This window comes from Rhizobium phaseoli (genome assembly GCF_001664385.1).
Taxonomy (GTDB): Bacteria; Pseudomonadota; Alphaproteobacteria; order Rhizobiales; family Rhizobiaceae; genus Rhizobium; species Rhizobium phaseoli.
The window spans coordinates 1-225797 of sequence record NZ_CP013533.1 but is presented as its reverse complement, the minus strand read 5'-3'; the positions used below and the strand labels follow the sequence as shown (position 1 = coordinate 225797).

At 61.5% G+C, this 225797-nt stretch carries 214 protein-coding genes and 8 pseudogenes (1 of these 222 running past the window's edge); 109 read left to right on the top strand and 113 right to left on the bottom strand.

The window, feature by feature from the left end; genetic code table 11:
• On the top strand, window positions 1–904 hold the 3' portion of the coding sequence (gene fdhA, locus AMC88_RS22775) for a formaldehyde dehydrogenase, glutathione-independent (protein WP_064826101.1). 287 nt of this gene lie to the left of the window's left edge; 904 of the gene's 1191 nt are visible here — the last part of the coding sequence; its start codon lies beyond the left edge, outside the window; its stop codon occupies window positions 902–904.
• A 107-nt stretch (window positions 905–1011) separates the two neighbouring features.
• Here the strand turns inward: fdhA and AMC88_RS22770 are convergent, their stop codons facing one another.
• The gene (locus tag AMC88_RS22770; protein ID WP_064826016.1) at window positions 1012–1818 is read right to left on the bottom strand and encodes a transporter substrate-binding domain-containing protein; all 807 of its coding nucleotides are present in this window, start codon (window positions 1816–1818) and stop codon (window positions 1012–1014) included.
• A gap of 124 nt (window positions 1819–1942) precedes the next feature.
• On the opposite strand from AMC88_RS22770, the gene AMC88_RS22765 reads away from it, so the two are divergent.
• From AMC88_RS22765 to AMC88_RS22755, 3 genes are all read left to right on the top strand, one after another.
• On the top strand, window positions 1943–4315 hold the full coding sequence (locus AMC88_RS22765) for a putative bifunctional diguanylate cyclase/phosphodiesterase (RefSeq protein WP_064826015.1): 2373 nt from the start codon (window positions 1943–1945) through the stop codon (window positions 4313–4315).
• A 56-nt stretch (window positions 4316–4371) separates the two neighbouring features.
• Window positions 4372–4956 carry a cysteine hydrolase family protein gene (locus AMC88_RS22760; protein WP_064819652.1) on the top strand — a complete coding sequence of 195 codons (585 nt, stop codon included), beginning with the start codon at window positions 4372–4374 and terminating at the stop codon, window positions 4954–4956.
• A gap of 153 nt (window positions 4957–5109) precedes the next feature.
• The gene (locus tag AMC88_RS22755; RefSeq protein WP_064830097.1) at window positions 5110–5370 is read left to right on the top strand and encodes a hypothetical protein; all 261 of its coding nucleotides are present in this window, start codon (window positions 5110–5112) and stop codon (window positions 5368–5370) included.
• A 74-nt stretch (window positions 5371–5444) separates the two neighbouring features.
• Here AMC88_RS22755 and AMC88_RS22750 read toward each other — a convergent pair whose 3' ends face one another.
• Both AMC88_RS22750 and AMC88_RS22745 read right to left on the bottom strand, forming a co-directional pair.
• A complete protein-coding gene (locus AMC88_RS22750) occupies window positions 5445–6707 on the bottom strand; it encodes an MgtC/SapB family protein (RefSeq protein WP_064830096.1) in 1263 nt (420 codons plus the stop codon).
• Between the two features lie 151 nt (window positions 6708–6858).
• Window positions 6859–7185, bottom strand: a complete 327-nt coding sequence (locus AMC88_RS22745) for a hypothetical protein (RefSeq protein WP_010014965.1) — start codon at window positions 7183–7185, stop codon at window positions 6859–6861.
• Between the two features lie 154 nt (window positions 7186–7339).
• Here AMC88_RS22745 and AMC88_RS22740 point away from each other — a divergent pair, with 154 nt between their 5' ends.
• Window positions 7340–8173: a universal stress protein gene (locus AMC88_RS22740; protein ID WP_064826014.1), complete on the top strand. Its 834-nt coding sequence runs from the start codon at window positions 7340–7342 to the stop codon at window positions 8171–8173.
• A gap of 155 nt (window positions 8174–8328) precedes the next feature.
• Here AMC88_RS22740 and AMC88_RS22735 read toward each other — a convergent pair whose 3' ends face one another.
• The 4 genes from AMC88_RS22735 to AMC88_RS22720 form a co-directional block, all read right to left on the bottom strand.
• A complete protein-coding gene (locus tag AMC88_RS22735) occupies window positions 8329–8784 on the bottom strand; it encodes a pyridoxamine 5'-phosphate oxidase family protein (protein ID WP_064823342.1) in 456 nt (151 codons plus the stop codon).
• Window positions 8785–8978: 194 nt separating this feature from the next.
• Window positions 8979–10793, bottom strand: coding sequence for a heavy metal translocating P-type ATPase (locus AMC88_RS22730; RefSeq protein WP_064826100.1), 1815 nt, complete (start codon window positions 10791–10793; stop codon window positions 8979–8981).
• An 81-nt stretch (window positions 10794–10874) separates the two neighbouring features.
• Entirely contained in the window at window positions 10875–11195 is a 321-nt protein-coding gene (locus tag AMC88_RS22725) for a TraR/DksA family transcriptional regulator (protein ID WP_016737073.1), read from the bottom strand.
• Window positions 11192–11422 (bottom strand): hypothetical protein, encoded by a 231-nt coding sequence (locus tag AMC88_RS22720; protein WP_046977254.1) that lies wholly within the window; start codon window positions 11420–11422, stop codon window positions 11192–11194. Before AMC88_RS22720 ends, AMC88_RS22725 begins: the two co-directional genes overlap by 4 nt.
• Between AMC88_RS22720 and AMC88_RS22715 the strand changes: the two genes are divergently transcribed.
• Complete coding sequence (locus tag AMC88_RS22715) at window positions 11411–12235, top strand: universal stress protein (protein WP_064823341.1); 825 nt, start codon at window positions 11411–11413, stop codon at window positions 12233–12235. The two genes, AMC88_RS22720 and AMC88_RS22715, sit on opposite strands and share 12 nt — an antisense overlap.
• A 135-nt stretch (window positions 12236–12370) precedes the next feature.
• On the opposite strand, the gene AMC88_RS22710 is transcribed toward AMC88_RS22715, so the two are convergent.
• The 3 genes and pseudogenes from AMC88_RS22710 to adhP all read right to left on the bottom strand — a co-directional run bounded on the left by AMC88_RS22710 (window position 12371) and on the right by adhP (window position 15046).
• Window positions 12371–13345 (bottom strand): ABC transporter transmembrane domain-containing protein, encoded by a 975-nt coding sequence (locus AMC88_RS22710; protein ID WP_064826013.1) that lies wholly within the window; start codon window positions 13343–13345, stop codon window positions 12371–12373.
• A 228-nt stretch (window positions 13346–13573) separates the two neighbouring features.
• Window positions 13574–13726: pseudogene (locus AMC88_RS22705) on the bottom strand (CBS domain-containing protein); the annotation flags it as partial.
• A 246-nt stretch (window positions 13727–13972) separates the two neighbouring features.
• Window positions 13973–15046, bottom strand: a complete 1074-nt coding sequence (gene adhP, locus AMC88_RS22700; protein ID WP_170965672.1) for an alcohol dehydrogenase AdhP — start codon at window positions 15044–15046, stop codon at window positions 13973–13975.
• A gap of 197 nt (window positions 15047–15243) precedes the next feature.
• On the opposite strand from adhP, the gene AMC88_RS22695 reads away from it, so the two are divergent.
• Entirely contained in the window at window positions 15244–16227 is a 984-nt protein-coding gene (locus tag AMC88_RS22695; RefSeq protein WP_064826010.1) for a zinc-dependent alcohol dehydrogenase family protein, read from the top strand.
• Between the two features lie 84 nt (window positions 16228–16311).
• Here the strand turns inward: AMC88_RS22695 and AMC88_RS22690 are convergent, their stop codons facing one another.
• Complete coding sequence (locus AMC88_RS22690; protein ID WP_064826009.1) at window positions 16312–17379, bottom strand: ABC transporter ATP-binding protein; 1068 nt, start codon at window positions 17377–17379, stop codon at window positions 16312–16314.
• A gap of 342 nt (window positions 17380–17721) precedes the next feature.
• Here AMC88_RS22690 and AMC88_RS22685 point away from each other — a divergent pair, with 342 nt between their 5' ends.
• From AMC88_RS22685 to rbsK, 6 genes are all read left to right on the top strand, one after another.
• A complete protein-coding gene (locus AMC88_RS22685; protein WP_064826008.1) occupies window positions 17722–19362 on the top strand; it encodes an extracellular solute-binding protein in 1641 nt (546 codons plus the stop codon).
• 72 nt (window positions 19363–19434) lie between these two features.
• Window positions 19435–20553 (top strand): carbohydrate ABC transporter permease, encoded by a 1119-nt coding sequence (locus AMC88_RS22680; RefSeq protein WP_064826007.1) that lies wholly within the window; start codon window positions 19435–19437, stop codon window positions 20551–20553.
• On the top strand, window positions 20553–21464 hold the full coding sequence (locus AMC88_RS22675) for a carbohydrate ABC transporter permease (protein WP_010016978.1): 912 nt from the start codon (window positions 20553–20555) through the stop codon (window positions 21462–21464). The genes AMC88_RS22680 and AMC88_RS22675 overlap by 1 nt, the downstream gene beginning before the upstream one ends.
• A 16-nt stretch (window positions 21465–21480) precedes the next feature.
• Window positions 21481–22509: a LacI family DNA-binding transcriptional regulator gene (locus AMC88_RS22670; RefSeq protein ID WP_029532139.1), complete on the top strand. Its 1029-nt coding sequence runs from the start codon at window positions 21481–21483 to the stop codon at window positions 22507–22509.
• Window positions 22510–22551: 42 nt separating this feature from the next.
• Window positions 22552–23013 carry an RbsD/FucU family protein gene (locus tag AMC88_RS22665; protein WP_064823335.1) on the top strand — a complete coding sequence of 154 codons (462 nt, stop codon included), beginning with the start codon at window positions 22552–22554 and terminating at the stop codon, window positions 23011–23013.
• Window positions 23010–23939, top strand: a complete 930-nt coding sequence (rbsK, locus tag AMC88_RS22660; RefSeq protein WP_016737084.1) for a ribokinase — start codon at window positions 23010–23012, stop codon at window positions 23937–23939. Before AMC88_RS22665 ends, rbsK begins: the two co-directional genes overlap by 4 nt.
• 56 nt (window positions 23940–23995) lie before the next feature.
• On the opposite strand, the gene AMC88_RS22655 is transcribed toward rbsK, so the two are convergent.
• The 6 genes and pseudogenes from AMC88_RS22655 to nirK form a co-directional block, all read right to left on the bottom strand.
• Window positions 23996–24721 carry a response regulator gene (locus AMC88_RS22655; RefSeq protein WP_010014366.1) on the bottom strand — a complete coding sequence of 242 codons (726 nt, stop codon included), beginning with the start codon at window positions 24719–24721 and terminating at the stop codon, window positions 23996–23998.
• A 132-nt stretch (window positions 24722–24853) separates the two neighbouring features.
• Window positions 24854–25186, bottom strand: coding sequence for a hypothetical protein (locus tag AMC88_RS22650; RefSeq protein WP_016737085.1), 333 nt, complete (start codon window positions 25184–25186; stop codon window positions 24854–24856).
• Between the two features lie 77 nt (window positions 25187–25263).
• A complete protein-coding gene (locus AMC88_RS22645; protein ID WP_064826006.1) occupies window positions 25264–25944 on the bottom strand; it encodes an NnrU family protein in 681 nt (226 codons plus the stop codon).
• Window positions 25945–25962: 18 nt separating this feature from the next.
• Entirely contained in the window at window positions 25963–26658 is a 696-nt protein-coding gene (locus AMC88_RS22640; protein WP_029532140.1) for a Crp/Fnr family transcriptional regulator, read from the bottom strand.
• Window positions 26648–27614 (bottom strand): annotated as a pseudogene (locus AMC88_RS22635) (SUMF1/EgtB/PvdO family nonheme iron enzyme). The gene AMC88_RS22640 and the pseudogene AMC88_RS22635 overlap by 11 nt, the downstream one beginning before the upstream one ends.
• An 80-nt stretch (window positions 27615–27694) precedes the next feature.
• The gene (gene nirK, locus AMC88_RS22630) at window positions 27695–28849 is read right to left on the bottom strand and encodes a copper-containing nitrite reductase (protein ID WP_064826005.1); all 1155 of its coding nucleotides are present in this window, start codon (window positions 28847–28849) and stop codon (window positions 27695–27697) included.
• Window positions 28850–29050: 201 nt separating this feature from the next.
• Between nirK and AMC88_RS22625 the strand changes: the two genes are divergently transcribed.
• Entirely contained in the window at window positions 29051–30265 is a 1215-nt protein-coding gene (locus AMC88_RS22625; protein WP_064826004.1) for an NnrS family protein, read from the top strand.
• 18 nt (window positions 30266–30283) lie between these two features.
• Here the strand turns inward: AMC88_RS22625 and AMC88_RS22620 are convergent, their stop codons facing one another.
• The 4 genes from AMC88_RS22620 to AMC88_RS22605 are packed head-to-tail and all read right to left on the bottom strand — an operon-like array spanning window position 30284 to window position 32782.
• Window positions 30284–30607 (bottom strand): metal-sulfur cluster assembly factor, encoded by a 324-nt coding sequence (locus tag AMC88_RS22620; protein ID WP_167355298.1) that lies wholly within the window; start codon window positions 30605–30607, stop codon window positions 30284–30286.
• On the bottom strand, window positions 30594–31124 hold the full coding sequence (locus tag AMC88_RS22615) for a DUF2249 domain-containing protein (protein WP_064826003.1): 531 nt from the start codon (window positions 31122–31124) through the stop codon (window positions 30594–30596). Before AMC88_RS22615 ends, AMC88_RS22620 begins: the two co-directional genes overlap by 14 nt.
• Before the next feature lie 5 nt (window positions 31125–31129).
• Window positions 31130–32482: a hypothetical protein gene (locus tag AMC88_RS22610; RefSeq protein ID WP_064826002.1), complete on the bottom strand. Its 1353-nt coding sequence runs from the start codon at window positions 32480–32482 to the stop codon at window positions 31130–31132.
• A gap of 15 nt (window positions 32483–32497) precedes the next feature.
• Complete coding sequence (locus tag AMC88_RS22605; protein WP_064826001.1) at window positions 32498–32782, bottom strand: DUF2249 domain-containing protein; 285 nt, start codon at window positions 32780–32782, stop codon at window positions 32498–32500.
• 217 nt (window positions 32783–32999) lie between these two features.
• Between AMC88_RS22605 and hemN the strand changes: the two genes are divergently transcribed.
• The gene (gene hemN / locus AMC88_RS22600; RefSeq protein WP_064826000.1) at window positions 33000–34352 is read left to right on the top strand and encodes an oxygen-independent coproporphyrinogen III oxidase; all 1353 of its coding nucleotides are present in this window, start codon (window positions 33000–33002) and stop codon (window positions 34350–34352) included.
• A 116-nt stretch (window positions 34353–34468) separates the two neighbouring features.
• On the opposite strand, the gene AMC88_RS22595 is transcribed toward hemN, so the two are convergent.
• The 6 genes from AMC88_RS22595 to AMC88_RS22570 form a co-directional block, all read right to left on the bottom strand.
• On the bottom strand, window positions 34469–36355 hold the full coding sequence (locus AMC88_RS22595; RefSeq protein ID WP_064825999.1) for a nitric oxide reductase activation protein NorD: 1887 nt from the start codon (window positions 36353–36355) through the stop codon (window positions 34469–34471).
• Window positions 36356–36358: 3 nt separating this feature from the next.
• Window positions 36359–37174, bottom strand: coding sequence for a CbbQ/NirQ/NorQ/GpvN family protein (locus tag AMC88_RS22590; RefSeq protein WP_064825998.1), 816 nt, complete (start codon window positions 37172–37174; stop codon window positions 36359–36361).
• A 30-nt stretch (window positions 37175–37204) separates the two neighbouring features.
• Complete coding sequence (locus AMC88_RS22585; protein WP_064825997.1) at window positions 37205–38545, bottom strand: cbb3-type cytochrome c oxidase subunit I; 1341 nt, start codon at window positions 38543–38545, stop codon at window positions 37205–37207.
• A 19-nt stretch (window positions 38546–38564) separates the two neighbouring features.
• Window positions 38565–39017 carry a c-type cytochrome gene (locus tag AMC88_RS22580; protein WP_016737099.1) on the bottom strand — a complete coding sequence of 151 codons (453 nt, stop codon included), beginning with the start codon at window positions 39015–39017 and terminating at the stop codon, window positions 38565–38567.
• 100 nt (window positions 39018–39117) lie between these two features.
• Window positions 39118–39411: a cytochrome C oxidase subunit IV family protein gene (locus AMC88_RS22575; RefSeq protein ID WP_064825996.1), complete on the bottom strand. Its 294-nt coding sequence runs from the start codon at window positions 39409–39411 to the stop codon at window positions 39118–39120.
• A complete protein-coding gene (locus AMC88_RS22570; RefSeq protein WP_404817288.1) occupies window positions 39408–39866 on the bottom strand; it encodes a cytochrome c oxidase subunit 3 in 459 nt (152 codons plus the stop codon). The genes AMC88_RS22575 and AMC88_RS22570 overlap by 4 nt, the downstream gene beginning before the upstream one ends.
• A 186-nt stretch (window positions 39867–40052) precedes the next feature.
• On the opposite strand from AMC88_RS22570, the gene AMC88_RS33745 reads away from it, so the two are divergent.
• Together AMC88_RS33745 and AMC88_RS22565 are read left to right on the top strand one after the other, a co-directional pair.
• A complete protein-coding gene (locus tag AMC88_RS33745) occupies window positions 40053–40208 on the top strand; it encodes a hypothetical protein (RefSeq protein WP_096477939.1) in 156 nt (51 codons plus the stop codon).
• A gap of 4 nt (window positions 40209–40212) precedes the next feature.
• On the top strand, window positions 40213–40701 hold the full coding sequence (locus tag AMC88_RS22565) for a hypothetical protein (RefSeq protein WP_064819749.1): 489 nt from the start codon (window positions 40213–40215) through the stop codon (window positions 40699–40701).
• A gap of 35 nt (window positions 40702–40736) precedes the next feature.
• On the opposite strand, the gene AMC88_RS22560 is transcribed toward AMC88_RS22565, so the two are convergent.
• The 6 genes from AMC88_RS22560 to AMC88_RS22535 all read right to left on the bottom strand — a co-directional run bounded on the left by AMC88_RS22560 (window position 40737) and on the right by AMC88_RS22535 (window position 46952).
• On the bottom strand, window positions 40737–41219 hold the full coding sequence (locus tag AMC88_RS22560) for an NUDIX hydrolase (RefSeq protein ID WP_064825995.1): 483 nt from the start codon (window positions 41217–41219) through the stop codon (window positions 40737–40739).
• A gap of 67 nt (window positions 41220–41286) precedes the next feature.
• The gene (locus AMC88_RS22555) at window positions 41287–42888 is read right to left on the bottom strand and encodes a copper resistance CopC/CopD family protein (protein ID WP_064825994.1); all 1602 of its coding nucleotides are present in this window, start codon (window positions 42886–42888) and stop codon (window positions 41287–41289) included.
• A gap of 20 nt (window positions 42889–42908) precedes the next feature.
• Window positions 42909–43436 (bottom strand): YcnI family protein, encoded by a 528-nt coding sequence (locus AMC88_RS22550; RefSeq protein WP_064825993.1) that lies wholly within the window; start codon window positions 43434–43436, stop codon window positions 42909–42911.
• 58 nt (window positions 43437–43494) lie between these two features.
• Window positions 43495–43938, bottom strand: a complete 444-nt coding sequence (locus AMC88_RS22545) for a pseudoazurin (RefSeq protein ID WP_016737107.1) — start codon at window positions 43936–43938, stop codon at window positions 43495–43497.
• A gap of 330 nt (window positions 43939–44268) precedes the next feature.
• Window positions 44269–46194: a hybrid sensor histidine kinase/response regulator gene (locus AMC88_RS22540; RefSeq protein WP_064826098.1), complete on the bottom strand. Its 1926-nt coding sequence runs from the start codon at window positions 46192–46194 to the stop codon at window positions 44269–44271.
• Between the two features lie 26 nt (window positions 46195–46220).
• Window positions 46221–46952, bottom strand: a complete 732-nt coding sequence (locus AMC88_RS22535; RefSeq protein WP_016737109.1) for a Crp/Fnr family transcriptional regulator — start codon at window positions 46950–46952, stop codon at window positions 46221–46223.
• A 237-nt stretch (window positions 46953–47189) separates the two neighbouring features.
• On the opposite strand from AMC88_RS22535, the gene ccoN reads away from it, so the two are divergent.
• From ccoN to AMC88_RS22455, 16 genes are all read left to right on the top strand, one after another.
• Window positions 47190–48812: a cytochrome-c oxidase, cbb3-type subunit I gene (ccoN, locus tag AMC88_RS22530; protein WP_064825992.1), complete on the top strand. Its 1623-nt coding sequence runs from the start codon at window positions 47190–47192 to the stop codon at window positions 48810–48812.
• A gap of 8 nt (window positions 48813–48820) precedes the next feature.
• Entirely contained in the window at window positions 48821–49555 is a 735-nt protein-coding gene (gene ccoO, locus AMC88_RS22525) for a cytochrome-c oxidase, cbb3-type subunit II (protein ID WP_020923759.1), read from the top strand.
• An 8-nt stretch (window positions 49556–49563) separates the two neighbouring features.
• Window positions 49564–49716 carry a CcoQ/FixQ family Cbb3-type cytochrome c oxidase assembly chaperone gene (locus AMC88_RS22520; RefSeq protein WP_011428808.1) on the top strand — a complete coding sequence of 51 codons (153 nt, stop codon included), beginning with the start codon at window positions 49564–49566 and terminating at the stop codon, window positions 49714–49716.
• A gap of 1 nt (window position 49717) precedes the next feature.
• A complete protein-coding gene (gene ccoP, locus AMC88_RS22515; protein WP_064825990.1) occupies window positions 49718–50581 on the top strand; it encodes a cytochrome-c oxidase, cbb3-type subunit III in 864 nt (287 codons plus the stop codon).
• A 10-nt stretch (window positions 50582–50591) separates the two neighbouring features.
• Window positions 50592–50777: a hypothetical protein gene (locus AMC88_RS22510; protein ID WP_016737114.1), complete on the top strand. Its 186-nt coding sequence runs from the start codon at window positions 50592–50594 to the stop codon at window positions 50775–50777.
• A gap of 171 nt (window positions 50778–50948) precedes the next feature.
• The gene (gene ccoG, locus AMC88_RS22505; RefSeq protein ID WP_064825989.1) at window positions 50949–52517 is read left to right on the top strand and encodes a cytochrome c oxidase accessory protein CcoG; all 1569 of its coding nucleotides are present in this window, start codon (window positions 50949–50951) and stop codon (window positions 52515–52517) included.
• Window positions 52514–52996 (top strand): FixH family protein, encoded by a 483-nt coding sequence (locus AMC88_RS22500; RefSeq protein ID WP_064825988.1) that lies wholly within the window; start codon window positions 52514–52516, stop codon window positions 52994–52996. Before ccoG ends, AMC88_RS22500 begins: the two co-directional genes overlap by 4 nt.
• Window positions 52993–55278 (top strand): cation-translocating P-type ATPase, encoded by a 2286-nt coding sequence (locus tag AMC88_RS22495; RefSeq protein WP_064830095.1) that lies wholly within the window; start codon window positions 52993–52995, stop codon window positions 55276–55278. Before AMC88_RS22500 ends, AMC88_RS22495 begins: the two co-directional genes overlap by 4 nt.
• The gene (gene ccoS / locus AMC88_RS22490) at window positions 55275–55433 is read left to right on the top strand and encodes a cbb3-type cytochrome oxidase assembly protein CcoS (RefSeq protein WP_011428803.1); all 159 of its coding nucleotides are present in this window, start codon (window positions 55275–55277) and stop codon (window positions 55431–55433) included. Before AMC88_RS22495 ends, ccoS begins: the two co-directional genes overlap by 4 nt.
• Window positions 55434–55464: 31 nt before the next feature.
• A complete protein-coding gene (locus AMC88_RS22485) occupies window positions 55465–56130 on the top strand; it encodes a Crp/Fnr family transcriptional regulator (RefSeq protein WP_064825986.1) in 666 nt (221 codons plus the stop codon).
• Between the two features lie 87 nt (window positions 56131–56217).
• A complete protein-coding gene (gene ccmI / locus AMC88_RS22480) occupies window positions 56218–57090 on the top strand; it encodes a c-type cytochrome biogenesis protein CcmI (protein WP_225884123.1) in 873 nt (290 codons plus the stop codon).
• Complete coding sequence (ccmE, locus tag AMC88_RS22475; RefSeq protein WP_064825984.1) at window positions 57087–57569, top strand: cytochrome c maturation protein CcmE; 483 nt, start codon at window positions 57087–57089, stop codon at window positions 57567–57569. Before ccmI ends, ccmE begins: the two co-directional genes overlap by 4 nt.
• Window positions 57566–59557 carry a heme lyase CcmF/NrfE family subunit gene (locus AMC88_RS22470; RefSeq protein WP_064830094.1) on the top strand — a complete coding sequence of 664 codons (1992 nt, stop codon included), beginning with the start codon at window positions 57566–57568 and terminating at the stop codon, window positions 59555–59557. Before ccmE ends, AMC88_RS22470 begins: the two co-directional genes overlap by 4 nt.
• 140 nt (window positions 59558–59697) lie before the next feature.
• Window positions 59698–60375: a CBS domain-containing protein gene (locus tag AMC88_RS22465; protein WP_029532014.1), complete on the top strand. Its 678-nt coding sequence runs from the start codon at window positions 59698–59700 to the stop codon at window positions 60373–60375.
• Between the two features lie 389 nt (window positions 60376–60764).
• A complete protein-coding gene (hemA, locus tag AMC88_RS22460; RefSeq protein WP_064826097.1) occupies window positions 60765–61979 on the top strand; it encodes a 5-aminolevulinate synthase in 1215 nt (404 codons plus the stop codon).
• A 99-nt stretch (window positions 61980–62078) separates the two neighbouring features.
• The gene (locus tag AMC88_RS22455; RefSeq protein WP_010024286.1) at window positions 62079–63941 is read left to right on the top strand and encodes an ABC transporter transmembrane domain-containing protein; all 1863 of its coding nucleotides are present in this window, start codon (window positions 62079–62081) and stop codon (window positions 63939–63941) included.
• Window positions 63942–63956: 15 nt separating this feature from the next.
• Here AMC88_RS22455 and AMC88_RS22450 read toward each other — a convergent pair whose 3' ends face one another.
• Window positions 63957–64160 (bottom strand): hypothetical protein, encoded by a 204-nt coding sequence (locus AMC88_RS22450; RefSeq protein ID WP_064825982.1) that lies wholly within the window; start codon window positions 64158–64160, stop codon window positions 63957–63959.
• Window positions 64161–64287: 127 nt separating this feature from the next.
• On the opposite strand from AMC88_RS22450, the gene AMC88_RS22445 reads away from it, so the two are divergent.
• Window positions 64288–64854: a hypothetical protein gene (locus AMC88_RS22445; RefSeq protein WP_064825981.1), complete on the top strand. Its 567-nt coding sequence runs from the start codon at window positions 64288–64290 to the stop codon at window positions 64852–64854.
• A gap of 74 nt (window positions 64855–64928) precedes the next feature.
• Here the strand turns inward: AMC88_RS22445 and AMC88_RS22440 are convergent, their stop codons facing one another.
• The 5 genes from AMC88_RS22440 to AMC88_RS22420 all read right to left on the bottom strand — a co-directional run bounded on the left by AMC88_RS22440 (window position 64929) and on the right by AMC88_RS22420 (window position 70288).
• Window positions 64929–65843 carry an SMP-30/gluconolactonase/LRE family protein gene (locus AMC88_RS22440; RefSeq protein ID WP_064825980.1) on the bottom strand — a complete coding sequence of 305 codons (915 nt, stop codon included), beginning with the start codon at window positions 65841–65843 and terminating at the stop codon, window positions 64929–64931.
• Window positions 65844–65857: 14 nt separating this feature from the next.
• Window positions 65858–66808 carry an ABC transporter permease gene (locus tag AMC88_RS22435; protein ID WP_064825979.1) on the bottom strand — a complete coding sequence of 317 codons (951 nt, stop codon included), beginning with the start codon at window positions 66806–66808 and terminating at the stop codon, window positions 65858–65860.
• A complete protein-coding gene (locus tag AMC88_RS22430; protein WP_064825978.1) occupies window positions 66805–67752 on the bottom strand; it encodes an ABC transporter permease in 948 nt (315 codons plus the stop codon). Before AMC88_RS22430 ends, AMC88_RS22435 begins: the two co-directional genes overlap by 4 nt.
• Window positions 67749–69200: a sugar ABC transporter ATP-binding protein gene (locus tag AMC88_RS22425; protein ID WP_064826095.1), complete on the bottom strand. Its 1452-nt coding sequence runs from the start codon at window positions 69198–69200 to the stop codon at window positions 67749–67751. Before AMC88_RS22425 ends, AMC88_RS22430 begins: the two co-directional genes overlap by 4 nt.
• Window positions 69201–69271: 71 nt before the next feature.
• Window positions 69272–70288: an ABC transporter substrate-binding protein gene (locus AMC88_RS22420; protein ID WP_037146519.1), complete on the bottom strand. Its 1017-nt coding sequence runs from the start codon at window positions 70286–70288 to the stop codon at window positions 69272–69274.
• A gap of 274 nt (window positions 70289–70562) precedes the next feature.
• On the opposite strand from AMC88_RS22420, the gene AMC88_RS22415 reads away from it, so the two are divergent.
• Window positions 70563–71807, top strand: a complete 1245-nt coding sequence (locus AMC88_RS22415) for a GAF domain-containing sensor histidine kinase (protein WP_064825977.1) — start codon at window positions 70563–70565, stop codon at window positions 71805–71807.
• Between the two features lie 76 nt (window positions 71808–71883).
• The gene (locus AMC88_RS22410) at window positions 71884–72606 is read left to right on the top strand and encodes a response regulator transcription factor (protein WP_064825976.1); all 723 of its coding nucleotides are present in this window, start codon (window positions 71884–71886) and stop codon (window positions 72604–72606) included.
• 44 nt (window positions 72607–72650) lie between these two features.
• Here the strand turns inward: AMC88_RS22410 and AMC88_RS22405 are convergent, their stop codons facing one another.
• Genes AMC88_RS22405 through AMC88_RS22385 form a run of 5 tightly spaced genes read right to left on the bottom strand, consistent with a single transcriptional unit; the run spans window position 72651 to window position 77919 of the window.
• On the bottom strand, window positions 72651–73376 hold the full coding sequence (locus AMC88_RS22405) for a ribonuclease activity regulator RraA (protein WP_064825975.1): 726 nt from the start codon (window positions 73374–73376) through the stop codon (window positions 72651–72653).
• 13 nt (window positions 73377–73389) lie between these two features.
• Window positions 73390–75126: an L-arabinonate dehydratase gene (araD, locus tag AMC88_RS22400; RefSeq protein WP_064825974.1), complete on the bottom strand. Its 1737-nt coding sequence runs from the start codon at window positions 75124–75126 to the stop codon at window positions 73390–73392.
• A 38-nt stretch (window positions 75127–75164) separates the two neighbouring features.
• Window positions 75165–76034: an ABC transporter permease gene (locus tag AMC88_RS22395; RefSeq protein ID WP_064825973.1), complete on the bottom strand. Its 870-nt coding sequence runs from the start codon at window positions 76032–76034 to the stop codon at window positions 75165–75167.
• Between the two features lie 4 nt (window positions 76035–76038).
• Window positions 76039–76857 carry an ABC transporter ATP-binding protein gene (locus tag AMC88_RS22390; protein ID WP_064825972.1) on the bottom strand — a complete coding sequence of 273 codons (819 nt, stop codon included), beginning with the start codon at window positions 76855–76857 and terminating at the stop codon, window positions 76039–76041.
• A 57-nt stretch (window positions 76858–76914) separates the two neighbouring features.
• On the bottom strand, window positions 76915–77919 hold the full coding sequence (locus AMC88_RS22385) for an ABC transporter substrate-binding protein (protein WP_064825971.1): 1005 nt from the start codon (window positions 77917–77919) through the stop codon (window positions 76915–76917).
• 144 nt (window positions 77920–78063) lie between these two features.
• On the opposite strand from AMC88_RS22385, the gene AMC88_RS22380 reads away from it, so the two are divergent.
• Window positions 78064–78756: a GntR family transcriptional regulator gene (locus tag AMC88_RS22380; protein WP_064825970.1), complete on the top strand. Its 693-nt coding sequence runs from the start codon at window positions 78064–78066 to the stop codon at window positions 78754–78756.
• A gap of 49 nt (window positions 78757–78805) precedes the next feature.
• On the opposite strand, the gene AMC88_RS22375 is transcribed toward AMC88_RS22380, so the two are convergent.
• Window positions 78806–80527, bottom strand: a complete 1722-nt coding sequence (locus tag AMC88_RS22375; protein ID WP_064825969.1) for a GH32 C-terminal domain-containing protein — start codon at window positions 80525–80527, stop codon at window positions 78806–78808.
• Window positions 80528–80664: 137 nt separating this feature from the next.
• On the opposite strand from AMC88_RS22375, the gene AMC88_RS22370 reads away from it, so the two are divergent.
• The 6 genes from AMC88_RS22370 (at window position 80665) to AMC88_RS22345 (ending at window position 87407) form a co-directional block, all read left to right on the top strand.
• Complete coding sequence (locus AMC88_RS22370; protein ID WP_064826094.1) at window positions 80665–81750, top strand: ABC transporter ATP-binding protein; 1086 nt, start codon at window positions 80665–80667, stop codon at window positions 81748–81750.
• Entirely contained in the window at window positions 81750–83078 is a 1329-nt protein-coding gene (locus AMC88_RS22365) for a glycoside hydrolase family 172 protein (RefSeq protein ID WP_064825968.1), read from the top strand. The genes AMC88_RS22370 and AMC88_RS22365 overlap by 1 nt, the downstream gene beginning before the upstream one ends.
• A gap of 42 nt (window positions 83079–83120) precedes the next feature.
• A complete protein-coding gene (locus tag AMC88_RS22360) occupies window positions 83121–84404 on the top strand; it encodes an ABC transporter substrate-binding protein (protein ID WP_064825967.1) in 1284 nt (427 codons plus the stop codon).
• A gap of 2 nt (window positions 84405–84406) precedes the next feature.
• Window positions 84407–85327 (top strand): carbohydrate ABC transporter permease, encoded by a 921-nt coding sequence (locus tag AMC88_RS22355; RefSeq protein ID WP_064825966.1) that lies wholly within the window; start codon window positions 84407–84409, stop codon window positions 85325–85327.
• A gap of 4 nt (window positions 85328–85331) precedes the next feature.
• Window positions 85332–86258, top strand: a complete 927-nt coding sequence (locus AMC88_RS22350) for a carbohydrate ABC transporter permease (RefSeq protein ID WP_167355297.1) — start codon at window positions 85332–85334, stop codon at window positions 86256–86258.
• 99 nt (window positions 86259–86357) lie between these two features.
• Window positions 86358–87407 (top strand): LacI family DNA-binding transcriptional regulator, encoded by a 1050-nt coding sequence (locus AMC88_RS22345; RefSeq protein WP_064826092.1) that lies wholly within the window; start codon window positions 86358–86360, stop codon window positions 87405–87407.
• 528 nt (window positions 87408–87935) lie between these two features.
• On the opposite strand, the gene AMC88_RS22340 is transcribed toward AMC88_RS22345, so the two are convergent.
• The 5 genes from AMC88_RS22340 to AMC88_RS22320 form a co-directional block, all read right to left on the bottom strand.
• A complete protein-coding gene (locus tag AMC88_RS22340; protein WP_010025575.1) occupies window positions 87936–89291 on the bottom strand; it encodes a NosD domain-containing protein in 1356 nt (451 codons plus the stop codon).
• 102 nt (window positions 89292–89393) lie between these two features.
• Window positions 89394–90536 (bottom strand): ABC transporter ATP-binding protein, encoded by a 1143-nt coding sequence (locus tag AMC88_RS22335; protein WP_064825964.1) that lies wholly within the window; start codon window positions 90534–90536, stop codon window positions 89394–89396.
• 10 nt (window positions 90537–90546) lie between these two features.
• The gene (locus tag AMC88_RS22330) at window positions 90547–91383 is read right to left on the bottom strand and encodes a carbohydrate ABC transporter permease (protein ID WP_064825963.1); all 837 of its coding nucleotides are present in this window, start codon (window positions 91381–91383) and stop codon (window positions 90547–90549) included.
• Window positions 91376–92257: a carbohydrate ABC transporter permease gene (locus AMC88_RS22325; protein ID WP_064826091.1), complete on the bottom strand. Its 882-nt coding sequence runs from the start codon at window positions 92255–92257 to the stop codon at window positions 91376–91378. The genes AMC88_RS22330 and AMC88_RS22325 overlap by 8 nt, the downstream gene beginning before the upstream one ends.
• A 68-nt stretch (window positions 92258–92325) precedes the next feature.
• Window positions 92326–93585 (bottom strand): ABC transporter substrate-binding protein, encoded by a 1260-nt coding sequence (locus AMC88_RS22320; protein WP_064825962.1) that lies wholly within the window; start codon window positions 93583–93585, stop codon window positions 92326–92328.
• Between the two features lie 170 nt (window positions 93586–93755).
• Between AMC88_RS22320 and AMC88_RS22315 the strand changes: the two genes are divergently transcribed.
• From AMC88_RS22315 to AMC88_RS22265, 12 genes and pseudogenes are all read left to right on the top strand, one after another.
• Entirely contained in the window at window positions 93756–94775 is a 1020-nt protein-coding gene (locus tag AMC88_RS22315) for a LacI family DNA-binding transcriptional regulator (RefSeq protein ID WP_064825961.1), read from the top strand.
• Between the two features lie 174 nt (window positions 94776–94949).
• Window positions 94950–95846: pseudogene (locus AMC88_RS22310) on the top strand (IS30 family transposase); the annotation flags it as partial.
• A gap of 55 nt (window positions 95847–95901) precedes the next feature.
• A pseudogene (locus tag AMC88_RS33265) lies at window positions 95902–96063 on the top strand (helix-turn-helix domain-containing protein); the annotation flags it as partial.
• Between the two features lie 90 nt (window positions 96064–96153).
• Complete coding sequence (locus AMC88_RS22305) at window positions 96154–96441, top strand: acylphosphatase (protein ID WP_064826090.1); 288 nt, start codon at window positions 96154–96156, stop codon at window positions 96439–96441.
• A 134-nt stretch (window positions 96442–96575) separates the two neighbouring features.
• Complete coding sequence (locus AMC88_RS22300; protein WP_064825959.1) at window positions 96576–97217, top strand: Rieske 2Fe-2S domain-containing protein; 642 nt, start codon at window positions 96576–96578, stop codon at window positions 97215–97217.
• Window positions 97214–98062, top strand: a complete 849-nt coding sequence (locus tag AMC88_RS22295) for an aromatic ring-hydroxylating oxygenase subunit alpha (RefSeq protein WP_064823292.1) — start codon at window positions 97214–97216, stop codon at window positions 98060–98062. The genes AMC88_RS22300 and AMC88_RS22295 overlap by 4 nt, the downstream gene beginning before the upstream one ends.
• Window positions 98059–98718: a glutathione S-transferase family protein gene (locus AMC88_RS22290; RefSeq protein ID WP_016736827.1), complete on the top strand. Its 660-nt coding sequence runs from the start codon at window positions 98059–98061 to the stop codon at window positions 98716–98718. The genes AMC88_RS22295 and AMC88_RS22290 overlap by 4 nt, the downstream gene beginning before the upstream one ends.
• 1 nt (window position 98719) lies before the next feature.
• Window positions 98720–100099 carry an amidohydrolase gene (locus AMC88_RS22285; RefSeq protein ID WP_064823291.1) on the top strand — a complete coding sequence of 460 codons (1380 nt, stop codon included), beginning with the start codon at window positions 98720–98722 and terminating at the stop codon, window positions 100097–100099.
• 21 nt (window positions 100100–100120) lie between these two features.
• A complete protein-coding gene (locus AMC88_RS22280) occupies window positions 100121–101221 on the top strand; it encodes a BMP family ABC transporter substrate-binding protein (protein WP_064825958.1) in 1101 nt (366 codons plus the stop codon).
• Between the two features lie 3 nt (window positions 101222–101224).
• Window positions 101225–102745 carry an ABC transporter ATP-binding protein gene (locus AMC88_RS22275; protein WP_064825957.1) on the top strand — a complete coding sequence of 507 codons (1521 nt, stop codon included), beginning with the start codon at window positions 101225–101227 and terminating at the stop codon, window positions 102743–102745.
• Window positions 102742–103839: an ABC transporter permease gene (locus AMC88_RS22270; RefSeq protein WP_064825956.1), complete on the top strand. Its 1098-nt coding sequence runs from the start codon at window positions 102742–102744 to the stop codon at window positions 103837–103839. Before AMC88_RS22275 ends, AMC88_RS22270 begins: the two co-directional genes overlap by 4 nt.
• On the top strand, window positions 103836–104747 hold the full coding sequence (locus AMC88_RS22265; protein WP_064825955.1) for an ABC transporter permease: 912 nt from the start codon (window positions 103836–103838) through the stop codon (window positions 104745–104747). The genes AMC88_RS22270 and AMC88_RS22265 overlap by 4 nt, the downstream gene beginning before the upstream one ends.
• A 144-nt stretch (window positions 104748–104891) precedes the next feature.
• Here AMC88_RS22265 and AMC88_RS22260 read toward each other — a convergent pair whose 3' ends face one another.
• The 9 genes from AMC88_RS22260 to AMC88_RS22220 form a co-directional block, all read right to left on the bottom strand.
• The gene (locus AMC88_RS22260; protein WP_064823286.1) at window positions 104892–105683 is read right to left on the bottom strand and encodes an HAD-IIB family hydrolase; all 792 of its coding nucleotides are present in this window, start codon (window positions 105681–105683) and stop codon (window positions 104892–104894) included.
• Complete coding sequence (locus AMC88_RS22255) at window positions 105680–106465, bottom strand: DeoR/GlpR family DNA-binding transcription regulator (protein ID WP_064823285.1); 786 nt, start codon at window positions 106463–106465, stop codon at window positions 105680–105682. Before AMC88_RS22255 ends, AMC88_RS22260 begins: the two co-directional genes overlap by 4 nt.
• Before the next feature lie 9 nt (window positions 106466–106474).
• The gene (locus AMC88_RS22250) at window positions 106475–107224 is read right to left on the bottom strand and encodes a glycerophosphoryl diester phosphodiesterase (protein WP_064825954.1); all 750 of its coding nucleotides are present in this window, start codon (window positions 107222–107224) and stop codon (window positions 106475–106477) included.
• Window positions 107225–107288: 64 nt separating this feature from the next.
• Window positions 107289–108335 carry a sn-glycerol-3-phosphate import ATP-binding protein UgpC gene (locus tag AMC88_RS22245; protein ID WP_064825953.1) on the bottom strand — a complete coding sequence of 349 codons (1047 nt, stop codon included), beginning with the start codon at window positions 108333–108335 and terminating at the stop codon, window positions 107289–107291.
• 1 nt (window position 108336) lies between these two features.
• Window positions 108337–109185, bottom strand: coding sequence for a sn-glycerol-3-phosphate ABC transporter permease UgpE (gene ugpE / locus AMC88_RS22240; RefSeq protein WP_064825952.1), 849 nt, complete (start codon window positions 109183–109185; stop codon window positions 108337–108339).
• A gap of 12 nt (window positions 109186–109197) precedes the next feature.
• Window positions 109198–110082, bottom strand: coding sequence for a sn-glycerol-3-phosphate ABC transporter permease UgpA (gene ugpA, locus AMC88_RS22235; RefSeq protein ID WP_064823281.1), 885 nt, complete (start codon window positions 110080–110082; stop codon window positions 109198–109200).
• A 59-nt stretch (window positions 110083–110141) separates the two neighbouring features.
• Complete coding sequence (gene ugpB, locus AMC88_RS22230; protein WP_064825951.1) at window positions 110142–111464, bottom strand: sn-glycerol-3-phosphate ABC transporter substrate-binding protein UgpB; 1323 nt, start codon at window positions 111462–111464, stop codon at window positions 110142–110144.
• 446 nt (window positions 111465–111910) lie between these two features.
• The gene (locus AMC88_RS22225; RefSeq protein ID WP_029532041.1) at window positions 111911–112633 is read right to left on the bottom strand and encodes an RraA family protein; all 723 of its coding nucleotides are present in this window, start codon (window positions 112631–112633) and stop codon (window positions 111911–111913) included.
• 72 nt (window positions 112634–112705) lie between these two features.
• Window positions 112706–113491: an IclR family transcriptional regulator gene (locus AMC88_RS22220; RefSeq protein WP_016736842.1), complete on the bottom strand. Its 786-nt coding sequence runs from the start codon at window positions 113489–113491 to the stop codon at window positions 112706–112708.
• A 167-nt stretch (window positions 113492–113658) separates the two neighbouring features.
• Between AMC88_RS22220 and AMC88_RS22215 the strand changes: the two genes are divergently transcribed.
• From AMC88_RS22215 to AMC88_RS22180, 8 genes are all read left to right on the top strand, one after another.
• The gene (locus AMC88_RS22215) at window positions 113659–115176 is read left to right on the top strand and encodes an ABC transporter substrate-binding protein (RefSeq protein WP_064823424.1); all 1518 of its coding nucleotides are present in this window, start codon (window positions 113659–113661) and stop codon (window positions 115174–115176) included.
• Between the two features lie 36 nt (window positions 115177–115212).
• A complete protein-coding gene (locus AMC88_RS22210; protein WP_004677527.1) occupies window positions 115213–116133 on the top strand; it encodes an ABC transporter permease in 921 nt (306 codons plus the stop codon).
• The gene (locus AMC88_RS22205; RefSeq protein ID WP_064825950.1) at window positions 116130–117047 is read left to right on the top strand and encodes an ABC transporter permease; all 918 of its coding nucleotides are present in this window, start codon (window positions 116130–116132) and stop codon (window positions 117045–117047) included. The genes AMC88_RS22210 and AMC88_RS22205 overlap by 4 nt, the downstream gene beginning before the upstream one ends.
• Window positions 117047–118018 (top strand): ABC transporter ATP-binding protein, encoded by a 972-nt coding sequence (locus AMC88_RS22200; protein WP_064825949.1) that lies wholly within the window; start codon window positions 117047–117049, stop codon window positions 118016–118018. The genes AMC88_RS22205 and AMC88_RS22200 overlap by 1 nt, the downstream gene beginning before the upstream one ends.
• Complete coding sequence (locus AMC88_RS22195; RefSeq protein WP_029532047.1) at window positions 118015–119001, top strand: ABC transporter ATP-binding protein; 987 nt, start codon at window positions 118015–118017, stop codon at window positions 118999–119001. Before AMC88_RS22200 ends, AMC88_RS22195 begins: the two co-directional genes overlap by 4 nt.
• 103 nt (window positions 119002–119104) lie before the next feature.
• Window positions 119105–119461 carry a VOC family protein gene (locus AMC88_RS22190; protein ID WP_064823275.1) on the top strand — a complete coding sequence of 119 codons (357 nt, stop codon included), beginning with the start codon at window positions 119105–119107 and terminating at the stop codon, window positions 119459–119461.
• Between the two features lie 104 nt (window positions 119462–119565).
• Entirely contained in the window at window positions 119566–120363 is a 798-nt protein-coding gene (locus AMC88_RS22185) for an SMP-30/gluconolactonase/LRE family protein (protein WP_064826089.1), read from the top strand.
• A gap of 354 nt (window positions 120364–120717) precedes the next feature.
• The gene (locus AMC88_RS22180) at window positions 120718–122346 is read left to right on the top strand and encodes a sensor domain-containing diguanylate cyclase (protein WP_237353180.1); all 1629 of its coding nucleotides are present in this window, start codon (window positions 120718–120720) and stop codon (window positions 122344–122346) included.
• A 120-nt stretch (window positions 122347–122466) separates the two neighbouring features.
• Here AMC88_RS22180 and AMC88_RS22175 read toward each other — a convergent pair whose 3' ends face one another.
• Window positions 122467–122985 (bottom strand): prepilin peptidase, encoded by a 519-nt coding sequence (locus AMC88_RS22175; protein WP_064825947.1) that lies wholly within the window; start codon window positions 122983–122985, stop codon window positions 122467–122469.
• 258 nt (window positions 122986–123243) lie between these two features.
• Here AMC88_RS22175 and AMC88_RS22170 point away from each other — a divergent pair, with 258 nt between their 5' ends.
• From AMC88_RS22170 to AMC88_RS22105, 14 genes are all read left to right on the top strand, one after another.
• On the top strand, window positions 123244–123438 hold the full coding sequence (locus AMC88_RS22170) for a Flp family type IVb pilin (RefSeq protein WP_064819592.1): 195 nt from the start codon (window positions 123244–123246) through the stop codon (window positions 123436–123438).
• A 99-nt stretch (window positions 123439–123537) separates the two neighbouring features.
• Window positions 123538–124455, top strand: coding sequence for a Flp pilus assembly protein CpaB (cpaB, locus tag AMC88_RS22165; protein WP_064819591.1), 918 nt, complete (start codon window positions 123538–123540; stop codon window positions 124453–124455).
• Window positions 124456–124510: 55 nt separating this feature from the next.
• Window positions 124511–126001: a type II and III secretion system protein family protein gene (locus AMC88_RS22160; protein ID WP_064825946.1), complete on the top strand. Its 1491-nt coding sequence runs from the start codon at window positions 124511–124513 to the stop codon at window positions 125999–126001.
• Window positions 125985–126290, top strand: coding sequence for a hypothetical protein (locus AMC88_RS22155; protein ID WP_064819589.1), 306 nt, complete (start codon window positions 125985–125987; stop codon window positions 126288–126290). The genes AMC88_RS22160 and AMC88_RS22155 overlap by 17 nt, the downstream gene beginning before the upstream one ends.
• 92 nt (window positions 126291–126382) lie before the next feature.
• Window positions 126383–127987, top strand: coding sequence for a TadE/TadG family type IV pilus assembly protein (locus tag AMC88_RS22150; protein ID WP_064825945.1), 1605 nt, complete (start codon window positions 126383–126385; stop codon window positions 127985–127987).
• Window positions 127984–128463 (top strand): TadE/TadG family type IV pilus assembly protein, encoded by a 480-nt coding sequence (locus AMC88_RS22145; RefSeq protein WP_064825944.1) that lies wholly within the window; start codon window positions 127984–127986, stop codon window positions 128461–128463. The genes AMC88_RS22150 and AMC88_RS22145 overlap by 4 nt, the downstream gene beginning before the upstream one ends.
• Complete coding sequence (locus AMC88_RS22140; RefSeq protein WP_064823268.1) at window positions 128457–129080, top strand: TadE/TadG family type IV pilus assembly protein; 624 nt, start codon at window positions 128457–128459, stop codon at window positions 129078–129080. The genes AMC88_RS22145 and AMC88_RS22140 overlap by 7 nt, the downstream gene beginning before the upstream one ends.
• A 28-nt stretch (window positions 129081–129108) precedes the next feature.
• Window positions 129109–130251 (top strand): hypothetical protein, encoded by a 1143-nt coding sequence (locus tag AMC88_RS22135; RefSeq protein WP_064825943.1) that lies wholly within the window; start codon window positions 129109–129111, stop codon window positions 130249–130251.
• A complete protein-coding gene (locus AMC88_RS22130) occupies window positions 130248–130820 on the top strand; it encodes a L,D-transpeptidase (protein WP_064825942.1) in 573 nt (190 codons plus the stop codon). The genes AMC88_RS22135 and AMC88_RS22130 overlap by 4 nt, the downstream gene beginning before the upstream one ends.
• A gap of 16 nt (window positions 130821–130836) precedes the next feature.
• On the top strand, window positions 130837–132288 hold the full coding sequence (locus tag AMC88_RS22125) for a CpaF family protein (protein WP_064825941.1): 1452 nt from the start codon (window positions 130837–130839) through the stop codon (window positions 132286–132288).
• Entirely contained in the window at window positions 132285–133238 is a 954-nt protein-coding gene (locus AMC88_RS22120) for a type II secretion system F family protein (protein WP_064823264.1), read from the top strand. Before AMC88_RS22125 ends, AMC88_RS22120 begins: the two co-directional genes overlap by 4 nt.
• A gap of 7 nt (window positions 133239–133245) precedes the next feature.
• Window positions 133246–134190: a type II secretion system F family protein gene (locus AMC88_RS22115; protein WP_064823263.1), complete on the top strand. Its 945-nt coding sequence runs from the start codon at window positions 133246–133248 to the stop codon at window positions 134188–134190.
• 15 nt (window positions 134191–134205) lie between these two features.
• The gene (locus AMC88_RS22110; protein WP_064825940.1) at window positions 134206–135510 is read left to right on the top strand and encodes an ATP-binding protein; all 1305 of its coding nucleotides are present in this window, start codon (window positions 134206–134208) and stop codon (window positions 135508–135510) included.
• Window positions 135511–135573: 63 nt separating this feature from the next.
• On the top strand, window positions 135574–136143 hold the full coding sequence (locus AMC88_RS22105) for a hypothetical protein (protein WP_010023078.1): 570 nt from the start codon (window positions 135574–135576) through the stop codon (window positions 136141–136143).
• A 102-nt stretch (window positions 136144–136245) separates the two neighbouring features.
• Here the strand turns inward: AMC88_RS22105 and AMC88_RS22100 are convergent, their stop codons facing one another.
• Complete coding sequence (locus tag AMC88_RS22100) at window positions 136246–136770, bottom strand: tetratricopeptide repeat protein (RefSeq protein ID WP_064825939.1); 525 nt, start codon at window positions 136768–136770, stop codon at window positions 136246–136248.
• Window positions 136771–137321: 551 nt separating this feature from the next.
• Here AMC88_RS22100 and AMC88_RS22095 point away from each other — a divergent pair.
• Together AMC88_RS22095 and AMC88_RS22090 are read left to right on the top strand one after the other, a co-directional pair.
• Window positions 137322–138725 (top strand): NfeD family protein, encoded by a 1404-nt coding sequence (locus AMC88_RS22095; protein WP_064825938.1) that lies wholly within the window; start codon window positions 137322–137324, stop codon window positions 138723–138725.
• Window positions 138726–138753: 28 nt separating this feature from the next.
• Window positions 138754–139542, top strand: a complete 789-nt coding sequence (locus AMC88_RS22090; protein ID WP_010014952.1) for a slipin family protein — start codon at window positions 138754–138756, stop codon at window positions 139540–139542.
• Between the two features lie 96 nt (window positions 139543–139638).
• Here the strand turns inward: AMC88_RS22090 and lpdA are convergent, their stop codons facing one another.
• From lpdA to AMC88_RS22055, 7 genes are all read right to left on the bottom strand, one after another.
• Entirely contained in the window at window positions 139639–141036 is a 1398-nt protein-coding gene (gene lpdA, locus AMC88_RS22085) for a dihydrolipoyl dehydrogenase (RefSeq protein ID WP_064825937.1), read from the bottom strand.
• A gap of 3 nt (window positions 141037–141039) precedes the next feature.
• A complete protein-coding gene (locus AMC88_RS22080; RefSeq protein ID WP_064825936.1) occupies window positions 141040–142278 on the bottom strand; it encodes a dihydrolipoamide acetyltransferase family protein in 1239 nt (412 codons plus the stop codon).
• 3 nt (window positions 142279–142281) lie between these two features.
• Complete coding sequence (locus AMC88_RS22075; RefSeq protein ID WP_064825935.1) at window positions 142282–143295, bottom strand: alpha-ketoacid dehydrogenase subunit beta; 1014 nt, start codon at window positions 143293–143295, stop codon at window positions 142282–142284.
• Between the two features lies 1 nt (window position 143296).
• Window positions 143297–144529: a 3-methyl-2-oxobutanoate dehydrogenase (2-methylpropanoyl-transferring) subunit alpha gene (locus AMC88_RS22070; protein ID WP_064825934.1), complete on the bottom strand. Its 1233-nt coding sequence runs from the start codon at window positions 144527–144529 to the stop codon at window positions 143297–143299.
• A 63-nt stretch (window positions 144530–144592) separates the two neighbouring features.
• Window positions 144593–145720, bottom strand: coding sequence for an acyl-CoA dehydrogenase family protein (locus tag AMC88_RS22065; RefSeq protein WP_064825933.1), 1128 nt, complete (start codon window positions 145718–145720; stop codon window positions 144593–144595).
• A 14-nt stretch (window positions 145721–145734) separates the two neighbouring features.
• Window positions 145735–146922 (bottom strand): acetyl-CoA C-acyltransferase, encoded by a 1188-nt coding sequence (locus tag AMC88_RS22060; protein WP_064825932.1) that lies wholly within the window; start codon window positions 146920–146922, stop codon window positions 145735–145737.
• Between the two features lie 20 nt (window positions 146923–146942).
• Window positions 146943–147710 (bottom strand): 3-hydroxyacyl-CoA dehydrogenase, encoded by a 768-nt coding sequence (locus tag AMC88_RS22055; RefSeq protein ID WP_064825931.1) that lies wholly within the window; start codon window positions 147708–147710, stop codon window positions 146943–146945.
• Between the two features lie 137 nt (window positions 147711–147847).
• On the opposite strand from AMC88_RS22055, the gene AMC88_RS22050 reads away from it, so the two are divergent.
• The 6 genes from AMC88_RS22050 (at window position 147848) to AMC88_RS22025 (ending at window position 154873) form a co-directional block, all read left to right on the top strand.
• Window positions 147848–148870: an AraC family transcriptional regulator gene (locus AMC88_RS22050; RefSeq protein WP_064825930.1), complete on the top strand. Its 1023-nt coding sequence runs from the start codon at window positions 147848–147850 to the stop codon at window positions 148868–148870.
• Between the two features lie 91 nt (window positions 148871–148961).
• Window positions 148962–150107 carry an isovaleryl-CoA dehydrogenase gene (locus AMC88_RS22045; RefSeq protein ID WP_064825929.1) on the top strand — a complete coding sequence of 382 codons (1146 nt, stop codon included), beginning with the start codon at window positions 148962–148964 and terminating at the stop codon, window positions 150105–150107.
• Window positions 150104–151714: a carboxyl transferase domain-containing protein gene (locus AMC88_RS22040; RefSeq protein WP_064825928.1), complete on the top strand. Its 1611-nt coding sequence runs from the start codon at window positions 150104–150106 to the stop codon at window positions 151712–151714. Before AMC88_RS22045 ends, AMC88_RS22040 begins: the two co-directional genes overlap by 4 nt.
• 8 nt (window positions 151715–151722) lie before the next feature.
• Window positions 151723–153588: an acetyl/propionyl/methylcrotonyl-CoA carboxylase subunit alpha gene (locus AMC88_RS22035; protein ID WP_064830093.1), complete on the top strand. Its 1866-nt coding sequence runs from the start codon at window positions 151723–151725 to the stop codon at window positions 153586–153588.
• Window positions 153588–154040, top strand: coding sequence for a MaoC family dehydratase (locus tag AMC88_RS22030; protein WP_010021499.1), 453 nt, complete (start codon window positions 153588–153590; stop codon window positions 154038–154040). Before AMC88_RS22035 ends, AMC88_RS22030 begins: the two co-directional genes overlap by 1 nt.
• The gene (locus AMC88_RS22025; RefSeq protein WP_064825926.1) at window positions 154037–154873 is read left to right on the top strand and encodes an HpcH/HpaI aldolase/citrate lyase family protein; all 837 of its coding nucleotides are present in this window, start codon (window positions 154037–154039) and stop codon (window positions 154871–154873) included. Before AMC88_RS22030 ends, AMC88_RS22025 begins: the two co-directional genes overlap by 4 nt.
• 8 nt (window positions 154874–154881) lie before the next feature.
• On the opposite strand, the gene AMC88_RS22020 is transcribed toward AMC88_RS22025, so the two are convergent.
• The 3 genes from AMC88_RS22020 to AMC88_RS22010 form a co-directional block, all read right to left on the bottom strand.
• Window positions 154882–156333: an efflux transporter outer membrane subunit gene (locus tag AMC88_RS22020; RefSeq protein WP_064825925.1), complete on the bottom strand. Its 1452-nt coding sequence runs from the start codon at window positions 156331–156333 to the stop codon at window positions 154882–154884.
• Between the two features lie 116 nt (window positions 156334–156449).
• On the bottom strand, window positions 156450–157739 hold the full coding sequence (locus tag AMC88_RS22015; RefSeq protein WP_064825924.1) for a HAMP domain-containing sensor histidine kinase: 1290 nt from the start codon (window positions 157737–157739) through the stop codon (window positions 156450–156452).
• A 2-nt stretch (window positions 157740–157741) separates the two neighbouring features.
• Complete coding sequence (locus AMC88_RS22010) at window positions 157742–158428, bottom strand: response regulator (protein ID WP_004675886.1); 687 nt, start codon at window positions 158426–158428, stop codon at window positions 157742–157744.
• 205 nt (window positions 158429–158633) lie between these two features.
• Between AMC88_RS22010 and AMC88_RS22005 the strand changes: the two genes are divergently transcribed.
• Both AMC88_RS22005 and AMC88_RS22000 read left to right on the top strand, forming a co-directional pair.
• Window positions 158634–159734, top strand: a complete 1101-nt coding sequence (locus tag AMC88_RS22005) for an efflux RND transporter periplasmic adaptor subunit (protein ID WP_170960075.1) — start codon at window positions 158634–158636, stop codon at window positions 159732–159734.
• On the top strand, window positions 159734–162886 hold the full coding sequence (locus tag AMC88_RS22000) for an efflux RND transporter permease subunit (protein ID WP_064825922.1): 3153 nt from the start codon (window positions 159734–159736) through the stop codon (window positions 162884–162886). Before AMC88_RS22005 ends, AMC88_RS22000 begins: the two co-directional genes overlap by 1 nt.
• 124 nt (window positions 162887–163010) lie before the next feature.
• On the opposite strand, the pseudogene AMC88_RS21995 reads toward AMC88_RS22000, so the two are convergent.
• Window positions 163011–163616: pseudogene (locus AMC88_RS21995) on the bottom strand (enolase-like domain-containing protein); the annotation flags it as partial.
• Between AMC88_RS21995 and AMC88_RS32240 the strand changes: the two are divergent.
• Together AMC88_RS32240 and AMC88_RS21990 are read left to right on the top strand one after the other, a co-directional pair.
• Window positions 163615–163788, top strand: a pseudogene (locus AMC88_RS32240) (substrate-binding domain-containing protein); the annotation flags it as partial. The pseudogenes AMC88_RS21995 and AMC88_RS32240 overlap by 2 nt on opposite strands.
• A gap of 27 nt (window positions 163789–163815) precedes the next feature.
• Window positions 163816–165161 (top strand): annotated as a pseudogene (locus AMC88_RS21990) (alpha-L-fucosidase).
• A gap of 102 nt (window positions 165162–165263) precedes the next feature.
• Here the strand turns inward: AMC88_RS21990 and AMC88_RS21985 are convergent.
• The 10 genes and pseudogenes from AMC88_RS21985 to AMC88_RS21945 form a co-directional block, all read right to left on the bottom strand.
• Window positions 165264–166511: an SfnB family sulfur acquisition oxidoreductase gene (locus AMC88_RS21985; protein WP_064825921.1), complete on the bottom strand. Its 1248-nt coding sequence runs from the start codon at window positions 166509–166511 to the stop codon at window positions 165264–165266.
• Between the two features lie 32 nt (window positions 166512–166543).
• Entirely contained in the window at window positions 166544–167338 is a 795-nt protein-coding gene (locus AMC88_RS21980; RefSeq protein WP_064825920.1) for an ABC transporter ATP-binding protein, read from the bottom strand.
• Window positions 167339–167417: 79 nt separating this feature from the next.
• Entirely contained in the window at window positions 167418–168752 is a 1335-nt protein-coding gene (locus tag AMC88_RS21975; protein ID WP_064825919.1) for an ABC transporter substrate-binding protein, read from the bottom strand.
• A gap of 97 nt (window positions 168753–168849) precedes the next feature.
• Window positions 168850–169893 (bottom strand): branched-chain amino acid ABC transporter permease, encoded by a 1044-nt coding sequence (locus AMC88_RS21970; RefSeq protein WP_064825918.1) that lies wholly within the window; start codon window positions 169891–169893, stop codon window positions 168850–168852.
• Window position 169894: 1 nt separating this feature from the next.
• The gene (locus AMC88_RS21965; protein WP_064825917.1) at window positions 169895–170791 is read right to left on the bottom strand and encodes a branched-chain amino acid ABC transporter permease; all 897 of its coding nucleotides are present in this window, start codon (window positions 170789–170791) and stop codon (window positions 169895–169897) included.
• A complete protein-coding gene (locus tag AMC88_RS21960) occupies window positions 170791–171705 on the bottom strand; it encodes an ABC transporter ATP-binding protein (protein WP_064825916.1) in 915 nt (304 codons plus the stop codon). Before AMC88_RS21960 ends, AMC88_RS21965 begins: the two co-directional genes overlap by 1 nt.
• Before the next feature lie 114 nt (window positions 171706–171819).
• Window positions 171820–172929 (bottom strand): dimethylsulfone monooxygenase SfnG, encoded by a 1110-nt coding sequence (gene sfnG, locus AMC88_RS21955; RefSeq protein WP_064825915.1) that lies wholly within the window; start codon window positions 172927–172929, stop codon window positions 171820–171822.
• 32 nt (window positions 172930–172961) lie between these two features.
• Window positions 172962–173534 (bottom strand): FMN reductase, encoded by a 573-nt coding sequence (gene msuE, locus AMC88_RS21950; RefSeq protein ID WP_064825914.1) that lies wholly within the window; start codon window positions 173532–173534, stop codon window positions 172962–172964.
• A 318-nt stretch (window positions 173535–173852) separates the two neighbouring features.
• Window positions 173853–174019 (bottom strand): annotated as a pseudogene (locus AMC88_RS33255) (M24 family metallopeptidase); the annotation flags it as partial.
• Between the two features lie 37 nt (window positions 174020–174056).
• Entirely contained in the window at window positions 174057–174761 is a 705-nt protein-coding gene (locus tag AMC88_RS21945; protein WP_064825913.1) for a GntR family transcriptional regulator, read from the bottom strand.
• 127 nt (window positions 174762–174888) lie between these two features.
• On the opposite strand from AMC88_RS21945, the gene AMC88_RS21940 reads away from it, so the two are divergent.
• Window positions 174889–175800: a dihydrodipicolinate synthase family protein gene (locus AMC88_RS21940; RefSeq protein ID WP_064825912.1), complete on the top strand. Its 912-nt coding sequence runs from the start codon at window positions 174889–174891 to the stop codon at window positions 175798–175800.
• Between the two features lie 55 nt (window positions 175801–175855).
• Here the strand turns inward: AMC88_RS21940 and AMC88_RS21935 are convergent, their stop codons facing one another.
• Window positions 175856–176914, bottom strand: a complete 1059-nt coding sequence (locus AMC88_RS21935) for a LacI family DNA-binding transcriptional regulator (protein ID WP_064825911.1) — start codon at window positions 176912–176914, stop codon at window positions 175856–175858.
• A 141-nt stretch (window positions 176915–177055) separates the two neighbouring features.
• Between AMC88_RS21935 and AMC88_RS21930 the strand changes: the two genes are divergently transcribed.
• The 14 genes from AMC88_RS21930 (at window position 177056) to AMC88_RS21865 (ending at window position 195220) form a co-directional block, all read left to right on the top strand.
• On the top strand, window positions 177056–179377 hold the full coding sequence (locus tag AMC88_RS21930; protein WP_064825910.1) for an alpha-L-rhamnosidase: 2322 nt from the start codon (window positions 177056–177058) through the stop codon (window positions 179375–179377).
• A 37-nt stretch (window positions 179378–179414) separates the two neighbouring features.
• On the top strand, window positions 179415–180698 hold the full coding sequence (locus AMC88_RS21925) for an ABC transporter substrate-binding protein (RefSeq protein WP_064825909.1): 1284 nt from the start codon (window positions 179415–179417) through the stop codon (window positions 180696–180698).
• 67 nt (window positions 180699–180765) lie between these two features.
• Entirely contained in the window at window positions 180766–181644 is an 879-nt protein-coding gene (locus AMC88_RS21920) for a carbohydrate ABC transporter permease (RefSeq protein ID WP_064823233.1), read from the top strand.
• On the top strand, window positions 181641–182468 hold the full coding sequence (locus AMC88_RS21915; protein WP_064825908.1) for a carbohydrate ABC transporter permease: 828 nt from the start codon (window positions 181641–181643) through the stop codon (window positions 182466–182468). The genes AMC88_RS21920 and AMC88_RS21915 overlap by 4 nt, the downstream gene beginning before the upstream one ends.
• A gap of 4 nt (window positions 182469–182472) precedes the next feature.
• Window positions 182473–183450, top strand: a complete 978-nt coding sequence (locus AMC88_RS21910; protein WP_064825907.1) for an ABC transporter ATP-binding protein — start codon at window positions 182473–182475, stop codon at window positions 183448–183450.
• Window positions 183451–183751: 301 nt separating this feature from the next.
• Entirely contained in the window at window positions 183752–184378 is a 627-nt protein-coding gene (locus AMC88_RS21905) for an SIS domain-containing protein (RefSeq protein ID WP_064825906.1), read from the top strand.
• Between the two features lie 16 nt (window positions 184379–184394).
• Window positions 184395–185633, top strand: coding sequence for a glycosyltransferase family 2 protein (locus AMC88_RS21900; protein WP_064825905.1), 1239 nt, complete (start codon window positions 184395–184397; stop codon window positions 185631–185633).
• A gap of 20 nt (window positions 185634–185653) precedes the next feature.
• Window positions 185654–187624 carry an ArnT family glycosyltransferase gene (locus AMC88_RS21895; protein WP_064825904.1) on the top strand — a complete coding sequence of 657 codons (1971 nt, stop codon included), beginning with the start codon at window positions 185654–185656 and terminating at the stop codon, window positions 187622–187624.
• Complete coding sequence (locus AMC88_RS21890; protein ID WP_064825903.1) at window positions 187621–188580, top strand: lysylphosphatidylglycerol synthase transmembrane domain-containing protein; 960 nt, start codon at window positions 187621–187623, stop codon at window positions 188578–188580. The genes AMC88_RS21895 and AMC88_RS21890 overlap by 4 nt, the downstream gene beginning before the upstream one ends.
• A gap of 32 nt (window positions 188581–188612) precedes the next feature.
• On the top strand, window positions 188613–189554 hold the full coding sequence (locus AMC88_RS21885) for an SDR family NAD(P)-dependent oxidoreductase (protein WP_064825902.1): 942 nt from the start codon (window positions 188613–188615) through the stop codon (window positions 189552–189554).
• Window positions 189544–191493, top strand: coding sequence for an HAD-IIIA family hydrolase (locus AMC88_RS21880; protein ID WP_064825901.1), 1950 nt, complete (start codon window positions 189544–189546; stop codon window positions 191491–191493). Before AMC88_RS21885 ends, AMC88_RS21880 begins: the two co-directional genes overlap by 11 nt.
• The gene (locus tag AMC88_RS21875; protein ID WP_064825900.1) at window positions 191490–192470 is read left to right on the top strand and encodes a GHMP family kinase ATP-binding protein; all 981 of its coding nucleotides are present in this window, start codon (window positions 191490–191492) and stop codon (window positions 192468–192470) included. Before AMC88_RS21880 ends, AMC88_RS21875 begins: the two co-directional genes overlap by 4 nt.
• A 9-nt stretch (window positions 192471–192479) precedes the next feature.
• Window positions 192480–193697, top strand: coding sequence for an NAD-dependent epimerase/dehydratase family protein (locus tag AMC88_RS21870; RefSeq protein ID WP_064825899.1), 1218 nt, complete (start codon window positions 192480–192482; stop codon window positions 193695–193697).
• Entirely contained in the window at window positions 193694–195220 is a 1527-nt protein-coding gene (locus AMC88_RS21865) for an FAD-dependent oxidoreductase (protein WP_064825898.1), read from the top strand. The genes AMC88_RS21870 and AMC88_RS21865 overlap by 4 nt, the downstream gene beginning before the upstream one ends.
• A gap of 15 nt (window positions 195221–195235) precedes the next feature.
• On the opposite strand, the gene AMC88_RS21860 is transcribed toward AMC88_RS21865, so the two are convergent.
• From AMC88_RS21860 to AMC88_RS21795, 14 genes are all read right to left on the bottom strand, one after another.
• Window positions 195236–196036, bottom strand: coding sequence for a phosphate/phosphite/phosphonate ABC transporter substrate-binding protein (locus AMC88_RS21860; RefSeq protein WP_064830092.1), 801 nt, complete (start codon window positions 196034–196036; stop codon window positions 195236–195238).
• An 81-nt stretch (window positions 196037–196117) separates the two neighbouring features.
• A complete protein-coding gene (locus tag AMC88_RS21855) occupies window positions 196118–197572 on the bottom strand; it encodes an NAD-dependent succinate-semialdehyde dehydrogenase (RefSeq protein ID WP_064825896.1) in 1455 nt (484 codons plus the stop codon).
• A 10-nt stretch (window positions 197573–197582) separates the two neighbouring features.
• Complete coding sequence (locus AMC88_RS21850) at window positions 197583–198662, bottom strand: ABC transporter ATP-binding protein (RefSeq protein ID WP_064825895.1); 1080 nt, start codon at window positions 198660–198662, stop codon at window positions 197583–197585.
• Window positions 198659–199459, bottom strand: coding sequence for an ABC transporter permease (locus AMC88_RS21845; protein ID WP_064830091.1), 801 nt, complete (start codon window positions 199457–199459; stop codon window positions 198659–198661). The genes AMC88_RS21850 and AMC88_RS21845 overlap by 4 nt, the downstream gene beginning before the upstream one ends.
• A 1-nt stretch (window position 199460) precedes the next feature.
• Window positions 199461–200333 (bottom strand): ABC transporter permease, encoded by an 873-nt coding sequence (locus AMC88_RS21840; RefSeq protein WP_064825894.1) that lies wholly within the window; start codon window positions 200331–200333, stop codon window positions 199461–199463.
• Between the two features lie 113 nt (window positions 200334–200446).
• A complete protein-coding gene (locus tag AMC88_RS21835) occupies window positions 200447–201457 on the bottom strand; it encodes an ABC transporter substrate-binding protein (RefSeq protein ID WP_064823215.1) in 1011 nt (336 codons plus the stop codon).
• 47 nt (window positions 201458–201504) lie between these two features.
• On the bottom strand, window positions 201505–201828 hold the full coding sequence (locus tag AMC88_RS21830; protein WP_064823214.1) for an NIPSNAP family protein: 324 nt from the start codon (window positions 201826–201828) through the stop codon (window positions 201505–201507).
• A gap of 5 nt (window positions 201829–201833) precedes the next feature.
• Window positions 201834–203297 (bottom strand): aldehyde dehydrogenase, encoded by a 1464-nt coding sequence (locus tag AMC88_RS21825; RefSeq protein WP_064825893.1) that lies wholly within the window; start codon window positions 203295–203297, stop codon window positions 201834–201836.
• Window positions 203298–203302: 5 nt separating this feature from the next.
• Complete coding sequence (locus AMC88_RS21820) at window positions 203303–204343, bottom strand: LLM class flavin-dependent oxidoreductase (RefSeq protein ID WP_064825892.1); 1041 nt, start codon at window positions 204341–204343, stop codon at window positions 203303–203305.
• On the bottom strand, window positions 204340–205275 hold the full coding sequence (locus AMC88_RS21815; RefSeq protein ID WP_010018987.1) for a flavin reductase family protein: 936 nt from the start codon (window positions 205273–205275) through the stop codon (window positions 204340–204342). The genes AMC88_RS21820 and AMC88_RS21815 overlap by 4 nt, the downstream gene beginning before the upstream one ends.
• On the bottom strand, window positions 205272–206114 hold the full coding sequence (locus AMC88_RS21810) for an alpha/beta fold hydrolase (RefSeq protein WP_064823210.1): 843 nt from the start codon (window positions 206112–206114) through the stop codon (window positions 205272–205274). Before AMC88_RS21810 ends, AMC88_RS21815 begins: the two co-directional genes overlap by 4 nt.
• A gap of 16 nt (window positions 206115–206130) precedes the next feature.
• Window positions 206131–206733 (bottom strand): amino acid synthesis family protein, encoded by a 603-nt coding sequence (locus AMC88_RS21805; RefSeq protein WP_004676653.1) that lies wholly within the window; start codon window positions 206731–206733, stop codon window positions 206131–206133.
• Window positions 206734–207005: 272 nt separating this feature from the next.
• Entirely contained in the window at window positions 207006–207701 is a 696-nt protein-coding gene (locus AMC88_RS21800) for a GntR family transcriptional regulator (protein ID WP_011427648.1), read from the bottom strand.
• 134 nt (window positions 207702–207835) lie between these two features.
• A complete protein-coding gene (locus AMC88_RS21795; RefSeq protein WP_170960074.1) occupies window positions 207836–209224 on the bottom strand; it encodes an FAD/NAD(P)-binding protein in 1389 nt (462 codons plus the stop codon).
• A 183-nt stretch (window positions 209225–209407) separates the two neighbouring features.
• Here AMC88_RS21795 and tauA point away from each other — a divergent pair, with 183 nt between their 5' ends.
• The 3 genes from tauA to AMC88_RS21780 are packed head-to-tail and all read left to right on the top strand — an operon-like array spanning window position 209408 to window position 212119.
• Window positions 209408–210421: a taurine ABC transporter substrate-binding protein gene (gene tauA / locus AMC88_RS21790; RefSeq protein WP_016736935.1), complete on the top strand. Its 1014-nt coding sequence runs from the start codon at window positions 209408–209410 to the stop codon at window positions 210419–210421.
• A 58-nt stretch (window positions 210422–210479) separates the two neighbouring features.
• Window positions 210480–211268 (top strand): taurine ABC transporter ATP-binding protein, encoded by a 789-nt coding sequence (locus tag AMC88_RS21785; protein WP_064825890.1) that lies wholly within the window; start codon window positions 210480–210482, stop codon window positions 211266–211268.
• Window positions 211265–212119 (top strand): ABC transporter permease subunit, encoded by an 855-nt coding sequence (locus tag AMC88_RS21780; RefSeq protein WP_064825889.1) that lies wholly within the window; start codon window positions 211265–211267, stop codon window positions 212117–212119. The genes AMC88_RS21785 and AMC88_RS21780 overlap by 4 nt, the downstream gene beginning before the upstream one ends.
• A 57-nt stretch (window positions 212120–212176) precedes the next feature.
• Here the strand turns inward: AMC88_RS21780 and AMC88_RS21775 are convergent, their stop codons facing one another.
• From AMC88_RS21775 to AMC88_RS21715, 16 genes are all read right to left on the bottom strand, one after another.
• Complete coding sequence (locus tag AMC88_RS21775) at window positions 212177–212893, bottom strand: gamma-glutamylcyclotransferase (RefSeq protein ID WP_185171373.1); 717 nt, start codon at window positions 212891–212893, stop codon at window positions 212177–212179.
• Window positions 212894–212950: 57 nt separating this feature from the next.
• Window positions 212951–213259 carry a hypothetical protein gene (locus tag AMC88_RS21770; protein ID WP_064825887.1) on the bottom strand — a complete coding sequence of 103 codons (309 nt, stop codon included), beginning with the start codon at window positions 213257–213259 and terminating at the stop codon, window positions 212951–212953.
• Window positions 213260–213270: 11 nt separating this feature from the next.
• Window positions 213271–213852, bottom strand: coding sequence for an RBBP9/YdeN family alpha/beta hydrolase (locus AMC88_RS21765; RefSeq protein ID WP_064830090.1), 582 nt, complete (start codon window positions 213850–213852; stop codon window positions 213271–213273).
• Window positions 213849–213998 carry a hypothetical protein gene (locus AMC88_RS33740; RefSeq protein ID WP_167355296.1) on the bottom strand — a complete coding sequence of 50 codons (150 nt, stop codon included), beginning with the start codon at window positions 213996–213998 and terminating at the stop codon, window positions 213849–213851. The genes AMC88_RS21765 and AMC88_RS33740 overlap by 4 nt, the downstream gene beginning before the upstream one ends.
• A gap of 12 nt (window positions 213999–214010) precedes the next feature.
• Entirely contained in the window at window positions 214011–214175 is a 165-nt protein-coding gene (locus AMC88_RS33735) for a hypothetical protein (protein WP_010019785.1), read from the bottom strand.
• 39 nt (window positions 214176–214214) lie between these two features.
• A complete protein-coding gene (locus AMC88_RS33730; protein WP_010019783.1) occupies window positions 214215–214376 on the bottom strand; it encodes a hypothetical protein in 162 nt (53 codons plus the stop codon).
• Between the two features lie 34 nt (window positions 214377–214410).
• The gene (gene msuE / locus AMC88_RS21760) at window positions 214411–214971 is read right to left on the bottom strand and encodes an FMN reductase (protein ID WP_010009814.1); all 561 of its coding nucleotides are present in this window, start codon (window positions 214969–214971) and stop codon (window positions 214411–214413) included.
• 108 nt (window positions 214972–215079) lie between these two features.
• Window positions 215080–215676 carry a 2-hydroxychromene-2-carboxylate isomerase gene (locus tag AMC88_RS21755; protein ID WP_064830089.1) on the bottom strand — a complete coding sequence of 199 codons (597 nt, stop codon included), beginning with the start codon at window positions 215674–215676 and terminating at the stop codon, window positions 215080–215082.
• A 66-nt stretch (window positions 215677–215742) separates the two neighbouring features.
• Window positions 215743–216777, bottom strand: coding sequence for an LLM class flavin-dependent oxidoreductase (locus AMC88_RS21750; protein ID WP_064830088.1), 1035 nt, complete (start codon window positions 216775–216777; stop codon window positions 215743–215745).
• A gap of 17 nt (window positions 216778–216794) precedes the next feature.
• Complete coding sequence (locus AMC88_RS21745) at window positions 216795–217679, bottom strand: ABC transporter substrate-binding protein (protein WP_225880736.1); 885 nt, start codon at window positions 217677–217679, stop codon at window positions 216795–216797.
• A 124-nt stretch (window positions 217680–217803) separates the two neighbouring features.
• Entirely contained in the window at window positions 217804–218748 is a 945-nt protein-coding gene (locus tag AMC88_RS21740; protein WP_064825882.1) for an ABC transporter substrate-binding protein, read from the bottom strand.
• Window positions 218749–218840: 92 nt separating this feature from the next.
• A complete protein-coding gene (locus AMC88_RS34560; protein ID WP_081277753.1) occupies window positions 218841–220616 on the bottom strand; it encodes an amino acid ABC transporter permease/ATP-binding protein in 1776 nt (591 codons plus the stop codon).
• A 29-nt stretch (window positions 220617–220645) separates the two neighbouring features.
• Window positions 220646–221197, bottom strand: a complete 552-nt coding sequence (locus AMC88_RS21730) for a GNAT family N-acetyltransferase (protein ID WP_081277757.1) — start codon at window positions 221195–221197, stop codon at window positions 220646–220648.
• 8 nt (window positions 221198–221205) lie between these two features.
• On the bottom strand, window positions 221206–222405 hold the full coding sequence (locus tag AMC88_RS21725) for a M20 aminoacylase family protein (protein WP_064825880.1): 1200 nt from the start codon (window positions 222403–222405) through the stop codon (window positions 221206–221208).
• Window positions 222406–222423: 18 nt separating this feature from the next.
• Window positions 222424–223773 (bottom strand): LLM class flavin-dependent oxidoreductase, encoded by a 1350-nt coding sequence (locus tag AMC88_RS21720; RefSeq protein ID WP_064825879.1) that lies wholly within the window; start codon window positions 223771–223773, stop codon window positions 222424–222426.
• Between the two features lie 25 nt (window positions 223774–223798).
• Complete coding sequence (locus AMC88_RS21715; RefSeq protein WP_064825878.1) at window positions 223799–224791, bottom strand: LLM class flavin-dependent oxidoreductase; 993 nt, start codon at window positions 224789–224791, stop codon at window positions 223799–223801.
• Window positions 224792–225010: 219 nt separating this feature from the next.
• Here AMC88_RS21715 and AMC88_RS21710 point away from each other — a divergent pair, with 219 nt between their 5' ends.
• Entirely contained in the window at window positions 225011–225292 is a 282-nt protein-coding gene (locus AMC88_RS21710) for a type II toxin-antitoxin system Phd/YefM family antitoxin (RefSeq protein ID WP_064825877.1), read from the top strand.
• On the top strand, window positions 225292–225615 hold the full coding sequence (locus AMC88_RS21705; RefSeq protein WP_064825876.1) for a type II toxin-antitoxin system RelE/ParE family toxin: 324 nt from the start codon (window positions 225292–225294) through the stop codon (window positions 225613–225615). Before AMC88_RS21710 ends, AMC88_RS21705 begins: the two co-directional genes overlap by 1 nt.
• Window positions 225616–225797: the final 182 nt, after the last annotated feature.

Sequence of the window (225797 nt, the reverse complement as noted above, 5' to 3'; positions counted from 1 at the left end):
CGCCTGCGGCCGTTGCCGCTGCTGCAAATCCCAGGACACCGGCGTCTGCCTGACGGTCAATCCGGCCCGCGCCGGTGGTGCTTACGGCTATGTCGACATGGGTGGCTGGATCGGCGGACAGGCACGCTATGTCACCATTCCCTACGCCGATTTCAACCTGCTGAAGATCCCGGATCGGGACAAGGCGATGGCGAAGATCCGCGATCTCACCATGCTCTCAGACATTCTGCCGACCGGGTTCCATGGCGCGGTGCGCGCGGGCGTCGGCGTCGGCTCGACCGTCTACATTGCCGGCGCCGGCCCTGTCGGCCTTGCGGCTGCGGCTTCGGCTCGCATCCTCGGCGCGGCAGTCGTCATGATCGGTGATTTCAACAAGGACCGCCTGGCGCATGCGGCCAAGGTCGGTTTCGAACCGATCGACCTTTCCAAGAGCGACCGTCTCGGCGACATGATCGCTGAGGTCGTCGGCAGCAACGAGGTGGACAGCGCCATCGACGCCGTCGGCTTCGAGGCCCGCGGCCATTCGGGCGGCGAACAGCCGGCGATCGTGCTCAACCAGATGATGGAGATCACCCGCGCCGCCGGTTCGATCGGCATTCCCGGCCTCTACGTCACCGAGGATCCGGGCGCCGTCGACAATGCCGCCAAACACGGCAATCTTTCGCTTCGCTTCGGCCTCGGCTGGGCCAAGGCGCAGTCCTTCCACACCGGCCAGACGCCGGTGCTCAAATATAATCGCCAGCTGATGCAAGCGATCCTCCACGACCGCTTACCGATCGCCGATATCGTCAACGCCAAGGTCATCCCGCTCGACGAAGCCGCCCAGGGATATGAGAGCTTCGACCATGGCGCGGCGACGAAGTTCGTTCTCGACCCGCATGGAGAGGTCGCGAAAGCCGCCTGACGATAAAGAGTCGCGCTAAGTGCACAGCGGCGCGCTTTAGCTCAAAACGGAGATGGCCGGGAAAAACCGGCCATCTCGCATCAGTCACACGAAAATTCTGTTGCCTGCTACTGGATGCTGAACGGGAAATATTTGGCATTGATCATGTCATAAGTCCCGTCTTCCTTGATCGCCTTCAACGCCTCGTTCAGGCGTGCAAGACGCTCCTTGTCGTCCAGACGCACAGCAATCCCGGCACCTTCGCCAAAATAAGTGACGTCGACCAGATCCGGCCCCTTGAACGCGCAGCAGGTTCCCGCCTTCGTATTGGCGATCCAGTCGTAAATGGCGAGCTTATCCTCCAGGATAATGTCGACGTGCCCGTCCGACAGGCCTTTGTACAATTCCGGCGACGACCGGAATACCGTCTTCTTCATGTCGGGATAGAAATGGTTGGCGTAAGATTCCTGCGCCGTCGACGACGTCACCCCGAGTTTTTTACCGCTGAGGGCGGCGGGGCTGACGTCAGTGATCGGCGAATCCTTGCGAGCGATGAACACTGACGGACTGTTGTAGTATTTCTCGGTGAATGCGACCTTCTGGCGGCGCTCCAAGCTCATCGACATCGATGAGATGATCGCGTCGTATTTTCCGGCAACGAGATCGGGGATCATGTCGTCCCACTTCTCGATGATGAATTGGCATTCGAACTTGCCGGTCTCGCAGAGGGCATTGGCAATATCGATGTCGAAACCCTGAAGTTTGTTGTTCGCGTCGAGATAGTTGAAGGGCGGAAACGCACCTTCGACGGCGACTCTCATCGGCATTCGCTCTTGCGCGGCCACCGGCAGCGGCGAGACCACAGCCAAAACGACACCCACCCCGCTCACCATCAGCGCTGCGCGCAATAAAGTCTGAATGGATATTCGCAACATCGCCGGAACCCCCTGGGCGTGATCGATCTCGCCCTATAGTGCGCCGCAGCCTTTAATTCTACGTGAACGCTTATTTGTTAGCGTTGACGAATGCGCCCGTGTCGTGGTGTCCAGGGGTCCAGGCTTGCACATCGTTGTTCCTTCCAGCTCCAACACGTTTCAGAAGTCCTGGATCGCCTCGGGAAGAATTCTCTTTCTGATCGCCATCAGCGGGCTCGGAGCGATTGGACTGGTCGTGCTTTCCGCACTCTGGGCGGGAACCGAAAGCGACGCTGCAGCGCTTGATCGCCAGCGTCAGCTGGTGAATGCGCGCCTGCGGGAGCAGGTCGATCAGGTCGCTCATGTCATCGGTCAGTTCGGCAACGGCTATCTTGCCCGCGTTTATCCCGCGTCCCGGTCGGCAGGTGTTTCCTCCAGCCTCGATACGGTTCTGACCGGGGCGGCCGGCAGCGCAATCAGCGAAACCGCAATGTCCGCCTTCGGATACGATCAGGCCTTTGTCGTCGACGAGAAGGCTCAGCTGAGCATGCTGACCGATGCGAAAACGGAAAAGCGCTATCGCTGGATGAAACCTCTCTTTTTGCCGCTCCTTAAAGACAGCCGTCTTACGGCAAGCCAAAGCCCGACTTTCACCGACCGAATGCCATCCTCGTTGGAAAGCCGCCGGGCGAGCGCGGTTCGCCCCAACCATGCGCTGGCCAATCTGATGCGGCTGGAGGGGCGGCCGACGATCGTCGGCATCGTCGCCATCAACGAAGCGCCCGAGGGACAGCCGCAGCCGACGCGGCAATTCCTGATCGTCGTGCGGTTTCTCGATGGTGCGGCCCTCGACGAATTGAGCCGGCAGCAGGGTCTCAACGGGGCGCGCTTTGCCCGCACCGCCGATGCCGACGAAAATGAGGTCGCGTTCCAAATCGACGCGACGGCAAATGGTGAACCGATCGGCTTCATCGTATGGCGACCCGATCTTCCAGGTTCACGGGTGATCGGCCGATTGATGCCGGCGCTTTCGATTGCGGCCCTGGTGATCGCCGTGCTGTTTTCGGTGCTGCTCGTGCGGCTGCGGAGCAGTCTCGGCGAGTTGAAGCGAAGCGAGCTGCATGCAAGGCAGCTGGCCTTGCATGACGTGCTGACTGACCTTCCCAACCGCGCTTTGTTCGCCATGCGGTTCGAGGAGTGCCTGGCCGAAACGCGGCATTCGACCGAGCGCTCGGCCGTCGCACTTCTCGACCTTGACCGCTTCAAAGCGGTGAACGACACGTTCGGCCATGCCGCCGGTGATGAGCTGATCAGGATGGCCGCGGAGCGGATCCGGTCCGTCCTTCGCCCAGGCGACACGCTCGCCCGGCTCGGGGGCGACGAATTTGCCCTGCTTCTGCGCGACATCAGGAATGACGATAAAGTCCTGCTGTCGATATGCGACGCGATCGTCGCCGAACTTGGCAGACCCTTCCCGCTCTTGAGGGGCGAAGCGGTCGCCCGGGTCGGCGGCTCGATCGGCCTCACCATCGTGCCTGATGCCGGGCGAACTGCCGATGACCTCATGCGTTATGCCGACGTCGCGCTTTACGAGGCAAAAATGGGCGGAAGAGGCCAGTGGCGCGTCTATTCCCCTTCCATGGACGGCGGCAGAAATGCGCGCGACATTCTCAAGAACGAATTGCGCGAAGTTCTGGCCAAAGGCACGGCCTCGTCCGCTGAAAGTGCCCAAACCGGCCCGGGCAGCACCAGGCCGGATTTCGGATCGCTGGAGGTCTATTACCAGACCGTGCATCGGGCCGAGGGCGGATACGCGGCCTCAGGCGCGGAGGCTCTCGTGCGCTGGCGTCACAGTCAGCGCGGACTGCTGACCCCTGCGAGCTTCATCCCCGCCGCCGAGGAGGGCGGCCTCATCGACGCCCTCGGTTTCTGGGTCCTGCGGGAATCCTGCAAGGCCGCCTGCAATTGGCCTGAAGACACCTTCGTGGCGGTCAACGTGTCGCCGGCCCAGCTCAGAAGACCGAATTTCGCCGAGGAAGTCATCGCCGTGCTTGAAGAGACCGGCCTGCCGCCATCCCGCCTTGAGCTCGAGCTCACCGAGTCCTCGCTGATTGAGGATAATTCGGATATCTATACGGTGCTGAAATCGCTGCGCAGCCGGGGCATTCAAATCTCCCTCGATGATTTCGGCACCGGCTTTTCATGCCTCAGCCACCTGGTGCGTTTCGACATCGACCGCATCAAGATCGATCGTTCCTTCGTCTCGCAGCTTGGCGCAAAAGCCAACGGCGCGGCCATCATCGGCGCGATCGTCACCCTCAGCCGCAACCTCGGCATCTCGACAACGGCGGAAGGTGTCGAAACCGAATATCAGCGCGACTTTCTGACCGCCCTCGGCTGCACCGATCTCCAAGGCTATTTCTTCTCCAAACCGGTTCCGCTTCGCGAACTCGACTGCTTCGCCAAATCGGAGGGCGGCGCCGAACCACGAACAATCGCCTCAGGAGCCATTGCCTAAAGCGGGAACTTTCGTTCCGGGCAGCGGTTGACGCCGGAAGACGAAGGGAGGATGTGATGGCCGGGATCGGCGAGTGGCGGCATCTTTGCGTCGACATGCAGCGCATGTTTGCCGAAGACACTCCATGGCACGTGCCCTGGATGGTTCGGATCTCTCCGCAGATCGAGGAACTTGCCGGCCGGCATCCGTCCCGGACGATCTTTACCCGCTTCGTCCCGCCCCAGCATCCGGACGCGATGCCGGGAAAATGGCGCGACTATTACCAGAAATGGTGGATGATGACGGGCGAGTATCTGCCGCCCGAGCTCGTCAATCTGGCTTCCTCGCTGGCCTCGCTTGTTCCGCCGGCACGATGCTTCGACAAACGCACCTATTCGCCCTGGATCGACGGCCGCCTCCATACGCTTCTTCAGTCGGAGCGGGTCGACACTCTTGTCATCACCGGCGGGGAGACGGATGTCTGCGTGCTTGCCACGACCCTCGGCGCCATCGATCTCGCCTATCGGGTCATCCTGCTGAAGGATGCTGTCTGCAGCAGCGCCGACGACACTTATGACGCGTCGCTGGAACTGCTGCACGATCGATTTTCCGTCCAGCTGGAACTCATGGAGACCGACGCATTCCTGAGCGACCTCGGCTGAGGAAGCCTTGCGCCGGCATCCGGTGGGCGAACTCATTTGATATGCGTCAAGGCAGGCGGCTCCGCATGGGGACAGAATGTCCGACAGCCTGCGCCACGAGCCCGGCGGCTTCCCGCGGCAGGTTTACGAGTTCAACCGATCCGGAGAAAAGCAATGTCCTTGAAGCTGATCAGTGGAATGATGAAGTCGTCCGGCGAGGAAGCGCTGCTGGTCATGGATGCGGGCGGCACGAACCAGATGGTCGTTATCGACAGGCAAGCCCTTCTTGAGGTTGGCGCGCCGCCACGTTGCGACGAAAGCCGGCTTCAGGAGAATATCGACCTCTTCAGCCGAATTGCCTGCGCAAAATACGATCGCGGGGATGTCGAGCGCGATGGGTGCATTCGCATTCACGCAGCCGACCTTGGCGCGTGAGGGCAGGCTGGCGCGATCTGCTCCCGTCTGATGGGCGAACACACACGGCGCGTCCGACCGGGCGCAGACAAGGTCTAAACCAGCAGCAAGCCGGCAGCGCCGGCGAGCGTTGCAATGCCGCTCGCGACCGCCAGCCGAACCCCATAGACCAAGCTTCCGGCGCTCGCCGCAAGACCGGTCTTCGCAAGAAGATTGGCGAAGGCGGCGACCGCGATCGCATGGGCGGCCGCATCCGCAGGCACGCTCGACGACGGCAGCTTCGCAATGGACAGGGTTATCGCGTCAAGGTCGCCGAGACCGGTGATGAAGGCAACGGCGAATAGAGACTGTGTTCCAAAATATGCCACCGTCGCCCGCGTCACGATGGTGACGACCGCAAGCAGCAGAGCAAAACGCAACACGACCATCACCTCCAACGGATTTTTCGGTGAAAAGTCGGGGCCGTCGTCGGAGCGCGGCGAGAAGCCGGCGAGGCCGCCGCCGATGGCGAGCACTGCGGCAGCCGGTCCGAGCAATGCCGCAAGCTCCATCAACACGCCAGGTGCGATGACGCCGCAGATCAATAGCACACGGCTCAGGGATACGGCCCCCGCCAGCATCGCTCCGGCCGCAAGCAGCGGCGAGAGGGCGGGCGTCTGCTTCGATTGACGGGCAAAGGAAAGCGTCAGTGCCGTCGAGGAGACGATACCGCCGCAGGCACCCGTCAGCAGCAGGCCGGCTCTGGCGTCGGTGAGCCTGATCATCACATAGCCCGCAAATGAAACCGCTGCCACGAATATGGTCAGCATCCACAGCTCGAAGGGATTGATCATTTGCCAAGGATCGACGGCCTCATTGGGAAGAATTGGAAGAATGACGACGGTCATCGTCAGCAGGATCAGAGCGGCTCTCAGCTCGAGCCAGGTCAGCTTGCGCAGAAATCCATGCAGCGGCTCCCGCGCCGCCAGAAGTGCCGTCATGGCGACCGCGCTCGCCGCGGTCGTCGTCATGTCCGCGACGACGGCGCCGAAGCCGAGCGCAAAAACCGTTATCGCGGCGATGGCGCCGGTCGCGCTGTAGTCCCGCTCGCGCACCGCCTGCACGCCGCTGAAGCCAAGGATCGTGATGCAGAAAAAGACGAAGATGGCCGTCGGCAGGATCGGCCCGGTGATGGGCTGCAGGAACCCGCAAAAGCCGCCGAGGAAGCTGGAGAGGCCATAGGTGCGGATACCGGCCACTCTCTTGCCCGGTGCGGCCTCCCGCCCGCGCCATCCGCGCTCGATTCCGACGAGAATGCCGATCGCCAGCGCGAGGCTGAGACGTTGGAATGCGTCGGTCATCATGATTGATGTCAACATGCGCGGATCCAGAAACGGCCAGTCGTCTGGCCTCTGGGGAGACTTCGATTGGATATGTCGTGATAGCAGTCTATTTCAATCTATCCTTACTGGAACCCGCCTACAGGGAGGCTCTTGATCGCAAGGCGAGAAAGACATGAAGCAGTGGCTCCTAATGGCCTTGCTGCGGATCTTGGCTGCCGGTTCGCCCTTTGTCTTCTGCCTCTTCCACAGCTGCGCTCAACAGCTGAAGCGCGAACTCCTTTGCGGCCTTTTCGTCGTCCACGCATAGCTTCAGCGGGGCGCACTTTTCCTTCAGATTGCGAAGGAGCTTGCGGCGAAGCCTGAAAATCAGATGCGGATCCGTTTTGGCGAGAAGCTCCTGCAGGCAGGTGACGGCGACTACTTCGAACATCAGCAGCCTGCCTTCGACTTCACCCTGCGAAGGAATGGGGAAGCGCTCACCGCCCCGTTTCAAATCTCGCTCCGTCGAAAGCATCTGCCGCCTCCAAACTGATACCGGGCCTGCCCGGAAAGTCCTGCTAGGGAAGAACAGCCTACACAGTTAAATCGGCATCGCTTTGACGAAGGTCAAGGAACGCTCTGCCGTGGCTGCTACGCTTTCTCCTATCCAACCAGAGAGGTATATCGACATGACCATCAGGACGGTACTGAATATCCTCAGCGTCAATCAGTTCGAGGAAGACCTGAAAACCGCAGTCGATTTTTGCGGCGCTCATGGCGCACATCTCAATGCGATGGTGATTTCGCTGGGAGCGCCTCCGATGATCGGCGAGTATAACGCCATCTCTACCGTCTGGATCGAGGAACGCCAGCGCGAAATCGACGCGCTCTCCGAGAAGACGGACGAGATCAAGACTATTCTTGACCGAAGCGGAATCTCCTCCGAAGTCCAGGACGTCTATACGGAGTTTGCATGGGCTGACGAGGACATTGCCGAGCGGGCGCTTTACGCCGATGTCGTCCTTGTCGGACGGCAGGCGGCCCGGGACGACCAGCTGCGCAAAAGGATCATCGACGGCGCACTCTTCCGGACGCCAACCCCAATCCTCATCAACCGCGGAACACGGCCGATGAATTCGTCGTCCAGGTCGGTTTTGCTGGCCTGGGATTCGAGCGACGAGGCGTCGCGCGCAGCCCGGCAGTCGCTTGATCTGCTCAAACAGGCAGACATTGTTTATGTCACTCTGGTGGATCCGGTCGCCAGGATGCGCGCGAATGGCGAGGAGCCGGGCGCCGATATCGCCACCTATCTTGCCCGTCACGGCGTCAGGGTTCAGGTGGACCGCCTTGCCAGTGGCGGACAGCGCGCAGATGAGGTTCTTCGGCAGCACGCTATCGATACATCAGCCGATCTGATCGTCATGGGCGCCTACAATCACCCGCGCTGGCAGCAGACGATATTCGGCGGCGTGACGCGCAGGATGATCGAAGAGACCAAGGTCCCGATTTTCATGGCCCATTGAACGGGCGGACCGCGAGCCAACCTCGGACGAGAGCCTGGGTTCAGAGCCAGGCCGCACCCGCAAAAACTGACGCCACGACGATTACAGCGCTGCAGGAGCCGCCCCGCAGCGCTGTAATCTTTGAACCGCCCCCCGTGCGTTCCGAAAAGCGCGCGCTAGTCGACGGCGAAAGCGGTGCGGCCCGACAATGACCGCACAAGGATTCCAAAGAAAATGTGCGGAGATTTGCCGAGGACTGGAACTTCTTGGGGCTTAAGCGAGCCGACTTCCCACCAGTCCGAGTGTTTCTGCAACATTTCCCAGGCGTGCAGGCGTTCGCTGCGCCAAACTTCGGTATCTGGAAACTCCTCGAACCTTCCTTCAGCGATGACGCTCCTCCAGCCCGAGCCCGCCCGCTGATCGACCTGCAGACAAACCTTGTCGTTTTCGCGCATCCATTCCAGTTTGCGGCCGGGCATCGAAAAACAGTATGCGACGCCGCTGTCATAGGCGAAATAGATGGGCACGACATATGGCTGGCCGTCCTTGCAGCAGGCCAGGTGCCCAAAGCGCGTCTCTTCCAGGATGGCGTAGCATTCGGCCAAGGTGAATTCCCGTAAACCCAATGACATGAGGTGCTCCTTTCACCTGATCGCCAACGTATTGTAGGTTGACGCCCGCCTCGTGCATTGATGAAGCGCAATTTCCGAGACCAAGACAAGGAAGCAAAGAGTCTTTGACAGATGCCGGCCTGCCGCAGCGAGCACCTCGCCAAGCCTTGCTGCGGTGAGGTCGCCGGACAACAGCCGCCATGCCTTGTCAGCAATCAGTGAAGGGCTCGCAACGCGTTCACGATGACTGCAACATCAATCACTTCCTGCAGCATCGCGCCGGCGACCGGAGGCAGATATCCCAATCCCGCGGCGATCATTGCAAGGAGAGACAGGCCCATTCCGGCAAGGACGCTTTGCAGTGCGATATTGCGCGCGCGGCGGGCGGTTGTGATCGCATCGACGATGCCTCGAAGGCTATCCCTGACAAGGACAATGTCGGCAGCCTGAGCGGCCGCCGCCAGATTTTGCGAGCCTATGGCCATTCCGACGTCGGCCGCCGCCAGGGCCGGCGCATCGTTCACCCCGTCACCGACCATCAGCACCGGTCCGCCAGTGCGTTCTTCCTTGATGACGGCCACTTTGTCGGCGGGCGACAGGCGGCTTTTGACGGCGTCGAGGCTGAGGGTGGAGGCGACCGCCGCCGCAATCGACCGTTCGTCGCCGGAGGCAAGCACCAGCCGCTTGATGCCCAGTGTCCGAAGGCCGTCAATCGTTGCGCGGGCATCGCTGCGCAAGCGATCCTCCATCGTTATGACACCCGCAACCTTGCCGTTGATCATCACCGACGCCCTGAGGGCCGTCGAACCGTTTGAGCCGCCGGGCGCCACGCCTTCCTGCCTTTCAACATAGTTTTCGCTGCCGACGCTGATCCTCTGTCCGTCGACCAGGCCGGTAATGCCGGCGCCCGGACGTTCGACCACCTCCGACGGCCTGCTGAGCCTCAAGTGCCGACGGCGCGCCTCCTTGAGAAGCGCCACTGCCGCAACATGCGCAGACGCCTGATCCAGCGAGGCCGCCAGACGAAGCACCTCGTCCGGATCTTCCGGCCCATCTATCTGTGTGACGACGGGCTCGCCCAGCGTCAGAGTTCCGGTTTTGTCGAATACGACCACCGACGCTGTTGCCAAGGCTTCCAATGGACCCGATCCCTTGACGAGAATACCCTGGCGTGCAGCCTTGGACGTCCCTGCGGCCAAGGCGACCGGCACGGCCAGGATCAACGGGCAAGGCGTCGCCACGACCAAGACCGCGACGACGCGATGCAAATCGCCCGAGACAATCGCAGACGCCGCGGCAATTGCGAGCGCCAGCGACAGAAAGGCAAGAGCATATCGATCCGCCAGCCGGACAAGCTTCGCTTTCGACCGCTTCGCGGCCTCCACCAGGTTCACAATCCCGGCATAGGCGCTGTCCTTCGCAGACCGCAGGACGCGGATTTCTACTGCATCGCCCAGATTGACCGTCCCGCTCATCACCTCGCTGCCTCGCACTAGCCGAGCCGGCAGCGCCTCGCCCGTGAGAAGCGCCTGGTTCAAAAGCGCATTCTTACTCTGCAGGATACCATCCGCGGTTACGACATCGCCGCATCTGACGAGAATAATGTCGTCAGGCGCAATGGCCTCGACAGATACTTCCTCGATGTCTTCGCCCCTTAACCTGTGTGCCGTGCGCGGAATTTTCGCCAGGAGATCGGACATGCCCTCGTCGGCTCGATGGTGCGCGTAAGCCTCCAGGAACTGGCCGCCGGCGTACATCACGGCAACGATCGCACCGGCAAGATTCTCGCCGAACCACAGCGCCGAAGCCATCGCAACCGCGGCGAGAAAGTCCAGCCCGAACTCTCCGGCACGAAGTCCTGCAACGACGTCCACGGCAAGAGACAGCAATGTGACGAGGATACATCCGGCAAGCACATAGGAGGATGCCGCCGGCAGGCTGGCAAAACGGAACGCGATCGAGGCGACGATGCCAAACGTCGACAGCAAAATGAGAACAACCGGACGAAGTTGGCGCAATGGGTATGACATGATCTTTGGCCTCGCACCCCTTGAACCGGAGAGATCCAGATTGCTCGCGGTCATGTCAGTCCCCGCCGTCCCGGTCGGCTGCTAGCCCGCCAGGCGAGCACAGGTCACGCAATAGGGGGTGTAGGGAATGGCTTTCAACCGGCCCGGGTCGATCGGGTCGAGGCATCTGACGCAGCGGCCAAAGCTTCCGTGATTCAGGCGCTCGAGAGCCGCGTCGATCGAGATGATTTGCTCACGTGCTTCCTTCCGCATTTCCATCAGCACCTGATCGTTTTCGAGCTGGGTCACACGATCTTCGCTATCCGGGTCCAGAGCGGCACCAAGATCGGCATCGATCGCCGACACCCGGCGCTGCAGATCTGCTCTCAAGGTCTTCAGTCTGTTTTCCATCTCTTCGCTCATCGATGTTCTCCCTGCTGCAGGACCGGCGGCATATGTCTCAACCGGCCGGCGGCCGTCCACAAATCAATGATCATCACCGTAGAGCCGCTGAGCAGCGCTGCATTGATCGGCATCAACGGATGTGAGGCGCCCGGCTTGAGGCATGTCAATGCGCAATTCCGAGCAGCTGTCAGGGTCGCGGCATCAGCTATCGCACTCTCCTCCGGAGGATTGTCATGAAACAGCATATCTTTGTTCCGCTCCTCACCTATCCGGATGCGACTTCGGACGTTATGATCGCCAATGCCATCGCACTTGCTCGCCACATGCAGGCGACACTCACGGTCTGTGCGGTCGAGATCACCGTTCCGGATGTCTCCAACGCGCTGTCCTCGTTGATCATCGATGCGGCGCAGATGGCGCGGGAGGCCGGAGCGCTGAGCCGCAAACGCGCTTCCGTGCTGACGCAGAAGGCGGTGGACGAGGCAAGGGCGGCTTCCGTCGATCTGCGGACGCGCAAGATCAAGGTTGAAGAACCTTTCGTCGTCGAAGCGCTGGCAGAAGCCTCGCGCGCCTACGATCTCGTGCTTCTCGAACTGGCGGGACTCTCCCGTCCGATCGTCGAGGCGGTGCTGTTCGGATCCGGGCGACCGCTCATCCTTTATCCACCCGCACCTTTCGGCGGCCGGATCGATCATGTCGCCATTGCCTGGGACGGCAGCCGCGCGGCGGCGCGGGCGGCCCATGACGCCTCGATCTTCCTGGAACGCGCGTCCAAGGTCTACCTGCTCACCGTCATCGACGAGAAGCCGGTGACATACGAAACGGGAGATTATCTCGTGGAGAACCTGCTGAAGAGCGGCGTGGTGGCCGAGGCGGTGCAGGTGCGCGCTCATGGCGAGCCAGTTGGCGAGGTGCTGCAGAACAAGGCTTTCGAACTGCGGGCCGACCTTCTCGTCATGGGCGGCTTCGGTCATTCGCGCCTGCGAGAATTCGTGCTCGGCGGCGCCACCCGGGCGGTGCTGACCAGCATCACCCTGCCTATCCTGCTGTCGCATTAGGAGCGTGCGGGGCCCTGTTCAAGGACGGCTTCGCAGCAACCATCTTTGGGGTCGCACGTCGATGCCGAGGGATCCGCACGCCTGATCACCGACGGCATGACCGGCCCCTCGCGACGGCCTACCGCTGAAATCGGTTCAAGCCTCGATGGCGTCAATGTCTGACGTGTCCGGGGCGAATGCCCCATCCTCTGCTCTCTGGGCAGTGCTTGCATCGCGGATCATGGCGTATTTGACCTGCGTAACCCTCAGATCGCGATACCAGTCGATCAGTTCCCCCCAGGGATCTCTGATCTTAGATAGGCCGGAGATAAAGGCGACGACGGTTCCGATCTCGGTCTTGCCGGTGACGACATAATAGCCGCCGAGAGCGAAGATGCCGGCATAGCCGAGCTGCGTCATCAGATTCATCATGAAATTCATCGTGAACTTGATCCTGTAGACGCTCATGTTCAGCGAGAAGAGCCTCTCCACCCGGGACGTCTGGGCATCAAGCGCATCATCGGTAACGACATGCTGGACCATGCTTTGGCTCACACGTCGCATCACGGTGATCTTTGTCTCCACCCGGCGGTTGATCGCCGATTGCATCAGCGGCACGAAGCCGATCTGCGGCAGGAAGACGACGGCGACGGCAAGCGCCATCAGTGGCTGCAGGAAGATCAAATAGCCGCCGACGGCGACCAGAATCCCAGCCTGCAACAGCGGCTCCGAGATGCTGGTGCCGACGAAACCGCCGACCGGCTCCGCCTCAGCGATGATGATCGAGAGCTGAACGCCTTCGGCAAGCGCGTCGAGGGGCGCTTCTTCCGATCGCTGCGAAGCGGCGAGCGCCGACTTGCGCAGCCAGCGGACCGCGATTTCCCCGACCCAGCCGCGATAGACGTTCAACATCAGCTTGGTCAGCCCCTCCAGCAGGACAAGCCCGAGATAGGCAAGGACGAGGATCAGGATTGCCTGATAGGAGCCGCGCTCGGTGGCTGCATTGATGATGCGCCTCTGGATTTCGAGCGGTGCCGTGCCGGCGAGGAAAAGAATGATGGACAGGGCTGCAATCGCCATCTGGTGATAGCGGCTGATGAGAAGCACGAAACCGAGCAGACTTTTCGGCATTTTAGCGTCTCGCTCCCATATGTGAGGTTTAGGCAGGCCGCAGCCCGCGCCGTGACAGCGTGCCTCGCGTGTCAGAACGGCCGGCGCCATCGCGAATGGCGGGTCCCGGCTTCCGCTTTTGCGGCGCCCCCTCCCGGCTGACCAAATTCAAGCCTGCCTGGTTTCGGCGTCCGGCGGCGGCAGCGCGATCCCGTAATAGGGATCGACCCAGACGAGCTGATCCTTGACCCCTTCGCTGACAATGCCGACAAGCGCACCGTTGGCATCGACGACCGGCAGGCCGCTGATCCTGTTGTCGAGCATCAACCTGGCCGCTTCGGCTACGGAGGCCGATGCCGTTACGGTGATCGCCGGCGACGTCATGATGGCTTGAACGAGCATGGTTCACTCCTGATGAGACAAGCGTCCGCTTCACGTTGGCGGACATGGTCTCGAGCATTTGAATGGGCCGGCGCTTTCCGGCGAACCCAATGGGAACAAGCTAACGGCGATGCAGCCCGAATTCTTTGATCGACGTCAAATTTGAGCTTCGGCGCTGACATATATCCGGACATCCCGCCGCGTCTTGCCGGCATGCGAATGTGTAGGCAGCTCTCCCCATGGCAGAGGTAGCGGCCTACGGACAGGCTATGCGGCGGATTGCTCTGCCGCTGCGGATACGCCCGCCTCCCCAGCGATATCGAGCACCATGCGCCCCTCGATCGTTCCCGCCTTGAGGCGGGCGAAAATATCGTTGATGTCGTCAAGAGGCGCCTTGGCGATCTCGGCGCGGACCCTTCCTTCGGCGGCGAAAGCCAGGGCTTCGTCGAGATCGCGGCGGGTGCCGACGATCGAGCCGCGGATGGTGATGCGCTTCAGCACGACGTCGAAAATCGGCGTCGGAAAGTTGCCCGGCGGCAGGCCGACGAGGCTGACGGTGCCCTTGCGCCGCACCATGCCGAGAGCCTGCGAGAAAGCCGATGGCGAGACGGCTGTGACGACCACGCCGTGCGCTCCGCCATTCGTTGCCTTCAGCACCTTTTCGACCGTGTCCTCGGAGCGGGCATTGAGGGCGAGATCGGCGCCGACCTGGCGGGCGAGATCGAGCTTGGCGGCGGCGACATCGAGCGCCACCACCTTGAGGCCCATCGCCTTGGCGTATTGGATCGCGACATGACCGAGGCCGCCGACGCCCGATATTGCCACCCACTCGCCGGGCCGGGCCTCCGTCTCCTTCAATCCCTTGTAGGTCGTCACGCCGGCGCAGAGGATGGGAGCGATCTCAGCGAAGTCGACACCGGCCGGCAGGCGGGCTGCGAAAGCGGCGGAGGCGATGACATATTCTGCAAAGCCGCCATTGCAGCTATAGCCGGTGTTGTGCTGATGCGCGCAGAGCGTTTCCCAGCCGGTCTCGCAGTACTCGCAGCGCAGGCAGGCATCGTGCAGCCAGGCGACGCCGACGGCATCGCCTTCTTTGAATTCAGTCACATCAGGACCGAGGGCGGCGACGATGCCGGCAGCTTCATGACCGGGAATGAACGGCGGCACAGGCATGACGGGCCAATCGCCCTCGGCGGCATGCAGATCGGTATGGCACACGCCGCAGGCGGCAACCTTCACCAGGATTTCACCTGGACCGGGCACAGGAACCGGCACGCATTCGATTGCAAGCGGCTTGCCGAATTCGCGCACCACTGCCGCCTTCATCATCTTGCTCGTCATGATCTTCATCCCTTCGCGATGGTCATCCCGGTCGGATCATGCTTGCGATGGAAGCGCCGCTCATTGAGCTATCGCAAAGAGCGGGAGGGAACATCGCGCTGATCGCGCTTGAAGCTTGACGCCGGTCAAAGCGCGCTCATCATGGTGTTTCCCCTTGTCCCCTGCGCAACGTGGCATCTCCGACGGGAGGAGGACGCGTGAAGGCAATGATCCTCGAAGCGGTCGGGTCTCCCTTGCGCCCGGTCGAGCGGCCCGATCCCTTGCCGGGAAAGGGACAGCTGATGCTGAGAATGGAGGCCTGCGCCGTCTGCCGGACCGACCTTCACGTCTGTGACGGCGATCTTGACAGCCCCAAGCTCCCGCTCGTTCCCGGCCACGAGATCGTCGGCATCGTCGAGGCGGTCGGGGAGGGGATCGCCTCGTCGCGAATTGGACAAAGGGTCGGCGTGCCGTGGCTTGGCCACACCTGCGGATCCTGTTCCTTCTGTCGGGCCGGACAGGAAAACCTGTGTGACCGGCCGCAATTCACCGGCTATACGCGCGACGGCGGTTTTGCCACCCATGTCGTCGCGGATGCCGCCTATGCCTTCGCGCTGGACGAACAGGCTGATCCCGTCGCCCTTGCCCCGTTGCTCTGCGCCGGTCTCATAGGATGGCGTTCATTGAAGAAGGCTGGCGACGGCGCCAGGATCGGGATCTACGGGTTCGGTGCGGCCGCTCATATCATTGCGCAAATCTGCCGCTGGCAGGGCCGTGAGGTCTATGCGTTCTCAAGAGCAGGCGATGATGCGGCGCGCCGTTTTGCCCTCAGCCTCGGCGCCGTCTGGGCAGGAAGCTCTGACGAAAGACCGCCGGTCATGCTCGATGCGGCCATCATCTTCGCTCCGGTCGGAGCGCTCGTGCCGGCGGCCTTGAAAGTCGTGCGCAAAGGCGGCAGGGTCGTCTGCGGAGGCATCCATATGAGCGACATTCCGGCGATGCCCTATGCCTTGATCTGGGGCGAGCGAAGCGTCGTCTCGGTCGCAAATCTTACCCGTGGCGACGCGGAGGAATTTTTTCCCGTCGCCCGTCAGGCAGGCGTCAGGACCCACACGACCGTCTACCCGCTTAGCGACGCCAACCGGGCGCTCGATGATCTGCGTGCCGGCCGGTTGAGCGGCGCGGCAGTGCTGACTCCGTAAAACGCAAACTGCCTTCGTGCGAATTGGCGATCATCGCGGCTCCTCGCCCGCCGGCGACTGTAAGTCGCCGGGACATCCATGATCTCAATCTTGCCGCAGCGTCCGACCTGACTCCGCATCGAACAGATGGAGCTTGCCCGGCCGAGGGGCTATTGTCACGACCTGACCCGGCTCGAAATCGTGACGTTCGGACAGCACCGCCACAAGCTCGCCGGAACCGTAGCGCAGGAAGACCATCGTCTCGTGGCCGGTGGGCTCGGTGACGTTGACGGTCGTTTCCAGGCCGCCAGGGCTGAGGGCCAGATGTTCGGGCCGCACGCCGAGAAGCACGGCCTGTCCATCGGATGCCTCCGGCGTAAAACCGAGCGCAATCTCGTCGCCGGTCTCGGTGACGAACACCGCACCATCGGCCTTGTAGCGGCCTTTCAGCAGATTCATCGACGGCGAGCCGATGAAGGTCGCCACAAACGTATTGCGCGGACGATCGTAGAGCTGCAGGGGCGTTCCGGTCTGTTCGACCCTGCCGCCCTGCATGACGACGATCTTGTCAGCCATGGTCATTGCTTCGACCTGGTCATGGGTGACATAGATCGTCGTGGTTCTCAGCCGTTGGTGGAGCTCCTTGATCTCCTTGCGCATCTGCACGCGCAGCTTGGCATCGAGGTTCGACAGGGGCTCGTCGAACAGGAAGACTTGCGGCGACCTGACGATGGCGCGTCCCATCGCGACGCGTTGCCGCTGGCCGCCGGAAAGCTGGCGCGGGTAGCGGTCAAGATAGGGCACGAGGTCGAGTGTTTCGGCCGCCGCCTGCAGACGTTGCTTGATGACATCGGCCGGCTGCTTCTGCAGGCGCAGCGCAAAGACCATGTTTTCGGCAACGGTCTTGTGCGGATAGAGCGCATAGCTCTGGAAGACCATCGCAATGTCGCGGTCCTTCGGGGGCAGATTGTTGACGACCTTTCCGCCGATCGAGATGGTGCCGCCGGTGATGCTTTCGAGCCCGGCGACCATGCGCAGCAAAGTCGACTTGCCGCAGCCGGATGGGCCGACCAGCACCACAAACTCGCCGTCGCGAATTTCGATATTGACGCCGTGCAGGATATTTAAGGCGCCGTAGGCCTTGCGCGCCTCCGATATATTGACCTCAGCCATATGCCTCCCAATCGCTTTCCGGCCATCCCAGGGGTGGTCCCAAGGGACATGCGTCTCTTGACAATATCCACGGCATTGGGCTCGAGGCAACCGCGTTGCGCCGCTGCCCGAGAGACCGCGAGACCTCCTCCATGAAACGTTTCATTTCTTATTGACTTTTGCCGCTTGCCGTCTAATGCTCGATGGTGAGACCGAGAGGAGCGGTTTCAAGCAAGAAATTATGAAACGTTTCATTTTCTTGCTTACCAGATAGTTCTGCACGAAACCAGTCCAAAAATCGGGCCGGAACCAGTTCGAAAAGACCGGCTGGCGGCAGCTCAACGAAGCATAGAGGAGGAAGACATGAAAGTCGAAATATACGATGCACTGATGCGCCGTCAGGCAAGCCGCCGCGACGTATTGCGCGGAACGGCAAGTGCAGCGGCGCTGCTCGGCCTGTCCGGCACGGTCGGCGGAATTCCCGGCATGGCGTTCGCTGCCGATGACCTGCGCGCCCAGATCCTGCAGATACCGGGCGTCGGCAAAGGCTCGCCGACGGATGCAGACTGGCAAAAAGTCGGCGAACTCTGCCTCGGACCCACCAAGGCCAATGTCAAGCAGGGCGAATTCGCCGGCGTCGAACTGACCTTCATGGGGCTCAACAACCAGAACCTCCACAACTTCCTGTTCCGCGGCTTCCTGAAGCCGTGGGAAGCCTATACCGGCGCCAAGATCAACTGGATCGACCTTGCCCAGGCGGACTATAACGCCCGCCTTCAGCAGTCGATCGCGACCGGCACGGTCGATTTCGACATTCTCGAAATGGGCGCGCCCTTCGAAGGCGATACTGCCGGGCGCGGGCTTCTGGACGAGATGCCGGACTGGGCTGCAAAGCAGATCGAAGCCGACGACCTGGTGAGCTACCTGAAGCCGCCGGTCGGAACCTGGGACGGCAAGAGCTATCGCGTGACGATCGACGGCGACTGCCACACCTTCGCCTATCGCAAGGATTACTTCGGCGAAGGTTCGATCAGCGGCATGGCAGAGGTGCCGAAGACCTGGCAGGACGTCAACGCGGCGTCCAAGGCGCTGATCGGCAAGACCGATCCGCTGACCGGCCAGCCGGCCTACGGCTATCTCGACCCGCTCAAGGGCTGGGGTGGTTTCGGCTTCTATTTCATCGAGAACCGCGCGACGGCCTATGCCAAATATCCCGGCGATCCGGCCTGGCTGTTCGACCCTGACAACATGAAGCCGCTGGTCAATAATCCCGCATGGGTCCAGGCGATCCAGGACGTGCTGGATCTGATCGCCGCCAAGGCCTATCCGGCTGATCAGATCAATGCGGATCCCGGCACGACCGCCTTTTCGCAGTTCCTCGCCGGCACTGGTGCCATGCTGATGTGGTGGGGCGACGTCGGCTCCGGCGCGCGCACCTCGGACACCTCGGTCGTGGGCGATGTGGTCGGTTTCGGCATCAACCGCGGCTCCAACCGCGTCTACAACCGCAAGACCGGTCAATGGGAAGACAAGTATAACGAAGCGCCCAACATGGCCTATATCGGCTGGGGCATCTACGTCACCAAGCGGGTCTCCAGTGACGAGAAGAAGCGCAAGGCGGCCTGGTCGGCCGCCGCCCATCTTGGGGGTAAGGATCTGTCGCTGTGGACCTCGGCCTATCCGTCCGGCTTCCAGCCCTATCGTCAGTCCAACTTCAACTATGACGAATGGGAAAAGGCAGGTTACGACCGCGCCTATATCGAGGACTATCTGGGTTCGAATGCCGACAGCTACAACCACCCGAACGCTGCGATCGAACCGCGCATCCCCGGTATCTTCCAATATTACTCCGTCGCCGAAGACGAATTGGCGAAGGGTTTTGCCGGACAGTACAAGTCGGCGCAGGAGACCGCCGATGCGATTGCAGCCGCTTGGGAAAAGATCACCGACCAGATCGGCCGCGACAGCCAGCTGAAACTCTATCGGGCGAGCCTCGGGCTCTGATCCACTGACCAAACGCGCCGGCGGATCGGAAGCGATTCCGCCGGCGCCTTTTCTATCCGGGCGAGGAATATCATGTCGACAGTCGAAGGCGACCTACTGCACACGGTCGAAGCCGGCTCCATTTCCGCGAGCCGCCGTTTCTGGGGCCGCACGGCTCTGTGGTTCAGCGCCGCATGGTTCATTGCATTCTTTGTGTTGCAGGGTGCCCATGAACTGGGCTGGACCGAATCGGGTTTCGCGAACTGGCGCCCCGTCCTCTATGCTTATTTCCTCTGGGCAGCGGTCCTTTGCGTCACGCGCGTCGTCATTTATGGAGAGGCCGGCAAGAAGGCGCTTTTCGTTCTGCCGGCCGCGCTGTTCGTCGTGTCGATGGTGGTCTTCCCGCTGGTCTTTGCCCTCTGGATCGGCTTTTCCGATTGGAACCTCGCTTCTTCCGCCGGGCGGCGCTTCAACGGACTCGACAATGTGCGCCGGATGATCGCCGACCCGTTCTATGCCAATGCCTTGCTCAACATGATCCTCTACGGCCTGGCGATCGCAGTCGAATACGCGATTGCTTTCGGCCTGGCGCTGCTCCTCAATCAGGAAATCCTTGCCCGGAAATTCTGGCGGGTCACCTTCCTCGTACCCTTGATGCTGTCGCCGGTCGCGGTGAGCTGGATGGTCGGCAAATCGATGCTGGAGACCCGTTTCGGCCCAATCGCGCGCCTGGCACGCTGGCTCGGCTGGGAAAATCCCTCCTTCTTCGGCGATCCGATGACGGCTCGGCTTTCGATCATGATCATGGATGCCTGGACCTTCATTCCCTTCATGATGATCATGCTGCTCGCCGGATTGCAGGCCCTCTCGCGGGAGGTGCTGGAGGCGGCCGAAGTCGACGGCGCCACCAAATGGCAGCGCTTCTGGCAGGTCATTTTCCCGCTGATGCTGCCGGTGTCGGTCACGGCAGTGATGATCCGCATTATATTCAAGCTCAAGCTCGCCGACATCATCATCACCGTGACATCGGGAGGCCCAGGCGGGGCGACCGATTCCGTCACCAGTTTCATCTATCGCGAATATCGCGACCGTTCGAATGTCGGCTACGGGACGCTGCTTGCGCTCGTCTACCTGGTGATCATCGTCGTCGGGATGACGGGGCTGATGAAGATTTCCGACCGTATCGTGAAGCGGATGACAGGAAGGCTCTGATGGTTCGCATCGATTTCGAAAAATACGGGCGGGGTCAGCGCATTCGCTGGTGGGCCATGCGTCTGGCCGTCTACGGACTGCTCGTCATCTGGGCCTGTGTCTGCATCTTTCCACTGTTCTGGACGGTTTCGACCTCGTTCAAAACAGCCGCCGACGTCATGCGCGGCAATCTGATCCCCTGGTTCAATTTTACCCCCAGCTGGCTCGGCTGGCGTTCGCTCGGGCTCTCTCCCGATACGATCTCGCAGATATCGACAGTGCGCGACGAATTCATGCGCCGGCTCTGGAACAGCGTAATCATCTCGATCACGGCATCCGCTCTTGCGGTCGTGCTCGGATCGCTGGCGGCCTATGGACTCAGCCGCTTTTCCTACAAATTCGGCCATATGCGCAATTCCGACATCTCCTTCTTCTTCCTGTCGCAGCTCATTATGCCGCCTGTCGTCCTCGCCCTGCCGTTCCTGGTTCTCTACAAGGAATTGGCGTTGCTCGACACCTATGCCGGAATGATCGCCGTCTATACTTTGATGGTCCTGCCGATCGTCGTCTGGATCATGCGCGACCAGTTCGCCACCATACCGGTGGAGCTCGAGGAGGCAGCCCTTGTCGATGGCCTGTCGATCTGGGGCGCGTTTGGCCGGATCATCGTGCCGCTCGTTCTGCCGGGCATGGTGGCGGCTTTCCTCCTGGCGCTGATCCTGTGCTGGAACGAATATTTCTTCGCCGCGCTGCTGACCTCCACCAATACCAACACGCTGCCGGTGATGATTGCCAGCCAGACAGGCAGCCAGGGCATCAACTGGTGGTCAATGGCAGCCCTTTCAACCGCCGGCATCCTGCCGCTGGTCGTCGTCGGCGTCGTGCTGGAAAAGCATATCATCGCCGGGATGACCGCGGGCGCCGTAAAATAGCGGCGGGATGTCGAAAATGTCGAAGATGCCGACAGTCAAGGACGTTGCCGAACATGCGGGCGTATCCGTGGGCACCGTTTCGCGCGTCTTGTCTGGCGAAGCGGCGGTCAAGCCGGTACTGCGCGAAAAAGTCAACGACGCGATTTCGGCGCTTGGTTACCGGCCGAACGTCACCGCAAGGGCCCTGCGCACCAGCAGAACCGACGTCATCGGCCTCGTCGTTCCCGACATCACCAACCCCTTCTTTGCGCAGCTTGCTGCAAGCATCGAGCGTGCAGCACTCGAATGCGGGTACAGCCTGATGCTGGCAAGCTCGCATAACGATAGTGAGGCGGAGCAGAGCCATGTTTCGGCCTTTCTCGACCGGTCGGTGCGCGGCATCATCGTCGTGGCTTCGAGCGACGATTCGGGGCTTGATCTGCCGGCTTCTGTCCCGGTCGTATCGCTCGACCGGCGCTTCGGCGCTTTTCCCCTGGTGTCGACCAACCATGCGCAGGCGGCCACGCTGATTGCCGATCATCTCTATGGGCTGGGGCACCGGCGCATAGCCTATATTGCCGGGCCGACCGACACCGAAGCAGGGCGCATGCGCAAGGAGGCCTTCGTCAGCCGCATGAACGGATTTGCCAGGACCGGCGAGGCCGTCGACCTGGAAATCGCCTACGGTAAATTCGACTACGAGTCGGGTGAAAGAATTGCCCGTGACCTGCTTTCGCGCCCACCGCAGGACCGGCCAACGGCGATCGCGGCCGCCAGCGACCAGCAAGCGATCGGCGCATTACGCGCGGCCCGCGACCTCAAGATCGACGTGCCGCGAAAACTGTCCGTCACCGGTTTCGATGACATTTCGCTCGCCAACCTCGTTGTTCCCAGGCTGACGACCATACGTCAGCCGGCCGACATGCTGGCCCGGCGCGCGGTCGGCCTTCTCTTGGCGGAACCGCCGGGTGCGGAGGACGAAATGGTCGACGGATCGCTGATCGTGCGTGGTTCGAGCGGCCCGTGCCCGCAACCCAAGGCGGAAAGCGCCGGCCATACGAATTGAAGCAGACCGGTGCTCCGGCAACGAGAAAAGGATGGAAGATCGATGCTCAAAGGAATTCGGGCCGAACTCAACGGCGACATTCTTCAAGCACTTTGCAATATGGGACACGGCGATTATCTCGTCATCTCAGACATGAATTTTCCGTCGGATTCGATTGCCCGGCAGACTCGCCTGGGGACGCTGCTGACCATGGAAAACATTCCCGCGCCGCAGGCAATCGATGCGATTCTTTCGGTCTTGCCGCTGGACACGCCGATCCAGCCGTCGGTGGGCCGCATGGAAGTGATCGGCAAGCCGGATGAAATTCCGCCGATTCAGCAGGAAGTCCAGGCGATCGTCGACCGTGCCGAGGGCAAGCCATCGCCGATGTATCCCGTCGAACGCATGGCCTTCTACGAGATCGCCAAGAAGGCCTATTGCGTGATCGCAACGGGGGAACTGCGCTTCTACGGATGTTTCCTTTTGACCAAGGGCGTCATTCCGGCGGAAGAGGCGGTCCGATGAGCGAGAAAAGCGGGATCGTTATCCTAGGCATTTTTGCTGCCGACACTGCCTATAAGGCGAAGCGCCTGCCCCATATTGCCGAGACGCTGATGGGGTCTGGTTTCACGCTCGGGCCGGGAGGCAAGGGGTCCAATCAGGCAATTGCGGCGGCAAAGGCCGGCGGCAAGGTGACCTTCATTTCACGGGTCGGCAACGACCCGTTCGGCGCGATGGCGCTTTCAGCCTATGCGGAGGCGGGCGTCAAAGCCAATGTGATGAAGATGGACGGCGTGTCCAGCGGCGCCGCCTTCATCTTCGTCGACGAGGTGAGCGGCGACAATGCCATCATTGTCGCACCGGGTGCGGCGGGCCTCATCGGCATCGAGGATGTCGATGCGAATCGGGCGGCGATCGAAAGCGCCGCCATTTTCATGACCCAGCTCGAACAGCCGCTCGAGGCCGCCCTGCATGGATTGGCGATGGCAAAAAGCGCAGGGGCCACGACGATCTTCAACCCGGCGCCGGCACGGGTGATCCCGGACAGCATCTACGGCCTGTGTGATTTCATCGTCCCCAATGAAGTCGAAGCAGCGGAATTAGTCGGCCACGCGATTGAAACCGATGAGCAGGCACGTGCTGCGGCTCGCACTTTGGTCGAGCGGGGGGCGCAAGCGGTGATCATTACGCTCGGCAAGCGCGGAGCATACTATCACGCGGCCGGGCAGAGCGAACTCGTCCCCGCATTTTCGGCGGGAAACGTCATTGACACAACCGGAGCCGGCGACGCGTTTCTCGGTGGGTTCGCGACGGCGATTGCCGAAGGACAGGCGCCGATCGAAGCCGTCCGTTTCGGCTGCGCGACCGCAGCCATTGCGGTGACACGGCACGGCACGGCCCCGGCCATGCCTTCACGCGCCGAGATCGACGCCCTGCTACGCTCCGTATGAGCCCTTGCCGGGGGGATCCGAAAGAGCCGCGACGCCACCACCCGCCGCTGAAACCATCAATCCAGTCTTGCGGCAAAGACGTAGCCGACGCCGCGCACCGCCTTGATGAATTGCGGCTTCTTCGGGTCCGTCTCGATCTTGCGTCGCAGCCGGACGATCTGGGCATCGATCGTCCGGTCGAAGGCTTCTAGGTTTCGGCCCCTGGTCAGGTCCATCAGCACGTCGCGGGTCAGGACCCGTCCGGCATGCCGCACGAAGGTCGTCAGCATATCGAACTCGCCGGTCGTCAGTTCGATCTCGGTGCCCTCGGGGTCGAGCAGCTGGCGGCGGCTGAGATTGAGCTTCCAGTCCTCGAAGCCGATGATCTCCTCGCCGCCCGGCTCGGCGTTGCGCGCGGGAGGCTGCCGGCGGCGCAGGATCGATTTCAGGCGCGCATGGACTTCCCGAAGATGGAAAGGCTTGGCGATATAATCGTCAGCGCCGACCTCAAGACCGACGATACGATCGACGACGTCGTCGCGGCCGGTCAGCATCATGATCGGCACGTCGGACTGGGCGCGGATTTCGCGGGCCAGGTCAAGGCCGTCCGTGCCGCCCGGAAGTACGAGGTCGAGCAGGACGGCGTCGAAATTCTGCTGGCGCAGGCGCACGCGCATCTCGGTGCCGTCGGCAGCGGAAGAGACCGTATAACCCTCATCCTCGAAATAGCGCGTCAACATCTGGCGAATGCGCGGATCGTCGTCGACGACGAGAAGGTGCGCGTCATGCTGAGGTGCTGCCATCGTCTATCCGCCAAGCCGTTGCTCGTTACAGATCTTATCCAATGGCACCGTCTTTAACATGCCGGTCAAGCTGGTGTCACCAGCAAGCGGTCGGTTGTCCTCATCGAACGCCGGCGGCCGATCCGGCCGAAATCATCCGGATCTGGCATCGTGCAGCGGGTGGCGAGCCGCCTGAATTGGCACCGGGCTTTCCGAGATTTGCCAGGCGCAGAGCCATCTGCGGACATCGTTGGCTGTGATGCGAAGCGTGTCGCCGTTGGTGCAGGCGAGGCGACGCGCAGCGATCTGGCAGAAGGTATCGACGTACTGAAGAAGGCGGAGTTCCGTCGCCCGTGGCGGCGACGCCACCGACAGCAGGGCGCGCCGCGAAACGACGAGGGTCTTGATCTCAGGTCCGAACCGCACGTCGATACGACCCGATTTGTCTCTCGCGTTGAGGCTCGCTGTGACGATTTCATATGGCATTTTATCGCTCCGGGTCGTGGGCTCGTCGCCAGATCTCTGCAGGCTAAGGGGCCGGCTGAAAGATGCTTTGACTTCGATCAACTGAAGAGGGCGAGGGGATCGGCGCCGAACATCGCGCGATGGCCGCCGGCAAACAGCAGCCATAGGACCAAGACCGTACTTGCCAGACCTGCGAGCAGCATCGGCATATCGAGTCTCGGCTGCTCTCCCTTGAAGCAGGCGGCGAACGGCCAGATCGACGTGTGTTTGGCGAGCCTTGTCCAGCTAACACCAACGCGTCGTTTCGACCTCTTTTCGGTCATCGGGATCGCCCCGAGCGCAAAGACGGCAAATCCTCCGAACAAGAGCAGCGAGCGCAGGTCCCCGTTAGCGGCGATATGGCCGCTCGCCCAGGCGGCGAACCCCCACAGGACGGGATGTCTGGTGATCTTCGTAACGGTGCCGAGGGTCGGCGACCGGTTCAATGTGATCGACAGCGGGTTGGCGCTCAAAAGTCCGGCGATGACGAGAAAGATACCGAAGGGAGCGAGCACGAAGGCGGCCGCGGCATTGCCGGGCCTGAGCTCCCACAAGGGGATATAGTCCAACGCGAGGGCGGCGGAAAAAACCCAGATCAGCGCAAGCGTGGAAGCGGCGGAGTAGCCGACGAAATAGACCGGGCGGCCGACGCGTCGGATAATTTCCGCGCGAATGGTCGGAACCGCCGGAATGGAATGGAGCGCGATAAAGAGCGCGAAGGCGGCAAGGAATTCGGTCAAACTCATTCTCCTGGAGCTTCAATCCCGCTTGCCGTCAGCAAGATTGAGAAGTTTCTGAGGATCGGTGACCGTCAGCTTCTGGCGGCCGCCTTCGACCATGCCCTTTGCCTCCCAGGCGCTCAGAATTCTCGACACGGTGTGCAGCGTCGTTCCGGTCATTTCGGCAATATCCTGACGCGATATCGGGAAATCGATGCGAATGCCGCTTCCGACCGGCCGCCCCGCCTGTTTCGACAGCCTCAGGACCGCGTGCGCCACCCGCTTTTCCACCTCCTCGGTCGACATCTCGCGAATACGCGTATGCGCTTCCTCCAGCCGCTGGCCGATCGTCTGCATCGCCGTCACGGCCAGGCGGGGATTCTGCTCGACGAAGCGCGGCCACATATCCGTCGGCCAACTGATGACCAGGCTCTCGGCCGCCGCTACGGCCGTCCCGGGATAGTCTTCCCGGCGCAACGCCATCGCGAAGCCGAACAAATCGCCCGGGTGGACCATCCGCACGATGATCTGCTGTCCGTCCGGCGTCACCTGCGTCACCTTGAGACGGCCGTGCAGGAGCAGGAAGAACGATTTGGCGCGGGCGCCCTGCTCGAAAACCGCGTCACCCTGCGCGACGCGGCGCGGAGCGGCATGCTGCAGCATCGCGTCGAGATCAGTATCCGTCATTCGTTCAAAGAGCGGCAGCGCTTTCAAAACCGTCCGGTCAACTTTCATCGTCATCCTGTTCTGCCGTGGGGGCTCATCGCCGGTTCGAACACACGGGTCATCGCTCCGCCCACCCGGTCTTTCAGCCTCTCAAGCAACCCTCTGGTGCGCACCAGCCGAAAGCCGAGATTGTCGGGTGGACTGCCGACCGAGCATCCGCCGCCCTTGGGAATTCGAACGAAACTGCTCATCGGGGCGCGGTGCTTGCCGGCTGCGATCATGATCCCGCAACTCCCGGGGTCAGGGTCATCGATACCGTCATTCTTGCCGAGTTCGACCCGCTTATTGCAGGTCGACGTCCACTCCCAGACATTGCCGGCGAAATCCACCAGACCGGTTTGGCTGATCCCGAACGAGCCTTACGGCTGCGGCCGGGGGTCAATGGCCGCTGCCCTGCGGGCTTCACGCTCGTAATCGGCGAGCCAGCGGTTTGCGGGATTGCGATCATTGGGGTCTATGCCGAGAGCGTCGTCGGGAAAACGGTCGGCGGCGGCATAGGCCAGCTCGAAATCGGTCGGCAACCGCCATTCGATACCGGTATGGTCGGACAGCCAGGCCGCATATTGGACGGCGTCGTCATAGCTGACGCCGGTCACCGGCGTTTCTTCCCGCGACGAGGCGTCGTCCCGGTTCTCGGCCGGTGCGCAAATGGCGTCGGCCACGCAGCGATTATAATCGCGAAGCGTGGTCTGGTATTTCATGATTTCAAGCGGCGAAGCCACATTCATATCGAGCTTCGGCGCGTCGATGGCCAGGCCATTGCGGAAATATTCGGTGGCGTCGCGATAGGCGAAACGGTGCGGCGCAATGACGATGGTCTGAGGCGGCGCAGCGGTCATGTCAGGAACGCCCGTCGCCACGAATCCCGTTTGCACCGCGACCGCAGCCGAAAGCACCGCGAGCAGCACAAGAGGAATTGCGATGGAAATGCCTGAAACTGGTTCGATCGCTGCATTCCGGGCCATGATATTTTCGCAAATAGCGCCCCCAAAATGAGAATGGTGCGCGGGCCGCCCCTGACCCGCGCACCGCCCCCTCCGCCTGGTCAGCTTGCCGACGGTGCCCTGACCGAGGTCATGAGATCATTGTCCCATTCGCCGGTCACCTTAAAGTGGGCCGCCGCCCCCAGCTCGAAGGCCTCGATAAGGTTGTGGTTCACGTAGGCATAGATGCCAGGCTGAGCGAAGGTATAAATGGCCGCACCTGCCGTGCCGCCGGGGATGAACCAGGTTTCCTGATCCGTGTCGGGCGGGTTGAGGAATTTGCCGGTCGCCCAGACATATTCGCCATGTCCGCCGATCAGATGCGGCCTGGTGTCACGATTGGCCTGCGAATGGACGATCAGCACGGTTTCGCCGACCTTGGCCGTCATCGCATTGTCACCGGTCAACGCCCCGACAGCGCCGTTGAAGACGATGTGGGTCGGCGTCAGCGTTTTCATCGCAGCGACGGTATCTTCGTAGGCTTCGCCGGGGCTGTCGTATTTCTTGAACTTGCCCGTCTCGTCGCGCGGTATGTAGAAATCCTGTTCGCCGACATAATAGACCTTGTCGTAGACGAGGGGTTTGCCCTTGCCGTCCTTGAGGCCTTCGCGCGGCAGCACCATGATCGCGCCGTTCATGCCCGATGTGACGTGCCACGGCACCATGCCGGGAGGTGCGCAGTGATAGACGAACACGCCGGCCTTGGTCGCCTTGAAGCGCAGAACGGTGCTCTCACCGGGGTTGACGACCGTCAGCGCCCCGCCGCCCAGTCCGCCGGTGGCGGCATGGAAGTCGATGTTGTGCTGCATCGTGTTGGTGTCGGGATTGACGAGGGTCAGCTCGACATAATCGTCCTGATGCACCACCATCAGCGGACCGGGAACCGATCCGTCAAAGGTCATGGCGTTGATCTCGGTGCCGTCCTTGTCCAGGATCATCTTCTTTTCCTGGATGGTCAGCGTGATTTCCTTGATCTTCGGTCCACCCTCGGCCTTCTGCTGATGGGCATGGACGAAAGGCGGCTTGACGAGTTCGACCTTCTCGCGGGGAAGCGTCGACAGGTCGACCTTCACCTGTTTGGCAGTCTTGAGGACCTCGGCGGCTGCAACCTCTTCATTGGCCTGCGCGGCGCTGGATACGATGATTGGCGTCAGCGCTCCGGCAACAGCAGCACCCGTCAGCATCGTGCGCCGGGTCATTTGCAGAGTATTTGTCATGTCTAATCTCCTGTAGTCGAAGACTGAGCGGACGCCGCCCTGTCGAAGGGGAGAGTAGAAGAAAGCCGACGGAAATCTTTGACGTGGCGCAAACTGGCTGTTTGTGCCGGCACAAAGTTCAAAGGATCATCTTTGCGTAATCTCAACGACTGCTGTCTTGCGCCCGCGCATTTCTGTGTGATCAAAATGGAGACATCGATCATGCAGATTACCAAGGACGCGGAGACCAGAACGCCGCGGGGGATGAGCCGCTCCGGACTGGTCCTTTTCTCTTACGGCTTTCGCCCTTTCTTTCTGGCGGCGGCATTGTGGGCGATCGTCAGTATCGGCCTCTGGGCGGCATTCCTGAACTACGGGATCCCCGTGGCAAGCAATTACGGGGCGCTCTACTGGCACGCGCACGAGATGCTCTTCGGCTTCGCCCCTGCGGTTCTCGCCGGGTTCCTTCTCACCGCAATTCCGAACTGGACCGGACGCCTTCCCATATCAGGGCCTCCGCTCGCCGTGCTTTTTGCGGTGTGGTGCGCCGGCCGGATCGCCATGTTGGCGAGCGGCGGCATCGGGGTGACGGCCGCCACCGCCATCGACAGCCTGTTCCTGCCGCTCATGCTCGCCTTGTGCGCGCGGGAGGTGGTGGCAGGAAAGAAATGGAAGGATCTCAAGGTCGTCGCCGGGCTCGCGGTCCTGTCGGTCGCCAATTTATGCTTTCATATCCAGGTGATCGGAGGCGGAAATCCGGAGCTTCCCATTCGTCTCGGCCTCGGCGCCTACGTTTTGCTCGTCACGGTCGTCGGAGGGCGCATCCTGCCGAGTTTCACCCGAAACTGGATCAATCAGCGCGGCCGCACCGATTTCCCGATCCCCTATAACCACTTCGATATCGCAACCATCATCGCCGGCACCGTGTCTCTCGCCAGCTGGGCGATCTGGCCCGACTCCATCGCAACCGGCTTGTTGGCGGCGGCCGCAGCGGCGATGAACGCAATTCGGCTCGCCCGCTGGCGGGGCTGGGTGACCTGGCCGGAACCGATCCTTTTCGTGCTGCACGCCGCCTATGGTTTCATCCCTTTGGGATTTGCTGCGATCGCCTTCGGATCGATCGGCCTCTCCCAGGTCGCCGTTCTTCATATCTTCGCGATCGGCGCCATGTCGATGATGATGCTGGCGGTCATGACGCGGGCAAGCCGCGGCCATACGGGGCGGCAACTCAAATCGAGCCGCGTGACCAACGCATCCTATGTCGTGCTTGCTGCCGTTGCTGTCCTGCGGCCCCTGGCGGAATTGCTGCCCGCCGCCACCACGGGGATATTATTGCTGTCTGCAATCGGCTGGGCGGTGGCGTTCGGCCTGTTTGCGCTCGAACATGCCCCGTTCCTGTGCCGCGACCGGAAACCTCTCGTCGCGAGAAAGTCATGAGGGCGAATGCCGCCGCGCTTAAGAACGTGGCGGCCTCCGCATATATTCCCTCGGCAGGCGTCCCATCATCTCCGGCGACCAGGCCGGATCGTAGACCATCTCGACGACGGTTGCCGAAACGCCGTCGATCGCATCGGTCCGCGCCTTCACCGCTTCGGCGATGAAGGCGGAAGCCGGACAGAAGCGGGTCGTCGTCGTCATTTCTATTCTGACGGCGCCGTCCTCCGAAATCCCGATGGCGTAGATCAGACCGAGCTCGACGATATCCGTTCCGAGCTCCGGATCCTCGATGCCGCGTAACGCCGCCAGGATTGCCGATCTGGAGATCTTATGTGCGGGCATCGGAACCATTCGCGGGCGTTGCTCTGATCATGATCCTGTAGATCTTGCCGCTGGCATCGAAATCCCCGATCCATTCATGGCCGCGCGCCTTCAGCTCATTGAACAGAAACAGCGGCTCGCGGTTCAGCAGCGCAAACAGCACCTCACCGCTTTTCATCGATTCCAGCCGCGAAAGGATGCGTTCCATCGGCTCCGGCGGCGCGAGATCGGTCAGATCGAGGTTCCAGCTCGGCTCCGGCCAGATTGCCTCCGCCGCTGCGGCTGCCGTGACCGGTTCGGTGCCCGGCTTCTCACGAGGGACGAAATCGATTTCCCAGTCGTCATCGGCAAGGCGCTTGCTGAGATGCGAATAGCCGCGCTGCTCCAGCTGGCGGATCAGCGGGACGGGTTCGAATATGGCGTGAAGCCGCACGCCTTCGTCGGGGTCGAGACTGGCGAAGGTATCCATGATGAGCTGAAACGGCATGCCTCCATCGCGCAGGATCTGTCTTACGTCGAGTTCGCGGAGCTGAACCATTGGCATTACCTCTGTGGTTTGGCGGCGACGAAAAGCGCCGGCTGTTGAAAAGGTGCTCCCCTTGTGACGGGAGCGACATTCGCCAGGCGGCGTGCCAGGACGAGCTCGATGGCGAGGGCAGCGGTAGCCAATGTCTGTACCGTGACGGCAAGACGGAAACCGGCATCGGATCCGGCCGCGATCGCCGCCGCTGATGCGACGACGGCGAGGTAGAAGATAGAGAGCCAGGCGGCAGCCCGTCGCCCATTGAGGAGGTCGGCCAGCCGCGGCGTGGGGCCGCGCCCGAGGAGGGGCCCGAAGGCCTCGATCCAGGTCAGGAAAGGAACGATCTTCAGGAGCTGGGACAGACCGAGGCCCGTCAGCCAGCCGAAAACGAACAGATAGGCTATCGCGGCAAAAATCTGTGGGTCGGCGTCGCCGGCAAGGGCTACCGCGAACATCGGAACGGAAAGGCCCAGCAGCACGAAAGCGGGCAGGGATCCCGACATGTTCGGTTCGAGAGCTTTTCGGCGTCTTGCCCGATACGTGAGGAACAGCTCAGCCAGATAGGCCGCGATCGGCAGTTGGAAGAACAGCGATCCGATCAGAAAGACGCGCTGACCGAGCGAGGGTTCGAAGATCGTCGAGACCGTCGCAACGCCAAGCGTGGTCGCCGCGAACGCTCCCGTGCCGCGAATGAATGGCGATTTCTGCATCTCTTGGGAAAGCAGGAACATCGGCAGCAGCTTGTAGCTGACGCCGATCGCGGCAAAGGTCATCCATCCGGCGAGGCCGAAGCTCGCGTGGAAGGGCAGGGCATTCACGACAAACGCGCTGATGCCGGGCGTTGCGGTTACGCCGGAAACCGCAACGGCAAACAGCGATCCCAGCACGACCGTCACCGCTAGGCATGCGATGGCGAGCATGACGAGCGGCGAGGCAGCATGGGCTGCCCGGCCGCGCCACAGGCCTGATAACAGCACCGATGCGATCGACAGGAGCGAGGCCAGCAGGACTACCGAGGCCGCGACCATGACAGGGCCGGCCGCGGCCGATCCCATGTCGATCAACTGGAAACCACAGAGGAGAAGCCCGAGCCCGGCGACCGTGCCGGCAAGGCAGGGCAGATCGAGCCGGCCGGTCGGCAGGCCGAGGCCCGTCAGCACCGGCGTGAACTGCAGCAGCGCCCCAATCATCATCAGGCCGAGCCAGCCGATCGTCATCGAATGGACGATGATGAGCGCATGGGGTTCGGCGACAGCCGAGGACGGCGCCCAGAGCCCTGCCGAAAGCAGGCTTTCCGCCAGAAGCAGGAAGAAGAGCGCCGCGCCGAAGTAGGCCATCGTCCAACGCGACAGGGTTGTGCCGACAGGCATCATCGCGCCGATCCGAACTTAGTGGCTGCCGCAGCAGCAGTCGCAGCCGGCATCCTGCCGGGTGATCTGCACCCGCCAGATATCAGGGCCTTGCTCCAGATAATCCCAGGAGAACTTGCCCGGAAATCCGGTTTCAAGCTGATAATGCAGAGGCCGAGGCTCGTGATCGCTGGTGATCAACAAACTGTCGCCGGGGGCCAGCGCATGGAGTGTGCCGAAGATCCGGGGGTGCCGCTCGACCGGCGACAGCACGCGGACATCAATATGGGGAGTTTCGCCCTGAACGTGTTGCGTATCAGTCATTCTTGCTCGTTTCCTTGTGCCGCGTCTCTTAGAACAGACGGGACCGCGGCTCGTCCCATGTCAGAACGAGATCCTAGGCGGCTTCGGGAGAACTGACTTTGACAGCGGACAAATATCCGGATGATTCCTGGCGAAGACCTCATCATTGATTTGGGACAAGGAAGACCGCGCGGCCGGAGGTCATAAAGCATCCTGCTTTTGAAAAGGGGATGTGACAATGTCCAACGATCTGATCGCCAAATATGGCGATGCGCGGCTTCCGCGTTATACGAGTTACCCGACGGCGCCGGCTTTTTCTGCTACCGTGGGGCCGGATGAATATGCCGGCGGCCTCGCCGATATCGCCAAAGCCGGCCCGGTTTCGGTTTACCTCCACGTCCCGTTCTGCCGCTCGATGTGCTGGTACTGCGGCTGCCACACGACCATCACCCGGCAAGATGCCCCGGTCGCCGACTATCTTGACGTGATGAGCCAAGAGATCGAGCTCGTCTCCTTTGCGGCTGGAAACGACGTGCCCGTCAAGAACGTGCACTTCGGCGGCGGCACGCCGACGATCATGAGACCGCAGGAATTTTCCGCTCTGATGGCAAAGCTCAGGAGCGCCTTCGCTTTCGAGGCGGACGCCGGCGTCGCCGTCGAGATCGATCCGCGCACGTTGGCTGCCCCCATGATCGAGGCGCTCGCCGAAAACGGCGTCGACCGGGCAAGCCTCGGCGTCCAGAGCTTCGATCCGGTCGTGCAGGCGGCCATCAATCGGCTGCAGTCCTTCGAGCAGACGGAAACGGCGGTCGTCGGCCTGCGCTCTTCAGGCGTGAGCAGCATCAATTTCGACCTGATTTATGGCCTTCCGAAACAGACCGTCCGATCCTGCATCGAAACGGTCCGGCTGGCTGCAGAGCTGCGTCCCGAACGTTTCGCCGTTTTCGGTTATGCCCACATACCCGCTTTCAAGAAGCATCAGCGCCTGATCGACGAAAGCACGCTGCCGGACGCAAAACAGCGCAACGAGCAGGCGGAAGCGATCGCCGAGGAGCTGCAGAAGGCCGGATATCAGCGTATCGGGCTCGATCATTTTGCACTGCCGGACGATCAGCTGGCGCTCGCCGCACGCAACGGCGCGATGAGAAGGAACTTCCAGGGCTATACCACGGATGATTGCGACAGCCTGATCGGCCTCGGCGCTTCTGCGATCGGGCGGCTGCCGACCGGCTATATGCAGAACCACGTGCCGCTCGGCCTCTATGCCGAGCGGATTGCCTCCGGCGTCCTGCCGACCGCCAAGGGATATCTTCTTACAGAAGAGGACAAACTTCGGGCGAAGATCATCGAGAGGCTGATGTGCGATTTCGAAGCCGATCTCGGAAAGCTGAGCAGCGGGTCGGGTTTCGACACCGGCTTCCTTGTCGAGCGTAACGACCGTCTCGGCGAGCTCATGGCGGACGGCGTCGTGACGATCAGCGGCGAGCGGATCATCGTGTCCCAGGAGGCGCGCTTCATGGTCCGTGCCGTCGCGGCGGCGTTCGACGCCTATTTCGGCTCGCACGGGCGCACGCACAGCAAGGCAGCCTGATGCATGCGGCCCGGACGTGTGCAGCGGTTGCGGGACAACGGCATGCATCACAACAAAGAGCAGCAAACCAGGCCGGAGGCGCCATTCGAGCGGCTCCGGCCTGTTCGTGTATGCGCTCAGGCGGTGAGGTTTCGGTAGATCGCCGGCAGTGCGCCCGGCAGTTTCGAAAGCTCCGAGATCACGGCAAAGCCCGCCCGTCCGAAGATTGCCGGCAAATAGTCGCCGGCGTTGCGGTCCACGGTGACGGCAAAGACGGCCTGGCCGAGCATGCGGGCTTCGGCGACCGCTTTCCGGCTGTCCTCCAGGGCAAATCGTCCTTCGTAATGATCGACGTCGTTCGGCTTTCCGTCCGTCAGGATGAGGAGCAGCTTTTTCCGCGCGGCGTGCTTGTGCAACTGCCCCGACACATGCCGGAGGGCCGCGCCCATCCGCGTGTAATAGCCGGGCTTGAGATCGGCGATCCGCCTCGCGGTCATCTGCGAGAATGTCTCCTCGAACTCCTTGATGCTGTCGATACGTACCCAGTTGCGGCGTCTCGACGTGAAAGTATGAATGGAGAAACTGTCGCCGCAGGCATCCAGGCCGCGCGCGAAGACGTCGAGCGCCTGTTTCTCGACATCGAGGACCCTGCGGTTATCCACCCAGGAATCCGTCGACAACGAGACGTCGACGAGGATCGACGTCGCAAGTTCGTGTGAAGCAGGTCGGGCGCATTCATAAATCCGGTCATCCGTTTGGCCGGTCGCAAGCAGATCGGCGCGCGCCCGTATCACCGCCTCGAGGTCGAGGTCGTTGCCGTCGAGTTGCGCCTTCCGGATCTCCCGCTTCGATCTCAGAGTCTCGAATTGACGTCTGATCGCGCGCACGATGGCCTTATCGGTCGCGACGGTCGCCTGCGGCGCGGCCGGGACGGTGCCGGGGAGGACGCGGCAGTGATCCGCCATATATTGCTTTCTGCGGTAGTCCCATTCGGGATAGGTGAATGCGCCATGGATCTGCGAGACGTCCGAGGCTTCCGGGGAAAGATCCAGGTCGAAACGGAATTTCGACTTCGGCCGCTCCCGCGATTCGCTCAAGCTGATCTCGTCGAGCTCGTCGGCTGCGCCGGCATCGTCGTCGTCGCGGTCATCCGTCGGACGGTCGACGTTGACCATCTCGGCCATGGCGAGGATCTTTTCGAAGCGGTTGAGGATAAAGGGATCGCGCCTGCGGTCGTCGGCATCCTTCTTGCGGACTGCCTGATGCGAAGGGCGGGCAGGGCCCGCCTCGCTACCCTCGGAGGGAAGGTCCTCGCGGTCGGACTTTTCAGCTTCCGCGCGTCCGGTGAAGTCGGGCCAGATCGGGACAGGCAGCATCGGCAGATAGCCCGGGGGCGCGTTGGCTGCCGTTGGCCGGATAACGTCGGGCAGCCGATCCCCCAAGGGAAATGCCAGGGCGAAGCGCAGATAATCCTCGATCTGCCTCTCGGCCTTGGGCAGCCTGCCGCGGGTTCGGCATGCGAGAATGGTCTCGCTCAGGCGGAGGTACCGGGCATGCATGCCGGGAAAGGTCGCGACCACTCGCGCAGCGGTTCTGCGCCCCGCTTCGATCCGGCCAATGTCGGAAAGCATGGCGTCGTCCGCCCTGCGGTCGGGAGCGCAAGCCACCGCAATGTAGGCCGCGAGCCAGAAATAGAGATCCCGGTTCAGCCGTTCGTCATCGAAAATATCGATCGACGCAGGCAGATGGAGGGCGCTGCCGTCCCAGGTCGGATGATCGCTTCTCTCCTCGCCGAGACCGACGACCTGCCGGAAACGCAGCCGATGCGACGAACTCTGCCGGCGCGATTTCTGGATCTGCAAAGTCGGCTCGCCGCCAAAGGCACGGAAGCAGACCGACAGTTGCGATCTGATGTCAGCCAGTTTGACTGCATGCTGCGGATGGCGAGGCCAGGAGCGTGTGTCGCCGACGAGGCGGTGCCACGCGCGTCCGACCGTTTCCTCGAGTTCCAGGAATTCGAGCATCTCTCACCTGCCGAGCGTTGCTGCGGCCACTTCGACAAGAGCGGCCTTCACATCGGCTTCATCCGTCAGCGGCTCGATGATCGCGGCTCTCACCGCCTCAACAAGCGGCATCCCGGCTTCGACGAGGGTCGCGCAGTAGATGATGAGGCGCGTCGACACTCCTTCCTCGAGATCCTGTCCCTTAAGCTTACGAAGCCGGCGGGCAAGGTCCACCAGCGGCGCCACCCGGCTTTCGGCCAGGCCGCTCTCGATCGATACGGTCGCAATCTCGCGATCTCTGGGAAGAAAGTCGAACTCGATCGACACGAAGCGCTGGCGCGTGCTGGGCTTCAGCGATTTCATCAGATTCTGGTAACCCGGATTATATGACACGACCACCATGAAGGAGGATTGCGCCTCGATAAGCTCGCCAGTGCGCTCGAGCGGCAGCAGCCGGCGGTTGTCCGTCAGTGGGTGAAGAACGACGGCGACGTCTTTGCGGGCTTCGACGATCTCGTCGAGGTAGCAGATGCCGCCCTCGCGCACGGCTTTGGTCAGCGGACCGTCGACCCAGACGGTTTCGCCGCCTTTCAACAGATAGCGGCCGGTCAGATCGGCGGCGGTGAGATCGTCATGGCAGGATACGGTCGAGACCGGCAGCCCCAGGCGCGCGGCCATGTGATGCACGAACCTGGTCTTGCCGCAGCCTGTCGGCCCTTTGAGCAAAATGGGCAGCTGCCGGCTCCAGGCGCTCTCGAAAAGCGCGCATTCGTTTCCATGGGCGGTGTAGTGCGGAATTCCGGCATTCGGATTGAGCGGAAGATTAAGCGCGATCGTCATTTCTCTGTTCTCCAGAAGGGGGGAGCCCGCCTATTCGGCGGGCTGTGCGATTGCGTCGGGCAGGCAGGCACGGCCCGGAACGAGGACCGACCAGATGAACATCAGCGCGCTGATGAAGACGAAGACGCCGGAGCCGAGCCTGATCCAGTAGAAGACACCGAGCTGGTCCTGCACGTCCATGTAGGCCTCGCCGAGGATCCTCTGCAGATGAACCTGGATGATGCCGGCAAAGGTGAGGGCGAAGGTCATCACCGACATCGCCGTGCACATGATCCAGAAGCTCGTGATCGAAAGCCACTGATTATAGGGTGCCCGGCCGCGGATCTGAGGAATGGCATAGGCCATCGCCGCCAGGTTGAGCATCACGTAGGCGCCGAAGAAGGCGAGGTGCCCGTGCGCCGCGGTCACCTGCGTGCCATGCGTATAATAATTCACCGAGGACAGCGTATGCAGGAAGCCCCAGACGCCGGCGCCGAAGAAGGCCATGACCGAGCATCCGATCGACCACAGCAGCGCTGCCTTGTTCTCATGCTTGCGGCCGGCCTTCCAGGTCATGACGAAGGTAAAAATCACCATGGTGAAGAATGGGGCGACCTCAAGGGTCGAAAACAGCGATCCGATCCACTGCCAGTATCCGGGCGCGCCGATCCAGTAGTAGTGGTGGCCGGTGCCGAGAATGCCGGAGAAGAGCGCCAGGCCGATGATCACATAGAGCCATTTCTCGATGACTTCCCGGTCGATGCCATTCAGCCTGATCATCAGGAAGGCCAGGACCGAGGCCATGATCAGTTCCCAGACGCCTTCGACCCATAGATGGACGACATACCACCAGTACATCTTGTCCAGCGCCAGGTTGACGGGGTTGTAGAAGGCAAACAGGAAAAAGATCGCCACACCCCAGAGCCCGAATAGCAGGATGTTGGTAATGGTGGTCTTGCGCCCCTTCAAAGCCGTCATCGTCACGTTGAACAGGAACATCAAGGCGACGACGACGATGCCGACCTTAATCGCAAAGGGCTGCTCGAGAAACTCGCGGCCTTCGTGAATGTGGAACAGGTAACCGATGACGGCAACCGCCGCCGCCACCAGGAATATCCAGAATTGCGCGATGGCGAGTTTCGGACTGTAGAGCTCGGTCTCGCACTCCTCCGGGAGGAGGAAGTAAGTGGTGCCCATGAAGCCCATCAGCAGCCAGACGATGAGCGCGTTCGTGTGGATCATGCGGACGATGTTGAACGGCAGCGCGACCGACAGCGTATTCGGCAGAACGTAGATGGTGCCTGCCAGCACGCCGAACAGCAGTTGCGCCATGAAAAGAGCGAGCGCTCCGTAGAAATAGAGCATGGCGACGCTTTGTGTCTTGTATTTCATTGCTTGATCCTCTCGCCCGTCAGCCTGCCTGGTTCGGCGGCCATGCCTGCGTGTTCATCTTGCTGACCCATTCCAGGAAGTCCGCGAGATCGTTCACTTCTTCATCGGTCAGATTGAATTGCGGCATCTGCCTGCGGCCCTCGATGCCGGAGGGTTGCGCCGCCATCCAGGCGTGGAGCGCCTCGCGGGCGCTTGCCGGATCCTTGTCGCCGCCCCAGCGTATCCAGACGTTGGAGAGCTCGGGTGCGAAATAGGCGCCTTCACCGTCCAGCGTGTGGCAGTTGATGCAGGCGTTCTTCTCCCAGATGTGTTTCCCCCGGGCGACGCTCTCGGTCAGCGTCGCCTCGTTGGTCGATACCGTCCTGATGTAATAGTGGCTGTGGGCCGTCAGCCCGACGAATATGGCGAAGAAAAAGGCCGATCCGCCGTAGAACACGTTTCGGGCCGCGGTTTTTGTCAGGCGTTCAGCCATCGATGATCCCTTCATGTCGGTGGCGGAGCCCGCCGTGACGTCGAAAACGGAGGCAAGGCTCGCGTCTCCTGGATGCCGGAAGGGCGGAGGCGGTTCTTTGTTAATTCGCAAAGACAGCGGAGAATGCAGTTGCCCTCGCCAAAGCGACCAGCAACACCGCCCCAGCCCACAAGAGCAACGCGCGTGCGAGCAGCGAACTGCTGTGACGCAGGCCGAGGAAGTCGAGGACGACGAGACGCACCTTCGCCAAGGCGATTGCGACGGCTGCGAGAACCAATCCGGCTCTTGCCGCAGGACCTGACGGAAGCTTCGAGGTTGCAAAGAGGCAAAATGTCAGCATGAGAAGCAGGATCAGCGCCCGCAACGGAGCCTTCGCCGTGTTGCCTGTCTTCATAGGAGATAAATCACCGGGAACATGACCAGCCAGACGATGTCGATGACATGCCAGAGGGTCGTCATGAGATGGATATTCTCAGGCGATGGGAAACGGGCCATCAGCGCGAGGACCAGGGCTCCGAACAGCACATGCGCCAGATGAAACCCCGTTATCAGGACGTAAGGCTGCGAGAAGACGTCCTCGGCAAGCAGTGAGGCGCCCTCTGCTCGATATTCGTAAAGTTTGACAGCGACGAACAAAATCCCGCCGGCGGCTGCAGCCAGCAGGGCCAGGCGTTGCCGTCCTACGCTGGCGGATCGTGGAGCGAGCGCCGCAAACCAGCCGCTGGCCAGAAGGATGACGGTATTGGCGATTGCAATATCATGATGGAGCCTGGCCTTTCCGGCCGCAAATGCCTCCGGCTGGAACCACGACGCGATGACGAAGCCCGTCAACAGGGCCGCAAAAGCCACGAGTTCGCTCCACGCCAGGATCCATACCAGAAGATCGTCGCTCTGGGGTGCGGCTTGGCCGTGGGGCTCGGATGAAATCATCGCTGTCATGGCTGCGACGATAGGGATGATATCGCGCGCGCTCTTTGACCGATCGCAAAGAGTGCACCGATCGGAACGCCTAGGGTCTGCCGAAAGGAGATCCTGATGACCAACGCGCAAATTGGACTGTCGATAGCAACCCCCGTGATCATCGTATTCGCAATCGCCCTCTATCGCATGGGTGTGCTGCAGCGGATGGGCACGATCTCAGCGGTACTCGCGTCAATCGCAATCGCCGCCAGCCTGTTCCTGCAGAGGTAATATGATGAAGACGCCGATCCCGACCGATTTTGCAGAACTCGAATGCTGCTACGACCAGCTGATGTCCTGGTGCGACGTGCTCCAGGCCATCGCCGATTTCCTGCCCTGCCACATCGACGAGGACCTCTGCGACCGTATCTCAAGCGGTCTGTTGCCGCTGCTGCTGACGACGCATGAGCTTGAAAAACGCCTGATCTCGGCGAGACTCGGCCTGATCATGGACGCCGGGGAAAGAGCCGAGGCGGAAGAACGCCGGCGGGCAGGGCGCCTATTCGATCATGGCGCCGCACAGGACATCGTCGTCACGCTGGAAAGCCTGGGTGAGGGGCGCTGCCGGCTCTCCTGGGAAGCGGTCGGATACCAGCTGCGTTCGTTCTTCTGCTCGATGCGCGGCCATATCAGGTCGGAACGCGAAATCATGCGATTGATGCAGCGGGCCATGGTGGTGGCAGCACGCCTGGATAATGCGCCCGAGCAGACGGAAGCGGCCTGAGCGATCGCTGGATTTCCTGTCCCAGGTGTCAAGCCTCAGGAAAGCGCTTGCCGTTCGACGCGCCGGAACAGGCTTTTCAATTCCGGCTCGTTCACCAAGGATGCCGCCTCGAGAGGCGGCACCCAGGCGAGCCTGCGCTCCCTGCGTTCCGGAAAATTGGCCTTGGTGCGGCGAACCGTCATGATGTGCACCGTCACGAATGACGGCACCTGCCTGCCATCCTGAAGCGTCTTGAGATAGGAGAAACAGCCGAAAGCGCGCTTCTTCGCCCGCCCCTTCACGCCAGCCTCTTCCCAGGCTTCACGCTCGACCACCTCATGCGGGGCGAGCCCCTTGATCGGCCAGCCCTTGGGGATGGTCCACCGGCCGGTTTCGCGCGTCGTGATCAGCAGAACTTCGGAACCGCCGCCTGGTCCCTGCCGCAGGCAAAGCGCGCCGAATTGCTCCAGCGCCTTGCCGAGGAGGATCGTCTCGGCATGGTCGGCAAGCTCGGACAAGAGTGTCGGCGCCTTGTTCATTCCTCAAAGATGGGTCGGTTGTTTATTTCGGGCAAGTGGACGCCATGGTTGAATTTCGCCGCGGCCGTTATTCCGACAGGCCGCCTTCAAGATGCACGGAATGGAAATCGTCGATCAGCACTTCCAGATCCGCCAACCAGCCTTTGGGGTCCCTCACCGGAAGCCCGCTCGCCTTCCATCCGCCCTCCGGTGCTTTGGTCAGTTCGAACTTCATCGGTTCGATTGCGGATCCCGGGTTCCTCAGGCGGAGAATGACCTGCCGGGCATCGAGCGCACCGAAATCGGGAGCCATGACGGCGACGTGAATATCTGCGGTCCCGTTGCTCCCGGCTTGCAGGTCAAGTTGCGCCATCACCTCGTCGGCATGCAGATGCACGGATGCCATTGCCGAAACCTCGGCGGCGTCCGCTTGCCCCGGCCCGGCAAATCGCCAGAGACCGGCCGCGCCGATGATCGCGACGGCCAGGATGATTTCAATAACAATGCTGCGCCGCAGCCGTCCTCTCGCAACCGCGTCTCCCGCCAAAGTCGCGCCTGTCAGCCAGAAGCGGTTATAGGCGGCGAGCACGCACAGTGCCGCGACGAACATGATCTTGACGACGAGGATCCGGCCGTAGAGTGATGCCAGGATCTGGGAAAGGGCCGGAAGCTCCGCGATCGCCAGCACAAATCCGGCAAGGATCATCATGACGAAGGCATAGGGGATATTCCGCGAGAAGCCCACCAGCGGGCGCAGGTCTAACGGCCTCCGGCAGAGCTGCCAGAGCGGCGGCAGGCTTCCTATCCAGAACAGCAGCGTCGCGCTGTGGAGAAACATCGCTGTCCCCGCCAGCCAGCGCGGGTCGGCCAGGCTGCAATGCCCGCTGAAGGTAAAGGCGCTCGCGGCGAGCAGCAGAGCCGTCACGGCAAGGATGCGGCCGACGAACTTGCGGCCGGCAAAAGGAAGCGCGATGATCAGGAACGACAAAAAGAACAGGCTGGCGCAAATTGCCGCATTGCCTTGCAGAGCGATCCGGAGCGGCTCAGCGCCCGCGTAGGCAAGGCCGCTTCCCGCTTCGTCCAATCCCTGCAGATAGAGGCCCGCCACCAAGAGAGATGTTCCAGGCGGCAAGATGGTTGCGAGGCCTGGCGCCAGGCCGCGGCCGGCGCCCAGCCAGCGGTCAAAAAGCGCACCGCCGACGACAAATGCCAGGAACAGAACCGTGGCCGTGTGCACGAGCCAGATGGCAATCGGCAACGAAAGACCGGCCGGCTCGCCGGCCGCAACCGACAACCCAGCCGAAGGTGCGCCGACATTGAACACAAGCGCGCCGCCGACGGGATGGCCGTCTTCGGACGCGACGCGGTAACTGACGATCAGGGTGCCGCGGATAGTCCAGTCCGGGAAGCGCAATCGGACATCGGCACCTGATGTCTCGGCGTCCAATTCCCGGCTCGCGCCGCTATCCCCGTTGGCCGTTGCCCGGATAAGTCGGACCGGTTCATTAAAATGCAGTTCGACTTCGGCCGGTAGCCGGTCCAGCGTCTCGTTGGCGGCTGGTGTCGAACGTTTGAGGGCGGCGTGGGCAAGCGCGGCTGTCGGCAGAAACGTGGCCATCGCGATAATGGCGGCGGCGCAAGCAGCCTGCAGGAGCCGCGCCGCGAGGTTGTCCGCCTTCAAGGACCGCATGATCGACGGCTCCCGCCTGCTCACGAACGCGGCTGTTCGACCACGTCGAAGTACGGGGCAGGGGCTTCGTAGTCGTCCGACGACTTGCCTGCCGCGGGAATTTCGATCCAGCGTTCGACGGCGCCTTCGGTGCATTCCTGGACGACGGGAACGTAGATGCGGGTCTTGGGCGGGATTTCCTTCGCGATCGTTGCGCGGAAAACGAATTCATCATATTCGTCGTCGGCAAGATTGCCGCCGGACCATGTGATCTCGCTGATCCCTTCCTTCACCGGCTTGCCGTACAGATCGTAGCTCTTCTCATAGGCCGCATTGACCTTGTCGATGGTCCAGCCGGATTTGGGCATCGGCTTTGCCGATAGCAGACCCTCCGGGATCTTCACGCGGATCTTGATCGTTGCCTTGCCCTCGCAACCGTGTCCGACACGAAGGACTGCCTTATACGCCTTGCCTGACTGCGCCTGGTTTTGCTCGAGGGTGACGTGAGCATTGGCTGCGCCTGCCGCGCAGGCAACCGCCAAGAAAGCAATCGCCATAGGCTTGAGCATGATTATTCTCCAATGTGCGGGATGGCGCGCAAGCGCGGCCATCCGCACCTTTCATTGATCACTGGGTGATATTGGCGAGGTCGGCATCGAGCCGCTTGCGCACCATGTTCGGCACCTTTGCGGTCTTGATCGCGTCGAGATTGGCCGGGCTATCGCCGACCTGGATCAGGGCGACCATGCCCATGCCGGCATGCGGCGTGCATTTCAGGACATAGGCACCCGGAACATCGAATTTCGCCTGATACTGTTCGCTCGGCTTGGATTTGAATTCGGCAACGCCGTCCGGAATGAGCCCCTTGAACGTCTCGACATTGTGGCTCTTGTCGGTGGGAATGAAGGTGACGGTGTCGCCGGGGGCGATCTTCAGGAAGCCGGGTTCGAATACCATCGCGCCGTCAGCGCCTTTGTTGAGCATCTGAACCTGGTGGTCGGCGGCCATCAACGGCGCTGCCGAGACAATCAAGGCTGCCGTTGCAGCGATCAGACCGAATTTCAAACGCATTTGCAATCTCCTGTTCTGAGAGGCTCGATCAGCCTCATGAACGTCTTTTAAGAGATGCCGGAACCGGCTTCTTTGACGCCCGTCAAATTCGGAGAAAAAGGCGGCGCTCGGGTTTCGGCTGCCGGCTCGATACCACGTCAAGCATACGCATGCGTCGCCCGGCGCAGCGGCGTTGCGTCGGTCGTCCGTGCCGGGATGCTGGATCTTCGAATGGGAATTGCGACATTCCAGCCTATTCGGCGGAAGCACATCGGCGATGTAAACGGCCGAGAAGACGCTCGCTTGTCGAACGTCAGACCGACATAGTCCTGATGGACGCGAGCCTGGAGCTCACTTCGTGTCGAGAAGCTCGCGGATCTTCAACGCCAGCTCCCTTGCGGTGTAGGGCTTGCGCAGCCATTGTGCGCCGGGAACGATACCTTTGCCCGCAAGGCCCGGCTCGGAATATCCCGAGGTGAACAGAACAGCGATGTCCGGCCGCAAGAGGCGCACCTCTAGTGCAAGTTCGTCGCCGGTGATCCCACCCGGCATCACGATATCGGTGAACAGGAGCGCGATGTCGGAATTTTCCCTGAGGAGATCGAGTGCGCGGTGGCCGTTCTCGGCTTCGAGCACCGTGTAGCCCATCGAAGCCAGTCTTGCGACGGCAACGCGGCGGACGCGGGCATCATCCTCGACGACGAGCACCATTTCGTCCCCGCGCGGCAGTTGGCTCTCGCCTGCGCCATGATCCGACGCCGGCTCGCGGGGCTTTGGGCCGGCGACGGCCGGCAGATATATCCGAACCGTCGTGCCGCGTCCCACCTCGCTATAAAGCTGGAGATGCCCGCCCGATTGCTTGACGAAACCATAGACCATGCTGAGCCCGAGACCCGTGCCCGAGCCGACTTCCTTGGTTGTGAAGAACGGTTCTATCGCCCGCTTCCTGACTTCCTCGGTCATGCCGGCGCCGGTATCCGTCATGGTAATGAGGACGAAATTGCCGCTGCGCACCTCCGGGTACATTTTTGCATAATCGGCATCGAGGTGGACACGCGAAATCGTCGTCGTGAGACTGCCGCCCTTCGGCATGGCGTCCCTTGCATTCAAGGCAATGTTCAGAATGGCGTTCTGAAGCTGCGAGCTGTCGACCAGGACGTCGAGGCCCGACCCGTCGATGACTGTGGACAGCCGGATATCTTCGCCGAGCGTTCGCCGCAGCAGATCCGAGAAGCCGCTCACAAGCTGACCGAGATCGGCATGCTTCGGGTTCAACGGCTGCCGCCGGCCGAAGGCCAGCAGTTGGCCGGTGAGGATGGCTCCGTCCTGCGCGGCGGCCTGGGCCTCTTTGAGAATGTCGCGAAGGCTGCCAGGCGGCAGCTTGTCCTCGATCATTTCGAGGTTGCCGCTGATGACGGTCAGCAGGTTGTTGAAATCGTGCGCGAGGCCCCCGGTCAGCTGCCCCACCGCCTCCATCTTCTGCGCCTGGCGAAGGTCCTCCTCGATCTTGAACCGGCTCGTCAGGTCGCGGACGAAACCGGTGAAAATCCGCTCGCCGTTGACCGTCGCCTCGCCGACATGGAGTTCCATCGGGAATTGCGATCCGTCGGCCCGCTGCCCTGTGACAACGCGGCCATAGCCGATGATGCGTTTTTCGCCGGTTTCGAGGTAGTGGTCGATATAGCCATCGTGAGCGTCGCGGTAGGGGTTCGGCATCAGGTTGCTGACGTTGCGGCCGCAAATCTGATCCGAAGGCATTCCGAACAGTTTCTCGGCAGCCTTGCTGAACGACAGCACCGTCCCCTTGTGATCGATCACCACCATCGCATCGGGTACGGTGTCGAGGATCGAACTGAGGTGCGCCTCGCGGGCCTTGACCGCCTCCTGCGCGCCCCTCAGCGCGCTGACGTCGCTGTTTGTCTGGATGACGGCAAACTCTCCATCCGGCAGTTTGACCAGCACGCAGCGGGATGCGACATGGATGTCATGCCCGCTCTTATGGCGGTGAATGATCTCGCCCTGCCAGAAGCCGCGCGACCTCAGCTGATCGCGGATGTTTTCCGCCGGTTCGGGAAACTTCGTCGCCAGCAGGTCGTAGACCTTCTCGCCGACGGCTTCCTCTCTTGCCCAGCCATACATGTTCTCGCAGCCGATCGACCAATGCGTGATCGTCCCGTCGAAACGATGAACCAGGATATCTGCGCCGTCGAGCACGTGCACCATGGCATCCAGCTCCTGCGGCGATGCGGTTCTCGGTGACACGAGGCGATGGGGCATGAAGGTCGATCCTGCGGCTTGTTGCATCAGTGCAGGTTGACCCTATGACAGGAATCCTCCGAAAAATCATCAGCGTCGCCGGACAACTGCACCAGCCGGGCGAGATTGACGATCCTGAGATCGTGCCTGCCCTCGGGAACAACGATGTTGCGCGACGCAAGTTTCGTGATCGTGCGGGACACGGTCTCGATGGTCAGGCCGAGATGGTCGGCAATATCCTGGCGGTTCATCGGGACACGCAGCAGGCCCTGGCGCGACTGCGGGCTGCGGCGGGATGCAAGCTTGACGATGAAGCTGCAAAGCCGCTCCTCGGCATTCTTCTTCGACAGCAGCACCATCTGCTCATGTGCGGCGGCCGCCTCCTGGCAGAGCAGCGAGATATAGGCCGGGCCGAGCGCATTAGACCGGGCGACCTCTTCGTGGAAGTTCTTGCGTGATATCCGGCGGATCTTGCATTCGGTGACGGCCTCAGCCGTGAACAGGAAGTCGTTTTGCAACGACGCGCCGATGAGATCGCCGGCAAAATGGAACGCGGTTATCACGCGGCGACCTTCGCCGATGATGCGATGCAGGCGGACGACGCCCTCCTCCACCTGGAAGAGATGGCTGGCCTTGTCGCCCTCCCAGCAAATCGCCTTGCCGGCTGCGACGGACTCGGCGGCCGAGCTTACGAAAAGCGATGACAACGATTGGCCGGCATGAAGGGCTTCTAACGTCTTCTCGGCATTGTCGAACGCGTGGTTGTTCTGCATCAGCATCGTCGTGTCCCCTTGTGGCGTTAAGTGCAGTAGAAAGCCGCTGCGTCACACCGGAATGAGCGGACGGTGCCAAAGGGTGAAAGTTTGTAACAGTGTGTAACAACGGCGGTTCGCCCGACGCTTCCAGCCCGCTTGTTGATGTAGATCAAGGAGCCGTTCCCGGCTTCATGACAGTCCTGCCTCGAAATCCGAGAAAGCCGGCCGCGAGGCGGTCGTCTGTGCACTGGGGACGACATTATGAATTACACGACGGAAACGATGGTGGTCGCGGTCGCAGCGTTTCTAGCGCTGCTCGCAGCCGCATTCGCGCACGATCATCTCTTTGCGGTCCATATGGGCATACTTTGCCTCTGCCTCGTGGCGGGAACGCTGCTGCTTGTCCGGAAAGTCGAGTTTTCACCGGCGGGCCAACAGCGCAAAGCCGACCTGTCGGGCTATTTCGACGAGGTGATCCGCTATGGCCTGATCGCCACGGTGTTCTGGGGCGTCGTCGGCTTCCTCGTCGGCGTCGTCATCGCGCTGCAGCTGGCCTTTCCCGACCTCAACATCGCGCCCTATCTCAATTTCGGCAGGCTGCGGCCGGTTCATACATCGGCCGTCATCTTCGCTTTCGGCGGCAACGCCCTGATCATGACCTCCTTCTACGTGGTGCAGCGCACCTGTCGCGCTCGTCTCTTCGGCGGCAGCCTCGCCTGGTTCGTCTTCTGGGGCTACCAGCTCTTCATCGTCATGGCTGCGACCGGCTACGTGCTCGGCATCACCCAGGCCCGTGAATATGCCGAGCCTGAATGGTATGTCGATCTGTGGCTGACCATCGTCTGGGTCGCCTATCTCGCCGTCTATCTCGGCACGATTCTGAAGCGCAAAGAACCGCATATCTATGTGGCGAACTGGTTCTATCTCGGCTTCATCGTCACCATTGCGATGCTGCATGTGGTCAACAATCTTGCGGTTCCGGCCTCGTTCCTGGGCTCCAAGAGCTATTCGCTCTTCTCCGGCGTTCAGGATGCGCTGACCCAATGGTGGTACGGCCATAACGCCGTCGGCTTCTTCCTCACCGCCGGCTTCCTCGGCATGATGTACTATTTCGTGCCGAAGCAGGCCAACCGGCCCGTCTATTCCTACCGGCTGTCGATCATCCACTTCTGGGCGCTGATCTTCATGTATATCTGGGCCGGTCCGCACCACCTGCATTACACGGCGCTGCCCGATTGGGCGCAGACGCTCGGCATGGTGTTCTCGGTCATGCTCTGGATGCCCTCCTGGGGCGGCATGATCAACGGCCTGATGACCCTTTCGGGCGCCTGGGACAAGATCCGCACGGATCCGATCATCCGGATGATGATCGTCGCCATCGCCTTTTACGGCATGTCGACCTTCGAAGGCCCGATGATGTCGGTCAAGGCGGTCAATTCGCTCAGCCACTATACCGAATGGACGATCGGCCACGTGCATTCCGGCGCGCTCGGCTGGGTCGGTATGATCACCTTCGGGGCGATCTATTACCTGACGCCGAAACTTTGGGGACGCGAGCGTCTCTATAGCCTGCGGATGGTCAACTGGCACTTTTGGCTCGCGACCCTCGGCATCGTGATCTACGCCGCCGTCCTCTGGGTCGCCGGCATCCAGCAGGGGCTGATGTGGCGCGAATACAATTCCCAGGGCTTCCTCGTCTATTCCTTCGCGGAGACGGTCGCGGCGATGATCCCCTACTACGTGCTGCGCGCGGTCGGCGGAGCGCTTTACCTGGCGGGCGGCCTCGTCATGGCCTGGAACGTGTTCATGACGATCCGCGGCCATCTGCGCGACGAAGCTGCAATCCCGACCACTTTCGTGCCCCAGGCACAGCCTGCCGAGTGAGGTGAGACATGGCATCGATACTTGATAAACATAAGATCCTCGAGCAGAACGCGACGCTTCTTCTGGTCGGCTCGCTGCTCGTCGTCAGCATCGGCGGCATCGTTGAAATCGCACCGCTGTTCTACCTGCAGAACACGATCGAGAAAGTCGAAGGCATGCGGCCTTACACGCCGCTGGAGCTCGCTGGACGCAACATCTACATCCGTGAAGGCTGCTATCTCTGCCACAGCCAGATGATCCGGCCGTTCCGCGATGAAGTCGAGCGTTACGGCCATTACTCGCTGGCCGCGGAATCGATGTACGACCATCCGTTCCAGTGGGGCTCCAAGCGAACGGGGCCGGATCTGGCCCGCGTCGGCGGACGCTACTCGAACGAATGGCACGTCCAGCATCTCGCAAATCCGCGCGCCGTCGTGCCGGAATCCATTATGCCAAGCTACGCCTTCCTCAAGGAGCAGGAGGTGACGGTCAAGGATGTCGGAATGGACCTCAAGGCCAACGAGGACGTGGGCGTGCCTTATAGCGACGACATGCTGGCGAATGCCGAGGCCGACATGAGGGCTCAGGCCGATCCGAACGCGGACACGACGGCGCTGCTTCAACGCTATCCGAAGGCGAAGATCGGCGATTTCGACGGCGACCCGGCCAGGCTGACCGAAATGGACGCCCTGGTGTCCTACCTGCAAATGCTCGGAACGCTGGTCGATTTCTCGACCTATGACGACGCGACCGGCTACCGGTGAGGGGATCCATGGAAGCCTATACTGCAATGAGACACTTCGCCGACAGCTGGGGCCTCCTGGCGATGGCGGCATTCTTCGTCGGCGCGGTCATGTTCACCCTTCGCCCAGGCAGCAAGCAGACGGCGAAAGAAGCCGCCGATATTCCCTTGAAGGACGATTGAGATGTCGGAAAACCATATCGATGAATTGAGCGGCGTCGAAACGACCGGACATGAATGGGACGGCATCCGCGAACTCAACAATCCGATGCCGCGCTGGTGGGTCTGGACGTTCTACGTCACGATCTTGTGGGCGATCGGCTATGCCATCGCCTATCCCGCCATCCCGATGATCACATCCGCCACGAAAGGCTATTTCGGCTACTCGACGCGCGCCGAGTTGCAGCAGGACCTCGATCTCGCCAAGGCATCCCAGACGAAGTTCCATGATCTGATCGCTGCCAAGACCGTGCAGGAAATCGATGCGGATCCGGCTTTGCGTGAATTCGCCATTGCCGGCGGCGCGTCCGCATTCAAGGTTAACTGCGCGCCCTGTCACGGCTCGGGCGCGAGTGGCGGCCCAGGGTTCCCGAATCTCAACGACGATGACTGGCTGTGGGGCGGGGACCTCGATGCGATACAGACCACGATCGCTCATGGGATCCGCTTCGACGGCGACACGGAGACCCATGCTTCCGAGATGCCGCCCTTTACCGACGTGCTGCAACCCATCCAGATGAAGCAGGTCGCCGCCTACGTCTGGGGGCTGACCAATACGCCGTCCGATCCCGCGCTCGCAGAGGCGGGAAAGCAGGTCTTCCTTGACAATTGTGCCGCATGTCACGGCGAGGACTCCAAGGGCAAAGCCGAAATGGGCGCGCCGGATCTCGCCGATGCGATCTGGCTCAAAGCGCGCGGCGAAGACGCCATCCTTCGCCAGGTGGCCTCTCCCAAGCATGGCGTCATGCCGGCTTGGGCGGGACGTCTCGGCGATACGACAGTCAAGGAGCTGACCATCTTCGTTCATTCCCTCGGCGGCGGCACGTAAGGAGAAAGCCATGACAGCCCACGACCACAATCCGATCCTGGGTCTCTACGGCACGCCGCGTGCTGTTATCCGATCGCGTGTCTCGGCGCGCGCCCAACCGATGCCTGCATCTTCAGAGCAGGACGACCCGGCAAAGATCGGCAATTCGATCGTGAGTTTGACCAGCCTCAAAGATCACAAGCAAACGAGCCGATAGTATCGGCGCCTGTCGAGGATGTCCCAGCGGTGTTTCTCCCCCGCTGTCCTCCGGCCACGCCCTTACCCCGGGGCGTGGCCTTTTCCCTTCCGGAAAGGTCATTCTTGATCTGCATCAAGGAACGAATGCGCCGCGGATGGGACAAGAGCGGGTGAAAACCGGACAGGTCCCATGAATCTTTATACCGCCCCCGATCCAAATGACATTGAGCGCGTCAGCGTCGAGCCGGTCAATGCCCGGCGCAACCGCCAGCCTCTCTATGCGCCGCGCAAGAAGATTTTCCCGAAGCGCGCCGAGGGGCAATTCCGCCGGTTCAAATGGATCGTAATGCTGATTGCGCTCGGCATCTATTACCTCGCGCCGTGGATCCGTTGGGATCGCGGTCCCTACGCGCCCGACCAGGCAATCCTCGTCGACCTCTCCTCGCGACGCTTCTTCTTTTTCTTCATCGAAATCTGGCCGCAGGAATTCTACTATGTCGCGGGGCTGCTGGTCATGGCGGGGTTCGGCCTCTTTCTCGTCACCGCCGCGGTCGGCCGTGCCTGGTGCGGCTACGCCTGTCCGCAGACCGTCTGGGTCGACCTCTTTCTCGTCGTCGAACGCGCCATCGAAGGCGACCGCAACGCGCGGATGAAGCTCGACGCCGGTCCCTTCACCTTCGACAAGATCAGGAAGCGGGTGACCAAGCATGCGATCTGGCTGCTGATCGGCATCGCCACCGGCGGCGCATGGATCTTCTATTTTGCCGACGCGCCGGGCCTGGCGGCGTCGCTGTTTGCCGGCAGCGCACCCGCGGCCGCCTATGCCACGATTGCCATCCTGACCGCCACGACCTATGTCCTCGGCGGCCTGATGCGCGAGCAGGTGTGCACCTATATGTGTCCGTGGCCGCGCATCCAGGGCGCCATGCTCGACGAGAATTCGCTTGTCGTCACCTACAATGACTGGCGGGGCGAGCAGCGGTCGCGCCACGCAAAGAAGGCCCAGGCCCAGGGTCTGCCGGTCGGCGATTGTGTGGATTGCAATGCCTGCGTCGCGGTTTGCCCGATGGGGATCGACATTCGCGACGGCCAGCAGATGGAGTGCATCACCTGCGCGCTGTGCATCGACGCCTGTGACGGCGTCATGGACAAGCTCGGAAAGCCGCGCGGCCTGATCGCCTATGCGACGCTCAGCGAATATTCGAGCAACATGTCGCTTGCGACGGACGCAGGACAAACAGCCATCCGCCCCTCCAATGTGCGAAACGACGACGGCAGCTTCATCCCGGCGGTCCAGCATTTCGACTGGCGTATCATCTTCCGTCCGAGAATTCTCTTCTATGCCGTCGTCTGGGCATCGATCGGCATCGCCATGGTCATGCATCTCGCCTTCCGCGAACGGCTCGAGCTCAACGTCGTCCACGACCGCAACCCCCAATATGTTCTGGAAAGCGACGGTTCCATCCGCAACGGCTACACGCTTCGCGTCCTCAACATGGTGCCGAAGCCGCGGGACGTGACCATCACCCTGGTCGGGCTGGAGGGAGGCACGATGCGCATTCCCGAGTTCGGCCGGCAGGATGGCCGCAGCTTTACCGTCCATGCCGAACCCGACGCGGCGACGACGCTTAAGGTCTTCGTCACGCGCAAGCCCGACGGAGCCGCCATCAATGAATTCCTCTTCGTCATCGAGGATACCGACCATGCCGACCGGGCGACCTATCGCGCCGCGTTCAATGCACCGGGAGACGTGAAATGAAGGCTTTCAGAGGTTTTACCGGCTGGCACATGCTGCTTGCCACCTCCGCATTCTTCGCCGTGGTGATCGCCGTCAACGTCACCATGGCCGTCTATGCCTCGTCCAGCTGGAGCGGCCTGGTCGTGGAAAATACCTATGTGGCCAGCCAGGAATTCAACGGCAAGGCGGCAGCGATGAAGGCGATGGCCGCCTCCGGCATCGAAGGCGCGCTCTCCCTCAAGGGCAGCGAGATCCGCTACGACATCCACGAACAGGGGGGGGCGCCTGCGATCATCGACGATGTCACGCTGAATTTCAAACGGCCCGTCGGCGATCATGAGGATTTCAGCCTGGCGCTTCGCAAGACGGGCGAAGGGCGGTTCGTAGCCGATCATGAAGTCGCCGGCGGCGACTGGATCGTCGAAGCCATATCGAGACGGAACGGCGTGGTCATCATGCATGAGGCCAAGCGCTTCGATACCGCGGAGTTCGGCCAATGACCTGCTGCTCCATGGACACGGAAAGCGTTCTCGCCCTCAGCGCGACATCGTCCAGCGCCGAAGAAGTCCGCCTTGCCAGCCATTCGCTCGGGGCCGGATTGCGACAGCTCGACCTCAGCGTACCCGACGCTCACTGCGGCGGCTGCATATCGAGCATCGAAAGCGCCCTGTCGGCGCTTGCCTTCGTCCGCAAAGCGCGTGTCAATCTGACCGCCAGACGGGTCAGTTGCATTTATCAGGAGGAGATCGACGGGCGGGCGACCGATCCGTCCGAAATTCTGGCGGCGATCGCTGCGGCCGGTTACCGGGCGCATCTCTTCACGCCGACGGCTCCCGAGACCGACCGGATCCGGAACCAGCTGCTGCTGGCGGTCGGCGTCTCCGGCTTTGCAGCCGCCAACATTATGCTGCTCTCGGTGTCGGTCTGGTCGGGCGCCGATGCGGCGACGCGCGACATGTTTCACTGGATCTCGGCGATGATCGCGGCGCCGGCGCTGGTTTATGCGGGACGCTTCTTCTTCAAATCGGCCTGGAGCGCGCTCAAGCGCGGGCGCACCAACATGGACGTTCCGATCTCGCTTGCCGTGACGCTGTCCTATGCGGTCTCCCTATGGGAAACCATGCACCATGGCGAACATGCCTGGTTCGACGCGTCGGTGTCTCTGCTGTTCTTCCTGCTGATCGGCAGAACCCTCGATCATGTGATGCGGGAGAAAGCCCGCGCGGCGATCAACGGGCTTGCCAGACTGGCGCCGCGCGGGGCACTGCTGATGATGCCGGACGGGTCGCGACGCTACGTCGCGGTCGAAGAGATCGCGGTCGGAGATGACATCTCGATTGCGGCCGGCGAACGCATTCCCGTCGACGGCATGATCGTCAGCGGCGAGAGCGATGTCGACCTCTCCATCGTCACCGGTGAAAGCAGCCCGGTCGCCGTCGCCGCAGGGAGCGCGGTGAATTCGGGTGCGATGAACCTGACCGGTTCGCTCGTCCTGCGGGCGACCAAAGTGGCAAGGGATTCGCTCCTTTCGGAGATCATCGGTCTGATGGAAGCGGCCGAGGGCGGCAGGGCTCGTTACCGCCGGATCGCCGATCGCGCCGCAGCACTTTATTCCCCCGTCGTGCACCTGTTGGCACTGGTCTCCTTTCTCGCCTGGGGCCTGCTCGGCGGCGACTGGAAACAGGCCATGCTGGTCGCGGTCGCAGTGCTGATCATTACCTGCCCCTGCGCTTTGGGCCTTGCCGTCCCGGTGGTCCAGGTGGTCGCAGCCGGCGAACTTTTCCGCCGGGGCATCATGGTCAAAGACGGTTCGGCGCTCGAAAGGCTGGCCGAGGCGGACATCGTCGCCTTCGACAAGACCGGCACGCTGACGATGGGCCGCCCCCGCCTCGTCCGGGCCGAAGCGATCGACGCGGGCAATACCGCAATCGCCTCGGCATTGGCAGCGCATTCACGCCATCCCCTTTCGCAGGCGCTGGTGCGGGACATGGAGTTCGTTTCCTCCTTCGCCTTCGACAGGGTCACGGAAATTCCCGGCGGGGGATTGGAAGCCTGGAGCGAAACGGACGTCTATCGGCTGGGCAATCGGGCCTTTGCCTGCGGAACCGGCCTCACGCCGGCGGCCGATAGTCCGTTTTCGGAGGTGGTCCTGTCGAAGAACGGTGCCGATCTCACCCGTATCCTGTTCGACGACACGCTTCGTCCGGGCGCCGCGGAGACTTTCCGCCAGCTCGCTGCAGCCGGTATCGAAACGTTGATAGTATCCGGCGACAGGCAGACAGTCGTCGACAACACTGCGCAAGCTCTCGGCGTCGACAAGGCCATGGGCGCCTTGGCTCCGAAACAGAAGGTCGAGGAATGCCGGAAGCTGAGCGCGGAAGGCCACCGCGTACTCATGGTCGGCGACGGGATCAACGATGCGCCCGCCCTTGCCGCCGCGCATGTCTCGATGGCGCCCGCCACCGCATCCGATATCGGCAGGCAGGCCGCCGACCTCGTCTTTTTCCACGAGCGTCTCGATGCCGTGCCGGAAGCAATAGCCGTCGCGCGAAGATCCGCGCGCCTTATTCGGCAGAATTTTGCTCTCGCCATAGGCTACAACGTGCTGGCTGTTCCGATCGCGATTGCCGGATTGGCGACGCCGCTGATCGCGGCGGTGGCCATGTCGACATCCTCGATCATCGTCGTAACCAACGCGCTGCGGCTGAACGCTTTCGGCAAACGGCCACCCCTGCTGACCGAGGCGCGCGCCGGCGGCAATCCGGAGGTCAAAACCGCATGAACATGCTGATCTATCTGATACCGATTGCACTGCTCATGGGCGGAATAGGCCTCCTGGCATTCCTCTGGTCGCTGAAGAGCGGCCAGTATGACGATCTTGAGGGCGCTGCCTGGCGAATCCTGGCCGAGGACGAAACCGACCGGAAGAAATCCTGAACCGCATACACGCCAAACGAAAGGACGATCGATGCTTGCGAAAAATCCCGCGCTTTTGCGGTCTGACCTGTTTGACGGGCTGGATGAGGCGACGGTGGAGGAGCTCGCCGCCACAGCTCAGTTCCGAACCTTCGCGGCCGATGAGCGGATCATCGCCGAGGGCGAGCCAGCGTCGTTCGTCTATGGCGTGATGAGCGGTTTCGTGCGGCTTTCGAAAGCGGAATCCGCCGGGCGCGAGGCAGATATCTGCATCTGCGAACCGGGCGACACTTTCGGCGAATACCTTCTGTCGGGAGGCAGCTCCTACGCCTGCAGCGCGTGGTCAGCAGACGGGTCGGAAGTAGCGTTGTTCGAGCTTTCGGACTTGCGGGCGCTTGCCGACCGGTACCCCGTCATGCATCGCAACGTCATGCGCATCATGGCCCGGCATCTGCTCGGCGCGATGGATTGCATCGCCGGAGACCGGCTGCACACGGCCGCCCAGCGTGTTGCCAATTACCTCATCAGCCGATGCCCAGCCTCGGCCTCGCAGGTCACCTTTCGGCTGCCCTACCGGAAGAGGATACTGGCCGGCAAGCTGGGGCTTGCCCCCGAGGCTCTTTCGCGGGCTTTCGCCGCGCTTCTCCCAGCAGGGGTCGAAGTCAGAGGCAAGGTCGTCCTGATCGACAGCGTCGATTTGCTGCGCAAAGCGTGCTAAAGCCGATAATCGCAATGTAATTTGACCGGCGTCAATGTTGCGATGGCCCGCCCTGCTATGGTCAGGCGCAAAGGGCACCTGGACGTCATGCTTATCTGGATTGTTTTTGCGGGCGTCGCGACGACCGTCATCGCCTCCCTCCTTTATCCGTTTGCCAAGAGCCGTATCGGCGCCGACGGAGGCGTCGCTGACGCATGCCGCGTCTATCGAGACCAGCTTCTTGAACTCGACAGGGAAGCGGAGACGAACCAGCTCGGGCGCAACGAGTACGAATATGCCCGTGCCGAGGTCGCACGGCGGCTTTTCAAAGCAAGCGAACAACAGCATGACGGGCGCCGGAGACGACCGGAGGCCCAGAGGTTGCCGAAGCTCGCCATCGTCGCAATTCTTCCGCTCGCGAGCATCGGCCTTTATGCCCGGCTGGGTTCGCCCGACCTGCCATCGCAGCCGCTGCAGGCACGGTTGGAGGATCCCGGCCAGAACCTCGCAATGCTGATCGTCAAGACAGAACGCCATCTTGCAAGCCGGCCCGATGACGGACGGGGTTGGAACGTGATCGCCCCGGTCTATCTCAGGACCGGGCGGTTCCCCGAGGCGAAAACGGCTTATCGGAACGCCGTGCGGATCCTCGGCCCCGACGTGGATCGGCTAGGCGGTCTTGCCGAGGCCATGATGGCCGAAGCAAAAGGCTCGGTAACCACAGATACGCTTGATGTCCTGCGGCAGATCCTCCAGCTTGAGCCGAAAAACCCGCGCGCACTATTCTATATCGCCCTCAGCTTCGAGCAGGCGGGGCGGCGTGCCGAGGCGCTGGCAGATTTCGAGGCGCTGGCGAAATCGTCGCCGGCCGGGGCGCCTTGGCTGTCGCTCGTCAACAAACATATTTCCGCCAATGGCGGGGTGCCGCTGACCGCCTTGGCGCGGGAGCCTCGCATGACAGATCAAGGAGGTTCGAGATGACGCGCAAGCAGAAGCGCTTGGCGGTGATCGCGGGCGGGATGGGTTTCATTATTGCCGCGGTGCTGTTGGTGATGTTCGCCTTCAGCCAGTCGGTGGCCTATTTCTACATGCCGGCGGATCTGGCCAAGAGCCCGGTGGCGCCGGAGACCCGCATCCGGCTCGGCGGCCTGGTCGGGGCCGGCAGCGTCGTGCGCGGCGCCGGTTCGACGGTGGAATTTACCGTTACCGACGGCAGCGCCAATGCGGTCAAGGTCCACTATACCGGCATCCTTCCCGATCTGTTCCGCGAGGGCCAGGGTGTGGTCACCGAAGGCATGTTTGCATCAGCCGGCAACGTCTTTGTCGCCGACACGGTGCTCGCCAAGCATGACGAGACCTATATGCCGAAGGAGGTGGCCGACAAGCTGAAGGCGCAGGGCCTGTGGCAGGATGGCCAAGCGGGACAAGGCCAAGGCCAGGAGGCGAAGGCGACGCGATGATCATCGAGATCGGCCATTATGCCCTGGTGCTGGCGCTGGCGACGGCGCTGATCGTCTCGATCGTGCCGGTCATCGGCGCCCGCCGCCATGACCGGGCAATGATGGATGTGGCGACCTCCGGCTCGCTGGCGATGTTCGCGCTCGTCGCCTTTGCCTTCGCCGTCTTGACCTATGCCCATGTCGTCTCCGACTTCTCGGTCGAGAACGTCTGGGAGAATTCGCATTCGCTGGTGCCGCTGATCTACAAATATTCCGGCGTCTGGGGCAATCACGAGGGATCGATGATGCTCTGGCTGCTGATCCTGACGCTGTTCAGCGCGCTGGTCGCCGTCTTCGGCCGCAATCTGCCGGAGACGCTGAAGGCCAATGTGCTTGCCGTGCAGGCCTGGATCTCGCTCGCCTTCACCCTGTTCATCCTGTTGACCTCCAATCCCTTCCTGCGGCTCGATCCGGCCCCGGCCGAGGGCCGCGACCTCAATCCGGTGCTGCAGGATGTCGGGCTCGCCATTCATCCGCCGCTGCTCTATCTCGGCTATGTCGGCTTTTCCGTCTGCTTCTCCTTCGCCGTTGCCGCTCTGCTGGAAAGCCGCATCGACGCTGCCTGGGCGCGCTGGGTGCGGCCCTGGACGCTCGCCGCCTGGACCTGCCTGACGCTTGGCATCGCCATGGGCTCCTACTGGGCCTATTACGAGCTCGGCTGGGGCGGCTGGTGGTTCTGGGATCCGGTGGAGAACGCCTCCTTCATGCCGTGGCTCGCCGGCACCGCGCTGCTGCATTCGGCCCTCGTTATGGAAAAGCGCGAGGCGCTGAAGATCTGGACGGTGCTGCTCGCCATCCTGACCTTCTCGCTGTCGCTGATGGGCACCTTCCTGGTGCGCTCCGGCGTGCTCACCTCGGTGCATGCCTTCGCCAGCGATCCCTCCCGCGGCGTCTTCATTCTCTGCATCCTGCTGATCTTCATCGGCGGGGCGCTGTCGCTGTTTGCCCTGCGGGCGCCGAAGCTTGCGGCCGGCGGGCTGTTTGCGCCGATCTCGCGCGAGGGCGCGCTGGTTCTCAACAATCTGATCCTGACGGTCGCCTGCGGCACGGTTCTCACCGGCACGCTCTATCCGCTGCTCCTGGAGACGCTGACCGGCGACAAGATCTCCGTCGGGCCGCCCTTCTTCAACCTGACCTTCGGCCTGTTGATGGCGCCACTGCTGGTCATCGTGCCGTTCGGGCCGCTGCTGGCCTGGAAGCGCGGTGATCTGCTCGGCGCGCTGCAGCGGCTCTATGCCGTCGCGGCTCTCGCCTTCGCCGCCGCCGTCATCGTCTTCTATCTCGAACATGGCGGGCCGGTGCTCGCCGTGCTCGGTCTGGCGGCCGGGCTGTTCCTGATCCTCGGCGCCATTGCCGATCTCTGGTATCGCGCCGGCATCGGCAAGCTCGCCGGCAGCATCGCCTGGCGCCGTCTGACCGGTCTGCCGCGTTCGGCCTTCGGCACCGCGCTTGCCCATGCCGGCCTTGGCGTCAGCGTGCTCGGCATCGTCGCAGTCACCACCTTCCAGAGCGAGCATGTCGTCGCGATGAAGCCGGGTGAGATCATCGAGGCCGGCGGCTACAGCCTTGCGTTCGACGGCATGCGGCCGGGCAGGGGACCGAACTACAGCGAGGAGCGCGGCCACTTCACCATCCGGCGCGCCGGGGTTGTCGTCGCCGATACCTGGTCGGCCAAGCGGCTCTATACCGCAAGGCAGATGCCGACGACCGAGGCCGGCATCCTGACCTTCGGCCTCAGCCAGCTCTATGTCTCGCTTGGCGACGCCACCCAGGACGGCGGCATCGTCGTGCGCATCTGGTGGAAGCCGTTCATCCTCTGCATCTGGGGCGGCGCCTTGATCATGGCCGCCGGCGGCTGCGTCTCGCTCTCCGACCGCCGCCTGCGCGTCGGCGCCCCGCGCCGCAAGGCCAAGACCAAGCCGACACCCGCGATGGAGCCGGCAGAATGATGGGCTCATCGCCACCACCTTTCCACCCATCGGGGAAAGGGCGATGACCGCCATGAACAGTTTGACGAAGATCAAAGCGAAATGGCCGGTTGGCCTCTAGCATGTTCCTCACGATAATCATGAGCAGTGAGGCAGCGACCATGCAAGCAAGGGATATTATGACCACGACTGTGGTTTCGATCAGCCCTGATGTCAGCGTACGCCATGCGGTCGCAATGATGTTGCAAAACCACGTCAGCGGCCTTCCCGTCGTTGACGGCCATGGACGCGTCTGCGGCATGGTGACGGAGGGCGATCTGCTTTTACGCCGAGAAGTACGCTCTGCGCCCCGTCCGGCGCGTGCACCGGAACTGATTTCCCAAATCGACCTCGAACGCTATATCGGCAGCAACGGATGGTGCGTCGCTGACGTCATGTCCCAGGATGTGATCGTCGCGCGGCCGGACAGCGAAGTCTCCGATATCGCCGAAAGCCTTCAGGTGCACCGCATCAAGCGGCTGCCGATCGTCGAAGACGAGCGTCTGGTCGGGATCGTCAGCAGACGGGATATTTTGCGAGTCATCGCCGAGGCTCCAACGACAATATTGCCGCGCGGCGACGAGGCGATCCGGCTGGCCGTGCGCACCCGGCTCAGATCGGATCTCGGTCTAACGCCGCAAAGGGTGCATGTATCGGTCCGCAACGGTCAGGTGACGGTCGATGGCCAAGTGGAATCCGAGCTCAAGCGCAGGGCGATCAGGGTTCTCGTCGAAGGGCTTGGCGGCATTGCCGGCTATAAGGATTGCCTGCTCGTCTCGCCTGCTCACATCCAGGACTGACAGCTCGAGTCGCATTGGCGCGCCGTCATCGCGCCAAGTGACGAGGAGGCTTGCTCGACCTGCCAAGATCGAGCAAGCCGTCTGTCAACTTCCCTGCTTGACACGGAAACTCCCGACTCGCTCTCTGACGTTAACCCGCCGGCGGGTTTTCTTCTTTGATCGAAAGCAATCCCCCAAAACGGCGTCTCCTGTCCTGCCGACTGCGCGCTCGGCTGACGATGCTCCTCTGTCGGCGGCTTTCCCATTTCTGCGGTCGGGTAGCGACGTGCGTTGTTAAATCGGTTTTTGGCGAAGACCGACGCGGCGAGCCACTTGCTCCGAACTTGACGGAGATCAAATACCGATAGGCTGCTCCCATGTATCCCTTGGCGGTGCAAAAGGAGCATATGATGGATTTCGAAGCGTTTTTCAAAAACGAGCTGGACGGGCTTCATGCCGAGGGCCGTTACCGCGTTTTTGCCGATCTCGAGCGTCAGCGCGGCCACTTCCCGCGTGCCACCCGCCATACGGCCGATGGTGAAAAGGACGTCACGGTCTGGTGCTCCAACGACTATCTCGGCATGGGCCAGAACCCCAAGGTGATCGAGGCGATGAAGGCCGCCATCGACCACTGTGGCGCGGGTGCGGGAGGCACCCGGAATATTTCTGGCACCAACCACTATCACGTCCTGCTCGAGCGTGAGCTCGCCGACCTGCACGGCAAGGAAGCCGCACTGATCTTCACCTCGGGTTATGTCTCCAACTGGGCAGCGCTCGGCACGCTCGGCGCCAAGATCCCCGGCCTGATCATCTTCTCCGACGCGCTCAACCATGCCTCGATGATCGAGGGCATCCGCTACGCCAAGTGCGACAAGGTGATCTGGAAACACAATGACGTAGCCGATCTCGAAGCCAAGCTGAAAGCCGCCGATCCGAAGGCGCCGAAGCTGATCGCCTTCGAGAGCGTCTATTCGATGGATGGCGATATCGCCCCGATCAGGGAGATCTGCGATCTCGCCGACAAATACGGGGCGATGACCTATCTCGACGAGGTGCATGCGGTCGGCATGTACGGCCCGCGCGGCGGCGGCATTGCCGAGCGCGAGGGGCTGATGGACCGGCTGACCGTCATCGAGGGCACGCTCGGCAAGGCCTTCGGGGTGATGGGCGGCTATATCGCCGCCTCGGCCGCGCTGTGCGACTTCATCCGCTCGTTTGCCTCCGGCTTCATCTTCACCACGGCGCTGCCGCCGGCGCTGGCCGCCGGTGCGGTCGCCTCGATCCAGCACCTGAAGGTCAGCCAGTTCGAGCGCGCCCGCCATCAGGACCGGGTGCGCAAGCTCCGGGCCATGCTCGACCAGCGCGGCATTCCGCATATGCACAATCCCAGCCATATCGTGCCGGTGATGGTCGGCGATGCCGCCAAGTGCAAGTGGATCTCCGACCTGCTGCTCGACAATTGCGGCGTCTACGTCCAGCCGATCAACTATCCCACCGTGCCGAAGAAGACCGAGCGGCTGCGCATCACCCCGACGCCGCTGCATTCCGACGCCGATATCGCCCATCTCGTCGACGCCCTGCATTCGCTCTGGTCGCGCTGCGCGCTGGCGCGGATGGTGGCCTGACGAGATCGAGAAGATGCCGAATATTGATCGCGATCAAAGATTTAAAACGACGCGCGCAGGACAAGACGCGAAGCAAGCACCGAGGAGACAACGGCGTTGATGATAGCCCCGCATGATCGGCAAGCCGCCATTTCACCAGAAGCAACCGCCGGAATCGGCAAGGAAAGCGAGAACGCATCCCCTTCGCGAAATCGAACGCTCGCGCCGCTCTTCAGTCTGCTCCCGCGTCTTCGCCGACATCGGTCGCTCTCGGTTTGCGCTCTGCTGGCGCTCACATCCGCGGCGCTGATCTCACTCGCCCTGCCGATGGCGGTGCGGCGCATGGTCGATCACGGCTTCAATCAGGCAGACAGCGCCTTTATCAATCGCTACTTCCTCATGCTGATCGCGCTCGCCGTCGCACTGGCGATCGCGAGCGCGGCGCGCTATTACTTCGTCACCACTTTGGGAGAGCGGCTGGTCGCCGACCTTCGCCTCGAGGTCTTCCAACATATCATCCGGCTTCCGGCGGCATTCTTCGACAGAAACCGATCCGGCGAAATTGCTTCGCGCCTTGTGGCGGATGCGACCCAGATCAAATCCGCAATCAGTCTGACGGCATCGGTGGCGTTGAGAAATTCGATGCTCTGCCTCGGCGCCCTGGCCATGATGTTCGTCACCAGTCCCAGCCTGTCGGCCATCGCACTCGGGGCCATCCCGCTGGTCGTGGCGCCGCTTGTCGTGTTCGGTCGCTCGGTGCGAAAGAAATCCCGAATTGCGCAGGATGCGCTTGCCGAGGCATCGGCCTATGCCAGCGAGATCATCGCGGCAAGCCGCACCGTGCAGGCATTCAACGGCGAGGACGCTGCGCGGCAAAGATATGGGCGGGATGTCGAGCTTTCCTTCGACCGCACAGTCGCGGCCTCCCGGGCCAGGGCTTTGCTTACGGCTATTGCCATCGCGCTGGTCTTCGTCAGTGTTGTCGGCGTGCTGTGGCTCGGTGCCCATCAGGTGCTGGCCGGGACTCTCTCGGCCGGCGGCCTCAGCCAATTTCTCATCTATTCGGTCATCGCAGCCGGCTCTCTCGGCTCGCTGTCGGAAGTCTGGGGAGAACTCTCGCAGGCAGCCGGCGCTGCCGGACGGCTGTTCGAACTTCTGAACGAAAAGACCTGCGAGCGCCAACCGCAAGCGTATTTTCCGCTTCGCACGCCTGTCCAGGGCGGCATCGAAATGTGTGACGTGCGCTTTTCCTATCCGGGAGCGCCGGAAAAGGAGATTCTGAGCGGCCTTTCCTTCCGCGTTTCGCCGGGCGAAACGGTCGCCCTGGTCGGCCCCTCGGGCTCCGGAAAGAGCACGGTTTTATCGCTGCTTCTCGGTTTCTACGAAAACCAGGCAGGGAGTATTTCCATCGACGGAAGGGAAGTTGGCCTGATCCCTCCGCAGGCGCTGCGCAAGGAGATCGCCATCGTCCCGCAGGACGTGACGATGTTTGCCGCCTCGGTTTACGACAACATTGCCTTCGGCCGGCCGGACGCGCTGGGCGAGGATGTCACCGCCGCATCGATCAGGGCACAGGCGCATGATTTCGTCACGAAGCTGCCGAACGGCTACAACACGGTCCTCGGCGAGCGCGGGCTGACGCTGTCGGGCGGGCAGAGGCAGAGGCTGGCCATCGCCCGGGCCATGCTGAAGAACGCCCCGATCCTGCTGCTGGATGAGGCGACCGCTTCGCTGGACGCCGAAAACGAGGCGCTCGTCCAGCGCGGCCTGGAGGAGTTGATGCAGGCGCGCACCACGATCGTGATCGCCCACAGGCTCGCCACCGTGCTGAAGGCGGACAGGATCCTGGTGATGGACAAAGGCCAGATCGTGGAAGAGGGGACGCACGCCACGCTGATGCGCCAGGGCGGCCTTTACACACGCCTGGCGGAACTGCAGTTCAAGATTCCCGCCGGTATCGAACCGGCACAGGATGCAGCATGACGGCGAGCAGCGGCGCTATTCCTCGAGGAGGAGAGCCGTGGCGAGGTAACCCATGCTGATGGTGCTTGCGAAGAGGTAGATGAACAGAGCCTGCGCGAGATAATTCTCGATCGCGCCCGGCACGGCAAAACCATTCTGCCAAACGAAAAATCCCACGGCGCATCCGATTGCGAACCCCGTGGCCAGTCGCGTGAGCATGAACCTGATCATGCAAGGCATGGCACCACCTCAGACGTAACGATTGTAAATGTCCGGGGGATGGGAATGTTCCGGCCGCAAAATGACTTTTGTCAACGACCGGCAGAAGCGGTCATGCAAGAAGCGAAGCGTATCGGAGACTGTAACAGTGCATCTTCTACCTTTCGCAGCGGGCGTTTTCACCCTTCTCATCCTGCCTGGACCGACCAACGCCATATTGGCGATGGCATCTCAGGGTCTGACCGCCGGGCGCGCGATCGCGCTGCTCGTCACCGTCCTATGCGCCTATCTTGCGATCGTTCTTCCGGCATCAAGCCTAGCCAGTTCCTTCCTCCGCGACCACCCTCTGGTTGCGCAAGGTGCCAAGCTTGTCTCGGCGACCTGGGTGCTCTACCTGGCGCTTCGGCTCTGGGGCATCGGATCGAGCCGCGTCATCGAGGCCGTGAACCTCCGGCAACTGGCCGTAACGACACTGTTGAATCCCAAGGCGCTGATCATCGGACTGACGATGGTTCCTCCCACAAAGGAAATATCCGTAACAGCCTCCGTCGCGATCCTCACATTCGTTGTCCTGGCAGCCTCTTCGATCTGGCTGACGATCGGCAGGGTCATTCTGGGACGTGAAAATCAGATACCTTCCTTTGCCCGGCGATGCGGATCCGCAACGCTCGTCGCATTCTCCGCCGTGCTGACATTCAGTGCCTTTGGCGGATGAAACCTGCAGTGCCCCCGCGTGGCGACGCCGTGCCTTGACCTGGCCCAGCCCGCCGACCGGCCGGAGCGGCAAGCTCACGGCATTTGAGCGCCGGCCGTGGCGACATAGACCGAATAAACCGAACGTGTGGCTGTGATGAACAGACGGTTGCGTCTGGGGCCACCGAAGGTAAGGTTTGCGACGGTCTGGGGTACGCGGATTTTGCCGATCAGCTTTCCCGTCGCGTCGAAGCAATGCACGCCGTCGGCCGCGCTCGACCAGAGGTTACCCTCCACGTCGGTGCGGATGCCGTCTGGAATGCCGTTGTCGATATGGCAGAAGACACGGCCGTTATCGAGCCTGCTGCCGTCAAGCACATCGAAGGCACGAATGTGACGCGGCAGGTTTTCGTCGTGGCTTGCCGCCGAATCCGCGACGTAGAGAACCGTCTCATCAGGCGAAAAGGCGAGGCCGTTCGGCTGAATGAAATCCGTGGCGACGGCAGACAGCTCGCCGGTCGCCGGATCGAGCCGGTAGACGTTGCGGGTCGCCTGCTCCGGCGCTGCGCGATAGCCCTCATAGTCGGACATGATGCCGTAGGTGGGATCGGTGAACCAGATCGTGCCGTCCGACTTCACCACGACATCGTTCGGCGAATTGAGCGGCGCACCGTCGAAACGGTCGGCGAGCACGGTGATCGAGCCGTCGATTTCGGTGCGCGTCACCCGGCGTCCGCCATGTTCGCAGGAGATCAGCCGGCCCTGCCGGTCGCGCGTGTGGCCGTTGGTGAAGTTGGAGGGTTGGCGGTAGACGGAAACGCCGCTTTCGGGCGTCCACCGCAGCATGCGCTGGTTGGGAATGTCGCTCCACAGAAGCTGATTGGCATCGTTGAACCAGACGGGACCCTCCGCCCAGCGGCAGCCGGAATAGAGTTCGTCGAGGCCGGCGCTCGTCACGATCATCTGCCGGAAGCGCGGGTCGTGAATTTCGTAAATGCTGGCCTCTGCCATGATGGTCTTTCCGTTTACCGCATGCCGGCCCGCCGGCCGCCGGCAAGCATGATGACGCTAATGATGATGAGGCCGGTCATGATGAGGCGGATGCCGGCGCCCAGCCCGTAAGTGTTGAGCATGGAGACGACAAGGAACATGAAGAGCGAGGCGCCCCAGATGCCCGGCACGTTGGAATCGCCGCCGGCGACCGCCGTGCCGCCGATCACGACGACGGCAATCGAGGTGAGGAGATATTCGGAGCCCATGTTGAGCGCCGCGCCGCCGGAGAAGCAGGCGAGCAGATAGCCCGCGACGGAGGCGAGCACCGCACAGAAGAGATAGGTGACGAAGCGCGTGCCGTCGACCGGAATTCCGGCCATGCGCGCGGCCGGCATGCTCTGGCCGATCGCCGAGATCCAGCGCCCGTAGATCGTTTTCTCGAGCAGGAACCAGGCGATCAGCGAGATGAGGAGTGCTACGATCGCCACGTTCGGCACACCGAGCGTCGTCGACGTGGTGAATCCCGCGAGCATGCTCGGGGGTTTGATGCGCAGGCCGCGGTTCGTCCAGATCGCCGCGGACTGCACGATGAAGCTCATGGACAGCGTGGCGATGATCGGCGGAATCCTGAGCGCCTTGATGAGCACATAGTTGCCGAGGCCGACGGCAAGGCCGATTAGGACCGCAACGATGAGCCCCGGCAGGATCATTCCGTTTTCGACATTCATCAGTTTCAACGCCACGGTACCAGCCAGCGTCATGGTGGCGGGAACCGAGAGATCGATGTTGCCGGGACCGAGGGTGATGACGAACATCTGGCCGATGCCGACAACGACCGAGAAGGCCGCGAAGGTCAGGGCTGCCTGCGACAGGCCGAGCGTACTGGCACCGAACGTGACCATGATCGTCAGGAACCAGACGGCAAAGGCGGCAAGCCACGACCAGATCCAGGGTTTACCGAAAAGGCCGGCGAGCACGGTCATCGGCGTTTCTCCCGCTTTTCCAGGCGGTTGAGCATCAGGCGCAGCGCAAGCACGATGATCAGGATGGCGCCCTGGGCGCCGATCTGCCAGTCCGGCGAGATGCGCAGGAAGGACAGGAAAGAGCCGGCGAGCGTCAGTGTCAGCGCGCCGATGACGGCGCCGATCGGAGAGACGCGGCCGCCGATGAACTCGCCGCCGCCGAGGATGACGCCGGCGATCGACAGAAGCGTGTAGCGCAGCGCAATGTTGGCATCGGCCGAGGTCGTCAGACCGACGAGAGCGATACCGGCAAGCACAGCGAAGAGACCGGCGAGCCCATAGGCGGCGGCGCGGGCTGCGACAATCGACCAGCCAGCGCGTTCGACCGAGCGCTGGTTGCCGCCGATGCCGCGGATCAGCACGCCAAGCGAGGAGCGCGTGACGAGAAGATGCGCGACGGCGGCAATGACGATGCTCGCAACGATCGCCATCGGCGCCAGCGGCGGCTTGACGGTCATCAGCCAGCGCACCCAGTCCGGCGCCTGCCCGCCCGGCGCCGGCAGCAGCATGACGGCAAGGCCGCCCCAGACGAAGCTCATGCCGAGGGTCACGACGATGGATGGCAGGTTTCGCAGATGGATGACGACGCCGAGCGCCGCATAAGACGCAATTGCGCCCGCCAGGATCAGAATTCCGATGACGGGGGTATCGCGCAGAAAGGTGGCGCTGACGCAGGCGACGAAGCTGACGAACGTGCCCATCGACAAATCGAGATCGTTGACTGCCATCACCAACATTTGGGCGATCGTCGCCAGCGCGATCGGCACGGCCAGATTGAACAGCAGGTTGAGCCCGATATAGCTCATGGCGCGCGGCTGCAGCCAGAAGACGGCTGCGAGCAGCAGCGTCAGCGACAGAGCGGGAATGGCAAGACGCATGGCGTCCGAGGAGAGCCGGAACGTCATGCAGCGACCCCCTGGAAGGAGGCGGCGATGATATTCGTCTCGTTGACGGCATCGCCGGCGAGTTCCGCGGTAATGCGGCCTTCGCGGAAGACGTAGACGCGGTCGCAGAGGCGGACCTCGTCCATCTCGGTCGAATACCAGATGAAGGTGCGCCCGCGCGATGCTTCCTCGCGGATGATGGCATAGACTTCCTGCTTGGTTCCGACGTCGACACCGCGCATAGGGTCATCCATCAGAACGACCGGCGCACGTGTCGAAAGCGCGCGTGCAAACAGCACCTTCTGCTGATTGCCGCCGGAAAGCGACAGGATACGGTTCGCCATATCGGGTGTGCGGATTTCGATCCGGCGCTTCCAGTCGGTACCCTTGGTCTGCTCTGCGTCCGCGAGGATGAGCCCCCGTCTCGACAGATCGCCGAGTGAGGCGATCGAAAAATTGCGCAGAATACTCCACAGTTCGAAGACGCCGTTGAGGCGACGGTCGCCGGCGACGAAGGTGACGAGCGGATCGCGTTCGGGCAGCCAGTTGCTGGCCTGGGCGGCGTGCAGGGCGAGGAGAAGTTCAGTCTGCCCGTGGCCGGCCAGCCCCGCCAGTCCGATGATTTCGCCCTTGCGGGCGGCGAACGGACGGCCGGCCGTCTGATGCGACAGAATGAGCGGAGCGTCGGACTGCGCACGCGCCGGGCGGTCGCCGGTATCTTCCCTCGCAACGGTGCCCATGGCCTCGACAAGGCCATGATGGTCAAATTCGCGCGCCGGACGTTCGGCAACGACGCGGCCGTCCTTCATGACTATGATGCGGTCGGCGGTTTCGAGGATCTCGTGCAGGATATGCGAGATGAAGATGACGGAGCCGCCGGCGGCAACGAAGCGGCGGACATAATCCAGCATCTGGCGGGCGAGGCTTGCATCGAGCGACGAGGTCGGTTCATCGAGGATCACCAGCCGCGGCGCAATACCGGCGTCGGAAAAAGCCATTGATATCTCGACCATCTGCCGTTCGGCGATCGAAAGGTCGCCGACGGCTCGGCCGCTGTCGATGCCATGGCCGGGAAAGACGGCGTCGAGGCTTTTCTCAATGATCCTTGCCGCCCGCCTGCGCCAGCCGAAACCGCCGAGATGGCGGTGCATGATGCGCGTATTTTCTTCGATGGAGAGATTGGGGCAGAGGGACAGTTCCTGGAAGACGCAACGCACGCCGCGAGCGCGCGCGGCGTTGATGCCATAGCGCTCCAGCCGCTCGCCATCGCTCGCCACGCTTCCTTCATGCGGCGTCAGCCCGCCATTGATCACGCTGACGATCGTCGATTTGCCGGCGCCGTTGTGGCCGACGAGACCGACGCATTCGCCCGGCATGACGCGGAGCGTGACGCCGTCGAGCGCCCTGACGGCGCCGAAGCTCACCTTGGCGTCATCGACGGCGATCACCGCCTTCAAAACGTCATCCATGCTTGCCCGCCACACCTGATCGCAAGGAATGCCGCGCAGCCATGTGCGGCCGCGCGGCAATCGCCGGGAGATTATTTTGCCGACTCGATGACCTTGATCGCATCTGCCTGCGTGTACTCGACATTGGCGACGCCACCGGCCTGGGTATTGGCGAGGTTGGTTTCGAGGTTGTCCTGGTCAATCCGCAGGAAGGGCACGACGAGGTCCTTCTTGACCTGCTTGCCGTCGAGGATCTGCTGGGCCACCCAGAAGGCCAGCGTAGAGACGCCGGGCGCGATGGACACGGACATGGTCTCGTAGCCCTTGGCGTCCTTCTGCTCCTTCCACCACTTCAGCTCGTCTTCGCGGTTGCCCATGATGATGATCGGCATCTTGCGATCGGTCGCGGCAATCGCCTGCGCGGCGCCATAACCGTCACCGCCTTGAGTCACCACGCCGACGACATCGGGCAGGCTCGGCAGGATGCCGGCGACGGCCTTCTGCGCCACATCCTGGGCCCAGTCTCCGTGAACCGAGCCGACGACCTTGAACTGCGGGAACTGCTTGACGCCGTCGTGGATGCCGGCCGAGATCTCGTCATCGACGAAGACGCCGGCAAGGCCGCGGATCTCGAGCAGATTACCGCCTTGCGGGAGTTTCTTCGACAGGTACTCCACCTCGCTGCGGCCCATTTCCTTGAAATTGACGGCAATGCGCCAGGCGCAGGGTTCGGTGACGATGCCGTCGAAGGAAACGACGGTGATGCCGGCATCGCAGGCTTCCTTGACCGCGCCATTCAGCGCCGTCGGCGAGGCGGCGTTCAGCACGATTGCGTCATAGCCCTGCAGGATCATGTTCTGGATCTGCGCCGCCTGTTCCGTCGCCTGGTTTTCGGCGGTGGTGAACGGGTCGGCTGCGGCGACGACGCCTGATTTCACGGCTTCGCCCGTCACCTTGCCCCAGCTCGTCAGCATGGCCTGGCGCCACGAGTTGCCGGCATAGTTGTTGGAAAGGGCGATCTTCTTGCCCGAGGTATCGGCAAAGGCAGAAACGGGCATCGCGGCGCAAGCAATAGCGGCCGATGCCAGAAGCATCTTACGAATTGTCATGTCTTCCTCCCTCATGATCGCGCCGGTCGGCCGATCGCTTCACTCCCGTGGACCCAGGGTCCGAGCGAAAATTGTTCTTGCACTGAGCTTCCTCCTCTCAGTAAGGGCAGGATGGGGGAGATCGGCAGGCCTGTACAGGGGCAAGGCGGCAAGTCGTTTGCGGGTTTTGCGCAACAAGCTGCGGGTTTACGCAAGACGGCGGCGTTTCCGCGGCGCTTACTGGGAAAGGATCATGGCAGGTCGAGGAGCCTGTCATGACGGGGAGGAACTGACAATGCTGCAGCCAGCACCCGCAGCCCTGTTCGACCACTATCTCGGCATTTCCCGGCTGCTCGCCGGCCAGCTCGATTTCCGCTCGGCGATCCGTTCCGTCGCCGCCGAGGTCGCCCACATCATCCCGCACGACCATCTCGACGTCTGCGTGCTGCTTGAAGGCGGCAACTACCACACGGCCTATGAGACCGGCATCGAGACCGCCTGGGGCGAGATCGCCGGCGCGCCGGTGGTCAACAGCCCTATTCGTTCGCTGTTGTGGGGCGAGGTCGACTTTCTGCTTGCCGACGATGCCATGACGGATTCGCGTTTCCATTTCGAGGGCGCGTTCAAGCGGCCGATCGTCGAACAATCGCTGAGAAGCCGCCTGCATGTCCCGATGAAGGTGCAAGGCACGATCATCGCAGCGCTGTCCTGCTCGTCTCACAAAGCCGGCGTCTATACGATGGAGGATATCGAGCGCGCCCGCATTATCGCCGATCTGCTGACACCCTATTTCTTCGCGCTACAGGCGGCCGAACAGGCGCAACGCTCGGCGATCGTGGAGGCGGAGGCCCGCGCCCGTGAGGAGGGATTGCGACAAGGCGCCCTGAAGCTGACGGAGGCCCTGGAGCAGGAGCGTCAGCGGATCGGCATGGACCTCCACGACCAGACGCTTGCCGACCTGACACGGTTGGCGCGCCGGATCGATCGGCTGTCGCGCAACGGCGAGGTGGCGGCTGAGGCGCTGGAGCCCGTTTCGCGATCGCTGCAGCACTGCATGCAGGATCTGCGGCAGATCATCGAGCAGGCAAAACCATCCGTTCTCCAGCTCTTCGGCCTCGCCCAGGCAATCGAGCATCATCTCGACCGATCGACGCGCGATGCCGGATCGGCGATCGAATGGGGTCTGGTCGACGAAACGAATGGCGCGCTGGAGCAACTGGAACCGACCGTCAGCGTCGCCTTGTTCCGGATCGCCCAGGAGGCGATCAACAATGCCGTGCGCCATGCCGCGCCCCTGGCAATCATGGTGCGGCTCGATGCCGACAAGGAACAGCTGTCGATCGAAATTTCCGATGATGGGACGGGGCTCTCCAAGGTCCGGGGACGGATCGGTGGCGGCATCGACAATATGAAGACCCGCGCGCGGCTGATCTCGGCGCGTTTCACGACGGGACCTGGCCATAACAACCGCGGAACCGCGGTCCGCGTCGTGCTGCCGCTAGAACAGGATGATTTCAGGCCCGGTCGGCCTAAAATCTGAATCCTGTTCTAAATTAAAGAGTTAGAGCAATGTCGTCCGAAGCCGGTGGGCGAACCAAACTGAGGAGCAAGGCGAAATGAAGGTTCTGATCGTCGAGGACGACCCGTTACACCGGTCCTACCTGCACGAGGCCGTCAATGCAGCCCTGCCGGAATGCGACACCGTGATCGAAGCGGAGAATGGAACCGCCGGCGAAAAACTCGCTCGCGACCATAAGTCGGCGCATATCGTCATGGACCTGCAGATGGCCAACAGAAACGGCATAGAAGCGGCGCGTACGATCTGGAAGGAGCGGCCGGAGACACGCATCCTGTTCTGGTCGAATTATTCGGACGAGGCCTATGTGCGCGGCGTCTCGCGCATCGTGCCGGATGGCGCTGCCTATGGCTACGTGCTGAAATCCGCTTCCGACGAACGGCTGAAGCTTGCGCTGCGCTCGATCTTCATCGAGAGCCAGTGCGTCATCGATCGCGAGGTGCGGGGCCTGCAGCAGAAGAGCCTCGGCCAGACGAACGGCTTCACCGATTCCGAGTACGAGATCCTCGTCGATATCGCGCTCGGCCTCACCGACCGTGCGATCGCCAAACGCCGCGGCCTGTCGTTGCGCAGCGTCCAGAACCGGCTGCAGCAACTCTATGACAAGCTAGATGTCTATCAGACTGCCGGCGATGACCACGAGGACGGCCGCTTCAACCTGCGTGCCCGCGCCGTCACCATCGCGTTTTTGCGCAAACTGCTGAATTACAGCGCGCTGGAGCGGGCCGAGGCGGAGCTGCAGGAGTGGCTTGACGGAAAATAACCGGGGCCCGGGCCTGGTTCGAACCAGGCCCCCGTCTGGCAAGTTCAGCGGCCGTTTTCTTGGCGCCAGGCCTGGTATTTCTGCTGATGTTCTTCCTTGGTAGAGGGGTAGAGGCCGATGATCGTTTCGCCGGCCTTGACCTGCTCAAGGACGAAGTCCTCGTAGCTCTCCATATTCGTGCATTCATCCGCGAGTTCATCGGCCAGATGGGCCGGGATGACCATGACGCCGTCCCGGTCGCCGACCAGGACGTCGCCGGGAAACACGGCAACATCGCCGCAGGAAATCGGCACGTTGATGTCAAGCGCTTCGTGCAAGGTGAGATTGGTCGGCGCCGACGGCTTGGCGTAATAGGCCGGCATATCAAGCGCTCCGATCCCTTCGGCATCGCGAAAACCGCCGTCGGAGACGACGCCCGCCGCGCCGCGGAGCGCCAGCCGGGTGATCAGGATGGAGCCGGCCGTCGCAGCCCTTGCGTCCTTGCGCGCGTCCATCACCAGCACCTGCCCCGGAGGGCATGTCTCCATCGCGACTCGTTGCGGGTGATTTGGGTTCTGAAAGACGGTGATCGGATTGCGATCTTCACGGGCGGGGATATAGCGCAGCGTGAATGCCTGCCCGACCATCGTCTCGGCTTTGGGCGCCACCGGCACGACCCCCTGGATGAACTGGTTTCGAAGGCCGCGTTTGAAGAGGGCGGTGGCAATCGAGGCCGTCGAGATCTTCTTGAATTTCGCGCGAGTGGCATCGCTCAGTTGGTAGTCGGTCATTCCCATCTCTCCCTCAATAAATATCCGGCTCACCGGCGGCTCTGCCGAAGCTTGTTTCCAGGAAATCAAAGTCACAGCCCTGGTCGGCCTGCGTCACATGACGCGAAAACATCCAGCCGTAACCACGCTGGAAATGCGGCTCCGGCGCCTTCCATGCATCGCGGCGCCGGACGAGTTCGGCCTCGTCCACCAGCATGTCGAGCCGGCGGTTCGGCAGATCGAGGCGCACGATGTCACCGGTCCTCAGCAGCGCAAGCGGGCCGCCGATATAACTCTCGGGCGACACATGCAGAATGCAGGCGCCGTAGGAGGTGCCGGACATGCGGGCGTCGGAAATGCGCAGCATGTCGCGATGGCCTTGCTTGATCAAAGCCTTCGGGATCGGCAGCATGCCCCATTCCGGAAAACCGGGGCCGCCGAGCGGCCCGGCATTGCGCAGCACCAGGACGTGGTCGGGCGTGACGTCGAGATTTTCGTCGTCGATCGCCTTCTTCATCTCGGGATAGCTGTCGAAAACCAGCGCCGGCCCCTGATGCACGTGATATCTCGGATCGCAGGCCGCAGGCTTCATCACGGCGCCATTGGGGCAGAGATTGCCGCGCAGGACGGCGAGCGATCCCTCGTGATAGACCGGGTTGGAAAGCGGCCGGATGACATCGTCATTATAGACCTCTGCGCCCATGAGGTTTTCGCCCAGGGTCTTCCCGGTGACGGTCATGGCCGTCAGGTCCAGCCGGTCCTCGAGCTGTTTCATCAGCGCCCTGAGGCCGCCGGCGTAGAAGAAATCCTCCATCAGATAGTCTTTCCCCGAGGGACGGACATTGGCGATCAGCGGCGTCACCCGCCCCAGCAGGTCGAGATCGTCGAGTGTCAGGTTGATGCCGGCCCGCCGGGCCATCGCGATCAGGTGGACGACGGCGTTGGTGGAACAGCCGGTGGCCATGGCGACGATCGCAGCATTGCGGCATGCCGCTTCCGTGACGATCCGGTCGGGCGTCAGATCCTCCCAGACCATCTCGACGGCGCGCCGGCCGCAGGCAGCCGACATGCGCTGGTGGTTGGCATCGACGGCAGGAATGGACGAGGCACCCGGCAGCGTCAGCCCCATCGCATCGGCAATCGCCGTCATGGTGCTGGCAGTGCCCATCGTCATGCAGGTGCCGGCCGAACGGGCGATGCCGCCCTGAACGCCGAGCCACTCGGCATCGGTGATGTTGCCGGCGCGGCGCTCGTCCCAATATTTCCAGGCATCCGAACCGGAGCCGAGGATTTTGCCCGCATAGTTGCCGCGCAGCATCGGCCCGGCGGGCAGATAGATCATCGGCACGCCGGCCGACAGCGCCCCCATGACGAGACCCGGTGTGGTCTTGTCGCAGCCGCCCATCAGCACGACGCCGTCGAGCGGATGCGACCGGATCGTCTCCTCCGTCTCCATCGCCAGCATGTTGCGGTAGAGCATGGAAGTGGGCTTCGTGAAGCTTTCGTCGACCGACAGCGACGGCATTTCAACGGGGAAGCCGCCGGCCTGCGAGACGCCGCGCTTCACGTCCTGCACGCGCTCCTTGAAGTGGGAGTGGCAGGTATTGAGCTCCGACCAGGTGTTGAGGATGCCGATGATCGGCTTGTCGCGAAAATCCTCCTCGGCATAGCCGAGCTGCATCATGCGCGAGCGGTGGCCGAAGCTGCGCAGGTCATCAGGCGCGAACCAGCGCGCGCTTCGCAGCCTGTCCGGGGTTTTTCTGTGTGTCATAAGGATACCTTCTCGGGATGGGAAAATCGCATTCGCGGCTATTCCTTCATTCCCCATTTCTGGATGGTGTGACGCTCGATCGTCTGGAAGACCAAGTTCTCGACGATCAGGCCGATGATGATCACGGTCAAGAGGCCGGCGAACACTGCCGGAATATCGAGCAGGTTGCGGTTCTCGAAGATGAACCAGCCAAGGCCTCCCTGGCCCGAGGAGACGCCGAAGACGAGCTCGGCGGCAATCAGCGTGCGCCATGCGAAGGCCCAGCCGATCTTCAGGCCGGTGAGAATGGAAGGGAAGGCGGCCGGCACGAGGATCCGCAGCACATAGGAAATCCCCGTCAAGCCGTAATTGGCGCCGACCATGCGCAAGGTGCGCGAAACGCCGAGGAAACCGGAATGGGTATTCAGCGCCACCGCCCACAGGACCGAATGCACGAGCACGAAGACGAGGCTGGAGGCGCCGAGGCCGAACCAGATCAGCGCCAGAGGCAGAAGCGATATCGCCGGCAGCGGGTTGAACATCGCCGTCATCGTTTCGAGAAAATCCGTGCCCATGCGCGTGTTGATGGCGAGCACCGTCAACAACGCGGCAAGCACCGTGCCGAGCGCATATCCCATGAACAGGATCTGCAGCGTCGTCCAGATGCGGGCCGGCAGCGTGCCATCGGCGAAACGGTCGATCAGGGTGATGATCGTGTCGCTGAGCGTCGGAAACAGAAGGGGATTGTCGAGATAGGAGGCGTAGACCTGCCAGACGATTGCCAGCGTGAGGATCAGCAATGTCTTGCGCAATGCGCCGATGCCCCAGAGCGTTTCGAATGCACTGAGCTTCTGTTCGACCGGTTTGACGTTGTCGTAGGGTTTGGCGGCCTCGACATCGGGCGCGAGAATGATGTTTGCGGACAACATGGTTCTATTCCTTGTGGCCTGGTTCCGAGGAGAACAGCAGGTTATGGATGTCACGCTCGAGCGCCGCGGCGCTGCCGTCCTCATGGCTGACCTTGTCGACATCCACCACTTCCGCCTTGACCCTGCCCGGATGCGGCGACAGGAGCAGGATCCGGTTCGAGATCTTGATCGCTTCGGCAATCGAATGGGTGACGAAGATGACCGTGAACCGGGTGTCTTGCCAAAGCTGGAGCAGCTCGTCCTGCATCTGCCGGCGGGTGAGGGCGTCGAGCGCGGCGAAAGGCTCGTCCATCAGCAGAATGTCCGGCTGCATCGCCATGCCGCGGGCAATGGCGACGCGCTGCTTCATGCCGCCGGACAGCGTGTGGGGATAACTGTCGACGGCGCGGGTCAGCTTCACCTTGTCGATATATTCGCGCGCCAATGCTTCGGCTTCCCCCTTCGGCAGCTTGCGGGCGACCAGCAGCGGGAACATGACGTTCTCAAGCACGGATTTCCAGGGCATCAGCTGGTCGAACTCCTGGAAGACCATCATGCGGTCGGGCCCCGGACACTTCACCTGACGCCCGTTGATATGGATCGAGCCTGCCGACGGCGTCATGTAGCCGCCGACGGCTTTCAGAAGCGTTGACTTGCCGCAGCCGGACGGACCGAGCAGCACGAATCTGTCGGATTGGCGGACGGAGAAACTGACGCCCTCGGTGGCGGTGACCAGCAGGTTGGGGGTCTTGTAGCGCAGCGTCACATTGTCGACCTTGAGGAGGGGCTCTCTCTCGGTCGCCGGCGCGGTCTCGTTGCCCATGCGGGCAATGGCCTGAAGCATTGGAATTACTCCTTGAAGAGGGGGAGCGGCGGCTCTGAAGCGCCACTCCCGGTGCCGTCAGTTGCCGTTGAGATAGGCGGAGTCGGGCAAGTAATAGTCGGTCCAGGCCTTCGGCATGGTCTTGAGCGTACCGATCTTGTGCAGGTGCTCGGCAAATTTCATCGTACCCTGCGGGTCGGTGCGCCATTCATCCATGCCCGGCTCCTTCAGCATGGCGACCAGATCATCGAGGCTGGTCTTGTCGCCCGACACCGTCTTGTAGGCTTCAAGGGCGGCCTTGGGGTCTTTCTTGATGAAGGCGACCGCTTCTTCCGTCGCTTCGCGCAGCGCCTTGACGATCTTCGGGTTGGCATCGGCGAATGCCGTGGTGGTGAAGAAGGTCGCCTGCGTCAGCGCACCTCCCAGGATCTCCTTGGAATCGGTCACCCTGTGCACGCCCTGCTGCTTCAGCTCGATATATTGGAAGGGCGGCGCCGAGAAATGGTTCTTCACCTCGTGGTTCGGGTTGGCGATCGCAGCAACCGCATCCGGATGTCCGAGCTGAACGGTGTTGGAATCGAATGTCTTGACCTTGTCCTCGCCGAACATCTTCGCCGCCGCCATCTGCAGCAGGATCGCCTGGGTCGACACTCCGACGGTCGGCACGGCGATCTTGTCGGACGGCGTAATGTCCTTGAGCGACTTGATGCGCGGATCATTGCTGACCATGATCACCGGCTGCGCGGAGCTGGTGATGATCCCCTTCACCTTTCCCCTGGTGCGGTCCCAGAGCAGAAGCAGGTTGCCGGTGCCGGTATTGACGACGTCGACGTTGCCGGCAAGCAAGGCATCCGTCTGAGCGCCGCCGCCGCTGAAGGTCCGCCATTCGACAGTCACATCAGTCACACCCTCGGCAGCCGCGTGCTTTTCGATCAGCTTCTGCGTCTCCATGACATGGCTGGCGAGATAGAGGATGCCCGGCTGGCGGGTAATCGAAATGGCGGTCTTTTCCTGCGCCTGGCTGGCCGAGGCAAGGCCAAGCGTCACGGCTGCGGCCACAAGACAATGTTTCAGAATTTGCATCTGGTCCTCCCAAAGGATGCGGGCATCAGCCCTCTGCCGCCTTTCCCGAGGCGGATTTCCTCATTGAAGCACTATTGCATCAGTGCATCAACCCAAAAAATGTGGTTTAGTCGATTTGCACGACGCGGAAACAGGGCAGGGGACATGAGCGGAATGGTTCGGGAAAGCCAGTTGGATCGGTCACGACAGGTGGCGCTGCAGATCCACGAGATATTGCGGGCAAGAATATTGACGGTGGAACTTGCGCCGGGGACGGTCTTGTCGCGCGCCTCGCTGCAGCTTGAATTCGGGGTGAGCCAGACGCCTGTGCGCGATGCCTTGATGCGGCTTCAGGAAGAAGGACTTGTCGAAGTCTATCCGCAATATGCGACGGTTGTCGCCAAGATCGACACCGACCATGCGCGGCAGGCGCAGTTTCTGCGACTATCGATCGAGCTTGAGGCGGTGCGGCGGCTGACCGAGGAGTCGCCGGGCGAGACGGCGGCGGAGCTGCGCGAGATTCTGGCACGGCAGCAGGTGGTTCGGTCTCCAGAAACCTATGACATTTTCGACGAGATTGACCGCGATTTTCACCGGAAGCTCTACGAGAGGGCGGGCATATTGCAGCTTTGGGCCAATGTCAGGCGCCAGAGCGTGCATCTCGACCGGTTGCGGCGCCTCAACCTCCCGATGCCGGGCAAGATGCAGACGGTTCTCGCCGACCATGAATCCATCGTCGACGCCATCGCGTCGGGCAAGCCCGAAGCGGCGACAACGGCGCTCCGAAAACATCTGTCGGGCACGCTGTCGATCATCGATGAGATCCGAGCCCAATATCCAAATTATATTCGCGGCTGAAGGTCGAACGACGCCAGCTTGGCCATCGCAAGCTTTCAAGCGGTGCTACTCATGCCCACACGGAATTATAGCTCCAGGCTTGGCAGCTTTCGAGTTGGACACCGTCAGCAGGGGTAAATTCAAGCGAAGTCAGTTCCGTGATCTTGTAGGTGCGGCGTGTGCCGCAGATCGCGCCGTCATTTGCGAACACTTCGACGACTCCTCTGTCGAAGAACAGCGTCAGCCCTTCGAGGGTAAGCGGCGCCGAGCGGTATTTGATCTCGCCAGTGTCCTCCGCTACCCCCAGCTCGAGCCGGCCATCGACATGGACCAGCTTGAAACTCTCGCCGTCCGCACCCCGACCGATAACCTGAATTCCATCTAAGTCGCCGGCCAACGACAATTCCGTCGACCGACTGGGCTCACAAACAAACCGGGAAGGGGAATCCTGCAAAAGTGGACGTGCCCGCAGGCTTTGGTAACCCTCCTCCGGCATCATCGTGAGGCGCGATTGGGCATCGAGGCCGAGGACCCGCGGCAGGGAAAACTCACCACTATACGGTGAACCGGCGGGCTTGCGGAACTCCCAATTGAACAGCCAGGCGAAGGCAATCTGACGCTCCTTTGCCCGGAAACTCTGCATCGCATAAAAATCCGTGCCGAAATCCAATTCCTGTAGCTCTTCAGAAAGGGGCGTAAAGCGATCGTCTTGAAAGCTGCCCACTTGCGCGTAGAGGAGATTATGACGGCCAGTGCCCGGCTCAGTGTAACCAACGAAGCCCATCACAATCACAAACCGGCCGTCGAGTTCGAAGAAGTCCGGGCATTCGACGCAACGGGCGCCCTGCTGACGAAAATGTTCGGGTGCTCGATAGAGGACGGACAGAAATTTCCAGTCCGCTCCATCGTCTGAGCCGTAGAGCAGCACGGTCGGGTCGCCGTCGATCGCAGCTCCAAGCACCATTCGGTAGACTCGGCGCTCCGCATCGTACCACACCTTGGGATCGCGGAAATCATGAGCGCTCCCGGGCGGGCCATCGACGAGCACCAAACGATTGGCGTCGGGCCGAAGCAGATCGACGGATGGGACGACCTGTTTTTGCACTTCCTTGTAGTCTTTGAAGAGGTCATAGGCCGGTAGGCGCTCGGTGTAGTAGAAGTTCAGATTGTCATCTGGACCGACGAAAGCGCTGCCCGAAAACGCACCGCCCGTGGCTCCCAGAGACCAAAGATTCTGTTCCGGATGCAGGAACACGGGGAGATGGGTCCAGCGATAGAGATCGTCGCTCACGGCATGACCCCAGTGCATCGGCCCCCATTCGGACTCGACTGGATGGAATTGGTAGAAAAGATGATAGCGGCCATCGATGAAACATAGTCCGTTGGGATCGTTCATCCACGCCCGAAATGGTGAAAACCGCAACTGCGGTCGGTTGGGATCGCTCTCGTACCAATCCGGCCAGGCGGCCTTTGGCAGTTGCATGACGACACCATCGCAAACCTGCAAGAAAGTCACGCCTTTCTCGGCCACCTGAGAAGGATCGAAACTGTAGAACAGCGGTATTTCGACCGCGCTATCGTCCCATTCCAGCGTCAGCGGGCCGTCCGCATGATGCGTATATGAATAGAACTGGAAATAGGGCGGCAGCGCCGCAATCCTGTAAACCACACAATCGCCGACACGCAGCACAAAGATCTCGTCAGTCTTTTCGGCAGCAGATTCGGGCTTTCGCCGAGCCCAGATCTCGAACCGCGATCCACGCCGAGCTTCCAATTCTACCCTGTTCTTCATTCGCTCCTCCTGCTTGCAGACGGCGCCCGATACCGGCGCTTGACAAAATGTCGACGTCGATATTTACTGTCGACGTCGACATTTGGCAAGCCTGCAATTGGGAGCGTCGCATTGCCTGGCCGGTCGAGGAGGAGAACATGGCTGATCTACACCTTGAGAGCGTTTCAAAATCCTATGGCGCGGTCACAGTGATCCGCGGCATCGATCTCGAAATCCCGTTCGGCGAGTTCGTTGTTTTTGTCGGACCATCCGGCTGCGGGAAGTCCACCCTGCTACGCATGATCGCCGGGCTCGAACCGATCTCTGGCGGCGAGATCCGGGTCGGCGGAACTGTGGCAAACCTTCTTGAGCCCGCCGAGCGCGGTGTAGCGATGGTTTTCCAGTCCTATGCCCTCTATCCGCATATGACCGCCTATAAGAATATGGCCTTTGGTCTGAAGATCGCCGGACTCGACAGACGCGAGATCGATGAGCGCGTTAGCCGCGCCGCCAAGATGCTCCAGATCGAGGAATTGCTGCACCGGATCCCGAAGGATATGTCGGGCGGCCAGCGCCAGCGCGTCGCGATCGGCCGCTCGATCGTCCGCGAGCCGCGCCTCTTTCTCTTTGATGAACCGCTGTCCAACCTTGATGCGGCTTTGCGCGTTCAAACCCGCATCGAGATCGCCAAGCTCCACAAGATCGTCGATGCGACGATGATCTACGTGACCCATGACCAGGTTGAGGCGATGACGCTCGCCGACCGGATCGTCGTGCTCAACCAGGGCAAGATCGAGCAGGTCGGCACGCCTCTCGAACTATACCGCACGCCGGCAAACCTGTTCGTCGCGGGTTTCATCGGCAGCCCAAAGATGAATTTCTTCCCGGTGGCCATCCAGCGCGACGGTGAGCAATTGGTGGCGCGCGGCATGCTCGGCTCAGTCACACCGGCACCAGCTGGCACTTCCGGGCCTGCAACATTGGGCGTGCGGCCGGAAGGTCTGGTCTTGTGCCAACCGGAACAGGGGTTTCTTCGGGCACGCCTCCAATTCGAGGAGCATCTCGGCGAGCATCGGCTGATCTACGCGCGGACAAGCGAAGGCATCGATCTGATCGCCAAGGAGGCCGATGGGCCGGCCCTCGCCGAGGGTGCCCTGCTTCACTTTCGATTTGCGCCGGAGAGCGCTCATTTCTTCGGGCCGGACGGACATCGGCTCGGCCATTCAAACAAGGGAACTCATTGATGACGACCAGCAATCCAGGACATTCGATGCTTGCCGATCTTGCGCGCGTCAAGGACGCAAGGACAGGCCGCCTTTCCAGTTGGGATCAAGACGGAAAGAACCAGGACTATTGGCTCATTCCCGCCAATTCGACCGTCCGTCTCGCCGAAATCGAGGGGCCAGGCTGCATCACGCATATTTGGATGACGCAATTCTGCCGCCGCGTGCTCGGCGCGGGTCTTATTGATCCGACCGCAGGCAATTACGTGGCGCCCGTCTTTGAAATCCATAACGCACTCGGCCTCAACTGGGAGGTCGCCGACCCGCACTACTATCGCAAGGTGCTGTTGAAGATTTATTGGGATGGCCAGGAAACCCCGTCAGTGCTTGTGCCGCTCGGCGACTTCTTCTGCACCGGCCATTCCATGCCAGGCAACTTTTCCTCACTGCCGATCTCGGTGTCGTGCAAGCCGGAAGAACGCTACCGTTTCGGCGGGAGTGCCGCATTCAACAGTTATTTCCAGATGCCTTTCGGCGAGCGTGCGATCGTCGAGATCGAGAACCAGAACGATGTCCCTTACGGGCAATACTTCTACATCGATTTCGAGCGTTACGAAGCTCCGCTTGCTGATGACATAGCCTATTTTCACGCTTCCTGGCGACGCGAGAATCCCTGCGGCGGCTGGGGTCCGAACCTCCAGACCAACAGCCCCGAAACCAACATTCCCAACCTCGATGGCAAGGAAAACTATGTCATTCTCGAGACGGAAGGGCGTGGCCAATATGTAGGTTGCAATCTCTCAGTCGCGCATTTTCAGGGTTCCTGGTGGGGTGAGGGCGACGAAATGATCTTCGTCGATGAGGACAGCTGGCCGCCGTCGATCCATGGCACCGGCACCGAGGATTATTTTAACCACGCCTGGGGAATGCAGAACAACGCCTTCCTGATGAATGGCTCGGTCATCCACGAAAGCATCGTACCCGGCTATCAGGTCTCGTACCGCTTCCACCTCACCGATCCTGTCCGGTTCAAAAACCGCCTTCGTGTGACGATCGAGCATGGCCACGCCAATCATCTGAGCGACGATTGGGCGTCCACCGCCTATTGGTATCAGACCCTTCCCTCTCCCAAGCTCACCATCCTGCCAGTCGAACAGAGGCTGCCGACACCCCCGGGCGACCGCGTGCCCGAACGGGTCTCGCGCGAGCGTCTCACCGCCGAGCAAGCCGCGCAGATAGACGCCGCCGATCAGCGGTTCAGAGCCTATAGCGAACTGCGTGATGTCGAGATTGAAAAGAAGCTGGAGACGACACGCCGGCGCTCAGCCGCGAATGTTTCGACACGTTGAGGAACAGGCCGTCATCGGCTCTTTGTTGGAGGAGAAATGAGCATGAACAGACGAGACTTTCTTGCCAAGGCAACGGCACTTGCAACGGGCGCTCTGATGCCGGCCATGTTTCCAATCAGGGCTTTGGCCGGGCCTCCGGCCAAGGACGCCGCCGCGCAACTTTCAACCTATAACTGGGGCAACCCATCGGAGGCGAAGGCCTATGGCCAAGCCTTTGAGCGGTTCCGCAAGGTTTATCCGAACGTCACCGTGCAGGACAATATTGCGCCGATCTCGTCCTGGTCGGATTATGCGGACAAGCTGGTGACGCAGATCGCCGGCGGCAACCCGCCCGATATCATAAACATCGCGGTCGAGGGGGTGCGGCTGGCAGTCGACAAGCAGTTGCTGAGGCCGCTCGATGACCTGGTCGCCGCTGACCCGGAAGCCAAGGCGCTGGTGGATAAGATACCCGCCAAGCTGAAGGATGCGCTGACCGTCGACGGCAAACTCTATGAGATTCCGAATGGCGCGCAGACCATGGTTATCCACTACAACACCCGCATCTTCAAGGAAGCGGGCTTGGAGCCGCCAAAGCCAGATTGGACCTGGGATGATTTTGTCGCGATCGCCAAGAAGCTGACGTCGGGCGAGGGCGACAAGAAGGTCTACGGCTATGGCTTGCCGTGGTTCAATTTCGCGATCCACCCCTGGTATCTCACCAACGGCACCTATCCGGTCACAGCGGATTTCAAACATTCGAACCTCAATGATCCGAAAATCCTCGAAGTCGCGAAGTTCATCCATTCGCTGGTCTACGAACATGGCGTTTCCCCTGACCCCATCGGGCTCAACGTCTATGATCAGTTCGCTGCCGGGCGGTTCGCCATGGTTGGCGCCGGCCGCTGGCCGGTGACCGGCTGGGTCGCAAACGGCTTCACGGATTTCGACATCGTGCCCTGGCCGCGCAAAGAGACCGCGGCAACCGTCTTCGGCTGCGGTGGCTGGGGCATCAGCCCCCAATCCAAGAACCCGGAACTGGCTTTCGAAGCAATCAAGCAGTTGATTTCGCTCGAAACCGTAACGGCCCTTATGGAAATCGGCCAGCAGATTCCGATCTACGAGGAAGCGGCAAAGAAGGAAAGCTTCCTGTCGGCGCCGAAAGGTGCGCCGGGCTTCTTCGAGGCGCTGAAGACAGCAAAGCCGGTGGCAGCACCAGTTTTCTTCAACACGCTCGACCGTATTCTCGGCCGAACCTTCGATCAGATCATCACTGAAGAACTGTCGCCAGAAGATGCACTGGCCGCAGCCCATGAGGAGCTCGAAGCCGAGATCCAGCGGAGTTGATCATGTGCACGATCGCAAACGGTCAGGCGGCGGGTTGGTTCTCGCCGCAACAGCGCAAGGAAACCATTGCCGGTCTCCTGTTCATCGCACCGGCGTTGATCGGCTTTGCGGTGTTCGTCGCAGGACCCATGGTCGCCACGGTGGTCCTCAGTTTCATGAAGTACGACCTGTTCAGCAGCCCAGGTTTCGTCGGGCTCGACAATTTCCAGGCGATGCTCGCCGACAAGCGGCTTTGGAAGGTGTTCGGGAACACCGCCTTCTTCGCCGTATTTGCGGTCGCCGGCAATGTCGGATTGGGCATCGTTCTGGCAGTTCTGCTCAATCGCAACATGTCGAAGACGGTACAATACGCCTACCGCGCGGCCTATTTCTTCCCTTCGCTGGTGGGGCTGATTTTCGTTGCCGTCATCTGGCAGTTCCTGTTCCAACGCGACATCGGGGTCATCAACTACTATCTGGGCCTCGTCGGCATCGAGCCGATACGTTGGCTCTCCAGCGCGCGTAATGCGATGTGGTCCGTCATCATCCTCGATGTCTGGAAGAATGTCGGCTTCGCCATGCTGATTGCGACGGCGGGACTCCAGAGCATATCGAAGGACTATTACGACGCCGCCCGTGTGGATGGATCGAGCAGTTTCAGAACCTTTTGGCAGATTACCGTTCCGCTGCTCTCGCCTACCATCCTATTCCTGCTGACTATGAATACCATCGGCGCCTTCAAAGTGTTCGAGTCTATCGTGGTGCTTACAAACGGCGGGCCAGGCGACGCGTCTCGCAGCCTCGTCATGTACATCTACGAGCAGGGCTTCAAATCCTTCAACATGGGCTACGCCTCGGCAGTTTCACTGCTGCTGGTCGCAGTGACGGTCATTGTTACCGCGATCCAGTTCGGCGCTTCCAAGCGGTGGGCTTTCTATGAATAGATCGATGAACATTTCCTGGGACCGGGCACCGGCTGGCCGGCTGACCCGCAAACTTTCGCCAGAAACACGAGCGCTGCTCTTGAGGTTGCGCACAGTGGCGGTGTACCTCGTGCTCGGGTTCGGCGCTTTGGTGATGGTGGCACCTTTCCTGTGGATGTTCACCACAAGCTTTCGACCTGTATCGGAAGCATTCTCGCTTCCGCCGCGCTGGCTGCCGGGCTTCAATTCCAGCCTGGAAAGCTACCGCCGTCTCCTGGCATCGGACGTGCCGATTGGTCGCTTCTTCTGGAACTCGGCCGTGCTCGCCACATCGGTTACGCTCGGTTATGTCGCAACGACGACCATCGCTGGATACGCCTTTGCGCGGCTCCGCTTTCCATTCAAGAACGCGCTCTTCGTCCTGCTGTTGGTGTCTTTGATGGTGCCGGTTCAGACGACGCTGGTGCCGTTGTTCTTGCTGATGCGATGGCTCGGCCTCGTCGACAGCCAATGGTCGATCATTGTTCCCGGTCTTACCGGTGCATTCGCACCCGGCATGTCGGGCGTGTTCGGCATCTTCATGATGCGGCAGTTTTTCCTGACGCTTCCCAAGGAGCTGTTCGAGGCGGCGCGTGTCGACAATGCCGGACATTTCCGCACGTTCTGGGCAATCGCCGCTCCTCTTGCCGGCCCGCAGATCGCGGCATTGTCCGTCATCATCTTCACGACGACGTGGAACGACTATTTCATGCCACTGGTTTTCCTGAATTCGGTCGACCAGATGGTGCTGCCCGTCGGCATCATGTCGATCCGCGACCCGGTGGGCAACTCGTCGGCCACCTCGGAGGTGATCGCGGCGGTGTCGCTGTCGATCCTGCCGGTTCTCATTGTTTTCCTGATCGCACAGCGGTGGATCGTCGACTCATTCGTTCGGGCTGGTGTGAAGGGTTGAAGCAATTGTGAGTAGCGATTAGGACCCATAGCCCCGATGGTCCTGGAAATGCTATTCGACTGGGAGCAACGCGTTGCGCATATGGGCATGAGGGACAGAATGGTCAGTATCAAGGACGTTGCCGCTCTTGCCGGGGTTTCGGATCGCACCGTGTCGCGGGTGGTAAACGGTGAGGGTCTAATCCGTCCAAAGACCAAGAAGAAGGTGCAAAAGGCGATCGAAACGCTTGGCTATGTCCCGAACCAGGCTGCCAGATTGATGCGCACAAGCCGGTCCAACGTGCTCGGCCTAATTACGGACGTCGTCTCGACCACCCCTTTCTCGACCGATATCGTCCGTGGTATTCAAGACGCGCTCGATGGCACATCTTACACCTTGCTGACGGTGAACACCTCCGCCGATCCGGCAAAAGAGCAGCGCGCCTGGCAGGTCTTCCGGGAGCATGGCATTGGCGGGGTCTTCTACGTGACAATGTTTCATCGTCACGTTCCGCGCGATACAGAATTTCCGAGCACGCCGACCGTGCTGGTAAACTGCAGTGACCCCGAACAGGCTATACCTTCGATCGTACCGGACGACTATCAAGGCGGACTGGACGCCGTCCGCCATCTCGTCGAGCGGGGACATCGAAAGATCGCCTATGTCGTGCTGAATGAGTTACTACTCGCAGCCGACTTGCGCGGCCGCGCATTCTTCGACGCGCTGGCTACTGCCGGCATCGAGGTGCGGAAGGAATGGGTCGTGCCCGGGCGCGTGGGTGCCATATTTGCCGACAAGCTTGTGGCGTTCGAAAATGCAAGGCGCATTCTCAACAATCCTGACCGACCGACGGCGATTGTTTGCGGCAATGACGAGATCGCGCTGCAGGTCTATTGCGCCGCCACGGACCTTGGATTGCGGGTGCCAGATGACGTCTCAATCATCGGCTTCGACGATTTCCAGGTCATCACGACCGGCATTCAGCCACCCCTCACGACCATGGCATTGCCTTATCGCGACATGGGCGCTCTGGCTGTGCGAATGTTACTCGACATCATCGCCGGTCACCCCCAGAAAAAGAAACACGTCGAGTATCGCTGCGAGCTCGTCCTGCGCAATTCGGTTTCATCGCCGAGATTGCCCGGTGCTCGATCTGCGAATTCAACGTAGGCCCGGCAGCAAGAGCCTTTCCTGGTTAGATTGAAGCATTCTGCCGGGGCAGGTTTTCGTCAGGGCAGAGGCGATTGGCGACGGGCATACCCCCAGGTACGTCCGAGCCGATCGCCTCTGATCCTGGCTAGAGATGCCCGGCCCACCGGCCGCACCGCTACGCCGTGGCGAGCGATCAATGCGTCCGACGTTTTTCAGTCTTGCAGATTTGCCAGGCAAATCTGCGGGAGGGTTGGCTGAAACGGGCCGGCTGATCGACCGGCTCCGTTTGAACCAACAGAGATTCAATCTGACCAGGAAAGGTTCTAGGTTCTGCAATTCCGCACGGCAACAATCGTGCGTAGCCTTTAGGCTTGAAGACGTCGCCAGGCTACTCATGACCGATCCCAACATTTGATCCTTCCGAGAAAAAAGCCCGACGCGAATGCCGGCCAGTTTGCTCGGGAGGAAAGCTTATCGATGCCATTGCTCCGGCCAGCGCCACAAGTTATCTTGAAAAATGCCTTGGCGGCCGAGCTTCAGCGCATACTATTGCCCGGGCACCGGAGTGGCCCGAAATGCGTTGATTGTCCTGTCCATCTCAACTTGGTCTTCACTGCCTGAATCGAGCACTGTGTTCCGTACGGAACCCTCTTGGACCCTCACTGCCGTGACTTCGAGCGTCTCCAAATTGCTCGTTGAAAGCAATGCGCCCACTTGTGTTGAAAAGCAGGCACTTTCTGGTGCATCGCTGCTTTGCGATTTTTCAGCCGTGGCCACGATGTGATTATTGGCGATGTAATTTCCGCTGCCGGATACCAGGTTGATAATCACAGGCTTTGCGGCAATCGGCTTGATATACTGAGTATCGATCGTTTCCGAGATGTGGTTTGCGATTACCGAGTTGTTGCTCCCGTCAATTCGCAAAAGTCCGAACAGATCATCCAGCCCGTTGTCGTACTTCTGCATCGGCGCCCATGGTTCGCGATCTCGCAACAGGTGATTTGAGGAGACCAAATTCTCGCAGCTGTTATCGGCGAGAACCAACATTCCGGGATAAAAGGAGTGGAATCTATTTCCTGTGACCGCGGAACGGACGACGCCGGAAAAATAGATGCTGCTGGCTCCTCGAGGGAACACGTTGTTTGAGGATATCAGAACACCCCCATAGTTTTCCGCGAAGATGGAATGGCCCCTGTAGCCGGCCCCAACGAAGTTATTCGCTATTCTTGACGCCTGGCCCATACCCCTCAATTCGATGCAGTTGCCGCACTCGGCAATGAAATTGTTATCTATCGCGAGCGCATCTGCATCGTGAACAGTAACTCCATGCTCCAAATATATCAGACCCATCCCGGTTATTCGGAATGAGTCGTTGGCGCTGCCTACATAGATTCCGGTTTTGCCGTTCTTGTATGTATTTTCTGCGTCATGTCGCCCCGAACCATCGTCAATGAAGTGCAGGCCGTCGATGCAGAAGTCGGCAAACTCCACCGAGCTTATGCGAGGATTTCCGGTGCGCTTAACATAAAACGCGGCTCCTGCGGCCTCACCGTCGGCGGCTTCAGGAGATATGTCAACGAGTACACGACTGCCGCCCGGCCACACTTCATGCCAGCGTCTCAGCTCGTTTGCGGGTACGTTGAAACGGATGCTCGAAGACGTAAAGCCATGCCCGGAGCCCACGATCTTCAGATAGCTGACGTCGATAACGACTTGAGTGACAAGTCGGTAATCGCCTGGCGGTATATAGATAACCGCTCCAGGTTTTCCGCCGTCATTCAGATCGGATACGGGTTGTCCTCTTTTGATATCCGCAATGATGCTGTTGATGACCGCTCCAATATCCTCATAGGGATTCCCTGCGGGATATTTCGTTACATCGAAGCAGTTTTCGCTAGCCATTGTTAATGTCTCCTCGGACATTTCTTACTCCACAGCGAGAGTAGACTGATGGTTGCTCGCAAGCGCCTGGGGAAATGCGTTCATGCAGCTCTCTGTTTTTGATCACCAGATGCTGGTGCGGGTGTCAGGCCTAAAGAAGTGAAGTTCTTCCGCATCGACAGCGATGCGCGCAACGTCACCGGCGCGGACTGTGCTCTTCGGAGAAAAACGGGCGACAGCTGCTTTATCGTTGCCAATGTCGGCGATGGCGTCCGGGTCGCCGGCATCCACCCAAGGCGCGTCGATATTCAGATGCACCATGGATTCAGAACCCAGCGCCTCAACAAGAGTGACCGAGGCCGAGATCTCGGCCGAAGAAGGCCGGATTGCGGCGTCGTTCATGTGCTCGGGCCGGATACCGACAATGAGCTGACGGTTAGACGCAGCGTTGAGCGAGGGGCGATATTCGAAAACCCGGTCAGGGATTTCGAAACTGTTGTTGCCCAGGGTCAGCGTCCTGCCATCCAGAACGGCCTCGTACAAGTTCATCGAGGGCGATCCGATAAAGGCGGCGACAAAGACGTTGTCAGGGCGGCTGTACAGGTTTTGCGGTGTGTCGACTTGCTGCAGCACGCCGCCTTTCATGACAGCGACGCGGTCACCCATCGTCATCGCCTCGACCTGGTCGTGGGTCACATAGATCGTGGTGACATTCAGTTTTCTTTGCAGGTTGGCAATCTCGGCCCGCATCTGCACGCGCAGCTTGGCATCGAGGTTCGACAGTGGTTCATCCATCAGGAAGGCTGCCGGCTTGCGGACGATCGCCCGCCCCATGGCGACGCGCTGGCGCTGTCCGCCGGAGAGAAGCGCCGGTTTCCGGTCGAGCAATGTCGTCAATTCGAGAATGCGCGCCGCCTCGTTCAAGCGGCTGTCGATCTCAGCCTTGGGCAGCCCGGCCATCAGCAAGGGGAAGGCGATGTTTTCGCGCACCGTCTTATGCGGATAGAGCGCGTAGGATTGGAAGACCATGGCAATGTCGCGGTCTTTGGGATCGACTTCGTTAACGACCCGGCCACCGATCTTGAGTTCACCGCCGGAAATGCTCTCCAGGCCTGCGATCATTCTGAGCGCTGTCGACTTCCCACATCCCGACGGACCGACAAACACCATGAACTCGCCGTCCTTGATGTCGAAGTTGAGGTCATGCAGAGCGTGAAAGCTGTTTCCGTAGATCTTGTTGATATTGCGCAGTTCTACACCGGCCATGCTGGTCTCCTCATCCCTTCACAGCGCCGAACGTCAGCCCACCGACGATCTGTTTTTGAAGTGCGAGCGTTACGATGATGACGGGCAGCGAATAGAGCACCGCGGCGGCCGTCATCGCGCCCCATGCAAGTCCATAGACCGAATTGTATTCGGCAATGACGATGGGTGCCGTCTTGGTCGCTTCAGACGTCAGCAGCAATGCATAGAGGAACTCGTTCCAGCTGGTGATGAAGGTGAAGAGCGCGGTGACGGCAATTCCGCCGGTCATCACCGGAAGAATGATTTTCCGAAAGGCTTGGAACCGTGTGCATCCATCCATCCGGGCAGCTTCTTCGAGTTCCTTGGGCACACCTTCGAAAAATGCCGACATCAGCAATAGCGCCAGTGGCACAGCGGCCGAAGTGTGCGCGAGAACCAGCCCTGGAATGCTGTCAAGCAGACCCATGGACTTCAAAAGCTGGAACAGCGGCACGCCCAGCGAGACCGACGGCACCATGCGGGTGACTAAGGCAAAGAGCAGGAAAAGTGTCGTGATCCGGCGGCGATACTGGGTGGCAACGTAGGCGGCCGGCACCGCCACCAGCAGCGAGAGCGCGGTCGTCAGTACCGCCACCGTGAGGGAGTTGACGAATGCCTTCGGCAGTGTCGACGATTGCAAGACTTCCCGAAAATTCTCGAACGATATGACAGCGGGAAAGAAGCTCGGCGGAATCTGCTGGACATCGGCCGCCGGCTTGATCGAGGTCATCAGCAAATAGATGTAAGGCAGCGCGTAAGACAACACGAGCGCTAAGGCCGCGGCGTTGATCAGGACTCCGCTGATATTGAAGCGCGGCGCTCTATGCATGGGCCGGCCTCCATATCTTCCAATAGGCAATGCCGGCCAGAACCATCATGACGAGGAGGAACAGCGTGCCGGATGCGGAGGCCTCGCCGAGATCGCCAAACCGAACCATGCGCTGATAGATGTTCATCGAGAACACTTCCGAGGCATGGCGGGGACCACCCTGCGTCTGGATCCAGATCAGATCGAACGTCTTGGCGGCGTCGACGCCCCGCACGATGACTACGACGGCAATGACCGGCCGCATCAGCGGCAGGGTGACATGCCAGAACCGCTTGAGCGCGTTCGCCCCGTCGATCCGGGCCGCCTCGAGAAGGTCTTTGGGGATGTTCGTCAACCCTGCATAGGAGACGAGGGCGACAAAGGAGGTCGTCAGCCATATGTCGGCGAAGGATACGGAATAGATGACGATATCCTCGCTGGAGAGCCAAGCAATCTCGTTGGGGTCGCTGATCAACCCCAGGCGAACCAGCCCGTAGTTCAGGATGCCGATATTGCCGACCAGCAGGAACCGCCACAGCAGGCCGGCGACGATCGGCGGCACCATCAGCGGCAGAGCGAAGATCGTACGGTGCCAACGCGATTGGCCCACCATGGCCGAAAACAGCAATGCGGCGGAGAAGCCGAAGGTGAACTCGAAGAAGAGTGCAAAGACCGAATACTGGAGCGTGCGCAGAGCACTTTCGACGACGCGCTTCGAGGTCAAGGCATCGACATAGTTCTGCAGCCCAACCCATTCGCGAATGTGAGGCGTGATCGTTTCGACCTTGAAGAAGGAATCGTAGATCAGCAGCCCGACGGGGTAGGCGACCAACAAGCCGAGGATCGCCACCGCGGGCGCGAGCATGCAGAGCACAAATCGGTCTTCATCCGACATGTTCGCCTCCGAAAGCTGATGGCGCGGGAGTGACAATGGATCTCCCGCGATATTGAGGAAAGGTCGGATTAGTTGAGGATATCCTCGATCGTTTCCTTGGCTTCGGTCAGCACTTCTCCCACGTCCGCCTTGCATGTCAGCGCCTGCTGCACAGCCGGCAGGACAGCTTCGTCGACGATTTCCTGATACTTTTCGTTCATCGGCCGGCCTTGTGTTGCCGGCGCGCTCAACGTTTCGAGCAGCGGCTTGAAATGCTCATAGCCGGGCTTGCTGGCATAGCTGTTATAGGCAGAGTTTGTCGCGGCGAGGCCGAGCGGGGCTTCGATGCCCAAGCCATTGTTGGCGATTGCGAAAGCGATGAACTTTTTCGCCGCATCCTTGTGCTGGGATGCCGAAGGAATGACATTGTACCAAGGACCTGGAATGGCGGCGATGCCCGCATCACCGGCCAACATCGGAGCGACGCCGACCTTGCCGCTGACCTTGGAATCCTCAGGCGTCATCTTGTAGGCGTGCGCCCAGAATTTCATCATCGCTGTCTTGCCCTGATAGAACAGGTTTTGGGCCTCGCCCCAGCCGATTTCGTTGACGTTTTCAGGAACCGAATGATCGGTGCAGTGCGGCGCGATATAGAACTCGAGGGCCTTCTTGTGCGCCTCGTTGTCGATGATGACCTTGCCATCCTTGTCAAGGATCACACCGGGCGAGCCCGCCTGCAGCACATGCGCCATCCATTCTTCCGAGAAGGTGCCGATGGTGTCGGTGCCCCAGAAGTCGACCTTGCCGTCGCCGTCAGTGTCGCGCGTGAAGAATTTCGCCATGTCACGCCATTGCTGCCAGGTCTTGGGCGGCGCAAGGGGATAACCATACTTTGCCTGGAAGGCTTCCTTTTCCTCGGGCTTATCGAAGAGATCCTTGCGATAGAAGACGATCTCGGCATTCGCCCATGCGGGCATTCCGATCATTTTGTCTCCGACTTTTGCGTCGGCAAGCAACGCCGGCGGCAGATCCTTGCGCACTGCGTCGGTAAAGAGGGGCGAGAGGTCCTCGACGTGGTTCGCGAACTTTGCGTTCCAGACCACGTCGATCGTCACGACATCGAATGCCGACGAGCCGGAGGCGATCTCGGCGGAGAACTTGTCGAACACGCCCTGATAGGGAACGACGGTGAATTTGACCTCGATGCCGGTTTCTTTGGTGAACTTCTCGGCCACGGCCTTCTGCAGCATCTCGCCGCCGCCTTCGACAAGGATGTTGATGGTTTCGGCCTTCGCCGCGGCCGCCATCAAGATGAGCGCAAGCGCGCTGGCACCAAGCAGTTTCCTCATTGATTCCTCCCTTGCTCGCTGGGGCACTTGCATTAGCACCCTTGCTTTCCTGAAACATAATCTCTGTATGACGACGTTGTCAACACGCACTGTCGACGTTGTCATAGAAATATGTCGACGTTGTCAGTCAACTGGTTTAGAACTGTTGCCAGCAAGGAGATCGGCGGGACATGGTCAGCATTATCAGCGTCGCGAAAGCGGCCGGAGTTTCGAATAAGACAGTCTCTCGCGTGATTAACGGCGAGCCCTACGTGACGGAGGACACACGGGAGCGTGTGGAGAAGGCTATTCGGGATCTCGGCTACATCCCCAACATGGCTGCGCGCCTCATACGGTCGAGCCGCTCCAACACCTTCGGCATCATCACGGATTATGTGTCGACCACGCCCTATTCGGTCGACATTGTGCGGGGAATACAGGATTGGGCCAATGCCAACGGGAAGACCATTCTCATGGCCAATACTGGTGGCTCGTCGAAGAGGGAGGCTGAAATTTGGAAAATGTTCCAGTCCCATCGGATTGACGGGGTTCTTTATGTGACAATGTATCGTCGCACCGTGGATCCAGAGGCAGGCGACGTCCGGATTCCGACAGTGATGATCAACTGCAGGCCTCAGACGAACGAACTGTTGCCGTCGATCGAGCCGGATGACTACCAGGGCGCGCAAGATCTGACCCGCTACCTGCTTGACCGGGGTCATCGAAAGATCGGCTACATCCGGCTCAATCCCATTTTGTTGGGTGCGCAACTGCGCCTCGAGGCCTTCCGCAAAACCGCTGCAGACTTTGGCCTTGCTGAAACCGACCTGAGTATCCGTCTGGGTATGGAAGGGCCGGTTGGTGCGGAGAAGAACTATGTTTTTGCCGTTGCCACAGAGATGCTGCAACAAAAGGATCGGCCGACGGCAATCATGAGCGGCAACGACGAAATGACGATTCAAATCTACATAGCAGCAATGGCGTTGGGTCTGCGCATCCCTGAGGACGTCAGCATTGTCGGCTTCGACGATTTCCGCACGGTCTCCCTGGCGCTGAAGCCGGAACTGACGACGGCAGCCTTGCCGTATTACGATTTAGGTCTGGAAGGGGCGGAATTGTTGAACAGCGTAGTGGCGGGAAACAAGGCTCGTCCAACCAGTCGCGTGATGCCCTGTAAACTGGTCGAGCGAACGTCGGTGCAGTCCGTATAGTCTGACCTCAAGCGGCAGGCGCGCTCAGATCAGCGATCAATTCGGCGTTTTCCAGCGCACGGCGAGTCAAGTTCCATAACCTGCATTACGCCAGATTCGCCTGTAGCCGGGTACATTCTATTTCCAAGTGCGACATGCCAGAAAAAACAATGGCTTCCCTTTGGAGATTTTGGAATGTCCCGATGCTATTTGCAACTGACCCTCGCCGATCGCCGTCGCCTGCACCAGCTTGTCGAACGCAAGGTGCCGGTCAATGAGATGGCCCGCCAGCTCGGCCGGCACCGCTCGACGATCTATCGCGAGATCAGGCGCAATACATTCCATGATCGCGAGCTTCCCGAATATAGCGGCTACTTCTCGACTGTTGCCAACGACATCGCCAAGGACCGGCGACAGCGCCTGCGGAAGCTCAGACGGCATCCGCAATTGCGCGACCTGATCGTCGACAAATTGCAGGCCTCCTGGTCGCCCGAGCAGATCGCCGGCCGTCTATGGGCGGACGGCCTCAGCCTCGTTCGGATTTGCACCGAGACGATCTATCGCTTCGTCTATTCCAAGGAGGACTATGGGTTGGGCCTCTATCGCTACCTGCCCGAGGCACGCCGCAAACGCCGTCCCCGCGGCTCTAGGAAACCACGCGACAACGTGTTTCCTGAGGCATGCAAGATATCGCAACGACCTGATTTTATTCACGATCGATCGCAATTTGGCCATTGGGAGGGCGACCTGCTGATCTTCCAACGTGATATGGGTCCCGCCAACCTCACCTCACTAGTCGAGCGCAAAAGCCGCTATACCGTCATGATCAAGAACCAGAGCCGGCACTCGCAACCGATCATGGACAAGATCATCAGGGCATTCTCTCCCTTGCCGGCATTCGCACGCCAGAGCTTCACCTTCGACCGCGGCACGGAGTTTGCCGGATTCAGGGCTTTGGAAGACGGTATCGGCGCACGCAGCTGGTTCTGCGATCCCAGCGCACCGTGGCAGAAAGGCGCGGTGGAAAACACCAACAAACGTATCCGCCGCTTCATGCCAGGCGAGACGGACCTGACGGCCGTCTCGCAGCAGGTGCAAAGTAGGAATGTCACTCTCTCCCCGCATTTGCTGACGTGGGAGATTGCGGATGGGATTGATTGCGATGAGCGAGCGTGATCTGCAGCGGATCGAGGTTCTGTCGAAGGTGATCGCTGGCCGGATGACGATGGTCACGGCGGCGCATGTGCTTGCTCTGAGCGAGCGCCAGGTACGGCGGCTGTTGGATCGCATCAGCACCGACGGCGCGGCGAAAGCGCCAAGACCGCTCGCCCGCTCATGCCCCTTTCACAACGGCATCGACGCGCTATGCTGTCATCATCATAGGAAACGAGTGAAATCCATGAGACCATCACGCCAGGGCGAGTTGCGGGAACGGATCACGATCGTTGGCGACGTCAATGCCGCCTCATTCGTCCCGTGGATTCGCCGCCATGCCGACAAGCTCGGCCTTTCCCAGCACTTCTTTTACGCCGGCGCCAACCGGATCGAGCTCGAGGTAGCGGGGCCCGTGGATCTGATCGACATGTTGGAAATGGGCTGTTCGCTCGGACCGATCGATGTCTGGGTCGACGAGATTCAGCGCAAAATTGTAGATCCTTCGGACACGCTGCAACCTGCTCAGCATTGATCGCATGCACTTAATTTAATCATTGTTGCCAATGCGAATCTTTTATGCAAGCTTCTGAAAACGAAGATTGCAACCTCGGCAACAATGTGTGGCCAGCGGCGCTAAAGCATTGGAAAATTGAGGAAGTAAAGGTCATGTTCTCCGATACGACCGGCTCGTGGACGCCTGTCGCGCTTTCTGCCGATCTGCCGCCGGCAACTGTCATTCCGGCCTGGACCCCAGCAGGGGCGATTGCTCTCTGGCGCAGTCAGTCCGGGCGCATATCGGCATCATCCGACCGATGTCCACACCGTGGGATGCGATTGTCTCATGGCTTCGTGCGTGGCGAGGCGCTCTCCTGTATCTATCACGGCTGGAGCTACTCTCCGGCGGGAGGGTGCATTCGTATCCCGGCTCATCCCGATCTCGTACCGCCGGAGACGATCCGCGTCGCCGTTCAGCAGGTCGAAGAATCGGATGGCATCATCTGGGTGGCAGTCGGCGAACCGGCGGTCCGGCCGCCGCGTATCGGCCATCTCGTTCCCCTCCGTTCGCTGACGCTGGAGGCCGATATCGCAGCGATCGAGGCGGCGGCTGGCGGAAAATCTGGTGCGGACGGGCTGATCGGCATTGCCGATTGTCCGTGGGTGCGGCTGCTGCCGACAGCGCAGATCGGGCGCACGCTCGTTCACGTCCTTGTCGAGCAGGGTCGCAATGTCGCCGATCGACTCATGGCGTCGCGCATCGCCGAGGCCTTGCGCCGCCGGGCGGAAACAGTCCGAAAGGATGTCGCATGACAGGGGCCGGTGCGATGATCGATGAATGGTACCCGGTCGGCCTCTTCAGTCAGCTCACCGAGGCGGGAAGCAAGACCGCATTGATGGGCGAGCCCATAGAGGTGACGCGCACTCCTGACGGCGCAGCGCAGGTTAGATCGAGCGGTGGACGCGCCCTGCCCGTCCGCGTCCGCTACGGCCATGTCTGGTCTTCTCTCGGCAATCCCGCCAAGGAGCTGTTTGCCATTCCCGAGGCAGATCAGCCCGGCCGCCGCTTCGTCGATGTCGGCGTCGTGCGGGTACGCTGTTCGCCCCTGAGAGCGGTCGAAAACTTCCTCGACATCGCGCATTTTCCCTTCGTCCATACGGATATACTCGGCGCCGAGCCACACACGGAAGTCGAAAGTTACAAGGTCGAGATCCGCGAGAAGGAGGATGAAGTCTGGGCGACGCAGGTGAAATTCTACCAGCCGCAAGCGGCAAAGTCGGCGACCGGCGGGATAACCACCGAATATATGTACCGCGTGCCGGCTCCGACCTGCTCGGTGCTCTACAAGACCTGCCCTCCCCGCCCGAAGGAATGGGATGTCATTACCCTGTTCGTCCAGCCGCTAGCGGAAGATCTTTGCGACGTGTGGCCGTGGATGGCCCTCTTCGACGACGTCACGCCAATGACAGACCTCATCCATTTTCAGCAGATGATTTTCCTGCAGGATCGGTCGATCCTCGAAAACCAGATCCCGGCGCTTCTGCCGCTCGATCCCGGCATGGAAATTCCGACAAGGGCCGACATGACATCGATCGCATACCGGCGCTGGCTAAAGCGCCATAACTATCTCTATGGCGCGCAGCTGGTCGCACAATGAAGCTCTACGACTACATCCTCTCGCCGAGTTGCTACAAGATCCGCCTGATGGCTGCGATCCTCGGCGTCAAGCTGGACATCCGGCCGGTCGACTTCCATCCGGGTGCCGAACATCGCGGCCCTGAACTTCTGGCCCTCAATCCGGCGGGCTCCATCCCGATCCTTGAAGATGGCGACCTTGTCCTGACGGAATCTTCAGCCATCCTAGCTTATCTCGCCGCCCGGAGCGGGCCGGAATGGTTGGGTGCGAGCGCGCCGCAGGAGACGGCGCATCTGCAGCAATGGCTCTCTTTTTCCCACCGGCTGACGGCCAACCTTGGCGGCGCACGGCTGCATCAGATGCTTGTGCGCCCCGGCAATATCGAGGCCCTGCAGGCACAGGGGGTCGCGGCGCTGCGCGAACTGGAAGCGAGCCTTTTTGAGCAGCGGCTCCGCGGCATGCGGTTCCTGGTATCGAACCGCGCGACCATCGCTGACATCGCCTGCTTCCCCTATGTGGCGCTGGCGCCTGATGGCGGCATATCGCTCGATCCCTATCCGAACATCCGGCTCTGGCTGCGTGCCATCCGCAGCCTCGAGGGTTTCATCGAAATGCCCGGCATCCACCGCCTGCACGAGTTGAAGCCCGATCCTCATCCGGCCAGTTTGGAGAAGTGAGATGGCCGGCTACCTCCTGAAAAACTGCGCGGCCATCATTGTCGACGAAGGCAGTGGGCCGACCGTGCGCCGCAATGCGGATCTGCTGACCAATGGTCCGGCAATCCAGGCGATCGGTGCGAACCTGTCGCAAGAGACGCTGCCGGCCGATACGATCATCCAGGATGCATCCGGCTGGTTTGTCTATCCGGGACTCGTCAATACCCATCATCACTTCTTTCAATGCTTCGTGCGCAACCGGGCCGATCTCGACTGGACGAAGCTCTCCGTCATCGAATGGCTCGACCGGATCTATCCGATCTTCTCGCGGCTGAACGAGGATTGCTTCTACCATTCCTCGGTCACGGCGATGGCCGAGATGATCAAACATGGCTGCACCACGGCCTTCGACCATCAATATTGCTTCCCCCGGCATGCGGGAAAACGCCTGATCGATCGCCAGTTCGAGGCGGCCGAACTTCTCGGCATGCGTTTCCACGCAGGACGCGGCGGCAACACACTGCCGAAGTCCGAGGGCTCGACGATCCCGGACGCCATGCTGGAAACGACGGATGAATTCATCGCCGATTGCGCCCGGCTGATCGACAGCTATCACGATGCCGGCGCCTTCAGCATGCGGCAGGTGGTCGTCGCTCCGTGCCAGCCGGTCAATTGCTATCGGGAGACCTTCGTCGAGTCGGTGGCGCTGGCCCGTGATCGCGGCGTCCAATTGCACACGCATGTCGGTGAAGGCGAAAGCCTCGTCATCGAAGCCCGGTACGGCATGCGTACGGTTGACTACTGCGCCGAACTCGGCTTTGCCGGGCCGGACACCTATTATGCTCATTGCTGGGAGCTGACACACGAGGAATTGCGCAAGATGACGGCAAGCGGCACGGGTGTCTCGCATTGCCCGGAGCCGGTCTATCTGGTCGGCGCCGAAGTGACGGACATTCCTGCGATGTCGCACTTCGGCCTGCGCATCGGGCTCGGTTGTGATGGCGCGGCGTCAAACGACAACTCCAACCTCATGCACTGCATCCACTCTGCCTATATGCTGCAATGCCTGGCTGCATCGACACGCGCCCATCCGGTTCCCGCGCCAGCGGATTTCCTGAACTATGCGACCGTAGGCGGCGCAAGTCTGCTAGGCCGCAGCGATATCGGCCGGCTTGCTCGCGGCATGGCCGCCGACCTCTTCGCGATCGATACGAGGCGGATGGATTATGTCGGTACGCGCCACGATCCGTTGAGCCTGATTGCCAAGGTCGGGATCGGCATGCCAACCGATCTGACCATGATCAACGGGCGCATCGTCTGGCAGGCCGGCGAACTGATCGGGCTCGATGAGGCCAAGCTTTTCGCCGCCGCGGAAGCGGCGCTCGAGACCGTGAATTTTTAAAAACCAAAAGAGGGAACTGACATGTCCAACGATCTCACCCGCAGAACACTCATGAAGAGCGCGGCGGCAGCCGGTCTCGCGACGGCTTTTGCCGGCCGCTCCGTGGCTGCCGCCGACGAACCGCTCGGTATTGCTCTCGTCGTTCCCTCGCCGGTTGGCGATGTCGGCTGGGGCCATGCGCTTGCCGCCGGCATCGACCCGATCAAGGCCGCTTACGGCGACAAGGTGAAGGTCACGATCATCGAGAACATCGCCGAAGGCCCGGACGCAGACCGCATCATGAACAAGACGGTCGCCGACGGAAATCATTTCCTGATCGCCGGCTCCTTCGGTTATCAGAACGGCGCGCTGCAGATTGCCCGTCGTAATCCCAAGGTAACGGTTCTGCATGCCTCCGGCTTCCAGGTCGCGCCGAATTTCTCGCCCTTCGCCGCCAAATATTTCCAGGGAACTTATTTGCTCGGCATGGCGGCGGCGGCCCTTTCCAAGACCGGCAAGCTAGGCTCGGTTTCGGCCTTCGCCATTCCCGAGCTGATCACGTCCGTCAATGCCTTCACGCTCGGGGCACAGGCCGTCAAGCCAGATATCGAGGTGTCCGTCGTCTGGGTCAATTCCTGGTTCGATCCGGCCAAGGAGCAGGAAGCCGCCAAGGCGCTGATCTCGCAAGGCTGCGACGTGATCTTCTCGAATGCGCAGGATACGCCTTCGGTGATCTCGGCCTGCGAGGACGCCGGCATCTATGCCTTCAATCTCAATTCCTCAATGAAGAAATATGCCGAGAAGACCTATCTCGGCTGCGTCGCGACTGACTGGTCGCCGTTTTTCAAGGCGTCGGTGGACGCCCATCTTGCCGGCACCTTCAAGGGCGCCAATACCTTCCTCGGCGTCGCCGACAAGGTGGTCGAGGTCGTCGACTGGAACCCGGCGATTCCAGCCGATAAGATGACCAAGATCAAGGAAATCGAGGCTAAGATCGCCGATGGCAGCTTCTCGCCATTCACCGGCCCGATTACCAAGGCTGACGGCAGTGAAGGCGTCGCTTCCGGTGCCACGCTGACGGACGCTGAGATTGTCGCCATGAATTGGCACGTCAAGGGTGTGACGACGCCGTTGCCGAAGTAAATCATGGCAAACCCGCTTCTGTCGCTGCGCGGCATTTCCAAAAGCTATGGTCAGATCCATGCCAATCGGCAGATCGACCTCGACGTCGCGGCCGGCTCGATCCATGCCATCCTCGGAGAAAACGGGGCTGGCAAATCGACGCTGATGAAGCTGATCTATGGCGTCGAGCAGCCCGACAGCGGCACGGTCGCCTGGAATGGACAGTCCCTCAGCCTTGCCTCTCCCGCAGAGGCAAGGCGCGCCGGCATTGGCATGGTCTTCCAGCATTTCTCACTGTTCGAGAGCCTGACGGTCGTCGAGAATATCCGCCTGATCGTGTCCGGCAAGAAGAGCGAGCTTGCCGAGCGGGTTCGCAAGCTCGGGCGTGAGTTCAGTCTTGAGGTCGATCCTTTCGCCCATGTGCATTCGCTTTCCGTCGGCGAAAGGCAGCGGGTGGAACTCATTCGCTGCCTGATGACCGATCCGAAATTGCTGATCCTCGACGAGCCGACATCGGTGCTGCCGCCGCAGGCCGTGGAAAAGCTCTTCGAAACATTGCGCCGGCTGCGCGACGGCGGCGTATCCATCCTTTTCATCTCCCACAAGCTGGAAGAGATCCAATCGCTCTGCGATCGGGCGACGATCCTGCGCGGCGGTCGCGTAACCGGTCATGTCGATCCGCGCGCTCATGACGCCCACGAGCTTGCGCGCATGATGATCGGCCGCGACATGCCGGAACCCATGCCTCCTCTGCCTTTGGCTGAGGGCGAAAAGCGCCTGGAGCTGATCGGCCTCGACTACCGGGTGGATCCTTTTGCGGTGCCACTCTCCAACGTCAGCCTAGCGGTGCGCGCCGGCGAAATCCTCGGCATTGCCGGAATTTCGGGAAACGGCCAAAGCGAGCTCGCAGCGCTCATTTCAGGCGAGACCGTCCTGCCGCGGGATCAGTGCGAGCAGATCTTCATGATGGGCCGAGATGTCGGCACGCTCGACGCCGCCGCTCGCCGACGGCTCGGCTTCGCTTTCGTCCCGGAGGACCGGCTCGGTCGCGGTGCGGTTCCCGAAATGTCGCTTGCTCTCAATAGCCTGCTGACCGCCCATCCGCTCGACCTTGTCAGGCATGGCCTGCTCGACAAGACGCGGGCGAAGAGCTTTACCAGTGAATGCATCCGCGACTACGACGTGCGCACCCCCGGCCCCGAGGCGGAAGCAGGGTCGCTTTCCGGCGGCAACCTGCAGAAATTCATCGTCGGGCGTGAAATCATGCTGGCGCCAAAGCTTCTTTTCCTGGCCCAGCCGACCTGGGGCGTCGATATCGGTGCAGCCGCGGCAATTCGCAAGCGGCTCATCAGCCTTCGCAATGAAGGCATGGCGATCCTCATCATTTCCGAGGAGCTCGAAGAATTGTTCGAACTCTGTGACTTCATCCAGGTCCTACACCACGGCACGCTGAGCCCGCCGCTGGTCACGCGCGACACCAAGCCCGAAGAGATCGGCCGTTATATGATCGGAGCCCAGCCGAATCGCGAGAAAGCCCCCGCATGAGCAGAACCTTCCTCACCCTGCCCGCGTTAGTCCGCCGGGAGCGGGCATCGCTTGCCGCCAACCTTCTCGCACCGCCCATAGCCCTCATCGTCACCGTCATTCTTAATCTCGGACTTTACGTCGTCATGGGCCGCGATCCGGTTGCGGTCGTCTATGCGATGCTGATCGAGCCCTTCGTCTCTTGGGCGTCGTTCTCCGAGGTTCTCCTGAAGACCGGGCCGTTGCTCCTTATCGCGAAGGGGCTTGCAATTGGGTTCCGCGCCAAGGTGTTCAATATCGGGGCCGAAGGACAATTCGTCCTCGGTGCGATTTTCGCATCCGCCATTCCGATCTGGTGGCCTGAGGCAACAGGACAATGGATCTGGCCGGCGATGCTGTTGCTCGGCACGATAGGCGGCGCGTTTTGGGCGTCACTTACCGCCTTCTGGCGCGTCAGGCTCAATGCCAATGAGATCCTCGTTTCGCTGATGCTGAGCTTCGTTGCCGTGCAGCTCCTCAATTATCTGCTGCTCGGCCCGTGGAAGGATCCGAACGGCTTCAACTTCCCGCAATCCGTCATGTTCCAGTATGACGCGATGATACCGATCCTGATCGAGGGAACGCGCGTCAATGTCTCGCTCATTCTCGCCCTCCTCCTATCGATTGCCGCCTGGGTCTTCATGCAGAAGAGCTTCATCGGCTACAAATTGCAGGTCGGCGGATTGGCGCCGCGCGCGGCGAGCTACGCCGGATTCAGGGAAAGCCGGGCGATCTGGCTTTCCCTGCTGATCGGCGGAGCGGCAGCGGGTCTTGCCGGGGCGGCCGAGGTCGCCGGCCCTCTCGGTCAATTGCAGCGCTCCATTCCCACCGGATATGGCTATGCGGCGATCATCGTCGCCTATCTCGGCGGCCTTCATCCGATCGGAATCATAATCTCAGCGGTCGTCATGGCGGCGCTTTACATCGGCGGTGACAACGCCATGGTTTCGGCCAATCTCCCGGTTGCCGCCGTCCGGGTTTTCCAGGGCAGCCTGCTCCTTGCCTATCTGGTCGCCATTGCCTTCACGCGCTACCGCCTTGCCTGGCGACCGACGGCAACGAGGAGCGCGACGTGAACGCCATCGAATTCATCCTCGCCGGAATGCTGGCGGCTGCGACACCCTTTCTCCTGGCAGCGCTCGGGGAGCTGGTCGCCGAGCGCGCCGGGGTTCTCAATCTTGGCGTCGAGGGGCTGATGGCATTCGGCGCCGTCATCGCCTTCATCATCGTCTACCACGGCGGCGGCCATTTTCTGGCTTTCCTCGCCGGCGGCTTCGGCGCCGCCTTCATGTCGCTGATCTTTGCGGCAATCGTGCTCGGCTTCAATGCAAACCAGGTCGCGACGGGGCTTGCCATCGGGATTCTCGGGCAAGGCCTGTCGGCGCTGTTCGGCAAGAGCTATGAGAGCCTGACGGTCAGGGCTCTGCCGAAGATCGCCATTCCCGGCCTTTCCGAGATTCCCGTCATCGGCGGCCTGTTTGTCCAGGATATCGTCGTCTGGCTTTCGTTGGCCGCAACCATCGCGATCTGGGCGATGTTTGCCTATAGCAAGGTCGGCCTAATCATCCGCGCCGTAGGGGAAAACCCGAAAGCGGGGCATGCCATCGGCTACCCGGTCATCGCGATCCGCTTCGCCGCGGTCGCATTCGGCGGCATGATGGCAGGCTTCGCGGGCGCCTATGCGGCGACGATCTACACGCCGCTCTGGGCAGATGGGATGATTGCCGGCCGCGGCTGGATTGCGATTGCGCTCGTCGTGTTCGGAACCTGGCTGACCGGCCGCATCTTTCTCGGGGCGTGCCTGTTCGGCGCCGTATCGCTGATGGGACTTGCCGCGCAGGCGACCGGGCTCGACGTCCCCTCGCAGCTGCTCGCATGCCTGCCCTATCTGGTGACGATCATCGTGCTCGGCATCATTTCTGCGGATCGCCGCCTGCTCAAGCTCAACGGCATCGCCTCGCTCGGCGAGCCGTTCGAACGATAGCGATGATGCTCCGGCGCGCAATGTAATAACCGGGATTTCGAATCTTCGTCCGCTATTACGATGGCGGTTCGGCTTTCGAGCATCCGAGACCGGCGCATGGCCTACTCAGGTTGCGCAGCTTGCTTGCGGGCTGCTAGCGCCTCATTAACTGGTGCCCATGGCATCCAGGATCGTCCTGGCAATATCGGCGAAGCCAAGTCCGGCAGGCTGGGCGGAGATCCATTTCGGCACATGCTGCAAATGCGGAAGAACAGGAACGATATTGCTGACGCCGAAAGAATTCGGGATGAAACCGAACATAGGCGCATCATTTCGAGAATCGCCGACGAATGCCGTGGCGGATGGCAATTCGTCAGGATGGACCCCGAACATGCTGGTCAGCAGGCGCTCGCTCATGGCGCGTTTGTCATAGTCGCCGATCCAGGTGTTGATGTGGATGGAACTGATGGCGACGGTTCCGCCCATTGCTCTGATATCGGAGGCCAGTTCCTCGACGGCGCGCGCATCGTGCCCGTGAATGTCGATCGCCACGTCAGCCAGGCGGAACACCTGGTCATGGGCAATCTTGAACGTGCCGCCTCTTTTCGAAATCAGATTTTCGATCGCCTGGAGATGCCGGCGTTGACGCTCACCCTGCAGAGCGCCGTTCTCCCAATAATCGAAAACAACCTCGCCGCCGCGGCGCGTGACGGAATAAGCGCCGCTTTCGCCGATGACCGCGGCAACCGGCCAGGCACGCACGATGTGTTCGCACCACCCGGCTGAACCGCCCGTGACCGGAACGACGGCAATGCCGGCGCGGCTGAGATCCCAAAGGGCATTATAGGTCTGGGGCAGAAGTTTCCCCTCGGTCGTCAGCGTATCGTCGATATCGGTGAAGAGATAACGCACATGCTGCAACTCAATCGGGGATGGCGCCAGATCTACGAAGGTCATATCGTCTCCTCGCCGCAGGTCACCACCTGCATGCTGCTTTCGGCCAGCACGCCGGCGACGGGTGCATCGGCCGGCAGCCGATCGGTATAAAAGCGGGTGATCTTGTTGAAGGGCGCAACGCGTACGCTCGCATGGCGCGTCCATTTGCTGACGTCGGCGGCCAGAACGCGCGTCTGTGCATTCTCAAGCAGCGCATTGGTGATCTGCGCTTCGGCATAGCTGAAGTCCATCAGGCCGTTCAGCGGGCTGAGTGCGCCGGCCCCAACGACCGCATAGGTCGCGTAAAATTTCTCGACGAACTTGATCACGTCCGTGCCCACGACGTCACGGTCGTCGTGACGCAGCAGCCCGCCGGTGAGATGGACTTCGACACTCGGAGATTCACATAGCGTCAGGGCGACGTGGATATTGTTGGTGATGACCCGCAGCCCCTGGTGATCGCGCAAAGCCTCGGCAACGAACTGAACCGTGCTGCCGATCCCAAGAAATACCGTCGCACCCGGGCCAATATCGGCAGCGACCCGCTTGGCGATCTGCCGCTTGGCACGGCGGTTGAGCTGGGCGCGGGCGTTGAGTGAGATGTTGCTGCCCTCGACCGGCACATCGACGCCGCCGTGAAAACGGCGGGCATGACCGAGATCGCACAGCGCATTGATATCGCGCCGGATCGTCTGGGTCGTCAGGTCGTACCGGCGCGCAAGTTCGTCGATATACTGGACGCCTTCCGTTTCGATCAGCGCCAGTATTTCGCGTTGTCGGCTCGATATGACTCGGCTCCCCATTGCCATTCCTTACGAGAGATAGACACTTGGGTCGTCTGTTATCACACCGGTCAAGCCGGCATGCCAAAAAGATGCGAGCTCCCTGGGATCGTTGGAGGTCCAGGCCCGAACCTTAGTGCCGTGACGCACAGCCTCTTCGAGAAAGCCGATGCTGAGAGACTTGTAGCCAAGATGGACCGTCGTCGCCGGAATCGATTGGAGCACCTCTCTCCAGTCATCCGGCACTTTGCTCCACAGCATGGCCAGCTCATAGCTTGGGTTGATTTCGTGCATGCGCTTGAGTGCTGCAGCATCGAAGCTCGATATCATGATCTCAGTCTGCGGTGCGCGTGCCCGAAGATGCTCATCAACCGTTTTCACCAGCTGATCGAGCGATTTGTGGTGCGGGTGCTGCTTGATCTCGACATTGGCATTGAGCCCCAGTTCTCCCAAAGCGGACACGACCGCGGCAAGGGTGGGCAGAGGTTCGCCGTTGAAGCGGGGATCGAACCATGCGCCCGCGTCGATCTTGTCGAGATCGGCTGCGCTGAGGTCCCCGAGGTTGCCCTTCGAAGAGGAGCAACGATCGACCGACACGTCATGGATGACGACCGCCGTGCCGTCGCCTAAAAGCGCGACGTCGAGCTCGATCCATTCGGCCCCCTGCTCGGCCGCCGCCCGAAAAGCGGCGATCGTGTTTTCCGGGGCGACGGCGGATGCGCCCCGATGCGCCTGAACCTCGTTGCGGGAAGGCCCGGATCGCTGCTCTGATCTTGTCATTGTCTCGTACCTTTCGTCGTCGCTTCTTGAGGCTTGGGACATTCGGAGGGGCTATGGCCGCACCTCAGTCCGTGCGCCTTCCCGTCTTGCTGTTGAAGGGGTGCATCTGATCGATGCGGGCAAAGACATCGATCCTGGCAGCCTCCGCGAAGTCCGGCCGCCCCTGAACGGTCAGGACGATCGTCTGCTGGCCCTCGCCCAATCTGACATGCAGGTGGCTTTCTCCGCCGATCGGTTCGAGCAATTCGACGGTCGCATTCAGGCGGATGGCGGGCTCGGCAGGCTTTTCGACGAGCAGCGCATCCGGCCGAAGTCCGACGATATCCGTTCCTTCGGGCAAAGCGAGGCTTCGCCCGGCCCCGGCCGCATCGAACACCTCGATCGGCACCAGATTCATCGGCGGAGAGCCGATAAAGCCGGCAACGAACAGGCTTGCCGGGCGGTCATAGACCTCGACCGGCGTTCCCACTTGTTCGACCAGTCCGCCATTCATGACGACGAGCCTGTCGGCAAGCGTCATGGCTTCGAGCTGATCATGGGTCACGTAGATGCTGGTGGTCTTCAGCCGGCGCTGCAGCCTGCGGATTTCCACCCGCATCTGCACGCGCAGCTTGGCATCGAGATTGGACAGCGGCTCATCGAAAAGAAAGGCGGCCGGCTCGCGCACGATGGCACGCCCCATCGCGACGCGCTGGCGCTGTCCTCCCGACAGTTCGCGAGGCTTGCGATTGAGCATCGGCCCGATTTCGAGGATGTCGGCCGCCTCCTTGACGCGGCGGTCGATCTCGGCGCGAGCCGTGCCACGGTTCTTCAAACCATATTCCAGATTTCCGCGCACCGTCATATGCGGATAAAGCGCATAGTTCTGGAAGACCATGGCAATGTCGCGCTCTGCCGGCTCCGCCTTGTTGACGTTGCGGCCGGCAATCTCGACCTGGCCCTCGGTGATCGATTCCAATCCGGCAATCATGCGAAGCAAGGTTGATTTGCCACAGCCGGAAGGGCCGACGAGCACGATGAACTCGCCGTCTGCAACGGCCAGATTGATGCCTTTGACAGCGGGAATCGAACCATAGCTCTTCTTGACGTCGACTATATTGATCGTGGCCATTTCATTTCTCCGTTTCGACCAGGCCTTTAACGAAAAGGCGTTGCATGGCGACGATGACGAGGACGGGCGGCAAGGCGGCCAGGATGACCGCTGCCATGACGAGATTCCATCTTGGCTCGGCATCGGCGACCGCCGCCATGCGCTGGATACCCATTACGACGGTGTAGAGGCTCTGGTCGGTCGTGACGATCAGTGGCCACAGATACTGGTTCCAACCCAGCACGAACAGGATGATGAACAGCGCGGCGATGTTGGTGACCGAGAGCGGCAGCAGGATATCGCGGAAGAATTTCAGCGGTCCCGCGCCGTCGACGCGCGCGGCCTCCATCAGTTCGTCAGGGACGGTGAGAAAAAACTGACGAAACAGGAAGGTCGCGGTTGCCGATGCGATCAACGGGATGATGAGCCCGCCGTAATTGTTCAACATTCCAAGGTCGGCGACCACCTTGTACGTCGGCACGATGCGTACCTCGACCGGCAGCATCAGGGTGATGAAGATCATCCAGAAGGCGAGCGTGCGGAACGGAAAGCGAAAATAGACGATGGCGAAGGCGGAGAGGATGGAAATGGCGATCTTGCCAACCGCGACACCGACGGCCATGATCAACGAGTTGATCATCATCGGCCCGATCGGCGGCGCGCCGGAACTTGTCATTCCTCTCGACAGCATGGTCGAATAGTTCTCGATGAGGTGCGGTCCCGGCACCAGCGGCACGACGCCGGACAGAAAGTCGTTCGGACCGTGGCTCGAGGCGATGAAGGCGATATAGACCGGGAAGACCACGATCGTGACGCCGAGGATCAGGACGAGATGAGCCAGGACATTCAGGAAAGGACGATTTTCAACCATCGTTGACGCTCCTCAATATTGCACGCGGCGTTCGATGAAGCGGAACTGGATCGCGGTCAGAGCAATCACGATGATCATCAGTATGACCGATTGTGCCGCCGAGGAGCCCAGGTTGAGGCCGATGAAGCCGTCGAAGTAAACCTTGTAGACGAGAATTTCCGTGGCCCGCGCCGGTCCGCCCTGCGTCGTCGCATGAACGATGCCGAACGTATCGAACATCGCGTAAACGATGTTGATGACGACCAGATAGAAGGTGGTCGGCGAGATCAGCGGGAAGACGATCGTCCAGAAACGCTTTACCGGCCCGGCGCCATCGATGGCGCCTGCTTCCTGAAGCGAGCGCGGCACGGATTGCAGCGCGGCCAGGAAGAACAGAAAGTTATAGGAAATCTGTTTCCAGGTGGCGGCGATGACGATCAGGACCATCGCATCGTTCGGATTGACCAGATGGTTCCAGCTGACCCCCAGGCTGCGCAGCATATAGGCGACGATGCCTATCGAGGGGTTGAACATGAACCACCAGAGTATGCCGGCGATCGCAGGCGCGACGGCGTAAGGCCAGATCAGCAAGGTCGAATAAAGGCGGGACGTGCGCAGCACGCGCATGGCCGCGGCGGCCAGAATGAGGGCGATCGCCGTGGATAAGACCGTCACCAGAACGGCAAAGACCAGGGTATGGCCAAAGGCGTCCATGTAGAGCGGATCGGCAAACAGCCGGCGATAGTTTTGGAACCAAACGAAGTTCGTTTTGAAACCGAAGGCGTCCTGGCGAAGGAATGATTGCCAGAAGGCGGTTGCGGCCGGCCAGAGAAAGAAGACGACGGTTATCAGAAGTTGGGGAGCAATAAGCAGATAAGGCAAGATCCTATTGGGAAAGACGGTTCGTTTCGTTTGCATGGGCCCTCACAGAATGATGGAGAGGCAGGGTCCGGCCAGGCAGCCCCTGCCTCGAGCCCTTAGTTGGCGGATTCGAAATCGCGAAGCTGTTCGTTGCCGCGCGCGACAACCGAATCGATCGCTTCCTTCGCGGTCTTCTTGCCGCCCAGCAGTGCTGCGAATTCATCGTCGATGATGCCGCGGACCTGGACGTAATTGCCGAACCGGATGCCCTTTGAATTTTCCGTCGGCGTGACCCTCGTCAGCTGCTTGATGCCGACATCCGCGCCAGGATTCTTCTCATAATATCCCTGCTCCTGGCTCAGCTTGTAGGCAGCCTCGGTGATCGGCAGATACCCTGAGAACTGATGCCAGTCGGCCTGAACTTCCGGCTTCTGCAGATAGGTGTAGAATTTTGCCACACCCTTATACTCCTCTTCCGGGCGCCCCTTCAGTGTCCAGAGTGTGGCGCCGCCGATGATCGAGTTGAGCGGCTGCTTGATGACGTCGTCATAATAGGGAAGCGGCGCAAAACCGACCTTGAAGGCTTTGGCATTGTTGATGACGCCCGCCCGGCCGGCGGACGAGTTCATGTACATCGCGCATTCTTGCGAATAGAACATTGGAGGCGCGTTATCGCCGCCGACCGGTCCGCCGAATTTGAAGAGCCCTTCGTCCTGCCACTTCTTCAGGTTCCCCCAATGGCGAATCGTCAGATCGTTGTTGAAGGTGAATTCCGCATCCAGGCCGCCGAAACCGTTGGCCTTGGTGGAATAGGGTTTGTCGTGCAGGGCGTTGAGATTTTCCGTCTGAATCCAGGAGATCCAGGCGCTGGTGAAGCCGCATTTGGCGGCACCGGACTTGATGATCGTGCGCGAGAAGGCCTCCACATCGGCCCATGTCTTCGGCGGCGTCTCAGGATCGAGCCCCGCTTTCTTGAAGACATCCTTATTGTAATACATGATCGGCGTCGACGAATTGAAGGGCAGCGACAACACGTTGCCGCTGGTGTCGGAATAGTAGCCGACCACCGGCGCAATGAACTTGTTCTGGTCCCAAGGCTCGCCTTGGTCCTTCATCAACTGATACACCGGATAGACCGCGCCCTGTGCTGCCATCATGGTGCCGGTGCCGACTTCATAGACCTGCACGATGGCCGGCTGCTGGTTGGCGCGGAACGCAGCGATGGCGCCCGTCAGCGTCTCATCGTAGGTGCCCTTGTAAACCGGCACGATTTCATAGTCGGACTGAGACGCGTTGAAGCCCTTGGCAATTTGCTCCAGCTTCGCACCGTTCTCGCCACCCATCGCGTGCCACCACTGGATCTTCGTGGCGGCCATCGCCGGAACGGACAAGGACAGGCTGGTCAATCCTGCGGACAGGAAAAAAGCGATCTTGTTCATAATCTCTCCCACTTCTCTCGGTCCGCAGCCTCCCGCTCCAGACGCGTGGATGGTAGCAGCCGAGTTTCACTTTGCAACAGCGGAATGTTCAAATGAACATACGGAATGGTCGTAAGCCGAGGACGGATGGTCTCATCGGTGCTCCGGTGCAATCGCAGCACGTAGATTTCAACGACGTCGTCGAAACATCCAGATACAATGTTCAAATGAACCTTCTGTGTCAGCTATTGAAAAAGCATCGTTTTGTGGGGAGCGCAGAAACTTCCGCGACAAGAAGCGCCGGGTCGCTTCGAGCCAAGATGGCCGCGCCGGTGGAAATGCAATAGATCGGCTGCGCCGTCCATTGATCGCTTTGCCCCAGGAGAGCGCCGTGGCTGGTGCGACTGCGTTTAGAAACAGAGGCCGAGCGCCTCGCATCGAGCGACCGCGTAGAACCTGCCAGCGCCTCAGACGACTTCAACACGCGCCTTGCGCCACGCCTCGTAGCGTTCGAGGGTCTCCTGATTGGGCGGATAGACGCCGAGTGTCGGCTTGCCGGATTCGATCTCCAGCTTGAGGAACTCCTCCTGCTCCTCCATCGCGACGGCCTCGTCGGCAATTTCCCTGACGTATTTCCGAGGAATGATGATGACGGCTTCGGCATCTCCAAAAACGATGTCGTCGGGGTAAACCGCAACGCCGCCGCAGGCAATCGGCTGGTTCATGTCCGATGCGTGATGGGCGACCAAATTGGCAGGCGCCGCAGGACCGAGGCAATAGGTGGGAAGCCCGAGCTGGGCCATATCGGCGGTGTCGCGAACCCCTCCGTCGAGTACAAGACCGGCGCAGCCGCGATAGACAAGGCGACGAGCCAGCACCGCGCCAATGCCTGCGATCTCGGCGATCGAGCGGCAGTCGAACACGAGGACGTGACCCTCGGGGATCGTATCGATCGCCTTGCGCTGCTGGTTGGACGGATCGGAACTGTAGCTCGAGCCGTCGATATCCTCACGCGCCGGAATATAACGGACGGTGACGGCCGGACCGACCATCGGCTTTTCGGCCGCCGCGAGCGGCCGCACGCCGCGAACAGCCGTATTTCTCAGTCCCCGCTTCAGCAGCAAACTGCTGAGACTCGCCGAATTCGTCCGCAAAAGCTTTGCATAAATCAATGGGTCTAAAGCGGTCATGAGATCTCTCCCTTTGTCAGGCGGAAGATCTACCACAACAGATCTTAAGTTCAATAAAGAACTTCATTATTCTTATTTGGACAACTGGTGCCGCCCATTGATGGTTCTTGTCAGCATTCCGGCCGCCTCCAGGACCTCGCGCTTGATCGACCGAGCCCGATCCGGCGTCGCCTCCCCGATAAAAGGCACGCTGACAGTAGCGATCAGACTGCCTCGGTCATCGAATACCGGCGCAGCGAAAGCGCGCAAGCCGAGGTTGGATTCCTGATTGTCCTCAGCGTACCCATCGCGGCGAATTTCCGCGAGCGCCTCTTTCAGCGCCTCCGGATCCGTGATTGTATAAGGGGTCTTGGCCTCCAGCCCGCCGGCGCAGTAGGCCCCGACCTCACCGTAGTCCGAATAGGCCAAAGCAAGCTTGCCGGCTGCCCCGACATGTTTGCGCGAACGTCCTCCCACCTTGATAAACAACGCATAATCGCCAGGACTCGAGGCAGCAAATACCGTCATCATCTCTTGCCCCTCGGGCACGGCCAGCTTGAAGGATTCCATTATCCGCTCCGCCGCTGCCGCAAGAATTGGCCTTGCCGCCTCAATCAGCGTCACGCGATCGGCACCGGGCGAGATCCGCCGGGCAAGCTCGACGAATTTCGGCCCCAGCTCATAGGAGGCTCCGCCATTGACCCGCGCGACCAGGCCGTGCGCGGTGAGCGAGTTCAGAATGCGGTAGACCGTCGACCGGGGCACGCGCAGCTGATCGACCAAGGCGCCAAGCGAGATGCCCGTTTTCGCATCAGCCACCGCCTCGAGCAGATGCGCCGTCTTTTCCACCACCGGAGAACCATGTTTCGGTTCATTCATGACCTTGCAATTCCATTAGAGAATTAATCGGCTTGACTCCGGCAACGTTGGCAACCATCTTGTCCGCCGCAAGTGTCGTATTTGACACTACGCGGTTGCGGGAGGAAGCGCAACCGAACTGCTGCGGCATGCGCGATGGCGCGCGGCTGGAACGGGAGGAGGACTTCATGACGATCAGGAAATTTCATCCACTACGCATCGGGCTTGCGATCTGTCTGGCGGCGGGCGTTGCAATGTCCGCCGACGCTGCCGAAGACAAATTGACGGTTGTGGTGACGGACGAGCCGAAGTCGCTGGATCCCTGTGATACCGATCTTTCGGGAAATTCCCGCATCCTGCACAACAATATCACCGAAGCCCTGGTCAACCTCAGCCCGAAGGACGGATCGGTCGTTGCCAGCCTTGCCACAAGTTGGCGCCAGGTCGATGACCTGACCTGGGAGTTCAAGCTGCGCGAGGGCGTGACGTTCCATGACGGCAAGCCGTTCGAGGCCAGCGCGGTCGTCGCCGCCATTAAGCGGGCTCAAGACCCGGCCCTGGCCTGCGAAGTCGGGCTGGCCACCCTGAAAGGCGTCAAGCTCAACGCAGAGCCGGTCAATCCGACCACCGTCCTCATCAAAACCGATGTTGTCGAACCGATCCTGCCGAACAAGATGTCTGCCGTCGACATCGGTTCGCCGGCGACCCCGACTGACGGCAAGACGCGCAGCCCGGCCGGAACCGGGCCCTACAAGCTGGACGCGTGGACCCCTGGCCAGTCCGTCGCGCTGACGGCCTATGACGGTTATTGGGGCGACAAGCCGGCAATCAAAAATGCAACGATCATCTGGCGTGCCGAATCCGCAGTTCGTGCGGCCATGGTGGAGACAGGCGAAGCGCAGATCGCCTACGAGATCGCGCCGCAGGACGGCACGACCGACCAGGACCAAGCCTTTCCGAACGCTGAAACGTCGCTGTTGAGGCTCGATGCCCAGGTGGCGCCGCTCGACGACAAACGCGTGCGTGAAGCGCTCAATCTCGCCATCGACCGGGACGGCCTCGTCGGGACCATCTTCCATGAGGACGCACAGAAGGCAATGCAGGTCGTGCCGCCTTCGGTATTCGGTTTCAATCCCGACATTCCCGTCTGGACCTATGATCCGGAAAAGGCGAAGTCGCTGCTTGCCGCGGCCAAGGCCGATGGTGTGCCCGTCGATAAGGAGATCGTCATCTACGGTCGCATCGGCATCTATCCCAATTCTTCGGAAAGCCTGGAGGCCATACAGGCGATGCTTGCGGATGCCGGGTTCAACGCGCGGCTCGAAATGCTCGAGACCAGCCCATGGTTGAAACGGCTCCTGAAGCCTTGGGATAAGGATCGCCAGCCGTCGATCCTGCAGACCCAGATCGATAATGCCGAGGGGGATGCCGTGTTCACGCTGCCCAACCGCTTCACCACCGACGGCAATCAGGCGACAATCGCAGATGCCAAGCTCGACAAGCTGATCGCTGATGGTTCGAAGGCAACCGGCGACGAACGCAAGAAGCTGTTCCAGGAGGCATTCCGATATATCGCCGTCGATGCGGTGAATATCGCCCCGCTCTTCCATATGGTCTCGATTGCCCGGGTCGCAAAGGACGTGAACTACATCCCCGATGTGCAGGCCGGCAACGAGATCAAGCTGAAGTCGATCAGCTATCGCTGACCGATGCGCCCAACCACTGTCGCCTGAGGAGAGCGGATGTCCCTCACCTATTTCCTGAGACGTGCCGCCTTCGCAGCGCTCGCGCTTGCGGCTCTGATGACGTCAGCTTTCTTCCTCGTGCGGCTGACGGGTGATCCCGTCAACCTCTATCTGCCTGTCGACGCCTCCGATGCGGCGCGCGAAGCCATGCGCGTCCGCCTTGGGCTCGATCGTTCCCTCCTCGCCCAGTTCTTCGATTGGGCCTGGGATATGCTCAGCCTCGATTTCGGCATGTCTCTCTGGCACCATCGCCCCGCCATGGACGTGGTGCTGGAAGCACTGCCGAACACATTGGCGCTCGGCGCCATCGCCTTGGCACTCGCCTTTGCCGCCGCGATCCTCGTCGGCTCGATTGCGGCGGTGAACGCCGGCGGCTGGGTGGACCGGGGCATCAATCTCCTGTCGCAATCCGCAGCCAGCGTACCCGATTTCTGGCTTGGCCTGATGGGCGTGCTTCTGTTCGCGGTCACCTTCCGAATTCTTCCGACGTCGGGCTTTGGCGGTCCCGTCTACTGGGTGTTGCCGGTCGCCTGCCTGTTCGCTCGACCTTTCGGAACCTTGGTGCAAATCGTCCGCGGCTCGATGATCGAAGCACTGAACGCGACATTCGTCCGGACGGCACGCGCCAAGGGTGCCCGCGGCGGACGAGTCACCTTCGTGCATGCGCTCCGCAACGCTCTCCTTCCCGCGGTCACGGTGACCGGCGACCTCGCCGCGCAATTCGCCGGCGGCGGCGGTGTCGTCGAAGTGGTCTTCGGCTTTCCGGGCATCGGTAAACTTCTGATCGACGGCATCCTGAAACGCGATTTCGCCATCGTTCAGGCATCGATCTTTGCCGTCGCCGTCGTCATCTTCGTCATCAATATCCTGGTCGACATGCTCTATGCCTCGATCGATCCGCGCGTGAGGGTCGAATGACCGACACATCCGCCGAGCTCCTCCCCGCCCGCGCACGCCGCGACCGGCGCATCCTCTGGCTCATGCGGGCGCTCTCAGGTGACCCGATGGCAGTGGCGGCAGCGATCTGGCTGCTGATCGTCGTCCTTGCCATTGCCGCTGACAGCTTTTCGCTCCTCGGCGAGAACCGGATTTCGCTCAAGGCGCGCAACCTGCCGCCCTTCAGCTTCGGCCAATCCTGGACCCTGTGGCTGGGCGCCGATGCGCTCGGACGACCACTCCTTGTCCGTCTGATCGAGGCAGCATCGACGACGATCGGCATTGCCCTCGTCACCGTATTGACAAGCCTCGCAGGCGGGACGCTGCTCGGCATCGTTGCCGGCTATTTCGGCGGCATCGTCGGCAGCCTCGTCATGCGCATCTGCGACATTATCCTCGGCTTCCCGACGCTGCTGGTCGCCTTGTTCGGCCTCTACCTGTTCGGCCCGAGCGTACGCAATCTTGTCATCGTGCTCGCGGTGACCCGCATGCCGGCCTATATCCGGGTTGCACGAGCCGAAACGCTGGAGGTCCGCGAAAGGCTGTTCGTCGATGCGGCGCGTGTCTTCGGCGGCGGGCCAGTCTGGATCCTGCGCACGCACATTCTCCCAAGCGTCGCGCCGACAATGCTGACGCTCGCCTCCGTCAATCTTGCCATGGTGATGCTGTTTGAATCCGGGCTCAGCTATCTCGGACTTGGCATCCAGCCGCCTTCGGTCAGCTGGGGGCTGATGGTCGCACAGGGCCAGGGCTATCTGTCCTCCGCTTGGTGGCTCAGCTTCTTTCCCGGCCTTGCCGTCATGTTCACCACCATGTCCTTCAACCTTCTCGCCAACTGGTTCCGGATCGTCAACGATCCGTCGCAGCACTGGCGGCTTGTGAGCCGGAGGCGCTGATGGCCCTTCTCGATGTCAAGGATCTTCAGGTCAGCTTCGACACGGCTGCCGGCCGCATCCTCGCCCTCAACGGCGTTTCCTTTTCGCTCGAGCGCGGCGAGGTCCTGGCGCTGCTGGGAGAGAGCGGCTCGGGAAAATCGGTGACCGCCTCGGCCATCATGGACCTCGTTCCCGATCCGCCCGGCGCCATCGACCGCGGCTCCATCCGCTTCGAAGGCATCGAGTTGCTGCAACTTCCGCGGAGCGAACGACGTGATCTCTGCGGCGACCGGATCGCCCTGATCTTCCAGGACGCGCTGGCCTCGCTCAACCCGGTCTATCCCGTCGGCTGGCAGATCGCCGAGATGTTCCGCATCCACGGGCGCAATCCGGAAGGCGGCGTCGAAAATGCGGTGATCGACCTGCTGACGGCGATCGGCATTCCCGACCCCAAACGCCGCGCCAGACAATATCCGCACGAGTTTTCGGGCGGCATGCGCCAACGCATCATGATCGCCATGGCCGTGGCGCTCGAACCGGATATCATCATCGCCGACGAGCCGACGACGGCGCTCGACGTCACGATCCAGGCGCAGGTGGTCGACCTGCTCCGCACGATCCGCGAACGCAGCGATGCCGGCATGATCTTCATCACCCATGATCTAGGCGTGGTGGCCGAGCTCGCAGACCGTGTCGCTGTCATGTATGCCGGCCGCATTGTCGAGACCGCGAGCGTCTTCGAACTCTTCGAGGATGCCCGCCATCCTTACAGCGCCGGCCTGCTTGCCTCGCAGCCGCACATCGACACCGATGAGGACGCACTGATCCCGATCCCCGGCTCGGCTCCCAATCCGGTCGCCCTGCCGTCCGGCTGCGCCTTCAGGACCCGCTGTCCGCGCGCCGCAGGTGTCTGCGCCGAGCATGTCCCTCCTCTTGAAACCGTGGGTCCAGGCCGCCAGGCCGCCTGCCATTTCCCGGTGACGCCAGCATGACCGAGCCACTTCTCAAGGTGCAAAACCTCTCCCGGCACTTCGGCAGTGGCGCAACAGCAGTGCGCGCCGTCGACGACGTCAGCTTCGAGATCGGCCGGGGCGAAACTGTCGGTCTCGTCGGCGAAAGCGGATGCGGCAAGACCTCGCTGGTACGCACGCTGCTGAAGCTCGGGCCGGCAACGAGCGGCAGCGTATTGCTCGACGGTGTCGAGATCACCGGGGCAAGCGGCCGCCAGCTGCACGATCTGCGCCGACAGATGCAGGTCGTCTTCCAGGATCCCTACCAGTCACTCAATCCGCGCCTGCGGGTCGACCGGTTGATTGCCGAACCGTGGGCGCTGCATCCCGGCGTCCTGCCGAAATCCCGGTGGCGGGAGGAGACGGTCAGGCTGCTCGAATCCGTCGGATTGCGCGCCGAACATGCGGAGCGCTACCCCTCCGAATTTTCGGGAGGTCAGCGTCAGCGGCTTGGCATTGCGCGCGCCCTGACGCTCGATCCGACGCTCCTCGTATGCGACGAGCCGGTCTCGGCCCTCGACGTGTCGGTCCAGGCGCAGGTCGTCAATCTGCTCGCCAGGCTGAGGCGCGAGCGCAATCTGGCGATGCTGTTCGTCGCCCATGATCTGGCCGTGGTGCGGCATGTCTCCGACCGGGTGATGGTCATGTATCTCGGCAAAATCATTGAAACAGGACCGAAACAGTCGATCTTCAGCGCGCCGGCCCATCCCTACACCCAGGCCCTGATGTCGGCAGTCCCGACACCGGATCCGCGGCTTCGCGGACAAGGCAGACGCATCGTTCTGAAAGGCGATCTGCCAAGCCCCGTCGATCCGCCGAGCGGATGCCGTTTTCGAACGCGCTGCTGGAAAGCGACATCGCTCTGCGCGGAACAGGAGCCGGCCTTGAAGAACAGGACGGCAGCGCCCGGACTGCTGACCGCCTGCCATCATGCCGATCCGGATCTTTCCACGGCCGCCGTTTGACCTCGACGGACCACCCATATTTCAGCAGCGTTGCACGGGCGCAGCAAGATTGGAACGGAGTCACGCCTTCTCTCATTACCGGTGGGACAAAGGAGGCTTTCGAATGGAAATCCAGGGAATTTACGCGGCGCTCGCCACGGCGAGCATGGATAAGGCAGAAAGGTTCTACACCCGACTTTTCGGTCGGGAGCCTGATGATCGCCCCATGGTGGGTCTGATCCAATGGCGCAACATTGCCGGAGCCAACATCCAAATCTTCGACAATAGCAAGAATGCCGGCTCCGGCAGATTGACAATTGTGGTGCCGAGAATGGATCGGGCGCGAAAATCGCTTGAAGAGATGGGCGTGGATCTCACAGATGAATCGCAAGGTGATTACGGACGCATCGCTCAAATCGCAGACCCGGACGGAAATCGCATCACCCTTGCCGAGCCGCCCACAAGACCCTTCGATAGCTAGACCAGACCGCCTCGCCGGCCAACAGTCGGATTTTTTGTTCCGGAATGTCGGAGTGGTCGACGGTCACACGTCCTGGGGAGGTGCAGATAACCCGGGAGGCGCACGTGCCGGCACAGCTATTGTTGAAGGGAAGAGGACTGGTTGAATGCCCGCGTTGGCATAAGGGCGAGCTCTGGTTTGCCGATTGGACCACTGGCGAAATCCGAGTTCTTGAAGAGAAAGGCCAATCTCGGCTTGTCGTTCCTGCGAAAGCTCCACCGCTGTCATTCGATTTCAGCCCGGACAACGAACTTTTCGTGGTCCAGTCCGCTTCCTCATCGCTCCTGCGTTTCGATGGTGAGGGTCTGAAAGAGTTCGCTGCGCTCGGGCCAGGCAGGTGGAACGAGATCGTCATTGACGCTGCAGGCAGAATCTATGTCAACGGCCCATCCCTTATGCTGATTCTGCGGGATGGCAGCGTCGAGACGCAGGCTGAAGGCTTTCAGTTTCCGAACGGCATGGCGTTATCCCAGGATGGCCGAACTCTCGTCTGCGCCGAAAGTTGGGCCAGGCAATTGACTGCTTTCGACGTGGCGCCGGACGGCCAGCTTGGCAACAGGAGGATCTGGGCGGAGCTTCCCGGCCCCCCGGACGGGATCTGCTTCGACAGCCAGGGAGCCATCTGGTACGCGGATGTCCCCAATGCCTATTGCCGCCGGGTCCGCGAAGGCGGCGAAATACTTGACGAGGTCAAGGTCGATCGGGGCGCATTCGCCTGTATGCTCGGCGGCAACAATCGGTCGACCCTCTTCATCACCACTGCACGATGGTTTGGGATGGACAAGATGGATCAGATTGCCGGAACCGGTCAGATCGTCTCCGTCGAAGTGAACGATCCCGGAGCCGGCTGGCCGTACAATTGAACAGTCGCTCGCGGACCAGGCCTGCCAGCTTCACTGACTTCGGGCACCGCACCAGGTTGAAACTACGACCGGAAACCGGTGCTGCTGTTTACGGAATTCAGCCGGTTGAATCGCCAAATACCGGCCTCGGCGAGGATTTAATAAATTGATAAGCGGCGGGCGATAGATTTCAGCGACAATTATGATCGTGAAATCCTGCACCCGCCCCTGCAGGACGACCTTGAAGCTCGCGATCGCCACTTTTTGACAGATCGGCTCCTGATGACCAGGTCATCCAATTTAATAGACTTAGACTCACATCCCACAGCAAGATTGCGGGCGGAGCTCGACCACCGCACTAAAGTTACGCCGGCGATGCTTCATTCGATCGACAAGCAGGGGCGTCTCATCTCAGTCAGCGATGCCTGGCTTGCCAAGCTCGGTTATTCTCGCGAGGAAGTCATCGGACGGCCCTCCTCCGAGTTCCTGACACCGGAATCCCGGATGTATGCAATTCGGGAAGTATTGCCTGCATTCTTCCTGTCTGGCCGCATCGACAATGTCGAATATCAGATGGTGTGCAAGGACGGCCGGGTCATCGACATCCTCCTGTCGGCCGTTCTGGACAAGAGCTTACCGGAAATGGAGGCTGTCTCTCTCGCGGTCATCACGGATGTGACTGCGTTCAAGGCTGCCGAACAGCAACTGATCTTGAGCGAAGCCCGTTATCGCGAACTGGTCGAGAGCCAGTCGGAACTGGTGTCTCTCGCAAACCCGGAAGGCGTGTTGCGCTTCGTCAACCATGCCTATGCGCGCCACTACGGACTGCAACCGCATGAAATGGAGGGCAGGAACCTGTTCGACTTCATTCCGGAGGATAGCCGGGCCGCTGTCGCAGAACATCTGCGAATCGTGTGCAGTGTCAGCCATAGCGTCGAGAACGAGAATCAGGTGGTTCTATCGGATGGGCAAGTCCGGTGGATGGCTTGGACCAATAGAGCACTGTTCGACGCCCAGGGTCAGGTGACGACCATTCATTCGGTCGGTCGCGACATAAGCGATCGCGTTGCGGCGGAACGCCGCCTCCAGGAAAGCGAAGCACGCTACCGCCTTCTGGCAGACCATAGCACCGATATGGTGTTCCAGCTCGATGGCGATCTCGTGCGCCGATATGTATCACCATCTTGCCGCGATATTCTCGGCTACGAGCCGGAGGATCTGATCGGTGCACAGCCAATGGCGATGGCGCATCCCGAGGACGCGCCGATCGTGACGCTCGCCTTTCAGTCGATGTTGGAGGGACGTGCGGATCGTCGCTCGATCATTAACCGCATTCGTCACCGGGACGGGCACTGGATCTGGGTGGAGGCGCAGCTCAAGGCGCTGAAAGACCCAAAGACAAGCACAATATCCGGCATTATTGGCACGCTCAGGGATGTTTCGGCCCGGAAGGCCATCGAGGATCAGTTGCAGGAAGCAAATCGTCGCCTGCAGGCGCTTGCCGAGCAGGACGCGCTGACAGGCCTTGCCAACCGGAGATACTTCGACGAAGCGCTTCTGCGCGCGCACGCCCACGCTCTCAGCGAACGGACGAACCTTGCACTGCTCATGATCGATGTGGACCGGTTCAAATCCTTCAATGACCGCTACGGCCATCCGTCGGGCGACGAATGCCTGAAGAGGATCGGCGGAGCAATTAAAGACACGATCCGCCGCGCCGGTGACGTCGCCGCGCGCTACGGCGGAGAGGAATTTGCCGTACTGCTGCCGGGTGCCGACGGATCGGAAGCGGCGTCTGTCGCAGAGCTGATCCGTCTCGCCGTGCTTCACCTTGGAATTGAACATGAAGCCAGTCCGAACGGGATCGCCACAATCAGCGTTGGCGTCACCGGGCTGACCGGTGATTCCTCGTGTGGCCCCGAAGCGCTTGTGCGGAAAGCGGACCGCGCGCTCTATAGAGCGAAAGAACGCGGCCGAAACACCGTTGTAATTGCTCACGATTGACTTCACTTCGCTTCATTTGCGAACCCCTCACCCACGGCTCCATCCATGTATTGCGAAAGCTGGGCGCTTTAGCGCTGCTGGCTCGGCGGGTGTTGATGCCAAGTCACCGTAGCTGCACTGCTATCGGATGATCGGCAGAGCCAACGTGAGGAGCGCGGCGAAGACCATGAGGACGCCGTAAGGTATCTTCCGGCTCGCCCGGATTTCCCCAATGCGCATGAAAAAGGCGAGATGTGCGACGCGCAGCGGGACCGGCAGCCGCAGGACCAGGAGCGTCACGACTCCAAGAACGAGGAGCAAAAACGAAAACGGCAGCATCCCATGCCATCCGACAAAGAGGCCGATCGGCAGGAAAAGCTTGGCGTCTCCTGCGCCAAACAGCCGGAACGCCCACAGAACCACCCCAAGCACGAACATCAGCAGGCCGGCCCCGACGTCGCCGCCAATTCCGCTCGACGCAAAAAGTGCCGCTCCGACATCCTCGGATCCAAGCATCACGGCCACCGCGCGCAGCGCATAAAGTGTCACGAGCGCAAGCACAACCGTGTTGGGAATCTTCCATGTACGGAAATCGGTCCAGGCGGCGTAGAGAAAAAGTAATACTGATAGTGAGCTAATAAAAGCGGCCATTTGCGACATAGGAATCAACCTTTTGGGCTATGATTGTCTATCAGGTAACTTCGATTTCCACTCAACTTTGGCGAATACGCCGTTTTTTACCGCCGATCATCGGGCTTTAGTCTTAACCATAAGTATAAATCTCAATTCAATCTGGTATAAAACAATTGACTAAATTAGAATTAACAGACTATTAATATTCCCAGTCGAAGAGGCGGTCTCGACGACAAGGTGGCCGAGGGGATTTACGGCCCACAACTTATCCGGAGGAAATTCTCGATGAAAGCATTTGTAAACAGCGTACGCGCTTTCGCGCGGGAAGAAGATGGGGTCGCACTCACGGAATACCTTATTCTGCTTGCCCTGCTGGTTGGCGGCGTGATCGGGGCGGTAACACTGGCCGGCACCAATCTGGCCACCGTTTGGAATGCATGGGCAGGTTGGTTCACCGCCACGCTCGCCGTCCCGGCCTGATATTGGCCTACGAAGAAGAGAGGGGGTTTTGTTAACCCCTCTCTTCTAAATTAGAAGCAACGAATGGATGCACTTCGTCCAGTGTAGCGAGTAACCGCGATGCGTTCTTCAACGATTCTCAGTCTCCTCATTGCGTTTGTACTCGCCGCAGCAGCAGTTTTCGGCATGCGCGAGTATCTCTCCGATCAAAAGGCCCGGCTGCTGGCGATGAACGGCATGAAGCCGGAGGAACGGACGCTCGTCGTCGCCGCCAAGCCAATGCGCTTCGGCGACCGGATCCGCTCCGAAAATTTGAAAGCCATTCCGTGGCCCTCCAATGAAACACCCGCAGGCTCGTTCGTCAGCATCGAGGCGGTCGTCGGCAACGATGCCCAGCCGCGTTATGCCATGGCGGCGATCGACCCTGGCGAGCCGGTGCTATCCTCGAAAATTACCGGTACCGGCGAACGCGCCACGCTGTCGGCGGCGCTCGACCAGGGCATGAAGGCGGTCTCCATCCGCGTCAACGACGTGCTCGGGGTTGCCGGCTTCGTCAGGCCCTCCGATCGCGTCGACGTACTTCTGACGCGGGTGGTACGCGGGCCAGCAGGCAATGATCAGACTTTCGTCGACGTGCTTCTCCAAGGCGTCAAGGTGCTGGCGGTGGACCAGACGGCAGACGAACGCAAGGACGAGCCATCCGTCGTCAAAACCGTGACCTTCGAGGTCACGACCGATGAGGCGCAGCGCCTTACCCTCGGCTCCAGTATCGGCACGCTGTCGCTGGCACTTCGCAATGTTGCCTCTTCCTCTGTCGAGCAAACCCGACCGATCACCGTCGCCGACCTTGGTGGCGGGGCGATGGCGACGGAATTAAGCAATGACTTGGAAAAGAATAAGTTGCCAGAACCTGAAAAACAAGTGCAGATTGTGGAACAAAAAGTCGAACCGGTGTTGCCGGTCGAGCCAAAGTGGGTGACAGTGGGTGTCTGGAACACGACGAAGCGCGAGGAGCACCGAGTCGGCCTGGTCCAGTGATATTTAGGCGGCGTGCCGCAGATGCGGCTAGCCGAACGAGGGGGCTAAAGCAGGCATGGCGAATGGCAAGAGAAGAAGCGCAAGGACGACAAGCCTTGCGGCACTGGCGGCGACTTTTTCAGCCTGTGTGATTTTAGGGCCTGGATTTGCAGGCTGCGCCAGCGCACAGGAAAAGTCCGTCACGCTCGGCAAGTCGGTCCAGCATGTGACGTTGCCTCCAAACGAGACGCTGACGCTCAATACCGGACAGCCCTTCGGCGATCTGGTCATCGGCAGCGCCGATATGATCGACGTGGTGCCGCTTTCCGACAAGTCGCTGTTCGTCCGCGGCAAGAAGACCGGCGCCACCAATATCTCGGTCTATGGCGACGACAAGTCGCTTCTCGGCGTCATCGACATCCGCGTTGCCAGCGATTTCAGCGAAGTCTCCGCCGCCATTCGCTCTGCGGCGCCTACGGCCCGGGTCAGGGTGTTCAATTCCAACGATCGCATTCGCCTGGTAGGCGTGGTCCGGGACAGCATCGAATTGCAGCGGGTGCTGGAAATCGCCCAGTCCTATTCCGAGCAGCCGGTGCTGAACCAATTGCGCGTCAGTGACAGCCAGCAGGTGATGCTGGAGGTTCGTATCATCGAAGCCTCGCGCCAGACGGGTCGTGACCTCGGGATCGGGTGGTCCGGATACGGCAACAACAACCGCATCGGCAAGGCGACGACCAGCCAGGGTATCGCCGTGGACGATAGTGGCAACCTGGTCCGGACCCTGGTTGACCCCAAGGGTGCGGCAACAGGTATGCTGCCATTCGGCCAATTGATCGCCAAGGTGCTGGAAATTTCGGGCGGCCACATCGACGTGGTCATCAACGCGCTCGAGCAGAAGGGATTGGTGCGTCGCCTGGCGCAGCCGAACCTCATCGCCATGAGCGGCTCGACCGCCAGCTTCCATGCCGGCGGTGAAGTGCCGATCCTGAAGACGACGAACAACGGCACGACGGTCGCCACCGAGACGGACTATCGCCCCTTCGGTGTGCGGCTGACCTTCAAGCCGGTGGTGCTTGACGACGGTGTCATCAATCTGGAGATCGAGCCTGAGGTTTCCGAGCTCGATCCATCGATCAACGTCAACGGCAATCCGGGATTCATTTCGCGCGCTGCCAGCACCACGGTCGCGCTGCGCGACGGTCAGAGCTTTGCCTTGGCCGGCCTGCTGCAGTCGGTCAATGCCAAGGACATCCAGCAGATGCCGGGCCTCGGGCAGATACCGGTCCTCGGCGCACTGTTCCGCTCGACGAGTTTCCAGAAGAAAGAATCCGACCTCGTTATCGTCGTCACCCCGCACATTGTGCGACCGGCTCGACCTGGTGAGGATCTCTATAGTCCACTCGATCAGACGCGTTCGTCCAACGACGTCGAGCTTTTTGCGCTCGGCGTGATGGAAGTCGACAAGGACATGCTTCGACGGTTTCGCAATGGCGTAGGTGTGACAGGCCCCTATGGCCATCGTCTCGACCTGAATCAGGGAGGCAAAGTCGTTGTTACAAAACGCTAAGCGGGTCCTTCTCGTCGCTGCCGCCGCCGGCCTCGCTTCCGGCTGCGCCGACTACATGAACAATCGCGACTCGATCACCTTCGGGGTTGGGAACGCAGTAGAAGCAAACAAGGCCATCCATATTCAGGACCCCTTCCCGCCAGAAGCGCAGCGAACCCAGATCGCAAGCGACGGCAAGGTGATCCGCAGGGTGGTCACGCAGTACCAGAACGGCGGGGTGAGCGTCATTCAGCCGTCACCAGCCATGGGGGCGAATGGGGCGTCCAACGGGGCGACCGTCAGCCAGTAGCTGGCGAAGGCATGACCGGCGTCAGTGCGCCGGAGGGGAATGCACAAAACAGGGGTCGTCGCGGCGATAGCGCCGCGATGGGGGGTGTGCCAATGCTGAGCAGGGTTGTCAGACGGTTCTGGAACGATCATCGCGGCTATGTCATCGCCTTGACGCTCATCGCCATGCCCATGCTTCTCGGCTTTTCGCTGCTGGTCATCGATGTCGGCCGCAGCAGCAACCTGCATTCCGATCTCCAGAACGCCGTCGATGCAATGGCGCTCGCCGGAGCCCGCGAACTCGATGGCCGTGACGATGCCATTACCAGGGCGCAGACGGCGATCGAGAAAATCGCCAACAGCGCGGCTTTTTCCGGCGGCGGGACCGGCATGTCGCTCGGATCGTATATATCAGTGGCCTATGACGCCGGCAACGATGCCGGCAGCACGGTCACAGTGCTTTTTCTGAAGAACATCCCGGCCAACGACGATACGCCCATCCCGTCTTCGATGGAGACGACAGTGGCCAGCGAAGCTTCCTATGCCTGGGTCATCGCCAAGCCGCAGGCGATGCAGACGATCTTTCCGATCCCGGTTGGCTTCACCCGCGATACGATCAACATCGCTGCCGACGCGGTCGCGGTCTACCACGCCAGCGCCTGCGACGTGACGCCGATCTTTATCTGCAATCCGTTCGAGCCGGTGGGGAACACCAGCGAAAGCGCCAGCGAAACTGCAGCGACGGCCTTGCACACCAATTTTGCGGCCGGCAATCTCTACGGACGACAGATCGAGCTTCACAGCACCGCGGCGTCCAATCCCGGTCCCGGCAATTTCGGCTTCCTGCGGACGCCGTTGGGCAACGGTGCATCCGTGCTGGCGGAGGCTCTTGCCACCGGCAATCCCGGTACCTGCTATACACAGGACAACCTCGATACGGAGACCGGCGCAAAGGCCGGACCGGTCGAGGACGGCGTGAACACGCGCTTCGGTTATTACTCCTCATCGTTCAACAAGGCGAACGGAGATTATCGTTACCGACCTGCCCAAAACGTGCGCTCCGCTCAGTCGATCAGCGGCAAGGGAAAGAAGGGCTGCGACGCCTATAATCCAGTCATGGTCGGGTCCGTTGTCGGCGATGCGACCAAGGCTTTGCCGCTTGGCTACGGAGCGACCATGACCTCGCTTGCCGGCGGCAAGATCAGCAGCGGCAACAATTGGAACTACACGACCTATTGGAACGTCGCGCAGGGAACGGCAGTGCCCTCGGTGAGCACGGTCCTCAGCAACTACTCCAGTTATCCCCCGCAGGCGACCGGAACACCGAGCCAACCCTCCGCTTACGATGTTTATCGTTACGAGCTAGCAACCCCGTCTCTCATCAGCCATGCCTCGGCGAATGGTGAGACCGGAACACCGGCAACGGGTGGCCAGTGCTATACCGGCCCGGACCTTTCGAACTATACGGCGGCCGAATTTGGTGACCGCCGCGAGATCTTCTCGGCCATCGTCAATTGCGGCTACGAAGCCTCGGTCGGCCATCTAAACGGTCACAAGGCGACGCGCGCCGTGGCCTTCGCCCGCATGTTCCTGACCAAACCGGCGATAAAGGATGCCGGCGAACGATACCTTTCCCTGGAGATGATCGACATAACAGGCAAGGGTGGTCGCGGTACGCTGGACGAATTCCTGCGGGAAGAATCGGAGTTGGTCAGATGATGGCGCTCCGCAATTTTATTTTGCATCGGCTTTGCCTCGGTTTCTGGCGGCGGGAGGAAGGCGCAGTGCTGGCCGAAGCGCTGCTCGCGATCCCCTTTGTGACGCTCTTTGCGGCGGGAATACTGGAGTTTGGCAGCATCTTCTGGCAGCGCATGCAGATCGACGCAGGCTTGCGCGATGCCGGGCGTTACCTCTCGCGCTGCCGACCGGCGTCCGGAACCTATGTGCCGACATGCAATCAGGCGACTGCGAAGACGATTGCCTTTTACGGAACGCAAACACCCCCGGCAGGCGCTGAACCCCGCGTCCCCGACTGGAAGGACCCTTCCGACATCACCATCACGGCGCCCGATGCGGATGGCAACATCACCATTTCCACAGCTCATCTCTACAAGAGCTCGCCGGTGTTCGGCTTTCTGGGAATCGACGCCATCACCATCAGTTCCTCCCATGAAGAGAGATACATCGGATGGTGACCTCTAGGGCAATCAAGACATTCTGGCAGGATAGCAGCGGTGTCAGCCTTGTCGAAGCCCTGCTGACCTTTCCGATCGTCATGCTGGTATTCGCCGCCTTCATCGAGTTCGGCTATGCCATGTCGCAGTGGAATCAGACGGTCAAGGCACTGCAATATGGTGCCCGTCTGGCGGCCGTATCTGATCCGTTGACGACCAATTTCAATGCCGTTTTCCCGATCGACGCTGCCGATCCGCTCAATAACGGAAAAGCGGCGCCGAACGATGCAACAATATCCTCGACCTGCGGACCGGCTCTTGCCAACTGCACGGCGGCATTGAACCGGATCGTCCTGGGAAGCGACGGCGTTTGCAACGTGGGAACCGATCCCCACCCCGGCATTTGCGACCTCAATTGGCGTATCACGCCGGATAAGCTGATGGTCACCTACCAGCGATCGGGGCTCGGCTATTGGGGCCGGCCGGACGGGCCTGTGCTGACGATGCGGCTGGAGGTGCGCGACATCACCTTCGATCTGCCGATCCTCGGCGGACTGCTGGGACTGAACGACGTCACCATCCCGGCCCATCCGGTGACGATCACGACGGAAGATCTGAAGACCTGCTCAACCTGCTGACTCCTTTTATCACGCGTAGGAAAGCGAAATGACAGCTCACATGAACATTGCCGCATCCACCAAGATACTGGTTCTCTCCGACGACGCGGCTGCAGCGAGCTTCATGCTCGATACGTTCGGGTCGCTTTCGCGTTACGATGTCCGCCATCTGGCACTGAAGGCGCTCGGGGAAAAGGGCAAGTTCGATCCGACGCAGTTCGACCTGATCGTTCTCGACGTCGACAGGGGCGAATTGCTGCAGCGTCCGGAGCTCTTCGCGTTTCGCACCAGCTACCGGGATATCCCCCTCGTCGTCGTTTCCGAAGATCTGCCGGACGACATGCTGCGGCTGCTCTTCCGGCTGAACGGCAATGACTGGCTGAAGAAGCCGCTCGAGCGCCGCGCACTGATCGACATGATTTCGACCCATGCGCCAGGCACGGGGGCCAGCGACAGCCGCGTGCATGCCGTGGTCTCAGCCGTCGGTGGCGCCGGCGCCAGCATGATCGCCTCATCGCTCGCGCATGTGCTGGCCCAGCCGACCAAGAATTCCAAGCCGCGGGTTGACCTGTTCGACACGGATTTCTGCGCCGGGACGCTCGGCTATTATCTCAACCTCGTCAACGACTACGACTTGAAACCGGTCATCGCCAATCCTTCCCGGGTCGATCTGGAATTCATCGATCTGGTCAAAAAGCGTCATTCGGGGGGCTTTTCGCTGCTGTCCTTCAAGCAACCATCCGTCCTTCTGGCGCCGAAGGGCGGTGAACTCGTGCTGCGTATGCTCGACGTCGCCGCCTTCGAGAGCGACCACACGATCATCGACATTCCCTATTATGACACGCCGTGGAAATACGATGTGCTCACTTCGGTCAACAGCATCTGCATTGTCACCGAAATGACGGTTCCCGCGCTTTCTCAAGCCAAGGATTTGTTCGCCAATCTGGTACGGCTGCGAGGCAGTTCGGATCAGATATTCATCGTCATCAACAAATACCGCGCCAAGCTTTTCGGCCTCGGCGTGCGCCGGCAGCAAACGGAGAAGATATTCAAGGATATTCCAACGCATGTCATTGCGGATGACTGGGATACCGTGAGCGAAGCGGCCAACCGCGGCGTGCTGCCGTTTCAAGTAAATTCCCGGGCGCGCTTCTGCGCCGCGGTCGGCAAACTCGGAGCACTGGTGCGATGAAGGCGGTCGACAGTGGGCGCATAAGGTCCTGCGCCATCCATGTCGGCCTTGTGGTTTTGGCAATTCTGGCGGCTGCCGGGGATGCCACGGCGGCCGGGCTTGTGCCACGAAGCCTTGGGCCGACGACAAGCGCCATGGTGGCGATCGAAAAGAACTACGCGCCCGGAACAATCGTCATCGTCACCGCGAACCGTACGCTGGATCTCGTCATCTCCCCGGGACGCGCGATCCGCTACAAGATCGGCGTCGGACGAGACGGCTTTCGCTGGAGCGGCACCGTCAAGGTTGGACGCAAGGCTGAGTGGCCTGACTGGCGCCCGCCCGCCGAGATGAAGGCGCGCGCGGCGGGACTTCCGGACATCGTCCCTGCCGGGCCGCTCAATCCATTGGGCGCTCGCGGGATCTATCTCTACAAGGGCGGGACCGACACGCTCTACCGCATTCATGGAACGAACGAGCAGTCGACGGTCGGGGGGTTCGCGTCATCGGGCTGTTTTCGCATGAGCAATGCCGACGTCATCGATCTCTATGAGAAGGTGAAAGTCGGCTCCACTGTCATCGTAAATTAGTTCAGGGGTGGGAAGCATGGCGAACGGCATCATGGGGCGTTTCTACAAGCAGCGGCAGGAGCCTGAAAGCCGGGAACATCTGGAGGCGACCGAGGTGTCTCCGGTCGGCACTGTTCAGAACATGCCTGTCGAGCCAACCCCCGACAGCGCCACGGCGAGTGGCGACGAGGCTTCGCTCGGGGCGGACATGGTTTCCGAGCGGGTCAATCTGCACCGCTACCTGCTCGATCGCATCAACCTCGGGATCCTCGACACGCTCGACAATGAGGAGATCGCCACCGAAATCCGGCCCTTGGTCAAGGACTATATCCGGAGTAACAACTTCCCGCTGAACGCCAAGGAAATCAATGATCTGATCCGTGATATCACCGACGAGATGCTGGGGCTCGGACCGGTCGAGCCGCTGCTGGCCGACGACACGATCGCGGATATTCTCATCAACGGCTACAACAGCGTCTATGTCGAGCGGAGCGGCAAGCTCGAGAGCACCGCCGTGCGGTTCAAAGACGAGGACCATCTGCTTCGGGTGATCAACAAGATCGTCTCGGCAGTCGGCCGCCGCGTCGACGAGTCGACGCCGATGGTTGATGCCCGCCTCAAGGATGGCTCACGTGTCAACGTCGCCATCCGGCCGATCTCGGTCGATGGACCGCTCGTTTCCATTCGCAAATTCACCCGCAAACCGCTGACATTGGAGCGCCTCGTGCACTATGGCGCTATGGCCGATGCGATGCGCATCCTTCTCAGCGCCGCGGTCAAGGGCAAGGTGTCCATGGTGATTTCAGGCGGCACCGGTTCTGGCAAGACCACCCTGCTCAACGCTCTCTCATCGCAGATTTCCCCGAAGGAACGGCTGATCACCATCGAAGATGCGGCCGAGCTTCAACTGCAGCAGCCACATGTCGGGCGTTTGGAAACCCGGCCGCCGACGCTCGACGGACGCAATGAAATCAGGCAACGCGAGCTCTTGAAAAACGCCCTGCGCATGCGCCCTGACCGCATCATCGTCGGCGAAGTCCGCGGCGACGAGGCGTTCGATATGTTGCAGGCGATGAATACCGGTCATGAGGGATCGATGACGACGATTCACGCCAACACGCCCCGCGACGCCGTCGGCCGGCTTGAGCAGATGGTCGGCATGGCCGGGATGCCGATGTCGCAGTTGAGCATTCGCTCGCAGATCTCGTCCGCCATCACCGTCATCGTGCAGGTCCAGCGCCTGAGCGACGGCAGCCGCAAAGTCGTCTCGATCTCCGAGATCACCGGCATGGAGGGCGAGGTCGTGCAGATGCAGGAGATCATGAAATTCAAGAAACTCGGTACCGACGAAGGCGGACGGATCCATGGCGAATTCCGCGCCACCGGCATTCGGCCGCGGTTCGTCGAGGAATTTGCCGAACTCGGGATCGAGATCCCCGTGGCGATTTTTGATCCCGGTAAACCGCTGCAAACGGGACCTGTTCAATGACCCTGACTCTCGTTTACGCCGCAATTTTCACCGCAGCCCTTGTTGCTGTCGAAGCGATCATGCGCGGCTACTTCAAGACATCCGAACGCCACCGCGCCGTGAACCATCGGCTGCGATTGCTCGAGGTCAGCGATGATCATCGCAAGACCTATGGCGATATGCTCAAGGAGCGCGGCGTTGCCGGCAGTTGGCGGCAAATCCCCATGATGCAGCGGCTGCTGCAGTTCTACGCCCAGTCGGGAATCAAGTTCGATGCCAGGCGATTTGCTCTCTTTACAATCGCGGGCGCACTCCTGACGTGGCTGGTCGTTCAGTTCCTCGTACCGAGCAATCTGTTTAGAGTACCCGTCTTTCTCCTGATCTGCCTCCTCGTCCCCGCACTCGTCGTCTGGCGCGCGCGGGCGCGCCGCATGAAGACATTCGAACTGAAGCTTCCTGAAGCGCTTGATGTCGCCAATCGCAGCTTGGCCGCCGGGCATCCGCTGCCCGCGGCGATTGCTTTGGTGGCACGCGAGATGCCCGATCCGATCGGCACCGAGTTCGGCCTCCTCTCGGATGAACTCACCTACGGCGTGACGCTGGACGATGCCCTTGTCAACTTGGCGGACCGGGTCGGCGTCGAGGATCTGAACCTGCTTGCCATATCGTTGAGTGTACAAGCGGGAACCGGGGGCAATCTGGTGGAGATCCTGCAGAACCTTTCGAAGACGCTGCGAGACCGGTCGATGCTGAAGGCAAAGGTCAGGGCGATTTCCTCGGAAGGACGCATCACGGCGATCTTCATGTCGGTCTATCCGTTTCTGCTCTACGCGATGATCAAGGCGTTGTCGCCGACCTACTTCGATCCCGTCTGGGACAGCGGCCACGGAACCACCGTGGTATGCGCTTTGCTGGCCGTCATGGCGGTCGGGAATGTCATTCTCTACAAGATGGTCAATTTCGAGTACTGAGGCGGTCATGTCGAGTGAGTATGGAATCTACCTCATCGTCTTTTTTGCAGTGCTGATCTTTTCTGCAGCCGCCTCGGAATTGTTTTTTCGCCAGCGCGAGGTCTCGGTTCGAGTGTCGAAGAGCTCGGCGGCTACAGGCGAGGAGTTCCACCTTGGCGATACGACGATTGCCGATCTCGGCGAGGCGGAAAACCGCCTGATCCGTCGTTATTTCGAGATTACGCTACGCGACACCAACCTGAACTCCACCCAGAACCGGCTGATTCGGGCGGGCTATTTCGCTGCCGGCGCTGTGACCACCTTCCAGGTGGTTCGCGCGCTGGTCTGTATCAGCATGCTCGTCGCGACGGTCTGGGCCCTGAACCGGATCTCGCCGAACATGTCGCAGATGGCAACCCTGGTCGTTGCCATGTTTGCTGCGGGCGCGACCTTTATTCTCGTCAACATCTATATCGACCGGCGTGGCGCCGCCAAGGAGAGGGAGTACCGCCGCCTCTTTCCCGATTTCATGGATATGCTGATCGTCTGCCTCGATGCGGGGATGAGCATCGAGGCGGCCGCCAACCGCGTTGCCCGGGAATTCGTCGACAAGCAGCAGGACTTCGGCCTGCATCTGTCGATCATGATGCTGGAAGTGCGGGGCGGCCGGCGATTGCGTGAGGCGCTCGCTAACCTTGCCACCCGCCTGAGGATCGACGAGGCCCGGGCCCTTTCCGTTCTGTTCCGCCAATCGGAGGAACTCGGAACCAGCGTAACGCAGACGCTGCGGGTCTATAGCAAGGAAATGCGCGATCTCCGCATTGTGCGCGCGGAGGAAAAGGCAAACGCCCTGCCGGTCAAGATGCTGCTGCCGCTCGGCGCGTTCCTTTTTCCGGTAAGCCTCTTCATCGTTCTTGTACCCGTTGTTATGCGTGTCGTCAGTCTTCTCATCGGCATGAAACCCGGCGGTTGAGCCAAGCGAGGTCGTATGCAGTATTCGCTCGAACAGAATCGTAACGAGGTCATCATTTCCCTCGATCCGCGTATGCCGATGGCACCAGCGAGTCTAGAACAGGCCGGATTGGACACCTCATTCCTGCTTCGGCTGGCGGCAAAATGTGCGGCCGAGCAGGATACAATCACGGCCTCTCATCTGGCCGACCGGATGAAATTGCCGAAAGTGATCGTCAACATCCTGATCAAGGAGCTCGTCAAACTCGCCTATCTCGAGGCTCGCGGCTTGGCTGGTGAGGATGTGCGATCCGATATTCGATATGCGCTGTCACTGAAGGGGTTCGAATATGCCCACGCGGCGTCGCGTCAATGCCAATATGTCGGCCCGGCGCCAGTGTCGCTGGACGCATTCTGCCGGCAAATAGGTTTGCAGTCCATCCACGACGAGCGCGTCACCCCGGAGCGGCTGACCGAGAGCCTTGACGGGCTGGTTCTCGCAGACGCCTTGGTCGAAAAGCTCGGCCCGGCCCTGAACTCCGGTCGCTCTATCCTGCTCTACGGACCGCCCGGAAACGGAAAGACAAGCATCGCCGAACGGACGTCTCAACTGTTTCGCCAAACGATATGGGTGCCCTATGCCATCGAGGTCGGCGGCCATGTCATCAGTTTCTATGACGAAGCGGTCCATCATCCCGCATCTGAGGCTGACACGGACTCCCATCCGAAAGCCGATCAACGATGGATCGAATGCCACCGCCCGGTGATCAAGACGGGTGGGGAATTGACCCTCGATCAGCTCGATCTCACCTTCAACGCGGGACCAAATGTCTATGAGGCGCCCATCCACTTGAAGGCGTCGGGCGGCGTTTTCATCATCGACGACTTCGGGCGCCAGCAAGTGGCGCCGCAGGCCCTCATCAATCGCTGGATCGTGCCGCTCGAGCGCGGATACGACTTCCTGACGCTGCATACCGGCAAGAAGTTCAGGGTTCCCTTTGACGAGCTGGTCGTGTTTTCGACGAATATCGCACCGAAGGACCTTTCCGACGAAGCGGGCTTGCGGCGCCTCAAATACAAGATCTTTGTCAACACGCCATCGCGCGACGAATATATCAGAATTTTCAGATCCTATGCCAGCGGCACCGGATTGGTCGTCTGTGATCCAGATCTGAACCTGTTCTATGATCGCAAGTACAACGGCGATGTGCTAGCCTCGTGCTATCATCCGAAGTATCTTTTGGATTTTGTCGGTTCGTACTGTGATTTCAACGGCATAGCGAGAATCGCGTCGCTCGATATGCTCGAACGGGCGTGGGAAGGTGTATTCACATCGGAATGACTGCGGACTTGGCGGCGAGCACGGCGTCCTGAATCCATTAACGACCTACGGGGGAGTAAACGAATGACCAGCATCCCGAGCATCGACGGCGAGGTCGGCGGCGCGAGACCAAGCGATATGCGAGTAGTTGAACCGAGAGCCTCAAAAAGCCCGGTCCTCGTCGGTCTCCTCCTCATGCTCTTGCCCGTGAATGCTGGCGTTCTCATCTATACTGCCAAAAACTCAGCGGATGTTCGCGAGAGCCGCGAGGCCATCGCCGCGCTTAAAAGGTCCATCGATGGCCTGAAAGGGCAAATGGAAAAGCAGTCGGACAAAATCGCGAGCAATGCCAAGGCCGACGAACTCGCAATTATCCGTCAGGAGATGGAAAGCCTGCAAAAGACGATACTTTCGACGAATGAACGGATGAGTAGCGACGTAAGCGGTGCACGCATGGGTTCAGCTTTGGTCCTGAGCGCGCCCGGCAAGGAACCGACACAATTTTTCGCACCCCGTGCCATGCCGGCGGGAACTCAAACTCCGGATAGCACTCTTGCATCAATCGAAGCTGGGGGCATTGCTGTCAGTGACCTGCCGCGTTACGAAAGAACGCTCTCGCCGGAGGGCCAGCTCATACTTCGAAAGGCACGGTAAACAACGCCTTCGGCGAAATCGCCGAAGCGATCGCGGGGGCGCTACCCGATGCTCCCAACGCGTCAAGGGCGCCAATCTCGACGCGGACGATTGCTGAAGGGCCTATCCCCGCTGAGGGTAATTCACGCTGTTCTTCATCAATTCGAGATTGCGGGCGGTGACTTCGTTTCCGGGATCGAGCTCATAGGCCTTCAGGAAATACTGTCTGGCCTTGCGCAAGTCACCGCGCAAAAGGTGAGAATATCCGATATTGTTGTAGTAGACCGGCGTATTGCCGATCATTCGCGAGAGTTGCTGGTAGGCGCGATCGGACGTATCGAAGCGGGCGACCATGTCGGCCGAGGCTGCCAGGCCCAGCCAGGCGGCCGGATCCTCCGGAAAAACGTCAACCGCACGTTTGTAGATGGCGTAGGATTTTCCGTAGTTCTTTTCCTGAAACTGCAGTTTGCCGTTGGTGATCAACTCGTCGTTCTTATAGAAGGCGACGGCCGAGTCATCCTCGAGGGTCTTTGCACTGTCGCCGTAAGCCGCCAGACCATCAACGCCGGATGATTGGCAGCCAGCCAAAATTGCTCCAGCCGCTATCAAAAACGCAATGCATTTAGTCCGAGCTCTGATCTGCAACATTCAACTTGATCCCCCATCAGACATTCTTACCAAAGATCCGGATGCGTTCACCTGAGATCATCGTAAAAAAAAGCTAACAACTCGAGAATTTTAGCAAACAGTCACAAAAAAGCGACAGGTGCGGTCTTCGCGCGGAAGGCGCCAAGATGATAAACGCCGACCACTCAGAGTTGGTATCATGTGTCCGGTGATTCTCAGAGTGTAAAATTAATCTACGTCGCCTACCCTTCTCGTCAGGTCAAAGGATGGAGCGTCGGGCGGCAGTGGCGAAAGCCGGCCTTTTCGATTTTACGCTGCCTCAACTTCAGCGACTGGTCCTTCCTGCCGCTATCCTATTCACCGCTTGGCACCTTCCTTTTTATGTCCGTGTTTGCGGCTTGCATCTGCTGCCATTTAAGAATCATCAAGCGTGCAATATCGGCGTGGTAGAAAAGGGTCGAACCGCCCCTGCGCAATACGATCAGCAGAGGCTCGGCGTTTCTCGCATGCTCGTAAATCCTGAGACGCCTCTTTCTTTTTCTTTGTAATTTCCGACATATATTAAATGGATTATGTACGTTCCGCAGATTGTCACGCGGGGATTAAGCTGTTGGCGATGGCAACCGCCAATCTTCACTTTGTTGTTTTTGCTGCTCTCAGCCTTGGCCTTCGTCGCACCGTCGGCATCCGACCGCGCTTCTGTCGTCCTCAAGGTGAACGGCGCCATTGGGCCTGCGATAGCTGACTACGTGGTACGAGGCATTCAGAGTGCCGGCGAACGTGGAGCGGTCTTGATCATCCTGCAAATGGACACACCCGGTGGCCTTGACACCTCCATGCGGGAAATCATTCGCGCGATCCTTGCCTCGCCGGTGCCTGTCGCGGGCTTTGTCGCACCAAGCGGGGCACGGGCTGCCAGCGCCGGCACCTATATTCTCTACGCAAGCCACATTGCGGTCATGGCGCCTGGGACCAATCTGGGTGCGGCGACACCCATCGCGCTCGGCGTAAAGCCTTTCGGCGGTGATGAGGAACCCGAAAAGAAGCCGGGCGAACCGAGTGGCAAGCCGGCGGAAGCTCCAGGCAATGCCCACGAAGCTAAGGCCGTTAACGACGCGGTCGCTTACATTCGCGGGCTTGCGGAATTGCGCAATCGCAACGCCGACTGGGCAGAGCGTGCTGTCCGCGAAGCTGCGAGCCTTTCATCCACCGCGGCGGTGCGCGAACGTGCCATCGATTTCATCGCCGTTGATGTCAACGATCTTCTTGCAAAGGCACACGGGCACATGGTGCGGGTCGGTCAAACCGACATCCGGCTCGATACCGCCGGTTTGGCCGTGCAGGAATTCGAGCCTGACTGGCGCACGCGCCTGCTTTCCGTCATTACCGATCCGAACATCGCGATCATCCTGATGATGGTCGGTATCTATGGCCTGATCTTCGAATTTCTCGCACCTGGGACAATGCTTCCCGGCACGATCGGCGGCATCTGCCTCCTCCTTGGTCTCTATGCCCTGGCATTGCTGCCGGTGAGTTTTGCCGGCCTTGGGCTTATTTTCCTCGGTGTCGGATTGACTCTGGCTGAAGCGCATTCGCCAAGCTTCGGCGCTTTCGGCATTGGCGGCGGGATAGCCGTGATCCTCGGCGCAACCATTTTGTTTGATACCGATATGCCCGGCCTGGAAGTGTCGCGCTCCCTGCTGGGCGCAATTGCATTCGCGACTCTTGCCTTTAGCCTTGTCGTTGCTCGCCTGGCATTCACCTCACGCTTGCGCCGGGTTGCCACCGGTGCCGAGCAGATGATCGGCATATCAGGTAAAGTTGAGAGTTGGGAGGGGCTGACGGGGTACGTGATTGCGCATGGCGAACGCTGGAAGGCGGTTTCCGCCGAACCCCTTGTTGCTGGTGACCTTGTCAGCGTGATCGGCCGCACCGGGCTGGCGCTTGAGGTCACCAGCCATCCCAAGGGCCCTTAACGGCACTCCGGAAGCAGGAGGAGAAGTCATGGATATGTTTGCAGATCTTGCCTTCTATTTGGTGGCCATCGTCATCTTGGTCGCCATCCTCGCGTCCGCGGTTAAGATCCTGAGGGAATATGAACGCGGCGTCGTGTTCACACTTGGCCGCTTTACCGGAGTCAAGGGACCCGGCTTGATTCTGCTCATCCCCTATGTCCAGCAGATGATCCGGGTCGACTTGCGCACGCGGGTCCTCGATGTCCCCAGCCAGGACGTCATCTCACATGACAATGTCTCGGTTCGAGTCAGCGCGGTGATCTATTTCAGGGTTATTGACCCCGAGAAGTCGACAATACAGGTCGAGGATTTCATGATGGCAACAAGCCAGCTTGCCCAGACGACGTTGCGCTCCGTGCTCGGCAAGCACGACCTCGATGAAATGCTGGCGGAACGTGACAGGCTCAACTCGGATATTCAGGAAATCCTCGACTCTCAGACCGATGCTTGGGGGATTAAAGTAGCCACTGTCGAGATCAAACATGTCGACATCAACGAGTCGATGATTCGTGCGATTGCTCGCCAAGCGGAGGCCGAACGCGAACGTCGCGCAAAAGTGATCAATGCCGAGGGCGAACAGCAAGCTGCAGCGAAGCTGCTGGAAGCGGCCGAAATTCTGGCCAGGCAGCCGGAGGCGATGCAACTTCGTTACCTGAGCACTTTGAACGTCATCGCCAGCGAGAAGACTTCGACGATCTTATTCCCCTTCCCGATGGAGCTCGGGAATCTAATGGCCATCAGGCCGAAGTCATCGAACGGCACTGGCGTTGATGATTGATCCAGGCTTGGACGTCAAAGCTGGAGCAAAATCAGGCCATGCCCCAGCGGGTAGATCTGGCGGAACGCCTCCGCCCCTGGTCTTGGCCAGCTCGGCTCAAATATGCAAAGCGCTTCCCAGAGCTTTCAGCGCCGCCTCCATCACCGCTTCACTGCGGGTCGGATGCGCGTGGATGGTGCCGGCGATATCTTCCAGGCGCGCACCCATCTCGATCGCCAGCGCAAAAGCCGCCGAGAGTTCGGAGACACCTGCCCCCACCGCCTGCAAGCCGAGCACGAGGTTGGTGTCGGCACGGGCGACGACGCGCACGAAGCCCTCCTCCGAGACCATGGTCATCGCCCGGCCGTTGGCGCTGAACGGAAACTGGCCGGTGCGGATTTCGTAGCCTTGCGCCTGCGCTTCCGCCGGCGAGAGACCGGCGCTGACGATCTCGGGATCGGTGAAGCAGATGGCGGGAATGCAGCGCTTGTCCCAGGCCCGCTTCTTGCCGGCGATGATTTCCGCCACCATCTCCCCTTGCGCCATGGCCCGGTGGGCCAACATCGGCTCGCCGGTCACGTCGCCGATCGCATAGATGCCGCGCATGGAGGTGCGGCAGCGATCATCGATCCTCAGATAAGGACCGGCGCGATCGAGATCGAGCTCCTCGAGACCGGATCCCGCTGTTCGCGGGCGGCGACCGACGGTGACGAGGATGCGGTCGGCCGGCAGGCTCTCTCGCCGGCCATCGGAGGTTTCGACAAGCAACGCCTCACCATTGTCCGCAAGGCCCATCGCCTTCGCGCCCGTCAGCACCCGGATCCCGCTTTCGGTCAGCTTGCGCAGGACGGGCCGCACCAGCTCGGCGTCATAGAGCGGCAGCACCTGTTGCGTCGCCTCGACGACCGTCACTTCCGATCCCATTTTGGCGAACGCCGTGCCGAGTTCCAGCCCGATATAGCCGCCGCCGACCACAACAAGCTTCTTCGGCAGCACCGTCAGCGACAGCGCATCCGTCGAGGAAATGACGCGGCCGCCGAAGGGCAGGCTGGAAAGCTCCACCGGATCGGAACCGGTGGCGATGACCACGGTCTCGGCGCGGATGATCTGCTGGCCGGTTTCCGTCTCGACCTCCACCGTCTTGCCGTCGCGAAAGTGAGCCCGGCCATGGACGATCTTGACCCGGGCCTTCTGTAACAGCCCCGAGACGCCGCCCGTCAGCCGGCCGACGATGCCGTCCTTCCAGGCAATCGTCCTGGCAAGATCGATCGAGGCGCCTTCGACGCGAATGCCCATCGGATTTTTGCCGGCGAGCATCTTCTGCGTCGCGGCGAATTCCTCAGCCGCATGGATCAAAGCCTTGGAGGGAATGCAGCCGACCGTCAGGCAGGTGCCGCCGGGCTTGCCGGCCTCGACAATGACCGTATCGATGCCGAGCTGCCCGGCACGGATGGCGCAGACATAACCGCCTGGGCCGGCGCCAATGACGAGGAGCTTGCAGACAATCTCTTTCATGGATCAGCCTTCGATGAAAATGAGCGCCGGGGTTTCGAGGAGCGTACGGATGCGCTGGACGAAGGTCGCCGCATCCCAGCCGTCGATAATGCGATGATCGAAGCTGGAGGAGAGGTTCATCATCTTGCGCGGCACGAACTGCGCGCCGTCCCAGACCGGGCGCGTGGCGATCTTGTTGACGCCGATGATCGCCACCTCGGGATGATTGATGACGGGCGTCGAGACGATGCCGCCGAGCGCCCCGAGCGAGCTGATGGTGATGGTCGAGCCGGAAAGCTCGTCGCGCGTCGCCGTGCCCGAGCGCGCCGCTTCCGCCAACCGGACCATCTCGGCGGCGCAATCCCAGATGCCGCGGGCTTCCGTATGCCGTACGACGGGCACGGTCAGCCCGGCCGGGGTTTGCGTGGCAATGCCGATATGCACGGCACTATGACGCGTGATGATGCCGGCATCGTCGTCGAAGGTGGCGTTGACTTCAGGCTGCTCGGAAATCGCTTTGACCAGCGCCCGCATCAGGAAGGGCAGCACCGTCAGCTTCGGATGATCCGGCCGGCGGTCGCTGTTCATGGTGGCGCGCAACTCCTCAAGCGCGGTCATGTCAACTTCCTCCACATAGGTGATGTGGGGAATGCGCGAGGTGGACAGCACCATCTTCTCGGCGATGCGGCGGCGCAGGCCGGTCAGCTTGATCTCCTCGGTCGCCGTCTTTCTGGCGAGACCATTCTTTACCGTTGCGGGCGCTGCTCCCTGAGACAGAAACTGCTCGACATCCTCGCGCAGGATGCGTCCGGCAGGTCCCGTGCCCTGCACTTGCCGGAGATCGACGCCGTTTTCCCTGGCGAAAAGCCGCACGGACGGCGCGGCGAGCGGCCTTTCAGCCGGTGGCAATGCGTGAGCCGGCGCAGGCGGCGCGACCGGAGCAGGCCGCACAGCTTCGACCTTGGCCGGTTCGGCAACCGGCGCCTGCGAGATCTGCATAGGCGGAGCCTCACCAACATCGCCCGCCGTTTCGATCCGCACCAGCGGCGCCTTGACCGCGATCCGGTCTCCGATCTCGCCGGCGAGCCAGATGACGGTGCCGCTGACGGGTGAGGGAATTTCGACCGTGGCCTTGTCGGTCATGACGGCGGCGATCACCATGTCCTCGCGGACCGGATCTCCTGCCTTCACGTGCCATTCCACAAGCTCGGCCTCGGCGACCCCTTCGCCGACATCCGGCATCTTGATGATGAATTCGCCCACGGCTCAGGCCTCCATGACTTCGGCAAGCGCCCGCCCGACCCGGCCGGGACCGGGAAAATAGTCCCATTCCTGCGCATGCGGATAGGGCGTGTCCCAGCCGGCGACACGCACCACAGGCGCTTCGAGATGATAGAAGCAATGTTCCTGCACCAGCGACACGACCTCGGCGCCGAAGCCCGACGTCAGGGTCGCCTCATGCACGACAACACAGCGCCCGGTCTTGGTGACCGATTTGACGATCGTATCGAGATCGAGCGGCAGCAGGCTTCTTAGATCGATCACCTCGGCATCGATGCCGGCATCCTCGGCCGCGGCAAGCGCCACATGCACCATCGTGCCATAAGCAACCACGGTCACCGCAGACCCCGTGCGCCGGACTTCGGCCTTGCCGATCGGAATCGTGTAATGGCCGTCAGGCACCTCGCCGAGGTCGTGTTTCGACCAGGGTGTCACCGGCCGTTCGTGATGGCCGTCGAAGGGGCCGTTATAAAGCCGCTTCGGCTCCAGGAACATGACCGGGTCGGGGTCCTCGATCGCCGCGATCAGCAGCCCCTTGGCGTCGTAAGGGTTGGAGGGAACGATTACCTTCAGCCCGCAGACATGGGTGAAAAGGGCTTCCGGGCTCTGGCTGTGCGTCTGGCCGCCGAAGATGCCGCCGCCGGTCGGCATACGCACGACGATCGGGCAGGTGAAATCGCCGTTGGAGCGGTAGCGGATGCGCGCCGCCTCCTGCGTCAGCTGGTCATAGGCGGGATACATGTAATCGGCGAACTGGATTTCGACGCAGGGCTTCAGCCCGTAGGCGGCCATGCCGATCGCCGTGCCGACGATGCCGGATTCGCTGATCGGCGTATCGAAGCAGCGCGTCCTGCCATACTTTGCCTGCAGGCCCTGCGTCGAGCGGAAGACGCCGCCGAAATAGCCGACATCCTCGCCGAAGACGACCACATTGTCGTCGCGCGCCATCGAGACGTCCATGGCGCTGCGCACGGCTTCGATCATCGTCATTCTCGCCATGTCAGTACCCCGCCTTCTGCCGCTGGCGGCGGATATGCGGCGGCATCTCGGCATAGACACCTTCGAAAATGTCGCGCACCGAAGGCTTGCCGCCGGCATGCAGCGTGCCGTGCGTCTCCGCCTGGCGCTGCGCTTCGATCACCTCGTCCATGATTTCGGCTTCCGCCTGCACATGCCGCTCCTCCGACCATACGCCCTTGACGATCAGATGTTTCTTCAGCCGCAGCACCGGATCGCCGAGCGGCCAGGCTTCCGATTCCGTCTTCGGCCGATAGGCGCTCGGATCGTCGGAGGTCGAATGCGCGCCGACGCGGTAGGTGACATGTTCGATCAGCGTCGGCCCGAGATTGCGCCGGGCGCGTTCGGCCGCCCAGCGGGAGACCGCGTGGACAGCGAGATAATCGTTGCCGTCGACCCTGAGCGCCGGAATGCCGAAGCCGAGGCCACGGGCGGCGAAGGTGCCCGAACCGCCGCGCGCAATGCCCTGGAAGGTGGAGATCGCCCATTGATTGTTGACGATGTTGAGGATCACAGGGGCCTTGTAGGTCGAGGCGAAGACGAGGGCCGAATGGAAGTCGGATTCCGCCGTCGATCCGTCGCCGATCCAGGCAGCGGCGATGCGGCTGTCGTTCTTGATCGCCGAGGCCATCGCCCAGCCGACGGCCTGCACATATTGGGTGGCGAGATTGCCCGAGATGGTGAAGAAGCCGTGTTCCTTGGAGGAATACATGATCGGCAGCTGCCGGCCGTGCAGCGGATCGCTCTCGTTCGAATAGATCTGGTTCATCATCTCGACCATCGGATAGTCGTCGGCGATCAAAAGGCCCGCCTGGCGATAGGTCGGAAAGTTCATGTCGCCCTTGGTGAGCGCCTTGCGGAAGGCACAGCTGACCGCCTCTTCGCCGAGGTGCTGCATGTAGAAGGAGGTCTTGCCCTGGCGCTGCGCCATCAGCATGCGGGCATCGAAAGCACGCAGCTTCATCATGTTGCGAAGCCCGGTCAGCAGTTCCTCATCGGACAGCGACCCCGCCCAGGGGCCGACCGCCTCGCCATCACGGTTCAAGACACGGATGATCGAATAGGCGAGATCGCGGATATCCTCGGATGCGACATCGACCTCCGGCCGCGGCACGGCACCGGCCTTGGCGATCTTGACGTTGGAAAAATCGGGCTGGCCGCCCGGACGGACGGCGGGTTCGGGGACGTGCAGGCTCAAACGAGCGGAATCCACCATGTCTTTTCTTTCCTCCCTTTGCCGGCTGTGCGTCCCTCCCCGGAAGCAGGGCCGGTATGGTTCTTATAGATTGCGAGCGATCACCATGCGCTGCACGTCGCTCGTTCCCTCATAGATCTGGCAGATGCGCACATCGCGATAGATGCGCTCGACCGGATAATCGGCCATGTAGCCGTAGCCTCCATGGATCTGGATGGCATCGGAGCAGACGCGCTCGGCCATCTCGGAGGCAAAGAGCTTTGCCATCGAGGCTTCAGACAGGCAGGGCATTTCGGCCTCCCGAAGGGCGGCGGCATGAAAGACGAGCTGGCGTGCTGCCTCGATCCGTACCGCCATATCGGCAAGACGGAAGGCGACGGCCTGGTGCTCGAAGATCGGCTTGCCGAAGGCCGTGCGCTCTTTGGCATAATCGCGCGCCGCCTCGAAGGCCGCCCGCGCCATGCCGACCGCCTGCGCGGCAATGCCGATCCGTCCGCCTTCGAGATTGGCGAGCGCGATGCGGTAACCTTCGCCTTCTGCCCCGAGCCTCAATTCTGCAGGGATGCGCATCGTGTTGAAAGCGATCTGGCAGGTATCGGTGGAATGCAGCCCGAGCTTTTCCTCGACTCGGATCACCTCGTAGCCCGGCGTGTCCGTCGGCACGATGAAGGCGGTGATACCCTTCTTGCCGGCGTCGGGATCAGTGACGGCAAAGACGATGATGACATTGCCGTTCTTGCCCGACGTGATGAACTGCTTGGCGCCGTCGATCACATAGTGGTCGCCGTCGCGCCGCGCCCGGGTCTTCAGGTTCGAGGCGTCGGAACCCGCCTGCGGCTCTGTGAGCGCGAAGCCGCCGATCCATTCGCCGCTCGCCAGTTTCGGCAGGAAGCGCTGCCGCTGCTCCTCGCTGCCGAATTTCAGGATCGGCACGCAGCCGACGGAGCTATGCACGCTCATGATCGTCGAACAGGGTCCGTCGCCGGCGGCAATCTCCTCAAGGGCTGCCGCATAGGCCACGACGCCCGTATCCGAGCCGCCATAGGCCTCCGGCACCAGCATGCCGAGCAGGCCGAGCTCGCCCATCTCCTTCAGTTCCTCGCGCGGGAAGAGATGTTCCCGGTCGCGCTTGGCCGCCCCCGGCGCCAGCCGGTCGCGGGCAAAGTCGCGGGCAAGATCCGAAATCTGCTGCTGAAGTTCGGAAAGGATCATGTGGCTCCTCCCCTCTAGTGCCGCTCGATGGCGACGGCCGTCGCCTCGCCGCCGCCGATGCAGAGCGCTGCCATGCCGCGCTTGAGGTCATAGCGCGCGAGCGCCGAAAGCAGCGTCACCAGGATTCGGGCGCCCGACGCGCCGATCGGATGGCCGAGCGCACAGGCGCCGCCATGGACGTTCACCTTTTCATGCGGCAAGTCGAGATCGCGCATCGCCGCCATGGCGACGACGGCGAATGCCTCGTTGATTTCGAAGAGATCGACGTCGGAAAGCGCCAGGCCGGTCCGGTCGGAGAGCTTCTGCAGCGCGCCGATCGGCGCAGTGGCGAAAAGATTGGGTGCCTGCGAATGGGTGGCGTGGCCGAGGATCGTGGCGAGCGGCGTCAGGCCGCGACGCTCGGCCTGCGAGCGGCGCATCAGCACCAAGGCTGCCGCACCGTCGGAGATCGAGCTGGAATTGGCCGCAGTCACCGTGCCGCCGTCGCGGAAGGCGGGCTTCAACGTCGGGATCTTGTCGAGCTTGGCCTTGCCAGGCTGTTCGTCGCGGCTTGCCACGTGCTCGGCTTTGCCCGATTTGACCGTGACCGGCACAATCTCGCTTTCGAAACTGCCCTCCGCAATCGCCTTCTGCGCCCGCGTCAGGGAGGCGATGGCGTAGTTGTCCTGCGCCTCACGCGTGAACTGATAGGCCTCGGCGCAATCCTCCGCGAAGCTGCCCATCAAGCGCCCCTTGTCATAAGCATCCTCCAGCCCGTCGAGGAACATATGATCCACGACACGCCCATGGCCGAGCCTGTAGCCGCCGCGGGCCCTGTCAAGGAGATAGGGCGCATTGGTCATGCTTTCCATGCCGCCGGCGACGGCCACGACGGCACTGCCGGCGGCTATCAGATCGTGCGCCATCATCACCGCCTTCATGCCAGAGCCGCACATTTTGTTGACAGTGCTGGCGCCGGTTGAAAACGGCAGGCCGGCATGGATGGCCGCCTGGCGTGCCGGCGCCTGCCCCTGCCCCGCGGGCAGCACGCAGCCGAAGACGACTTCCTCGATCGCCTCGGGCTCGACGCGACTGCGCTCAAGTGCCGCGCGGATCGCCGTTGCACCAAGCTCGGGTGCGGCCGCCTCCTTCAGCTCTCCCTGAAAGCTGCCGATCGGGGTGCGTGCCGCACCGGTGATGACGATAGGGTCCTGCAATGCCATCTTTCCTCCTTGGGCGACGCTCACCGCGCCCCCATCCGCAATGCGCCGTCGAGGCGGATGACCTCGCCGTTCAGCATGTTGTTTTCAAAGATGTGGCGCACCAGCCCGGCAAATTCCGCCGGCCGGCCGAGCCGCGGCGGAAAGGGCACGCTCTGACCGAGTGCGGTCTGCACCTCGGCCGGCATATCGGCCATCATCGGCGTCTCGAAGATACCGGGCGCAATCGACACGACCCGGATGCCGTGCCGGGCGAGTTCACGGGCGATCGGCAAGGTCATCGCCGCCACCCCGCCCTTGGAGGCGGCATAGGCCGCCTGGCCGATCTGGCCGTCGAAGGCGGCAACCGAAGCCGTATTGACGATGACGCCGCGTTCGCCTTCGGCATCGGGCTCCATGTTCCGGATTGCGCCTGCGGCAAGCCGGATCATGTTGAAGGTGCCGATGAGATTGATGCCGAGCGTGCGCGCAAAACTCTCCAGCCGATGCGGCCCGTCGCGGCCGATCACCTTTTCGGCCGGCGCGACACCGGCGCAATTGACCAGACCGCGCAGACCGCCGAAGGCTTCGACCGCAGCGGCAACAACCGTCGCTCCTTCCTCGCCATCGCTGACATCAGTCTTGACGAAGCGAACCCCGCTGCCGAATTCCCGGGCAATCTCTTCGCCCGCTCCCGCATTGAGGTCGGCGATCGTCACGCGCCCGCCGGCCTCGACAATCGCGCGCACCGTGGCCGCGCCCAGGCCTGAGCCGCCGCCGGTGACGATGAAACTTGCTCCTGGGATCAGCATGAATTCCGGTTCTCCCTGCCGGCAGGCGCCCTCCTCCAGACGCAACCGGCAGCAGCGATTCTATTCGCTCCACCTATTGCAAGCGATGACAGAACTGCTCCATAATTTCGGCCAGTTTTGCCATAGTGAGGATTGCCGTGGCCGAGATCGATCGACGGATGATTGCGCCGGGTTTTGTGGAGGAGGCGCTGGACAGCTTGCGTCGGCTCGGCAAACCGACGGAGCCGATCCTTGCACAGGTCGGCCTGCCTTCCCTAGTTGAACGTCCGGTTTCAGCCGAGACCTACGGCGCGCTCTGGCTGGCAATCGCTGCGGAACTCGACGACGAATTTTTCGGCATGGGTGCCCGCCCGATGCGCAGCGGCAGCTTCACGCTGCTCTGCCATTGCGTGCTGCACGCGCCGACGCTCGGTCATGCGCTGCGCCGGGCGCTGCGCTTCCTCGATGTAGTGCTCGACGATCCCAGGGGGCAGCTCTTCATCCGCGATGGTCTTGCCGAAGTCGAGCTCAGGGATGCCGGCGGCCCGCGTTCGGCCTTCGCCTATCGAACCTACTGGATCATCCTGCACGGCATCATCTGTTGGCTGGTCGGGCGGCGCATTCCGATTCGCCTCGTCGATTTCCGCTGCGCCGAACCCAAGCAAGGGGCCGACTACCGGCTCTTCTTCGGCGCGCCGGTGCGCTTCTCGCAATCGATCAGCCGGCTCGGCTTTGACAGCACCATGCTCAACCTGCCGATTTCGCGCAGCGAACAGGCGCTGAAGCAGTTCCTGCGCGGTGCGCCCGCCAATATTCTGGTGCGCTACCGCTATGACGCCGGCATCGCCGCTGCCGTCCGCCGGCGCTTGAACCAGGCCACGCCGGCTGCCTGGATTAGTTTTGCAACTCTTGCCGCCGATATGCGCATGCCCTCCTCCACACTCCGCCACCGCCTGCACGACGAGGGACAAAGCTATGCCGCCATCAAGGACGACATCCGCCGCGATCTGGCTGTCGAGCTTTTGCTGAACTCAACGAAGACAATCGGCGAGATCGCCGTGCTGCTCGGCTATTCCGAACCCAGCGCCTTCTTCCGGGCCTTCCGCAAATGGATGGGCAAGAGCCCGGAGACGTTCCGGCGAGAGGAAGCGGGGGAGCAAGGCCCGACGCCATCTGCATAACGTCGAATGGGAGGACCCTCACCTGCATCAAAATCATGGGCACTTTGAACCTTTCGCAACCCGCGCTACATATTTTAGCGGGAGGAGTGCCATGTTTGATTTTTCGCTTGGCGAAACCGCGGATGCGATCCGCGACACGACGGCGCGGTTTGCTGCCGATCATATTGCTCCGCTGGCCGCGGAGATCGACGAAAGCAACACGTTTCCGCGCCAGCTCTGGCCCCGGATGGGCGCACTCGGCCTGCATGGGATCACCGTCGAGGAGGAATTCGGTGGCGCCGGTCTCGGTTACCTCGAGCATGTCGTCGCCATGGAGGAGGTTTCGCGCGCTTCGGCCTCCGTCGGCCTGAGTTATGGCGCCCATTCCAATCTCTGCGTCAACCAGATCCGCCGCTGGGCTTCGCCGGAACAGAAGCGCCGCTATCTGCCGAAGCTGATCTCCGGGGAACATGTCGGCTCGCTTGCCATGTCTGAGGCTGGCGCTGGGTCCGACGTCGTGTCCATGCGGTTGCGGGCCGAGCGCAAGGGCGACCGCTACATTCTGAACGGCACCAAATTCTGGATCACCAATGCGCCGCATGCCGATGTGCTCGTCGTCTATGCCAAGACCGATCCCGCCGCTGGCGCGAAAGGTATTTCCGCGCTCATCATCGAGAAGGGAATGCCCGGCTTCAGCGTTTCCAAGAAGCTCTCCAAGCTCGGCATGCGCGGCAGCGATACGGCCGAGCTGGTCTTTGAGGATTGCGAGGTGCCGGCCGAGGCGCTGATGGGCCGGGAAGGCGAAGGCGTGAGGATCCTGATGTCCGGCCTCGATTATGAGCGCGCCGTGCTTGCCGCCGGCCCGCTCGGCATCATGCAGGCCTGCCTCGATGTCGTGCTGCCCTATGTGCGCGATCGCAAGCAGTTCGGCAAGCCGATCGGCGATTTCCAGCTGATGCAGGCCAAGATCGCCGACATGTATGTCGCGCTGAATTCGGCGCGCGCCTATGTCTATTCCGTCGCCCGCGCCTGCGACGCCGGCCGCACGACCCGCACCGACGCCGCCGCCGCGATCCTTTTTGCCAGCGAGAACGCCGTGAAAGTGTCGCTGGAGGCGATCCAGGCGCTCGGCGGCGCCGGCTATACCAAGGACTGGCCGGTCGAGCGCTTACTGCGCGACGCCAAGCTCTACGACATCGGCGCCGGCACCAACGAGATCCGCCGCTACCTGATCGGCCGGGAGCTCATTGCGTCATGACGGTGATTTCGACCGCGATCGATCGCGAGAGCGAGAGCTTCAAAGCCAATGCCATCAAGAACAAGGCACTTATTGACGAGCTCCACGCCCGTTCGGCGAAGGCGCGCGAGGGCGGGCCGCAAACGGCGCGTGAGCGCCACACGGCCAAGAGCAAGCTCCTGCCGCGCGACCGCATCCAACTGCTCATCGATGCCGGCAGTCCCTTTCTGGAGATCGGCATGCTGGCGGCCAACGGCATGTATGGCGGCGAGGCGCCGGGCGCCGGCATCATATCGGGCATCGGCCGCGTTTGCGGCCGCGAGGTGATGATCGTCGCCAATGATGCGACGGTAAAGGGCGGCGCCTATTTTCCGATGACGGTGAAGAAACATCTCAGGGCACAGGAAATCGCCCTGCAGAACCGGCTGCCTTGCCTCTATCTCGTCGATAGCGGCGGCGCCAATCTGCCGCACCAGGCCGAGGTCTTTCCCGACCGCGACCATTTCGGCGCGATCTTCTACAACCAGGCGCAGATGTCGGCCGAAGGCATTCCGCAGATCGCCTGCGTCATGGGAAGCTGCACCGCCGGGGGTGCCTATGTTCCCGCCATGTCCGACGAAACGGTGATCGTGCGCAATCAGGGCACGATCTTCCTGGCCGGCCCGCCGCTGGTCAAGGCTGCGACCGGCGAAATCATTTCGGCCGAAGAGCTCGGCGGCGCCGAAACCCATGGCCGCCGCTCCGGCGTCGTCGATCATGTCGCGGAAAATGACGAACATGCGCTGCTTCTGGTGCGCGATATCGTCGCCAGCCTCAACAGCGTGAAGTCGGTCGATATCGATATTCAGTCCCCCCGGCCGCCGAAGCTCGACGTCGAGGACCTTCACGGCATCATTCCCGAGGACGTGCGCTCGCCCTATGACGTACGCGAGGTGATCGGCCGCATCGTCGACGGCTCGGAACTGCATGAATTCAAGCCGCTCTACGGCACCACGCTCATCTGCGGCTTCGCCCGCATCTGGGGCATGCCAGTTGCCGTCATCGCCAATAACGGCGTGCTCTTTTCCGAAAGTGCGCTGAAGGGCGCGCATTTCATCGAGCTCGCCTGCCAGCGCCGCACGCCGCTGCTCTTCCTGCAGAATATTTCCGGCTTCATGGTCGGCGGCCGTTATGAGGCCGGCGGCATCGCCAAGGACGGAGCCAAGCTGGTGACGGCGGTTGCGACCGCCACCGTGCCGAAAGTGACCGTCATCATCGGCGGCAGCTTCGGCGCCGGCAATTACGGCATGTGCGGGCGCGCCTATCGCCCGCGCTTCCTCTTCACCTGGCCGAACAGCCGCATCAGCGTCATGGGCGGCGAACAGGCGGCTTCCGTGCTCGCCACCATCCGCCGCGACGCGATGGAAGCGCGCGGTGAGGATTGGCCGGCCGCCGAGGAAGAGGCCTTCAAGGCGCCGATCCGCGCCGGCTACGAGGCGGAGGGCAACCCTTATTATGCCACCGCCCGCCTCTGGGACGACGGCATCATCGACCCGCGCCAGACGCGCGACGTGCTGGGCCTTGCCTTTTCCGCCTGCCTGAATGCGCCGATCCCGAAAGGGCCGCGCTTCGGCCTGTTCAGGATGTGAGGCGCGCTATGATGGAAAGTCTTCTCATTGCCAACCGGGGCGAAATCGCCCGCCGCATCATCCGCACGGCAAAGACGCTCGGCATCCGCACCATCGCCGTCTATTCCGAAGCCGATGCCGGCCTGCCTTTCGTGCGGGAAGCGGACGAGGCGATCGCCATCGGCCCGCCGCCGGCGCGCGAAAGCTACCTTTCCGAGGCACGCATCCTGGAGGCTGCCCGAAAGTCAGGTGCTGCCGCCATCCATCCCGGTTACGGATTCCTGTCGGAAAATGCCGAATTCGCCGAAGCGGTGGAAAAGGCCGGCATGATCTGGGTCGGCGCGCCGCCGACCGCCATCCGCGCCATGGGGCTTAAGGATGCCGCCAAGGAATTGATGCAGGCGGCGGGCGTCCCCGTCACCCCCGGCTATCTCGGGCCGGACCAGAGCGAGGCAAGGCTGACGGCCGAGGCCGATGCCATCGGCTATCCCGTGCTCATCAAGGCCGTTGCCGGCGGCGGCGGCAAGGGCATGCGCCGCGTCGACCGGCGTGAGGATTTCGCCGAAGGTCTCGCCTCCTGCCGCCGCGAGGCGGCCGCTTCTTTCAGCGACGACCGCGTTCTGATCGAACGGTATATCGCCAATCCGCGCCACATCGAGGTGCAGGTCTTCGCCGACAAATCAGGCAATTGCGTTCATCTCTTCGAACGCGACTGTTCGCTGCAGCGCCGCCACCAGAAGGTCATCGAGGAGGCCCCGGCCCCCGGTCTCGATGCCGCCGCCCGCGCGGCAATCTGCGATGCGGCGGTGAAGGCCGCAAGAGCGGTCAACTATGTCGGCGCCGGCACGATTGAATTCATCGCCGACGCCTCCGCAGGGCTCAATCCCGACCGCATCTGGTTCATGGAGATGAACACGCGCCTGCAGGTGGAACACCCGGTCACCGAGGCAATCACCGGCGAGGATCTGGTGCTCTGGCAGCTGAAGGTCGCTGCCGGCGAACCCTTACCGAAAAGCCAGGACGAGATTTCCATGAACGGCTGGGCCTTCGAAGCCCGGCTCTATGCCGAAAATCCCTCTGCCGGCTATCTGCCCTCGACCGGCCGGCTCGATCATCTCAAGCTGCCGGAGACGGTCCGCGTCGACAGCGGCGTCGATCAGGGCAATGAGATCACCGCCTTCTACGACCCGATGATCGCCAAGATCATCGCGCATGGGCCGAACCGCCAAGCCGCCCTTTCGAAGCTCGCCGCCTCCTGCGCCGGCGTCGAGGTCTGGCCGGTCAAATCCAATGCCGGTCTTCTCGCCCGCATCGCCACTGATCCGGATTTTCGCGCCGCGCGGATCGATACCGGCTTCCTCGACCGCCACGGCGAAAGCCTTGTCGCGAGTGGACCTGATGAAACCGTCATCGACAAGGCAGCGACGGCACTTTCGAAGGGCACGATTGGCGATCCCTGGTCCGCACTGACCGGCTTCCGTATCGCCGGGCCCAGCGACAGCCGCGTGCGTGTGCGCATCGACGGTCACCTCCATTGGGGAAGGGCCCGCGGCGACCTCGAAGCGAATGCCGTCGAGATGGACGAGGCGACGGTACTTTTCGATGCGGGCAATGCCTGGCCGATCGGCTTGCCCCACGCAGGCGAGGTAGAGGCAAATCACGGCGTGGGCGACGGCGCCATTCTTTCGCCGATGCCGGGCCTCGTCATTTCGGTCGACGTCACTGAGGGCGATCGCGTGGCCAAGGGGGACCGCCTGCTGACGGTCGAAGCGATGAAGATGGAACATACGCTGCGGGCGCCCTTCGACGGCATTGTCGGAAAACTGCAGGTCTCTCCCGGCGTCAGGGTCTCGGAAAACCAGCTGGTCGTCAGCGTCATGAAGGGAGAGGAATGATGGCCGGCCGTTATTTCGATGAGTGGACGGTCGGCGACCGCATCGCCCATGACATCCGCCGCACGGTCACCGAGACCGACAACCTGCTCTTTACGACGCTCTCCCACAATCCGCAGCCGCTGCATCTCGATGCCGACTATGCGGCCGGCACCGAATTCGGCCGGATCGTCGTCAACGGCACCTTCACCTTCGCGCTCACCGTCGGCCTCTCGGTCGGCGATACCACGCTCGGCACGCTCGTCGCCAATCTCGGCTATGACAAGGTGACGATGCCGAAGCCGGTCTTCATCGGCGATACGCTCAGGGTGGAAACCGAGGTGTCGGAACTGCGCCGCTCGAACTCCCGCCCCGATGCCGGCATCGTCACCTTCCGGCACGTCACCCTGAACCAGCGCGACGAGATCGTCTGTCAGTGCCTGCGCACCGCCATGCTGAAGGGGAAGCCATCATGAGGCTGCGCTCGCTGCTCTTTGTGCCCGGCGATCGGCCGGAGCGTTTCGACAAAGCCCTCGCCTCGGGCGCCGATGCCGTCATTCTCGATCTGGAAGATTCCGTCGCGCCTGCCAACAAGCCAAAGGCCCGCGACAGCGTGCACACCTTCATGCAGCGCCATGCCGGCGAGACCAAGCTCCTCATCCGCATCAATCCCCTCGCCTCGCCGGAATGCGAGGCCGACCTCGCCGCCCTGAGCGGGCTCCAGCCTTTCGCGCTCATGCTGCCGAAGGCCGAGGGCGCCACTTCCGTGCGGAAGCTTGCAAGCGCTCTCGCATCGGCCCTTCCCATCCTGCCGATCGCGACCGAAACGCCATCGGCGATCTTCGAGATCGGCAGCTATCGCGAGGTCTCGGACAAGCTCTGCGGCCTGACCTGGGGCGCCGAGGATCTGCCGGCCGCGATCGGGGCTGCGACCGCGCGCAGAACGGACGGCCGCTATACGCCGCCCTACGAGCTTGCCCGCTCGCTGACGCTCTTTGCAGCCCATGCCGCAGCCATTCCGGCAATCGATACCGTCTATCCCGATTTTCGCGATCTCAATGGTCTGCGGGCCTATGTCGGCCGCGCCCGGCGCGACGGCTTCTCCGGCATGATGGCCATCCATCCGAGCCAGGTGGAAACGATCAATCACGCCTTCACGCCGGATGCCGCCGAGATCGCCTGGGCGGAGAAGGTCACCGCCGCCTTTGCCGCCCAGCCCGATGCGGGTGTCATCCAGGTGGACGGACGCATGCTTGATTTGCCGCATCTGAAGCTCGCGACCCGCATTCTGGAGAGCGCCGGACGATAGAGTGCAGATTAGCCCGACTTTGCGGTTGGTTTGGCGGCGACATGCTCCGGCTCGAGGTAGCCGGCACCGATAGCGACGTAGAGATCCACATAGTCCTTGGCGACCTGCTGGACGGTGGCGGCAAGGCTTGCCTCAGCGTCGGAGACCGAACGCTGCGCGTCGAGGACATCGAGCAGCGACGAGGCGCCATCCTTATAGCTTACGGTCGAAAGCGCGAGTGATTCCTGCGCCGTCTCTACCTGCCGGCGCAGCGGCTCCAGCGTCTGCGTGTCGCGACGAACAGCCGTCAGCGCGTTTTCGACTTCCTCGACGCCGTTCAACACCGCTGCTTTCCAGGCGAGATATTGGGTCTTCGCATCGGATTTTTCAATATCGACATTCGCCCGCAACGTGCCGCCGTCGAAGATCGGCAGGTTGAGCGATGGTCCGAACGACCAGCTGGTCAGACTTCCGCCGCTGGCGCCCGACGCTTTGACCCAGCTCGGCGAGATCGAACCGGAGAGCGAGATCGACGGATAGAGCTGGGCTTCGGCCGCGCCGATATCGGCAACGGCGGCCGCCAGTTCGCGTTCGGCCTTGCGAATATCGGGACGGTTGCGGATGAGGTCCGCCGGAATACCGGCGCGAATGTCGCCGCGGAAGACCGGCTGGCCCGCACTCTTCTGCAGCTCCCCCATCAGCGAAGATGCCGGCATCCCGATGAGCGTGGCGATATGGTGGGCCGATTCCGTGAAGCTCTGCTGGAGGCCGGGAATTTCCGACTTCGTCGACTGCACCAGGCCCTCGGCCTGAACGACATCGAGGCGGGAGGCCGCACCAGCTTTCAACTGCAGCTGCGTGAGTTCATACGTCTGCTGGCGGGATTTCAAACTCGCCTGCGACAGCGCGATGCGCTCCTGGTAATAGCGGGCGTCGATATAGCTCTCGACAAGGTCCTTGAGGAAGGTGAGCTTGGCATTGTCGGCCGTTGCAGAGGCGGCCCCGAGCGAGGCGATTGCACTTTCCCTGGAGCGACGATACTGGCCGAAGATGTCGAGCAGCCACGACAGGCTGGCATCGCCGCCTGATGTGTTGGTGGTGCCGACGCTCGTGCGCAGCCGGCCCTTCTCGCCGGAGACCGTATGCGATGCGCCGACGGTCAGACTCGGCAGGCCGCCGGCGCCGGCGACAGTGACGTTGGCAGAGGCCGAATTGATGTTTTCGAGCGCCTGCAGCACGTCGAGGTTCTCGCGGAAGCCATGGGTCACCAGTCCGTCGAGCCGCTTGTCACCATAGGCCGTCCACCACTCGGCCGTCACGACATTGCCGTTGCTCGTGCTACCGCCCGCTTCGAATTTGGCGGGCAGCGGCATTTGCGGGGGAACGTGATCCGGGCCGCTGACGCAGCCGGCCAGCAGAATTGTCAGGAGCGATGCGGCGTAGCGGAGGGATGATAGTCTTGTGCGAAGCGACGTACTCACGGGCGAGCCTCTTGAACCGGGATCGTGGGTTCAGGCTTAGCGGCACCAGCGTTAATGGCGGTTAAGAAACTGTAAAGTTAGGTAAAATCCGGCACCGCCCCGTCGAGCGATGCTGATCAGCTTTCACCGCCGGCCGCACCATAAGGCATCGGCCGCCTCGGAAGCTCGAGCGTGATCGCCAGACCGCCGGCTTCCGGCAGCGAGGCATGCACGCGCCCGCCGTGACGCTCGATCGCCTGCCTGGCGATAGCAAGGCCGAGACCATATCCGCCGCGCGGCATGGCATCCTTGCCGCGGGAAAACGGCTGGAAGATCCGTTCGAGCTCATCCCGCCCGACGCCTGGCCCCTGATCGGTGACGCAGATCCTGAGGCGATCGGCCACCGTCTCGCAGGATACGGCCACACGCGAATGCTCGGCGGTATATTTGACGGCGTTGCGGACAACGTTTTCGAGCGCCCTGTAGATCAGTTCGCCTTCCACCTCGGCACGGAAGATGCCATCGACGCTCGCCGTGATCGCGACCTCGCGCGCCTGGGCTTCGAATGCCGCGTCGCCCAAGATTTCGTTGAGGAGCTCGATGATGTCGAGGGTCTGCGTCTTCAGCGGCCGGCCGGATCCCGCCGTCAGCCTGGCAAGGGTCAGAACCTCGCCCACCAGCGTGTCGAGCCGTTCGACCTCCCTGTCCATACGGTCCAGCATGGCGCCCAGTTTAGCCGGGTTCTGCCGGAGCACGCCGACGGCTGCCTGCAGGCGGGACAAAGGCGAACGCAGCTCATGGGAGACGTCATGGAACAGCCTCTGCTGCGCATCCTGAAGCTCCTGAAGCCGGGCGGCGCTCGCATCGAAATCATAGGCAAGGGCGGTCACTTCATCCTTTCGCCCGGCCATCTTGTCGCCGATGCGAAAGTCGAAACGACCATGGGCGAGCGCGCTCAGGCCGTCGCGCAGATGCACGACGGGACGAATGAGGTATCGCGCCAGTGCGCCCGCCGCGATCGTGCTGGCGACCAGGATGGTGAGCCACGGTAGGAATGGGCCAAGGCTGTCGAAGGTGGAACCTGCCGGAGCCGACACGGAAAGCCGATAGCAGCTCCCATCCTTCGTCACGGATCGGGTGGTGACCGTGTTCTTCTCGGCGCAGGCATCGGCGTCGTCAGGCTTCGACAGCATCAGGCCGAGCGGTTGCGTCTTTTCGCTTGTGGTCACGAAGCGCAGAGCGGCGGCTTCGCCGTCCTCAATCAGAATATTTGCAGTCAGGTTCAACACGAGCGTCCGCCGCTCATGTTCCAGTTCGCTTGCAAAGGGAACCGCCTGAAGCAGTTTGACGATAAGGATAATGGCAGCAAGGCTTGCCGCCAGAGTCAGCCAGATGATCCTGAAGAACTTCCAGAAAAGCCGGGGCATGGTCAATCCACGAGAAGTTGATAGCCCTGGCCGCGGACGGACTGGATCCAGGATTGTCCGTCCTCCCGCAGCCCGAGCTTCTGGCGAACGCTGCTGATATGGACGTCGATGCGGCGGTCGAACGGCGTGAGCGGTTTTCCGAAGGCCCGCTTCGAAATCTCCTGCTTCGACACCAGCTGGCCGGCGCTGCGGGCGAGGACTTCGAGCAGACTGAATTCGGTGCCGGTCAGCTCCAGGGCCTCGCCGCGCCATTCGGCGCTTCTGCTGCCGGAATGGATCACCAGCTGCCCTGCCCTGATCGTATCGGTCGATACCCCAGCCGCCGGCTGGCCCGCACGGCGCAGGATGGCGCGCAGCCTCGCCGCCAGTTCACCCGGAGAGCATGGTTTCGGGACGTAGTCATCCGCGCCGAGATTGAGGCCCGATATCCTGTCGACGTCATCGCCCCTTGCCGTCAGCATCAGGACGGGGACCTGGCTCAGCTTCCTGATCCGCTGCAGCACCTCGATCCCGTTCATCCGCGGCATCATGATGTCGAGCACGATGATATCGACCGTATTGCCTGCGGCCGCGGCAATGGCGGCGCGGCCATCCGTATCCGTTACGACGTCATATCCTTCTTCGACCAGATACTCCTGCAGAAGCGTCGTCAGCTCGGCATCGTCGTCGATGAGGAGAACCTTGTTCATTCACGTTATCCGTCTCTAATCCCGGCAAGCCATACAGCACAACACGCTCACCCGGCCAAGTTTTACCTAACTTAACACTAACTTGACCGCGCTTAACGTTCGCCCCGTTACTTATCCTACCATGACATGGATGCGCGCCAGGACCGGCCGCCTCGACATGAGCGGCAGTCCTTCGTCGCGTTCGCGCAGATCGCAAAGGCCACCCATGCCTTTGACCACAAGGAATGTTTTGTTGAGAAACCCATCCCGAATACTTGCCGCTGCGCTTGTCGCGGCAGCTCTTGTCTCCCCCGTGCGTTCTGCCATGGCGGAACAGGCCGCTGCAACGGCTCTCACCGTCTCTCTGACGGCGCCGATGCAACGGGACTGGCCGGAGACCGTTCCCGCGAGCGGATGGCTGAAACCCTGGCAGGAAGCGGTCATCGCCTCCGAAACGAGCGGCCTACGGATCACCGATGTCCTGGTCGACGTCGGCTGCGTGGTCACGAAGGGACAGACGCTCGTCCGGCTTTCCCGGGAAAGCGTGCTCGCCGATCTTCGCAAGCAGGAGGCGGCCGTCGAGAACGCCAAGGCAAGTCTTTCGAAGGCCAAGGCCAATGCCGACCGGGCGCGGCAGCTGCGTCCTTCCGGCGCGCTCTCCGACGAGAAGATCGTCGAATACCTGGCCGACGAGCAGACGGCGACGGCAAGCCTTGCATCTGAAGAGGCCGCACTCGACAGCGAAAAGATCAAGCTTGCGCAGACCACGATCACGGCCGTCGACGACGGCCTCATAACCTCTCGTTCCGCCGATCTCGGCGCCGTCGTCTCCGCCGGCACGGAGCTGTTCCGCATGGTCCGCCAGCAGCGTGTCGAATGGCAGGCCGAGATTTCCGCGCGCTATCTCTTGCGTATTTCTGAAGGCTTGAGCGTCAAGATCAACGGGCCGGACGGCCAGGTCATCGATGGCAAGGTGAGGCTTGTCGGGCCTTCGGTCAGCACCGACACCAGCCGGGCAATCGTCTATGTCGCACTTCCCGCCGATGCCCGTCCGCGCACCGGCCTCTATGTCACCGGCAACATCGAATTGCAGACCTCTCCGGCGCTGACCGTACCCGAGACGGCGATCGTGTTCCGGGACGGGATCAGCTACCTCTTCACATCAGGCGACGATCAGCGGGTGCAAAGGGTCAGGGTGGAAACGGGCCGCCGCAACAATGGCGAGGTGGAAATCGTCTCCGGCATCGACCGCTCGTCGAAGGTGGTGACCTCGGGCGGCGCCTTCCTGTCGGACAATGACCTCGTGAAGATTGCGGAGAAAAACTGATGAACTTCTCATCCTGGTCGATTCGCAATCCCGTACCGGCGATATTGCTGTTTGTGATGCTGACCGTCGGCGGACTGTTGGCCTTCAAGCAGCTGCCGATCCAGAACTTCCCCGATATGGACCTTCCGACGATCAACGTCACTGCCACGCTCGAAGGCGCCGCACCGACGCAGCTCGAAACCGAGGTCGCCCGCAAGATCGAGGACAGTCTCGCGTCGCTCGGCTATCTCGACCACGTCACCACGACCATTACGGATGGTACGGTCTCGATCAAGGTTTCCTTCAAGCTGGAAAAAGACAGCGAAACGGCCCTGAACGAAGTCCGCAATGCCGTCGACAGCGTCAAGGGCGACCTGCCGGCGCAGATGGAACCACCCAGCGTCAGCAAGGTCACGGTGCAGAGCTCCCCTTTGGTCACCTATGCCGTCCGCTCGACCGCTCTCAACGAGACGGAACTTTCCTGGTTCGTCGACAATGATCTGACCAAGGCGCTGCTGTCGGTATCCGGCGTCGGGCAAGTCAACCGCATCGGCGGGATCGATCGCGAGGTTCATGTGGATCTCGATCCCGCGACGATGGCGTCGCTGGGCGTCACCGCGGCCACCGTGTCGTCGCAACTGAAGGCGGTGCAGACGGATACGTCAGGCGGCCTCGGCGAAATCGGCGGCACCCGCCAGACCTTGCGCACGCTCGGCGCCCTGCCCTCGGTCGAGGCGCTGAAGGGGCTCAAAATTCCTTTGGCGAACGGCCAGCAGGTTCGCCTCGATGACGTGGCATCCGTCACCGACAGCTTCGCCGAGCGCTCCTCGATGGCTTATCTCGACGGCAAGCCGGTGATCGCGGTCGAGATCAAGCGTTCGAACGGATTTTCCGACAGCGGTGTTGCCGCCGACGTCGACAAGGCGATCAAACAGTTCGCCGCCAAGCATTCCAACGTTGAGATCGACGAGGCTTACAGCACGATCGGACCGATCATCGGCAATTACGATGGTTCGATGCACATGCTCTACGAAGGTGCGATCCTGGCGATCATCGTCGTCTGGCTTTTCCTGCGGGACTGGCGGGCGACGATCCTGTCGGCCGTGGCGCTGCCCTTGTCTGTCATACCGACCTTCCTTGTCATGTATTTCGCCGGCTTCAGCCTGAATATCGTCACGCTGCTTGCGCTGTCGCTGGTGGTCGGCATCCTCGTCGACGATGCCATCGTCGAGATCGAGAACATCGCCCGCCACTTGCAGATGGGCAAACGGCCGATCGATGCCGCCCTCGAAGCGGCCAACGAGATCGGGCTTGCCGTTATCGCAACCACCTTCACGCTGGTCTCGGTCTTCCTGCCGACGGCCTTCATGAGCGGCATACCGGGCCTCATTTTCCGCCAGTTCGGCATCACCGCTGCCGTCGCCGTCCTCGCCTCGCTCGTGGTCGCGCGCCTGCTGACGCCGATGATGGCCGCCTATTTCATGAAGGCCCATCCGACCGAGGAGAAGGATGGCCGGATCATGCGTGCCTATATATCAATCGTGAAGGCTGCCATGAACCGCAGGAAGACGACCGTGGCCGTCACCGCCGTCGTCGTGGCGCTGTCGCTTGCGACCATCCCGCTGCTGAAATCGGGCTTCCTGCCCGCGTCCGACGACGCGCGAACCCAGATCACCCTCACCATGCAGCCGGGCGCCACCATCGAGCAGACGGATGCCACGGCCAGGAAGGCCGCGGATATTATCGGCAAGCTTCCCGACGTCACGCATGTCTTTTCCGCCGTCGGTTCGACCTCCTCGGGCGGCGGCCCCGACGCCAGCACCACGAGCGATGTCGGATCGGCGACAATCGTTGCCGTGCTGCCGCCCATCGACGAGCGCGACCGCAAGCAATCGGAAATCGAAAACGATATCCGACAGGCGCTTTCCGTCCTCCCCGGCGTGCGTGTGGAGGTCGGCGGCGGCGGCAATGGCACGAAGCTCGAGATCACACTCGCAAGCGACGATGCTAACGTGCTCGACAGCGCCAGCACGGCGCTTGAGGAACAGCTCCGCTCGCTGCAGGGCATCGGCGCGGTGACATCGACCGCGGCCCGGCAGGCGCCCGAGATCCAGATCACGCCCGATTTTGCACGCAGCGCCGCGCTCGGGGTCACGTCGAGCGCTATCGCCGAGGCTGCGCGCGTGGCGACGAACGGCGAATATTCCTCCGATCTGCCGAAGCTCAACCTGCCTCAGCGGCAAATCCCCATCGTCGTCCGCTTCTCGCCCGAGACGCGCACCAATCTGGACGACATCAAGAACATGCGGGTGGCCGGAACGAACGGCAACGTCGATCTCGGATCGATTGCCGATGTAAGGATCGGCGGCAGCCCCTCCGAGATCGACCGCATCGACCGGATGCGCAATGTCACCCTTTCCGTCGAACTCAACGGCCGCATCCTCGGCGACGTCAACCGCGAAGCACAGGCGCTGCCAGCTCTCCAGCACCTGCCGGCGGGTGTCACCCTGGTCAACCAGGGCGAACTTCAGCGCAGTTCGGAGCTGTTCCAGAGTTTTGCTCTTGCTATGGCAATCGGCGTCTTCTGCATCTACGCGGTTCTCGTCGTACTCTTCCACGATTTTCTGCAGCCACTCACGCTTCTGACGGCTCTGCCGCTCTCGCTCGGCGGCGCGCTGCTGCCGCTCGTGCTCACCGGAACGAGCTTCTCCATGCCTGCGGTCATCGGCCTGCTGATGCTGATGGGCGTGGTGACCAAGAATTCCATCCTGCTCATCGAATATGCGATCATGTCGCGTCAGCGGGGCATGACCAGATTCGACGCCTTGGTGGATGCCTGCCACAAGCGCGCGCGGCCGATCGTCATGACCACCATCGCCATGGCCTCGGGCATGCTGCCGGCCGCGCTCAGCCTGATGGGCGGCGATTCGAGCTTCCGCCAGCCGATGGCGATCGTGGTCATCGGCGGCGTGGTGATGTCGACCCTGCTCAGCCTGATCGTCATCCCCGTCATCTTCACCTTCGTCGACGATCTCGAACAGATCCTCATACGGGCCCTGCGCCGGATCGGGCTGGCCGAGGACCCTGCCGGGGGTAAACCGCATGCGTCCAACGATCACGCTGCGATCGCCTTCCAGCCCGAGCAATCACGGCGGGGGCACGGTCAGAGATAATCTTCGCCGCCCTCCAGTCAGCAGCCGGTGACGGCAACTTCTTCGGTCGCATTCCCTCCCCCACGGGAACAAGACCGCGGGACGTGTTCCCCCGCAGGCGGCCGCAAGCCGCCTGCGCGTCCTGCTATCCGGCCGATAACGGCTCCATCGCCTCGAAATCCGGCAAAGCGCCGCTCGCATAGCCGATGACCCCGAGCGAAGCGATGGCGATCCGGCCGTCGCGGATCGACAGGAGCGGCCCGTCCCGCCCCTGCTCGTAGAGATCGGGATGGGCCGCGGCAAAGCGCGCTTTCTCCGCCTGCGGCGCGCCTCGCATGCCGGCCACATAGTGATGACCATTGCGCTCGACATGGGAGAGGCCGAGCAGCGAAACCAGCGCCAGATCCTGCTGCACGGCAAGCCCGGCCTGACAGGTCAGATCCTCGCCGGAGAGGAACAGCCCTGACACGCCTCCCGTTCTGATGCGGATCGCCTTCAGCAGCGAGCGGTAAATGCCCTTGCAGGTCTTCGACGAGACGCCGGTATAGCCGAGCTCGCGGGCGTGGGCGAAAGCATCGTCGCCATCGTCGCTCTCATCGATCAGGAACGGCAATTGCGCCGTCAGATCCCCGAGCGGCGTTTCCATGGTGATCTCGCGTGAGAACGGCTGCTCGACGAAGGCAATGGCCGCGCGCAGCCTGGCCAGCCGGGGCGTTGAATCAATCCGTGCCAGCTGGAAGCCAAGCTGTTTCGACGACATCCCGACGGCCGAACTTCTGTCTCCGGCGCTCACCACCCTGCGGGTGCAGAAACGGGAGATGGGAGAGGAAGCCGTGCGCCTGCTGCTTAGCCGCATCGCCACCAAAAACCGTCAGCACGGCATCGTCATCGTGCCCGAACTCATCGTCCGCGAAACGACATGATCCGACGATCAACAGGAGGAATATCCCATGGATGCCGGCAATCTGCAGTCATTGGCCCTGCCCGAAGAGAAGAAGGCCTGGTTCGTTCATGACCGGTTCGGCATGTTCGTGCATTGGGGGCTCTATGCCCTGCCGGCGCGCCATGAATGGATCAAGAGCCGCGAGGAACTGAACGACGCCGACTATCAGAAATATTTCGATCATTTCGACCCCGATCTCTACGATCCCCGCGAATGGGCGAGACGCGCCAAGGCCGCGGGCATGAAATATGTGGTGCTGACCACCAAGCACCATGAAGGCTTCTGCCTCTGGGACACCAAGGCCACCGACTTCAAGGTGACCAACACGCCTTATGGCAAGGATCTGCTGCGCCCTTTCGTCGACGCCTTCCGCGCCGAGGGCCTGAGGATCGGCTTCTATTATTCGCTGATCGACTGGCATCACCCCGACTTCACCGTCGATCCGCGCCATCCGCAGCGCAATCATCCCGATGCAGCAAAAATCAACGAAGGCCGGGATATGCGGCGTTATGCCGCCTTCATGCGCGAGCAGGTGCGCGAATTGCTGACCGAGTTCGGCCAGATCGACATCCTGTGGTTCGATTTCAGCTACCCGCAGTGGAAGCTCGGGGAGCTTGCCGGAAAGGGCCATCGGGACTGGGAAAGCGAAAAACTCGTGCGGCTCGTGCGCGAGCTTGCCCCTGATATCATCATCAACAACCGGCTCGATCTTGCGGGTCTGCAGCCCGACATTGTCACGCCGGAGCAATATATGCCGCGCGCCTGGCCGAAACGCGACGGCCGGCGCGTCGTCTGGGAAGCCTGCCGACGCTCAGCGGCTCCTGGGGCTATCACCGTGACGAGGACACCTGGAAAAGCACCGAGCAGCTGGTGCAGATGCTGGTCGGCACCGTCGCGATCGGCGGCAATTTGCTGATGAATGTCGGGCCGCCGGCGCGCGGCACGCTTGACCACCGCGCGCTATCAGCCCTTGCCGCCTATGAGGAGTGGATGGCGCTGCATGAGCGCAGCATCGTCGGCCGCACCCGGTCCGACTTCACCGCCCCGCCCGATTGCCGCCTGACCCAGAACGGCGACCGGCTCTATATCCACCTGTTCAACTGGCCCTATAAGCATCTGCATTTCGATGCGCTGGCGGGCAAGATCGAATATGCGCAGTTCCTGCACGATGCGAGCGAAGTCACCTGGCTGCGACCCTCCGCCAATACCTTGTGGGCGAACACCCAGTTCCCGGTCGCCGAGGACGAGCTGACATTCGTCCTGCCGGTACGCCGACCCAAGGTCGTGGTCCCGGTCATCGAGGTCAAGCTCAAGGCGGGAAGTGCCGCTGGCCTTGCCAGCGCATCGGCCTGAAAATCGGCATCGCTATCGGAAGCATCCCGATAGTTTCAAAGTGTTACAGTGCCGCCCGAAAGACGCGCGGCGCTGTAGACGATAGAAGACCTCTTCGGCCCATCAGCTCCAGGCGTGAAGCGGCGGCTTTTCTCCATTCAGGAAATACTTGCCGAGAATGGCGTATTTCCAGCGCACGGGATCATGGAGCGTATGGGTGCGGGCATTGCGCCAATGGCGGTCGAGATTGTGTTCGGCGAGCGTCGAGCGGGTTCCGGCGAGCTCGAACAGCTTGTTCGTCGCCGCAATCGCGATTTCCGTCGAGAGGATCTTGGCCTCCGCCGTGACGATCTGCGCTTCGGCGACAGTGTCGGCATTGGGATTGAGCACCGCCCGGTCGACCGCATAGCCGGCCTTTTCCAGAAGCGCCTGCGCCGCATGCAGACGCAGCGTCAGATCGCCGACGGCCTGGATCGTATAAGGATCATCCCAGGCATGATCCAGGCCGCTGTCCACCCACGCCCGGCTCTTGGTGCGCACGAATGCGACGGTCTCGTCGATGGCTGCCTGCGCGATGCCGGTGTCGACGGCGACCTGGATGATCTGGAAGATTGCGCCATCGGCGGTCGGCACTTCATAGCCCCTGTAACCCGGCACGAGATGGGTCTTCGGCACCTTGACGTTGTCGAGGAGCACGGTGCCCGACAGCGTCGTGCGCTGGCCGAAGGAAGACCAGTCGTCGATGACGGTCAGACCCGGCGCATCGCGCTCCGCGATCGCATACCAGGCCCGCCCCTGGTCATCGAGCGCGACGATCGGCACCAGATGCGCGAGCAGCGCGCCGGAGGAGTAGAATTTGCGCCCGTTGACGACGACATGGTCGCCGGCATCGATAAAACGCGTCTCGAAATCGACCGCGCGTTTCGAGCCGAATTCCGAAAAGGCATTGCCGAAGCGGGTACCCTTCAGCACTTCGGAGAAGAGAAGCTTTTGCTGCTCGGGATCGGATACGGTTCGAATCGCCGCGACAACACCCAGATGATTCTGAGCGATCTGGCCGATCGATGAATCCGCCGCCGATATGATCTCGATGACCTTGGCAAGCGTGGCATAGGAGACTTCGGGACCGCCGAAGGCCTTCGGCACGTTGATCGACCACAGGCCGCTTTGCGAGAAAGCATCCAGCTCGGCGACGGGCCAGATCCGTTCTCGGTCGCGCTTGGCCGATTCCTGAACGAATTCGGCGGCAAGCTTCCTGGCGACGGCGATCGCCTCGGCATCGTCCCTGATGATATGAGCAGGCGCGGCCGGACGTGGCACCGCCGGCACGGCCTTGGCGGCATTTTCAGTGTTGACCTGTGAGAGCGTCATGATGATTTCTCCTGGTTGATGATGGGGGCCGCTCAGGCCGGTGGGAGGCTTGCTGTCGAAGACACGGAGGCGGGTGCTGCCTTCTGACCGAGATAAAACGCCTTGACGTCGTCGCGCTGACGCAGTTCGGCCGCATCTCCCGAAAGTGCCGCAGTGCCGTTTTCAAGGATGGTTGCCCGATCGGCATAGCGCAGCGCGATCGCGGAATTCTGTTCGGCGACGAGAATGGAAAGCCCGCTTTCAGCATTCAGCCGCCGCAGCGTCCGGAAAATGTCCTGGACGATGATCGGCGCCAGTCCCATCGACGGTTCGTCGAGCACCAGCAGGGTCGGACGCGACATCAGCGCCCGGCCGATCGCCACCATTTGCTGCTCGCCGCCGGAGGCAAGCCCGGACAATGCGCGGCGCTTGTCCTTCAGCCGGGGAAAGATCGCATAGATCCGCTCCAGATCGGCGGCGATTTCCGCGCGTGAACCGCTCCGTCCCAGACCGCCCGCAATGAGATTTTCTTCGACGGTGAGGTTGCGAAAACAATGCCGGCCCTCGAGGACCTGTACGAGACCGGCCCGCACCAATTCGGCCGGTTTTGCCTTGGTGACGTCGCGTCCCTGATAAAGGATGCTGCCGGCGGTGATCTCGCCGCGCTCGGCCGGCAGCAGGTTCGAAATCGCTTTGAGCGTCGTCGTCTTGCCGGCGCCGTTGGCGCCAAGAAGTGCCAGGATTTCGCCGCGGCGAAGCGTGAAACTGACCCCGTGGAGCGCGGTGATCGCACCATTATAGGTCGCCTTGACCCCGTCCACGCTCAGCAAAACGTCTTTTCCAGCCATGGTCCACCAGTCTCAATGTGGTTTCGTGGAAGAGCCGGGCATCGGCGGGACCTGCTCCCGCCAATGCCCGGCGATCGGCTCAGTTCGTCACGGCCTGGGCATCTTCAGCCGTGCGCAGCTTGATGCCCTTTTCCTTGGCATAGGCTTCCGAGGACTTTTCGATGATCGGCCGGAGCAGCGCCCAGTCCGGTGCGATCCAATCGGATACAACGTTCCATTTCTTGCCGTCCCACTGCTGGAAGGTCACGTAGCCGTTGCCTTCGTGATTGTCCCAGGTGACGTTGATCGAATGAAACAGATCCTTGGCGCCGAGCGCTTCAACGCGGGCGGGGTCGAGTTGCAGATGTTCGAAGCCCCAGCGGACCTCGTCGCCTGTCAATGTCCGGTGGCCGAACTTTTCCTGTGCGATACGGATGGCTTCGACGTTCAGGATGCCGTTGACGATGCCGAGATTGTGGTAGACTGAACCGATGCGCTTCTTGTCTTCGAGATTGCCCCTGCCGTTGTCGTAGAGCGTCTTCACGATCTCCTGAACCACGGGATATTCCGCGCCGGAAGCCTGCGTGGTGATCGCGGTATAACCCTTGGCTGCGTCGCCGGCCGGGATGACGTCTTCTTCGGAGTTAGACCAGACGTTGCCGATGATGTGATCGACCGGGAAGCCCGTCTTGGCCGCCGTCTTGAGGGCGACCGGGTTCATGACGCCCCAGCCGCGCAGGACGACATAATCCGGTTTGGCGCGACGGATCGTCAGCCACTGCGCCTGCTGCTCGTTGCCGGGATGTGGCACTTCGATCTGCTGCAGTTCGAAACCGTATTGCTTCGACAGCAATTCGTAAATCGGGATGGTTTCCTTGCCGTAGGGCGAGCCGTGGTAAAGCACGACGATCTTCTTGCCCTTCAGCTTGTCGGGGCCGCCGAGCTTGGAGGCGATGTAGTTCACGATGCCGGAGGTCTCGCTGTAGGGATTGAGCAGCAGCGGAAAGACATAGGGGAAGACGCGGCCGTCGGTGGAGTCGGTACGGCCGTGATTGATGGTGATCAACGGCACCTTGTCCTGGGTGATGCGGTCGATCATGGCATAGGCGATACCGACTGAAAGCGGATTCCAGGCGGCGATATTGGGATTGCTTTTGAGGCGCTCATAGGCTTCGACGCCACGCTCCACCTCGTACTGCGTTTCCGCCTCCGACCAGGTGAGCTTAACGCCGTTCACGCCGCCGTCGCGCGTGTTGATAAGATTGAGATAATCGATGAAGCCGCCGAAAAAGCCGGTGCCGCCGGCTGCATAAGGCCCGACGCGATAGCTCTGCAGCGGGAAATATTGTTCGTCCGCATGGGCGACCGGTATGGCGGCCGAGACGGCCAGGCCGGCCGCAAAGGCGGCGGCTTTCAATTTCGCAAGCATGGTCATGTCTGGATACACTCCGAGTATTGTCCGGTGCTGAGACCGAATCTGGTTGAATGAGCGGTGCGTTTTGGATGTTTTCGGAGCTTGCGCCCCGGCTTGGTCAGGCTCGTCTGCCGACGGCAGAGCCGAGCCGCCTTCGGATGTTGTCCCAGAGCGAGGAGAGCCCGTCCGGTTCGAGGATCAGAAACAGAATGATCAGGGCGCCGAGCACGATGCGCTGGCTCATGTCGAGCACGCCGGAATCGAAGAGATCGCCGAGCAGGAACGAACCCAGCCGCGACAGCAACAGCGGAAAGACGACGATCAGTGCGGCGCCGAGAAAGGCGCCCCGCGTCGAGGCAAGCCCACCAATGATGATGATGAAGAGGATCTGGAACGACCGGTCGAGATTGAAACCGGCGGGCTCGACGGTTCTGAGATAAGCGAAAGCCCACAGAGCCCCCGCCACCGCGATGATGAATGAGGAAATCGCAAAGGCGAGCAGCTTGGTTTTCAAAACGGGCACCCCGATGATGCGCGCCGCCGTCTCGTTGTCGCGAACGGCGATGAAGTTGCGACCGGTTTGCGACGTCGTCAGCCGATGGGCAAGGAAGGTCAGCATGACGACGACCGTCAGCGAAAAGAGGTAGCGGCCGACCGGCCCGGTGAATTCCAGGCCGGCAAGCGTCAAGGCCGGCGCGTCGATCACTCCGGAAGCGGAGTCGTTTGAAAACCAGCTGAACTTGGTGAGCGCCCACTGCACGAAGAACTGCGCGGCAAGCGTCGACACGGCGAGATAGAAGCCTTTCAATCTGAGGCTCGGCAGGCCGAAGACGATCCCGATCACCGCCGCCGAAAGGCCGGCCAATAGAATGCTGACGATGAGCGGCAGACCGTCGACGCGCAGATTGAAATTGTAAGCGGCGAAGGCGCCGACGGCCATGAAGGCCGCACTTCCAAGCGAGACCTGGCCGGCATAACCGGTGAGCAGGTTCAGGCCGACGCCTGCCAGACTGAGCGCCAGGAACGGCAGAAGGATCGCTTCGAAGAGATAGGTCGAGCCGATGAAGGGCACCACGAGATAGGCACCGGCAACGATGACAATGGGCGCCAGCCAGGAGCTGGAAAGCCGGCCGGGATGAACATCGGCGACAATGACGGCCATATCAGACCCTTTCCACGAGCTTTTGTCCGAAGAGGCCGGACGGGCGGATGAGCAGGAAGGCGAGAGCCGCGACATAGGCGATCCAGCCCTCGATGCCGCCCCCGAAATATTCGCCGATATAGACCTCCGCGAGCTTTTCGGTTGCGCCGATCAGCAGACCACCGACGATCGCCCCCAGAATGGAATCGAAACCGCCGAGGACGAGAACGGGAAGCGCTTTCAGCACGACCAGCGACAGAGAGAACTGGACGCCAAGCCGCGCGCCCCACAACAGGCCCGCAACGAGCGCCACGACACCGGCGGCGGCCCAGACGGTTGCCCAGATCCAGGGCAGCTTCAGCCCCACCGCAAGGGCAGCGAACTGATCGTCGGCGACGGCGCGGAAGGCCAGTCCAATCCGGGTGTAGCGGAAGAAGGCCGAGAGCGCCGCCACCATCGCCGCAGCGACTGCCGCAGCAAATAGATCGAACTGGCTGATGAAGACGCCGCCGACATCGAAAGGAATATCCTCGATCCCCAGCTCCAGACCGTGGACCTGCGTGCCCCAGATGAGCTGCGCCGCGCCTTCGATGATATAGGAGAGCCCGAGCGTCGCCATGAAGAGCGTAATCGGCGGCTTGTTGGTCAATGGCCGCAGCACCGTGCGCTCGATGGCGACGCCGATCAGAACCATCACCGCAAATGTTAGAACGAGCGCCAGGACAAAGGGCACGCCGCGCTCGACCAGGCTGACGAAGGTCAGCGCGGCAAACAGCAACATTGCCCCTTGAGCGAAGTTGAGGACGCCTGATGTCTTGTAGATCAGCACGAAGCCGATGGCGACGAGCGAATACATGACACCGGACAATAAGCCGCCGACCAGCACTTCGATCAGGAACAGCCAATCGAAATCCCCCATCAGATGCCCTCCCCGTCTTCGTTCTCAGCAGCGACACCGAGATAGGCCTCGATGACGCGCTGATCGGCACGGATTTCGTCCGGGGTCCCGTCAGCGATCTTGCGGCCGTAGTCGAGGACGGCAATTCGGTCGGAAAGCTGCATGACCACGCCGATATCGTGCTCAATGAGGATAACGGTTGTTTGATACCGGTCGCGGACAGCGCGAATGAATTCCGCCATATCGGCCTTTTCTCCCGCCGTCATGCCGGCCATCGGCTCGTCCAAAAGCAGGATCTTCGGCTCTGCCACCAAGGCGCGCGCAAGCTCGACACGCTTTTGCAGGCCGTAAGGCAGCGTGCCAGCCAACCGATGTCCCACGTGGTCGAGATGCAGGAATTCAAGCACACGGCCCGCACGTTCGCGCGCGTCCGCCTCTTCGCGCCGCGCCCGTCCAAGGCCGAGGATCTGCCCGGCGAACGACGAGCGCACGGTATGGGCTCGACCGGCGATCACATTGTCGATAACGCTCAAGCCCTTGAACAAGGCGAGGTTTTGGAAGGTGCGGGCGACACCGAGCGAGGCCAGCCGTTCGGTCGGCACATGCCGGTAGGCGTCGGGGCCGATGCTGACATGGCCGCGGTCGGAGCGATAGACACCGCTGATGACATTGATCAGCGAACTTTTGCCGGCGCCATTCGGCCCGATAATGGCGCGGATTTCCCCTGCAGCAATGGAGAGATCTACGTCGACCAGGGCCGTGACCCCGCCGAATGACAGGCTGATCCCGTGCAAGGCGAGAGCAAGGGTCTCTTCGCTCTGCTGCGGCACGCCCGCCTTGCCTGACGGCAAGGGCAGCGGGCGGGCAATCCGGGCGCCGGCGCCCTGCGGCGCGCCGGTTTCCAGCACGTCAAGGGAATAGGTCGCGGCGGGCATTCGGGTCCTCCATACGGGCGTGAACGTGGCGCACAGGTCCCTCTGACGTGGGCCGATCGGCCCACGCGCGGGTGATGTGTCGCTTGCAAGAGATATTCGGGCGGTCGACTGCCCTTATTCGGCAGCCACCGCCTGCGCCTTGGCAGTTTCCTCGAGCTCGCGCACGAGCGGAATCACATGCTTGCCGAAATATTCGACCTCTTCCTGGAAATGCAGGAAACCGAGCAGGATCAAATCCGCACCGGCCCGCTTGAGTTCGACGATCCTTTCGGCCACCTGCCGGGGCGTGCCGATGAGGTTCGAGCGGAAGCCGTCATTATATTGAACGAGATCCTCGAAGGACGATTTCGCCCAGTTGCCCTCGCCTTCAGGCGAAGCCTTGCCGGCGTTCTTCACCTCATGCCCGAAAGCGTTTACCGCCTCGGGATTGGCCTTCTCGATGATTTCGGCAAGGACCGCCTTGGCTTCTTCTTCCGTCTCGCGGACGATCGCAAAGGCGTTCACCCCAACCCGGACGGAATGGCCGTTGGTTTCGGCCTTCGACTTGATGTCTTCGACCTGCTTGCGGATTTCAGCCGGCGTGTTGCCGTTGGTGAAATACCAGTCGGAGACACGTGATGCCATATCGCGCGCCGCACGCGAAGAGCCGCCCTGGAAGATTTCCGGCTGCGGATCGATCGGCTTCGGCTTCAGCGAATAATTGTTGAAGCGATAGAAATCGCCGCGGAAGGTGAAATTGTCCTCGGTCCAGATGCCGCGAAGCGCGCGGATGAACTCCTCCGACCGGCGATAGCGCTCGTCATGATCAAGCCAATGCTCGCCGATGGCGGTGAATTCGCCGCGGAACCAACCGCTGACAATATTGACGGCAACACGCCCGTTGGTCAGGTGATTGATGGTCGCAATCTGCTTGGCGGCAAGGGCCGGATTCCACGGGCCGGGCAGGATCGCCGCGATCACCTTCAACGTCGTCGTTGATTCAAGCAGGGCGTGGCTGAACGAAACCGATTCATGCTGAAATTCCGCGCCGTAACCTGCGGTGAACCGGATCTGGCTCAGGGCATAGTCGAAACCGCTCGCTTCGGCGATCTGCGCAAGCTTTCTATTGTATTCAATCGTCCAGCTTGTGCGCTGCTCGATGTTCGAAATCACCAGGCCGCCCGAAACATTCGGCACCCAATAAGCGAATTTGACCGGCTCGTTCGAGGCATTGGAAAAAGTCATGTAAGGCTCCCTCTTGAATTTCGTTCCACGCGCTAAGCCGCCAATTCGTTGCGTTTGCCTGCGGCGGGCACCGCGGCGTCGGCCGCCGGCGTGATTGCGGCGATCTCCTCGACGGCTCGATCGACACGCTCGAGGACGGCAGGATTCGTCAGTTGGTGATCGGTAAAGTCGGCCTCAAGCGCGTAGACCCCGGTCGGGACGGTGATTGCATTGAAGAAGCCGAAGAGCGGCCGCAATTGGTGCTCGAGCATCAGGCCGTGCAATGGCGTACCGCCGGTTGCCGCCAGGACGACGCGTTTGCCTGACAGCGCTCGATAATCGACGAGGTCGAACAGGTGCTTCAGGGCGCCGCTGTAGGATGCGCGATAGACAGGCGATCCAACGATGATGATATCGGCGCCCTCGACCGTCGCAACGATCGTCTTGCCCTCGGTATCGAGCTGGTCCGCTCGAAGCGCGCGAAAGAGCACGGGAGCGGCATCGACAATCTCGATGGACTGCAGGTGGCCATCGATACGCTGCTGCAGGCGATCGGCGATGACATTCACCAAGGACGCCGTCCGGGACGGTCTTTTGACATTGCCGCTGAGCGCTAGGATGTTCATGATGCAGACGTTCCCGATTTTGTAGTTTTAATCTATGTAATTAGTGGACTAATTGCAGGCGAAGATGTTCTAATCTTCGCTTGAAAGCGGATCGAACTGCCGTAGCAAGACGCGGATTCCGGAAGAATTTTCTCAAGAGGCGTTGGGCAAGACGAGCAAACCGGTGACTGCGAGGCGGATGACCCGGCCGTCACATCGCAAGCCCCGGCATCCCATCGCCGGGCAAGCTCGCAAAAGCTTGCCGAAAACAGCAGGGCAAAGAGTCACGGTTTCTGCCAGAGGGGCTCGCTGCCCCGAGCCGCTAACACACGACGCCTTTCAGGAGAACGGCTCGGTCGGCCCGGCCGCCGGCCTGGTGAACCAACGCGGTCCTTCGGCGGTCATATAGATATGGTTTCCGACCGGATCCCGAATTTTTCGGGAAAGACGATCATCGGTTCGTTTGAAAAACACATGCCGGCGGCTAGCGGCGTGTGATTGCCGCGGAAGCCAGACATCCCTCGCCCGCTGAACCCAATCGCTTCAGGATAGGCTGATCGCCACCGGCCGGTCGAGGTCGCGGGCAATGTAGTCCTGGATCTGCCGGACGATTTGGCCGGCATGAGCGATCGCTAGCCGATCGGCGCGATCGGCGTCGCCAGCCTCGATCGCGGCGATGATTTCCTCATGTTCATCGACATACTGACGCGGCAGGCGGTCGTCGAAGGTCGAATAATAAAGCCGAAGGATGCGCCGGCCTTCGTCGAGCAGCTTGGCGAAGAAGGTCGTGTAATAGGAATTGCCGGCAAGCTCGGCGATCGCCACGTGGAATTCGCGGTTCGCCTCGATCATCGCATAGGCGTCTCGCGCAGCGACGGCATCGGCAAAATCTTTCTGATGCAGGCGGATGCTCTCCATGATTTCGTCGTTTCGCCGCTCGGCAGCCCCGCGCGTCGTCACCCGGTACATCAGCGTCAGCGCTTCGAAATAGGTGGGCAGGCTCGCAAAATCGATCGGCGCGACAATCGTGTTTCGGTTGGGGAGGGTCGTGACGAGGCCATCGGCTACAAGTCGCAGCAGCGCCTCGCGAATGGGCGTCCGCGACATGCCGAAACGCTCCGACAACCGCACCTCGTCGAGCGGGCTGCCGGGTTCTAGAGCCATCGACAGGATCTCCCGGCGCAGCGTCACATAGACGCTCTGCGTGCCGGAGCCGCGCACCCGCACATTTTCCGTGTCATTCTGCATGTGTCCCGCCTCTGTCCTGAAGCCTTGTATTGCGTTTCGGCCGGTTTCTGCAACGGTCCTGATAAACCCGGTTGAGTCCTGTCGACAGTTTGTATATAACGCTCCCGACTTCAACGGGGTGCAAGCGATGACGACAGGATGGAAGGGCGTATTTCCCGCCGTAACGACACAATTCAACGAAGGTCTTTCCGTGGATCTGCCCGCAACCCAGCGCGTTCAGGACGCGCTCGTCAATGACGGGGTCAACGGCTTGATCGTGATGGGCACATGCGGCGAGAACAATTCGCTCGATCCCGATGAAAAGCGCACAATCCTCAAAGCGGCCGTCGAGGTCGTCAACGGCCGCGTTCCTGTTGTGACAGGCGTCTCCGAATTCGACACGCGCCGCGCCGTCGCCTATGCCCGCGACGCCGAAAAGCTCGGCGCCGACGGGCTGATGCTGCTGCCGGCCATGGTCTATGTGCCGAAGCCGGAAGAGCTGATCGCCCATTTCCGCACCGTCGCCGAAGCGACCTCGCTGCCGATCATGCTTTACAACAACCCGCCGGCCTATCGCGTCAACATCGGCGCCGACGTGCTGAAGGTGCTCGCCGACGTGCCGAATATCAAGGCCGTCAAGGAAAGTGCGCCGGATCCGCGCCGCTTCACCGACCTCATCAATGAATTCGGCGATCGTTTCGATATTTTCGCCGGTCTCGATGACGTCGCGCTTGAAGGGCTGATGCTCGGCGCCAAGGGCTGGGTCTCTGGCCTCACCAGCGCCTTCCCGGAGGAATCCGTGCAACTCGTCGCCGCCGCCGAACGCGGCGATTGGGCGAAGGCCCGCGAGATCTACCGCTGGTTCATGCCGCTTCTGCATCTCGATGCCGAGCACGACCTCGTGCAGTCGATCAAGCTCGCAGAACAGATCATGGGCCGCGGCTCCGAACGCGTCCGCATGCCGCGCCTGCCGCTGTCGGGCGCGCGCCGCGCCGAGGTCACCGCCATGGTCGAAAAAGCGGCCGCCACGCGTCCATCGAAAATCGGCAAGGCCGCCTGAGATAAACAGGCCGGCAGCAGCATGCACCGCGTCTGCTGGCCTTTCCACGCTCGCGCTAAGCGCCTTCGGCCTTGCCGGAACGGATGAGGCTGCTGCGGCCGACCAGCGACGGTATCTGGAAAATATGCTCCGCGCTGGTGCGGCCCTCGATCCTGGAAATCAATGTCCGGGTGGCGACCTGGCCGAGCTCCCTGCCCGACTGATCAATGCTTGCGAGATTGACGAGGCCGAGCGCTGCGGTCGACGAATTGTCGTAGCCGATAACGGCGAGGTCTTCGGGCACGCGCACCCCCATCTCCATCGCCAGGCTCAAAAGGGTAATCGCGTCGAGATCGCTCCAGCAGAAGACGGCGCGCGGCCTGTTCTTCCGCAACAGGAACTTTCGCATCGTTTCCTCCCGCTTCGGCGGGGCGATGGGGATTTTGCTGATCGGCGCAGACGATCCGAGCCCGGCGCGCTGCATTGCCCGACGGAAGCCGATCTCACGCTGACGAACGACGGAAACCTGATGTCCCTCGCGCTCGCCGAGACTGAGCATCTCGATATCGCGGTAGCCGCAGGCAAGCAGCGCCTCCACCGCGATCTCGGCGCCGCGCTGGTCGTCGGCATTGACGGTATCGAAGGCGGTGGCGCCGGCATCGTGGTAACCGACGGCAACGATCGGTATCTCTGACGCGAACTTGGCGATGATCTCGGAGGGCAAGCGCGGGGCAACGAGGATCAGGCCGTCCATTTTGTAGTCGATCATCGACTCGATCAACGACGTCTCCAGCTGCACGCGCGCATCGCTGACGCCGATCATCGCCTGATAATGCGAAGGCGCCAGCACGCCGTTCACGCCGGCGATCACCTCCGGCAGGAAGGGATTGCGGATGTCGATCAGCAGCACGCCGATGGTGAAACTGCGGCCGCGCAAGCCCCGCGCCGCCCTCGAAGGGCGATAGCCGAGCTCTTCGATGGCGCCGGTCACCTTTGCGCGCAGCCCTTCGCTGACGCCGTAGGCATTTCGCATCACCTTGGAAACCGCGGCGACCGAGACGCCCGCGTGCTTTGCCACTGTGCGGATCGTCACGCGATCATTTCGTTGCAGTCTTTGTTTGTCTTCGATCGACATGAAATCTCTGGCTGCTCTGCGGGCCGTCCACAATTGCCCACCAAAACACCATGGCAGAGTGGCGGCGAAATTTCTATTGCGCTCCCGAAAAAAATGTAGAACGTTATATGGAGAACGTTCTACATTATCTGGGAGGACTTGATGAACTTTCAGCCGGCAGCCATCAGCGGCGATCGCGTTTCGCGCGCCTGGTCTGGAGAGATGATCGCGCCGCTGTCGGACGGCGGTCAGGGAACGCAAGCAAGCTTCGTTTCTAGGAGCTTCGATCTCGAGGGCGCTGGAGGCCCGGTCGAACTCTTCATCTCCGCGCTCGGCCTCTACCGCTGCTTTATCAATGGTGAGCGCGTCGGCACCGATCTCTTGACGCCGGGCTGGACGAACTATGACGATCGCATTGCCTATCAGCGATACGACGTCTCAAGCCTGCTCAAACCCGGCCGCAACCGGATCGAGATCTGGCTCGCCGACGGATGGTACCGGTCGCCGATCATGTGGGGCGCAAGCGCGATCCCGAATTGCTGGGGCGACAGGATCGGCGCCATTGCCGATCTGGTCGGAGCGGACGGCACCATTCTGTCCACCGATACGAGCTGGCGGAGCGGCCTTCTGCCCATTCTGAAATCGGGCATCTATTTCGGCGAGATCTATGACGCGCTCCGGGAAAACCTGACACATACGCATGGGACCGAGAGACTGCCTTTCGATAGGGGGCTGCTCATCGCCCATGAGACCGCGGCTGTGCGGGAGTTGCAGCCGCTCGCCCCGGTCGACAGCTGGATCGATGATGAGGGCAGAACGATCTATGACTTCGGCCAGAATGTCGGCGGTTATGTCAGATACACGGTCCGCGGCGCCGGCGGCGCCCAAGTGCGGGTGGAGCATTCCGAAATCCTCGGCCCAGATCGCCATTTCGACAATCGCAACTACCGTACGGCCGCAGCGCACACGCTCTATACGCTGCGCGGAGACGGCGAGGAGACCTATGCGCCGCACTTCACCTTCCACGGTTTCCGCTATGCCCGCGTGACGATCACCGGGAATGCCGAGATCCTGGAAATCGCGTCGATCCCGATCTCGTCGGTGCCAGAGCCCGCCGGCGGCTTCACATCGGGCAACCCTCTCGTCAACCGCCTCGTGCAGAATACCATCTGGTCGCAGCGCGCCAATTTCGTCGAAGTGCCCACAGATTGCCCACAGCGCGACGAACGCCTGGGCTGGACGGGCGACGCCCAGGTCTTTGCCGCAACCGCATGCTGGCTGAGCGACAGCCAGTCTTTCCTCAGGAAGTATCTGCGCGACGTGATGGCCGACCAGCGCGAGGACGGCGCCGTCTCGCACTTTTCGCCGGACCCGACGCGTCTGCATCCCGCCAACTTCCCAGGCTATGCCGGCTCGACCGGCTGGGGCGACGCGATCGTCGTCATCCCCTGGGTTCTCTACACCCATTACGGCGATCGGGCCGCTCTCTCGGAATGCCTGGATTCCATGGTGCGCTGGGTCGATTTCGTCTGGTCCATCTCGGATGGCCCGATCGTGCGTCCGCCGTCGCGCTGGGGTGCGCGCGGCTTCACTTTCGGCGACTGGCTGCAGCCGGTCGGCGACAACAGAAAGCCGCGCCCGACGATCGCCGACGATTGTGCGGCTACTCTCTACCACTTCATCTCGACGGATCTTCTGGCAAAAATCGCCGCCGTTCTCGGCGAGGACGCACTTGAAGAGCAGATGAAGCGGCGCGCCGGAGAAATCCGGCAGGCTTTCGCCAACGAGTTCATCACTCCCGCGGGGCGGCTCGCTCATAATGACCAAACCTCCTATGCACTCGCGTTCCTCAACGACCTGATACCGGTCGAGCATGATCAGGCGGCCCGGCAGCATTTTCGGCAGGTCATCATCGATGCCGACTACAAGATCGGCACCGGCTTCATCGGCACCCCTGCCCTTTTGCCGGCCTTGACGAAGCTCGGCATGGACGACCTCGCCGAAAAGGTCTTCCTGCAGGAGGACGTGCCGGGCTGGCTCTATCAGGTCTCGAAGGGAGCAACGACGATCTGGGAGCGCTGGGATTCGATGGCGCCCGACGGCACCATCTACGAGCCCGACATGAACAGCTATAACCACTATGCCTATGGCGCGGTCTGCCAATGGCTGTTCGAATGCGTCGCCGGCATTTCACCGAGCCCGGATGCGCCGGGGTTTGCCGAGGTCGTCGTCAATCCCGCGCCGATCCTGTCGCTTTCGCCTGTTTCAGCCTATCACGACATCAGCCAGGGACGCATCGAGGCCGGCTGGCGCTGCACCGGCAACGAGGTCACCTATGTGCTGACGCTTCCGGAGGGCTGCGTCGGCCGCTTCCGGCCCGGACCGCGGCACAAGAACCCGTCGCTTGACGGCAAGCCTGTCATCCGGGAGGCCGTTCTTTCGCCGGGGACGCACCAGCTGGTTTTTTCCCTACCCGATCATTGAGGAGCATAAAGGTCACACCGTTCAGAGGAGGAACGTCATGACACATCGGATAAAGCGCATTCTTTGGGGCGCGTCGGCGCTTCTGGCCTTGGCCGCGGCCGGCCCGTCGCAGGCGGAAACCACCCTGTCATTCCTGATCGATAACAACCCTGACACCATCGCGGCGGCTGAAGCCCTGGTGGCCGCCTACCAGGCCAAGGCGCCCGACGTGACCATCGAGATCGAACAGCGGCCGGGCGGCGGCGAGGGTGACAATATCATCAAGACCCGCCTGGCAACCGGCGAAATGTCCGATGTGTTCCTTTATAATTCCGGCTCGCTGCTGCAGGCGCTGAAGCCCACGCAGACGCTGGTCGATCTGAGCGGCCTGTCGTCGCAAGCGAAAGTGGATGGAAGCTTCAAGGCGGTCGTCGGTGCCGACGGCAAGCTCTACGGCGTTCCCTTCGGCACGGCGATGGCAGGCGGAATCCTCTATAACAGGAAGATCTACCAGGAGCTCGGCCTGTCCGTTCCGAAGACATGGGCGGAGTTCATGGCCAACAATGCCAAGGTCAAGGCATCAGGCAAGGTCGCCGTGGCGCAGACCTATCGCGACACCTGGACCTCGCAGCTCTTCGTTCTCGCCGATTATTATAATCTGCACGCCGCCGTGCCGAACTTCGCCGCCGACTATACCGCCAACAAAGCGAAATATGCCGAAACGCCGGCAGCGATGAAGGGTTTCGAACGGCTGAAGGACGTTCACGACGCCGGCCTGATGAACGACGATTTCGGCGCGGCAAGCTATGACGACGGCCTGAGAATGGTGGCGACCGGCGAGGCGGCGCATTATCCGATGTTGAGCTTCGCCGTCGGCGCGCTCAAGCAGAATTATCCCGAAAATCTGGGCGATGTCGGGTTCTTCGCTCAGCCGAGCGACGAGGCGGCGACGAACGGGCTGACGGTCTGGATGCCGCCCGGTCTTTATATTCCGGCGACCAGCCAGCACGCCGACGAAGCAAAGAAATTCGTCGATTTCGCCGGCAGCGTCGAGGGCTGCAAGGTGATGGTGGAAACCAACGCCGTTGAAGGGCCTTCCCTGGTCGACGGCTGCGACCTGCCGGCGGACGTACCGCCTGCGATCAAGGACATGCTTCCCTATTTCGAGGCCAAGGACAAAACGACGCCGGCTCTGGAATTCGTCTCTCCGGTCAAGGGACCGGCGCTCGAGCAGATCACCGTCGAAGTCGGCTCCGGCATCCGCCAGCCCGCCGACGCGGCGAAACTCTATGACGATGACGTGCGCAAACAGGCCAAGCAGCTCGGCCTGCCCAACTGGTAGAGCGGTCTTTCGGGCCAGTCAGCCTCGCCCGCAAAGGGCGAGGCTCCACCCGATCGAAGAGGGAGCTATGACCGAGACACGCCGCCCCGCGCGCAAATCGCCCTATCCGCTGTGGTTCTTCATTCCTGCCGCCGTCATTTACGGCGTACTGTTTCTCGTTCCGACGGTATCGTCCCTCTGGTTCAGCCTAACACGATGGGATCTGTCGACGGCCGAATTCATCGGGCTCGAAAATTTCCGACAGTTCTTTTCCGAACCCTTCCTCATCCAGGGGCTTATCAACACCCTGATCTACGCCGTGACTACGTCGGGCCTGAAGACGGTCTGCGGGCTGCTGCTCGCCGTGCTGCTGACCGGCAATATCTTCGCCCGCGGTTTCCTACGCACGCTGGTCTTCTTTCCCGTCCTCGTCTCGACGATCGGCATCGGCATCACCTTCACGGTGATGATGCATCCCACCAAGGGCATCATTAATGTCACGCTGGAGGCGCTCGGTATTCCCGGGCCGGGGTGGCTGACCGACCCGGCGCTCGCTCTTTTTTCAGTGGCCCTGGTCGATCTATGGAAGGGTGTCGGCCTCGCGACCCTCATCTTCATCGCCGGTCTCGCCGCGATTAGCCCCGATTATTACGAGGCGGCGAGAATCGACGGAGCGACGCGCCTTCAGCAATTTTTCCGCGTCACCCTGCCGCTCGTGCGCCCCGCCACCATCACGGTGGTGACATTGTCGCTGATCGGCGGCCTTCGCTCCTTCGACCTGATTTGGGCGATGACCCGCGGCGGCCCGGGTTTCTCCTCCGACGTCATCGCCTCGGTCATCTACAAGCAGTATCAGGCGGGCTTCTATGGCCTGTCGACGGCCGGCAACGTCATCCTGTTCGCGCTGATTGCCGCAATCATCCTGCCGCTCACCCTGTGGTTCAACCGGCGCGGGGTCGAAGAATGAGAAGCATCCGTCCCTATGTAACCGGCGCCATATCGCTTGCCGTCGCAGCCGTCGTCTTCGTCATGCCTTTCGTCTTCGTCGCTTTGCAGGCGGTGAAATCGAAATCCGAAGCCTCGCGCCTCGATTTCGAATTGCCGGAGCGATGGCTGTTCTGGGACAATCTCGTGGCCGTTTTCAAGGCGCGCGATTACCAGCTCGTGCTCGCCTATTTCAATTCGACGCTGATCACCGTCGCCTCCGTCACGATCCTCATCTTGCTATCGGCGATGGTCGGCTATGTGATGCAGCGCCGCAGGACAGCCTGGAACAAGGTCGCCTCCGTTGCCCTCTTCATGGGCCTGATGATGCCGCCCGCCGTGGTTCCAACGATCGGCCTGCTGCAGGAGATCGGCCTCTTCAAGACCATGACCGGGATGATCCTGATCCAGGTCGCCTATAATCTCTCCTTCTCCACATTACTCTACCGGTCCTTCATCTCGACCATCCCGCGCGATCTCGACGAGGCGGCGCTGATCGACGGCGCAAAGCCCCGGCAGATCTTCTTCCGGGTGATCCTGCCGCTTCTGAAGCCGGTGACCGTCACCAACATCGTCGTGCAATCGATCGCGATCTTCAACGATTTCACCAACCCGCTCTATTACCTCCCCGGCAAAGAGAATGTGACGGTGCAGCTGACGCTCTATAATTTTCAGAGCATGTATACGAGCCAATACAACCTTCTCTTCATGAATATCCTCCTCGTGACGATACCGCCGCTGATCGTCTTCATCTTCTTCAACCGGCAGATCGTCGCGGGCATGACATCAGGCGCGGTGAAAGGGTAGCAGAATGGCCGAACTTACGCTCAAACAGGTCCGCAAAAGCTTCGGCGCCCTTGAGGTCATCAAGGGGATCGATCTGGAGGTGGCCTCCGGCGAGTTCGTGGTGTTCGTCGGTCCCTCGGGATGCGGAAAATCGACGCTGCTGCGCATCATCGCCGGCCTGGAAGAGACAACGTCGGGTAGGCTGACCATCGGCGGCAAGGACGTGACCCATGCCGAACCCTCCGAACGCGGCATCGCCATGGTCTTCCAGAGCTATGCGCTCTACCCGCATATGACGGTTGCCGAGAATATCGGCTTCGGCCTGTCGCTCGCCCGCCGGCCGAAGGCGGAGATCACAGCCAAAGTCGCGGCGGCAGCCGAAACGCTGCAGCTCACCCACCTGCTCGAGCGAAAGCCGAAAGCGCTCTCCGGCGGCCAGAGGCAGCGTGTCGCCATCGGCCGGGCGATTGTTCGCGATCCCAAGGTCTTCCTGTTCGACGAGCCGCTTTCCAACCTCGACGCATCGCTGCGGGCTCAGATGCGCCTGGAAATATCCGATCTCCACACCCGGCTGAAATCGACGATGATCTATGTCACCCACGACCAGATCGAGGCGATGACGATGGCCGACAAGATCGTCGTTTTGAACGGCGGCGCCGTCGAGCAGATCGGCAGCCCGATGGAGCTCTACCGCAATCCCGCCACACCCTTCGTCGCCGGCTTCATCGGCAGCCCGAAAATGAACCTCTATGGCGGCGAGACGGCACGGCGGATGAACTGCACCACCTACGGCATCCGCCCGGAACATGTCAGACTTTCGGAACGCACCGGCCAGTGGCAAGGCAGAATCCGCCATGTGGAACGGCTCGGCGCCGACGCGATCCTCTATCTCGATGTCGCCGATCTCGGCGAAATGGTCGTGCGCACCGAAGGCGAGACGCCGTTTGCGCCTGGGATGATGGTCTGGGCAAATCCGGTCGAGGGTGCGGAACATCGGTTCTGAAACATCGTACTGCGGATGGCCTCGCCTTGGAAATGGGCATTATCACAGCGGTCGGCAGGTGACCGGCGGTGCCTTTCCGAGAGCGCCTGCCACGCAGTTCATTTTGAATGCCCGGAGAGACGAACGCGAAAGGCAAACCTCAACTGCCAACTGTTTTCGGATAATTTCGCTTTGACGAAGACCGTTAGTTGCAAAGCCGTGACACTCATTGGCAACTCGAAAGGGACCGCGGGCAACTTGCCTTTGTATCATTTAGCCTTTAAGGACGCCCCAATTTCCAAGGCGTAGGGGTTGAACCGGCATGTCGCCTAACGAGAGCAAATCATCCGCGATTGGCGTCACGACCGGCGATCTCGATCGCTATTTCACATTTCTCCGCCATGTTCTCGTGAATGCCGCCGCCTCGCGACCGGCTGACGAAAGCCTGGATTATGCAACTGCGGTGAGTGAGGCCATGCAACTCGCCCGCGCTACCCATGATGCCGGCCGGAAGATCATCTTCATCGGCAACGGCGGCAGCGCGGCCATTGCCAGCCATATGGCCACGGACTACTCCAAAAATGGCGGCCTCCGCGCCATGGCGATGAACGACGGCGCAACGCTGACCTGCCTCTCGAACGATCTCGGCTATGAGAACGTCTTCGCAAAGCAGATCGAAATGCATGCGAATGAAGGAGATCTGCTGATCGCGATTAGCAGTTCGGGCAGGTCGGAAAGCATCACTAAGGCCGTTCGCATGGCCCGCGAAAAAGGCGGCGCCGTCATCACCTTGAGCGGCTTCGCGCCGGGCAACCCGTTGCGCGCGCTCGGTGATCTGAATTTCTACGTCGCTTCCGACCAATATGGCTATGTGGAGATTGCCCATCTGGCGATCTGCCACGCCATATTGGATTTTTCCTGCGGCCTCGTCCCGCCCAGCCTTTCCTAAGAACCTTAGCACGCGCATGAATTTCCCCAACATCCACGATCCGGAATTGACGCTTCTGACGCCAGATGACGACGTCGCCGACCCGGAGGTCACCATCCTCGTCCCCTCGCTCAACGAGGAATTGACGATCGGAACCTTCGTCGATTGGTGCCGTCAGGGCATCGCGGCAAGCGGTGCGGCGGTCGAAATCCTCATCGTCGACAGTTCGACCGATCGCACCCCGGAGATCGCGCGTGAGAGAGGCGCACGCGTGTTGCGGACGCCGAAGCGCGGCCTGGGTCGCGCTTACATCGACGCCATTCCTTTCGTCCGCGGCAAGTTCATCATCATGGGTGATGCGGACTGCACCTACGATTTTCGGCAGATCGCGCCATTTATCGATGCCTTCCGGAAAGGCTATGACTTCGTGATGGGCTCGCGGTTCAAGGGCTCCATCGAAGACAATGCAATGCCGCCGCTGCACCGCTATTTCGGAACGCCCCTGACGACATGGATTCTCAATCGCATGTTCGCCAGCCGCTTTTCCGACATCCATTGCGGCATGCGGGGCATCAGCGTCGATGCATTGCTGCGCATGGATCTCCGTTCGCAAGGTTGGGAATATGCCTCGGAAATGGTACTGAAGTCCGTGCATATGGAGCTTGCCACCACCGAAGTGCCGATCCATTTCCTGAAGGACCCGGAGGGACGGCTGAGCCACATGAAGCGTCGGGGCTGGATGGAGCCGTGGCGCGCCGGCTGGCGCAATCTGCAGGCGATGTTTGTCTACGGATTTGATTTCTTTCTCGTCTGGCCGGGTCTCCTGCTTCTGGCCCTCGGCCTGATCATGATGCTGCCACTGCTTGCCGGCCCGATGTCGATCGGCGGTGTGCGCTTCTCGTCCAACGCCATGCTGTTTGCCATGGCGATGGCCGTCCTTGGTCAATCAATGCTGGTTTCTGCGGCGATCGGTCGCGTGGTTTTCGACTATTCGGGACATGTGCAGCCCCGTTTCGAGCGGCTTTTGCCTTACAATGCAACGATCTGGGGATCGGTTATCGCCGTTCTGGCAGGCGTGTTGCTGGCAGTTCCGCTGTTCGATTCCTATGTCGGCAACGGATACGTGCTGCCTGAGATCGGCATCGAGACCAACTGGGCCGTCTTCGGGCTTTGGCTTATCATCACGGCGTTCCAGATCTTTATATCAGGCCTGATGATAAGAGCACTCGGGGTCATGCTGCCGGTCAAGAAGCCTGTGCCGCCTCTCGCGGGATAAGAGCCGCGAAGGGGGCGATCATGATCCTAGGCTGGTGCACGGTTCTCTCCGTAATCTTATGGGGCCTCGTGATCGACCGGGGCATCGTTGCCCGGCTCAACCGACATTGCGATCAACCCTTTCGGGATGGCGCCGACTTCCTATTCAGCGGTATTTTGCCGGCTCTGGCGATATCGGGCGGCGCAGCCACGATCCTTGGCGCATTTCATGGGCTGCGATGGGAAATCGTTCTCCCCGTCGTGGTGATCTCGATGATCTGGCGGCGGCGCGATCTCGTCGCCGTTCTCTGTGACCTGGCTTCGCTGCTTCGTAAAATCACCGCTGAAACGAAAAGCGGAAATCCTTTGCCGGCGCTTGCGGCCTTCACGTGCATCATACTCTGCTATGTGTGGAGCGTTCTGGCCCAATTTCCGTCTGGTATCGACGACGTGTGGGTTTTTCACATCCCACTCGCTAAGAGTATCATAGAGCACGCCGGTTTTGTGTCGCCGCAAATTGATCATCTTTTCTACGGCAATATTCCGCTCTTCTTCAATCTGTTGTTTGCGCTCGCTATGATGATCAGCGGTCACTGGACCGGCGCGGGCGCCGTCAATATCGCGATTTTTTTCGGGTTTCTGTTCCTGCTTTCAAGCTGCGCTAGTCGTTGGCGGGCATGTGGTTTTTTCCTAGTCGTTATTCTGATCTTCGGTGGCTCTTTCTTCACAAGAGATGTCGGCGAGCCAATGACGGATTTGGCCCGGTCGTGCTTCTCAGTCGCAGCGATGCTTTTCCTATGGCGTTATTTGGAAACCGGTCGTCCCGCGGAGCTCTTTCATTGCGCCCTCGTGTTAGGAGGGGCGGTCGGAGGAAAATATACCGAACTGCAGATGGTCGGCCTCATAGGGCTGGCGTTAGCTCCAACGCTGTTCAAGAGAAGAATATCGCTGCCGCTCTTTCTGTCATGCGTCTATGCATTCCTCGCGGTTGCGGGCTATTGGTACGCGAAAAATCTCATCGTTCTCGGCAATCCGATCTATCCCTTCCTGTTCGGTCATCCAGGCCTCACAGACTCGTGGATGGCGGATTACATGCTCGAGTTGGGTAGGCCTTTCAAACCTGCCAACCGGCATTACGTAACGAACCTGGCAAGTCTGCAGGGATTGCACGACTTTCTCTATATCCTTTACGAGTGGTTCCTAGCTCGCAGGGTCAACGCTTTCTTCGCTCTTACCCTGATCCTGGCCGGTCTGGCAGTGGCTTTTCGCCGCGTCGCATTCCTCACCGCGATGGTCGTAGCGATGTTTGCGATCTGGTACACTGTCATGTTCAATCACATACGGTGGGCAACGCCAGCTTATCTGCTTTTCTTTTCGACCGGGTTTATCGGCGCCAACGTGGTTCGTGAACGACTAGATAGATGGCTCGACCGGCACGTTTTGCCGCAGATAGCCCCATTTGCGAAAATTGCCTCCTCGCCAGCATGCAGGGTCGCCAGCCCGGTGATCATCGGCTTGCTGGCCGGAGGATTTTGGATTTCCCATTGGCACCGAATGGGCGGCAGCGACATTGATCCCATAAAGGCGAAAGAGTTCGACGTCGTGCTTGGCATGATCAGCGTCGACAAATACATGGAGAGCCATCGCAAAGCTTATTTCATGTACCGCTATATCGCGGATCATGACCTGCGGACCGTTTTCCAACCTTTCGACCCTGCTAACACACTATTCTCCACGGCCTATAACGACGGCCACGATGGCGGTTGGCAATTGCCACGCCACGTGCTGCCTGCACCCGGCTCGGACATCGACGCCTTCATCAGGGACAATCAAATAGCCTACTTCATCGTTCCTCCCGATGCCGACAGCGCATTCCTGACCGAACGCATCGGAGCAGATAAAATCGTGATGGCCAATAGTGTCATAGCCCATATGATGCCCCGCTCCTCACTGATCTTGATGGATCGGTTCGGCTGGAAGCTCTACCGTTTCGACGCGGATCGGGCATCGTGACCACTCCCTCCTCCCGCGCATTGCTTCGCATCGGCATACCGGTTCTGAAAGTGGCGGTCGCGCTTGGCCTCGTCCTATGGATCGCGCTTAGGGTCGATTTCGCAGAAGGCTGGGCGGCGATCCAGACCCTGTCGGTGACGACTATCTGCGTCAGCGTCTTCCTCCTTCTCTTGCAGGCCCTGCTTTCGGCCTGGCGGTGGTGCCTTCTATCGGAGATGATCGGGCAGAGGCTGAAAATATCAGGGGCCATGGAACTCTTCATGCAGAGCCTCTTTTACAATCAGGCTCTTCCAAGTCCCATTCCAGGCGATGCCGCGCGCATATTCGGCGCCCTCAAATATGGCTTGACGATCCAGGAAGCCACACTCGGCGTCGTCATGGACCGTATCCTCACCCTGTTCGGGCTGGCCGTCGTTGCGCTGATCGGCCTGATCATCATGCGGACGTTTTACGGGCACGACCTCCCAATCCCCTATCTCACCGAACTCACGGCCCTCGGCGTCGCGGGAACCATCGCATCGGCCCTAGTGTTCAGCTGGCGTCGCCATCTCTTCGTTCGGCTTCTTCCGGAAAAACTGCACGCGCTGAATGAGGCGCTGGGGGCTTTTCTCACCCACCGGAGAATGCTCGGAATATTTCTATTGACCCTCGCCATTCACGGCTTGGGTGTCGTCTCGCTTGAGATCCTCGTTCTCGGCCTTGGCCTCCCGCTCGACTGGGGTCAGGCCGCCGCCGCTTTCCCGCCGGTATTGTTGATCGCCATGGTTCCCATTTCCGTTGGAGGATGGGGCCTACGCGAAGGCGGCATGATCATTTCGCTTGCCGTGTTCGGCATCGGCACGACGGACGCCGCGACGCTGTCGGTGGTTTTCGGCCTGTTGCAGCTTGTGGTCGGCTTGGCCGGTGGTGTATTCGTCCTTTCGCGTCCTCATACGGGAAAGATCAAAGCGCTCTGAAGAGCCTTAACAGATCATATGGAGCTGCCGACATGCATGCCTTGGTAACAGGAGGGGCTGGATTTATCGGCAGCCATCTCTGCGATCGCCTCTTGGACTCGGGTTATCGGGTAACGGCAATCGATAATTTTCATCTTGGTCGGACGCGCAATGTAGATCATCTCCAGGGCCAGGCGGATTTTCGCTTCCAGAAGCTTGATATGCTCGATCGGGAGGGCATGGATCAACTCTTTGCGGCGGATCGTCCTGATGCTGTTTTCCATCTCGCCGCCAATTCCGATATTGCCGCGGGCAATACCAATACGGAACTGGATCTGCAGCTGAACCAGCTGACGACGACGACGCTGCTTGCCATCATGCGCAAGCATAGTGTCGGCAGGCTTTTCTTTGCCAGCACTTCTGCGGTGTTCGGTGAAGCCGAAGGCAATATTCACGAGGATCACGGCCCCCTGCAGCCGATCTCGTTCTATGGCGCCAGCAAGCTTGCTGCGGAGGCCTATCTGTCCGTCTATGCTCTGTCATTCGGCATCAAGACGCTGGTGCTGCGCTTTCCCAACGTCGTTGGCGAACGTTCCACCCACGGTGCAATCTACGACTTCATCAACAGGTTGAAAGCGGATCCGACGAGACTTCAGGTCCTCGGCAACGGAAGGCAGACGAAACCCTATCTCTATGTCGGCGACCTGGTGGACGCGATTCTCCTGGCCTGGGACAAGGCGCCCGGCGCCTATGAAGTGTTTCATGCCAGCGGCATCGGCGAAACCTCCGTCCGCGATATTGCCGAGATCGTGGTCTCGAAGGTCGCAGCCGGAGCCGCTATCGAATATGGAAGCGAGGATCGCGGCTGGCTGGGCGACGTTCCGCGCTTCAGCTACGACATCAGCAAACTGATAGCGCTGGGCTGGTCGCCGAAGCGAAAGTCGACGGAAGCGGTGGAACTCGCCGTGGAGCGGATTCTGGCGAATGGGTTCTGACACCGCTATCCGCGAGGCAATCATTATTGCCGGAGGCCTTGGAACGCGCGCGCGCAGCATGACGGGCGATGCCATTCCGAAAGCTCTCCTGCCTATCGACGGCGTACCGATCATTCTCAGGCAGATCCGCGTCCTCGCCCGCGAAGGCGTTCGGCATGTGCGCGTGCTTGGCGGCCACCTCGGCAGCCAGCTCGAGCCTGCTCTCGGCCCGGAAGCGGAAAAGCTCGGCATTACGATCGACGTCTTCGTGGAGACGTCGCCGCTCGGCACGGCCGGCTGCCTGACGACCTTGGACACGGTCGCCGATGACGTCCTGATCGTCTATGGCGACATGCTCTTCGATCTCGATCTGTCAGCGCTGGCGCGGCATCGCCGGCAATTTCCCGCCGCCCTGACGATCATCGCGCATCCCAACGATCATCCCCGCACATCCGACATCGTCGTTCAGAAGAACGGCTATCTCACGCGGCTCCTGGCCCGCAAGGCGCCGCGCGATGCGGATTGGCGCAATCTCGTGCCGGCCGGCTTGTACGTGGCTTCCGGTCAGTTTTTCGAGACGCTCCTGCCGGGCCAGCAGTCCGACATGATCCACGATGTCATTCCCGGTCTTCTCGAGCGCTCGATCCCGGTCGCAATCTACGACACGCCCGAATATATGAAGGATACCGGATCTCCGAGCCGGCATGCCGCCGCGGCCGAGGACCTTCGGCAGGACCGTGTCCATGCAATCCACTTGTCGGTCCGAAGACCCGCGGTGTTCTTCGACTGCGACGGCGTGCTCAACGAAGACGTTGGCGGCCATGGCGTCATTCATCCCGACCAGGTGACCTTGGTCGGCCGCGCCGGCCAGGCGGTACGGCTCGCCCGCGAGGCAGGCTTCCTCGCGGTCGCCGTAACGAACAGGCCGCAGGTCGCCAAGGGCCTGCTCGACGAAGCCGGCCTGGACCATGTTCTCGGTCGTCTAGAGGCCGAGCTGGCCGAAGACGGCGGCGTCCTGGATCGCATCTACTTTTGTCCGCATCATCCGGACAAAGGGTTCCCCAACGAGGTGCCCGAACTCAAGATCGATTGCGCTTGCCGCAAGCCCGGTGATCTGATGATCCGTCAAGCCATGGCGGAACTGCCGATCGAAAAGGCGAGATCCGCCATCATTGGCGATAGCCTGCGCGATATCGGTGCGGGCCGCAAGGCCGGAATCTGGGCCTATGGCGTCCGGACCGGTTACGGCCTGCGGGACGATAGGAGCTATCCTGCCGCAGAAACAGGAATCCCCCACGCCGATCTGGTCTTCGACACGGTCTATGATGCTGTTCGCTTTCAATGCAGCTACCACGACATTGGGCAAGCTCTCTTCAAAGCGATTGATGAGCGGCTTTCCAATGCGGCAGGCCCGCTGCTCGTAGGCATATGCGGTCGTTCCCGCTCAGGGAAAAGCACGTCCGCGCATGCCGTACAACGCCTTCTCTCGGAAGCCGGGCGCAGCGTGCTGCGGCTGGAGCTCGACCGCTGGATATTGCCGCTCGAGCATCGCCGGCCCGATATGAATGCGGAAGAACGCAACAGGGTGGAGCATTATCCCGAGATCGTCAGAATTCTGCGTCAATCCGGACGGGTCGAGGCACCGGGTTACGATGCGGCAAGCCGTGGCCAGCATACATCTCCGACCCTCTACGATGCGCGTGATGCCGACGTGATCCTTCTGGACGGCGTCTTTGCCGGACATGCGTCGATCCGCGAGGATGTCGATATGGCTGTCTTCGTCGAAGCCTCACAGCAGACGTTAGTGGATCGCTTTCACAAGTTTTACGCCTGGAAAGGCCTAACGCCCGCGGCGGCCGAAGAACTCTGGACGTCGCGAATTCAGGAAGAGTGGCCGAGGATCGATCTGCAGCGCGCATCGGCCGACATCGTCATCAATCTCGAGGAGGCACTCCTTTGATCGTTTCATCCGCACCTTTTCGCGTCAGCTTTGCCGGCGGCGGCTCGGACATAGCGTCCTATTACCGTCGTCAGGCGGGCGCGGTATTGTCCTGCGCGATCGCCAAATACAGCTTCGTGATCGTGCATAACTATTTCAATGAAAACAAATACCATCTCAAATATACGCGCACCGAGCTTGCCGACACGCTGGAGGACATCGCGCATCCGTTGCTGCGCGAGGCCTTGCGCATGCACCGGGTCGAGCCCGGTATCGAGGTCGCCTCCGTCGCCGACATCCCCTCCGGCACCGGTCTCGGATCATCCAGCTCCTTTTCCGTGGCGCTGATCAACGCGCTTTATGCCCACAGGTCGCGCTTTGCCTCCAAGGACCAGTTGGCGGAAGAAGCCTGCAAGCTCGAAATCGACATCCTGAAGGAGCCGATCGGCAAACAGGATCAGTACGCAGCCGCCCATGGCGGCCTGAACTTCATCGAGTTCAATTCCAACGGCGGCGTGAACGTGCAGCCCGTCGTCCTCAGCTCCGAGAAGATGGCTGAGCTCGAGAGCAATATCCTGCTGTTTTTTACCGGAAGCCAGCGCGATACGCGCTCGGTGCTGTCGACCCAGGTACAGGCGATGGAGACGGACGAGGACAAGTTCCGGACCGTCGAGCGCATGGTGCAACTGGCTTACGAAATGCGCGACATCCTGATGAGCGGCGATCTCGGCGCCTTCGGCGAAGCGCTGCATCGTGGATGGATGATGAAGCGATCGCTGACATCGCAGATCACCAACAGCGCGATCGATGAGTTTTACGATGCGGCCCGGGCGGCCGGCGCGGTCGGCGGCAAGCTTGCGGGTGCAGGCGGCGGGGGCTTCCTCGTCCTCTATTGCCCGAAAGACCGCCAGGCAAAAGTCCGCCAAGCGCTGTCGCAGCTCAAGGAGATCGAGTTTCGTTTCGACTGGAGCGGCGCGCGCATCGCCTTTGCACAGTAGAGGGTGTTGATGGCACCGCGTCTCATCATCACGGGATCGACCGGCTACATCGGCGCAAGACTCGCGGCGACGGCGCGTGAGCGCCGCTTCGACGTGGTTGAATTCGGTCGGGGATCCGGAGCGAAATGGCGCATTGGAGATGAGCCTGCTGTATCGGATCTGGAGGGGGCGGCCGCAGTCATCCATCTCGCGCATTCCTGGGCGACCGAGCCGCAGGCGGCTGAAGAAAACAACATCAATATATCGGGCACCGTTAAACTGGCCGAAGCGGCAAGAGCGGCCGGCGTGCCGCACTTCGTCTTTTCCTCCTCCACCTCGTCCCGGAGGGAAGCGCTCAACGTTTACGGACGCACCAAGTTCAGGATCGAACAACACCTGACCGCCAGCTCTGCAGCACCGATCGTTCGCATCGCGCGGATCGGGCTTGTCTATGGCGGCCCGCGGGTTGCAATGTACGGCTTGATGGCGAAGCTGGCAGGCTTGAGTCCGCTCCTGCCGATGATAGGGCTCAGCCGAAAGGTCCAGCCAATTCATCTCGACGAAGTTGCTGCAGGCCTTTTGGCGCTGGCGACCCGGGAGGACCTGCAGCCGCAAACATTCGTGCTCGCACATGAAAAACCGATCAGCTTCGCCGCCTGGCTCGGAATTCTTCGCCGCAGCCAGGGCAAGGGCAAGCTCCACTTCATACCGATCCCCCTGGGCTTCGCTCTTTTTGCCTGCCGGATGACCAGGCTTGTGCCGTTGATCCCGACTGTCGATCCGGAGCGCGTCCTGGGACTCGCGGGCGCAGCGCCGATGGAGAGCGCGGAAAGCCTCAGGCTGCTGGGCTTGAATCCGGCCGATCCGACAATGGCGCTGACGCGGGAGTTCGCTCAAACAGACCAGGAAGAGTCCCACGGTGAGGCGAAGGCGCTGCTGCAATATCTCGGCATCACGCCGACGCCGGTGCAGTTGCAGCGGCTCGACGAAGGGCTTCGCCGTGAAGGTCTGTCGCCGCTCGGCCTCTCCCCAAGGCTGATCCGGAATCCGCGCCTGCTCGCTTTCTTCGAGCCGCCGGCCGATCACACGCAGCATCGACTTGCGCGCGCCCTTTATCTCGCCGATCTCGCGAGCGAGCCGGAAAGATATTCCGCCAAAAAGAGCGGACTTTTCGGCGCCGTGCTGGCCATCGCCGGCGATGTCCTGCTCTTCCCGCTTCGCGCACTTTTGGCGGGACGATACCGATGAGGACGCCCGACGCCGACTTCATCATCGTCGGCAGCGGTCCGGCAGGCGTCTCCGCTGCGTTTCCGCTGATAGCGGCCGGCCGTCGCGTCCTGATGCTGGATGCCGGCAATGATGCAGGATGGGAGGACGAAAGCCGCAGCGCCCGTGTCTTGGGAAGCAATCTGGAATCGCTCCGCGCCGACGATGGCAGTTCACCGAAATTGCAGACCCCGGTGGCCCGCGGGATTCTTGAGCGGTTTCGGCGCGAGTCAGGGATCACAGGCGATGGATTCACGCCGGTCGCCAGCCTCGTCCGTGGCGGTCTCTCCAATATATGGGGAGCGCAAATCAGCTACCTCGATGCCGAGGACATCGCGGGCTGGCCTATCGATATCGAGCTGTTGCAGCGATCCTACGAACGTGTGTCGCAACGCATCGGGATCAGCACGAACGCCGATTTGACCGCAGGCGCCAACAGCGCATCCATCCTGCCGCTTGGCGCCACAGCCGCCCATGTCCTCCATCGGCACGAGATCGCAAAGCCGGCCGATGGGTCGTTTCGGCTTTTTCCCGCCGTCAACGCCATCCTTTCGGAGGCGAGGCCCGGGCGGGCCGCGTGCGATCTGCGCGGCGACTGTCTCTACGGCTGCCCGAGCGGCGCGATCTATAACAGCCGGCAGGATCTGCTTGCGCTGCAGAAGTCGCCGCATTTTCGGTTACTCGATAATATGCGCGCCATATCTCTGACGTCCAACGCGGGCTGGACTATCGGAACGGCCGACGGATCATCATTCTCTGCGCCGAGGATCATTCTCGCCGCAGGCGTGCTCGGAACCGCCGCTCTGCTGGCGGACCTCCTGCCGATCGGCGGTGAAGGACTGCGCCTTTTGAACAGTCCAACGCTCGCCATTCCTCTGCTCTCTCCGGCAAGATTGCTGCGCTCGGCCACGGCGACCCATAGCCTGGCGCAACTCGGATTGTCGTTGCGTTACGGCGAGCGCGCATCCGAATATGTGACGGGCGCGATCTATGAAGTCGGCTCCCTGCCGGCGCAGAGCTTCGTCAACAGGATGCCGCTCGGCAGAAAGGCCGGGCGCGCCGCGTTCGAGACGATCGCCGGCAGCTTGCTGGTTGCAACGATCTACTATCCTGGCGACCAATGCCGGAGCTACATCCATCGCGAAGCGGCAGGAAAAGGCATGACCGTCCGAGGCGGCTTTGCAGACGGTTTCGATACCCGCGCCAAGGATTTGAAGAGACGGCTTCGCCGCGAGTGGAAACGATTAGGGCTCGTTCCACTTCCGGGCGCGTCGCTGGCGGAACCCGGGATCGATGCGCATTTTGCCGGCACCCTGCCTATGGGCGCAGCGGGGCCGTTCGGTACCTCTGCGGATGGCGAATTGAACCTCCATCCGGGTCTTCACGTCGTCGACGGCTCGGTCCTTCCCGATCTTTCCTCGAAATACATCACGATGACGATTATGGCGAATGCCGATCGCATTGCCCACCGCCTCGCTCAAACCGAAGCGAACCCGGCGCTCTGACGTTCGTCTGCCTCTTCAGGGCCTCAATGGCGGCAATGCATCGCCGGCCAATGATAGCAGCGGCTCGTAATCCGCTTCGGAGAGCAACGCGATATCAGCGAGTCCCATCGTGGCGCGCATGGCCGCTAATGACGGCTCTCTGATGGCGGCATGCAACGCACCTCGGAGGAGGAGAATTGTTTGGCTCGATGCGTCGCCTGATGTGATGAACGGCAGACCGGGCGCCTTAGGCGTTTCGGAGATGATCCGGATGCCCTTGACTTGGGCGGGATCGAAGCGGCGGATATTCTCAAGCGTGATGCAATCGATGGCCGCGCTTTCGGCCCTGCCCTCGATAACGGCGGCAAGGCTGCCGCCGTGACTGCCAGTCTCGATAATCCGCCCAAAGAAGCGGCCGTTGCGCGCAAGCGGAGCGACGGCAGCCCGAAAGAGATTGCTGCCGGAATTGCTGTCAGGGCTGTTGATCGCAGCTGTCGTGCCGCGCAGATCCTCCAGCACGCGGAGGGACGAATTATTCCGGACGATGATGAAGCTGCGCATCAGCGGCCCATCGCAGCCGGGATGGCTATAGACGGGCGTGGCCACCAGCCGCACTCGGCCGCGCAGGCTCGTGGCAAAAGGATAGCCGCATGCCTGCGACAGAAGCAGATCCCGCCTCAGCCAGGCTTCGTCATAGGCAACCGTCTGGTCGAGCGTTTCAGGCACCCCGGTGAGGCCGGCATGCTGGAGGTAGTGCCTGAGAAACGACCAGAGTTCGGCCGTCGCCTCCGCGAGCGGCCGGGGTGTCAGGTACATGGCAATGCTGACGAGATGCATGCCGATCTTTCATTACCCCTGCATGAGCGCTACAGCATCCCGCCTGAAAGACGGGCGGCGCCGGAACGCAAAGGTTGAAGATCAGGCAATGCCGCCCAGGCATACATATTTGAGCTCGGTATATTCGTCCAATCCGTGCCTGGAGCCTTCGCGGCCGAGACCCGACATTTTGACGCCGCCGAACGGCGCCTCGGCGGTGGAGACAAGACCGGTATTGACCCCGACCATCCCATATTCGAGCGCTTCGGCCACGCGGAAGACCCGCGACAGATCACGCGCGTAAAAATAGGAGGCAAGGCCGAACTCGGTGTCATTGGCCTGCTCGATGACGTCCTGCTCGTCGCGGAACCGGAAAAGCGGGGCAAGAGGCCCAAAGGTTTCTTCGCGCGCAACTTGCATGCCGGCGGAAACGTCACGCAGAATGGTCGGCTCGAAGAAATGGCCGCCAAGCGCGTGGCGTTTGCCTCCCGTTACGATCCCGGCACCCTTTGCGACAGCATCCTGAATATGGCTTTCGACCTTGGCAACGGCGTTGTCGTCGATGAGCGGGCCAAGCACGACGTCACGCTCCAGGCCATTGCCGACCTTCAACTTCGAAACGGCCTCGGCCAGCTTGGCGGCAAACGCCTCATAGACGCCGTCCTGGACATAAAGCCGATTGGCGCAGACGCAGGTTTGACCGTTGTTGCGGAATTTGGCGATGATGGCGCCTTCGACCGCCGCGTCGAGATCGGCGTCGTCGAACACGATGAAGGGGGCATTGCCGCCGAGCTCGAGACCGAGCTTCTTGATCGTCGGCGCGCATTGCCGGTACAGCAGCTCGCCCGTCCGGGTGGAGCCGGTGAAGGTCAGGACCCGAACGTCGCGGCTGGCGGTCAGCGCACCGCCGATTGCCGCTGCATCGCCCGTGACAATGTTGAGGAGGCCGGACGGCAGGCCGGCGCGCTCTGCGAGGACGGCGATCGCGATTGCGGAGAACGGCGTCTGCAGCGCCGGCTTGAGAACGACGGCACAGCCGGCGGCAAGCGCCGGGCCAATCTTGCGCGTAATCATCGCGTTCGGAAAATTCCAGGGCGTGATCGCCGCCACCACGCCGGCCGGTTGGCGCAGCACGAGGATCCGTTTGTCCGGTTGGTGTCCCGGGACGATCTCGCCGTTGATGCGTCGCGCCTCCTCGGCGAACCATTCGATGAAGCTCGCACCATAGGTGATTTCTCCCTTGGCCTCAGCAAGCGGTTTTCCCTGTTCCAGCGTCAGGATCATCGCCAGATCGTCGCGATTTTCGATCATCAGGCGGTGCCATGTCTTGAGCACAGTTGCGCGCTCACCGGCGGTCTTCTTCGCCCAAAGCTTCTGGGCGAGGACGGCGGCGGCGATGGCTTCTTCCGTTTCGGTTGCACCGAAATCAGGGACCGCACCCAGCACCTCACCTGTCGCCGGATTGCGAACCATGGCCGACGCGCGACCTTCCGCTTCGATCCAGCGATCGGCGATGGGGCATGCCTGACGGAAGAGCGAGGGATCATTGAGCTTCATGGGACAACTTTCAACAGAATACGTGAGCGGCGCCGGGATCGAAATCGAGATGGACTATATCTCCACGATTGAGCCCGGCAATAGCCTCATGACCGAACGGCAGGCGAACCGAAAGCGCCTCGCCTGTCGCCGTCTCCGTGGAGACGTGGATATTGTTGCCGAGAAAGGTAATGTCGCTGACCGTTGCGGCAAGACCTGCGCCGGCGGCTCTTGCGCGCGACAGCCGAATGCGCTCCGGCCTCAGCATCAGCGCCGCCCTTGCGCCGGAGGTCCCTTTTCCATGCACCGGAATCTGGTTGAAGATGGCCCCGCCTCCCAGCGCGATCGTGGCCTGTCCGCCGGAAGACGACACCAGGTCACAGGAAATGAAGTCGCTGTCGCCGATGAATTCGGCGACGAAACGGGTCTTGGGATTGGCGTAGAGCTCCGGGCCGGTCCCGATCTGGTCGATGACGCCCTTGGAGAAGACAGCGATGCGGTCGGAGAGCCGCAGCGCCTCTTCCTGGTCGTGTGTGACGTAGAGGATCGTCACTTCGGTCTGCTGGTGGATGCGGCGGATCTCATGCTGGATTTCCTCGCGCAGCTTCTTGTCGAGCGCCGACAGTGGCTCGTCCATCAGGAGCACCGGCGGATCATAGGCAAGTGCCCTGGCAAGGGCGACACGCTGCTGCTGACCGCCTGACATCTGCGCCGGCTTGCGATCCTCGAAGCCTTCGAGCCGGACGAGGCGCAGCATCTCCTTCACCTTGCTGTCGATCTCGGCCTTCGACTTGCGCCGGACCTTCAGCGGAAAGGCGATGTTTTCACCCACCGTCAGATGCGGAAACAGGGTGTAGCGTTGGAACACCATGCCGATATGGCGCTTGTGCGACGGCGTGGCGAGCAGCGTCTTGCCCTCGAGCGTAATGTCGCCTTTGGTCGGATTTTCAAAGCCGGCCAGGATGTAGAGCGTCGTGCTCTTGCCGGATCCGGAGGGGCCGAGGAAAGTCAGGAATTCACCGCGCCGGACATCGAGATTGACGTCGTGTACGGCGACGACAGGGCCGTATTCCTTACGTATTCCGCGGATCTGAAGGAATGGTTCGCTCATTGTTTCAGTACCTTACGCACGACGGCAACCAGCGCCATCAAGATGATCGTCAAAAGGATGAGAAGGGTCGATGCGGCAGCGACAACAGGCGTCAGGTCTTGCCGCAGCGTCGCCCATACCTTCACCGGCAGCGTCTGCAGGGTGGGGCTCGACATGAAGATCGCCACCACCACCTCGTCCCAGGATGTCAGGAACGAAAAGACGGCGGCCGAAAACAGCCCATGGCTGATCGCCGGAAGGGTGACCCTGATCTTCGCTTCCAAAGGCGAGGCGCCGCACAGCACGGCCGCGTCCTCGATCGACTTGTCGAAGCCCTCCAGCGCGCTCGATATGGACAGGATCGAGAAGGGCAGCGCCAGAACGAGGTGCGAAATGACGAAGCCCGCCAGCGTGCCGCCGAGGCCGATCCTCAGAAAGAAGGCATAAAGGGCAACGGCAAGAACCACGACCGGCAGGATCATCGGCGTCAGAAACAGCGCCTTCAGCGCATCGCGGAACATGAACGAACCGCGCACCAGCCCGAAGGACGTCACCAGCCCGAGCAGCACCGACAGGATGGTGACGATGACCGCGATCTTCAAGCTCGTCAAAGCCGATTCCACCCAGCGCGGATCGGCAAAAAGCTCGCTGTACCACTGAAACGTCCAGCTAGGCGGCGGAAAGATCAGCCATTGCGAGGAGCCGAAGGACAGGGCCGCGATAAAGACGATCGGCAGCAGCAGAAAGGCTGCAGTCAGAAGCGTGATCGCAAGCAGGACGTATTTCCACCAGCCGAGACGGTCGAAATTGAGCAACATATCAACGTCCCCCCGGGTTCTGGTTGCCGAAGAAACGCAGCTGCACGGCATAAAGCGAGAGCGTCACCACCAGGAGCACCAGCGCCGCCGCGCCGCCCATTCCCCAGTTGACCAGCGACTGCACGAACTGCGCGATCAGTTCCGCCAGCATCATGTTGGCGGTGCCGCCGAGAAGCGAGGGCGTGACGAAATAGCCGAGCGACATGACGAAGACCATCAGGGCGCCGGCGGCCATGCCGGGCATGGCCAGCGGCAGCAGAACACGCGTCAGGCACTGCCAGCGGTTGGCGCCGCAAAGGGCGGCCGCCTGCAGCGTCGACGGATCGATCTTCTTGATCACGCCGTAGAGCGGCAGGATGATGAAGGGAAGCATGATGTAGGTCATGCCGATCGTGACACCGGTTAGATTGTTGACGAGCGCCAGCGGCTGGTCGATCAAACCCATGCCCATCAGCATCTTGTTGATGAGCCCGGTGCGTTGCAGCAGCACCATCCAGGCATAGGTGCGGGCCAGCAGGTTGGTCCACATCGACAAGAGCAGGATCGCAAAGATCACCGAGCTCAGCCGACCGGGCATGATTGCCAGCGCCCAGGCGACGGGAAAGCCGATGAGCAGCGAAATCACCGTAACGAAACCCGAGACGACGAAGGTATTGGCGAAAATCTTGAGATAGGTGGCCGATCCGATCAGTTGCGCATAATTGCCAAGACCCGGGACGGGTTCCAATACGCTTCGCAGCAGCAGGACCACCACCGGCACGACGAAAAAGATTGCCACGAAGGCCAGAGCCGGAACGACCCCGCCAAAACCTGTTGCCCTGCGCGCCTTCGGCAGAGGCATGATCGCGCCAGAGGCATCGCTATATGTCGACATGACAGTCCTTCCCACCCGTCAGTTTCCGCTGGCGGCGAGGTCCGATGACCGGCGCCGACGCTGCGGGAGGCACGGCGAACGATCGCCGTGCCCGTTCATCTCCAGTTTTCGGACTATTTCGCCTGCCAGGCGTACCACTTCTCGCCGATGGCATCGCGATTGTCAGCCCAGTAGTTCATATCGGCATTGACCTGGCTTGCCGTCTGCTGGTCCGGCAGGGTCTTGGCGGTTTCCGCATCCATCAGCTTGGCCGACTCGACATTGATCGGCGCATATCCCGTGGCCTTTGCAAGGGCAGCCTGCGGTTCCGCCGAGGTCGCCAATGCAATGAACTTCATCGCCGCTTCGGCATTCGGCGAGCCCTTCGGCACGACGAGCGCATCGGCAGCGGTAATATTCTGCTCCCAGGAGGTTTCAACCTTGATGCCGGTCGCGGCAAGCGCCGTCATGCGGCCGTTCCAGACGCTGCCGAACGGCGCCTCGGCGGAAGCCAGCAGCTGCTGCGACTGCGCGCCGCCCGACCACCAGATGATATCGGACTTGATCGTATCGAGCTTCTTGAAGGCGCGGTCGAGATCGAGCGGATAAAGCTTGTCCGCAGGCACGCCGTCGGCAAGCAGCGCCGCCTCGATCACACCGGGAGCCGACCACTTGTAGAAGGTGCGCTTGCCGGGGAACTTGGCCGTGTCGAACAGGTCGGCCCATGTCTTCGGGCAGGCTTTGACGGCATCGGCATTGCAGCCGATGACGAAGGAATAATAGAAGCTGCCAACCGAATAGTCGGTGACGAAGCGCGGATCGAGCTTCGACTTGTCGATGACGGAGAAGTCGAGCTTCTCGAGCTGGCCGTTCTTGCCGGCCTGGGCGGCATAGTCGCCTTCGACATCGACGACATCCCAGTTGACTTCGCCGGCCTCGACCATGGCCTTGAGTTTGCCGTAGTCGGTCGGGCCGTCCTGCACGACGGTGATGCCGGTCTTTTCGGTGAACGGGCTTGCCCATGCCGCCTTCTGCGCATCCTGGGTCGTTCCGCCCCAGCTCGAGAAGACCATGCTGTCAGCGTGCGCCGGCGCGGAGACCGCCACGAATGCGGCAACCGCCGCGAAAGCAAATGTCGTTTTCATGTTCCCTTATCCTGTTCTGGTTTGTCCTGCGGGTATGCCTTATGCCGTCAGCGCGCCTCGCTCCGGGGAGAGAAGCTTGCCGGCTTCATAATCTTGTTTTCCGCCACCTCGATCAGGTCGCGGATCTTCGGCAGAAAGGCCTGCCAACGGGGATCAGCCAGAAGCCGCTGGCGTCTCGCCTCGCGGTCGTCCAGGCTGGTAAAAGCCCAGATGTGCACGATCTCGTTGATCGTGCCGATCTCCGAAAAGAAGTAGCCGACGAGCGTGCCGAGATGGCCCTTCTGGATCTCGATCCCTTCTTCCTCGACGACCTTGAGATATTGCGGGATCGTCCCGTTCTTCAGCCGATAGGTGCGGACTTCGTAAAACATCGGCGCTACCTCATCACGAAAGGATCGGGGATCGGATCGTCCGACGTCCTGAGCCAGATCGTCTTGGTGCGGGTATAATCGAGCGCCGCGGCCATGCCGCCTTCCCTGCCGTGTCCCGACAGGCCGAAGCCGCCGAACGGCGCGATCGGCGAGACGGCGCGGTAGGTGTTGACCCAGACGATGCCGGCACGGATGCCCTTGATCAGCCGGTGCGCCCGGGTGAGGTTCTGCGTGAAGATGCCGGAGGCCAGGCCGTAGCGGGTGTCGTTGGCAAGCCGCAGTGCCTCGGCCTCGGTCTCGAAGGAGACGACGGAGAGGACCGGCCCGAAGAACTCCTCGATCAGTGAGGGCGAAGCAACATCGTCACAATCGAGGATCGTCGGCGGGAAATAATAGCCTTCGCCGTCGATCTTGCGTCCGCCGGTGACGAGGCGGGCGCCGCTTTCGATCGACTTCTCGACGAGAGCGCCGATATTGTCCTGCTGGCGCTTTGTAGCAAGCGGGCCGACTTCGGTCGCCATGTCGAGCGGCGCGCCGATGCGGATCGCCTGCGCCTTCTCGCGCAGCAACGCGACGAACCGGTCCTTGACGCTGCGCTCGACGATCAGGCGCGAGCCGGCAACGCAGCTCTGCCCCGTCGCCGCGAAAATGCCCGCGACCTGGGCGTTGGCGGCGCTTTCGAGGTCGGCGTCGGCAAAGACGATGAAGGGCGACTTCCCACCGAGTTCAAGCGAGGTAGAGGCGAGATTTTCGGCCGAATTGCGCACGACGTGCCGGGCGGTTTCGGGACCGCCGGTAAAGGCGACATGCGCGACCTTCGGGTGACGGCCGAGGGCCGCACCGCAGGAGGCGCCGAAACCAGTGATGATGTTGACGACGCCGGCGGGAAAGCCTGCCTCATGCACCAGGCGCGCGAATTCAAGCAGCGGCGCCGGCCCGTCTTCCGAGGCTTTGACCACCATGGTGCAGCCGGCCGCGAGCGCCGGGCCGATCTTGACGGCCGACAGGAAGAGCTGGCTGTTCCAGGGCACGACCATGGCGACGACGCCGATCGGCTCGCGGCGAAGCCAGACGTCCATATCGGGCTTGTCGATCGGCAGGTAAGAGCCTTCGATCTTGTCCGATATGCCGGCATAATAACGGTAATATTCAGCGACATAGGCGATCTGCGCGGACGTTTCGCGGATAATCTTGCCGGTGTCGCGCGTCTCCAGCTCGGCGAGGATCGGGGCGTTGGCGGCAACCAGATCGGCGAGCTTGTAGAGCAGCTTGCCGCGCTGCGTCGCCGTCATCTTCGCCCAGGGGCCATCGTAGAGCGCCCTTTCGGCAGCGTTCACGGCCCGATCGACATCATTCTCGCGCGCCTCGGGCATCTCAGCCCAGACGGTGCCGGAAGCCGGATCGATGCTCGGATAGGAAGCTTCGCCATCCGAGAATTCGCCGTCGATATAATGCTGGAAACGCCGCATGGCTTTTACTCCTGAAATGCCGGCATGACCTCGGCGATGAAGCGCTCGAGCGACGCCTTCTTGCGCTCGAAACTCATGCCGGTGTCGATCCAGAAGGAATATTCGTCGTAGCCGAGGGCCTCATAGGCCTTGAGCCGGTCGATGACGGTCCGGGCATCTCCGACGACATTGTTGGTGCGCATGACCTGATCCGACAGCATCGCGTTTGCCCGGATCTGCTCGTCCGGAATCCGTTCGATCAGGCCCTGGGTGATCGGCTTCTCATTCTTGAACCAGGCGAAGAAGTAGTTGTAATAGACGCTGAGTTCATGGGCCGCTTGGGCGACGTCGTCTTCCGACGAGCCGACATAGGTGTGGCGCAGCAGCATGATCTTCGGCCGCTCTATATCAGGGTTCTTGGCGCAGGCATCGTTGAAGCGGTCCATCAGCGACTGGACCTCGTCATCGCCCTGCCAGAGCGGCGTCACCTGAACATTGCAGCCGTTGGCGACGGCAAATTCATGCGAGTTAGGATCGCGCGCGGCAACCCAGATCGGCGGGTTTGGCTGCTGCAGCGGCTTCGGCGCCGAGGTGGTCGCGGGAAACTTGAAGAACTCGCCGTCATGGGCGTAGTCGCCGTTCCAGATGCCCTTGACCGCCGGGATGAGCTCGCGCATGCGCTGGCCAGCACCCCAGGCGTCGAGGCCGGGCAGCAGACGCTCATATTCGAAGGAGTAGGCGCCGCGGGCGATGCCGATATCGAGCCTTCCATCGCAGATAATGTCGGTCATCGCCGCTTCGCCGGCGAGCTTGATCGGATGCCAGAAGGGCGCGATCACCGTTCCCGTCCCAAGCCTTGCCCGCGACGTGCGGCGCGCGAGATCGGCAATGGTCACGAAGGGATTGGGGGCAATGGTGAAATCCATGCCATGATGCTCGCCCGTCCAGATCGCATGCATGCCACCCTTGTCGGCAATCTCGCAGAGCGCGACAAATTCCTCATAGAGGCTCTTATGGCTCTGGCCGGCGTCGAGCCGCTCCATATGGACGAAGAGGGAGAATTTCATGCTTTTGCGCCCTTGGCTGGAATGGGATGGATTTTGCCGCCGGTCTCGTCGCCGAAATAGACGCCGAAATTGCCGATCGAGCTTTCCATCGCGAAGCGGTTGACGATATCGGCGGTCGAGTTGGTCTTGAATTTCGCCGCAGCCAGGGCGTCGGGCTTGACGAACCTGCCGCCGGCAGGCTCGCCGTCGCCGGCAACGGCGTGATAGACAATATGCTGCTTGCCGTCGCTCTTGCCCTCATAGACCGAATAGAGGAAGCCGATGCTGACCGTCAGCCCGGTGAGCGTCTCCAGGTATTTTTGCAGCGCTTCGGTCGGGTTGCCGTCATGGGCGTCGATGTTCGGCAGGGAGAGCACATCCTCGCCCAGCAGCAGAACCTCACCGCGGCGTTCGACCACAGCCGCTAGCTCGATATTGCCTTCGGCCGCGGCGGAAACCGCCTTGCTCGCGAGCGTCGGCGTGAAATAGCCGCCGCGCGCATAGCCGAGACCGTTGCGGCCGCTATTGTCGAAAGATTCGATACGGCCCATCAGGATGACATGGTCGCCGGCCTCGATGACCTCTTCCATGGCGCATTCGAACCAGGCCGCCACGTTCGAGAAGATCGGGCAGCCCGCCGATCCCTTGGCCCATTCGACCGCCGCAAATCGGTCTTCGACAGGACGCGCGAAAGTATTCGACACGTCCTTCTGCGTTTCCGACAGCACGTTGATGGCGAAATGCGGCGCTCCGGTCATGGTGGCAAAATTGCGCGAGGTCTTGGCGAGGCAGACGAGCAGCAAGGGCGGATTGAGCGAGACCGAGGTGAAGGAGTTCGCGGTGAAGCCGATCGGATTTCCATCTCCGTCGCAGGCGGTGACAACGGTCACGCCGGTGGGAAAAGCGCCGAATGCATCTCGCAATGCCCTCGGGTCGACAGTCTGGATTGTCATCGTTCATCCTCCCCGAACGACAGCCACTCGGCGAGCAGCGAATTGACGATATCAGGCGCGGTCAGGTTCACCATGTGACGATGGCCTTCGACGATGCGGACCCAGCCCTTCGGTGCGAGCGCCGCCATTTGCTCTGCCATCAGAGGTGTCGAATTCGGATCGTCGGACCCCGTCAGGAACAGGGCCGGACCAGCCACGTCTTTCCAACGATCGGCATAGGTCTCGTCTCCGCCGGCAAAAGCGGCGTAAGCGACAGCATAACCCTCCGGATCGACGAGGTTGAGCCATTTCCGCGTCAGTTCCCGCGCAACGACGCTGTCTGCATCGTCGCCGAACCAGCGCGCCAGCGGGCCTTCCTTGTCGACCCCCGTCACCGGAATGGCCGCGGCCCGTGCGAGCACAGCGGCCTTTGCTTCCGGATCGCGCCTGTAGACGCCGTTGAGGTAGGCGACACGGCTGACCCGTTCGCCGAACGTCGCGGCCGCCCCGCCCGATATCAGCGCCCCCATCGAGTGGCCGGCAACATTCACCCTATCGATCGCCATCTCCTCGAGAAAGCGCCCGAACCAGGCGACAAACTCCTCCAGGCGGCTGCCCGCTGGCAGTTTTGCACTCTCGCCATGCCCCGGCATGTCGACGGCAATGACGCGATGGCCGGCCGACAGAAAGGCGATCTGCGGTGCCCAGGCCTCTAGCCGCATGCCGACGCCATGAATGAGAACCAGCGGCTCGCCGCTGCCCGCCTCGTGATAGGCCGTCCCGCCTGGCGTCTTCTTTCGGGGCAAGTCACCGGCGCCTTTTGCTGCAGCGGCGCCCGAGATCGATCCGGCTGTCAGCATCCCAGCGCCCACCCTTTCAAACGCCCGCGGGGTTGGCGACGTCCTGCCCAAGATCTTTCAGATCCTGGTAGCGGTCGCCAATGCGGTGATGCGGACGCCCGCCCACTGAAGCGCCGAGAGCCACGACGATCTCGTCAGCGGCAGGCGCGTCGGGGATCGAGGTCTGGATGGTGAGATAGTGCGACCGGCGGCCTTCGTCGTTCTTATCCATCAGCGGGATCATGATCGGCGCATTGGCAGGACCGCGCGTGTTGCAGAAGGCGAGATAGGACTTGGCGCCGACGGCATGGCGATAAAAATTGCCGAAGCGCAGCGTGTGGATGAGCGCGGAGGCATGTTCAATCTCACCATCCAAACCGACGACGGCGGCCTTGCCGTAGGCTTCGACGGCATCGCCGGAACCGACCGCATCGATGATCATCTTGGTCAGCAACTCACCCAGAACCGGAGCGCCCGCATGGATTTCCGGCTTGAGGTCTTCAACAAAGCCGCGGCCCGCCCAGGGGTTCTTCACGACCGCGAAAGCCGAAAACAGCTTCAGCGGCACCGCCGCGGCCTTGCCGCCTTCGATCAGCGTCGTTTCAATCTGCAGTCCCGTCTTACGAATTTGAATGGCCATGGAACACCTCGTCTCACTATTTGATATTATGGTATACCATAATACATCGGTGTCAAGTTGGTTTCGGCGGGGGCGCAGATTGGGGATGCCGACTTATATGTTATCCATTATGGCATACCATCACATCGACCAAAGACGGGTGTCAAGCTCGGAGTGTAGAGTTCCGGGAATGTGATTGCCTATGCGCAGTGGCATCGACAAATGTCGATGCGACGTCGCCTTGTCGGCGGCCTGCAGTGATCGTTTTATGCAATACGACGAGTTTTAAGGAATTATTCCGCAGGCTTCTGGGCGGACAGCACCGCTTCGGCAATTGCGCTGGCGGCGGCGACATGATCCATCGCCGCCCGCTGGGCCCCCTCGCCGTCGCCGCGGCGGATAGCGTCGACGATCTTCGACATTTGTGCCGGCCCCTCGATGCCGCGCCGCTCCGTCTTGATCGTCATCGAGCGCAGATGGTTGATGCGCACGGTGAGCAGGTTGACGACGCCCCAGGCGACATGCCTGTCGACCATGGTGAACAGTGTTTGATAGAAGGAAGAAGTATTGGCGAGCACACCCGCCATATCCTGATCGCGATAGCTGTTGCGGATTGCGCTCAGGGATTCCTCGAGCGCGGCGACGATTTCGGGGCTGCCGCGTTCTGCGCACAGCCGCGCCGCCATGCCTTCGAGCGCACCGCGGATTTCATAGATCTGTTTGGCTTCCTCGATATCCAGCTGGGCGACGATCGGTCCCTTGTTCGGCAGATTGGCGACTAGTCCTTCCGATTCCAGATGCCTCAGAACCTCGCGCACCACCGTCCGGCTGACGCCGAGCTGGGCGCAGAGGTCGCGCTCGACAAGCCGGTCTCCGGGCCGGAAGTATCCGTTGACGATGGCCTCGCGGACCTTGTCGAGCGCCAGTTCCCGCAAGGTCTTCGCAGGACGCTCGACCCTGATTGCTGCGTCCTTCAGAGCACCGCTCATGCTGTACCTCAGTGTTGGATTGACTTCGCAGGCTAAAGCCAGCCGAACTCGGGAATCGTATTATGGCCTACCAAATAGTGTAGCTGTCGGCGACCGGCAATTCAACAGCACCGTGCCGATCCAAGTTTGTCAGCCTAGGCGTCAGAATTGGGCCTCGGCCGGACGATCTCTTCGGCCACGGCCTTCGCCTGCACCCGGATGTCGGGGACGGCGGTGATCTCCCAGAATTGTCCCGCCGTCAAGGCGCCGACGGCAAACAGCCGCGCCGGCGAGATCCGGGACGGAGCCGTCACTTCGGAAGCTGCATCCACCTGGATGCCGAGGCCAAGCGGATCGGGAACAATAAGCTGAAACCGGCTCATTTCCTGCAGAAGCGGCGAATGGCTGATGCCGGCGCGCTCCATACCCGTGCAGTTGACCAGCCAGTCCGCCCTGATCTCGGCGATCTCGCGTTTGGCCCTGACCCTGTACCCGGCGACCAGCCTGTCATCTTCGGCCTCGAGCGATTTCAGGAAGCCCGCATGGAAGCGAACGGTTCCGTCTAAGACCAGTTTCTCGAACCCTGCGAACACGTCGGGCGCGACCCGGTGACGGTGGATGTTCCACCAGGGAAGCGCATGCCGCAGGAACCGTGCTCGCTCGTCGTGCGAAAGCCGCTGCCAGAGAGCCTGCGTGGCCGGCCTCAGGCCGTCCATCACGCTCCGCCAGTCGGCGACCGACCTGCTCTTTTCCCGCAAGATCTTCAACAGGCCGCTGATCGTAGCCGGAAGCGTGTGAACGTCGATCGGCAGCGGCGCGGGCGGCGTCCTCGCATGGCCGAGCGGCGCCAGGCCGCGTCGCGAAAGCACGTCGATCCTGCCTCTGTGGCCATGGGCGCGAAGTGCCAGAACCTGATCGATCATCGTCAGGCCGGAGCCGAGAATACAGACCGCATCGGAGGGCGCGACGCGCCTCAGCCAGAAGAGCCGCCACGGGTTCTCAACGATCCGCGATCGCAGCAAAGACGGAACGCCAATCGGTTCGACCGGAAGGTCGGCGTTTCCGACGCCGAGGCAAAGCACCACATTCTTCCCGGCGACCTCGTCGCCATTGCCGAGGTGAAAGGCGAGCGTGCTGGTGTAACGCTCCACGCACCCGGCTGCTTTGGCCTTGATGAAATCGACCCGGCAACGGCCATCCCGCTTTCGAAGCAGCCGCGCAAGCGTATCCCTGACATAAAGGCCGTAATCGCTGCGCGAGGCGAAATCGCCGGCCTGCATAGGACGTCCATGGGCCTTCAGCCAGTCGACGAAATCGTCAGGGTGATGGGGCAGCAAGCTCATGCGGCCGGCCGGCACGTTGAGGCGATGGAGATAGAGCTCCGTCCTATATGCCGTCCCGCGTCCGAAACCGGCATCGTCGCCGACGACCGCGATCTTCGCCGACGCGGGAAGCAGCTCGACGAGATTACAGGTCACAGCGATCGCTGAAAAACCGGAACCGACGACGATAACATCGTATGTCAAGGCATTCTCCCTGAACATCGGTAAAGCCGCTTCTTGTCACTCACCGCCACGCGGATGGCTCAACCGGCAGAATCACGAAAACAATTATCTTCATAGTCTATAAATATAGTTTGTTATTCCTCCCGCCAGCCCCTTATCAACCATTACCCTTTTGCAGGTGAGATCAAGGGGCCGGGTGGCCCTCGAACAACGGGGCTCAAGATGAATTTCAGAAATTTGCTTGCCGCAATCGCCGTCGGCGTCGGCACTCTCGCAACGGCGATCGCCGCTGAGGCGGCGGACAAGAAGGTCGTCGTCGGCTATCAAACCGACGCCCTGCCGTCTTCCGTGGCAATCGCCAACGGCGAATTCGCCAAGAAGACCGGGTATGACATCGACTTCCGCAGGTTCAATTCCGGCGCCGAGATATTCGCGGCCATCGCCTCGGGCGACGTTCAGGTCGGCTATGTCGGCTCCAGCCCGTTTGCGGCTGCGGTATCGCGCGGGCTCGAGGTCAAGGCCTTCTATCTTGCCTCGATCTCCGGCATCGATGAGGCTCTCGTCGTCCGCAACGGCTCGGGCATCGAAAGCCTCAACGATCTGAAGGGCAAGAAGCTTGCCGCCGCGCCCGTCTCCACGGACCACTATCAGCTTCTAGCGCTGATCAAATCGCTTGGCCTGACCGAGAAGGACGTCCAGGTCTTCGCAATCCCCCAGCCTGAGATCGTGGCGAGCTATAACCGCGGCGATATTGACGGCGGTTTCGTCTGGGATCCGGCGCTCACCGAACTCAAGAAGAACGGAAAGGTCCTGGTGACCTCCAGGGAGGTGGCGGACAAGGGAGCTCCGACATTCTCTGCCTGGGTCGCCACCTCGAAGTTCGCGACCGACAACCCGGAATTCCTGAAGGGCTTCGCCTCGGTCATCAACAAATACTATGCGTCCTTCGCCTCGGACAAGGCCGCCTGGGGTCCCGACAGCGACAACGCCAAGGCGCTCGCCAAGCTTCTCGGCGGAACGGCCGAGCAGCAGGCCTCGGCTCTGAAGAACCTGACGCTGCTCACTCCCGAGGTCCAGGCATCGGACGCCTGGCTCGGTGGCGGCGAAAAGGCGGGCGCCGGCAAGATCCTGAAGGACACGGCATCGTTCCTGAAGGAACAGGGCAAGGTGTCCGACGTGCTGGCAAATTACGGCGCCTTCGTCACCGCCGACGCACTTACCAGCGTCAGCAACTGATCCTCCCCGATGCCGGCGCGACAATCGTCGCGCCGGCATCGAACTTGCGAGTGGCACCATGCTTAAAGTCGATCACGCCAGCGTTTTCTTCGCAGCCCGGGACGGGCGGACCGTCCACGCGCTCGATCGCGTTTCCTTCGATATCCCCGAACGGGGTTTCGTCGTCGCGCTCGGCGCCTCGGGATGCGGCAAATCAACCCTTCTCAACGCGATCGCCGGTTTCCTTCCGTTGTCAGATGGCCGGATCACGCTCGATGGCCGCGCGGTCGAACGCCCAGGCGCCGATCGCGGCGTCGTCTTTCAGAAAGATGCGCTGCTGCCCTGGAAATCGGTGGCCGACAATGTCGCGCTCGGCCTGAAATTTGCCGGCGTCAACCGCAAGGAGCGGCAAGCACGCGCCTTGGAACTGCTCCGGCTCGTCGGGCTTGACGAATTCGCCGGCGCCTCTCCCTACGAGCTGTCGGGCGGCATGCGCCAGCGGGTCGGCATCGCCCGCGCGCTTGCGACCAATCCTGACATTCTGCTCATGGACGAGCCGTTCGGCGCGCTCGACAGCCTGACCCGCGAGCAGATGCAGGAACTGCTGGTTTCGGTCTGGGACAAGACGGCGAAGAAGGTTTTCTTCATCACCCATTCGATCGAAGAGGCGCTGTTTCTCGGCACACAAGTCCTGGTTATGTCGCCTCGGCCAGGCCGCGTCGTCGCCCGCTTCGATCTCGATTTCATCAGACGCTTCGCGGAGACGGGCGATGCACGATCGATCAAGGCGTCGCCGCAATTTGCCGAGCTGCGCGAGGAGATCCGCGCCATTCTCCACAGCAGCGAAGATTTGAGGAGCGCCGCATGAGCGATGTAATACAGGCCTCGCCGGCTGCGGCCCACGTCCAGGATCGTCAGGTCAAGCTGGTGAAAATGGCCGGCTTCGGCGCCGGCGAGAGATCAACGGTCGCCATCAGTGTTGCCACCGCGCTGGCAATCCTGCTGCTGTGGTGGCTCGTCGCTGCCCTTGGCATCGTCCCGCACCTTTTCCTGCCGCGTCCCGATGAAGTGTTGACGCAGATCGGCGTCATATATCGCGATGGTTACGCCGGTGCATCGCTTTCTGAACACGTGGCCGCAAGTCTGTTCCGCATCATCGTTGCGGCTCTCATCGCCATCTCCGCCGGCATTCCGCTCGGATTGCTCATGGGCCTGAACCGCTGGGCCAAAGGAGTGCTCGATGCACCGATCGAGTTTTACTGGCCGCTTCCGCCGCTTTCTTACCTGCCACTGATGATCATCTGGCTCGGTATCGGCGAAACGTCGAAGATCACGCTGCTGGTGCTGGCGATGTTTGCGCCGATCTGCCTTTCGGCCCAGGCCGGCGTTCGTTCGCTGCCGATCGAGCGCGTCAATGCCGCTCGTTCGCTGGGTGCCAGCCGGCTGCAGCTCTTCATCGACATCGTCCTGCCGTCGGCTCTGCCCGAAATCCTCACCGGCATCCGCATTGCGCTCGGCGTCGGCTGGAGCACGCTGGTTGCGGCCGAATTGATCGCCTCGACGCGCGGGATCGGTTTCATGATCATGTCGGCGTCGCAATTTCTGGCAACCGACGTCGTCTTTGTCGGCATCGCCATCATCGCGGTCTGCGCCTTCACCTTCTCGGCCGCCATCCGTTTCCTGGAGACCTACCTTGTGCCTTGGAAAGGCAAGCTCTGAGGGAATGCAAGCAATTCAAAACGTCAAAGCGCCGCGGTCTGAAAAGATGCGCGGCGCTTAACGTCTTTGCGTAACCTCGTTCAGACCATGGATCGATTGGAGTTCGGCGGCGACGAGCTCCTGAAGGCGCCATAAATTGCGATCGCGGATGCCGCGTTCTTCCAGATGCTTCACCGTCAGATAGAGATATTCGGCGCAGGAGCCCATATGCCCGCAGGCCCTGGCAAGCACGCGCGCCACCGTCTCCAACGGCAATCTGCGGGAAACGCGCTCCCCTTTCGGGCCGGCCCAAAAGACCAGCGCGCGCACCAAGCCATGTGCGGTCTCGACAGGAATCCAGCGAACCGTCGCCGCATCTTCGTTCGTGCCGACCTCACGGCGGATCAATCGCCGAATTTGACCGAGGCGATCGTCATCGGCAAGCTTGTAGAGGATGCCGTTGCAGCGTCCGCCACGATCAAGCGCCATCATGAGGCCGGGCTGCGCCCGGCTTCCCCGCCAGCGGGTCATCTTCAGGCAGAAGGACCGATGCCAACCCCTTGCTGCGCCGCGCTGCCACTCGACGGCATCGAAGTCCGGCTTCCATATCAATGAGCCATAGGCGAAAACCCAGAGCGGCGCGCCGGCGGATTCCTGCAGCAGCCGCCTGGCGAACGTCTCCACCTCCATCTCGGTCAGCGGTGTGCGGTGCGGCTCGGGACCGGGATCGAGCTCGGGGCGAAGGCTGAGCGACACGAGCTCGTCCGTAAGAGCCATGCTGGTTGCGCCGAGCATCCGAACCTCGCTTCGCCGCATTAAAGCCTGCTTATGCTCGGTGATATCCCTCACCTTTCAATGCACCGTAAATCTGGCCGAGTCGGCCCGGCGCCGCTGCAGGCTGCGGATCAGCATCACGGCCTCCCTGACGATCGCCGCAAATGTCGTATCGTCGGCCTCGGCGATCCTGCCCGTCATGTCGCGGATGATCGTCGTCAAATGCATGATCGAATGGCGATGTTGCGCCTCGTCAGGCCCGATTTCGGCGTCGGCCATGGCAAGCAGCGTCTGCACCAGGCGCTCCATGGTTTGCCGGCGCCGGCTCCTGGGGTCGGCATTCGGATCTTCGCTGAGGCGCAGGAGCTCGTCGATGACATCGGACATTCCGCTTCCATTCACATCGCAAAAGCCGGTCGTGCGAAAACGCTGCGCCTTCGATCGCCGGTGCGCATCTTCAAGGCATCCAGCAGCCGATAGCCGGTTCGCCAGCGGCCAAAACCACTTGCGATATTGATGTGGCCGGCAAGGCCGATATTCCTGGTCTCCGACTTCCACAGGCGGCCAAACAAGGTCAGCCGATCGACCGTCATGTAGGCGTCGTTCATGCTGCCGACGACGATGCTCGGAAATGGCAGAGGCGCCGTCGGCATGCCGCCGAACGCGATATGCCCGGGATGGAGTATTTCCGTAGCCGGCAGATGGCAGGGAGCAACGAGCAATGCTCCCTTCACGCGCCGGGCAGCGCTTCGCCCGGCCAACCGAGCGGCGAGCAGGCATCCGAGACTATGGGCGACCAGATAGGCTTCGCCAGCCTCTTCAAGCGCTTCTTCCAGTCGCGGCAACCAGCTGTCGAGGCTAGGATGATCCCAATCGTCCTGAGCGACAAAACGGCTACCCGGCTGATCCTGCAGCCAGTGCTGTTGCCAATGCCCCTCTCCCGAGCCGAACAATCCGGGGAGAATGAGGACTTCGCTCATCTGATCAGTCCGATCACCAAGGCGAAGAGGAAGGTGAAGGAACCGGCGACCGTGCAGATCCCGGCCGCATGCCTGAACTGCGACATGAGGCTTCCCGTTGCTCTTCGGGTGTGCCGACGGTCGCCGGTCTCAACAGCAATCGCCATCCCGCGCCCTCCTCAATACCAAAGTCCCGGCATCGCGCCCCAATAGTGAAGTTCGTATTCGCGCGCCGACCGTTCCTGCTCCTCGTCGCGGGTGACCGCTGCGTTTGCAGGCTTTCGCAGCTGGCGCCGGAAGCGGGCGATCGCAAACTTCAGCCAGAAATGGAAATCAAGCTTCATGCGAACCTCCTGTCAGGAACTGGTCGGTTGGGAAATCAACTAATGACGTTGCGCATTGGCGAGAAGATCGCGCAGCGATGCAGTCGGCCCGTAGAGCATCAGCAGGCGGTTTTCCTCGCGCTTGGCCAGCCGATATCGGCGAGCAAAGTCAAAGACGCTCCAGATTTGCTCGCTTGATCCCTGCGGGCCTGCATCATCCATCGCTGCCTCCTGAGAACGAAGTTCGTGACGCGCCTTATTCGGCTGCCGCTACTGCCGGTCTTGCCTCTGGAAAGAAGGCTGACAATTCGCCGACCACTTCACCGATGCGGTTCGAAAGCGCATCGGAAGAGACCGCGTAATCCGCAAAATCACGGTCGGACGCATAGACGGCCGTCGGCAGCGTATGGGCCATGAAGAAACCGAATAGCGGCCGGAGCTGATGCTCGACCATCAAGGCGTGCCGGTCGCCGCCGCCGGTCGCCGTAATGATGATCGGCTTCGCGCGGAGCTCCTGTGGATCGATCAGATCGATGAGGTGCTTGAAAAGGCCGGGGTAGGAGCCCTTGTAAGTCGGCGAACCGATAATCAGCACATCGGCCCTTACGATCTCGTCGACGACACGCCTGGCCTGCTCGTCGAGGTCCTTGCGCCACAAGGCGCGACCCAGCGACGGACCGAGATCGTGGAGATCATAGGTTTTGCTCGAAAAGCCGTATCTGACGCTGGCGCGTTCGGCGACATGCCGGACAAGAGCCAGTGTCTTCGATGGGCGGTTGAAGCTGCCGGCAATGCCGACGAGTTTGAAACCTGACATGGTTTTTCCTCTCTGTGGTTGCCTCGAATATTGTCTATAAAATTACTAGATTAAAGGAATGTGCGTCTCTCCTTCGCCGCTCCATTAAAAAAACATTCGTCTTGAAGTTTACGGTTTGTCGCCGCGGAGGTGGCGTTCGAGGAAGGGCAGATTGTCCTGGCCCCAATAGAGCTCGCCGTCATAGACATAGCTGGGAAAACCGAAGACGCCGCTGTCGCGCGCATGCATGCGGTCTGCCGACCATTTGTTCTGGACGTCGTCGTCGGCTTGCCGCCGGAGAAGTGCTGCGCCATCGAAACCGGCTGCTGTCACGATCGCCTCGCGAACATCAGCCTTGCCGATATCCCTCGCCTCGCTCCATAAAGCATGCTGCAGGGCCCTGGTAACGCCAATCCAATCCTGCCCGTCGAGATAGGCGGCGATCACGAAGAGGGATGCCGGGGTCGGATCGCTGAGCTCCGGCCGATGCTCCAGCCGCAATTCCTTGCCACGCACGCGCGCCCAGCGTTTGAGGTCGCGCGTCCAATAAGCACGACGGATCTCCGGGCGGTTGCGCGAGAAGATGCCGCCATTCTCCTCGACCACCGTCGTCAGATAGGGCGTGACGACGACGTCGTTCTTCGCCGCCAGTTCGGTAAAGGCGTCGAAGCCGATGTGGGACCAGGGCGAGCCGATCGAAAAGAAATATTCCACCGATTTGGTCACTGAGGAATGTTCCTCCTGAGATGATGGGTTGATGGCGAATGCGTGCCGTCGTCTGCTGACGGCCCTTCAGGAAGCGGCCCGAATTTCCGGCTGCGCTTTCCATCCGCGCTCCGGGGCGATTCTGGTGGCGAAGTCGTGGAGGATCTGGCGATATTCCTCGTGCTCGAACTCGTAAGGGAGCTCCAGCCTTAGCTCGCTGACCTCGGGCAGGATCGGATCGGCGAAAAGCCGCTCCAATATTTCCTCCGATGTGCCGACGATATCGCGGGCGAACAGGGTGCGCCGCTCACCCTGTGGCGAAAGCGTCCGCTGATGGCGGCCGTCGGCATAGTCGCGGTAGCGGCGGCGGGTTGGCGCATCGGCGCTGTCGAAAGGCACGATGACGCGGCCGAGCGCGACGCGGCGCTGCGTTCCAGAGTCGCGATAGGTTTTAATGAGCGTGGATTGGGCAACGAAGAAATCGTCGGTCCCCTCCCCCGTTATCACATTCCCGGTCAACAGGTTGAAGCCGTTGCGGCCGGCCCAGCCGGCCGAGCGTTGCGATCCGCCGCCATACCAGATCCGGTCGATCAAGCCGTTGGCATAGGGCTGCAGGCGCGGCCGCCGTGGGCCGAAGGGCGTCTTGATGAAGGTCGCGTCATCGCCGAGATAGGAGCCGCGCAGATTGTCGGCAAAGCGCAGCACGCGGTCATGCGAGAAATCGTAGCTCGTCCAGTCACCGTCGAAGGCGAGCGGACCGATCAGCTCGGCATGCGGCGGCCGGCCGGCGCTGACGCCGATATTCAGCCGTCCGCGTGAGAGGACATCGACCGTGGCAAGGTCCTCGGCCAACCGGTAGGGGCTTTCATAGCCGATCGGAATGACCGCCGTTCCGAGCTCGATCCGGCTGGTGCGTTGGGTGGCCGCCGCCAGAAAGGCGCTGGCGGAGGAGATCCCCGGCTCCAGGTGCCGCTGGCGGACCCAGGCGCTGTCGAAACCGAGTTCCTCGCCATAATGCAGCTGCTGGAGCGTCTGCTCCAATCCCGACAAGGGATCATCATCGGGATAATTGCCTGGGGTGAGGAAGCCGATATGGCTGATCGATATATCGCCGCCGCTCATCTCATGTCTTCCGATAATCAATATTTCGGCAGGCCGGGAGGATTGGTCTCCGATGCGGGCAACGCTTCCTCGGAAAGATGCCAATGATCGAGTATCCCCGCATAGGTGCCGTCCTTGATCAGACCGTTGGTGGCGATAGTCAGCGCATCGGCGAGTCCGCTTCCCTTACGGGTGGCGATGGCGACGTCCGATCGATCCGGCCAGCCGGCGCTCAGCGTGCCCACGCGCTTGATGTTCTTGTCGCGCGCCGCGATGAAAACGAGCTGTGCGTGCGGCTGAACGATGACATCGGCGCGACCGGAACGCAGCGCAAGAAGGCTCGCCGCCTCGTCGTCATAATATTGCAGTTCGATCGGCTTCAGGCCCGCGGCGACGTCCTCTTCGCTCCACTTCACCAGGATGCGCTCCTGGTTGGTGCCGGCGCCGACGATGATCCTCAGGCCCGCCGCATCCTTCGGCTCCTTGATCGAGGTGATGGGACTATCGGATCTGACGAAGAAACCGTGCAGGCCCTGGCGATAGGTGGAGAAATCGAACTTCTCCTTGCGCTGCTCGGTCACGCCGACATTGGAGATGACGGCATCATATTTGCCCGATGTGAGGCCGAGCGGCCAGTCGATCCAGGCGACCGGTACGATCTCCAGCGTCAGGCCGAGGCTGTCGGCGATGGCATAGGCATAGTCGGGATCCGCGCCGACCACGGTCTTGGCATCGGTGGCGTAAGTGGAAAGCGGCGGGCCGCCGGGGCTGACGGCGATGGTGAACTTACCTGGCGTGACGAACTTGAATTCCTTGGGGATTGCGGCGATCGCCGCATTGTTCCTGGCTACATGAAGCCTGCCCGGCTGCTGCGGGCTCAGGTCGAAATCATCGGCCGCATGGGCTGCACCGAGGCCGGTCAAGGCTGCCGTCAGCGCCGCGAAGAAAAGGTGCGGATATCAAGAAAACTCGCCACGTTCGATATGTCTCCGTTTGCAGTGAAAGGCAGGGACGGGCCGGCTCGAACGGCCGTCCGTCCCGTAAACATTACGAACCACTCTTCGGCAGGCCGGGCGGGTTGGTCTGGGCCTTGTCGATCGCCTCGGGACCGAGATTCCAGGCGTCGAGGATCTTCTTGTAGGCGCCGCTGGCAATCAGGTCGTTGACGACATTGGTGACGGGCGCCGCCAAACCACTGCCCTTGCGCGTGGTGACGGCGATCTCGGCCGTGATCGGCCAGCCGCCGCTGACGGTGCCGACGAGTTTGGTCTTGCCGTTGATTCCCGCCGCATAGGCCTGGGTGGCGTTGACGCTGAAGACCGCATCGGCCCTGCCGGACTGCACGGCGAGGTCCTTGACCGCATCGTCGTCGTAATACTGCACCTCGATCGGCTTCAGGCCGGCCGCAACATTCCGCCGGTCCCATTCCAGCAGGATCTTCTCCTGATTGGTGCCGGCATCGGTGATGACCTTCAGGCCGGCAATGTCCTTTGGCTCCTTGATCGACGTGATCGGGTTGTCGGGCCTGACGTAGAAACCGAGCTCATCCTTGCGGTAGGTCGAGAAATCGAACTTTTGCTTGCGCTCTTCCGTCACCGTGACGTTGGAGATCACCGCATCGAACTTGCCCGAGGTGAGCCCCAGCGGCCAATCGGCCCAGGCGGCGGAAACGAGGTTGAGCTTCAGGCCCAGGCTGTCGGCGATCGCCTGCGCCAGATCGACGTCATACCCGATGACCGTCTTGGAGTCGGAGGCATAGTCGTGCAGCGGCAGATTGCCGCTTGAGCTGATGCCGACGGTGAAGACGCCGTTTTCGACGAACTTGAAGTCCTTGATTTCAGCGATGCGCTTCTCGTTCTTTTCCACCCGCAGCCGGTTCGGCTGTTCGGGGCTGAGATCGAACTTTTGCTGCGCCTGAGCGGAACCGAAACCGATCGCGCCAATGGCGACCGCTCCTGCTACCAGAAACCTTACTCTATCTGTAAATGCCATGCCCCTTCTCCATTTCATCTTACGGTTGCGGTTATTGTCATTTGACCGGAGCAGCCCGTCGCGGCCCGGCATTTCGCCAGCGCTGTCAGGCGCTAGAGAACCTTGGCGAGGAATTCGCGTGTTCGCGGGTGCTCTGCTTGCGTGAAAATCCGTGCCGGCGGACCGGCCTCGAGAATGCGGCCGGTTTCCATGAAGACGACGGTGTCGGCGACTTCGCGGGCAAAACCGATTTCATGGGTGACGATGACGAGCGTCGTTCCGGTGCGGGCGAGCTCCTTGATGACGTCGAGCACCTCGCCGACGAGTTCCGGATCGAGTGCGGACGTCGGCTCATCGAAGAGCAGCACCTTGGGGCGGAGCGCCAGCGCGCGGGCGATCGCGACACGCTGCTGCTGGCCGCCGGAGAGCTGACGCGGATAGGCATTGATCTTGTCGCTGAGACCGACGCGTGCCAGCAGTTCCTGCGCCAGCTGCACGGCTTCCTCACGGCCGACGCCGCGAACCTCGATCGGCGCCTCGATCAAGTTTTCGAGCACGGTCAGATGCGGAAAGAGATTGAAGCTCTGGAAGACCATGCCGATATCGGCGCGGCGTTTGAGGATCTCGTTTTCCTTAAGCTCGTAGAGTGTATTGCCCTTTCTGCTGTAGCCAACGAAATCGCCGTCGACGGAGATGAAGCCGTCGTCGACACGCTCCAGGTGATTGATTGACCGCAGCAGCGTCGACTTGCCCGAACCGGAGGGGCCGAGAATGGCGGTCACGCTGCCGGCCGGCAGGTTGAGCTCGACATCGTCGAGCACTTTCAGCGAGCCGAAGCTTTTCGAGATGCCGTGGATGCGCACCGCACCGCCTGGCCGCAGAGCTCCCGCATCACGGAAGCCAGGATTGCGCACTTTCTCGCTCGCGCTATCGAGAACCGGCAGCGGACGGCGGAAGCGTTGGAAAAATGCCTGGAAAGGCAGCGGTGTCGGATTGCGCACGGCGCCCTTGGAGAAGTAGCGCTCGATATAGTGCTGGGCGACCGACAGCACGGTCATAATGATCAGATACCAGACGGTCGCGACCATCAGCAGCGGAATGACTTCGAGATTACGGCGGTAGATCACTTGGACGGTGTAGAACAGCTCCGGCAGCGCCAGCACGTAGACGACGGACGTGCTTTTCGCCAATCCGATGAGCTCGTTGAAACCGGTCGGCAGAATCGAGCGCATCGCCTGCGGCAGCACGATGCGGAAGGCCTGGCGGCGGCGCGGCAGACCAAGTGCAGCGGCGGCTTCCAATTGCCCATGATCCACCGACAGAATGCCGCCGCGGACGATCTCGGCGAAGAAGGCCGATTGGTTGAGGGTGAGGCCGAGATAGGCAGCGGCGAAAGGCGTCAGCAACTGCACGGTGGGATAGTCGAACAAGACCGTGTCGGTGAACGGGACGCCGATCCTGATCGTTTCATAGAGATAGCCGAGATTGTTCAATATCAGCAGCAGCACGATTATCGGGATCGAGCGCAGCAGCCAGATATAGCCCCAGGAAAGACCTGATAGCAGCGGCGACTTGGAGACGCGGGCAAGCGCCAGCGCTGTTCCAAGAATGGAACCGGATATGGCGGCAAGCGCGGTCAGAAGCAACGTCCGGCCGAGGCCGACGAGCACCGGCTCGGCGAAGAACCATTCGGCGAAGACGCCCCAACCCCAGCGCGGATTGGTGAAGGTGGAATAGAGCACGGCGATGATGACTACGGCCGCAAATATCGTGCCCGCCAGCCGCTCGGGATGGCGCGCCGGCACGATGCGGTAACGGGAATAGTCCTGCTTCGGTTCTGCCGTTCTGCTGGCAGGCTCAGTGCCCGCGAAATCCGTCGTCAGTGCCATTCTTGCTTCCCTCTATGATTATCGTCTTGTCAGAGATTTGCGCCGGCCACGCGCAGGCGCGGTTCGGCCGCCTCGGCTCCGAAGACCGGCGGAACGAGGTGGGTGATGTCCTTCTCGAAGGGCAGGCTCTTGTAGATCTCAGGATCAGCTGACATGTCGAAGAGAGCAGTGTAACCATAGTTCAGATAGAGGCCGACGGCCTCGGGCTGGCGGAAACCGGTCGTCAGATAAATCCTCGTATAACCTTGGCGGGCCGCCTGAGCTTCCAGCTCCACCAGCACCTTGCGGGCAAGGCCCTGGCGGCGCAGGTCCGAGCGTGTCCAGATGCGTTTGAACTCGGCCGTGCGATCGTCGTAATGCTTGAAAGCGCCGCCGCCGATGGTTTCGCCATTGCGGATCAGCAGCAGAAAATTGCCGTGAGGCGGCGCGAAAGCTTCGGGGGGATAGCGGTTCAATTCGGCTGCAGCGCCTTCGGCATTGAAATAGGTGCCGTAGCGGCTGTCATATTCGTGAATCAGCTCGTCAATCAACGGCTTGGCGCGGGGATCGAGAGGGGTCGTATAGAGAAACGTGTCGCTCATGTCGTTCGTCACCCGTTGTCGTCAGTGAGAAAGGTTTCGGCGAGCCGGACCCAGTAGCGGGCGGCGGGCGCGATGATCGCGTCGTTGAAATCGTAATGGGCGCTGTGGAGAGGCGCGCTGTCGCCGTTTCCGACGAAGAGGTAGCTGCCGGGATTGGCCTGCAGCATGAAGGCGAAATCCTCGCTTGCGGTTCGTGGACGGAAGTCCTTCTCGATCGCCGCGAGACCGAGCGCGTCGTAAGCGACATCGCGGGCAAATGCCGTTTCCTTGGCGTGATTGATCAGCGCCGGAAAACCGAGGCGATAATTCACATCCGCCTCGGCGCCGAAGCTTTCGGCCTGAGCGCGGGCAAGGGCCGGAATGCGCTCTTGCAGCAACTGGCGAACCTCCTCGCTGAAGGCCCGCATGGTGAGCTTCATCTCCACGCTCTCGGGGATGACATTCGAGGCGGAGCCGGCATGGATCGAGCCGACGGTGGCGACCGCCATATCTTGGGGATCGACATTGCGGGAGACGACGCTCTGCAATGCGGTGATGAAGGAAGCCGAAGCCAGCACCGGATCGACGGCACGGTGCGGTTCAGCGCCGTGGCCGCCCTTTCCGACGATCCTGATAACCGCCTGGTCGACAGACGCCATGGCCGGACCGGTGACGAAGCCGAACTGGCCCGCCGGAACGCCCGGCCAGTTGTGCAGTCCGAAGACAGCATCGACAGGAAAGCGTTCGAACAGCCCTTCCGAGATCATCTTGCGGGCGCCGGCGCCGATTTCCTCGGCGGGCTGGAAGATCAGCCTGAGCGTGCCGCTGAAATTGCCGCTTTCGGCGAGATAGCGGGCGGCGGCCAGCAGGATCGACGTGTGCCCGTCATGGCCGCAGGCATGCATGACGCCGGGATTGCTGCTGGCATAGGCGAGGTCGGTCGCCTCCTCGATCGGCAGCGCGTCCATGTCGGCGCGGATACCGATCCTCTTCCCGTCCCCGCCGCGCCTGAGGGTGGCGACGATGCCGGTGCCGGCAATGCCGGTCGCCACCTCGTAGCCCCAGGAGGAAAGGCGGGATGCCACGAGCTTGCTGGTCCTCAACTCCTGAAAGGCCAGCTCGGGATATTGGTGCAGATCGTGGCGAAGCGCGATGATCTCATCAAGATAGGCAGCGATGCCCTTCTCGATCGGATCGTTGCTGCGGGTGTTCTGAGCGATGGTGTCCATGGCGGTTCGCGCGGCGCCTCAGACGCCGACAGCCCTCCCCTTCTCGACCTGATCGGCGCTGGCCGCATAGCGGCTTTCCCGGAAGGGCAGGCCCAGATGATCGCGCAGCGTCTCGCCCTTGAGAACCGGATCGAAATAGCCGCGCTCGGTGAGGATCGGCAGGACGTGCGCGGCGAAGTCCTCGAAGCCTTCAGCGATGACGGGGAAGCCGAGAATGAAGCCATCGGCGGCGCCATTATCAACCCAGCGGATGATCTCGTCGGCAATATGCTCCGCGGTCCCGATGAAGGCGGTGCGCGGCGTCGCGGAATCGAGGGCGACCTGGCGAAGTGTCAGCCCCTTCTCGCGCGCCGTCCTCTTGATGCGGTCGGTGGTGGCCCGGAAATTGTTCCTGCCGATATCGCCAAGGTCAGGGAAAGCCTCATCGAGCGGGTAGACGCTGAAATCATGATGATCGAAGAAGCGGCCGAGATAGAGGAGCGCCTCCTCGATCGTGACGAGATTGCGGATCGTCTGATACTTGGCTTCCGCCTCCTCAGCCGTTTTGCCGACGATCGGACCGATGCCCGGATAGATGCCGACTTCCGCCGCTGGCCGCCCGTGAGCAATGACGCTATCCTTGAGCTGACGATAGAAGCCTCGCGCCTCTTCGAACGGCCCGCCATTGGTGAAGACGGCGTCGGCATGCTTGCCGGCAAGCCTGATGCCGGAATCCGAAGCACCCGCCTGGAAGACGACGGGCTGGCCCTGCTTCGATCGGCCGATGTTGAGCGGTCCCTCGATACGGAAGAAGCGGCCTTTATGGTTGAGGCGATGCATCTTCGCTTTGTCGACAAAGACGCCGGTCTCGCGATTGCGCACGAAAGCGTCGTCGTCCCAGGAATCCCAGAGACCCTTGATCGCGTCGATATAATCCTCGGCGATCTCGTAGCGCAGCTCGTGCTCGGGATGTTCACGGCTGTAATTTCGCCCCGAACCCTCGAGCGGCGAGGTCACAGCGTTCCACCCTGCCCTGCCGCCGCTGATGAGATCGATCGTGGCAAACTGGCGGGCAATGGTGAAAGGATCGCTGTAGGACGTCGAGACCGTGCCGACGAGGCCGATCTTCGAGGTTGAAGCCGCCAGCGCCGAGAGAATGGCGATCGGCTCGAACCGGTTGAGGAAATGCGGGATCGACTGCTCGTTGATATAAAGCCCGTCGGCGACAAAGGCGAAAGCGATGCCGGCCGCCTCCGCCTTGCGCGCCGTCGTCACGAAGAAATCGAAATTGACGCTGGCATCGGCCGGTCCGCTCGGATGTTTCCAGGCATTCATATGGCCGCCGGGACCTTGCAGCATGATGCCGAATGTGACGTGTTTCTGAGCCATGGGATCGATCCTCCTTGGAAAAGGGTCAGGCGACGAGGGAAAGGCGCTCGGCGGCGAGCAGCTCGATGGAGGCAAGCCGGTCGGCGGTTGAAAGCGCCGGCGTGTCCAGCACGAATTCCTTGACGCCGTAGCGGCGGTGGAGCTCGTCCAGTTCCTTGCGGATCTGCTTTGCCGTGCCGTGCAGCACGCTCGGCACCTTCTCCTCGATGCGGTAATCGGTGACGCCGGCCTGCCGGGCAAATTCGGCTGCCTGCTCTTCGCTGCCGACATTGACGGTCTGACCGTTCGGCAGGAACACCTTGACGATCCTGAGCTTGCCGACACGCTCGCGGGCATATTCCTCGCTTTCGGCAGCGAAGGCTGCGAGCGCCAGGATGGGACGCTTGCCGCCCGAGGCCCGTTCATAGGCTTCAAAGGTCTTGCTCAGATTGTCGGGATCGCCATTCAGATGGCCGGCGAAGACGAGCTCCCACCCCTTCTCGGCCGCGAGTTCGGCGCTCTCGACGCTGGCGCCGAGCAAGAAACGCTCCGGAGCCGTCGGCGGGAAAGGAGTCGCCTGGGCACCGTCGTAATTAGGATCGGCCGCGAGATAGGTGTTGAGATCGGAAAGCTGGCTCGCAAAATCCGGCTTCCTCACCGGATCGACGGCAAGTTGCAAGGCGCGCGTCGACAGCGGAAAGCCGCCCGGCGCCTTGCCGACGCCGAGGTCGACGCGGCCAGGCGCAAGCGATGCCAGGAGATTGAAGGTCTCGGCAACCTTGTAGGCGCTGTAGTGCTGCAGCATGACGCCGCCGGAGCCGACCCGGATCCTCGATGTCTTGGCGAGAAGATAGGCTATCAGCGCCTCCGGCGCGGAACTCGCCAGGTTGGACATGTTATGATGTTCGGCGACCCAGAAACGGTGATAACCGAGTTCCTCGGCCCGGGCGGCAATCTTTACCGTCGCCCGCAACGCGTCGGCGGCGGAGAGGCCCTGTTCGATCGGGCTTTTGTCGAGAAGGCTGAGGAGGTAGGTCATGGCGCCACGATCCGCTCAGTGGTTGCAATATTTAATCTATAAAATCAGTAGACAAATATCATGATAAGAAATGACATTCTCTTTCGCGGACAATGAGAGGAAAAAAGCAGCCGCAGCTGCGACGGAAATTCAGATGCCGGGAATGCGGGGCGCGCATGCGCATGGATCTTTCAATCGACCATTTAATGATCTATATTCTGGTCAACATGGAGGTGCCGCATGAAGCTGTCAGAACAGGTCAAGCCGATCAGCTATCTCAAGGCACATGCGCCCGAGATCATCCGGACGCTGAAGGACAATCCGCAGCCCGTCGTCATTACCCTTCACGGCGAGGCAAAGGCGATCCTTCAGGATGTCGGCCGATATGAAGAAACGCAGGAAACGCTGGCGCTGCTGAAGGTGCTGGCGCTCACCAATCGACAGGTCGAGGAAGGCAAGCTGCGTCCTGCATCGGAATCCTTCGCGCGCATCCGCAAACGTCTGACCGACGACCAGTCCTGATGCGTTATCGTGTTCTTCTTGCCGAGGACGCGGAACGCGACGTCGAGGATCTCTATCGTTTCATTGCCGCCCGCGACGGCGCCGAGACGGCAGAGCGCATCCTGACGGAAATCGAAAGCGCCTGCGCCGATCTCGAAGAATTCCCGGCCCGCGGAAACATTCCAAAAGAACTGGCCAGCATCGGTATCTCCGAATACCGCGAACTGCACCATAAGCCCTGGCGCATGATCTACCGTATCATCGGCGCCGACGTCGTCGTCTACTGCGTGGCGGACGGCCGTCGCGACATGCAGGCCTTCCTGGAACGAAGGCTGATCCGCTAAAGCGCGTCGCGATCTTTCAGATTCGCTCCCTACGCTTTAGCTCTTTGTTTTTACGCATGTCGTTGCCGCAAAACCGCTGCACACTTTTGCGCGACAGGCTGTAACATTCGGCATCCCCCTCTCCTTCGGCATCGTCGCCGGCGATCATCCGAGCATGGATGACCCGGACGAGCGCCGAAAAC

What these genes read in the sequence shown, in the direction of transcription:
- AMC88_RS22770 (WP_064826016.1), bottom strand. Translation starts at nt 1,818, where the DNA reads ATGTTGCGAATATCCATTCAGACTTTATTGCGCGCAGCGCTGATGGTG.
- AMC88_RS22760 (WP_064819652.1), top strand. Translation starts at nt 4,372, where the DNA reads ATGGCCGGGATCGGCGAGTGGCGGCATCTTTGCGTCGACATGCAGCGC.
- AMC88_RS22755 (WP_064830097.1), top strand. Translation starts at nt 5,110, where the DNA reads ATGTCCTTGAAGCTGATCAGTGGAATGATGAAGTCGTCCGGCGAGGAA.
- AMC88_RS22750 (WP_064830096.1), bottom strand. Translation starts at nt 6,707, where the DNA reads ATGTTGACATCAATCATGATGACCGACGCATTCCAACGTCTCAGCCTC.
- AMC88_RS22745 (WP_010014965.1), bottom strand. Translation starts at nt 7,185, where the DNA reads ATGCTTTCGACGGAGCGAGATTTGAAACGGGGCGGTGAGCGCTTCCCC.
- AMC88_RS22740 (WP_064826014.1), top strand. Translation starts at nt 7,340, where the DNA reads ATGACCATCAGGACGGTACTGAATATCCTCAGCGTCAATCAGTTCGAG.
- AMC88_RS22735 (WP_064823342.1), bottom strand. Translation starts at nt 8,784, where the DNA reads ATGTCATTGGGTTTACGGGAATTCACCTTGGCCGAATGCTACGCCATC.
- AMC88_RS22730 (WP_064826100.1), bottom strand. Translation starts at nt 10,793, where the DNA reads ATGTCATACCCATTGCGCCAACTTCGTCCGGTTGTTCTCATTTTGCTG.
- AMC88_RS22725 (WP_016737073.1), bottom strand. Translation starts at nt 11,195, where the DNA reads ATGAGCGAAGAGATGGAAAACAGACTGAAGACCTTGAGAGCAGATCTG.
- AMC88_RS22715 (WP_064823341.1), top strand. Translation starts at nt 11,411, where the DNA reads ATGAAACAGCATATCTTTGTTCCGCTCCTCACCTATCCGGATGCGACT.
- AMC88_RS22720 (WP_046977254.1), bottom strand. Translation starts at nt 11,422, where the DNA reads ATGCTGTTTCATGACAATCCTCCGGAGGAGAGTGCGATAGCTGATGCC.
- AMC88_RS22710 (WP_064826013.1), bottom strand. Translation starts at nt 13,345, where the DNA reads ATGCCGAAAAGTCTGCTCGGTTTCGTGCTTCTCATCAGCCGCTATCAC.
- adhP (WP_170965672.1), bottom strand. Translation starts at nt 15,046, where the DNA reads ATGACGAGCAAGATGATGAAGGCGGCAGTGGTGCGCGAATTCGGCAAG.
- AMC88_RS22690 (WP_064826009.1), bottom strand. Translation starts at nt 17,379, where the DNA reads ATGGCTGAGGTCAATATATCGGAGGCGCGCAAGGCCTACGGCGCCTTA.
- AMC88_RS22685 (WP_064826008.1), top strand. Translation starts at nt 17,722, where the DNA reads ATGAAAGTCGAAATATACGATGCACTGATGCGCCGTCAGGCAAGCCGC.
- AMC88_RS22680 (WP_064826007.1), top strand. Translation starts at nt 19,435, where the DNA reads ATGTCGACAGTCGAAGGCGACCTACTGCACACGGTCGAAGCCGGCTCC.
- AMC88_RS22675 (WP_010016978.1), top strand. Translation starts at nt 20,553, where the DNA reads ATGGTTCGCATCGATTTCGAAAAATACGGGCGGGGTCAGCGCATTCGC.
- AMC88_RS22670 (WP_029532139.1), top strand. Translation starts at nt 21,481, where the DNA reads ATGTCGAAGATGCCGACAGTCAAGGACGTTGCCGAACATGCGGGCGTA.
- AMC88_RS22665 (WP_064823335.1), top strand. Translation starts at nt 22,552, where the DNA reads ATGCTCAAAGGAATTCGGGCCGAACTCAACGGCGACATTCTTCAAGCA.
- rbsK (WP_016737084.1), top strand. Translation starts at nt 23,010, where the DNA reads ATGAGCGAGAAAAGCGGGATCGTTATCCTAGGCATTTTTGCTGCCGAC.
- AMC88_RS22655 (WP_010014366.1), bottom strand. Translation starts at nt 24,721, where the DNA reads ATGGCAGCACCTCAGCATGACGCGCACCTTCTCGTCGTCGACGACGAT.
- AMC88_RS22650 (WP_016737085.1), bottom strand. Translation starts at nt 25,186, where the DNA reads ATGCCATATGAAATCGTCACAGCGAGCCTCAACGCGAGAGACAAATCG.
- AMC88_RS22640 (WP_029532140.1), bottom strand. Translation starts at nt 26,658, where the DNA reads ATGAAAGTTGACCGGACGGTTTTGAAAGCGCTGCCGCTCTTTGAACGA.
- nirK (WP_064826005.1), bottom strand. Translation starts at nt 28,849, where the DNA reads ATGACAAATACTCTGCAAATGACCCGGCGCACGATGCTGACGGGTGCT.
- AMC88_RS22625 (WP_064826004.1), top strand. Translation starts at nt 29,051, where the DNA reads ATGCAGATTACCAAGGACGCGGAGACCAGAACGCCGCGGGGGATGAGC.
- AMC88_RS22620 (WP_167355298.1), bottom strand. Translation starts at nt 30,607, where the DNA reads ATGCCCGCACATAAGATCTCCAGATCGGCAATCCTGGCGGCGTTACGC.
- AMC88_RS22615 (WP_064826003.1), bottom strand. Translation starts at nt 31,124, where the DNA reads ATGGTTCAGCTCCGCGAACTCGACGTAAGACAGATCCTGCGCGATGGA.
- AMC88_RS22610 (WP_064826002.1), bottom strand. Translation starts at nt 32,482, where the DNA reads ATGATGCCTGTCGGCACAACCCTGTCGCGTTGGACGATGGCCTACTTC.
- AMC88_RS22605 (WP_064826001.1), bottom strand. Translation starts at nt 32,782, where the DNA reads ATGACTGATACGCAACACGTTCAGGGCGAAACTCCCCATATTGATGTC.
- hemN (WP_064826000.1), top strand. Translation starts at nt 33,000, where the DNA reads ATGTCCAACGATCTGATCGCCAAATATGGCGATGCGCGGCTTCCGCGT.
- AMC88_RS22595 (WP_064825999.1), bottom strand. Translation starts at nt 36,355, where the DNA reads ATGCTCGAATTCCTGGAACTCGAGGAAACGGTCGGACGCGCGTGGCAC.
- AMC88_RS22590 (WP_064825998.1), bottom strand. Translation starts at nt 37,174, where the DNA reads ATGACGATCGCGCTTAATCTTCCGCTCAATCCGAATGCCGGAATTCCG.
- AMC88_RS22585 (WP_064825997.1), bottom strand. Translation starts at nt 38,545, where the DNA reads ATGAAATACAAGACACAAAGCGTCGCCATGCTCTATTTCTACGGAGCG.
- AMC88_RS22580 (WP_016737099.1), bottom strand. Translation starts at nt 39,017, where the DNA reads ATGGCTGAACGCCTGACAAAAACCGCGGCCCGAAACGTGTTCTACGGC.
- AMC88_RS22575 (WP_064825996.1), bottom strand. Translation starts at nt 39,411, where the DNA reads ATGAAGACAGGCAACACGGCGAAGGCTCCGTTGCGGGCGCTGATCCTG.
- AMC88_RS33745 (WP_096477939.1), top strand. Translation starts at nt 40,053, where the DNA reads ATGACCAACGCGCAAATTGGACTGTCGATAGCAACCCCCGTGATCATC.
- AMC88_RS22565 (WP_064819749.1), top strand. Translation starts at nt 40,213, where the DNA reads ATGAAGACGCCGATCCCGACCGATTTTGCAGAACTCGAATGCTGCTAC.
- AMC88_RS22560 (WP_064825995.1), bottom strand. Translation starts at nt 41,219, where the DNA reads ATGAACAAGGCGCCGACACTCTTGTCCGAGCTTGCCGACCATGCCGAG.
- AMC88_RS22555 (WP_064825994.1), bottom strand. Translation starts at nt 42,888, where the DNA reads ATGCGGTCCTTGAAGGCGGACAACCTCGCGGCGCGGCTCCTGCAGGCT.
- AMC88_RS22550 (WP_064825993.1), bottom strand. Translation starts at nt 43,436, where the DNA reads ATGCTCAAGCCTATGGCGATTGCTTTCTTGGCGGTTGCCTGCGCGGCA.
- AMC88_RS22545 (WP_016737107.1), bottom strand. Translation starts at nt 43,938, where the DNA reads ATGCGTTTGAAATTCGGTCTGATCGCTGCAACGGCAGCCTTGATTGTC.
- AMC88_RS22540 (WP_064826098.1), bottom strand. Translation starts at nt 46,194, where the DNA reads ATGCCCCATCGCCTCGTGTCACCGAGAACCGCATCGCCGCAGGAGCTG.
- AMC88_RS22535 (WP_016737109.1), bottom strand. Translation starts at nt 46,952, where the DNA reads ATGCTGATGCAGAACAACCACGCGTTCGACAATGCCGAGAAGACGTTA.
- ccoN (WP_064825992.1), top strand. Translation starts at nt 47,190, where the DNA reads ATGAATTACACGACGGAAACGATGGTGGTCGCGGTCGCAGCGTTTCTA.
- ccoO (WP_020923759.1), top strand. Translation starts at nt 48,821, where the DNA reads ATGGCATCGATACTTGATAAACATAAGATCCTCGAGCAGAACGCGACG.
- AMC88_RS22520 (WP_011428808.1), top strand. Translation starts at nt 49,564, where the DNA reads ATGGAAGCCTATACTGCAATGAGACACTTCGCCGACAGCTGGGGCCTC.
- ccoP (WP_064825990.1), top strand. Translation starts at nt 49,718, where the DNA reads ATGTCGGAAAACCATATCGATGAATTGAGCGGCGTCGAAACGACCGGA.
- AMC88_RS22510 (WP_016737114.1), top strand. Translation starts at nt 50,592, where the DNA reads ATGACAGCCCACGACCACAATCCGATCCTGGGTCTCTACGGCACGCCG.
- ccoG (WP_064825989.1), top strand. Translation starts at nt 50,949, where the DNA reads ATGAATCTTTATACCGCCCCCGATCCAAATGACATTGAGCGCGTCAGC.
- AMC88_RS22500 (WP_064825988.1), top strand. Translation starts at nt 52,514, where the DNA reads ATGAAGGCTTTCAGAGGTTTTACCGGCTGGCACATGCTGCTTGCCACC.
- AMC88_RS22495 (WP_064830095.1), top strand. Translation starts at nt 52,993, where the DNA reads ATGACCTGCTGCTCCATGGACACGGAAAGCGTTCTCGCCCTCAGCGCG.
- ccoS (WP_011428803.1), top strand. Translation starts at nt 55,275, where the DNA reads ATGAACATGCTGATCTATCTGATACCGATTGCACTGCTCATGGGCGGA.
- AMC88_RS22485 (WP_064825986.1), top strand. Translation starts at nt 55,465, where the DNA reads ATGCTTGCGAAAAATCCCGCGCTTTTGCGGTCTGACCTGTTTGACGGG.
- ccmI (WP_225884123.1), top strand. Translation starts at nt 56,218, where the DNA reads ATGCTTATCTGGATTGTTTTTGCGGGCGTCGCGACGACCGTCATCGCC.
- ccmE (WP_064825984.1), top strand. Translation starts at nt 57,087, where the DNA reads ATGACGCGCAAGCAGAAGCGCTTGGCGGTGATCGCGGGCGGGATGGGT.
- AMC88_RS22470 (WP_064830094.1), top strand. Translation starts at nt 57,566, where the DNA reads ATGATCATCGAGATCGGCCATTATGCCCTGGTGCTGGCGCTGGCGACG.
- AMC88_RS22465 (WP_029532014.1), top strand. Translation starts at nt 59,698, where the DNA reads ATGCAAGCAAGGGATATTATGACCACGACTGTGGTTTCGATCAGCCCT.
- hemA (WP_064826097.1), top strand. Translation starts at nt 60,765, where the DNA reads ATGGATTTCGAAGCGTTTTTCAAAAACGAGCTGGACGGGCTTCATGCC.
- AMC88_RS22455 (WP_010024286.1), top strand. Translation starts at nt 62,079, where the DNA reads ATGATAGCCCCGCATGATCGGCAAGCCGCCATTTCACCAGAAGCAACC.
- AMC88_RS22450 (WP_064825982.1), bottom strand. Translation starts at nt 64,160, where the DNA reads ATGCCTTGCATGATCAGGTTCATGCTCACGCGACTGGCCACGGGGTTC.
- AMC88_RS22440 (WP_064825980.1), bottom strand. Translation starts at nt 65,843, where the DNA reads ATGGCAGAGGCCAGCATTTACGAAATTCACGACCCGCGCTTCCGGCAG.
- AMC88_RS22435 (WP_064825979.1), bottom strand. Translation starts at nt 66,808, where the DNA reads ATGACCGTGCTCGCCGGCCTTTTCGGTAAACCCTGGATCTGGTCGTGG.
- AMC88_RS22430 (WP_064825978.1), bottom strand. Translation starts at nt 67,752, where the DNA reads ATGACGTTCCGGCTCTCCTCGGACGCCATGCGTCTTGCCATTCCCGCT.
- AMC88_RS22425 (WP_064826095.1), bottom strand. Translation starts at nt 69,200, where the DNA reads ATGGATGACGTTTTGAAGGCGGTGATCGCCGTCGATGACGCCAAGGTG.
- AMC88_RS22420 (WP_037146519.1), bottom strand. Translation starts at nt 70,288, where the DNA reads ATGACAATTCGTAAGATGCTTCTGGCATCGGCCGCTATTGCTTGCGCC.
- AMC88_RS22415 (WP_064825977.1), top strand. Translation starts at nt 70,563, where the DNA reads ATGCTGCAGCCAGCACCCGCAGCCCTGTTCGACCACTATCTCGGCATT.
- AMC88_RS22410 (WP_064825976.1), top strand. Translation starts at nt 71,884, where the DNA reads ATGAAGGTTCTGATCGTCGAGGACGACCCGTTACACCGGTCCTACCTG.
- AMC88_RS22405 (WP_064825975.1), bottom strand. Translation starts at nt 73,376, where the DNA reads ATGACCGACTACCAACTGAGCGATGCCACTCGCGCGAAATTCAAGAAG.
- araD (WP_064825974.1), bottom strand. Translation starts at nt 75,126, where the DNA reads ATGACACACAGAAAAACCCCGGACAGGCTGCGAAGCGCGCGCTGGTTC.
- AMC88_RS22395 (WP_064825973.1), bottom strand. Translation starts at nt 76,034, where the DNA reads ATGTTGTCCGCAAACATCATTCTCGCGCCCGATGTCGAGGCCGCCAAA.
- AMC88_RS22390 (WP_064825972.1), bottom strand. Translation starts at nt 76,857, where the DNA reads ATGCTTCAGGCCATTGCCCGCATGGGCAACGAGACCGCGCCGGCGACC.
- AMC88_RS22385 (WP_064825971.1), bottom strand. Translation starts at nt 77,919, where the DNA reads ATGCAAATTCTGAAACATTGTCTTGTGGCCGCAGCCGTGACGCTTGGC.
- AMC88_RS22380 (WP_064825970.1), top strand. Translation starts at nt 78,064, where the DNA reads ATGAGCGGAATGGTTCGGGAAAGCCAGTTGGATCGGTCACGACAGGTG.
- AMC88_RS22375 (WP_064825969.1), bottom strand. Translation starts at nt 80,527, where the DNA reads ATGAAGAACAGGGTAGAATTGGAAGCTCGGCGTGGATCGCGGTTCGAG.
- AMC88_RS22370 (WP_064826094.1), top strand. Translation starts at nt 80,665, where the DNA reads ATGGCTGATCTACACCTTGAGAGCGTTTCAAAATCCTATGGCGCGGTC.
- AMC88_RS22365 (WP_064825968.1), top strand. Translation starts at nt 81,750, where the DNA reads ATGACGACCAGCAATCCAGGACATTCGATGCTTGCCGATCTTGCGCGC.
- AMC88_RS22360 (WP_064825967.1), top strand. Translation starts at nt 83,121, where the DNA reads ATGAACAGACGAGACTTTCTTGCCAAGGCAACGGCACTTGCAACGGGC.
- AMC88_RS22355 (WP_064825966.1), top strand. Translation starts at nt 84,407, where the DNA reads ATGTGCACGATCGCAAACGGTCAGGCGGCGGGTTGGTTCTCGCCGCAA.
- AMC88_RS22350 (WP_167355297.1), top strand. Translation starts at nt 85,332, where the DNA reads ATGAACATTTCCTGGGACCGGGCACCGGCTGGCCGGCTGACCCGCAAA.
- AMC88_RS22345 (WP_064826092.1), top strand. Translation starts at nt 86,358, where the DNA reads ATGGTCAGTATCAAGGACGTTGCCGCTCTTGCCGGGGTTTCGGATCGC.
- AMC88_RS22340 (WP_010025575.1), bottom strand. Translation starts at nt 89,291, where the DNA reads ATGGCTAGCGAAAACTGCTTCGATGTAACGAAATATCCCGCAGGGAAT.
- AMC88_RS22335 (WP_064825964.1), bottom strand. Translation starts at nt 90,536, where the DNA reads ATGGCCGGTGTAGAACTGCGCAATATCAACAAGATCTACGGAAACAGC.
- AMC88_RS22330 (WP_064825963.1), bottom strand. Translation starts at nt 91,383, where the DNA reads ATGCATAGAGCGCCGCGCTTCAATATCAGCGGAGTCCTGATCAACGCC.
- AMC88_RS22325 (WP_064826091.1), bottom strand. Translation starts at nt 92,257, where the DNA reads ATGTCGGATGAAGACCGATTTGTGCTCTGCATGCTCGCGCCCGCGGTG.
- AMC88_RS22320 (WP_064825962.1), bottom strand. Translation starts at nt 93,585, where the DNA reads ATGAGGAAACTGCTTGGTGCCAGCGCGCTTGCGCTCATCTTGATGGCG.
- AMC88_RS22315 (WP_064825961.1), top strand. Translation starts at nt 93,756, where the DNA reads ATGGTCAGCATTATCAGCGTCGCGAAAGCGGCCGGAGTTTCGAATAAG.
- AMC88_RS22305 (WP_064826090.1), top strand. Translation starts at nt 96,154, where the DNA reads ATGAGACCATCACGCCAGGGCGAGTTGCGGGAACGGATCACGATCGTT.
- AMC88_RS22300 (WP_064825959.1), top strand. Translation starts at nt 96,576, where the DNA reads ATGTTCTCCGATACGACCGGCTCGTGGACGCCTGTCGCGCTTTCTGCC.
- AMC88_RS22295 (WP_064823292.1), top strand. Translation starts at nt 97,214, where the DNA reads ATGACAGGGGCCGGTGCGATGATCGATGAATGGTACCCGGTCGGCCTC.
- AMC88_RS22290 (WP_016736827.1), top strand. Translation starts at nt 98,059, where the DNA reads ATGAAGCTCTACGACTACATCCTCTCGCCGAGTTGCTACAAGATCCGC.
- AMC88_RS22285 (WP_064823291.1), top strand. Translation starts at nt 98,720, where the DNA reads ATGGCCGGCTACCTCCTGAAAAACTGCGCGGCCATCATTGTCGACGAA.
- AMC88_RS22280 (WP_064825958.1), top strand. Translation starts at nt 100,121, where the DNA reads ATGTCCAACGATCTCACCCGCAGAACACTCATGAAGAGCGCGGCGGCA.
- AMC88_RS22275 (WP_064825957.1), top strand. Translation starts at nt 101,225, where the DNA reads ATGGCAAACCCGCTTCTGTCGCTGCGCGGCATTTCCAAAAGCTATGGT.
- AMC88_RS22270 (WP_064825956.1), top strand. Translation starts at nt 102,742, where the DNA reads ATGAGCAGAACCTTCCTCACCCTGCCCGCGTTAGTCCGCCGGGAGCGG.
- AMC88_RS22260 (WP_064823286.1), bottom strand. Translation starts at nt 105,683, where the DNA reads ATGACCTTCGTAGATCTGGCGCCATCCCCGATTGAGTTGCAGCATGTG.
- AMC88_RS22255 (WP_064823285.1), bottom strand. Translation starts at nt 106,465, where the DNA reads ATGGGGAGCCGAGTCATATCGAGCCGACAACGCGAAATACTGGCGCTG.
- AMC88_RS22250 (WP_064825954.1), bottom strand. Translation starts at nt 107,224, where the DNA reads ATGACAAGATCAGAGCAGCGATCCGGGCCTTCCCGCAACGAGGTTCAG.
- AMC88_RS22245 (WP_064825953.1), bottom strand. Translation starts at nt 108,335, where the DNA reads ATGGCCACGATCAATATAGTCGACGTCAAGAAGAGCTATGGTTCGATT.
- ugpE (WP_064825952.1), bottom strand. Translation starts at nt 109,185, where the DNA reads ATGGTTGAAAATCGTCCTTTCCTGAATGTCCTGGCTCATCTCGTCCTG.
- ugpA (WP_064823281.1), bottom strand. Translation starts at nt 110,082, where the DNA reads ATGCAAACGAAACGAACCGTCTTTCCCAATAGGATCTTGCCTTATCTG.
- ugpB (WP_064825951.1), bottom strand. Translation starts at nt 111,464, where the DNA reads ATGAACAAGATCGCTTTTTTCCTGTCCGCAGGATTGACCAGCCTGTCC.
- AMC88_RS22225 (WP_029532041.1), bottom strand. Translation starts at nt 112,633, where the DNA reads ATGACCGCTTTAGACCCATTGATTTATGCAAAGCTTTTGCGGACGAAT.
- AMC88_RS22220 (WP_016736842.1), bottom strand. Translation starts at nt 113,491, where the DNA reads ATGAATGAACCGAAACATGGTTCTCCGGTGGTGGAAAAGACGGCGCAT.
- AMC88_RS22215 (WP_064823424.1), top strand. Translation starts at nt 113,659, where the DNA reads ATGACGATCAGGAAATTTCATCCACTACGCATCGGGCTTGCGATCTGT.
- AMC88_RS22210 (WP_004677527.1), top strand. Translation starts at nt 115,213, where the DNA reads ATGTCCCTCACCTATTTCCTGAGACGTGCCGCCTTCGCAGCGCTCGCG.
- AMC88_RS22205 (WP_064825950.1), top strand. Translation starts at nt 116,130, where the DNA reads ATGACCGACACATCCGCCGAGCTCCTCCCCGCCCGCGCACGCCGCGAC.
- AMC88_RS22200 (WP_064825949.1), top strand. Translation starts at nt 117,047, where the DNA reads ATGGCCCTTCTCGATGTCAAGGATCTTCAGGTCAGCTTCGACACGGCT.
- AMC88_RS22195 (WP_029532047.1), top strand. Translation starts at nt 118,015, where the DNA reads ATGACCGAGCCACTTCTCAAGGTGCAAAACCTCTCCCGGCACTTCGGC.
- AMC88_RS22190 (WP_064823275.1), top strand. Translation starts at nt 119,105, where the DNA reads ATGGAAATCCAGGGAATTTACGCGGCGCTCGCCACGGCGAGCATGGAT.
- AMC88_RS22180 (WP_237353180.1), top strand. Translation starts at nt 120,718, where the DNA reads ATGCTTCATTCGATCGACAAGCAGGGGCGTCTCATCTCAGTCAGCGAT.
- AMC88_RS22175 (WP_064825947.1), bottom strand. Translation starts at nt 122,985, where the DNA reads ATGTCGCAAATGGCCGCTTTTATTAGCTCACTATCAGTATTACTTTTT.
- AMC88_RS22170 (WP_064819592.1), top strand. Translation starts at nt 123,244, where the DNA reads ATGAAAGCATTTGTAAACAGCGTACGCGCTTTCGCGCGGGAAGAAGAT.
- cpaB (WP_064819591.1), top strand. Translation starts at nt 123,538, where the DNA reads ATGCGTTCTTCAACGATTCTCAGTCTCCTCATTGCGTTTGTACTCGCC.
- AMC88_RS22160 (WP_064825946.1), top strand. Translation starts at nt 124,511, where the DNA reads ATGGCGAATGGCAAGAGAAGAAGCGCAAGGACGACAAGCCTTGCGGCA.
- AMC88_RS22150 (WP_064825945.1), top strand. Translation starts at nt 126,383, where the DNA reads ATGCTGAGCAGGGTTGTCAGACGGTTCTGGAACGATCATCGCGGCTAT.
- AMC88_RS22145 (WP_064825944.1), top strand. Translation starts at nt 127,984, where the DNA reads ATGATGGCGCTCCGCAATTTTATTTTGCATCGGCTTTGCCTCGGTTTC.
- AMC88_RS22140 (WP_064823268.1), top strand. Translation starts at nt 128,457, where the DNA reads ATGGTGACCTCTAGGGCAATCAAGACATTCTGGCAGGATAGCAGCGGT.
- AMC88_RS22135 (WP_064825943.1), top strand. Translation starts at nt 129,109, where the DNA reads ATGACAGCTCACATGAACATTGCCGCATCCACCAAGATACTGGTTCTC.
- AMC88_RS22130 (WP_064825942.1), top strand. Translation starts at nt 130,248, where the DNA reads ATGAAGGCGGTCGACAGTGGGCGCATAAGGTCCTGCGCCATCCATGTC.
- AMC88_RS22125 (WP_064825941.1), top strand. Translation starts at nt 130,837, where the DNA reads ATGGCGAACGGCATCATGGGGCGTTTCTACAAGCAGCGGCAGGAGCCT.
- AMC88_RS22120 (WP_064823264.1), top strand. Translation starts at nt 132,285, where the DNA reads ATGACCCTGACTCTCGTTTACGCCGCAATTTTCACCGCAGCCCTTGTT.
- AMC88_RS22115 (WP_064823263.1), top strand. Translation starts at nt 133,246, where the DNA reads ATGTCGAGTGAGTATGGAATCTACCTCATCGTCTTTTTTGCAGTGCTG.
- AMC88_RS22110 (WP_064825940.1), top strand. Translation starts at nt 134,206, where the DNA reads ATGCAGTATTCGCTCGAACAGAATCGTAACGAGGTCATCATTTCCCTC.
- AMC88_RS22105 (WP_010023078.1), top strand. Translation starts at nt 135,574, where the DNA reads ATGACCAGCATCCCGAGCATCGACGGCGAGGTCGGCGGCGCGAGACCA.
- AMC88_RS22100 (WP_064825939.1), bottom strand. Translation starts at nt 136,770, where the DNA reads ATGTTGCAGATCAGAGCTCGGACTAAATGCATTGCGTTTTTGATAGCG.
- AMC88_RS22095 (WP_064825938.1), top strand. Translation starts at nt 137,322, where the DNA reads ATGTACGTTCCGCAGATTGTCACGCGGGGATTAAGCTGTTGGCGATGG.
- AMC88_RS22090 (WP_010014952.1), top strand. Translation starts at nt 138,754, where the DNA reads ATGGATATGTTTGCAGATCTTGCCTTCTATTTGGTGGCCATCGTCATC.
- lpdA (WP_064825937.1), bottom strand. Translation starts at nt 141,036, where the DNA reads ATGAAAGAGATTGTCTGCAAGCTCCTCGTCATTGGCGCCGGCCCAGGC.
- AMC88_RS22075 (WP_064825935.1), bottom strand. Translation starts at nt 143,295, where the DNA reads ATGGCGAGAATGACGATGATCGAAGCCGTGCGCAGCGCCATGGACGTC.
- AMC88_RS22070 (WP_064825934.1), bottom strand. Translation starts at nt 144,529, where the DNA reads ATGGTGGATTCCGCTCGTTTGAGCCTGCACGTCCCCGAACCCGCCGTC.
- AMC88_RS22065 (WP_064825933.1), bottom strand. Translation starts at nt 145,720, where the DNA reads ATGATCCTTTCCGAACTTCAGCAGCAGATTTCGGATCTTGCCCGCGAC.
- AMC88_RS22060 (WP_064825932.1), bottom strand. Translation starts at nt 146,922, where the DNA reads ATGGCATTGCAGGACCCTATCGTCATCACCGGTGCGGCACGCACCCCG.
- AMC88_RS22055 (WP_064825931.1), bottom strand. Translation starts at nt 147,710, where the DNA reads ATGCTGATCCCAGGAGCAAGTTTCATCGTCACCGGCGGCGGCTCAGGC.
- AMC88_RS22045 (WP_064825929.1), top strand. Translation starts at nt 148,962, where the DNA reads ATGTTTGATTTTTCGCTTGGCGAAACCGCGGATGCGATCCGCGACACG.
- AMC88_RS22040 (WP_064825928.1), top strand. Translation starts at nt 150,104, where the DNA reads ATGACGGTGATTTCGACCGCGATCGATCGCGAGAGCGAGAGCTTCAAA.
- AMC88_RS22035 (WP_064830093.1), top strand. Translation starts at nt 151,723, where the DNA reads ATGATGGAAAGTCTTCTCATTGCCAACCGGGGCGAAATCGCCCGCCGC.
- AMC88_RS22030 (WP_010021499.1), top strand. Translation starts at nt 153,588, where the DNA reads ATGGCCGGCCGTTATTTCGATGAGTGGACGGTCGGCGACCGCATCGCC.
- AMC88_RS22025 (WP_064825926.1), top strand. Translation starts at nt 154,037, where the DNA reads ATGAGGCTGCGCTCGCTGCTCTTTGTGCCCGGCGATCGGCCGGAGCGT.
- AMC88_RS22015 (WP_064825924.1), bottom strand. Translation starts at nt 157,739, where the DNA reads ATGCCCCGGCTTTTCTGGAAGTTCTTCAGGATCATCTGGCTGACTCTG.
- AMC88_RS22010 (WP_004675886.1), bottom strand. Translation starts at nt 158,428, where the DNA reads ATGAACAAGGTTCTCCTCATCGACGACGATGCCGAGCTGACGACGCTT.
- AMC88_RS22005 (WP_170960075.1), top strand. Translation starts at nt 158,634, where the DNA reads ATGCCTTTGACCACAAGGAATGTTTTGTTGAGAAACCCATCCCGAATA.
- AMC88_RS22000 (WP_064825922.1), top strand. Translation starts at nt 159,734, where the DNA reads ATGAACTTCTCATCCTGGTCGATTCGCAATCCCGTACCGGCGATATTG.
- AMC88_RS21985 (WP_064825921.1), bottom strand. Translation starts at nt 166,511, where the DNA reads ATGACGCTCTCACAGGTCAACACTGAAAATGCCGCCAAGGCCGTGCCG.
- AMC88_RS21980 (WP_064825920.1), bottom strand. Translation starts at nt 167,338, where the DNA reads ATGGCTGGAAAAGACGTTTTGCTGAGCGTGGACGGGGTCAAGGCGACC.
- AMC88_RS21975 (WP_064825919.1), bottom strand. Translation starts at nt 168,752, where the DNA reads ATGACCATGCTTGCGAAATTGAAAGCCGCCGCCTTTGCGGCCGGCCTG.
- AMC88_RS21970 (WP_064825918.1), bottom strand. Translation starts at nt 169,893, where the DNA reads ATGGCCGTCATTGTCGCCGATGTTCATCCCGGCCGGCTTTCCAGCTCC.
- AMC88_RS21965 (WP_064825917.1), bottom strand. Translation starts at nt 170,791, where the DNA reads ATGGGGGATTTCGATTGGCTGTTCCTGATCGAAGTGCTGGTCGGCGGC.
- AMC88_RS21960 (WP_064825916.1), bottom strand. Translation starts at nt 171,705, where the DNA reads ATGCCCGCCGCGACCTATTCCCTTGACGTGCTGGAAACCGGCGCGCCG.
- sfnG (WP_064825915.1), bottom strand. Translation starts at nt 172,929, where the DNA reads ATGACTTTTTCCAATGCCTCGAACGAGCCGGTCAAATTCGCTTATTGG.
- msuE (WP_064825914.1), bottom strand. Translation starts at nt 173,534, where the DNA reads ATGAACATCCTAGCGCTCAGCGGCAATGTCAAAAGACCGTCCCGGACG.
- AMC88_RS21945 (WP_064825913.1), bottom strand. Translation starts at nt 174,761, where the DNA reads ATGCAGAATGACACGGAAAATGTGCGGGTGCGCGGCTCCGGCACGCAG.
- AMC88_RS21940 (WP_064825912.1), top strand. Translation starts at nt 174,889, where the DNA reads ATGACGACAGGATGGAAGGGCGTATTTCCCGCCGTAACGACACAATTC.
- AMC88_RS21935 (WP_064825911.1), bottom strand. Translation starts at nt 176,914, where the DNA reads ATGTCGATCGAAGACAAACAAAGACTGCAACGAAATGATCGCGTGACG.
- AMC88_RS21930 (WP_064825910.1), top strand. Translation starts at nt 177,056, where the DNA reads ATGAACTTTCAGCCGGCAGCCATCAGCGGCGATCGCGTTTCGCGCGCC.
- AMC88_RS21925 (WP_064825909.1), top strand. Translation starts at nt 179,415, where the DNA reads ATGACACATCGGATAAAGCGCATTCTTTGGGGCGCGTCGGCGCTTCTG.
- AMC88_RS21920 (WP_064823233.1), top strand. Translation starts at nt 180,766, where the DNA reads ATGACCGAGACACGCCGCCCCGCGCGCAAATCGCCCTATCCGCTGTGG.
- AMC88_RS21915 (WP_064825908.1), top strand. Translation starts at nt 181,641, where the DNA reads ATGAGAAGCATCCGTCCCTATGTAACCGGCGCCATATCGCTTGCCGTC.
- AMC88_RS21910 (WP_064825907.1), top strand. Translation starts at nt 182,473, where the DNA reads ATGGCCGAACTTACGCTCAAACAGGTCCGCAAAAGCTTCGGCGCCCTT.
- AMC88_RS21905 (WP_064825906.1), top strand. Translation starts at nt 183,752, where the DNA reads ATGTCGCCTAACGAGAGCAAATCATCCGCGATTGGCGTCACGACCGGC.
- AMC88_RS21900 (WP_064825905.1), top strand. Translation starts at nt 184,395, where the DNA reads ATGAATTTCCCCAACATCCACGATCCGGAATTGACGCTTCTGACGCCA.
- AMC88_RS21895 (WP_064825904.1), top strand. Translation starts at nt 185,654, where the DNA reads ATGATCCTAGGCTGGTGCACGGTTCTCTCCGTAATCTTATGGGGCCTC.
- AMC88_RS21885 (WP_064825902.1), top strand. Translation starts at nt 188,613, where the DNA reads ATGCATGCCTTGGTAACAGGAGGGGCTGGATTTATCGGCAGCCATCTC.
- AMC88_RS21880 (WP_064825901.1), top strand. Translation starts at nt 189,544, where the DNA reads ATGGGTTCTGACACCGCTATCCGCGAGGCAATCATTATTGCCGGAGGC.
- AMC88_RS21870 (WP_064825899.1), top strand. Translation starts at nt 192,480, where the DNA reads ATGGCACCGCGTCTCATCATCACGGGATCGACCGGCTACATCGGCGCA.
- AMC88_RS21865 (WP_064825898.1), top strand. Translation starts at nt 193,694, where the DNA reads ATGAGGACGCCCGACGCCGACTTCATCATCGTCGGCAGCGGTCCGGCA.
- AMC88_RS21860 (WP_064830092.1), bottom strand. Translation starts at nt 196,036, where the DNA reads ATGCATCTCGTCAGCATTGCCATGTACCTGACACCCCGGCCGCTCGCG.
- AMC88_RS21855 (WP_064825896.1), bottom strand. Translation starts at nt 197,572, where the DNA reads ATGAAGCTCAATGATCCCTCGCTCTTCCGTCAGGCATGCCCCATCGCC.
- AMC88_RS21850 (WP_064825895.1), bottom strand. Translation starts at nt 198,662, where the DNA reads ATGAGCGAACCATTCCTTCAGATCCGCGGAATACGTAAGGAATACGGC.
- AMC88_RS21845 (WP_064830091.1), bottom strand. Translation starts at nt 199,459, where the DNA reads ATGTTGCTCAATTTCGACCGTCTCGGCTGGTGGAAATACGTCCTGCTT.
- AMC88_RS21840 (WP_064825894.1), bottom strand. Translation starts at nt 200,333, where the DNA reads ATGTCGACATATAGCGATGCCTCTGGCGCGATCATGCCTCTGCCGAAG.
- AMC88_RS21835 (WP_064823215.1), bottom strand. Translation starts at nt 201,457, where the DNA reads ATGAAAACGACATTTGCTTTCGCGGCGGTTGCCGCATTCGTGGCGGTC.
- AMC88_RS21830 (WP_064823214.1), bottom strand. Translation starts at nt 201,828, where the DNA reads ATGTTTTACGAAGTCCGCACCTATCGGCTGAAGAACGGGACGATCCCG.
- AMC88_RS21825 (WP_064825893.1), bottom strand. Translation starts at nt 203,297, where the DNA reads ATGCGGCGTTTCCAGCATTATATCGACGGCGAATTCTCGGATGGCGAA.
- AMC88_RS21820 (WP_064825892.1), bottom strand. Translation starts at nt 204,343, where the DNA reads ATGAAATTCTCCCTCTTCGTCCATATGGAGCGGCTCGACGCCGGCCAG.
- AMC88_RS21815 (WP_010018987.1), bottom strand. Translation starts at nt 205,275, where the DNA reads ATGACAATCCAGACTGTCGACCCGAGGGCATTGCGAGATGCATTCGGC.
- AMC88_RS21810 (WP_064823210.1), bottom strand. Translation starts at nt 206,114, where the DNA reads ATGCTGACAGCCGGATCGATCTCGGGCGCCGCTGCAGCAAAAGGCGCC.
- AMC88_RS21805 (WP_004676653.1), bottom strand. Translation starts at nt 206,733, where the DNA reads ATGGCCATTCAAATTCGTAAGACGGGACTGCAGATTGAAACGACGCTG.
- AMC88_RS21800 (WP_011427648.1), bottom strand. Translation starts at nt 207,701, where the DNA reads ATGAGCGGTGCTCTGAAGGACGCAGCAATCAGGGTCGAGCGTCCTGCG.
- AMC88_RS21795 (WP_170960074.1), bottom strand. Translation starts at nt 209,224, where the DNA reads ATGTTCAGGGAGAATGCCTTGACATACGATGTTATCGTCGTCGGTTCC.
- tauA (WP_016736935.1), top strand. Translation starts at nt 209,408, where the DNA reads ATGAATTTCAGAAATTTGCTTGCCGCAATCGCCGTCGGCGTCGGCACT.
- AMC88_RS21785 (WP_064825890.1), top strand. Translation starts at nt 210,480, where the DNA reads ATGCTTAAAGTCGATCACGCCAGCGTTTTCTTCGCAGCCCGGGACGGG.
- AMC88_RS21780 (WP_064825889.1), top strand. Translation starts at nt 211,265, where the DNA reads ATGAGCGATGTAATACAGGCCTCGCCGGCTGCGGCCCACGTCCAGGAT.
- AMC88_RS21775 (WP_185171373.1), bottom strand. Translation starts at nt 212,893, where the DNA reads ATGCTCGGCGCAACCAGCATGGCTCTTACGGACGAGCTCGTGTCGCTC.
- AMC88_RS21770 (WP_064825887.1), bottom strand. Translation starts at nt 213,259, where the DNA reads ATGTCCGATGTCATCGACGAGCTCCTGCGCCTCAGCGAAGATCCGAAT.
- AMC88_RS21765 (WP_064830090.1), bottom strand. Translation starts at nt 213,852, where the DNA reads ATGAGCGAAGTCCTCATTCTCCCCGGATTGTTCGGCTCGGGAGAGGGG.
- AMC88_RS33740 (WP_167355296.1), bottom strand. Translation starts at nt 213,998, where the DNA reads ATGGCGATTGCTGTTGAGACCGGCGACCGTCGGCACACCCGAAGAGCA.
- AMC88_RS33735 (WP_010019785.1), bottom strand. Translation starts at nt 214,175, where the DNA reads ATGAAGCTTGATTTCCATTTCTGGCTGAAGTTTGCGATCGCCCGCTTC.
- AMC88_RS33730 (WP_010019783.1), bottom strand. Translation starts at nt 214,376, where the DNA reads ATGGATGATGCAGGCCCGCAGGGATCAAGCGAGCAAATCTGGAGCGTC.
- msuE (WP_010009814.1), bottom strand. Translation starts at nt 214,971, where the DNA reads ATGTCAGGTTTCAAACTCGTCGGCATTGCCGGCAGCTTCAACCGCCCA.
- AMC88_RS21750 (WP_064830088.1), bottom strand. Translation starts at nt 216,777, where the DNA reads ATGAGCGGCGGCGATATATCGATCAGCCATATCGGCTTCCTCACCCCA.
- AMC88_RS21740 (WP_064825882.1), bottom strand. Translation starts at nt 218,748, where the DNA reads ATGGCATTTACAGATAGAGTAAGGTTTCTGGTAGCAGGAGCGGTCGCC.
- AMC88_RS34560 (WP_081277753.1), bottom strand. Translation starts at nt 220,616, where the DNA reads ATGGCACTGACGACGGATTTCGCGGGCACTGAGCCTGCCAGCAGAACG.
- AMC88_RS21730 (WP_081277757.1), bottom strand. Translation starts at nt 221,197, where the DNA reads ATGAGCGACACGTTTCTCTATACGACCCCTCTCGATCCCCGCGCCAAG.
- AMC88_RS21725 (WP_064825880.1), bottom strand. Translation starts at nt 222,405, where the DNA reads ATGGACACCATCGCTCAGAACACCCGCAGCAACGATCCGATCGAGAAG.
- AMC88_RS21720 (WP_064825879.1), bottom strand. Translation starts at nt 223,773, where the DNA reads ATGGCTCAGAAACACGTCACATTCGGCATCATGCTGCAAGGTCCCGGC.
- AMC88_RS21715 (WP_064825878.1), bottom strand. Translation starts at nt 224,791, where the DNA reads ATGACCTACCTCCTCAGCCTTCTCGACAAAAGCCCGATCGAACAGGGC.
- AMC88_RS21710 (WP_064825877.1), top strand. Translation starts at nt 225,011, where the DNA reads ATGAAGCTGTCAGAACAGGTCAAGCCGATCAGCTATCTCAAGGCACAT.
- AMC88_RS21705 (WP_064825876.1), top strand. Translation starts at nt 225,292, where the DNA reads ATGCGTTATCGTGTTCTTCTTGCCGAGGACGCGGAACGCGACGTCGAG.